This is a genomic window from Phycisphaeraceae bacterium (assembly GCA_019636555.1).
GTDB lineage: Bacteria > Planctomycetota > Phycisphaerae > Phycisphaerales > UBA1924 > JAFEBO01.
This window is the reverse complement of record JAHBXH010000001.1, coordinates 173,015-403,700: the sequence shown is the minus strand read 5'-3', so window position 1 is coordinate 403,700 and position 230,686 is coordinate 173,015. Positions and strand designations below refer to the sequence as shown.

The following is a 230,686-nucleotide window of genomic DNA, read 5'->3' as shown; positions in this document are numbered from 1 at the left end:
CGTCGCGATGCCGATCCAGGCCTTCGGCAGTTCGCGCGGCGGGTCTTCCTTCTTATCCGGGCGCGGCTTGATCAATGTCGCCTGGCTCTTCCCGCGCCGATCGAACTCGATGAGCAGAAATTCCGGAATCTTCGATGCGGCCTCGGCGGGAGTGAGGTTCTTCGCGTCGTCCGGGTTCATGACCGACTTGTACGCCGCGATCGCCTCGTGCACGCTCTTCACCGGCTTGCCGCCAATGGTCTTGATGATGTCGCCGCCCTGCAGGGAAGGCTCGGAGAGATCGCCCGGGCTGCCGCCCTTCACGCCGGTGACGAACACGCCGTCGCGGTTCGTCAGGTGCAGATCCTCCGCGAGCTTCTCGGTGATCTCGGCGATGGTGACGCCCCACAATCGCAGCGCCGCACGGTCGCCGCGCTCTCGCAGCAGCTTCTTGGTCGTAATCGTCGCATCCTTCCGCTCGCCAGCGCGCACGTAGCCGACCTCGATCTGGCTCCCGACCGGCCGATCCGCAAAGCTCTTCACCAGCGGCGGAATCTCTTCGACGAAGCGCGCCGTCACCGGCTTCCCGTCGAGCTCAACGATGCGATCGCCCGCGCGAAGACCGGCCTCGTACGCCGGTGAATCCTCGATCACCACGTTCACGAGCACGCCGTCTTCGTAGCCGGTATCGCGGATGTTCTTGAGGCTCACGCCGATCCACGAGCGCACAACCTCGCCGTCCTTGATGATCGCATCCGCAACCTGGCGCGCCAGATTGCCCGGGCTCGCAAAGCCCATGTTGCTGCCGCCCAGCGTGTTGACGCCGACAATCTTTCCTTCGAGGTTCACGAGCGGGCCGCCCGAGTTGCCGGGGTTGATCGCGGCATCGTGCTGGATCCAGCGCGTGAAGATGCCGGTGCTCCCGGCTTCTCCCTGCATCTCCTCCACTTCTTCGCGCAGGAACCCGCTGGTGAAGACGCGCTCGTTGTTGCTGACGATGCCGAGCGTCACGCTCCGCGAGAGCGCGAACGGCGAACCCATCGCCATCACCGTGTCGCCGATCGCGAGCTTGTTCGAATCGCCGAATTCCGCGACCGCGAGCTCTGTCCCTTTGGGCAACTCATCCATGTTGATCTGCAGAATCGCAAGGTCCGTGAGCGGGTCTTCGCCGACGAGTTTCGCCGGCACGATCGTCCGATCTGCCAGGGTGATCTTGAATTTCTTGCCGTCGTTCACGACGTGCTGATTCGTGAGGATGTGACCCTGCTTGCTGATGATCGTGCCGCTGCCTGTCGCGCCGCCCTTGGATTCTTCGCCCCCCTCGAAGTTGGTCGTGACGACCGAGATGTTGACGAGCGCGGGAAACACTTTGTCGCGCGCCGTCTGCACCATCGCGCGGATCTCGTCGCGCAGCTCTTCGGGGCTCGGCGCTTCCGCGTACACGCTCTGCGCGGCGCCGGCAAAGAGCACGAGTGAAAGACCCGCCGCGCCAAACATTCCCATTCGCATGAAATCGCTTCCTTTTTACTGCACAATCACCGTTCGAGTCTAGCGATTCGGAGCGTGTCCGGGTTCGCGCGAACGCCGCTCCAATCGGCCTCTTTCATCGGTTTGTTCGCGACGTTGCCGCGAATCAGGGGATCAACCGATGATCGTGCCCGGCGTGCCGCGGAGCGCTTCGAGCCCCGAATCGACTTCGGCCCTCGAACCCACGAGGGTGATGTGCCCGAGCTTGCGCCCTTCGCGCGGCTCCTTGCCGTACATGTGGAGCGTCGCGCCCTTCACCCCCGCGATCTTCGCCCGGTCCGGCGCCTCGCCCACGATGTTCACCATCGCCGCGGCCGGATGAGTGAGCGCTGCCGAACCGAGCTCCATCCCACTGATCGCGCGGCAGTGATTCTCGAATTGACTCGTGCGCGCGCCCTCGATTGTCCAGTGTCCGCTGTTGTGCACGCGCGGCGCCATCTCGTTCGCGATCAGCGCTCGCCCTCCATCAGCGCGGCGAACCACAAAGAACTCGATCGTCATCACGCCAACGTAGTCGACACCACCGAGGAGCTTCGCCATCGCCGCGCGCGCCGCGAGCTCAAGCTCGGGTTCGATCTCCGCGCCCTCACCCGCGCGGCTCACCCGGAGGATTCCGCCCTTGTGTACGTTGGTCGGCATCGGATAAAACGCGATGCCATTGCCTCCGACATTGCCTGCATCCTTGCGGACTGCGCTGCCTGACGCGCTGCGGCACGCGATGAGTGACACTTCGCGTTCGAAGTCGACCAGCGCTTCGAGTATCAGGTCGCCCGCGCCGCCGAGTTTCTGCCACGCGGCATCGACATCTTCGCACGCGCGGATGAGGAACTGCCCCTTGCCGTCGTACCCCATGCGCCGGGTCTTGAGTATACACGAAACGCCGAGCGCGCCAACGGCGTCGCGCAGATCGGCGAGCGAGGAAATCGGCAGGTGGCGCGCCGGTGCGAGACCGATCTCAGAGAACGCCATCTTTTCGCTGAGACGATCCTGCGCGATCTCAAGGAGCGCGATGCCGGGACGCGTGGGTACGGAGCGCGAGAGCACCTGCACCGCGCTGCAAGGGACATTCTCGAATTCCCAGGTGACAATGTCGAGCTTGTGCGCGAAGCGTTTGAGTGCGTCGGTGCTGGTGAAATCGCCGACGATGAGATCGCCCGCAACTCTCGCGGGAGAATCGGCGATCGGATCGAGGAAGCGGAATGAGTGGCCGAGGCGCGCGCCGGCCTGGGCGATCATCATGCCGAGTTGCCCTGCGCCGAGTACACCGATCAGCATGAATCACCGGGGAAAGAAAACACGGAGGACCACAGAGAACCACGGAGAAAGGCACGGAGGAGAAGAGAAGAAGAGAAGAAGAGAAGAAGAGAAGAAGAGAAGAAAGACGCTACACGTTGCGGAGTTTTTTCACGTCGGGTTTGAGGTCTTTGGATTGCATGACGGACTTGGTTTGTGCAGCGCGCCGAGCGGCGAGCCGGCGGCGGGTTGCCGGATCGGCGGTCGCAATGATTGCCGCGGCGAGGAGGCCGGCGTTGATCGCGCCCGCTTTGCCAATGGCGAGCGTTCCGACGGGGATACCCGCGGGCATCTGCGCGATGGAGAGAAGCGAGTCGAGGCCTTTGAGTGCGCGGCTCTCGACCGGAACGCCGAGCACAGGGAGGGTCGTCTTGCTCGCAGTCATGCCGGGGAGGTGGGCGGCGCCGCCCGCGCCGGCGATGATGACCTTGATGCCGCGGATTTCGGCGCTCTGCGCGTAGGTGAACAACCAATCAGGCGTGCGGTGCGCCGAGACGACGAGGATCTCGTACGGGACGCGCAGTTCATCGAGCACATCGGCGGCGTGGCGCATGGTCTCGAGATCGCTCTTCGAGCCCATGATGATGCCGACGAGCGGCGCGGAACTCTTTCTTGAGAGTGGACGTTTCGCCATCGCGGGCGAGTTTAGCGGGGGAAAGACGGAAGAGAACGCGGAGAAGCGGAGGCTGCGTAGTTGCGCGGAGGAGAATTAAAGAAGGAGTCTGGGCGGACGGGACTGATCGCGGCTGCTCCGGCGGATTCAACTTTGATCCGCAAACTTTCTTAGCGCTTGGTGAGCCTGTTCGACGGTCAAGCTGTTGATGCGCACGGTTTTTTCGGGCGACGTCGCACCGGCGATGATGGAGACATCACGCGACTTCACGGCGAGCGTGCTGGCGAGGAGAGCGCAGACAGCCTTGTTGGCTTTGCCGCCTTCGGGCGCGGCGGCGACTTTGACTTTGAGCCGATCGCCGAGCACGCCGGCGATGGCATCGCGCGAGCTGCCGGGGACGACTTTGAGAAAAATCTCGCAACCGCCGCTTATCGATCGCGCGAAAGACATGGGCGAATCAATAGGCGGATGCCCAGTACCGAATCGGGATTCTTCTACCCGCGATCACTGCCTTCTCCCCGCCGTCATTTCTTCGATCTCGTTGCGGCGGAGAAAATCCGAGAGGCGCTGGCGGTCGGCGTCGTTGATCTGGCCGTCGGCGTTGAGGTCTTTGGGTGTCGCGTGCTGCGCACAGAGATCTTCGAGATCGATCTTGCCGTCGGCGTTGACGTCGTAGGCGGGGTTGAAGACGTCGCGCAGGATCTCGTTGGTGTCGTCGCCGGGCGGGAGCAGGAACGCGAGCGCACCGGGCAAGCGGGCGGACCACGCGGCCTCGTTGTGCTGCTGGCCGAAACCGACGACGTGGCGGAGCGTGCCTTCGATCGGGTAGCGCACGGGGTTGCCGCCAACGAACGCGTCGCGCAGGTTGACGGAGTTCCAGTAGTCGTCGTTGGATGTGCCGCTGTCGCCGTGATCCATGTAGATGCGGATGTCGCGAAAATTGGCGGCGGGTTTGACGCGGGCGAGGAAGTTGGTCGTCGTCCACCAGGCGCCGCTCATCGCGCCGATTTTCCCGAAGGTGCCCGTGAAATCCCAGCCGAGGTAGAGCGAGACGACGCCACCCATGCTCGAACCCATCGTGAGCGTGTCGGACGCGCCCGTCAGCGTGCGGTAGTGCGAATCGATGTAGGGCTTGAGTTCGTCGCGGAGGAAGCGGGCGTACTTGTCGGCCCAGCCGGCGCCGCTGCCGCTGATCGAATCGCCGGGAGGAAGATAATCCTTCAGCCGGTTGGCGGTGTTGTCGACGCCGACGACGATCGCCTCGCGGACTTTGCCTCCGTTGGTCTGGTTTTCAACCGTTGTCGCCATGTTCCAGCTGCCGAAGGGGCCGACCTCGAAGATGTTCTGCCCGTCGTGCATGTAGAGCACGGGATAGCGCCGGGTCGTGTGCTCGGCGTAACCGCGGGGCAGATAAACGCGATACGGGCGCGACTCGCTCAGGTTGGTCGAGAACATGCTCGGCGGCGCGCTCGCGAAGTAATCCCGCTTCGAGACGCTGACCGACGGCGCGGGCAGGTACGAAAAGACCTTCGCGTCCTGCACGAATGCCGCGTCGAGCTCGGTGTTGAAGTTTCCGAATGTCGGCACGCGATTGCCACCCTGCGAATCGGTGAGATAGAACTCGATTGATTTGCCGCCGACCCCCACGTTCCACGCGAACCAGATCTGCTCCTGCACGTTTCCGGTGCGGACGCGCCCGGGGCCGTAGCGCTCGAGCGGCTTCTGCTGGAAAGCGCCGGTATCCTGCCTCCACCAGAGAATCGGATTGGCGTGATCGGTCGTCCAAAGGATCGACTTGGTGGGCGGCGCGAGCGGCGCAGCGCTTGTGCTCGCGGCAATCACGCTTCCGATTTGCGTTCCGTTGGCGCTCTGGCTTGTCTGGCCCGGACCGTCGTTACGAAGGACGTAGCGATAGGTGTACGAGCGATTGGCGGGGAGGCTGATGGTGACGCGCCAGGTCGGGTAGGCCGAAGGGTCGAGCTTGACCGCGTAGCGCATGTCGGAGTTGCCGAGTTCGGGGAGGTCGCCGAGGACGAAGACCGACTGGCCGACTGTCGTGGTCTGAGTGATGCTGAAGACGACGTTCTGGCGAGGCGGAGCGCCGAAGGCGGAGGTCGCGAAAGATGCCGCGAGGATTGCTCCGACCAACGCGCACAGAACAAAGATGGGTTGCCGCATCACTCGATTCTCCTCACCCTAGATTAACCTGCACGGCGCGCGAACCACGCGGGTGCGGCGACCGTTTTGGAGTCCGAGAACCCCACAACGAACCCACCCCCTACTTTCACCCCGAACTACTCAACGCATCTCAAGCCACACCGATTCAGCCCAGCCCCACATCCACCACCCGCGGAAGACGACTTCCGCAATTCCGAGATAGAAGTGCGGATGTCTTTTCTGATCCTTCAAACAACACCGGTCAGGAAGCCCGTTGATATCCACACGCCGTCATTCTGGATCGCGGTCATTCTGCTGGCACTACTCGCGTGCCTGCTGATCTATGGGATCTTTGAGACGCGCATCCGAACAGCTTTGGCAGGCGGAGCCGCGGCGGTCGAGTTGCTGCGGAGAAACAGCAAGCGGCTGTGGATCCTGATCGCGGGGACGGCGGTGATCATTTTCGGGATCATCATCGCGCCGCTGCCGGGGCCGGGGCCGGTGATCCTGGTTCCGATCGGGCTGGGGATTCTGGCGACAGAGTTTGCGTGGGCGCGCAAGCTGCAACTGGAATTGCGGCGGCGTGCCTCGCCGTTTGAGAACGCAACGAGAAATGTGGCGAGCCGCACGCCGCGGTGGGTGGTCATCCCGGCGCTCTTGCTCTACTGGTGCATCCCCGCGGCGCTGACATCGTTCACGTTGCTGCACGCTGGGGCGATCTGGAGCGTGGCGGCGGCGTTCTTCGCGCCGTTTTTACTGTGGGCGTGGATGGTGTTCAGGGGACAGCGGGTTGCGAATGCGGCGGTTGCGCGGGCGGAATAGCGAATTGGTCTCGCCATCTTGGCGTGCGGAGTCCGGCCTTCTTTGCACAAGTTTGCTTTAGACAGTACGGCGCATTGTGTACACTCGCACAATGTCGGCAACACTCCAAGTTATTGATGAATCGACCGCAGGGGCCGTTACGAACAGACGGACGCTGGAATTCCCGACCGAGCGGGTGACGGTGCGCGAGATCATCCGTTCGCGGATTTACGAGGAAGTGCAGGATTACAACCGCGAGCGGCAGACCGCGAGCGGGGGCTATTTTCGCGGTCTGGTGCAGCCGAGCGAAGCGGAAGTGAGTCTGAACGGTGTCAAGCCGAAGCCGGGGCGCGACGTCGATTGGAAGCAGCAGTTCGAGAAAGCGTGCGAGGCGTATGAGCGCAACGGCTTTGTCGTGCTCGCGGGAGAGAAACAGACGGAAACGCTGGATGAGGTGGTCGAGTTGAAGCGGGTGTCGGAAGTGACGTTCTTGAAGCTTGTGCCGCTGGTGGGGGGATGACGTGTGTTGCCGCGAATGATTCGTCAGCTGATTGCTCCGAAAAGCGCCGAGGCAGAATCGCTACTACGGCTCATTGAAGAAGAGGCCGAATCCAAGCGAGCTTCCTACGGCTGCCGATTCGATTCATTTGACGTTTGCAAGACTCTCAAGTCCATTTCCGACGACGAGTTGGCTGCCGTGATCGTTCTCGCGCCCGATCGCGCCAATTTACTTATTGAAAAGTGGCGAAAGAATCGCACATCGTCTGACGACCCCGACTACTTCCGCCACCATGGTGTTGAACTCTTCACGCAGTGGGCGATGCGCCGCGGCAAGAACTGCACCGCCGCGTGGATCGATCGATTGTGCGCGATTCCCAAGCCCGGATCGCGGGAGTACTGCCCCGCGAGAACGGCGGTACGAGAGGGATTGTGGCGTTGGATCGAGCCTCATGCGGGGAAGTTGACCCCAAGCATGAACCGATATCTCGCTGAGATGCTGGAGGAATGGGAGCAGAGTCCCAAGTCCGATCACGACCGCAACGCAAGAGTTCGCAAGCTGCTCGGGCTGGAGGAAACTCCACCGATCGAGCCAGGCGAGGCGTGGTCGGATGCCGCACTCGTGTATCTCGAAAAGCAGACTCCGAATCAGCGTAGTGCGTGGATCCGATTGATGGCTGCTTGCGGCTCGACAAGTGGCTCGGCTCCTACTGCCAAATGGCTGAGGACTTGGGCCTCTCTGATCGACGAAATCGGACGACGCTCGTTTTTGGATGCACTGCTTGAATGGTTTCCGTTGGTCGACCGACCGCGAACTGCCCTGAGAGCTGAGGCATATCGCGAATTCCCGGCGGGGGGATATGCGATCGCCGACGGAAACCTCGAAGTCCTAAAGGGGTTGTGTTGGATTGCGGTACAGGTGCCTGATCAAACGCTCGCGCGGCGGCTCGGCGGTTTGGCGCTTTCGTGCTACAGACCCATTCCCGGCCTGGGCCCGCGCGCCACGAAGGTCGGCAATGCCGCCATCTGGGCGCTCAGCCAGATCCCCGGCCCCGACGCGCTCGGCCAGCTCGCGATACTGCGCGTCAAGGTCAAGTTCATCCCGGCGCAGAAGGCGATCGAGAAGGCGCTCAATGCCGCGGCGGCGCGCGCGGGGCTGCCGCGTGAGGAGATCGAAGAACTGGGCGTTCCGACCTACGGGCTTTCGGAGGTCGGCGTGCGGCGCGAGGAGCTGGGCGAGACGATCGTCGAGCTCTCGGCACACGACGGCGATGTGCCCTTGCGCTATTTCAAGAAGGATGCCGGCGGCAACAAGGGCAAGGAAGTCAAGAGTGTTCCGGCGAGCGTGAAGAAGGACTTTGCGCCGGAATTCAAGGAGCTCAAGGCCGCGGCGAAGGACCTCGGCTCGATGCTCTCGGCGCAGCGCGACCGCATCGACTCGATGTTTCTCGACGATCGCTCGTGGCCGATCGCGGCCTGGCGCGAGCGGTATCTCGATCATCCGGTGGTGGGCGTCGTGGCGCGGCGGCTGATCTGGAATGTCGCCGATGGCTCCCGGCGGATCGGCGTGATGCCGGGCCCGGAAGGGCTGGTCGGCTTTGATGAAAAGGCATGTGACTTTTCGGAGCGAGCAATCGTGCGGCTCTGGCATCCGGTCGAGGCGCCGACAGAGGAAACGCTGGCGTGGCGGCGCTTTGTCGAGGACCGGCGGATCCGCCAGCCCTTCAAGCAGGCGCACCGCGAGGTGTACCTGCTCACCGATGCCGAGAGGCGAACCGAGACGTACTCCAATCGGTTCGCGGCGCACATCGTGCGGCAGCACCAGTTCAAGGCTTTGTGCGACCAGCGGAACTGGCGTCACAAGCTGCGCCTGATGGTGGACGCGGAGTATCCGCCGCCGAGCCGGACCATCCGGGCGCACGGGCTGCGCGCGGAGTTCTGGGTCGAGCCGGTCGGCGACGACTTTGGAACCGATACGAACGAGTCGGGGGCGTATCTGCATCTTGCGACGGATCAGGTGCGCTTCTACCGGATGGAGGCTGCGCCGAACTCCGTGCACGCGGCCGGCGGCGCGTACGCCATGACGGCTGAGGCGGGCAACGCGACCAATATGCCGCTGCGCTTGGATTCGATTCCGGCGCTGGTGCTGAGCGAAGTCCTGCGCGATTGCGATCTCTTTGTCGGCGTGACGAGCGTCGGGAACAACCCGCAGTGGAACGACGGCGGACCGAACCAGCAGTTCCGCGACTATTGGCAGAATTACTCCTTCGGCGAGCTCTCGGCCACCGCGGAGACCCGGCGCGATCTGCTTTCACGCCTTGTGCCCCGCCTGAAGATCGCCGATCGGTGCGCGCTCACGGACAAGTTTCTCACCGTCCGGGGCAGCCTCCGCACGTACAAGATTCACCTGGGCAGCGGCAACATCCTGATGGAACCGAACGATCAGTACCTCTGCATCGTGCCGACCTCGCGGAACGAACTTGGTTCGAGCGACGTCTTCCTGCCATTCGAGGGCGACCGCACCCTGTCGATCATCCTCAGCAAAGCGTTCATGCTCGCGGATGATGCGAGAATCTCGGATTTGACGATCACGAGGCAGATTAAATCGTGAGTATCGAGCGTTTCAACGGTCGCGAGGTGGTGTCGCCGCACATGATGACAACGGACAGGCCGCGGCTCGCAACCAAGTCGTTATCCGCCGCGGATCGGCAGGCGGGCGACACGGATCGAGTCGGCATCAACCACAACAATCGACGTTGCGATCGCATTCTCCGAAACTTCCGCAAGAACGCGCCGAAGCAGCGCAAGCATCTCGGAGTCCGAGATATTCCCGGCTCGGAAAAGGATGAGACCGGGCTGGTCCTGCCCGCTGAGAGCGATCAGGCGGGAAAAGTCCAAGTCTGCCGTCACAAGGTTCCGTTGCTCGGACCGGGCAAGGTCGAGAATCGCGGTGTCCGTGGCGGCCGACATGCCCCGATCGCGGACATGCTGCGCATCATGGCCGATGCTCCGCAGCCATTCGGCGAGAATCGGGCTGACCGGTTGATCCACGAGGAATCGCATGGTTCGGCTGGAGTACGAGCGAACCGCGCGTCAGGCGGATTTCAAAAGAATGACCCGGTCATCCGCCAGTGCCGCGGCGAACGCGATCGCGGCGCGGATGTCTTCCAATTCGAGATCGGGGTGTCCGGCAAGAATCTGCTCCTCGGTCTGACCGGAAGCGAGAAGTCCGAGCAATCGCGAAACGGGAAAGCGCAGCCCGCGGATGCAGGGCTTCCCGCCCATGACGTTTGGATCGATCGTGATCCGTGGATGGCTTCCGATTCCGCTCATGTCATTATTCTAAGCGGCGTACAGCAACTTCCGCGCGGCGAGTATTGAGGCGGCCCGGAACGGGTTGCGCAGCACGCCGACGGAAAGCAGGTCTACTTCGCGTCCGAAGATATCGCGGAGTTCGTCGGTCATTGCGGGCCAATCCCACGTGGAGGTTGTGGAGTCGGGGAGGAATCTCACCAGAATGTCGATGTCGCTCTGGGCGATCGCGGTGTCTTTGGCAACCGAACCGAATAGCCACAATTCGGCGACGCCGTAGCGGCGGCAGAATGCCGCGAGTCGATCGTCTTTGGTCGCGTTCGACATAATGGATTCTAGGGATCTGAATCTCGGCTCTTCACCAGCAATCTCTTTGACAGCTGAATCTGAGCTTCGCGCGAAGCTATTTTGCGCTTTCAGAAATCCGACGCTTGGATTCGGCGAGCGCTTCCCTTGCTGACTGCGACAACTGAAGCGTGGGAACGACCGGACCGATGACGCACCTGGCCACTTGCGTCTGGTCCGATGCGATCTGTGTCGAGAGCGTTCTCACCGAGTCGATGTTTTCAGCCCGGATCGCAACTGCAAGAGGAGAAACGAGTTTCTCCGCCTCATCAATCGCGGCGCTCAGCTGCTCTTTCGTGAGGCCGCTTGCCTTCTCTGCGAAGTCCTTCTCCGGCACAAGCCCTTGAATTTCTCGCCATACTTCCGCTGCCTTCGCATCGAACCTGCTCAGGTCGGAAACAGCGCCAGCAAACACGCCGTACGTGCGCAAATACTCTGCGTAGCGCTTCGCCCCATCCTCACCCAGAAACTCCTGGCGAAACCACCGCACGTTGTTCTGTGCCGCATCCTCCCAACCCCGCAGCAGACCACCCGGATCGCTCGCCTCGATCTCGGCCATCGCCGACTGAAGCCTTGCCTTCGCATCGCTTGACAGCGCTTTGTCCATGCCGTCATCGAGCATGGCGTTCAGGTGCTTGCTGTTGCGAACGACGAGTCCAACAGCGATCACCGGTGAATTCGAGTCTTCTCGCTGAACCCAAAGCCACTGCGCAAATCGGAAAACCGCACCGATTCGATCCGCCGCCGCGTCTGCCTCGGCGTTCTCCCATTTCCACGAGGCGTCCGCAGAAAGCAGTCGCTCGAAATTCTGAATCCAGGCGCGGGGATACTCCATGTGAGCATTCGGGCTCTCGTCCGAGTCGGACGGCGGCGACCCAAACTGCTCGGGAATCCGCGCCGCGACGCGAATCATCTCCTCGATCGTCGGTTGAATCTCCGCCAGGTACTTGGTCAGATCTTGCTTGTTTCCAAACCCCAGAGAGTCTTCTCCGAGTTTGAGTTTGGGCTCCAATGGATACACGTTGACCAGCGGTTTCATCCGCTCACGATCGAGCGATTTCCAGATCCTTGCGAGTTCCTCGATTGCGGTTTTATCGGTTGCGGGATGATTCATTGCCGCAACCTGCCGCTCGGGAGGATCGAAGGCCAGCGCGAATTGCAACGCAAGGGTGCCGGACACGCATCCAAGCAATGCGCACCACCTGGCACGCTTCATACTTACCTCGCCCCCGCGCCCACCGTCATCTTCACGGGCACAAACGTGGGCTTTACGCGCTTCTCGAACTCGTCGCGGTACTTGTTCATGATCGTGCGCACGGCCCAGTTGTTGCCGTCGGCGAGGCCGCAGATCGTCGTACCCGGCATGCTGCCCATGCTGGTCGCGATCTCGAGCGCGAGGTCGAGGTCTTTGGTGCGGCCGTTGCCTTCTTCGATGCGCATCAGGAGCTGGTAGAGCCAGCCGCTGCCCTCGCGGCAGGGCGTGCACTGGCCGCACGATTCGTGCTTGAAGAAGCGGGCGATGTTGCGGGCGACGGCGACCATGTCGGTGTCTTCGTCGAAGACGGTCGGGCAGGCCGTGCCCAGACCCAGCACGTTGTACTTGCGGCCGATGTCGAAATCCATCTCGGCGTCGATCTGGTCCGGGCCGAGGATGCCCATGCTGATGCCGCCGGCGATCGCGCCCTTGAACTTCTTGCCGCTGCGCATGCCGGCGCAGAGATTGGGGTCTTCGATGATCTGGCGGAGCGTCGTGCCGAGTTCGAGCTCGAAGACGCCGGGGCGGTTGACGTGGCCGCTCACGCCCATCAACTTCGTGCCGTGGCTCGGGGGCGTGTTGGGGAACTTGCTGACGGTCCCCTGCTTCATGAACCATTCAGCGCCGTGGTGGATGATGCTGGGCAGGTGCGCCAAAGTCTCGACGTTGTTGATGATCGTCGGCTTGCCGAAGAGGCCTTTGATCGCGGGGAACGGGGGCTTGATGCGGGGCCAGCCGCGCTTGCCTTCGAGCGCTTCGAGCAAGCCGGTCTCTTCGCCGCAGATGTAGGCGCCGGCGCCGCGATGCACGTGGCACTCGACTTTGAAGGAGCCGCCCCGCGCGGTTTGAGCACCGGCCAGAAGGCCGGTGCCACCAAAGATGCCGTTGGCGTACGCCTCCTTGATGGCATTCTCGAGGACTTTCGCCTGATGGTGATACTCGCCCCGGATGAAGATGTACGCGGTGCCGATGCGGCAGGCGTAGCAGCAGATCGCGATGCCCTCGAGCATCAGGTGCGGATCGAAATCCATGAGCAGGCGGTCTTTGAACGTGCCAGGCTCGGATTCGTCGGCGTTGACGGCGAGATAGCGCACGCCGGGGTCGTCTTCCTGCCCGGCGTCGTTGGTTTTGAGCTTCGGGAGGAACGTCCACTTGAGGCCGGTGGGGAAGCCCGCGCCACCCCGCCCGCGCAGGACACTTTTCTTCACTTCCTCTGTCACCGCGTCCGGCTTCATGGAGATCGCTTTGCGCAGCGCTTCGTAGCCGGCTCCATGCGGGCCGGGCTTGATGTATTCCTCGTAGCTGACGATGTGGCGGCCCTTGGGGTCGGCGTAGGGCCAGCTCGGGATGCGCTGGGTGAGGACGGGCGCGCTGAGATTCGGGTTGATCTGGGGGAAGGAGGCCATAGAGAACGAGTGTAGGAGTTTGGGCTCCCGGCTCGCGGAATGCGACGGACCCTTCGCTCCGCATGATTTGGTCGGTTCGCCGGCGGGCAGACGAAGACGATTCACGACAATCCGCCCGTCGCTACCTCCAGGGCACGTCGAAAATGCTCGAGTACGAGTCGGTCCAAACCCGTTGCTTGGGATCGAGATAGGCGGCAAACCACTCGGGGCGCCCCAGCAGCAACTTGAGCGTGTCGGTCGACTTGCTGAGCGCCAGCCACGTTGAATCTCTCCGCATTCTTTTGGCGTTTGGCTCCTTCATCAGGTCCTCCCGGATGACACACGGCAGATCCGCACGCCCGCCGGTGTGAAGCACCATCACGCCCAGATCGAAGTATCGATTCGAGGCGTGAACGGCGAGGATGCCGTCCGGGGCGAGACGCTTCTTGTACATTTGCATGGCTTCAACGGTGAGCAAATGAACAGGGATCGAGTCGGAACTGAAAGCATCGAGAATGATCAGGTCGAATTCCTGGTCTGATGTGGCGAGCCCCATCCGGCCATCACCGATGATGATCTTCACCGTTGCGCCCCTGGCCCTTGCCTGGGAGATGTAGGTGAACATCGACTCGTCTTCTGCGATTCTGCGGACCAGCGGGTCGATCTCAAAGAACGTGATCTCGTCTCCGGGGACGGCGTATGCCGCGATCGTGCCGGCTCCGAGGCCCACACCGGCGATACGCATCGGTCTTCCGCCGCGCCGATCGACGGCGAAGATATCTCCGAGCGGGCCGAGCGGGTGGTAGTAGGAAGTCGGGATCTCCGCGAGATCAGGACTGACAAACTGCTCTCCGTGAAGGGTCGAGCCGTGAGCAATCTGCACACGGCGCGGATCGCGAAGAACGGTGTAGACCCCGAAGAAGGATCGCCCCGCAAAGACGGTCATTTTTCGGTTGATGCCGGCGAAATCGGTGACGAGGATCGCCGCGAGCAGAATCCCAGCGACGCGATAGTTGCCGCCGCCTCTTGGGAATAGCGCGGCGAGCAGAGCGGTGCCGGTGATGAGCGCGCCGTAAACCAACTTGGAGTCCCGCGTCGCGAATTTCACGGCGAATACCCAACCCAGAGCGACAACGAAGAGCGCCGCCGCCCCCGATGCCAATGCGTGTTTCCAGCGGGATTGGCGCAGCGATGCCGCGGAGGGTGCGATCAGCACGAGGCACGCGGCGATGGAGAGCGGATATTCAAAGAAGGACCGGAACAACTCGGGTGCGATGATCGCGTTGAAGACTCCACCGAGCGCGCCGCCGATCGCGGCGAGCAGATAGAACTCGGTCAATCGCGAGACGTCGGGACGGGTCTCGTAGAGGCGGCGATGGCAGGCGTAGGCGCAGGTCGCCAGCACCGCAAAGTGCGCACCGATTATCCAGAGCAGGGGCCACTTGATATCGCCCATGGAATTGAAGAGCACGGCGAGCACAGCAATGACGGCAAGCGTTGTCGTGGCGCTCGAACTGACTTTGAATCTGTTCGAGAATGCGAGCGTGAATGTCAACAGGTAGATGGAAAGCGGCGCGATCCAGAGCAGCGGGACGGCGGCGACGTCCATGGTGATGGCCGCGGTCACGCCGAGCGAAAGGCTCGAGGGTGCCGCGGCGAGTGCGATCCACAAGAACCGCTTCGACCACGTGACCGGCGCTGCCGCGACTATTTCGGGCACGGGCCCTTGGCTCTCCCGTTTTCGTCGGATCGCCATCAACCCGGAAAGCAGCACGAGCACGACAAGTACGCAGTAGCCGACAGTCCATACCTCGCCCTGGCCGTCGAGCGCGAAGGTCGGTTCGATCAGAAAGGGAAAACAGAGCAGGCCCACAAAGCTGCCGGCGTTGCTCGCCGCGTAAAGGAAGTACGGGTCTTTCGCCCGGGGATCGTCGGTCGCGCCGAACCAGCTCTGGAGCAGCGGGCCGGTGGTTGCCGCGGCGAAATACGGAAGGCCCGCGATCACTGTGAGCGTCGCGAGCAACCACCCCGTGGGGGTCATGCCGGAAAAAAGCCGGTCCGGAAGACCGATCGGGAGCGCGGCGACGACGCAGGCGAGCACCGCGCCGTGCACGAGGAACTGCGCCGTCAGCGGCAGTTTGCGTGTCAGGATGTGCGAGTACAGATACCCCAGGATGAGCATCGTCTGGAAGAACATCATCGCCGTGTTCCAGACGTTCGGCGAACCGCCCAGAATCGGGAGCACGAGCTTGGCCGCCATCGGCTGTATCAGAAACAACAGCGCGGCGGAAATAAAGATCGCAACTCCAAACACTCGGATCATGCTCGCGAGACTATCAGGTCCGGCGCGCGCAAGGTCGGTGCCGTCGCGCAAGCGAGAGGGGCGAATCCCTATTCTCGTGCGGAGAGTTCACGATGCGTTTCGACGCGATCATTTGCGATATCGACGGTTGTCTGGGCCCCGAGAGTCATCATCCCCTTGATGCGGCATCGCTCGCGCGACTGGCGGAGCACAATCGACGCGCGATCGGATCGCGGGATGTGCCCGTGGTGGCGCTGGCGAGCGGGAGGCCGTTTCCATTTGTCGAGTGCCTCTGCCGCCTGATGACCAACACGGCGGTCCCGTGCATCGCGGAGAACGGGGTGTGGCTCTACGACCCGGCACAGGGCGACTTCGTCATCGATCCGAACGTCACCTCACAAGACCTTTTCTCCGTGGGCGCTCTTTCGCAGTGGATTCTGCGGGAGCTGGCACCCAATGGGGTGGTGATGCAGCCGGGGAAAACGGCGAGCATCTCGATCTATCACCCGGACACGGACTATTTGATGTCGCTGATGCCGCGGATCGCGGAAGTCTCGAAGTCGAGCGGCTGGCCGATCCGCGTGAGCCGGACGGTGCGTTGGATCAATCTCGATCTCGCGCACGTGAGCAAGGCGACGGGGATCGAGCGGCTGATCGCACGCTCCGGGCTTCGGAAAGAAAGGCTTGCGGGCGTCGGCGACTCTCTTTCCGATCTCGCGATCGCGGAACGGGTCGCGTTCTTCGCGTGTCCGTCGAACGCGGACGAAAAGCTCAAGCCGCACGCGCAGTATGTTTCGCCGAAAGAGGAAATCGAGGGCGTGCTCGATATCGTGCGCCATGTGAGCGGCTGAGCGCGGTCACTCCTTTACGTTCGACGGATCCTTCTCCTGTTCGATCGCGGTGATCTTGTCGATACGGCGCGTGTGGCGACCGCCGGCGAAGGGCGTGGCGATCCACTGCTCGACAATCTTCTCGATCAGGCGCTGCCCGAGCAGATCGGCGGACAAACACAGAATGTTCGAGTTGTTGTGGCTGCGTGAGAGCTGCGCCGTGATCTCGTCGTGCACGTTGGCGGCGCGGACGCCTTTGACCTTGTTGGCGGCGATGCACATACCGATGCCGGTGCCGCAGATGAGCACCCCGAGTTCCACCTGTCCCTGAGAGACGGCGTTCCCGACTTTGAAAGCGGGTTCGGGGTAATCGCAGGGTTCGCCCGACGAATCGCCCAGGATCTGCACGTCGTGCCCCTCGCTCCGAAGTCTTTCGGAGAGGAGCTTGATGGAGGCCGTGCCGCGATGGTCTGCGCCAAGACCGATCTTCATAACTTTTCTCCGGCCGTCCTGACCCTTGGCTTGTGAGACTTGCCCGTCTCCCCGGAAAGAAGCCGCAATTCCGAAAAGCGGTGAAGGATACCGAGGCGGAGCCGCTCCGCGGTCTTGCGGTATGCCTCGAGGCCCGAACCGATCGGGTCGGGGATGTCGCCGGCGGCGTCGAGCAGCATGACTTTGTCGGAGGCTTCGGGAGCGAGCGACAGGATCGCTTCCCTGTGAGCGCGGGTCATCGCGAAGATGAAATCGGATCGGCCGATCATTTCGGAGGTGACCGCGCGCGAGCGGTGCCGGTGCTTCTCTTCCGGTACGCCCAACCGCGCGAGCACCTGATCGCCTTCTTCCGAAGCGGGTTCACCTTCGGCGGCGGAAGTGCCCGCTGACTCGACGGCCACAGGGACGAGCGGCGCGCGCTCCACCAGATCGCGCGCGATCCGCTCGGCCATCGGGCTGCGGCAGGTGTTCCCCGAGCAGACAAACAGCACTCGAGTCACAATCGCGTCGTCGATTTCCCGCGCCGAGATCGCGCTCTCGGATTCAACCTTGTATCCGCCGGCCCTGGTGAATCGCAATGCGGACGAGACCCTTCCGAATCTGGTCGGGCCGTCATCGACGCAGAGCGCGATGTCCGCCGCGGCGAGCGCCGCATCGAGAGCGTCGCCATCGAGCCGCGCGCCGGTTGAGCTGATGGCGCTGGGTACGCGGTCCATCGCGACCGGAGCCTTGACACGCGAGAGCGCATCGCGTGTGAACTCGTGATCGGGGATGCGCACGGACAGCACGTCGCCCGAACGGAACGCACCGGCGATTTCCCCGGCGAGCGATTTCTTCTGATCGCTTTCGACCAGCAATCGCACCGGTCCGGGTGTCAGTTTCGCGATGATTCGTGTGTGAACCGGCGACTTGAGATCAAGGGCGCGAACGACGGACGCGGAACCTGAGGCGTGCCAGGTAAAACCGTTGGTGCCGACGGACTTGGCGGAAACCGTGCGTCGCACACCGGGAGTGAGTGCCGCGAGATTTCCGAGTGCATCGGCGATGGACGCACTCGCCGCGAGCCCGTACACCGTTTCGGTGGGCAGCAGGACGAGCGCTCCCTGGTCGATGAGTGCGGCGGCCTGAGCCGCGAGCGCGGACCGATCGGCCGCGCTGAGGGTCTGTAATGGGACGACTTGGGCCACGTCAAAAGGTAGCCAAACTCGGGCAGGTTCGGGAGATGCACGGATGCATCGATGGAACCCTTACGCATACCACCCGAATAGGATGTGCGGTCGTTCGTGAGGGCTTCGGGAATTCTGCCGCACCCAGCCCGCCGGGCATATCTGCCGGCCGGAAATCGCGGCAAGCAGGACAGACGGTCATGAAATCACAAGAACTACGCGCGGGGTCTGATCGTCGGGCCTTTACGTTGATCGAGTTGCTGGTGGTAATCGCGCTGATCGGGATCCTGATCGGGATTCTGCTTCCGGCCTTGGGCGGGGCGCGAAAGGCGGCACGCGCGCAGGCGACGCGCAGCATGCTGGACAAGGCTTCGGCGGCGTGCGCATCATTTGAAACCGACAACCGGCGCGCCCCAGGGTATTTCTCGGCGCGCGAGATGGGATTGCAGGAGAACACGGGCACCAACGGCTCAACGGGTCGCGGCATGACGGGAATGGAAAACGTGCTGCTCGATCTCTGCGGCAAGGACGCGATCATCGTCGGGAACATTCCGACCGGGAAGGAGCCTTCGAACTATCTGAAGGATGTTGGGCCTGTTTCGATTTCAGATGCCAATGCGAAAGTCAACGTCGATCCGACTTTGATCGGCTCCGGCAAGAGCGCCTATTTCAATCCGGGTACGAAGAACCTGGTGAGTTTCGCCGCGGACGGTAGCGTGAATGCGGCGCGAGCCGGCATGAAGTTCACAGGCCGCAACGATAATCTGCAGTTGCCCGATCTTGTTGATTACGAGGGGCAGCCGGTGCTGGCGTGGCAACTGGATGAATCGTGCAAACTGCCGATCGATACAGGGACCGCGGGAAAAACAACGTTTGTCAATATGGATTCGGGAACGACCGGCAACAAGCCCGCTCGCTTCTACTGGGGCTCGAACTCGGGCATCCTGCTCAGCCAAGCGCAAGGAAAACTCGGAATCGACACCACGCTCGCCGGCGGACTCTCAAAGGATCGCGGCGACTTGAGTCTCTTGGTACGCGATATTCCGACTCAACCGGGCACCGAATACCAAAATTCCGGCGCGCTCGCCACGCTCATGGCGCTCACGGGCAACCCTGGCGCACCCAACCCGACCCCCGACCCCAAGACTGCAAAGCTTAACGAAATCCTTCCCGCATCGGCACGCGGCAAGATCATCTTCCACGCGCCGGGAACCGACGGCGTCTTCCTCTCTCAGAAGCAGGGCGCCCGCTATTTTGTAGACGACGACGACAAATCGATTTATTACGGCATCGGGTTTAAGGATTCGAGCGGCAAGAACTTCCACACCGATGCAAATGGGAAGGCCACGTCTATCAATTTCCTCGATCGCTTCGACGACATCGTCGTCGCCAATTGACGATGCGCCGGGCGCGGGTTCATTCTGCGATTCATTAGAATCCCCCGCGTGCCGGGGCGTGAACGCAACAAACACTCGAACTTGATCGGTGCGCGTCTGCTCGCGGGCAGCGCGCTTTTTTCGCTGGCGCTGGGAATCCTCGCGTCGTGGCGGCTGATCGAATCGGGCGTAGGGATCGCGTCGAAGCCGGACTTCTTTTTTCTAATCGCTGGCGTGCTGGGCGCTCTGTGGTTGCTCGTGCCGCGGGCGGGAAACGTGAGCAGGACGAAGATCGCCGCGATTGCGCTGTGGTGCTCCGGGGTCTTTGCACTCGGACTTGGGTGGGGCTGTCTGCGGCTCTCGGGTCCGCCGTCTCTGCCCGTGCCCTCGCAGGGCATGGCGATCCTCCGCCTGACAATTGTTGAAAACCCCAGACTCAAGTCCGACGACACTCGCGCAAGGTGGTCGTGCCTGGCGCGCGTGCGCGGCGTGGTGGATGATGACGGAAGCAGGCCGCTCGATCAGAATGCTTGGTTGTCATTCGAGTCCAAGTTGCCGCCGCGACCCGGCGATCGGCTCATCGCGCGCGGCACTCTCCATCCGGTTCAGCCACCTCGCAATCCGGGCGAGTTCGATCTCCGTCGATGGGCCGCGGATCGCTCGATCGCGGGCACATTCACCATTCCCGCGCCGGTGCTGCTGCGTCCGGATGAATCTCCGGCCGGCGTGTTCGAATCGGCGGTCAACGTATTTCGGCGCGCGATCGGCGCCACGCGGCAGCACGCGAGCAAGACCGTGGATGAACTCGCGTCGCTCGCGTCACCTGAGGCGCGCGAACTTCTGCGCGGGCTGCTGCTCGGAGAGAATCCCAGGTCGTCGTCCGAAGGGCTGGCGTCCTTCTACCGGCTGGGGCTCGCGCACATCCTCTCGATCAGCGGGTTCCATCTCGTCGTCTTCGCCGGCGCGGCGCTGTTTGCGCTGCGCCTGTTGGGTGATCTCGGTCGGCTGGAACCGATCCTTGTTACTGCGGCGGTTCTGCTGTTCCTCGTGATCGTCCCCGCGAATTCACCGCTGATCCGTGCCGCGACGATTCTGCTGGTTCTCCTCGGAGCGGAGATGCTGGGTCGCCGGTACGACCGTCTCACGCTGCTCGCGTGGACCGCTGTCGCCCTGCTGCTGGTCCACCCGAGCGAGTTGTGGTCGCTGGGCTTTCAGCTCAGTTTCGGCTTGACCGCGGCACTTCTCGCACTGGCCCCTCGGCTCTCGCTCCGACTTTTCCCGCGTCCGCTGGGCATCAGGCCCGTGCCTTCTGCCCCGCGTCTGCTCTGGTCGCGTGCAAGTCATGCGATCATCGCGCTGGGAGTCACGGGCCTGCTCTGCTGGACGCTTTCGGCGCCCTGGATCGCCGCCAACGTCGGAATCTTCAACCCGCTCTCGATCCTCACGAACGTGCTCATCACCCCGATCATCGTGGTCGCACTCTGGCTCGGCTACGCGGCGTTGCTCGTCGGGATGGTGTTTCCGATGTTCGCCGAGCTGCTCGCGCTCCCGATGAGCATCGTCGCCGACTTCGCGATTTCGACAGCGCGGTGGTGGGATTCGCTCCCCATCGCCACCATCCGTGTTCCGCAACTCTCGACGGCGTGGGCGCTGGCTTCGACGCTGCTTCTCACGCTCTGGTTCGTTCGGGCTCGCCTGCGAAGCCGCGGCTTTGTTGCGTGCGCGTGCGTCCTTCTCGCGTGGGGCCTGGCCGAAATCACCTTCGGCAATCGGCTTCCGAAAAATGTCGCCGCTCGTGCGTACTTGCTCGATGTCTTCCCGGGCTCTTGCACGATCGTCCGCACGCACGAGCAGGCGATCATGATCAACGCCGGCGCCGATGGGCGCGAGCTGACACAGATCGCACGCGCGCTCGGCGCATGGCGGCTCGACACGCTGATTCTCGATGCACGCGAGGAGCGTTCGTTCTCCGGCGCCACGGAAGTTGTTCGCACGCTTCGGCCGCACATCATCATCTTCGCGGGAGACGCCTCGCCGCTCCCGGCGCCGGCGGCGGCACTTGCCCACCTCGCCGAGCAGTTCGGGGCGACCATCCGCACGGCACCATCGGTCCGAGACGCCGTTTCTTCACTGCCGATTCCATTTGAAGCCGGACAACTGACCAGAGAGCCCGGAGCGGGCATGCAAACGCGCGATTTCCAATCTGGGGCCGAATAACCTTCGCTCCCAGGTCTTGGCGCCTGTTCCCGCTGGCTTTGGGTGCTTTTCCTGCCGACGAAGAGTCCGCTGAATGATCGCGGCTGCCGCCGGACGGCGCCAATTGCGTAAGATCTTGAGATCCATGGCTTTCCGTTCGTTCGCTGAAAGCCCGCTTCGTGGCGATTTTGTCAGAGGGTCGGGACGTATCGATGCTGGGTCGCCCTTTCATGGTGTGTGCATGCTCGGCGGCTCTCGCTTTTTTGAGCGCCCGCGCCGATCCCGCGTACAAAGTTCTGGGGATTCCGCTCCTCACGGGGGCGACTTCGGGCGAGGCCACGGCGGTCAATAGCCGCGGGGTGGTCGTCGGGCGCTGCCTCATCGACGGCACCTATCACGGATTCCGATTCGACGCATCCTCCGGCGTCCTGACCGATCTTGGCGAGCTCGGACCGGACCAATCGCACGGTTTGTGGGGAATCAACGACGAGGGGTGGATCGTCGGAACCGTACAGATCGAATCGGCGTCGGAAGATCACGCCGTCCTCATCGCGCCGAGCGGAGCGCGGACCGACATCACCCGCACGACCACGGTCTTCTCTCAGATGGGCGGCGTTCAGGCGCGCGCGATCAATTCGCTCGGCAGCGTCGCGGGGATCAGCACGTTCGATTGCTCCCCGACCCAGGCGACGGAGTTCGGCTGCCGCTGGAGCCCTGGCGGATTCTTCGTGACACCGCTTTTGGGAAGCAACTTTGAGTGCGCGCCGAGCGCCGCATTTTCGATCAACGACTCCGGCACGCTCGTCGGCAAGGCGCTGATGAACGTGGGGACATTCGCCGACCCGGTCCTGGTTGATCGCCCCTTTCTCTGCGATGACGATGGTCAGGTGCCGCTGCCGACATTCTCGAGCCCGCTCGAAACCGGCGTCGCCCTCTCGATCAGCAATCAGGGAGATGTGTGCGGGACCGCTGAGGACCTTTCCGATTCGGGCCGCGTCCATCCGGCGCTCTGGCTGGGCGGCGAGATCGTGCGGCTTCGATCTCTTTCCGGCTTTGAGGAGGGTTCTTGTGCTTTCGGCGTCAACGGCGCCGTCGATGTCGTGGGGCGTTCCGGAGACGAAGAAACCGGCGAAGCGGTTGCCTGGTTTTCCGGGAGTGACGAACCGGTTTCGCTCGCTTCGCTTGCGGAATCCGCGCCGCACGCGCCGGGGTTTCGATTGTCCGACGCCCTCGCGATCAGCGACGGCGGTTTCATTGTCGGCCGCGGCATCGGAATCGACCCCGAAGACACGAGCGCCGGCACGGTCCCGTTCATCATGTTGCCTTGCAAGCCCGTGATTTTTCAACACCCGCTCGCGCAAACCTCGTGCCTGCTCGGGAATCCGGCGTTCACGGTGCGCGCCGTGGGCGCGGGGCCGCTCGAGTATCAGTGGCGTCGCAACGGCGTGCCGCTCGAAGAAGGTTCGCAACCTTCGGGCGCGGTCGTCGCGGGAGCTCAATCACGGATCATGCGGATCTTCGGCTTCGGGTACGGAGATGAGGGCGAGTACGACGTCGTTATCACCGGTTCCTGCGGCACGACCATCTCCACTCTCGCGAACATCCTCGTTTGCCGGCCCGATCTCTCGTGCGACGGCATCGTCTCGGATTCGGATTTCCCGATCTTCGTTTCCGCGTACGAAATCCTTGATTGCGCCGATCCGACGATGCCGGTCGGTTGTGCCGCCGACTTCAACGACGACGGTTTCGTGGATGACGCCGACTTCGTGCTGTTCGTGCAGGCGTACGAAGCACTCTTTTGCTTCTGACGTTCGCGCAAGAGACTCAGATTGGGCGCGCCGGAACCCCGGCCACTCTCGCCCCCGGCTCGATGTCGCGCAGCACCACGGCGCCCGCCCCCACGACGCTCCCGGCGCCGATCTTCACTCTGGGCAACACCCTCGCGCCGATTCCCAAAAACGCCCGCTCGCCGATAACCGCCGCCCCGGCGACGATCGAACCCGGAGCCACGTGCGCGCTGGACCCGACCACGCAATCGTGCTCGATGATCGCGCCGGTGTTGACGATCGCGTGCGAGTCGATTCTCGCGAAGCAGTTGACGACGGCTCGCGGGCCGACGAACACCCCCTCCCCCAGCCTAGCCGTCGAAACAACCACGGCGTCTGGAGAAACGATCGCTCCGAACGGCTTGCGGCCGGCCTTCTCGAGCGCTTCGACGAGGCGCGCCCGAAGCGCTGTCTCTCCGACGCACACAAAGTACTTCATCCCCTCGGGCGGCATCTCCCGTAGACCACCCCGACAGGGCAGTCCCAACTTGGAAACCGCCGGCGCGTTTTCACGATCATCCATCACCGCCCCGATCGCGATCCCGAGCCGCTTCGCCGCCTCGGCCACAACCAGCGCATGGCCGCCTCCACCAATGAGCGCGATCGATTCTGATGCGGGCGGCTGCATGTTTCCATTCTTCGACCAGCCCCGACGCGGCACTGAACCATTGCCGGTAGCCCGGCGCGGAATCCCCCGATTTCCCTGTTCCAATGACCAATCTCACGCAAGAATCTCGCCATGGATCCTGTCCGGCTCGGCATCGTCAAATTTCTGAACACCGTTCCCCTGGTCGAGGGCCTCGACAAGAACCCGGAGATTTCGCTGATCCCGGCGCCCCCCGCACGGTTGAGCAACATGCTCACCGATCGATCCTGCGACATTGCGCTCGTCAGCGTCATCGATGCGGCGCTCTCGACGGTCCCGCTTGCGCTGCTTTCCTGCGGCATGATCGGGTGCGATGGGGCGACGCTCACCGTGCGCGTCTTTTCGTCGGTACCGTTCGCGCAACTGCAAACGCTGCACGTCGACACAGAAAGCCACACTTCGATCGCTCTCGCGCGGATCATTTTCCATCGTGCGTTCGACCGACGGCTGAGCACCGTCCCGTTCGAGTCTTCAAAGCCCCACTCGACTTCGGATGACTGGCCCGAAGCGATTCTGCTCATCGGCGACAAGGTGATCACTTCGAGCCCGCCGCTCAATCGCTACCCGCATCAACTCGACCTGGGAGAAGCCTGGAAGGAGCTGACCGGCCTGCCCTTTGTTTACGCCCTTTGGATGTGCCGCGCAAGCGATCTCGAGAACCCCGATTCGCGCGCCGCAATCGGCATGGGCGAATCGATCCTCGATCGTCAACTGCGTCACAACTTCACGCGTCTTGATCGGATCATCCAGGATCGCGCGCCGGAGTTCAAATGGCCGCCGGACTTGGCCAGGCGCTACCTGGGTGAGCTGCTGCGCTACCGGGTGGGCGTGGGCGAGCGGGAAGCGGTCGCGAAGTTTTTCGACGAAGCCGTTGCGGCCGACATCATCACGCCCGAGCAAGCGGCGCGTGTCCGGTGGGCGTAAACCCTCGATTCTGCCGGCGGCTAGCTCGTTGTGTTTGTGGGGAGCAGCGCTCATGCCCGCCTGGCCCAAACTCAAGCTTCCGCTTCTCGCCGACCTCGCGGAGCAGCTCCGCTTCGCGCCAAAGGGCGCGGTCGTGAACGACATCAAACGCACGATCGAAACGATCCAGTTGCTCGAACCGGACAACGAGTATCCCACCGACTGGATCGCTTTCCGCATCACCGGATACAGGCGCGAAGCCGCCGAAATCGATTCCCTCCCGGGGTCGAGGCTCCGCCCGGAGCTCGCCCGGCTCGTCGAATTCCTGAGCGCCCAGTCGCGCCTGACTTCCGAAGACCTCAAGCCTCTCGGCCCCGGATTCGACCAGCCCGAGCTTCTCAAGCGATGGAACATCAGCCGCAAGTCGCTCGAGCGCTACCGATCCAGGGGCCTTGTGGCCGTGAGGATGCTTTCTTCGCAAGGCAGAAGCTCGCTCTTCTTCCCCCGCTCCACAACCGATTCATTCGAAGCTGCGAACGCCCGAATGCTGGAACGCGCCTCGGCATTCTCGCGCCTCGACGGACAATCGCGCGAGTCGATTCGCCGCCGCGCCGAGCGCCTGAAGCGCAAGGCTCCGGTCTCGCGCGCCCGCCTTTCCGGCCATCTCGCAAAGCGCTCCGGCCGCTCGCGCGCCGCCATCGAGCGTGCCCTCCCGGCCCGCAAACGCTCCGAACGCAGGCCCCGCCAATCGAACAAGGCACGAAAGGCGCTTCTCGACAAATGGGAATCGGGAACCGGCGCCGGCGCGCTCGCGAAGCAAGCCCGCAAGACACGCCCGGCGATCGTGCGGGCGCTCGGTATCGCCCGAAGAGACCGAATCGAACGATGGGATCCGAGCACGCGGCTCCCCCATGGTTTTCGGTCGCTTTCGCCGGACTCGCTCGGCGAGCTCGCAAAGCGCCATCCCGACTCCGCGGCCGTCGTCCATCCCCCCGCGGAAACCGAGCTCGAATCACTGCTTGAATCCATGCGCCTTCCCGAAACGCCCGAACGTCACTCGGAGCGCGACTTTGTCATCGCTCATCACTCGCTCATGCAGATTGCGGGCTCGCAGGAGACACTCTCCGCCGACGGACTCGACCTTGCGGAAACGGCGCTGCGATGGGCGGCCAAGCTGCGTGCCGCGCTCATCAGGCCGCACCGGCGCGTCATGATCGAATCCATCGATTCGCTCGTCGGCGTCGCGCTGCTGCGGTCCGACCCTTTCCTGCTCACGTCGGCGATTGTTCATGCGGTCCGGGGCGCCTCGCTCGCCATCGAGATGTTCATGCCGGAAATCGCAACGAGGCGAGAAATCGGGGGAAACCTGGCGGGTCCTATCTCGCTCGCGGTCTCACGCGCCCTCGCGGAGTGGGCGAGATCGAGCGAAAAAGAACTCAGGAGCCTGCGCATCCGCCACCCCACCCACGCGACTCGCGCCGCCCGCGCCCTGGGCGCGATTCCCGATTGGACCGAGCACGCCTCGCCCTGGCAGGAAGCACTCTCGCCTGTTCGGCTGCGTTCGCAACGCGACGACCTCCCGGCTCAGGACGCCCGGGTCCTGCGCCTGCGCTTCGGCTGGCAAAGCACGCGCCCGCACACCTCCGCCGAGATCGCGCAGGAACTCGGGCTTACTCGCATCCGCGCCGGGGCAACGATCCAGCGGGCGGTTCGCACCGCGCTCGCCTGATTCCTCGTCCCGTCGGCAATCTTTCGCGCCGATACGATCCACCACATGTCGTACTCAGCCGCGGACATCGACCGGGTCAAACTCATCGTCGGCATGGAAGTGCACGTCGAACTCGCGACGCGCACGAAGATGTTCTGCCGCGCACCGAGCCCGGCCTGCCCCGAGTTCGACCCGCACGGCAACGACTCGATCCCGCCCAACACGCTCATCGACGCGACGGTGCTCGCGCTCCCGGGGGCGCTGCCGGTCATGAACAGGGCCGCGGTCGACATGGCGATCAAGGTGGGCCTCGCGCTCAAGTGCCAGATCGCCCCGATCACCAAGTGGGATCGCAAGAGTTACTTCTACCCCGATCTTCCCAAGGCCTACCAGATCAGCCAGTATGACCTCCCCATCTGCTTCGACGGCAGCATCGACGTCCCTGCTGTGGACGACAAGGGTCAGGTCGATCTCGAGGGCGAACCCACGCGCATCGGCATCCTGCGCGCCCACCTCGAAGAAGACGCGGGCAAACTCCTGCACGAGGCGCCGGGCGGCACGCCAATCGACTGCTCCATCGCCGACTTCAACCGCGCGGGCACGGCCCTGCTCGAAATCGTCACGCAGCCCGAATTCACCAGCAGCGCCCAGGTGATCGCCTTCTGCCGCCAGCTCCGGAACATCTGCCGCTTCCTCGGCGTCACCGAGGGGATCATGCAGCGCGGCCACATGCGCTTCGAGCCGAACATCAATGTGCAGTTGACGATGAAAGACGGCAAGCTCATCAAGACGCCGATCGTCGAAATCAAGAATCTCAACAGTTTCAAATCCGTGCAGGCCGCGATCGAGTACGAATTTCAGGAGCAGCCGCGGCGCTGGCTCGCCGATCGGCGCGAGATGGGCCGCGGCACCAAGCAGACCCGCGGCTGGGAGGACCGCGCCGATGGGGTGGGGGGCGGACGCGGCGCGACCGTGCTCCAGCGCGAAAAGGAAGATGCGCACGACTATCGCTACTTTCCCGATCCCGATCTCGTGCCCGTCGCTGTGAATGAGGAATGGAAGGAGCGGATCCGCGCCACTATTCCCGAACTGCCGCTCGCACGATTCGCGCGATTCATCGACCAATTCGGCTTGGGCAAGAAAGAGGCCGCCGCGTTGATCGACGAGCGCGACGTGTGCTTTTTCTATGAGCGCATCATCGCAGCGATGGAATCGCTCGGCTTCTCGCACGCCCGCGCCGGAAAGCTCGCGGCCAATATCCTCCTTCAATCGGGCGCCAAACGCGCGAACGAACGCCACATCGAGATTCACCACCTCGGCATATCGCCCGAGCAAGTGGCTTCGATCGGCAAGTTGCGCGAAGACGGAAAACTCAACAACCAGAGTGCCGACGAACTCTTCGGGCTTCTCTGTCAAGACATGCACCACGGAGAACACAGAGAACACGGAGAAACCCAAAGCATTGATTCGGAAAAACCTCTCGCTCCCCTGCCTTCCTCTGTGCTCTCTGTGCCCTCTGTGGTAAATGTTTCTTCCGTCTTCGCCTCCGTCGAAAGCCTCGCCCAAAGCCGCAACATGCTCACCGTCCGCGACGACGACGCCATGGCCCGCTGGGTGGACGCGGCAATTGCTGAGAACGCCCAGGCCGCGGCAGACGTCAAAGCCGGGAAGACGGCCGCGGTCGGCCGCCTTGTCGGCGCCGCGATGAAGCACTCCGGAGGAAGCGGCGACGCGAAAGCGCTCCGCGAGGCCATTCTCGCGCGATTGGGCGCCGGATAATCTCTGTCGGCGTCGATCGCGATTCACCCAATGGCCCGCCCGCAACCATTTTCCCTCTGGCGTTCAATTTTCTGGGAATTGACGCGCAATCTCCTGCTGGCGACGGCCGTGCTTGTGACGGTTATCGCCTTTGCCGCGACCATCAAGCCTCTCGCCGACGGGCGACTCGCGCCCCTCGAGGCGATGAAGTTCATGCTGCTGGCGATCCCCCCGATGCTCGCGTACGCGCTTCCCTTCGCGGGCTGCTTCGCGAGCACGCTCGTCTATCACCGCCTGAGCAGCGACAACGAGTTCGTCGCCGCCGCCGCCGGCGGCATCAGCCACCGGTCGCTTCTTCTTCCCGCCGCATTCCTGGGCTTGATTCTCTTTGGGAGCATGTTGCTGCTGAACGCCCAGATCATCCCCCGTTTCCTGGTGAGCATGCAGAACATGATCACGCAGGACATTGCAAAGATTCTCGCCACGCGCATCAATCGGGGCCAAAGCGTCGAACTCCGAAGGCTCTTGGTCTTCGCCGATCGGGCGCAGCCGATCGAGCTCGAGTCGGGATCCGAAGCGCGCACGGCGCTCGTCCTTGCCCGCCCGACCGTCATCGAGTGCGACGACAACGGCAATGTCGTCAGCGAGGGAAGCGCCGGGCGCGCCACGCTCTGGGTCTTCCCCGAGGCGTCGAGCGCGGAGTCCGGCCCGACAACGCGGATCGCCATGCGATTCGAGGACTTCGCGAGCAAGGACGTCAAGACCGGCCTGGTCACAGGCAAGACGCTTCCGGTCTCGATCACCGTGCCGTCCTCGCTCTCGGACGACCCGAAGTTTCTCCGATCGGACGAGCTGCGCGCGCTGAGAACCAAACCCGAGCGCATGAGCTGGATCGACATGCGGCGCCGGCGGCTGGCGGACGAACTCGCTCTGCGCCGCGCACTCGACGGCATGTCGCGCTCGCTCGCGGCGGCCGGATCGTTCACACTGCTCGATGCCGCCGGTCGGCAGGTGGTCGTCCGAGCGGACACGATCAAACCCGCCAACGACAAGACGTGGAGCGTTCTCGCCAGGGACGGCGCCGGTGTCGAGATCGATCTGCTCCGATCCGAAGGGGGCGGCCTCGTTCGCACCGGTGGCGTTCGGTATGTCGCCCGGTCGGTCGCGCTCGCGCCGGATGCCTCCGAGGGCCGGCCCGACGGCGATCTCGCGTTGCGGCTCGAGCTTCGCGATGTTTCGTCCTCGCCTCTCAACGAAGCGGGCACGCCCGCCGCGACCAAGCGCGAGCGGGTGTCGTTGACCGGACTGCTCGCGCCGAAAGACCAGCTCTCGGCGCTTCTCAAACTCGGCGCCTTCCCGCTGCTCGAGGAGGCCGCGTCCTCCGAAAAGGACGCCAACGTCGCGAGCCGTTCGGGCGACCTTCGCAACATGATCGCGTATCTGCAGGACGAGATCACCAGCCGCCAGCACGAGCGCTACGCGATCGCCGCCAGTTGCCTTGTGATGATGCTGACCGGGGCCGTCACGGCGCTTCGGTTCAGTCGCAGCCTGCCGCTCACGGTTTACCTCTGGAGCTTCTTCCCTGCGCTCGTCTGCGTCATCACCATCAGCGGCGGACAGCAGTTCGCCCGATCCAGCGGCTGGATCGGTCTGCCCCTGCTCTGGGCGGGCGTCGCCGCGCTCGGCTTGTACACGTTCTGGACATATTTGATCGTCCGGCGGCATTGAGAGATCCAGGCAAGCGAATTCTGCGCGACGCGCGATCTCGCCGCATCGCCGGTGCGGCATCCCGACCGGCGCGCCGCACATACCCTTTTTGCAATGAGCGATCCGCTTCCGGACGCCAAATTCGCTCCGTGGCGGCACTGCGTCTCACGCCAAGCATTGATTCTGGTTGCGCTCGTCACGCTCGCGCGCCTTGTCTACATCGCCTGGTTCTGCCCGTACAACCTCGTCGAAGACGAAGCCCAGTATTGGGTCTGGAGTCTGCGGCCCGACTGGTCTTATTACTCCAAAGGCCCCGGAATCGCGTGGTCGATCTGGATTTCGACTCACCTTTTGGGAGTCAGCGAATGGGGGGTTCGAGCGTTCGCCCCCATCTATGCGGCGTTCAGCGCGCTCGCGATCGCCGGTCTCAGCACGGACGTTGCACGCGACCGGCGCGCCTCGTTCGCGGGCGCGGCGCTCTTCTTTCTGATTCCGGCGTTCACGCTCAACAGCACGTTCCTGATGACGATCGACGGACCGATGGTCGCGTGCTGGGCCATCGCGTGCTGGGCCGGTTTTCGCGCGCTCTACCGAAACTCACGCAGCGCCTGGATCGTGCTCGGAGTCGCGATCGGCGCCGGTGTCGCATGCAAGTACACGATACTGCTGCTCGTGCCGAGCCTCCTCATCGCAGCGATGGTGGAACGCAAAAGGCTGAACGTGCCTCGCCGATTCCCGGTGCTGGCCCTTCTCTCGCTCGCGTGCATCGGCGCGGGCTTGCTGCCCATCGCCATCTGGAACCAGCAGAACGGCTGGCCCGCGATGGCGCATTTTCTTGGTCACGCCAAACTTCCCGGCGGCGACCGGCCCGCGACCGCAAAGGTTGACCCGTACACGCTCAAGTGGACCCTCGAGTTTCTCGGTATTCAGTTGGCAGCCGGGGGCCCGGCGCTCGTGCTCATGTGGCTCGGCTTCAAGTCGCTCCGCTCGGGCGATGCGCCGGCGCGTTCCTCCGCCACGTATCTCGCCGCGATGGGCTGCACGACATTCGTCTTCTATTTCTTCGCGACTTTCCTGACCAGCGTCGAAGCGAACTGGGCGATCGGCGGCTTTGTTTCGCTCAGCGCTCTCGGAGCGGTCGCTGTCGTTCGGGGCATGGATGACTGGCGCGTGCGAATGGAACGCTGGCGCGCCACGCCCCCCGCCGAGCGCACACGCGAAGGCGTTTTTCTGAAGCGCCCGGAGACGGCGTCGCAGATCGCATGGCATTTCACCCTCTTCTACGGGATTGCCGCCGCGATTCTCATCCTCAGGCTCGACCTGATCGCGCGAATTCCCGGCATCGAAGGCCGCGTCGCGTTGCACCGGTTGATGGGCGCGCCTCAGTTTGCCGACGCGCTCGGAAAACTGGAAAAGGAGCACACCGATCCGGTCGAGGGCCCGCTACTGCTGATTTCGTACCATTACGGCGTGGCGGCACAGCTCACCTTCTACCTGCCCGATCACCCCATGGTTTACGTCGCGGGCAGCCACCTCGGCTATCGGCGCACGCAGTGGGATCTGTGGCCAGACATGTCGCTCTCTCAGCCCGCGCTGCTCGGTAAGAACGCACTACTCATCGGCGCGAGCGCGCCGCAATGGGAGCCCGCCTTCCGCTCGCTCACCGATCTCGGCCACCAGCCCGCCGATCTCAGGCGCGATCGCTGGGTCTATTTCGGCCGCGGGTTTCTCGGGTTTGATCGATCCAAGGGGACGGGCTCATGACCGCATCGCGGCCCATCCGCCAGGACTATTTCTTTGACTCCGAAAGAAAGAGTCGCACCCGCGCGCGGATCGCCTTCGCCACGATCGCGCTCGCCGGGCTGCTGGTGACTTATTTCCTCGACACAGCTCTCTTTCACGCGTTGTATGTGGGGAAGGACCAGGACTGGATCGTCGAGTCAAAGGCCTGGTACCAGATCCTCCGCCAAACCGGCGACGTCCGGACGTGGCTCATCGTCGCGCTCGCGGTCTTTGCGCACGCATTCTGGCGCGCTTTCGGAGGCAATTCGCCGCGCATCCGCCTCGGCGGCATTCTCACCATCGCGCTCGCTCCGGTGTTCAGCGGCATCGCCGCGGAACTCTTGCGCGCCCTGCTCGGCCGCGAACGCCCGCTCTCCGAGACCGGCCAGTTCCAGGATCATGTCTGGCGCCCGTTCCTTTCCGGCATCTATCACGACAAGGTCTGGTTCGACATTTCGAATCTGGGCCTCCCCAGCAGCCACGCCGCCGTGGCGATGGCCGGCGCGATCGCGACCGCGCGCGCCTTCCCCGGCAGCGGCATCGTGCTCGTCCCGATCGCCGTCGGGTGTGGCATCACTCGCATGCTCTCGGGACGCCACTTTTCCAGCGACGTGTTTCTCGGGCTTGTCGTCGGGTGGGCCGTGAGTTCGATCGTTGCCGCGGCGTTCCGTCGCGTGCGCTGATTCCGGGCGCTCCAACAATGACGATCAAAGAGCCGTGAAGACCATCGACCGCTACATCGCCCGGCAGTACCTGATCAACATTGTTGCGCTCGTCGTCATTCTCTTCAGTTTCATTATCGCGATCGACCTGTCGCTCAATTTCGATAAGTTCATGGCGCTCGCCGCCAAGCGCGGCATGACGCCCGACGGCGATCCCTCCACCGCTCGCAAACTGCTTCTCACCATCTTCCTCGTCTTCGACTACTGGTGGCCCAAGCTCGTCCAGCTCTTCAACTACATGATCGGGCTTATCACCATCGGGGCGATGGGCTTCACCTGCTCGCAGCTCGTCCGCCACCGCGAGTTCGTCGCCGCGGTCGCCGGGGGAATCAGCCTACACCGACTGATGCGGCCGATTCTTCTGGTCGCCCTTCTCGTCACGGCGATCCAGGCGCTGAACTTCGAGTTCATCATCCCCAACATCGCCGACCTCATCCAGCGCGACCGCGAACAGGCCAGCCAGCGCAGCCTCGAGTCCCTGCCGGTGCGCCTCGTGCCCGACGGGCAGCGTCGCCTTTTCTACGCCCGCAGCTTCGAACCCGAGAGCAAGCAGATGCTCGACGTGCTCATCATCGAGCGTTCCGCGGCAGGACCCGCCTCCCGCAGCATCTCCGCTTCCAGGGCGGTCTGGCGCGACGGCGGCTGGGATCTGGAAAACGGGATCGCCGAATCCCGATCGAGCGAGTCCGCCCCGAAGGAAAAAGTCGGGCGGATCGAAACAGACCTCGATCCCACCGCGCTCAAGATCGCACGCTTCTCAGGCTACAGCCAGAGCCTCAGTTGGTCGCAGATTTCGGAAATGCTCGGCCGGCCGGACCTCCTCGCGCTCAACAACGACGATCCCGATCGCGACAAGGCGGGCGCCATGGACGTCCGAAACCAGCGCATCGCCGAACTCGAGCGCATCCGCTACGGCCGCGTCGCCATCATGGTCTGCAACATCCTGGCGCTGCTCGCCGTCATGCCTTTCTTCCTGCGGCGCGAGCCCACCAGCATGATCATGGAGTCGATCAAGGCCGCGCCGCTGGCCGTCGGAGGCGTCATGGGGGGTGTGCTCGGCGCTTCGGCGGCAATCCCCGGCCTTCCGGCGCAGGTCGGCGTATTCGTCCCTGCGCTCGTGCTCCTGCCCATCGCGATCGCCGCCGTCAGCAGCGTGCGAACCTAGCGGAAGTGGCAAAGTGACAAACGGACACGCGGAGCGCCGTCGCGAAGGCAGCGCAAAATCGCCGACGGTTCTGGCGCTGAGGGCGCTCAACCCATCGGGCCAAACTCGCGGAATCGGACCCGGCTTGTTCCTCTCTCGCTTTGGCCGTTTGCCCCTCCGCCCCTTCCTTAGAATGCCCGCCCATGACCGCCGTTGTCATCTACTTCCAGGTCCATCAGCCTTACCGGCTGCGCCGCTACAGCGTCTTTGATTCCGATCCTTTCTACTTTGATGACAGCAAGAACGCGGAGATCTGCCGCAAGGTCGCCTCGAAGTGCTACCTGCCCGCGACACGCCTCGTCCTCGATCTGGTCCGGCGCCACCAGGGCAAGTTCCGCGTGGCGTACTCGATCAGCGGCACGGCGCTCGAGCAGTTCGAGTCGTTCGCGCCCGAAGTGCTCGATCTCTTCCGGGAGCTCGCGCGGACCGGCTGCGTCGAATTTCTCACCGAGACATATCACCACTCGCTCGCGTTCAACTACACGCCGGACGAGTTTCGTGCGCAGGTCGAACTGCACAGCGACCGGATCAAGTCTCTCTTCGGGCAGGTGCCCACCGTCTTCCGCAACACCGAACTCATCTACTCCAACGCGCTCGCCCGTGAGGTCTCGCTGATGACCGATGATTCGGGCGCTCGACGCTTCTACGGCGCGCTCGCCGAAGGAACCGATCGGAACCTCGGATACCGCAAGCCGACCTGCGTCTTCAAGCCGCCGAAATCTCAGGGGCACGACCTGATCGGCCGCGACAACCGCCCCTTCGGCCTCCTTCTCAAGAACTACCGCCTCAGCGACGACATCGCCTTCCGCTTCAGCAACCGCGGATGGTCCGAGTGGCCCCTCACCCCGGACAAATTCGCCGCCTGGATCGGCGATCTCGACGCACCCGATCCGGAGGTGAAGAGCGCGAAGCAGAGCGAGAATCTCTGCAACCTGTTCCTCGATTACGAGACATTCGGCGAACATCAGTGGGCCGACACCGGAATCTTCCAGTTTCTCGATGCGCTGCCCGAAAAGGTGATGTCGGCCGCGGGCGCGAAGAACCGGTTCATCACGCCAACCGAGGCGCTCAAAGAGTTCGCGCCGCTCGCCGAGTACGACGTGCCCGACTTCATCTCTTGGGCCGATTCCGAGCGCGATCTCTCCGCCTGGCGCGGCAACGCCATGCAGTGCAACGCCCTTGAGGAGATCTTCCGTCTCGAGAAGGAGATCAAGGACAAGTGCTCCAAGTGTCAGAGCGACCTCAAGGCGGGCGACCCGGCCTCGTCACGCCGGGCCGAGATCGCCACGAGATTGCTCGATGACTGGCGCAAGCTGACCACGAGCGATCATTTTTACTACATGTGCACGAAGTACTTCGCCGACGGCGACGTGCACAAGTACTTCAATCCGTACGACTCACCCTACGACTCGTACATCAATTTCATGAACGCGCTGGACAATGTGCGGACGCGCGCGGTGCAGTAGGTGCGACACAAAGCGCTTCGCAGCGGGGCTCGCAACGGCATGTCCTGTTCCGCCTAGCGCTGATGCGGGTGGACGCGCCGCTCCGCGATTTCGTGGGCGATCTTTTCTTCCTGTCCGCGCATCAAGCCCGCCCCCCACACCGGCACCGTCAGCGCGATATACCCGACCAGGAGGATGCTCGCAAGCCCTCCCGCCGTCGGCCCGAGCGTCACGATGAGCAGCGCAACTCCGAGAAGCGACCCCACCACCGCGATGAGGGTCGCTCGCTTCCAGTTGATGCGCGTGCTCGCCATCTCCGGCGGTCGCCCGTCCGGCGAGATCACGGTCATCACTTTCTGCTGCTCGATCTCGACTTCCAAATCCGGAACCAACTTGTTGTCGTTCGGCTGCTCAGACATCATGGCAACCTCCCGTTGTTCGCTCGGGATCAGATCTTCCTGATGTTGCCGCCGCGCGGGCCGGCGAATGCAACAAGGAGGACCACGATCACGAGCAGTAGCCCGACGCCTCCGCTCGGGTAGTAGCCCCATCCGGAGCTGTACGGCCACGCGGGCAAAAGTCCGATCAGAAGCAAGACGAGAAGGACGACCAAGAGAATTTGAATGGGTCCACTCATGTCGAGTTCCTGCTGCCGCAGCGAGGCCGCAGCGGATATGTCCTACGCATCACGAAAAGGAATGGTTATGTCGCTGAATCGATTTTCTCCGCCCAGTCGTCAACTTCCTGCCTGGCCTGATCGACGGTCTTGCCGTAGATCTGCTGCAACTTTCCTTCGAGCTGCTCGCGCTTTCCCTTGATGACCTGGAGATCCTGGTCCGTGAGTCGGCCCCACCGCTCGCGAACCTTTCCTTTGTACTCCATCCAGTTGCCTTCGATTCGATCCCAATTCATAAATGAATCTCCTTGGTGTAGAACAAGGGTGTTCAACAGGTCTGCTCGAACTCGGCGCCGGGCTTTTCCCGACGACCGTTCAATGCGATGATTTGGAAGAGCGGCGCGAGGGCCTGGCCTTGCGCCCTTTCGCGCCGCCGTCCTGCTTGTTCACGGTCGACCAGGCGATGCGCTCCGCGCGCTTTCTCGAAGAGCCGCGTTTCTTGTACGACTCTTCGATGTGGCGCGCTTTGCGCTTTTGCCTGGTCGAATACGCGGATTTGTCGCCTTGTGGCATCTGCGATGTCTCCTTTCAACCGCGGGCGCTTTCCGCAGTCAGGGGATTTGCGGGCTGCGGCCGCGGGCGAGGCCCACGATGAGCGACAAAACGAAGAGCACAAGAAACACGAAGAACAAGATCTGCGCGATGGATGCCGCGCCGGCGGCAAGGCCGCCGAAACCAAGCAACGCGGCGATCAAGGCGATGACGAGAAACGTGGCTGCCCAATAAAGCATGATCAACACTCCTTCGCGGGTACTTCGCCTTCCAGTACGGGGTCAGCACCCGGTATGGTCCATTTACGCGGTCGGGGCCTCCTCGAACAGGCTGCTCTGGCAGACTTCGGTCAAGAGCTTGTCGGCTCCCTTTTCTTCGCCGAGTGTTCTTTCAAGGAGCGACGCAACCTCGTCGTTTCCGATGCGCTGCGCGAGGGCGAGAGCCGTGCCGTATGCCGCGATCTCGTAGTGCTCGACGCGCTGCGCCGCGGCGACGAGCCCGACATCATGCACGGCCTCCTCGCCTTTTTCTTCGAGCGCTTCCTTGCCTTCCTCGATGAGTCCTTTCATCGCCTTGCAGGTTTTGCCGACGGCCTTTCCTCCGAGCAACTCGGCGGCGCGCCGGAGGCGATCCACGTGATCGTGCGTCTGATCGAGGTGATCGGAGAAGAGCTGCTTGAGGTCCGAGTTCTGCGCACCCTTGATCATCCTCGGGAGCGCCGTCACGAGCTGGGTTTCCGCGCTGTGCAGATCGCGGATCTGATCGAGGAGGAGATCGGAAAGCGAGTTGAGCTTCATGGTGTTTCTCTCCGTGGTTTCGAGAATCCAGACCGACTGATTCCGTCCCGGATTTCGCACCCGACCCGCCGGGTGCGCGCCCCCATGCCCTTCGAACAGCGACCGGCGCAATAGCGCCGACGTCACTCTTTATGCGGTTTGAACATGGCGGTTCAGTGAGCCGAAAGTGAATTCACACTCAGGGGAGCGAAAGAAACGCTCGGGACGCAAATCTTCGGAGCGGTGAATCGATTCTTAAGGCAGAATCACCGTCTGCTCGCGGCGCGTACGCACCATAGGAATCGTTCGCGGGTCTTCGGGATCTCGCGTTGAGACGGTCGCGCGAACGGAACACAAGGAGTTTCAGGGCATGAATACGAACACCCGCAGACTGACAGCGTGTGTCTTGGCGTCGGTGGTTGGCGGCTGCTTCTCCGTCGCCGCGCAGCCCGCGCAGGAGCCATCGAAACAGGACCAGAACCGGCAGCAGGATCCCAACAGGCAGATGCCGCCGCGGCACGCGAATTCCGGCGATATGCGCACGCCCTCGTACAACTACGCCTCGCGCACTTATGCGTCAGCGGACAAGCTGCGCGGCTCGAGCATCGAGAATGCGGCGAAGAAGGACGTCGGCAGCGTGAGCGATCTGATCATCGACCGCGGCTCCGGCGCGGTGACGTACGTCGTCGTGAACGCCGGCGGCTTCCTCGGGATCGGCACGAAGAAAGTCGTTGTTCCGTTCACCTCTTTCGGCTGGAACGCGGCCGACAAGCAGCTCACGCTCGAAGCGACGAGCGATCAAGTGAAGAGCTGGCCGGAATACAAGGAAGAAACCTGGCAAGGAACCGCGGAGAGCCTGTCGAATCGTCTGAGCCGCGATTACTACCGCACGCCGAAGAACTACTACCCCTCGTCATCCACTTCCGATGAGTCGGTCGTCAAGGGCAAGGTGACCAAAGTCGACCGGCGCGAGGCACCGGGGACGAACACGGAAGAGATGATCGTGACCGTGCGCAGGCCTGATGGAACCGACGAGTCTGTGATCGTCGCCCCGACATACTACATGTCGGGGAACACCAATCCTGTCTATCGCGATGCGCCGGTCGAGATGCGCGTGACCCGCGTGGAGCGCGACGGGCATCCGGTCCTGGTCGCACGCTCGTTCCAGGTGAACGCCTCGGATGTGCCTCTGTACGACAAGTCCGGCAAGGCGCATTGGTGGGAATTTGACAAGGCGGACAAGAACCGGACAATCGGCTATCCGTTCCTGCTGAACTCCGATATCGACGGCAAGCAGATCTACGCTCGCGGCGAACAGTGTGGCAAGGTGAACGACTTGATCGTTGAAACCGGCACGGGCCGCATCGCGTTCCTGTCGATCGATCCAGATCAGAACATTCTCGGAATCGGCGACACAAAGCGGCTGGTCCCCTGGGGCGTCGCGATGGTCATCACCGAGGACTCCGTCATGCTCGACGCGACCAAGTCGATGATCACAAGTTCACCCGAAACGCCGTCCGACCTGAGTTCGATCAGCGGTGACAACAGGTATCAAACCATCTACCAGACCTACGGGATTTCAGAGCCGTACTACTACGACACCAACTGGAACAATTCGTCGCGGCGCATGGACCGCGACATGAATAAGCGTGATCGCGACCTCCGCGACACGCAGCCGAAGCCCAAGTAGTTCTCGTTTCCACGTCCCCGCGAGGTCCGTCCCCGGCATCGCGGGGTTTTCAGCGGCCGCCCGGTGCACGATTCGCGGCCTATTGCCCGGCGGCCGTCTTTGATTTTCTTCGCGCAGGGTGCGAACGCCCAGTCGGGTCTTCGCACCCATTTTTTTCCTGTGATTCACCAACTCCCGCTTCCCTGAGCGCCGATCGGCCGGCTCGGGTGCAACAATCGGTCATGGATCCACAGGGTGGCAAATCGCTCTCCCGTTCGCTCGGAGAGTTCTTCGGCGCTATCTGGAAAGGGGTGCGGGAGCCGGTCGGACCATCCGGCACGACGCCGCCGACCGAGAAGCGAGTCGTGCGCCAAGAGACCAGCGAGCAGGTGCGCGAAACTGTGACGGGAAACGTGGTAGTGCGACGGACCGTCATCGAGGAGTTGGAGATTCCGGCGAAGCCGCCAAAAAAGTGATACAACGTCGAGAACGAAAGGGGACTTCATGAAACCGGATTCGATCCGATATTCGATGATCTTCGGCGCCGCGCTCGCGAGCGCGATTCTTGTGCTTTGCGGCTGCGCGACGGGTTCGGGTGACGGGGGCGCGGGCGATGGCGTGGGCCCCATGGGCGGAGGCTTCGGGGATGACTCGAGCGGCTGGGGCGAATCGGGAGCGGAAGTCGCGGTGGCGAACGAGAGCACCGGATACCTCAAGATCGAGCCGTATGTTTCCAATGAAGCCGGAGAGCTGCTCTTCCCGCTCCCCGACTTCTTCCTCGTCCGGCCGGGGCAGTCCGCCAGCCGTTTCGTGCGACTTTCGCGCCAAACGCAGGATGAAGCGATCGAGGGTGCGCGATACGTCGCGGTCACCGTCACTTCGGTCGGCGGACGCGAGGGCTACTACGGAACTTGGATCGCCACGAACCAGGGAGGTGGGTTCAACCTGCAGGCCCGCGACGGCGAGGACGGATACGTGCATCTCTATTACGGCAACGGGAACGAAGTCGGCGGCAACTGACCGGGACGCTCGGCGCGGAGCATTGCACGATGAGGACATTGGTTCTTTCTGCGCTCGTGAGCGCCGGGGCGGCGGTGGCATCGTGCGCGACGAAACCCCCGGACCCGGGTGCGGGAATGACGGGCGCGTTCTCCTTGCGGAACGACAGCGCCTCGATCCTGTATGTTCAGCCATTTGCGGCCCCAAAGGGCGGAGGCCCGCGCGAACCGATTGGGAGTGAGTTCTCGATCGCGCCCCGGAGCAATGCGTCGCGCGAACTCGGCGCGCCCGACAAATCGATCTGGCTCACGATCCGCGCGAGCAGGCAGGCTCGGAAGTATCTGAGCGGCGAGTGGGTCGTTGCCGAGCGTGCCGGCGGCTTCCATCTGTACGCGTTCACGGATGACACCGATACAGTGCGGCTCAATTGGCATGATCGCGGCGGCGAAGAGATTCTCATGCAGTAGACGGAGTCTTGCGGTGAAACTTGCGTGCATCGGACTGGGCTTGATCACTGCCGCGCTGGTCGGTTGCGCCGGAGTCGGTACGAGCTCGAATGAATTGATCGTGACAAACGATTCGCCGAGCGCGGTCGAAGCGCTGGTATGGGCGGGTGATGCGCTGCCGCCCGATCCGGAAACTCCGGTGAAGAAAGATCAGGCAATCGCCAAGCAAATCGACTCCGGCGGCACGTGGCGGCTCGATCTTCCGGCGCGATCGGGCGAGACCCTGTCGGCGAGCAGCGTAATCGCGACGGTCGCTGTTCGGGCGCAGGATGAAGACCTGGGGCAATCGCGGTGGATCAACATAGAAGGCCCACGCCCGTGGATGATCCGCGTCTTCGGCGAAGCGCCGAACCTGAGAGTTGCGCGGGTTCTCCAGCAGGACGACACCGGGCGAATGCAAAGAACGGTCGGGGTTCGTCCGCCGCCGGTCGGCTCGACGGGCGGGCTTGGTTCGGGTCCGCAGAGATAGCGGGGGTCGCCGGCGTGTGACTCGGGGAGTCCGGCACGCCTCCAAATCGAGATTGTGCGGTTCTTGTATTCGTGAGATAATCGGCACGGAGGCTTGCCATGCGCGGGAAATGCTTGATCGCGGCGTTCATGTTGATTTCTCAAGGCACTCTCGGCGCGGACACTCCCGCGACGTCGTCGTTTACGTATCAGGGAGTGCTGAAGGTGTCGGGCGCGCCGGCGAGCGGGATGTACGACCTGCAATTCTCGCTCTGGGATGCGCCGGTCGGCGGAGTGCAGATCGGCTCGACGGTGACCAAGGCGGGGGTGACCGTGCTTGCGGGCCAGTTCACCACGTCGATCGACTTTGGCTCGCAGTATCCGAGCGCCAAGCGATACCTGCAGATCGCGGCGAGCCCGGCTGGCGCGAACACGTACAGCTTGATTGTGCCGCGCCAGGAGTTGACGGCGACGCCGCTTGCTTCGGGCCTTGTGTTGCCGTGGACGGCGACGACCACCGCCGCGACCGGGATCACGCTGACTGCGCAGCTCGCGCCGCTCTGGGGAACAGCGACGAACGGATTTGGAATCGGCGTCTACGGACAGAACACCAGCAGCGCGTCGGGCGCGATCGGTGTGAAAGGGAGTTGCAACGCGGGGCTGGGGGTTTACGGCGAGGGGGGCGCGTACGGCGGGCGGTTTTCGGCGCTTGCCAGCAACGCAACGGGTGTGTGGGGCCAGGGCGGTACGGAAGGGATCGGCGTCGGCGGAACAGGGATGACGGCGGTGCGGGGCGACTCTTCGTTCGGAGGGACGGGAAGCTACGGCGTCTACGGACTGTCGCATTCGACGAACGGAACGGGTGTCTATGGCGAGGCGAGCGCGGGAAGCGTGGCGTACGGAATCTGGGGCCGATCGACCTCCGGGTATGCGGGCTATTTCGGCGGGAACGTAAGCATCGCGGGCACGCTGACCAAGTCCGGCGGGTCTTTCCGCATCGATCACCCGCTCGACCCCGAACACAAGTACCTGTCGCACTCGTTTGTCGAGTCGCCGGACATGATGAACATCTACAACGGCAACATCGTGACCGATGAGCGCGGGTACGCGACCGTGCGAATGCCCGACTGGTTTGATGCGCTCAACCGCGAATTCCGGTATCAGCTCACGGTGCTCGACAGCCTCGACAGCGACGAGTTTGTGCAGGCCAAGGTCGTGCGCGAGATGCGGGAGGGCTGCTTCTCGATCCGTACCAGCCGCGGCAGCACGGCGGTGTCGTGGCAAGTGACCGGTATTCGGAGGGATGCGTGGGCCGAAGCGCACCGCATCCAAGTGGAGCAATGGAAGGAAGGAGCGGAGGCGGGTCGGTATCTGCACCCGGAGCTGTTTGGGGCTCCGGCGAGCCGCGCGATGGACGCGAAGCGGTGAGCATCGGACCCGTGGTTGCGGGGCGTGGTAACTTTTTTGGGTGGAGGGTTCAACATGGAGAATCTGAGAGCGGTGGCGAGCGCGGGCATTGCGGCTTTGGCGACGTCGTGGTCTGTGGCGGCGGAGCAGCACATCGTGCTGCCGGCGGCGTTTGCAAGCACCGAGGGCGCGATCAGCAACACGATCCCGATCGCGTCGGGGCTCGGGACGTTCCAAGTGATGTATTCGGCCGGCGAAATGTCCGGCGTGCCGGTAAACAGCCGCATCACCGGGTTCCAGCTGAGGCAGGACAACTTGTCCGGGCTCTTGCCGTGGCCGCGAAAGGACATCACAATCGCGGACTACCGGGTGTTCATGGGGCAGAGCCTCCGAACGCCGGCGACATTCAGCAATACGTTCGCTGAAAACATTGTCGGCAAGCAGCTCGTGAAGTCCCCGTCGCTCGCGCTGGCGAAGGACTTGTATCCGGGAGGCACGTTCAACGGTCCACCCCGAGCTTGGGGCGCGGTCATTCTGCTTGATTCGCAGCACATCTACAAAGGCGGACCGCTGGTGATCGAGATCAGGACCACGGGCGCCGGCAGCGATGGCGGCACGGCGTGCGATGCGACGACGAACAGCGCCGCGGCGGCCGGGGGCGGGAACGCGACCAGCCCCGAGGCCACGGGATCCAATGGCGGGAGCGTTGCGATCATCCGGCTGACGTATCTGCCGCCCGGATGTCCGGCGGATCTGAATCAGGATGGATTCGTGGACGACGCGGACTTTCCGGTTTTCGTGAACGCGTACAACATTCTCGACTGCGCGGATCCGTCGATGCCGGCGGGATGCCCGGCGGACTTGAACGCGGACAGTCTTGTTGACGACGCGGACTTTGTTGAATTCGTCGTGGCGTATAACGAATTGGTCTGCCCGTGATGGGAAGCAAAAAGAAGAGACAAGAGACGGAGCGAGGGAGAGACCAAGACACCTAAAAGGGCCCGATCGCGTTGCGGGGAGTAGTCGGTGGACTCATTGCGCATCACGGCGCGGAGGGAACCAAGCAAAATATTTGGACAACCAATCGGGCTGTGCTAATCTGAAGCAACCGTTGTTCTGATTGCGCGAGGAGATTTCGCAATGAAGATTCTGATGCGTGTTGCGGCGTTTGCGTTATGCCCGACGTTGTTGTTTGCCGGGCCGACGGCCGTGCCGTACACGCCAAAGGGGGGGCCTTCGCCGTTCGAAGATCGCGCGGCGCCGAGCAAGTACAACCTGAACGACGGACCGGTGACCACGGCGTGGACCGCGGGCAGCGGATCCGAAATCATCGGCGTGCACGCCTTTCAGGCCGTCGGCTCAATCGACGTGCTCGCGAACATCTCGTGCAAATGGGGAAAAGCAACGAACGGTGCGACTGCGCGGATCTTCGTCTGGCAGGACGACGGATCGGGCGACATTAACAAAGCACGGTTGCTCCACGAGCAGAACGTGACGATCCAGAACGCGCAGCTGGATATCCGGAACGTGTACAAGTTGAGCAAGGGTGTGCCGGTGACCGGCCGGTTCTACATCGGCTGCTCCACGGTGTGCGGCCCGACGGACTCCCCCATCGCGGCGTTGAATATGTCGCAGCCTGCAGGGAGCGTGTTTCTCGGCGTGGCGTCCCCGCCATTCAATGCACAGAACATTTCGAGCGGAAGTCCGGGGAGTGTCTCGTCGACCTACACCCTTACGCTGCGTGCGGAGGGCGTGAACAGCGGATTCACGTATCAGGGCAAGCTCGCGCAAGCGGGCGTGAACTACAGCGGCACGGCGGACCTGCGGTTTGAAGTCTTCGACAGCGCGACGGGCGGCAGTTCGCTCGGTCCGGCGCAGGAGATCGACAACGTCGCCGTCGCGGCGGGCGTGTTCACGGTGCAGGTGCCGCAGGCGCTCTCGACATTTTCAAATGTCGCGGGCAACTTGTGGGTCGAGGTGAGCGCAACGACCCCGTCTGGCAACGCGGCCGGCTGGGCGACGATCTCCCCCCGCACGCCGATCGCGCCGGTGCCGATGGCGAACACAGCGCTGGTTGCAAGCAAAGCGCTGAACGTGGACTGGATGGAGTTGGTTGGGAATCCCTGGAAGGCGGTGACCGGCGGCGTCAGCACGGCGGGCGCCCTAGCCGTCGGCACACTCTCTCCGGGCTCGCCATTTCATGTCTTCTCCAACAACGCCACGAACACGGCGCTGATCGATTCGTCGCACACCGTCGGAACGTGGCTCCATCTGCGCAATCAATCAACATCGGGCCGCGATTGGTCGCTCGTCAGCACAGGTCCGGCGAATTCGGAGGGTCCTGGCCGGCTGCTGTTCTTCGACGGCAACGCGCCGCTGGTCCGGATGCTGATCGACCCGGCGGGCAGCGTCGGAATCGGGACGATCGGCCCCGCCGCGCGGCTGCACGTGGACGGCGGGCCGCTCTTCAGCCAGATGGTGGTCAGCGCGAACGACGCGAACGGAGTCTGGCTGAACCTGAACAATTACTCGTCCAACGGTCACTACTGGTCGTTGGTCTCGGCGGGAGCCAACAACGGCGAAGGGGCCGGCTCGCTGCTTTTTCGGGATACAACTGTTCCCGCGACGCGGATGATCCTGACTTCGGCCGGCAGGGTGGGCATCAACACAATCACGCCGGAGCAAACGCTGAGCGTGAATGGCGCGGTGCAGATTCTCAATTCCAATCTGCTCGCGTTCGGCACCGTCGGCAACACGCTGGGCACGGCGGAGAACACCGACATGATCGCGTTCCAGCGGGTCAATTTGACTTCGGGCGGGACCAACTCCACCGAACTGCGGTTGATCATCGGAGACGACAATTCCTCGGGAGCGAGCGCCGACTATTTCACAATCGGGACAATCCCGGGCGCGATTTGGAACCCGACGTTTGGGTTCCGCTCCGATGGCCTAGCGAGCAAGCCCGGCGGCGGCTCGTGGGCGGCGATCTCCGACCCGCGCGCCAAGCACGACATGGTGCCATTGAAGGGAACGCTCGACCGGCTGCTGAAACTGCGGGGCTACGAGTACTTCTACAACGACGACATCGTGAAGAGCGGGAAGGGATTGCCCGGCGTGCAGATCGGGCTGATGGCCGACGAGGTGGAGCGGGTATTCCCCGATTGGGTCACGCGCGACGCGAACGGTCTTCGGGCGGTGAGCGAGCGAGCGACGACGGCGCTGATGGTGGAAGCCCTGCGCGACCTGCGGGCGGAAAAGGACGCACAGATCGGGGCGCAGCGTGAAGAAATCGCGAGCCTAAGAGCAAAGAACGCGGAGCTGGAGGCGAGGTTGCGGGCGATTGAAGAAAAGCTCGCCAAGTAAGGCCGCATGAAATGGGCTGTATGCGGGGGCGAATGCTTGCCGGCGAGCGTGCGCCCCGCGGGGGCCGATGGCCGCTTCGGCGCTCACGTTCATACGATCGCCCCTTCTGAAAGGGGTTTTCATGCCGTCGCTGGACATCGTCTCGAAACTCAACTTTGCCGAACTCGACAACGCGATCAACAACGCCAAGAAGGCGGTGATGGCGCGGTTCGACTTTCGGGGCTCGCACACCGAGATCGAGGTCGTCAAAGAAGGCGACAAGAAGGAACAGTCGATCAAGCTGACGGCCGATGACGAGAGCAAGATGAAGGGCCTGCGCGAGATGTTCGAATCCGCGTGCATGAAGCGGGGGATCTTGCCGCGGTCGTTTGAATTCGGCGAGGTGGAGCCGGCGCTCGCGGGGAAGGTGAAGTGCACCGGCAAGATCCGGAACGGCATCCCGCAGGACAAGGCGAAGGAGATGGTGAAGCAGATCAAGGACACGAAGTTGAAGGTGCAGGCGTCGATCCAGGGCGATGAGATCCGCCTGAGCGGCAAGCAGATCGACGACCTTCAGAGCATCATGGCGATGCTGCAGAAGTCGGTGGACCTGCCGCTGCAGTTTGTGAATATGAAGAGGGACTGAGGCGGAAGCCGCCTCAACGTGACGCGTGCACGACCAAGATGGCGGCTCGCTGAAACCCCCATCCCGCCCCCACCGTCCTCGCTCGCGGACTCGCTCGGACACCTCCCCCGTTGGCAACGAGGGAGGACCACAGCAGAGGCACAAAGAACGGATATGACGAGCAGACTTGCGGCCTGCGTTTGCGCAACCGCGCAGCGAAAATCTGCTACCTTCGGCGCGTGCTGAGTTCTCGTCAGACTGAGACTTCGGGTCCCTTGCCGGCCGTGTCCACGCGCGATGCATCGCTCGCGGTGGGCGCGGGGTTTCTCGGGTGGACGCTCGACGCGTTCGATTTTTTTCTGGTGGTGATCGCGCTGCCGCGAATCGCGAAGGATTTGAACGTCGAAGAGAGCGCGATCGCGTTCTCGCTCACGCTGACGCTGATGTTCCGGCCGGTGGGCGCGCTGATCTTCGGGCTGCTGGCCGACCGGTACGGGCGGCGCATCCCGATGATGGCGAACCTGGTGTTCTTCTCGATCGTCGAGGTGGCGACGGCGTTCTCGCCGAATCTGATCACGTTCCTGGTGCTCCGCGCGCTCTTCGGGATCGGCATGGGGGGCGAATGGGGAGTCGGCGCTTCGCTCGTGATGGAGAAGGCGGGCGCGCGATGGCGCGGGCTGATCAGCGGGATTCTGCAGGAGGGGTACGCGTTCGGGTTCCTCCTCGCGGCGGTCGCGGCGTACTTCATGCTTGATTCGTTTGGATGGCGCCCGATGTTCTTGCTCGGCGGTGCGCCGGCGCTGCTCGCGATTTTCATCCGGTTCTTCGTCAAGGAATCCGAAGTCTGGCACCGGACGAAGGCGGAAGGGTGGGGCCACCTGTTCGCCTCGATCGCGGCGCACTGGAAACTGCTGCTCTTTCTCACGCTGCTGATGGCGATGATGAATTTCTCGTCGCACGGGACTCAGGACATGTTCCCGACGTTCATGAAGTCGTTCCGCGGCATGGACCCGAAGGACTATTCGACGGTCGTGATGGTCGCGATGTGCGGCGCCATTTTCGGCGGCGCGATCTTCGGCTTTGCCTCGGATCACTTCGGGCGAAGGCGGATGATGACGGTGGCGTTTGTCGGGGCGCTGTTGTGTGTGCCGCTGTGGGCGTTCTCGTCCGACTACTACTGGATCATGGGCGGCGCGTTCTGCATGCAGTTCATGGTGCAGGGCGCGTGGGGGATCATCCCGGCGCACATCAACGAGCTTTCGCCCGATCGGGGGCGCGGCTTTTTGCCGGGGTTCGCGTATCAGTGCGGGAACATGATCGCGGCGAGCATCGCGTGGGTGCAGTCGCTGCTCGCAAAGGACTGGCCGTACCCGCAGGTGATGGCAGTAAGCGTTTCGACTATTTTCGTCGGCGCGATCGTGGTGACCCTGCTCGGGCCGGAGCGGCGCGGCGTGAAGTTCGGGTGATTGGGCGAATACCCTTCGGTATGCCAGTTCTCGATTATCAAACCGCCGGGGAATCGCACGGGCCGGCACTCGTTATCACGATCACCGGCTTGCCGGCGGGGCTCGACCTCGATGTTGATTTCATCAATGCGGAGCTGCTGCGCCGCCAGGGCGGGTACGGCCGGGGCGGGCGCCAGCGCATCGAGCAGGATCGGGTGGAGTTTCTCACCGGCGTGCGCCAGGGGCGGACGATCGCGGCGCCACTGACGATGGTGATCAGGAACAACGATTCGAGACTCGATGATCTGCAGAAGACGCCGCCGGTCTATCGGCCCAGGCCGGGGCACGCGGATCTTGCGGGGAGCGTGAAGTGGTTGACGACGGATTGCCGCGAAACGCTGGAGAGAGCGAGTGCGCGGGAGACGGCGAGCCGCGTCGCGGCGGGCGCGGTGGCGCGATGCCTGCTGCGCGAGTTCGGGATCGAGGCGTTCGGGTTTGTGCGGAGCATCCTGGATGCGAAGACCGACGTTGCGATCACCGATGCCAACTGGCAGGAGATGAAGAAGGTGCGCGACGCGAGCGAGACGTATTGCCCGGATGAAGCGGTGACGGCGAAGCAGTGCGAGATCATCCGGCAGGCGAAAGTGGACAAGGACACGGTCGGCGGATTGGTCGAGGCGCACGTCTTCGGGTGCCCGATCGGGCTCGGCTCGTGCATGAACTGGACGACGAAGCTGGATGCGCGGCTCGCGTACGCGGTGATGGGGATTCAGGCGTTCAAAGCGGTCGAGATCGGGCTGGGGAAGGAGTGCGCGTTCCTGCCGGGGCACAAGGTGCACGACCCGATCCGATTTGATGCGAAACAAAAAGACAAGCCGCATCTCGGTTTCGTGCGCGACAGCAACAACGCGGGCGGCACCGAGGGCGGGATGACCAACGGCATGCCCGTCGTCGTCCGCGGCACGATGAAACCGATCGCGACCTTGCTGCGCGGGATGCCGAGTGTCGATCTGAACACCAAAGAAAGCCAGATGAGCAGCTACGAGCGCAGCGACGTGTGCGCCGTGAGCGCGGCGAGCGTGGTGCTCGAGAACGTCGCGGCGTTCGAGGTGGCGCGGGTCTTCAGCGAGAAGTTCAGCGGGGATTCGCTGACCGAAGTGCGGGCGCAGTACGACGCGTACATGCGGTTTGCGCGGATGCTGCCTTTGGAGCCGCCGATAGCGGTGGTGGCGAAACACTGACGCGCCAAAGAACCCTCCGCGCAAGCGGAGGGCCGCCCGAGCATGCATGATGAAATGCGTGTTTCGGTGATCCCACACTCGCGCGTGCCGTTCGATAGGCTGCGCTCATGTCGCTTTACGGATACTTGCTCACCTGGCACACCTACGGCACTTGGCTGCACGGGGATGATCGCGGATCGGTTAATAAGATCCAGAACGTTCCCGGAACGCCATACGTTGCGCCGAATGAGAAAGTGGTCCGCACGATGATGGCCCGCATGAAGCAGTAACCGTTCGTTCTGACCGAACCAATGCGATCGATTGTTGATCGGGCCATCCGCGATCATGCCGAGATTCGCCGGTGGCCCCTATTTGAGCAAAACGTGCGGACGAATCATTTGCACATCGTGGTCGGACCGGCCGCGGGCGCGGACGCCGATGAGATGATGAAGCAGTTTAAATCCTGGGGAACTCGCAGGCTGATTCAGGCCGGACTGGCATCGAGCACAACCCGGGTGTGGGTTGACCACGGGAGCACGAAGCATTTGAACAGCGAGACTTCCCTGCAGCGCGCGATCGAATACGTGCGGAATCAGTAAGCAATGCCGGCCCCACGCTCGCGCGTGGGGTTCGATACACTGATCGGCACTAGGAGCTCACCGTGAAATCGACATCCTTGATCCTCTTCTCTTTGATGGCATGCGGTCTTTTGGGAAGTCGTTGCTTCTCCCAGCAGGCCGCGCCCGCCGCGACGAGCGCTCCGGCGCAGACGCCCGCCGGCGACAAGCTTTCGCCCGAGCAGCTCGACCAGCTCGTCGCGCCGATCGCGCTTTATCCGGATGATCTGCTCACGCAGATGCTGATGGCCTCGACCTATCCCATCGAAATCGTCCAGGCCGATCGCTGGGTAAAAGCCCACACGGATCTAAAGGGCGACGCGCTGGCCAAGGCGCTCGAGTCCGAAACCTGGGACGCGAGCGTGAAGTCGCTGGTCCAGTTTCCGGATGTTTTGAGCATGATGAGCGAGAAGCTGGATATCACGTCGAAGATCGGCGACGCGTTCATCTCGCAGCAGAAGGACGTGATGGACGCGGTGCAGCGTCTGCGCGCCAAGGCGCAGCAGGCGGGCAACCTCCAATCGAACCAGCAGCAGACCGTGACCGTGCAGCCTGCCGCGGCGGGGTCGCAGACGCAGACGATCATCATCCAGCCGGCCGATCCGCAGGTTGTGTATGTGCCGCAGTACAACCCGACTGTTGTCTACGGAGCGTGGCCTTACCCGGCCTATCCGCCGTATCCCTATTACCCGCCGGGATATGTCGCGGGCACCGCGGCCCTCTCGTTCGGGATCGGCGTCGCCTGCGGCGCGATCTGGAGCAACAACTCCTGGGGCCACTGCAACTGGAACAACGGTTCGGTCAACATCAACCGAAACGTCAATATCAACAACACGAATATCAACAACGCGAACATCAACCGGAACAACACCAACGTGAATCGCAACAACGCCAGCGGCTCGACATGGCAGCACGATCCTTCGCACCGGCAGGGCGCGCCCTACTCAAACCGCGCCGCAGCCCAGCAGTACGGCGGCGTCGATCGCGCGCAGGCGACGCAGGCACGCCAGGAATTCCGCGGGCGTGAGAATTCGCCTCAGGGTGCCTTCGGCGATTCGGGTAGAGGCCTGAACCGCCAGAATTCCGGCAGCTTTGACCGTTCGCAGGCGCAGCAAAACATGCAGAATCGCCAGGGACAGGCCCAGAACCGGCAGGGCGGATTCGACCGTAGCCAGGCTCAGAACAATCGGTCGTCAGGCAATGCGGGCGCCTTCAGCGGCGTTGATCGCGGGAACGCCACGCGACAGGCCAGCAACCGAGGCAACGCCAGCCGCAGCGGCGCGCAGCAGATGTCACGACCGAGCGGAGGCGGCACACGATCGGCGCCGTCGCGTAGCGGGGGTGGCGGCGCACGTGGTGGCGGGCGTGGCCGCTGATCTCTCCTTATCGCATTCCCGAACTCTTTCTTCCTCTTTGAGATTCACACCATGTTTCCAAGCCTCCGGCACCGAGTGATTCACATTCTGACGCACGCCTCTCTTATCCCAATCGCGGTGGTCGCGACCTCGTGCGCTTCTTCCTCACCGCAAGACCCGATCGTCCACCAGGGCGAGGCCTTCGCGACCCCTCAGGCGGCGGTCGATGCCGGTATCGCGGCGCTTCGGGCGCACGATGAGGCGGCGCTGACGCGAATACTGGGTGTCGACGCCAACATCATCGAATCGGGCGATACCGTCGCGGACAAGGCGAACGTCCAGAAGTTCCTGCAGAAGTACGACCAGAGTCACCGCCTCGTCGAAAACGAAGGCGGCTCGATGACGCTCGAAGTCGGCGAGAACAACTGGCCGATGGCATTCCCGCTCGTGCATGATTCGGACGGATGGCGGTTTGATTCCGCCGCGGGAATCGAGGAGTTGAACGCCCGGCGCATCGGCCGAAACGAACTCGATTGCATCGAGACCTGCCGCGCGATCGCGGATGCTCAGTCGGAATACCAGATGATGGACCCGGACGGAGGCATGCCCCCGGCGTACGCCCAGAAATTCCTCAGCGACGCGGGAACGAAGAACGGCCTTTTCTGGCCGGCCTCCGATGGCGGGCAGCAGAGCCCGCTCGGCAATCTCGCGGCACAGGCGAGCGCGGAGGGTTACACGCGCAACGACACCGGCGAACCGCAGCCCTATCACGGCTACTACTACCGCATGCTCACGGCACAAGGCCGGTACGCCCCGGGCGGTGCGCAGTCGTATCTCGAGAACGGCCGCATGACGCGCGGCTTCGCGGTCATCGCCTATCCGGCCGAGTACGGCGTCTCGGGCATCATGTCGTTCATGATTTCCAAGCAGGGAATCGTGTATCAGCGCGACCTCGGCCCGGACACCGAAGCCATCGCCCGCGCGAAAACCGAATTCAATCCGGTCCCGGGTTGGACGATTGTGCGGTAATCCAATTCACGGCCGCTCGAGCAATGTCCACGGGAAGCCGATCGGAATGACGCCCGCGCGGTTGTTCAACCAGCCGACCAGGAACTCGAACGCATCGACGAGCCGCGGGCCCGGGCGGTTGAACATCTGATTTCCATCGACGATCGCGACACGCCCTTCGCGAACGGCCTTCAGGCCTTGGAACCATTCTTGCTTCAGCAGCGCATCGGCGCAAGTCCGAGTCGTGGCCAGATCCATGCCGCAAGGCGCGATGATGATCGCGTCCGGGTTCAGTGCCCCGACAATCTCGGGATCGACGCGGATTGATTTCCCCGCGAGGCGCTCGGCCATCTGAGGGCCCGCCGCGGCACCGGCTTCTTCCTTCGCGACGGTCGGATTCAGCGGGTGTCTCGCACCCGCACGCTCGATGAGTTGAGGCGTCCAGTGCCCGCCCACAAAGAGCGGATCGGTCCACTCGAGCAACACGACATTGGGACCGTCTTCGAGCGCGTTCACGAACTCCGCCGCGGCGAACATCCGCTCGCGCAGGTCCGCGGCCTTCGAGACCGCTTGCGATTCGAGACCGGCGGCGCGCCCGATGGTGTAGAGGTCATCAAGTACGCCCTCGAATGTCTGTGGATTCAGGCTCACGATTTCGGGGCGGGGTGAGAGAGTTTCCGCGATGCGCCGGACGGTCTTCAGATCGATCGAGCAGACCTCGCACAAGTCCTGCGTGAGGATGAGATCGGGCTTGAGATCGGCGAGCAGTTTCTCGTTCACCGAGTAGAGCGATTGACCTGAGGACATTTGCCGGCGCACCTCGGCGTCGATTGCTCCGGGGTTTGTCGCGCGTTCAGGCTTGATCGCCGGCGCGGTCAGGGCCGGGATTTCCGAGATTCCAAGCGGATAATCGCACTCGTGCGAGCGACCGACGAGCAGTGATTCCCCGTCGATCGCGCAGAGCGATTCTGTCGCGGAGGGAAGCAGGCTGACGATGCGGGGAGGCAAGCACGATTCTATCTGGCCCCTCTCTCAATCTTTCTATCTCTCGCTTTTTTCATGTTTGGAGTTGTTCATCTACTCACCCCTCCTCCCCGTCTCTTCTCCGCCCATTCCGTCGCTACCCTTGTTCATGCAAGTGAAACTCACCACATCTCACGGCGACATCGTGCTCGAACTCGATCCGAAGAACGCGCCGATCAGCACCGAAAACTTTGTCGCGTACGTCAAGTCCGGCCACTATGAAGGAACCGTTTTCCACCGCGTCATCGATTCGTTCATGATCCAGGGCGGCGGACACAACGCCGACTTGTCGAAGAAGGCGACGAGCAAGCCCATCAAGAACGAGTGGAAGAACGGGCTCAAGAACGTGCGCGGCGCGGTCGCCATGGCGCGCCTGGGCGGAAACCCCGATTCGGCCACAAGCCAGTTCTTCATCAACACCGTCGATAACGCGTTCCTCGATAAGCCTCAGCCCGACGGCGCCGCGTACGCCGTCTTTGGAAAAGTCACCAGCGGCATGGACGTTGTCGACAAGATCCGCAAAGTGAAAACGACGAACAAACAGGGCATGGGCGATGTGCCGGTCGAGCCGGTCACGATCGCGAAGGCGGAAATGCTGGGCTAGGGCTCGCCGCGAAGCGCGCTCGAATCGGCCGCGGAAAGCCTTATTACGGGCAAAGCAACTGGTTGTATCCGGCAAGGAATTCCACAAAGTCAGCATCGTCCACGAGCGCGTCTCGGTTCAGATCTGCAGCCATGCTCGCGGGCGGCACCACCAACTGGTCGTAACTGACCACAAACACCTGGAAGTCCAAATCTTCCACGAGCCCGTCGCCGTTCAGATCGCCGGGGCAGTACGCGCGCTCGTCGCTGTTGAGAATGCCGTTGAGATTCCGATCGATCCCGATGCGCGTCTCGCTTCCTTTGGGCACGATCATCCACGTCTGCTCGTTGCCGACCGCCGCGATCGCCTTGAGCGCGCCGGAGCCGATCGTCTCCCCCGCGTGATCGGACTGGAAGACGCCGCTCCCGATGTACGACCAGCCGCGCATCCTGCCACCCGAACGCCCGCGCACGACAAGCCCCACTTTTCCGGAATTCGCGAGCGACTCGTACGTCGTCAGCAGCGCCGTCTGCGCCGGGAGCGCGGTCGCGAGATTCACAAGCGTGCTCTGCTTCCCGACCGCGGCGTGCGAATCCTTGCTCGATGGCCCCGGCGCTTCGAAGATGTTGCTGCTCGTCGCGGGCAGCGGCATGTCGGAACCGGAAAACGCGAGCATGAGCGCCGTCAGATCTGCGATTTCCTGATCCGAGTTCACGCGGAATACCGGCTCGGCAACAAACCGCTCGATCGAGTCGACCGATCCGTCGTGCAGCAGCCCGAAGCCCGCGGTGTTCTCGAGCTGCGTGGTGTTGAAGCCGGTCTTTTTGTACTCGTTTCGCGTCTGCGGCACCTTCATCGTCACGTTGGTTGACCCGTCGGTCGAGACAAGCCCGAGGTGGTGCTGCCCCTGCGGACCCGGTGCAATCGCGACGAACTGCGTCCCGTTCCATGCCGCATCCGGGCCCATGCCGGTCGGCAGCGTGTGGCAGGAAACACAGGCGAGCGCGTTGTTGTCGAGCCGGCGTGCCGCGCTGCGATAGATCGCCAGTCCATTGCCCGCGTTCCCGTTTGGCAAGGGCAAGCCCGCGGCACTGAAACGCCCAGGACTGAAGTGTCCCGGAAGCGGCAGATTCGACGGCAGCGTGTTGTCAATATTCCGGAACGGGTTGGGTGGGAACGTGATGGTTGCGAGGAAATTCTCAAACTCCTGCATAGGGCCCGGCGGCAGAGGACCGTCGGCGCCCTGCAAGCCGAGAAACGCGTTGGCAAACGCTTCGATTCCCGAGCGGTCACCCCGCCAGTGATGCGGCTCGTGTCCGATGATGTCCTGCAGCGTCTGCGTGGTCATCGGCCCCTTCATCGGGTGAAAAGCTTCAAACCCGGTGTTCAGCCCCGGAATGCCGAAGCCGGTGTTGAGATCGACGAGCGCCTGCGCCGATCCGCTCGGATCTCCCAAGTCCCAGGCGAGGCGATCCATCTTGCCATCGACGTGGCAGGATGCGCACGCGATCTGCCCGAGCCCAGAGTTCATATGCGTGTTGTACAGGTGCTTGCGCCCGGTCTTGATGTCGGACGTCGTCGGATCAAAGAACGGAACCTTGAGAATCTGCGTCTGGCTTGAGAGAGACACAACCGAGATCGAGCCCTCGAACTTGTTCATCACGTACAGGCGATCGTGCGCCTCATCGAGCGCGAGCCCGGTCGGCCCTTCGCCGACATCGATCGTCGGCGCGAGGCCCGCTCGCGCTCCCGCGGCATTCACAACAATCACGTTGTTCGAGCCCATTCCAGACACGTATCCGATAGTTCCCTGGCTGTTCCAAATAACGCCGCGCGGATCACCCAACGACTTGTTCCGTTCGCTCTGCGGGATACTCGAAGCCGCGTACGTCAGATGCGGATTCAGGTCGACAACCGTCGAGGCGAGCGTCGCCGGATTTACGCTCGCCATCTCGACGCGGATGAATTTACCGGTCAGAACCGGCTCGAATCGCTTCTCGTTGGTCGCCTCGGTTCCGATCACCGTCACGGTGCCGTCGGCCGGATTCACCGCGACACCCATGCAGATATTCATGAGCTGCGTCGCGTAGGTAACTCCCAAGGTCGACGCATCAATCACGGCGAGATCGCGATCCGGTAGGTTCCAGCCCGGAATCCTTCCCGACTTTGCCGCTTTCGCGCCGCTGACGAGGTCGGTCCAGTCTCCGGAGTTGTCGTCCATCCACTTTCCGCTCGCGTCCTTTCGGACGATCAGCCCGACCTTCGGTGGCGTGCCCGCGGCAGGATTCTTCGCGGGAACAAAGAGCGTCCCGACATTCGGCGGCGGATTGATGCCGCTGTACGGTCCCGAGAAATCGCTGACAACGTTCGGTGGGTATCCCAGCACGACGCCCATGTTCGCTGTCGCACCGCCGCCCAGAATTGTCGATCCGTTTCCCGACTCGAAGATCGCCGCGTACACCCGCGTTCCGTCCGGGCTGACGGCCATCGCACGCGGCACTTCGCCCTTGATCGCGATCTCGGCGGTCGGCGATCCGGGGTTCGCGGCATCGAACACTTGCACGACTTTCGCCGATGAGCACGTCACAAACGCCCGCTGGGGCGTTCCCGCGAACACGACATCGCTCGGTTCGTCTTTCGTGTTGATCGTGCGCACCACATTCATCGTCGAAAGATCGACAACGCTGATCGTGTCGCTGATGTGATTGACCACCCACACTTCGTTTTCTGTCCGGGCACGCACGCTCACCGGGTCAAGACCAACCGGAACCGACGCGACCGAGTACGGAAGCCCGTGCGTGATGTCGAATACTTCCAGCCGGTTATCGGCGGTGTTCACCGCGAGCAGGCGTGCGCCGCTCGGGGTCTTGTCGAGCGGATGAACGTGCGGGCTTTCCCAATTGACAAAGGACGAGTTGACGTACCGATCGCCGAACGGGTCCGACTGGATGACGAGCGCTCCCGCCATGCCGGCGCACGCAAGCCCGAAGATTCCGGCGTAGGACGCTTCTTTCCAGTTCTTCATCTCTCACTCCCGCGCGAACCCGATCAATGTACCGCACGCCTCCCGATCCACCAACGGCAGAACGCAAGAAGCACCGGAATGATTCGGAATCGCGAATACCGGATTTCCGACCCTTTCACGCCCCCTCTTTCGGCCCCGGCGGCACCCGCCTGCTCAATTTGAACCATTCTGAGCGGCGTGCCAGATGCGTTTTCTGCCCAATGCCCCCGTCCGCGACACCGGCGTGAGAGCGATAGTGTCGGCGCCCTGAGTTTCGAAAGTTTCGCCCGCGCGCCCGCCCGGCAGAATCAGGGTGCGCCACTCCCCGCCGCGACGAACCTGCAGCACCCAGCGCGAGGGCCCCAGCGGAAACTCCCAGGGAATCCAAGCGAGCGCGGTTCGCGTGTTGTCCGCGGCGACGATCGCCTTCCAATCAATCTTTGAAAACGCGGGTTCATTGAGCCACGGGCTTTCGGGAATGAGAGCGCTCTCCGGCTGAACAGACATGATCGCCTGATTGATCCCGCCCCGGTTCTCCAGCATTACTTTCAGCGAGAAATGAATCTGTCCCGGCTCCGGGAAACCGGGGTTTCCGGAGCGCTCGCGGGTGACGTTGATCTGGCGCACAATCTCCATCGGGATCCAGTTGCGCGAAACGTCCTCGGTCTCGAGCCCGATGCGGCTTGTGTACAAGCTCGGCCAGAGATGACGCTCCTTCGTGTTCTGCTGCGCCCACCAGAGCATGAGACGCACAAAGTTCTGCTCGACCGAATCGATCGACCAGTAGAGCTGCGGCGAGAGATAATCGAGCCATCCGTTCATGAGCCAGAGCCTCGCATCGGCGTGCAGCTTCGCAACCGCGTCCATTCCCTTGATGCCTTCGGGGAACCCCGGCTTCCAGATTCCAAACGGCGCAACCCCCACCAGCACGTACGGCTTCGCTCGCTTGATCTCCGAATAGAAGCGCTCGACGAAGCTGTTGATGTTCTGCTGGCGCCAGAGATCGCGCGTCAGCGGACGGATCGCGGTTCCCGGCGGCGCATCGGCCCGCATCTTCGCGGCGTACTTCTCGTAACTCGCGTTATCCGGAAACGGCACACCTTCCTTCGGATAAGGGTAGAAATAGTCATCGATCGCCACGCCGTCGATGTCGTATCGGTTCACGATGTCCATGACGACGCGCATCGTGTGCTCGACCGCTTCGGGCTCACCGGGGTCGAGCCATTCATAGCTGTCGTATTCCTTCACGATCGCCGGATTGGTCCGCGAGATGTGCGATGCCGCATTCGGCGATTTCGCCTTGAAATGGCGGGCCCGAAACGGATTGATCCAGATGTGAACGTCGATCGCGCGCCTGTGCGCCTCTTCGATCCAGAACCGCAGCGGGTCGTAACCGGCAGCAGGGGGCGAGATCCCGCTCGCACCGGTCAGGTACTCGCTCCACGGCTCGATCGACGAGATGTAGAGCGCATCGCAGCTCGGGCGCACCTGAAGCAGCACCGCGTTGAACTTCATCTTTTCGAGCCCATCCAAGTTCCGGATGATCTCGGCTTTCTGGATCTCAACGCTCAGATTGCTTGCGCTCGGCCAGTCGATGTTCTGCACGCTGGCGACCCACACGCCGCGGAATTCGCGGGGCGGATCGGGAGGAGCAAAGGCTTGCGCTTGTTCGGGCGTGGTTTCGCGCCAGACAGGCTGCGCAGGACAACGCAAGGTGAGCGTGAAACAAATCGTGAGTAGCAAGGCGCGAGGCAGCTCGATCATTGTGCGAATCTTTGGCTCACGGCACTCTGCAGCGATCGCCCTCGCACGCCATCGCCGGCTCTTCCCCTAGAAACCTTGCCGCGATCGCGCTGATCCGAATTCGATGCCGCGCAAACCAGCGGTAGAAGCAATCCGCCAGCGGGCGGATCAGCGGCCATCCCGTCACGCTCACGATCGCGCTCATGAGGCGCGCGCCGATACCGCCGCCTTCTGCGACCGCGCGATATGCATGCCGAAAAACCCCCATGCCGGCGATCATCCGTCCATCGGACAGGATTCCGTGAATCTGCCCCATAAGAGCCTCCTCGGTCGCACCGAACCGCGACGGTTCAAAGTCCGGGGCCGTGATATCGAGGATCTTCAGCTTGCCGCGGCCCGCATCGAGATTCTGCATGAACCGTGCCTCGCGCCGGCAGAGCGTGCACTTCCCGTCTATCAGGATGGCAAAGGGCTCTTCCACTTCTCAGGCATTCTTCGCCGGCGGGCGGCCGCATGTTCTTGCCGCGGCGTTTTGATCGCATTTGATCTTTGAAGCCGTTGCGAGAATCCTTTTTGCGCCGCTGCAAAGGAACACACATGAGGGCATCGCCGCTATTTGCTCAAATCCTCGTCGCCGCGACGCTCGGAGCCTGTGCTTCCGATCGCATCGGGCATTCCCCGAATTCGGTCGCTTCCAGCGGGTTGAATGCCGCGCCCGTTGCACAGCCCGTTGAGCTCAATGCCGCGGATGAGGGCTACACGGCCAATGCCTATCGCGTCGGTCCGGTGATCGTCGCCGGGCAGCCCAAGGAAGCGACGCTCGAGAAACTGGCGAAGGACGGGTGCCCCCTCGTCGTCAACATCCGCACGCCGGAAGAAATGAACGACCGCCAGCGTGTGCCGTTCGATGAAGCCGAAACGCTGAAGCGTCTCAACGTCGAGTATGTCTTCATTCCCCTCGGCGGCCCCAAGAAGGAATACCCCTACACCACGGAAGCGACCGACAAATTCGCCGAGGCGCTCTCGCGCCACAATTCCGGCCCCGTACTCCTCCACTGCCAGGTCGGCTACCGCGCAACACACCTCTGGACCGCCTATCTCGTCCGCACCAAGGGCCTCTCTCCCGAAGAAGCAGTCGCGATCGGATCTCAAATGGTGATGGGCGAGCAACCATTCGAAGGGCTCGCGGGCGTCAAAGCGCAGTACGTCGGCGCGGAGCCGCTGAACTCCACGAACTGACCGCTCTTCACTCTTTCAACTCCGCCAACTGCTGCCAAAGGTCCCGCAGCGCATCCGAGCGCGGCCGCACCGTTCCGCCCCGATCCGACAACGAAAACCCCGAATATTCCGCCAGGATCGCCCGGATGAGCAGATCTCGCTTGGGCTGACCGGCTTCGACCCCGGCCTTGAGCGCGATCCCCGCGATCGCCGCGCTCTCCGGAAAATCCTTGATCGCCTTCTGCAATTCCGGGCTCTCCCACTTCAATTCCTTCTTCTCCACCATCGCCGCCAGCACGCCGGCGGCACAGCGCGGGTCCTTCGCGACTTCCCACCCGAGACGGTCGATCTCGTCCGCCTTTCCTGTCTGGAAGTACAGAAATCCCGCAGCCTCGAACGCGTCTTTGAGGCCCGAGTTCTTCGCCATCTCGACGAACTGCGGCCCGAGTTTGACGCGGGCGTCATCGCGCGTGGTTGCGCCCGAGCGGATCGCGTATCTCAGCATCTGCACCGCCGCCCGCGCGTTCGTCGGCATCGTCGCCTGTTCATCGATCAAATAGCGGCTGCGCCGCAGAAGGTCGTAGACCTTTTCTTTCGTGGGGCGCTCCATCATCGCGAGCGCTCCGACGCACTTGGCTTCCTGCACCTGAACATTCCCACCCGGAAGAATCCACTTCCCCACCGTCAACAAATCGTTCTCGAGAAACTGCCGATTGGGCCCCTTATTCCACCAATCGCTCGGCCAGTCGCAATCGAGGAGAAGAAGGTCCGCCGCCGCAAGCTCGTTGGCGTTCAGCACTTTCTTGACGAGCTCCGCACGCCGCCCCATCGGACGCCTGCGGTCATTGACTTCGCACACCAGCGACTCGATGTCTTCCTGCGTTCCGCGTGTCGCCTCGCCGCACGATTTCCAGAGTGCGAGCGCTTTCTCGACATTTCCGATGCGCAGCGCGCACTCCGCGGCAACGGCCAGCACCGGCGCGTTGCCCGGGCGGAGTTCGTCCGCCCGCTCGTACGCTTGAAGCGCCCCTTCGTACTCTCGCTCCCGATGCTGCTCGAGCCCCCAAGCGAGCAGAACTTCGGCGCTGTCCGGGAGCTTTTTGGCCGCCGACTTGATGAGCGAATACGAAAGCTTCGGATCGTTGCGGAAAATTGCCTGACCCATCACGAACGACTGCGCGGGCGTTCTTGTGGCTTCGGGAAAGGTTTCGAGCACCAGCTTGCTCGCCCCGTCAACGTCTCCCTTAAGGAGAAACTCGCCCGCAACAGACGCCTGGGCTTTCAGAATCGCGATCGCGTCGTCGATGTCGTCCTGGGTCGTCCGGGGCCGAACGACTTTTCCCGGCGTCTCAATGGTCTTCTCGCCGGGCTTCCCGGCTTGGCGCCCGCTTGTCTGCCCGAACGCACAACCGAGCGTCGCGATCGCCGCAATCACACACCCAAAAGCACGGCTCTTCGCCATCCGACGTTCTCCGAGCGAACCGGGCCGCACCCACCTCCCGGCTTTCGTCAGATCGTATCAGCCCCCGAAAAACGACAAAGCCCCCGGGGTCTCCGGGGGCTTGTCCTGTGTGCGGAACGAATCCGATTGCGATCGGGCTGTCCTCAGTCCATCATCAGGCCCGTCGACGCCGACCAGAGATCACAGCGCCGAGGCCGGCGAGAGCAAGAACGCCCGGCGCAGGGATATCGGCGTACGTACCCGGGTTGCCGATCTCCCCGAACGAGTTCGTCCAAGAGCCGTAGGCATCGCCCACGGACGAAATCAGCGCGAGGTCGGCGCGGTTCGCGCCGAGGTTCGCCAGCATGATGTTGCCCGAGAAGCCCTGCGTGCGCGGGCCACCGATTGTCTGATCGTCGTACGTCAGACGATCGATGAGGTTGTTGAACGCGTCGTATATGTTGATCTCGTCGGCGCGACCGAGGTTCGTCGTGTTGCTGCCGAGAACTTTGACGCTCGCCGCCAGGCCCCACGCCGTGCGGAACGCCGCCGCGGTCGGCTCGCAGACGATCGCGCTTTCGCCCGCGGCAAGAATGCCCAAGCTGCTAAGGCTGACCGTCCCCGGCGCGCGCGAGTCGTCATCGAACGACCAGCCCGTCAAATCGATGGCGAACGCGCCCGTGTTTGTGATCTCGAAGTACTCGCGAGCCGTGCCGCCCGCGCCGTTGTACATCCATTCCGTGATGCGGATGGCGCCCATCGAGCTGCTCGCCGCCGTCACCAATGCCGCCGCACCGATCGCAATCTGCTTGTTCATCTCTCGCTCCTGTAAACCCCGGCGTACGACGCACAAACTTCGCGTCGTCGGAATCGGGGAGCCAAGACTAAACCCTCGGGTCTTTCCATTGCGCTCACTCCCGACGAAGATCGTGTAAAGGTTGTGTTACGAGGAGTCGGGTTCGCTTGCGGCGTCTTTGCGCGATCTTGACGCAATCTTGCCAATTCCAAAGCGCTCGTCGATCGCGCGCCGTGTTAAGGTCCGCCTCGATTTCTCTGCAGCTCAACCGATTCGGATCACGCCGCATCCCCATGCCAGCGCAGCGTTTGAATAAATCCCTTCGTTGCCGCGGTATGAGAGCCTCCAGCGGCGCTTTCACTCTGATCGAACTGCTCGTCGTCATCGCGGTGATCGCGATCCTGATCGGTATTCTGCTCCCCAGCCTGAGCGCCGCCCGCGACTCGGCGCGCACCGTCAAGTGCCAGAGCAACCTGCGCCAGATGGGGATCGCCTTTCTCGCATACTCGGGCAGCAACAAAGGTTCGTATTGCAGCGGCCCGCAGGACGGGCGCGTCAACAACAACTGGGGAAACGCCGCCGACATCCAGGCGGGCAAAGTCGGCTGGATGGCAGACGCCGTCGAGGGCGGCTACTTCAATCCGGGCACCAACCTCTGCCCGACCAATCCGGCTCGCTCCACTCAGTCGCTCCAAAACGACAAACTCCCGGCAAGCTTCAAGGGAATTACCGCCACCACCACCAAGCGCCAGGCGATGTTCAACGCCGGGTACAACACCAATTACACGCCCACCTGGTACTTCGCGTTCACCGAACTCATCGACCTTCGCGATAACCCCGACGTCGATGTCAAGCGCCCCTATCTCGATTCCAAGCGCACCCGCCAGGCCCTGCGCGGCACGATGAACGAGAAATACCTCGGAATGGTTCCGACCAATCTTGTGCCGCTCTTTGCCGATGGGCGCGTGAACGATCTCAACGACGGTCAATCCGAAGTGCTTGTCGGCTCCGACACCTATCGCGTCGTCAAGCATTTGACCGACGGATACGCGGGTTCCCCTGTCGACGGTCTCTTCGGCAAGCAATCGTGGAGCGACCTCGGTCCGGCGCACGGAAAAGCGCCCGGTGGCAAGCTCCGCAACACCGCTTCCGGCGGCATTAACCAGAAAGATCTCGACAAGTACTACGGAAATTGGCTCTTCGCCGACGGACACGTCGATTCGCTCCGCGATTCCAACATGGACGGCGAATTCGGCTGGCTCGATGGCGCCAGCGTTCGAGCCGACGACCCCTACGACGACCAAGACGTCGAACGAAAAGTCTTCGGCGGACACTTGACGACCGGCCGATTCGGTCCCGATCCCACCAAAGAGCGGAGCAGCGTGGATCACTAGCCCCGCTGACCCGACGCTTCACAAGCACCGTTTCTTATTCGTTCACTTTCGGGAGAGCTTTATGAGAGTTTCGACCACGATCGGTTTCGCCGCCCTATCGCTGATCGCCGCAGCCGGCAACGCGCAAGTCATCCTCAACGAAGTCTGGGCCAACCCCGCCGGCAGCGGAAGCTCGGGCGATGATCGCTACGAGTTCATCGAGCTGTACGGTCGCCCCGGCATGAAGCTCGATGGCTACATGATCGCCTCGGTTTTCGGCGGCGCCGACGACGGCAACAACATCCCAGGTCCTCTTCCTTCCGGGTGGGACGAAGGCGATGAATTGCCCGAGATCGACGAGGCGTGGTCACTCGACGGCATGACCATCGGCAGCAACGGTTTCTTTGTTCTTTACAACAACAACGGCAACAACTCGCTCATTCCGCCGCTGCTTCCCGCCGCCACGAATCGCGCAACGTTCATCTCGCAGCACATCCCCACTTCCGACACGGCCGGTCGCATCAAGAACGACGGAAGCGCGACGTTTGTGCTGCTCCGCAAGCGCCCCTATCACACGCTGGTTTCCAACGGCGCGGGTGGCTTTGTCAGCCGCTACGACGGCAGCGCGACGTATTTCAGCGGCACCCGCTACGCCTGGCGCAAAGATGTGAACCCCGATGTGAACTTCGACGGTTCGATCGATCTCAACGGAATCGCGACGCAGAACGGATTCCCTTACCTGCCCGAGATTCCGGTCAACAGCGAAGACACCAGCTACGTGCCCGTCCCGACTCCGCCGCCTTCTTCGCTCGAGCCGTACCAGATGGTCGACGACATCACCTGGTCCAACAGCGGCGGCAAGGAATACTCCCGCTCCAAGCAGCAGGAAATCTCCGACACGCCCGGCTTCAACCCCGATGCCGTTTCGCGCGTCGCCTACTTCGGCACCAATCCGAATCTCGGCGACCGCCTCAATAGCAGCAACCAAGTCGTCCAAACCCACATGGCCGACGAAGAATTCATCTACGGCGATGTGCTCGTGAACAGCACCAGGCTCTACGACGCAACGCTCTCCGGCGGCCCGACGTACCCCGGCCAGACTCCGGGAGCACGCTTCCAGGACATCAGCCGCGCCGGCTTCGCCATCACCCCCGGCAATTTCAACGACGGTGTGACGACCGGCACCTACGGCGTGACGGTCACGCAGTTCCGCTGGATCATCGGTGACTTCAATTTCGACGGTGTCGTCAATTGCGACGACCGCAACCTGCTCCAGTCGCGCATCGGCGCCACGCTCGACGACACCGAGACCCACGTTCGCGATCAGGGAACCCCCGATCCGACCGACGACATCGTCATTCCCAACTGGTGGAAGTGGCAGGGCCGCAGCTTCAACGGCCTGCTCGCCATGCTCAACATGAACACCACCGACGGCGCCGGCGGCACAAACAACGCCGCTGTCACGCAAGCCGACCTGGCCTCGTTCGACGCGGCATTCCCCGGCCTTTGCGCCGCGCCGTGCCCCGGCGATCTCAACAACGACGGCTTCGTCGATGACTCCGATTTCGTCATCTTCGCCAACTCCTACAACATCCTCGATTGCACCGATCCGAGCATGCCCTCGGGCTGCCCGGGCGACCTGAACAACGACGGCTTCGTCGATGACGCGGACTTCGTGATCTTCGCCGCCGCGTACAACGACCTGATCTGCCCCTGAGCCGATCGAACAACTCGCAATTCTGAAATGGCCCGGAGAGACCCGGGCTTTTTCCTTTCAATCTCGCGGCACCACACCTCTTTGCCTCTTTGCCTCTTTGCCCCTCTGTCCCTCTGTCCCTCCGCCCCTTCTACACTCCCCCATGGCCTGGATCTCCAAAAACTCCGCCGGCGCGACCGTCGAAAAACGGTCAGAGCCCTACCTGACGAGCGACATGCGCTCGCACCTTTCGCAGCACATCCTGCCGCGCTACGAACGCAAGATGGGCGCGCTCCTCCCCTGCCTGCACGAAATCCAGCACGCCTACGGATGGATCCCCGGCCAGGCCATGCTCGAGATCGCCGACTTCCTCGCGATCAAGCCCGCCGACGTCATCGACACCGCTTCCTTCTATGAGGAATACTGGCTCAAGAAGAAAGGCCAGCACCTCGTCAGCGTCTGCCGCTCCATCGCATGCGAGTTCTGCGGCCAACCCGCAATCACACAAGCCGTGAAAGACGCGCTCGGGATCGATGTCGGCGAGACCACCGACGACGGCGTCTTCACACTTATCGAGCTCGAGTGCCTCGGGTCCTGCGGCACGGCCCCGGCCCTGCTCATCGACGAGACGCTTCACGAAAATGTCAAGCCGGAACAAATCGCCGGCCTGCTCGACGCCGCGCGAAAGAACTCGTCGCACCACTGACGGAGCCCGCACATGCGCACGCTTCGAAACTCGGCCCGTTTCTTTTCTTCCTTCCTCGCGATCGCATTTGTCGCGACATTGCTTGTCGCCTGCGCCAGCAGCAACAACAACGATTCGCAATGGAACACCGACGACGGTGGCTACGGCGGCACCGGCAGATTCAATCCGGTCGGCTCCAGCGACTCCGGCGATCAGTGGAATAACGCCGGCTCGAACTACTAATCGCAAAGCGCCGAACACAGTTCGCGGTTCAACACCAGGACCAGTGGCGTAGTTGCAGGTTCTTGGTACCAGGCGCGCTCGCTCCAACTCCCCCACGTGGGATTTTCTGAAAATCGCTCCAGCCGATTGCGCGGCAAGGGCTTAGCCCCCGCGCGCACACCCGCGCACCGACGGACTCTTTGGGCCATTCGCGCACATGCGTCCCTTTGTGGAGGCTCGCTTTTTCGAGCACCCGCGATCAGCCGCCCGCACGGCGGCAGGACGGATCCCCGACATGGCGCACCGGCTCCAGGCATTTTCCGACGTCGGCCTCAACGAGGCATCACTCGCTCTTCTTCTCAAAGAGCACGAGACGCGCACACTCCCGCGTCTCGACAAACTCTGGACGTATTACAGGAATGCACTGGAGCCGGTCGCCCGCGCGGGGTCCGTCACCGGGGCCAACGCCCGCTGGTACGCTCAACCCCAGCAAATCGGCCTCCCTTCTCGCCTCACAAACCCGGCTTCGACGAACACCGACGACCGCCTCCGTTCTCCCCGCGAACTCGTCATCGAGAACGACATCGCCTGGCGCGTCCACGCCATGGTTGATTTCCTTTTCGCAAAGCCCATCCGCTTCATCAGCACGGCGCGCTCGCAGGCAACCCGCAGCGCCGTCGAATCCGCGCTCGACGCGATCTGGGAATCCAGCGGCGGCATCTCACTCTTCACCGATTTCGCGCTCCTCGCCCACGTCTTCGGTCACGTCGATCTGCTCGTCCGCGTCACCGAAACCGCCGCAGATTTTCGCCGACGCGCAAGAGCCCTCGGCGTAACCCCGCCCGAGGCGCTCCGAATCGCGCCCCCCGTCCGCATCGAAACCATTGACCCGCGCCGCGGCATCCCCGTCTCCGATACCTCCGACTTCCGACGTCTCTCCGCCTATGTCATCCGCTTCGAGCGCGAAGAGCACGAAGCCGCACAGCCCGGCCTCTTCCGCTCGCTTCTCTCTTCCGATTCAGCGCGGCGAAAGCGCACAACGCACACCGAGATTCTCTCTTCCGATTTTCAACACACCTACGAGAACGATCGCCTCGTCTCCGCCGACGAAACACCCTGGACAAACGGCCGCATCCCGGTCGTCCACATCCAGAACGTCAGCCAGCCGTTCCACTACAGCGGCATCGGCGAAGTCGAGCCGCTCATCCCGCTCCAGGATGAACTCAATACCCGCCTCACCGATCGCGCGTACCGCCTCTCGATGCAGAGTTTCAAGATGTACCTCTGCCGCGGGCTCGGCTCGCCCGATTCGCTCGCGATCGGCCCCGGCGTCATGATCTCGACCGACGACACGCAGGCCTCCATCCAGACATTCGGCGGCGACGCCGAAGCGCCATCCGAAGATGCTCACTTCGAAGCGCTCCGCAACGCGCTCGACAAGCTCAGCGGCGTTCCCCCTCTCGCGACCGGCGTCGTCCAGGGCAAAGTCGGCAATCTCTCGAGCGCGATGGCGCTCCGCGTCACGCTTATGGGCCTGCTCAGCCGCACCGCGCGTAAACAAGTGACCTACGGAAGGGGACTCGCCGAAGCATCGCGCCTGATTCTGGCCGCGCTCGATCACCTCGACATCCTCAAGACCGACGAAGTGGATCGCTCGATCCGCATCGACTGGCCCGATCCGCTCCCCGCCGACGACCTGCAGCAAGTCCAAACCGCCGAAGCCAAACTCCGCATCGGCGTGGACAAGCAGCGCCTCCTCAACGAACTCGGATACACGCCGCGGGATGACGGGGCGGTGTGAGAAATGGCCAAAGCGCCAAGTGGCCAAATGCCAAAGACATGCCGCCGCGACTTCTTTCCCGTTTCCGGATTTGAGCTTTGAGCTTTGTTGCTTTGAGCTTTCTTCTTTGGCCCTTTGGCGCTTTGGCCATTTGGCCCTTTCAAAGGAACTTCCCATGCCCGAAACCGCTCCCCCACCCGAAGAAGACGGCGGCACACCGCCAACTTCACCCACATCAACGGCAACCCATCCGCCAACCTCCGAAGAAGCCGATTGGCGCGCCCGTGCGCTCGAGGCCGAAACCCGGCTCGCCCAGCTCGAATTCGAATCCCAATCGCTCCGCGAAGCGCTCGCACGCGAACAACAAGCACGAGCAATCGACCGCGCCCTCACGAGCGCCGGCGCGATCGACACCGAAGTCGCCTCGCTCATGCTCGCCTCGATGCTCGAAAAGCCCGACGCGAAAGCCGACGCGCCCGACATCCAATTGCTTATCGAAACGCTGCGCGCCAGCAAGCCCTTTCTCTTCGAATCCGCGCTCTCGACCCGCCCGAGCGTCCCCTCCGCGATGAGTCCAGCGATCAGCACCTCTCCGGCCGACTCGCTCTCCGATCTCGCCGAGCAGGCCCGCTCCCGCGGCGATCGCCGCTCTCTTCTCACCTACCTCCGCGCCCGCGCGGGGCTCGCTCTCTAACGCCCCTCCACTGACGGGAGGGGTTGGGGGAAGGGCCTCGCATTCCTCTTCTTCGCTCCCGCTCCTCTCTCCGCGCAACTCCACATTCTCCGCAACTCCGCGTTCTCTCTCTTACCTCTGTGTCTCTCTCTTCCTCAGGAACGTCTCGATGTCTTACTCCGGAAAAACCACCTTCGCCGCCGGGTCCAACCTCCCCGAAATCATGGAAGACGTCTCCGACATCGTCGGCATCGTCTCTCCGTACGAAACTCCGCTGCTCGACTACCTGGGCGATGCCAAGCGCCCCGCTCTCAGCACGATCCACGAGTGGATCGAAGATTCGCTCCTCCCCAACACCGACACGCTCAACCAGACGACCTTCACTCCCGACGCCCAGAACGCGACCAGCCTCACCGTCCAGAACGGCTCGCGCTTCCAGATCGGCGATCTCGTCCGCCCCGATGCCAGTGCCGAAGTGATGCAGGTGACCGCCGTCGCCGGCAACGTGCTCACCGTCGTCCGCGGCTACGGCACGACCGCAAAGGCAACTCTCACCAACGGCAAACGCTTCTTCATCCTGGGCAACGCCGCGCTCGAAGGCGCCGACGCGACCACCGCCCGCTTCACGCTTCGCGCACGAAAAGCCAACTACACCCAGATCTTCACTTCGACCGTCGAAGTCTCCGGTTCGATGCGTGCGGCACGCCAGCACGGCATCGACGATGAACTCGAATACCAGAAACAGGAGCGCCTGCGCGAATTGCTCCGCGATCTCGAGAACTGCGTGATCAACGGCGTCGCGCCCGCGAGCAACCCGCAAGGGTCGAGCACGATTCGGCGCTCGATGAACGGAATGATCCGCCTCATCTCGACGAATCAATACGCGCCGAACACCGGGCAGATGCCCGCCGGTGGCGGCAGCGGCACCGATCTCAACGAGCCCGTTCTCAACGCCGCGCTCCGCTTCATCTGGGAGCAGAGTCAAGGCAAGATCGACACCATCGTCTGCTCCGGCGCGCTCAAGCGCCGCATCAACGGCTTCGCGACCGGCAGCCGCGCGTACACGCCCGAAGACATGTCGTTCCGCGACATGATCAGCACCTACGAGAGCGACTTCGGCGTCTGCCGCGTCATTCTCAGCCGCTGGGTCCCGAGCGATTCGATCCTTCTGCTTGATTCCTCGCGCATCAGCGTCATGCCGCTCCAGGGCCGCTCGTTCGCGTTCAAACCGCTCGCGCAGACCGGCGACGCCACCGCGGGACAGGTCGTCGGCGAATACACGCTCGAATTCAAGAACGAAAACGCGCACGGCATCATCCGCGGCCTGACGTGAAGAAGAAGGGTCCGAGTGGCGGAGTGGCAAAGGGACAAAGGGATTCCAAACCACTCGCCCTCACACCTCCTCACCTCTTCACCTGTTCTCCTCTTCTCCTGTTCCCCTCTCCATTCCTTCCTCTCGACACCTTGACACCTCGACACCTCCCCCCGCGACATACCTCGACGTGCGGCAAACCAGAGCACGTGCTGACGGGTCGCGGCTCCTCCCTCGCGCCGGACGTTCCCCGCCCGGCGCGGGCTTCTCCGGCGCTCATCACCTCTTCTCTCCGTCCCTTCGCCCCTTTGCCCCTTTGCCCTCTGCCCCTCTGCCCCTTCTGGACCCTCCCCATGCTCCTCACCGACGCCGATCTCCTCCGCCTCGAACCCAACCTCTTCTCCGAAATCCGCTGGGTTTCGCAGCAGCTCATCAAGGCTTCCGGCACCGTCAGCGGCACAACCCTCACGATCTCGAGCTTTGATGTGAACTTCGACGGCGCACAGCTCGCGCCCGGCATGGTCGTCCTCATCAACGAAATCCCGCACGAAGTGGTCGCGAAACTCTCCGCAACAACCGCCCAGATCTCGCGCGTCCGCGCAGCAGCAAGCGACACCGTGCTCGTGCCCGCGCCGATCACCGGCGCAACGGTCATCCTCCACACCTTCCGCCCGCAGATCGTGATCGTCACCGACCGGGTCTTCCGATCACTCGGCCTCGATCCTGCGCAGCCCGCAACCGACTCCCAAGGGAATCCATCTCCGATCGTCACCAATCCCGAAGCCCTCGCCCGTTACGCGGCACTCGCCACGCTCGCATCGATCTTCTCCTCCGCTTCCGAAATCCAATCGCCCGACGGCCCTCTCGCCCGCCGCGCCAAGCGCTACGAACAACTCGTGTCGCTCGAACGCTCTTCACTCGTCGCGGAAATCGATGCCGACGGCGACTTCCTCCCCGACGCGACCCGCCGCGCGAGCATCGTGCCGCTCATCCGAACTTGAACGCCCATCTTTCCGCCTCCAGTCTCTTTCTGATGCCCGATGCCCGATGCCTGATGCCCAGTGCCAAGTGCCAAATGCCTAGTGCCCAGTGCCCAGTGCCCAGTGCCCAGTGCCTCTTGCTTTCCCCATGCTCTTCCTCAACCCCTCCCAACTCTCGCTTCTCTCGATCGATCTCCCCGACATCGATTCGGTTTCGATCGATCGTCTCGCGCATCGCGAAATCGTCGAATGGTCCGACTCCGGCCCGTTCGCCATCTTCGCCGACATCCCCGAAGTCAAAGTCGAGATCACGATCACGCAGCGACTCGAGCGCGAGTTCACACTCGCAGGCCCAAAGCCCGGCGAGCAAGGGACGCTCGAATTCATCATCTCCCCCAATGCTTCGCACGCGCACCGGCAGAAAGTCTCCGCGCAGGTCGTTGTCCGCAGTATCCGCAACGATCTCGCGGCGAAGCCAGAACGCATCATCTCCCTCGCCGCGCTCTCGCCCAACGGCGCAACCGATCCGATTACGTTCAGCGATGCGTGATGAGGAAATGACAAGATGAGCAGCGAAGCAGGTGATCCATCGCACACATTCACCTCCCCACCTCTTCATCTCGCCATCTCCTCACCCTCCGCACAACTCCGCAACCTCCGCAACTCCGCGTTCTCTCCGGTTCCGCATTCCGCGTTCTCACATCCGACATTCGCCATCCCACATCCGCCATTCCCATGTCTTCCTTCAAATCTCTCAATCTCTTCGGCTCCGGTCCTCACCGCTTCGCGCTCGAGTATCAGGGCCAGCTCGTCGTTCCCAAGCTCCGCCTCGGCATCCAACTCAGCGGCAGCGGCTGGCTCGGGCTCGAAGAACTCACCATCCGCATCACCGGCCGCCTGATCGCATCCAGTCAGTCCGCGCTCTGGACGCTCCGCGACGCCATCACGGCGCAGTTGATCGAGCCGCCGACACCCGGCACGCTCATCGACAACGCCGGGCGCACGTTCACGCAGATGAGCTTCATCACCTTCGAAGAAGCCGATCGCACCGACCGCGGCCGCGCGTTCTCGCTCGCCTACACCGCGCGCTTCCGAAGATTCAACGACACGCCATGAAGGCGGCATCGGGCATGTGGCATCGGGCATCAGTAAAGATAATCAATGCCCTTCCCGATGCCTTTCCCTAGTGCCCAGTGCCTAGTGCCGAGTGCCGAGTGCCTGCTCATGAACGACACCCTCACCCCCATCCTCTCTCAATTCGGTCTCGCCGGTTTCGTCGCGTGGATGTGGCTCTCCGAGCGCCGTGCCAGTGCAACCCGCGAAAAGCAGATCGCTGAAACACACGATCGCCTCATGCAGGAACGCCGCACGCTCGACGCCGTCCTCGGCGCACTCGACCGCTCCACCGCCGCGATGACCGCCGTCCAGGAAGCGCAGCGCTCGCTCGCCGGCGCCATCGATCGGCTCGCTCTTCCGAAACCCCCTCCCTGAGGGAGGGGGAAAGGGGGTGGGCGCGCAACGTTTCCAAACTATTACAGGCCGACGGACCCGCGCTTCCGACGCCCCTTCCCTGAGGGAAGGGGTTGGGGGAAGGGAGGACTCCTTCTTCTCCGTGCTCCGCGCACCTTGTAGCCCATGACAAGGGCGGATGATCGTTGCCAAATGCGCAGCATCTGGCAATCGCCTCTTCAGCTCACTCGCCCGTGAAACGGGCGCGCGTCGCGCTGGCGTGATTCATCGTTCCGATACGCTGCCCTTGCCCAATGCCATTCTCCACCACCTGCATCTCCTGCGGCTACTCGATCGCCGGCCTGCCTCCCACTTCACTCTGCCCCGAGTGCGGTTTGTCGATCGAAGATTCCATCGGCAGGCACGGTGCGCTCGCGCGCACGATCTCGCGTCGCCGCGCCGTTCCAGCCCTGTTGGCATCTATTGCACTGATGGATGCGATTGCCATTGCCGTCCTATTGGTTGGTGTGGCGATTGAATCTCGAATCTTGGAATCTGTTTTCACGATCGTATTGATAGGGCTCATTATCTCCGTCGAAGCGCTCTGGAGCTTTGTTCCCCTGGGTTTCCATGAAGCCAAATCAAAGAGCACAGCACTTCTGGTTTCCACCACGAGTTCCGTCGCGACCATTGCTGGTCTCCTGGCGCTGTTCTCTTTTCTTGCCGGGGCGTTTCTCGTCACGCTAGCTTCCGGTCTTATCGTCCTCTTAGCCTCCTGCGTCGGCGCGAGTGCCAAGACTCTGTTCTTGAGCGCTGTCGGTGACCTGTTCACCAATCCAGAACGCCGGAGCCTCAAGATCCTGAACGAGATTGCCTTCGGCGCATATTTCATCGCGATTGTTTGCGCTTTGCTCGCGCTGGTGTCACCAATGTTCATTCTCGCCAGTGCCCAGCGACTCGTATTCGCGGCGCTTGCCTTCGCCATCGCGCTTTCGTTCAGTATTGCTGCGTTGCGAAATTTGTGCTTCGCCCGCGCGATCTTCCTCGCAACCCGGTACACAGCCTGACTCTGCAATACTTTCCGGAACCGCCCCGTTTCTTTGAATCACTTCGCGCCCCTCCTCCCTTTGGTCGCATGCCGCACTTGCGTTCAACGCCTCTCTCTTCACATCCGAAATCCGACATCCCCCATCCGCCATCCCTTAAACTTCCCTCCCATGACCCGCTTCCTACTTCTCCTTCCGCTCACGCTTCTTCTCGCCGCCTGCAACTCCACGGGCTCGGCCTTTAGCTTCCACGGCAACACCGCCACGGCCGCCAACTGGCCCTTCCTCCCGACTTCGATGCGCATCTACCCGCTCACGCACATCGAGCGCGGCAGCGCACCGCCCGCGCCGCCCGCCAACCCCTCCGGCCCTTCGCCCGCCGACAACATCCCGCCCCAGGACGTCACCCCAAAGCCCGCCGAGGTCCGCATCATCGCGCACCTCGAGTTCCGCGATTCCTGGGGCGACGGCACCAAGGCGATCGGCCCGCTCGTCATCTTTCTGTATGGGCCGAGCGCGGGAAACAACGCCCGCAACTCCGACGACCCCGATGCTTTTTCGAACGCGACGCAGCAGCGCCGCTACGACATCGACCTTTCCGATCTGCGCCGCAACGCCGAGCTCTTCGACCCCGCGACGCGCACCTATCGCATCCCGCTTTCCGGCCTTCCGCAATGGATCGTCAACTCGCAGCCCGACACCGATCTGCACATCACGCTCCGCGCCGAGATCAAGGTGCCGCGGTCGGACGGCTCTGGCGTGATGCTCGTCGACGAATACGTCGTGACGAAGTGATTGGCTTTTCAAAGCCCATTCCCTGAGGGAAGGGGTTGGGGGAAGGGAGGGATTCGTTGCTTCGCCAAATCTCGACAAGTTCCGCCCGCGCCCACGCCTGTCAAATTCAGTGGTCCGAAAACACGCACTTTCCGCTCATGAATCTTCGAGCAAATAACTCCGCCGCACCGCATGAATCATGTCTTCCGCGGTATGCTGGCCTCACAAAACCATGAATCCGGGTGGGCACTTGATGACACGTTCGATCCCTTTCTTCGCGCTCGCTTCGTTACTCTGCGCCGCGGCATTCGCGCAGCCCTGCGAGCCCGCCCGCGCGTCCGATCTTCCCGGCACTTCGCCGGGCTCGACGATTTCCTTGACCGCGCTTTGGGACCCCGACTGGACCGGACCTCTCCAAGATCGACTCGTCGTCGCGGGCGATTTCGCTCTCTCGAATAACGCCTCCCCCGGCCACATCGCCGCATGGGACGGCACGCAATGGCAAACGTTTGGCAACGGACTCACCGCCGCTCCGGCGGCGATCGGTTCGATCTTCGGTCGCTTGATCGTCGCGGGACAAAGCGTCCAACCGGTCGGGGGCTCGTCGCTCGGTAGAATGGCTCAGTGGAACGGATCAACCTGGCAATCGCTCCCCGGCGGCCAAGTCAACGGCACGGTGAGCACAATGGCCACGCTCGGAAACTGGCTCTACGTCGGCGGTGGTTTCTCGGCCGCCGGTACTGCAAGCGTGGCGAACGTCGCACGCTGGAACGGAACGAGCTGGCTGGGACTCGGTAACGGACTCAATGGTTCGGTGACTTCACTCGTCGTCTGGAACTCCGAGATCATCGCGGGCGGCTACTTTCTGAAATCGGGCACGAGTCCCGTTCCGTACGTTGCGCGCTGGGACGGGCAAGCGTGGCAACCTTTCGGCGCCGGCCCCGGCGCGCCTGTCGATGCGCTCACGGTTTATCAGGGCAAGCTCGTCGCGCTCACCACAGCCGCAATTCGCGTCTGGGATGGTTCTCAGTGGACCACGCTCGAACTCCCGCAGACCGGATTCTGGGGAAGCTTCTCCTACATCAGCGCTATCGCCGACAAACTGTACATTGGCGGCCAACTTTTTGTCACAAGCAAAGACATGGCCAACAGCATTCTCTGTTGGAACGGTTCGAACTGGTCCAACATGAACGGCGGGCTCGTGGTCGGACTCTCGCCGGCAACCGTTCAATCCATGGCCAATTTCCGTGGCCAACTGATTGCTGGCGGCATCATCTCACACGCCGGATTCGCGCCGGCAAACGGGCTCGCTCGTTGGACCGGTTCGGACTGGCAATCCATCGGCTCGGGATGGTCCAAGTACGGATCCCAATTCTTGTGCGCGACAGAAAAAACGCTGTATGCCGCGGACATAGCTGGCAATTCCGCAGAGTGGACCGATCAAACATGGCGTGCTCTCCCCATGCTCGCTCCCAACGCGTATTCCAAGAAGATCTATTCACTGCAAGGGACGCTCGTTGCCTCGGTCGACGGAGACGGGATCTATCGACTCACGGAAACGGGTTGGATTCGCTTGGGCGCTGCCGGCTTCCCCGGAACTCCTCCGCTCATTGAGTACCACGGCGACATCATCGCGCCGGGCGCTATTCGCTGGGACGGCGCCGCATGGCAGCCCATGGGTTCCGCGCTTGGCGGCATCAGCGATTTCGTTGTCTTCCGAGATCAGCTCTACGCGCTCGGCACGTTCACTCACTATGGAAATGTTCCGATGCAGGGCTTCGCCCGCTGGAACGGATCCGATTGGGAGGCCGTTGATACCGGCGGCACCCCGAATCCCGCTCTGCCCGTTGTTTACCGCAACGAGCTCGTCACGCTCGGAAATGACTCGTATCGCGCATGGAGCGGCGAAACTTGGCGCACCGTCGGTGCGCCTTTCACCGGAACCATCAATGCGGCAAAGGTCTACAACGGCCGGTTGTTCGCCGGCGGCCGGAATCTCGGCGCGACCGGCGTGGCGCTCGCGGAGTGGACCGGTTCTGATTGGCGTCCGCTGCCGCAGAATCCGAACCCGACTTCAGGCTGGTGGGTCAATTCGCTCGAAGTGTTCCGCGGCCAACTCTTCGTCGGGGGCGTCTTCGATCGTGCCGGTACCGAAAGCGCCTTCGGCTTCTTCGCTCTCTCCGCCTGCTCCCTCTGCCCCGCCGATCTCAACAACGATGCGATCGTCGACGATTCCGATTTCTGCGACTTCGCGCGCGACTACGACCTCATGGACTGCACCGAAGCGGCAATGACCGCCGGATGCCCCGCCGATTTCAATCACGACGACTTCGTCGATGATGCCGACTTCACGTCCTTCGTCATCGAATACGCCGCGTTCCTCTGCCCCGAGGCGGGCTGACTCCCGATTACGGCGCCACGCACACTCCCATGTTCGCGAATCTCCCCGCCTCTCGCGGCATCCAAGCCGCGACCGGACATCGCGCTCCCCCTTGGTTGTACGATCGGTCGCCTTCTCTCTTCTCCGATCTCAGATCTCAGATTTCAGATTTCAGATTTCCCCTCTCTTCTTCCCCCATGCCCACCCCCACCACGTCCCCGCACAACCTCCATGCGCTCGACTACGTCGCCCTTGCCGCGGCACTCCCCCACGCGCGCGCCTTCAACGGCCGCATCATCGACGTCCATTCCCACATCCACGGCAAGGAAGCGACCAGGATCTACGAAACCGCCGCGCGTCTCTTCGGCGTCCGGCTCACCTACTCCCAGACGCGACTCACCGAAGTTCCAACAGTCCGCGAAGTCCTGAAAGATTCCGTCCGTTTCGTCGCCATCCCCAACTTCTCACTCCCCGATAAGGCGCACGCCTTCGGCCCCGGCTACCTCGACAGCATCCGCGCCTTCCGCGAAGAGCACGGCGCAAAAATGATCAAGCTCTGGAACGCGCCGCGCACCCGCGAATGGTTCACCGGCCCCGATCGCGACGATTACATCGAGCTCGATGGAAAGTGGCGCGTCGCCGCGGCAGAGCTCGCCGTGTCGCTGGGCATGATGATCAAAACTCACACCGCCGACCCGGACACCTGGTTCAAAGCCAAGTACACCGATCGCGCCAAATACGGCGTCAAGAAAGAACACTACCGCGGGCTCGAAGTCATGCTCAAGCGCTTCCCCGTTCCGTGGATCGCGGCACACATGGGCGGCAACCCCGAAGATCTCAACTTCCTCTCCGGCCTGCTCGAACGCCATCCGAATCTGTACCTCGACACCAGCGCGACCAAATGGGTCGTACGCGAGCTCGGCAAGCATCCGCGCGAAGAACTCCTCGCCTTCTTCGAGAAGTGGCAGGACCGCATCTTCTTCGGCTCCGACATCGTGACGATGGACGATCAACTCACAAAGAAAACGCCCGATCAGCAGCGCATGAGCCCGATGAGCGATCTCTCCGACTCGCCCGAAACCGCGTTCGAGCTTTACGCCAGCCGCTACTTCGCGCTCCGCACCATGTTCGAAACCGTCGGCGATCGCGAGAGCCCCATCGCCGACCCCGATCTCAAAATGGTCGAGCCCGACAAACACACCGATCTCTCGAGCCCCACGCTCCGCGGCATCGGCCTCTCCGAACCCGTGCTCCGCAAGATCTACTACGAGAACGTCCAGCGCGTCGTCATCGGCTGGGAAAACGGAACATGGAAGCCCGCCTGACGCGGCACGACAGCTTGACACCTCGACACCTTTCCCCAATGCCCAATGCCGAATGCCTCATGCCGAATGCCCAATGCCGAATGCCGAATGCCCAATGCCTAGCAGGCTGTTGAAATTCTGATTGTGCCTACTGCGCCGACGCATTGCAGACAACTTTCTGGCCCTCAGACCCGGGTCGCGAGGGTAGATGGCGGTTCGAAATTGCGACTGGTTGGAGTTTTTCAACAGCCTGCTAGTGCCTAGTGCCTCTTCTTTCCCCTCACGGACACACCAGCTCGTTGTACGCCGCCACGAAGATCACAAAATCGGTGTCATCCACCAGCGAGTCTCCGTTGAAATCCGCCGGGCATCGCGCCGGCATCGACGGATCCAGACAATCGAGGATGTTGTACGCCGCCAGAAAAATCACAAAGTCGTCGTCATCCACAAACCCGTCGCCGTTCAGGTCGCACGGGCACGGAGCCACGCCCAGCAACCCGACCGTGAACCCGTGCCACGTTTCCGGGTTGGGAATCGTCCAGTTGATGCTGCTCACCGTCCCGATGAACCGGATCGTGCCGTGCCCCTCGACGCCGGTGAGGCGCTTGCCCCCGATGTTGTTCAGCGTCCCCGGTCCTCCCCAATACCCCGGCCCGTACGACAGAATCGTGAACGGCACATCAAAGTCGTACGTCACCACGATGCTCGGCTGACCGAGGCTCACGATCGCCATGACCGGATTCTCGACCGGCGGCGTGAATGTCAGCGTGTGCGTGCCCGAGCCCACCCCGCCCTGCAGAGCGATGATGTCGGCGCGAGGCGGCGCGTTCGAAACCGTCGCGCTCAGGTACGGCGCATCCGGTGCGTAGTAGTAGATTCCCGCGCTGTTGACCTGCGAAAAGAAAATCTCGCCGCTGTACGTCACCGACACCGAGCCCGAGCTCGTCGCGATCGTTCCCTGCGCCGTGCCCGAAACCGATGGCCCCGTCGACGATGTCCACGCCGCCCAGTCCACCGGTGCCCCATGCACCGACTCACTCGCCGCGCCGATCACGAGCACCACCACCCCGCACGCCAGCACGTTCAGTCCACCGACAATACTCCGCACCGTTCGCGCACTCATATCCGCTCCCTTCCGCCCCACTTCCACCCCCCACCCCCACCTCTTCACCTGTTCCCCTCTTCTGCTCTTTCTCTCAACACATCGACACCTCGACAGCCTTCTTCCCTCTGCCCCTCTGCCCTTCGGCATCTTCCGCGAATGCCGAATGCCTTCCCCTCACGGACAAACAAGCTCGTTGTACGCGCTCACAAACAACACAAAGTCCGAGTCATCCACAAACCCGTCCCCGTTCAAATCACTCGGACACCCCGCCGGCATCGCCGGGTCCGCGCAATCGAGCGTGTTGTACGCCGCGGCGAACACCACAAAGTCAAAGTCTTCCACCAGCCCGTCGAGATTCAAGTCGCCCACGCACCACGCCACCGGCTGACAGAAGAATCCGCGCACCGCGAAATCATCCAGCGCCGCCTCGACCACCGAACCCGAACCGATGTCCGACGCGTTGAACCGCACCTTCACGTTCGCGCTCGGCGCGATGCCAATGCTCGAGAGCTTGAAACTCTTGAACCGCCAACCCGGATTGGTATCGGGGTCGGTCACGCTGCCCGGGCCCACGGTCTCGGCCGTCGTCCACGTGCTCCCGCCGTTGTTCGATGCCTGGATGATGAAAGTATCCGCGTACGGCGCCGCGCCCGCGCCCGTCGAGTACCACCGCCAGTATGAAACCTCGGCGTCCTGCATTCCGGAAAGATTCATCGTCGGACTCGTCAGGAGCGTCTGCCCGCCGTCGATGTCGAACGCGCCCGCCGAATTGCCGAGCGCGCCCTGCCCCGTCACGAAACACTTGCCGCCCGGACCCGTGTGATCCGCGCCCGGCTGCGCCGCCGAACCGATCGGAACCACGTTCTCCCAGATGCCGGTCGTCGCCGTGTTCGGCCCGACCACCCAGCCCGTGTCGCTCGTGAAGTCGGTCGTGTACGTGTTGAACACCTCGCCCGACCGCGGCACATACGTCCCGCTGCACGGCAGCCTCACCAGGCTCCCGCTCGTCGAACGCACCTCGACATAGAACGGCACCGTCGCGCCGCAGGGAATATCCGCGAGCGCCGCGACATACGCGCCGCCGCCGTGGTCATAGATCGGCGCTTCCACAAAATTCACGCCTCCGTCGAGGCTGTAGAAGAAGCGGCTCTGCGAAAGATCGAACGCCTCGGTCCCGTCGTTGATCTTGAGCTCCACCGGCACCAGCACGCCCGCCGGGATCGCGACATCCGAATCCCCCGTCAATCCGGCCAGCACCGTGTTCGGCGCCGTCGTGATGTCGAGGTGATAGAACTGCGCCGTGCTCACCGAGCCCGCCGGCTTGATCTGAATGTAATAGGTCCCCGCGCCCGGAAGCACCACATCGTTCAGAGTTTCCCGCGCTCCCGCGCCGGTCGCATTCGCGCTCGCGATCAGTGATGTTCCGTCCGTTCCGACGACATTGATCGCCAGGTCGATCTTCGTCAGGCTGTCCGTCGGGCTCCCCGAGCAGCACGAGCCGCTCTGCCCCGAGCACGCCTGCGCCGAATCGTCGTACAAAAGGCCCAGAGGCGTCGCCGTCACCGAGATCCGCGCCGCGCCCGTCACCGTCACCGCGTAAAAGTCGTCGTCGTTCACATCCGAAAGCGAAAGCGTCGAACCGATCGGCACTTCCGTGATCGCACCCGCCACCGGCCCCGCCGGCGCCGGCAGATCGCCGAGGCTCAGGCTCCCGCAATCAAGAACGCCCAGGTACGTCGCCTCCGCCGCGAAATCGTTCGGCTCGTTCACGTCGCCGTACGAGTACTGCGCGCTGCGGATGTCGTCGTGCCGCGGCCCGTCGAAATTCGTCGCGACAAAAGGCTCCATCAGCTTCGCCGTCTCGATCGGACACACATGCGGCTGCCCCATCCCGTGCCCGTGCTCGTGCATCATCACGTCGCGCAAGCGCACCGAATTGCCCGTCGTCGTCTGAAAGAAATTGTCGCCCGTGTCGATCACCATGTCCCCGCCGACAGCGTTGGTGACGTCGGGATAAAAGTTGTACGCCAGAACGCCCGAGTTCCCGTCGATTGTGTGCCCGCTGATCCGCACGTCGCCGCGCACGCCCACGACGCCGAAGTTCGTGCTGGGGTTCCCGCCCGGTTCCTGCAGGGGCGCGCCGTCGTCGTTCGGCTCGTACACATAGTTGAGCCCGCTCACCTGCGACCAGCGATCGAACACCGACTGGATGATCGGAAGCCACACCGCCTGGTTGCCGTAGATCCCGTTCAGGTACGCCCGCAGATTCGAAGGCGCATCCGGTTCTCCATTGAATCCCTCGACAAACGTGCCGTCCGGCACGATCGACCACGTGAGCGTCACCGGCTTGCCGAGCGGGCTGCCACCCGGCATCAGTGCCGTCGATTGCCACCGAGGCCCGTTGCGGAACCGATCATCGAACGGGTTCAGACGCGCCTCCGCCATGCGAAACGCCTCCATCACCTCGTTCGACGTTCCCGGAGCAAAGCACGCGCTCATCGCCGCCGCATTCGGCTTCGCAAGCGCTGTCTCGATCCGCTTCTCCACCATCGCGCGATGCTGTTCATCGATCTTCGCCAGCATCCCCGCCAGCCCTGGAATCATCTCTTTCGCCCCTTCCCTGAGTGGGTGGGGGGAAGAGGTTGAGGGAAGGGAGTGCTCTGTCAGTGATCCGCAAGAAGCAACGAGTCCCGGGCAATTCCCCTCGCTCTTCGCGCACGCCAAACTCTCTGGGCGCGCTCTGCCCGCCGAGCTCATCATCGCTCCCGCAGCGCTCACCACCGCCAAAACCGCGAGAGTCGAAAAACGGGCCCATCCGGTGCGGGTCGTGTGCATGAACATCCCTTTCTTCTATATGTATCCCAGAACCGCGCCCCCGGAACGGACGCGAGGCGATCACCTCACCCGCAGATTAAAGGAAGTGTGGGGCTCGACGCAAGAAATAACATCCCCGCACGGTCACAAACACCGAACACCGGCGCCCTCCACGCTCCTCGCTACGCTCTCCCCGTGATCGAAGTCGTCCTCATCGCCGTCCTGCTGTTTGTCAACGCCATTTTCGTCGCCGCCGAAATCGGAATCGTCGCCTCGAGGCGCCTCCGCCTCGAGCACGCCGCCGAACGGGGCGAAGCCGGCGCCCGCCACGCGCTCCGCATGGTGCAGCACCCGACCAGGTACATCTCCACCATCCAGATCGGAATCACCGTCCTCACCCTCAGCCTCGGCGCACTCGGCGAGGCCTCGCTCGCCGATCGTTTCGAACAATGGATCGCGCTGCAGATCCCCGCGCTGAAAGAGCACGCGCATCTCGTTTCGATCGTCACGGTCGTCATCGGCCTCACGCTCGTCTCGCTCTTGTTCAGCGAAATCCTCCCCAAGCGCCTCGCGATGGTCAACCCCGAGCGCATCGCGCGCTGGTCCGGCGCGCCCATCGCCTGGCTCGCCACGCTCGCCTCGCCGCTGGTCTGGATTCTCACGAGCGCAACCGACTCCGTCCTCAAACTCCTTGGAATCAAAACCGTTGGCGACGACGCCGTCAACGAAGAAGAAGTCCGAGGCCTCATCGAAAAAGGAACCGAGGCCGGCGTCTTCGCCGCCAGCGAAGGCGAGATCGTCGATCGCGTCTTCGATCTCGCCGATCGCAAGGTCAAGAGCCTCATGGTCCCGCGCAGCGAGATCGTCTACATCGAATCCGACGACGATGTCAACCGCGTCCGCCTCATCGTCGCCACCAGCCCCCACTCGCACTTCCCCGTCTGCAAAGGCGGCATCGATCACCTCGTCGGCATCGTCCACGTCAAAGACCTCGTCAAGTTCGGCCTCGTCAGCGGCCTCTCCGACTCCAGCGAGAAGATCGACCTCGAAGGCCTCGCCCGCGCGCCCCTCTTCGTCCCTGAAAACACGCTCGCGCTCAAGCTCCTCGACCGTTTCCGCGAAACCCGCGAACACCTCGCCGTCGTCGTGGACGAATTCGGCGGCACCGAGGGACTCGTCACGCTCAACGATCTCGTCAGCGCCATCGTCGGCGACGTCGTCCGCCCCGAAGGAGATCACCCCGAGATCGTCAAGCGCGAAGACGGAAGCTACCTCGTCGATGCGCGACTCTCCGTCTCCGATCTCTGCCGCGAACTCGAGATCGACGAGTTCGATCGCGCCGAACTCGGCGAGGCCGGCGCCGACGTCAACACCGTCGCCGGTGTCGTGCTCGCGCTCCTCGGCCACCTTCCAAAGACCGGCGAAACCGTCGAGGGCTTCGGCCTGAAATTCGAAGTGGTCGACATGGATCTCCAGCGCATCGACAAGGTGATGGTCAGCCGCGTCGAGACCGCGCCGCCCCCCGAGCCGCAATCCTGAATTCCTCGCCGATCTCTCGCGCGCTCATTCCGCTTTCGCGCCGCGGATCGCCGCGAACAACTCCTGCGTGTGAACCGGCTTCGAGACGTGCGTGTCGAACCCCGCCTGCAGCGCGCGCGCCCGATCGCCCGCGCTCGCGAACGAGGTCAGCGCGACCGAGTAGACACCGATGCCGCGCTGACGCAGATGCCACACCAGGTCGTACCCGTCTTTCCCCGGCATCCCGATGTCGCTCAGCAGCACATCGGGTTCAGCGCACTCGACCTTCTCGAGCGCCTCATCCACCGAACGCGCCAGCGTCACCGTCGCGCCGCACCCGCTCAACATCCGGTTCAACAGATCGCGCACGTCGTCGTCGTCATCGACGACAAGCACGCGCGTGCCGATCAGATTCGGTGTTTCGCCCGGCCCCGTCACCCCCTGCGCGCCGCTCAACGCCGAATCCACCGTCAAAAGCGTGATGGTGAATGTCGCGCCTTTTCCCGCGCCTTCGCTCTGCGCCGTCACCCTTCCCCCGTGCAACTCCACCAGCTGGCGCACGATCGCGAGCCCGAGACCCAGGCCCCCGTACTTCTTCGTCGTCGCCGCGTCCTGCTGACGGAACCGCTCGAACACGTGGGGCAGAAACTCCGGCTCGATCCCCACGCCCGTGTCCGCCACGGCGATCTGCACCGCGGACCCGATCCGCGTGCACTCGATCTTCACCGCCCCGCCCGAGGGCGTGAACTTGAGCGCGTTCACGAGGAGGTTGAACAGCACCTGCTGCAGGCGCGTGGAATCGCCGCGGATCGGGGGCAAACCCGTTCCGAAAAAGACCTGGATCGAAAGACCTTTCGCTTCCGCGCCCGGCTTGACGACATCCACCGCGCTGCGCACGACTTCGCGCAGATCGACGTTCTGGATGTTCAACCTCACCTTGCCGGCCGCGATCCGGCTCACGTCGAGCAGGTCGTCGATCATCTGCGCCTGCAATTTCGCGTTGCGTTCGATCACTTCCAGCCCGTGCGCCAGCTCGACATCCTTCCCCTGGTTCATTTTTTTCCGCACGATGCCCGACCACCCGAGGATCGCGGTCATCGGGTTCCGCAGTTCGTGCGAGAGCGTCGCGAGAAACTCGTCTTTGAAACGGCCCATCGTGGTCGCTTCGTCGAGCGCCGCACGCAGCTCCTCGCGGCTTTTGCGCAGCTTGCTCTCCGCGGCGCTCACCCCGTTCGCGGTCCACCAGATCAGCAGCAGAAAGAGCCCGATCTCGACCAGCGTGCGGATCGCGGTGCCGAAGGCCGTGTCGTACAGATGCGCGTCCTGCCCCTGCAGGCGCAGCCATCCGATCATGATCGCCGCGAACACCGCGGCGGGCAGAACCCGGCGCGCGAGCACGCCCCCGCCATCGCGCCGGCTCATCAGGTTCGCGAGCCCCAACTCGGGAACAAGCGTCACGACCGCGATGCCGATCGCGAAGATCGCCGTCGCCGCCTGGCGCGCGATGCCCGTCAGCTTCGGCAGCGCGAACAACTGATCGACCCCATAGAAGTATCCGATCAGCGAAAGGCTCGCGATCGCGGCGCACAAAACCCCGAGCGCGCTCGCGATCCGGCGCGACCACTTGCCGCCGAGCGCGAGGAGAACGATCGACGAACCCAGCGCCGCGAACGAAACCGACGCAGGCGGACCCATGCGCATCAGTGATCTCGCGGCCTTCTGCCCCCACTCGCGCCTGACCAGAAACGTATCGATCCCCAGGTCGATCATCGTCGCGTGCTCGAAGAGCGTTGCGAGCCCGAGCGCGCACGCCAGCGCGCCGAGAATCGCCGCGCCGACCCGCTGCTTCTGGCTCACCTCGCGCGGGCAGAGCAAGAGGAGCCCGATGCCGCACGCGATCGCGCACGTCGCCGTCACCGGGAACATCGAGATGCCGTCTTCGAGCCAGTCGGTCAGCCGAGGTTGATTCACGAACCAGCCGATGAGCGTGATCGCGCCGCACAGGACCGCGTACAGGCCCGCCGCGAACACGACAATCTGACCCCGGCTCGGCGTACCGTCGCTCGCACCTTCATCATGTTCACTCTGTTCCGTGGCCATGATCCCCGCCCGGCTGAACTCTACCGATCGACCTGCTCAATGTGAAGTTTACCAGTCGGCACGTTCCCGTCCTGCGTCACGCGCACGACATTCAAACCCGGCTTCAGGTCGTAGCGCACCGGCCAGCCCGGATTCCCCTGCGCATCCGCTTCAAGATAGATCGTCCAATCCGAGGGAACGCCGTAGCGTACAACCTGCCCGCGGCTGTTCGGCGCGATCCGCTGCATCGCCAAAGAATTGGGTTGCCCGCTCCCGCTCGCGTGCACGATCGCCACGCCGATCGGCTGGGCCGTGTCGTTGCGCACATCTGCTTGATATCCGACCGTGCACGCGCCGAGCGCGAGCACCCCGGCGCATGCCGCGGCAGCGCGAACCCCCACGCGAGCCCCCACGCGAACCCCCACACAAACCCGCACTCGATAACGCGTTGCGAAGCGAGCGCCGACACGAGCAAACACAGAAGCAGCCATGGCAATCCTCCGGTATGCCGCCCCCTGACACGGACGGACGCAAAATGATAGGAAACACTAACACGCGGCGCCGGACGCGCACGCTCGCCGCACAACCCCAACCGAATTCTTCAATTGCCGCGCGAGCGATCGGAGCGCGCCGACACCGCCTCGCGCCCGCGTTTCTCTGCGGCGCACCGCCCGAAGCCATTCCACAAATCTGTGGAAACTACCCGCCACTTTCCACAACTCTGTGGCGGTGCTTTGCAGTAGCGTGATGTGTGCGCGCCCATGACGTTCGGAGTCCGCACGATGTCTTCCCCATCCACGCCGCAGCCCAACCGATTCCCCGATCTCAACACCGCACTTCCCAGCCCCGACTTTGTCGCGCTCATCACGTTCGAGTTCGCGTGGCGGTATCGCGTCTGCGCCGTGTCGATGAGCGACACCGAAGACCTGCTTGTGACGACCGCGGATACGCCGCTCAGTATCATCGCACGCATCGCCGACCGCCTTCCAAAGTTCTGTCACCAAACCGAAGCGAGCGAAGAAGAAGTGCTCGATCTCATCGGTCGTGCGTACGAGCGCCCGCGCTCGACTTAGGCGTGCCCGCTGTGCCCTTGCCCGTTGCAAGTGCCCCGCACTCCGGACACGGCGTCTCCGCGTTCAACCCCGTGCGCGAATAGCCGCAGGTGATGCACTTGCCGCGCCGCCCGCGCGCGATGATCGTTTCGAGTCCCCACGCGCCGAGCGCGAGCGATGCGGGCGCGATCGCCGCGAGCAGGAGCGGCACGATCACGATCTCATAACCGCTCGTCCTTTGACGCTTGAACCACGTGTGCACGCGCTCCCGCGCCGGATTCACATGGAACCCGGGCTCCAACCTAGTCGGCGATCTTTCCCAGCAGACCACAACCGCGCCCGAGGACACTTCGAGCACCAATTCCTTCTTCGCGCTCCACGCCAGGCTCATGTTGAGCGAAAGCCACCACAAGAGCCCGAGCCCGATCGTGAGTGCCGCGGCAGATCTCCACAGCCACCGGCAAATCCGCATCGGCAAGTAAAACACCGGCGGCGGGACCGTGATCCAGCGCACGGTTGCGACGAACACGACGAGCGCGACCGGAAACAACCACAGCGGCGCCCACACGATTCGCCGCATCTCGAGCGGCGGCAAAGGAGCGGTCGCTGGAGCACCGGGCAAATCGAAATCATCCGAGATTGTCTTGTTACCCGGAAAGAGACTCGCCGGCGGCTCCACACGCACGCTCATCCATATCTCGCCGCGCCCGATCCCCAGTTCCGTCGTGCTCCCCATCCACTTCAAAGGCAACCAGTAACTGAGCAGCCAGAGCGCAACCAGCACGCACACGCCCGCCCACAGAACCTTTGTGCGGCGCCGCATGTGCATCTGTACGCCCACCCCATGAAGCAGATTCGCGATCATCGCCGGCTCTCCCACCTCGCCCGCCTCACCTCGGCCCTTCCCAACAACCAATCACCAGGAGCACCGCCGCCACGCCGCACACAAACACATCGACCATTCCGGCCACGGTCAGACTCATCCCTCGCCGCAGCCCGCCGGCCCCCGCGAGGAGTGCCGCGAGCAGCGCGAAAACCATCGAAACCGGCCACATCCCCGGCTGCAGCATCAGCGAGCACGCAATCGACATGAAAAGACATATCGCCGCCACTCACCTGCGCGAATGTTCGATCGTCCGATTCACGCTTGCCCTTTGCGCATTCAGGACATCTCGTATCGAAAGCATCCCCGCGCGGATACCCACATTGCGAGCACTGTCCCACGCAAACTCGGCGTCTCGCAACCAACTCAAGACGCCAGGCAATCGCTGTAAGAGATACGAAGGGGAGCGCGAGCAACCACATGGGGGTACGGCCAATATTGGACCGTAATACTGCTCAGAAATCGAAGTCCCATCAGCGACCGCAACAAAGTAAAGCGACTCGAAATCTGCCGCCTGATGAAGCAAGATTCTCGATTTTTCTGCGGGTCCCGCGGTCTGGCGTCCGCCACCAGGCATTGCCGGCGGAACGAGAAGCTCATTATGCGACTGTGCACAGCAAAAACACCTCGCCTGCTGAATATCCAGGATCAAGACCTTTCGAACATCATGCTCGTTCGGATGCTTGTTTCACCTGGCCGCATTCGGGGCAGGCAACTTCAGGCTCTAGCCCCGACCGGTCATAACCGCATCGCGCACATTTCCCGGTAAGCATCAATTGCCTCGCTCGCGCGTCAAGCCACCACGCAATGCCGGCAACTCCCGACACTGGCACGATGAACATCCAGATTGGAATCCATATATACCACTTCGTGATAGGCACACGCATCAAATTCACAGGCTCGTGAATCCAATCGATCCACCACGCAAACTGTGGCCTAACTATTTCGATATGTTTTCCTAATTTCTCGTCCCGAAATAACGTGTCCGTATTCATCGATAAAACAAGTCGCCCCGCACTGAGCCCAACCATGTAGCCGTCGTTGCTGCGCCACCAAGCATGACACCACACGCTGCCGACCCAACACACCAACAAAACGGCCGCCAGGACGAGCCCTGCCCATTTTGCGATTTTTTTTAGAACGGAGCTGGGTTTCACGGCAAAGCTCGCTCGAGCGCACACGATCGTTCAGGCGGACGCATCACTCACACAAAAGTCGATCGTATGCTTGAACAAACAGAATGAAATCGCTGTCGTCGACGACTCCATCCTGATTCAGATCGGCTGCGGGATCGCCGGGTGGAATAACGAGTTCGTTGTACGACTGTGCGAACAACGAAAAATCGGCATCGTCCACGGAATCTCCACCGTCGAGATCCCCGAGGCAACCGACAACGTTCAGTTGCTGGGGAGCACTACTCGCAAACACCTGATTTGAATTGAAATCCGCTGAAACGACGTCCGCGCCTCGAGCAACGGCTCGAGCAACTCCCGAGACCTGTACGCCACCATTAACCGGCACTACTCCGAGCGACACGGAAAGGGCTCGATCGTTGCTCGCGAAACGCAGTCGGCCGCTGCTGCGCAAAATCATTCGGGCATTTTGGATCACCGCGACACTGTTGTTGGTGCAACTAGCCTCGAAATGCACGAGGTCGTTAAAGCGAACTGTTCCTGCGGGAGATACGTGCAGTAAAACTTGTGGATCGATTAGCTGAATCGTAACGGTTTCAATGGCTCGCTTTTCAAAATCCGCTCCCATTGCGCTCAGCGTAACGCGGAATTGTGTGTCGATATCGACCCACGGCGCGAGGGTGCTCCATGGAACAGTTATCGTTATGTCGCGAGATTCACCTGCAGCAAGCACATAAGGCACTTGTGGCGGGCTGGAAATACTGCTGCGCCAGTATCCCGACAGACCGACTTGTTCTACCGTGTAGCCCAATTCGACGGTATCGGAAGTTTCGGCAGTGTTCGCCAAATGCGAAGTAAAAACGAGCGGGGCTCCTCGCGACAGAGTTCCCGCAATTGTAAAAGTGGCAACGCCATCTGCTGTAAGCGGCGCGGGTGGAGCTCCTGGTAACTTGTACAGCGCCGTTAAAGAAAGAGGTTCACCACCAACAATCGGCGCAGTCCAAATCTTCTTACCTATGCTTGCTGCTGACGGGCTATATCGAGTCTTTTGCCCATCTTTCCAGTCCTCCACCCAGAGCTGCGGCGCCACGAGTGATACAAAATAATTTGTATTGAACTGTGATGCCAATAGCTTGCTCTTGATGCTTGCGACAGCCGCAGGACCAATCTGCATTTGGGGATGCGCCGGAGGAAGTGCCGAGCTATCAAGTGCCTGCCACGCACTCGCCAGCTGCAAGTCGGTCCTCTTCATCCAAGCTTCAGTCCAAACGTGAAAATCCCAAATTTTATCAGTAGCCGCATTATCGATTGCCCAGCCGCTGGGTCCCCATCTTCTCGTCACCGTCATGTTCCCATCAAACGGTGCAACAGAGTCCTGTCCGGCAAGTGAACCGGAAACTGCTCGGGATGGAATTCCCACAGAGCGCAATGCCGACACAAATGTTCCGGCATAAATCCAGCATTGCGCATATTTCACGGATACCCCGTTCTCCCGATAGGCAGCGAAAATTGGCAAACTGGATCGCCATTCGAACGGCGACGTTCCGTTCGGATAACTGTTGTTTGTCGGCCAGCGACCAACGAGCAGGCCGCCATCATCCTCGGCATTGATCTGTGCCGAGAGCTCGCGAGAAACCGTCGTTGCGCTTTCGCGTTCCGATGACGTAAGCGTTTCCAGAAAACCAAGGGTTACATCAAGCACGGGTTCTGTAAACTGATCGAGATCCCAGCACATCTTCTTGTCGTCGAGAATTGCACCATTCGTGTCTTTGTTCATCTGATAAGTCAATTGAATCGTTTCGTTGAGCATGTACTTCCCCAAGTCCGACGTCGTCGAGTAGTACACCTCATCCTCTTCCCCCCACGGATTAAACAAAACCACCACCTTCTTCGGAAACTCCACTTCATCCAGAATCTCCGGCCGTCCGTTCGGCCTGAACTGCGCATTGAACGTGTACTCGCCGATCGCCGCATCCTTCGGGATCAACACCTCCACCAGCAGCTTCTTCGGGTCGCGCCCCTCAACATGCACCACGCGGCAGCCCCAAGCATCCGGCGGCACGACCGACCCCTCAAACAGCGGAATATCGATCTCCACCGGATCGCCGTCAAATGTGTGTGTCGCCGTGAAGTGAATCAGCGAGCACTGCTCGTCCAACTCGTTCTCCCCCGTCACCTCGACCCGAAACGCCGCGGCACGCCGCACAATCATCCGATCCGGGTTCTCCACCAGTTTGTACCGATCGGTGTGGAGAGCAAGAGAGTTCTCTTTCTCTCGCAAATTGAGAGGCTGGGAAGCCTCGAAACGAAGGCGGGGACCAATCTCCAGTGCCATAACGTCTCCCACCGGAGCCTCGGTAAGAACTGGAACCGGATAGAAGAAGTCGAAATCTTGGATGGAATAGTCGTTGATGCAAGTTTCCACCGATGTATACCACGCGCAGACCGACGAGATGAGTTGAAAACCCCTCAGCGGGGCAAAATCGTCGTCCGGACTCAGTTCCCATGCAAAATCCGGCGACTGCCACCACCCCAGCGTAATGTGCGTTGAAAGCGGAAGCCGAATCGCAAATGACTTTAGAGAACGCGGATCGATCGCGGATACTGGAAAGACAAATGCGTGGCTGCCGGCGAGCATCCAGTATCGGGTATGGCTGTTGCATCCCAACAAGCCATCTTCTGAATTGACCGTCTGCGCGAAACCAGCGCCATATCCGGGGAGTCGGTAATCGGGGTCGTCGGTACAGACAAGATCGCACGTTCCACAGTATCCTCGGCTAAAAACCCCGGTAGATGTGGCAATCACCCAAGGACCATTGACGTTCGTCTCAACGAGTCCGCAAGCAAACGGCGCACCTTCATGCGCCAGAAGGGCGGATGCCGCGACCGCCATGTTGGGGACGAGGACACCGTGTTCTATCGTAAGGCCTTGAGGCAAGTCCCCCGCCATCGCAAGCGATGCGATTGAGCCAAATACGATTGTCAAGCTGCTCTTCAACATCTTCGTGATTTCCCTTCCCGCCCCACCAACTTGCACGAGTATACGAAGCTCTTGCCATCGTGTTTCATTCTTGCATCAGCCGGAACGCATTCATCGGAATTCAGAACTCGGCCAACGGCATCCCCCCCTACATCACCACCCTCTCCCTCATCACCTTCACATCCTCATCATTCAAACTGAACCACTCCCCCTTCACCCATTTCGATTCGAACCTCTTGTGCCAGTACGCCTCGATCCCCACCGAGTCATCCGTCTTGATCCGGTGCAGAATCACCAGGTCGTGCGGCGTCATCGTCTCCACCTCCTTGTGCCGGTGCTCCACATTCACCGCCCTCCCGATCTTGTAGATCCCGCCCGATTCCATCAGATAAACCCACCCCGGCACCAGCGGCTCCTCGCCGCGCCGCGTCTGCCGCGTCCGCTTCTTCCCGCAATACCCGCGGATCAACTGCGATTCTTCCCGCCCCTTCCAATACTCAACCAGGCTCGCGTTCAGCCCCCGCCGCCCGCCGAACCGCGCACGAAGCGTGTTCCAGTTCGAAACCTTCTTCCCCTGCTTCCCCGCCAGCCGCAAATCCGGCGACGTCGGTACGCGGCACAACTCCAGCGCCAACTTCCCATACTCCTCCAACATTTCCGCGTCCGATTTCCGCCGCGCATCCGGCTTGAACCCCGCCTCGATCAGCGCATCCCCCCACGACCGCCACAACACCCCTTTCCACTTCGCAATCCCGATCTTCGTCGTCTTCGTAAATTCCTCGCGCGACGGTGCCCTCCCCCCGTTTCCCGCGGCACAGTCCCTGATCCGTCCCAAAATCTCTTCGCGTAATTCATCGAGTTTCATAGTTCTGTTCCCAACGTTGACTTCGTCTTGGCTTTGCTTGCTTCTTCTTCCCCACGACACCTTGACACCTCTTCCTTCCTCTTAGTGCCCAGTGCCTTTGCTCTTTCCTTTCCTCTGCCACTCTGCTACTTCTCTCTTTCCCGCCTCTTCTCTCTTCCTTCTTCTCCGCGCAACTCCGCCGACTCCGCAACTCCGCGTTCTCTCCAGATTCGTTCCCCCCCTCTTCTCTCTGCGCCTCTGTTCCTCTGCGGTGAATCTCCTCCGCCGTGAACGCTTCACGCATACTTCCTCACCCTCACCTCCCACCCCCCATCCAGATTCATCACGAGATACCGCAGCGCATCGATCGCGTGATCGCTCCCGTCCTTCACCGGCCTCAGGTCTTCCGGGTCGTCGCGCCGGTAGTGGTACGTGACAAACGCCTCCACCAGTCCGCGGCAGCGCTCGTGCACCATCAGCCGCACCGGCCCTTCCGCCGGCGCGAGCCGCGCCCGGATCAACTGCAACCCATCGTGAATCTCGCTCGCGCGCGTCCGCACGTTCAGCCCCGCCGCCTCGAGCACCTGCACATCGCTTTTGCCCGTCTGCGATTGGCGCTGTTTTCCGGCCGGGTCGGCGCCGATCCATTCCGGCACGCGCCAGAATTTCCCGTTGCCTTTCAAGATCGCCTCGACGTGCTGCTTGGTTGTTTCGCCCGTCACGTGGCGCTCGTCGAGAATGCGCAGCACATCGTTCTCGAGCGCCGCCCACAGGATGACCGTCGGCGCACGAAAGCCGAAGTCGATGCCGCAGAGAAACGTTTCGACTCCGGCGCGCTTCACCCGCGCCGGCTCTCCCCGCGCGAGCAGGATCGTGCGGAGCGGATCGGGCGAGGCCAGTGGATCGCCGGCGCGGAACGCTGTTTCGCGTTCCCACGCCGCGAACACATGCTTCTTCGCATCGAATTCGGGGAAGACCGAGTCGGCACGCGATGGTTCGAGGCAGAGCATCTCCGTGCGCCACACCGCGAAGCTCACCCGCCCCTTCATTCGGATCGCATCATCAACGCGGAAATGACCGGGGGGAGAGGGTGGATTTTGGAGTGCGGATAGCGGACGGGAAGATGTGGGATTGCGGACGTCGGATTGCGGATTTGAAGATGACAAAGAAGTTGTAGTAGTAGACGAACGCGCCGAAGAGCCCGCGCGAATCCGCGTGCCGCGCGCACCAGTATCCGTGCCGCGCTCGCCCGCCCGCTTGCGGGGCGCATTTCCGCTCGTGCGATTGCTGCGTGCACCGCTGCGTCTGCCGCGCACGCCCGCCCGCCTGCGGGGCGCAATTCCGCTCGTAGGTTTGCTGCGTGCGCCGCCGCGCCTCGCTCGCGATTTGGTTTCTTCTCCGCCCGTCGTTTTCTTTCTGCCTTTGCTTTCCGTTCTGTCTTTTCGAATGCCCAATGCCGAGTGCCGAATGCCTCTCTCTTTCTTGCCTTTTCCCTCTGCCACTCCGCCCCTTTGTCCCTCTGCCACTTCTGCCTTCCCCCTCGTCACCTCGGCACCTTGACACCTCGACACCTTTCTTCCCTTTGCCCCTCCGCCCCTTTGCCCCTCTGCCCCTTCCCTCTTCGCCCTCCCCCCACACTCCTCCCACAGCACGCACCCTTCGCACGCGCGCTTGCACTCTTCCAGCACATCCACCACGCCCCACTTGAACAGCGTCCGCCCACGGTCCTTCACCAGCCGGCTCATCAGCCCGAACGGCACGTGCATCGTGCTCAAGCACTCGATGCTCCCCGCGATCTCCGTTTCGCCCACGCCCGGGATCTCGATCCTCTTCGATCTTGTCGTGAGCATCGCGGCAGCGAACACATCCTCTTTAAAGAGCTCCACCTCGTCGCAGCGCAGCACCTGCACGCGGGTGCCGCGAACGGCTGTGTGCGATTGCGCCAGAAGTTCGACGGCCGAACCGTTCTTGAGCGCGAGCCGCGTCTCGCCAATGCGTCCCTCGACGAGATCGGCGAGCGCATCGCCCTCGAAAAGCGTGCGCAGGTGCGCGTGCATGTGGCGCGATTGATCGAGGCTGCCTCCGAGTATGCGGATGCTGATCCCTGGCTTGAAAATCAGATCGAGCGCCGTGGCGACTGCGCCGAGGAATGTCTTGCCGCTGCCTCGCGCGGCCCAGACAACGCAATCGACCGGTGCACTTTCCGTCGCGAAGCGCCCGAACCCGGCTCGCCCCTGGAAGAACGCGTGCGCGAGGTAATCGAGCGGCGATTGATGCCCGTTGATCAAGGGCAACCCGCCGATGCGGATGTCGAGCCGCTCGCGCAGAAATTCGGAGAGGTGAAAACGATTGAGGGGAGTTTGCATGGGAGAAGGTGTCGAGGTGTCGAGAGAAGAGAAAGTTCAAGCCACGGGTCTGCAAGTCAGTATTTGAAAACGTGTGCGGCGGCGGAAGCCCACTTCGCGCTCCTTCACGAGCCCGAAACGAAATGACGTGCTCGCCCGACTGCGTCCTCCCCCTTTGCCAAAGGGGGAGGTGTCATCGCGAAGCGATGACGGAGGGGGTTGATCTTGCCTTTCCTTTGCATCCCCCTCGGCACGTCGGCACCTTGCCACCTCGACACCTCTCTTCCCTTTGCCCCTCTGCCCCTTTGTCCCTTCCCGCTCCTGCCTCCGCCACCCACACCACGCGTTTCTTCTCGACCACGCCCCGCGCCGCCATCGGCGCGAGCATCTGGATCGCGTCCGCGCGCTCGAGCCACTTCCGCGTTGCGCCGGCGCTGTTCGCCCACGCACGGATCGCCCGAACGAATTCCCCGTTCGCAAGCAGCCTCTCCGCCGCGCGGTCATCCGCCAGCGTCTCGGGTCTGATACGCAACTCTTTGAGTGCGCGCGCCAATCTCGTGTCGCGTTCGCTGGGTGCGCACTCGACCGCGCGCATCCCGGCGCTCGCGAAGCAGCCGCAGAAATCTCCCATCGCCGCGACCGCTTCCGTCCGCTCCGTGAGCGGCCGGCGCAAATACGCACGCACCAGCGCCGTCGCGATGCCGCGCCCGCGCTGCTGGGGGACGACGACGACCCGCGCGATCCGGCGGACTGTCGCGTTCAGCTTCTTCGCGCGCTCGCGCTTGTCGGCAATGTCGTACACGCCCGGCCATGCCTTCTCGCGCCAGCGGTCATTGAGTGTTGGGTACGTGACGGCCAGCACGCCGACCAATCTTGTCTCGCCCGCGATTTCCAGCCGTGCGCCGAGCAGCGCGCACACTCGCGTCGGACTCCCCGGCGCGTAGTGATCCGCGAGCAGTTCGCCCGCTTCCTCGCGCGTGCACGTACCGATCCGAAGAACCGTTGGACGAATCTGTTGCATAAGAACCCCCAAGGAAAATGTGTCGCGGGATAAGAAGCTCGTGCCCAGGGCAACGCCGCACACTCGCCAAGTCTGGAAAGGTGACTTCCACTGTGAATCCGTGTTGCACGCCGAAGGCGTGATCGGCAATAGCCGGGGCTTGCCGCGCAGCGGCAGCCCCGGAGACAAATCACGTCTGAAATGCGCAGGCCGAAGGCCTGCTCACCACACACTCAAGGGTCGCCTCCAAAGAGTCCTCCCCCTTTCCGAAAGGGGGAGGTGTCATCGCGCAGCGATGACGGAGGGGGTTTGCTGTCTTCACACCCAGCGCTCCCGCCACATCCTCATGCGGCGTCGCGACCACGATGCGAAGCTCGGGCGCAATCTCTCGTGCCGCACGCCCAGTGTTCGCCTCCAAAGAGTCCTCCCCCTTTGCCAAAGGGGGAGGTGTCATCGCGCAGCGATGACGGAGGGGGCTTGCTGTCTTCACACCCAGCGCTCCCGCCACATCCTCATGAGGCGTCGCGACCACGATGCGAAGCTCGGGCGCAATCTCTCGTGCCGCACGCCTGAGCGATGAGGCCACCGCGACCGCCGTTTCGCGATCGAGCATCGTGAGAAACTCATCGAGCAACAGCCACTCGGCATCGGCGCATTCCGCGAGCGAGCGCGCGAGCATGAACCGCATCCGCTCCCCCACCGATAACTCGCGCACCGTTCGCCCGAGCACGAAAGGATCGGCCAGCCCCGCCGCGGCAAGCAAGCGCAGCGATTTCTCGAGAGGCAGCGGGATCAGGTCGATCACCGCCTTGTTCACCCGCTCGCACTTTCGAGCGGAAGAAAGATCGCGGAACTTCGCGTTGCGCCCGCGCAGCGCGCGGAACAGAGCCCGGAGCAAGGTCGATTTGCCGCACCCGCTCGGACCGGTGATGAGCGCGATGTCGCCCGGCGCGAGCGCGAGAAGAGTGTCGAGATCGCCATAGTCTCGCGCCGGCGCGCTCGCGCGCGTGACGCCGATCCCGAAGCGGCAGCACGCGCGCAGCAGCTTGCCCGTCGGCGCGCGCCCGTTCAATGAAATCCGTTTCGAAAGAGTTCGCATGAAGTGCCCCCGAAGAAAGTGACGTAGAAAGTTGGTTGATCACGTTGCCAGCGCTTCGGCACGCAGCGCGAAGACATCGCGGATGCGCGTGATGCGCTTCCGCGGCACGCCGAGCACGCGCGCCACCTCGCGCACCGCCAGCCCGTTGATAAAGATCGCCCGCGCGATCGCAAGCTGCAGCGCTCCTTCGTCGAGGTCGTTGCGCGCCGGCTGCTGGGGTGATCCCGAGGGAAACCCCGAGGGAGGCCAAGTGGGAGGCCAAGCGGGAGGCGAATCGTGCACATCGAGCAGGAGCGCGACATACCGGAATTCGCGCGAGGTCGCGCGCGCGACGATCCGGCGCAGCCGCCGACTGAGCACCCACGCCGGCGCTTCGCCCATCGCCGCGAGTTCCGAGAGAGGCCGCCCGCTGCGACAAGCCCAGTTCACAAGCGCCAGGTCCGCCTTGGGCAGCCAGCGCGCGTGCTCGATGATGCTCGCCACGCGTTCGCGGCCGAGCGCATCGCGCCGGCGCAGGTCCAGATTCGGCGCGACCCGCCGGCTCTTTCGGCGCACCCCGGCTTCGGGCCGGAGCGGCTGGGCCCGCATGGGCTGCACCCGGATGGATTCTGCCGAACGATTCGTGGGAACCTGCGTTGACATAGTGGTAAACATTTGATACAGTTTACCACAACAGGAACCAACCAGAAAGGGGTTTGGCCGAAATTGTACGAACTTTGTTTGGCATTGTAGCAGATTCCGGCGGTCCATGCGCGCAGTTGCGCGGGTGGGCCCGCTTCCGTCTTTTTTCGCACCATCCGCTCACCCCCCACCCACTCCCACCAACCTCCCGCATCAGCCCCACCAACCGGACGCAGACCGTTCGACAACCGAGCACGCACATGGCCAAGAAGAAGAAAAAACCGGCGACCGGCACGACGCAGAGAAAATCACCCGCGACGCACGGCGCGAACTCGGGCGCCACCGAATCCGGCGGCATGCGCTGGGGCTCGCGCTTGCGGAAACTCCGGCTCGCGCGCAACCTCACGCTCGAAGAACTCGCGGGTGCCGCGGGCTGCACGAAGGGTTACCTGTCCGTGATCGAGAACGCGCTGCGCGAAGTGCCCAGCGATTCGATGATCGCGTCGCTGGAAAAAGCGCTCGGGGTGAACGCGGGCGACCTCGCGCGCGCCGCCGAGTGGGAGCGCACGCCCGCGCACTTCCGCCGCGAGGTGATGCAGCTCGCCGCGCGCGAAGCGGCGCAGCGCGAGCGCGAGAAAAAACTCGCGTCGCTCCTCGCCGCCAGCGGCATCGACGAAGAAGGCAAACTCCGCGGCGCGCTCGACGAGGCGTACAAGTCCGGCGAGCTCCACCGACTCATCGGCGCACCGCTCGATCCGCCATCGCCCGACGCGCGCACATCCGACGCACAAACTTCAGGCGCCCCGGTATCCAACGCGCAATCCTCCGGGGCGCACTCGGCCGGCTCGCACGCATCCGGCTCGCGCGCATCCGGCTCGCGCGGCGCCTTCGCCGCCGCCCCGCTGTCTCGCTTCCTCGCCCGCGAAGTCCCGCTCATCAACCGAGTTCAGGCGGGGTATCCGGCTGAATTTACGGATCTTTCTTACCCTGCGCGGATGGCGGACGAGTATGTGCGTTGTCCGGACATCGACGATGCGGATGCGTTTGCGGCGCGGGTGGTTGGAGAGAGCATGATGCCGGAGTATCGGGAGGGAGATGTTGTCGTGTTCAGTCCGGCGCGGGAGGTGCGCGCGGGGATGGATTGTTTCGTGCGGTTTGAGCGTGACGGGGAGACGACGTTCAAGCGGGTGTTCTTTGAGAGCGGGGCGGCGGGAGAGATGATCCGATTGCAGCCGCTGAACCCGGCGTTTTCGGCGCAAGTCGTGGAGCGCGAAAAAGTTGGGGGCTTGTACGCGGCGGTGAGCGTGATTAAGAAGATTTGAGATGCACACCGAAAATGAACCGGACGCTCGCGGGATGATGTCGCAAAGAAATTGAATTCGGCGCTTGGCGCGGCCCCGTCGTTCTAAATAGGCTGATACGCGATCCCGGTATTCACTCTGTTCCGGAGGATTGCATCATGGATACGTCGACTCGCCGGCACGTGATGGGCTTTTTTGTTTGCGCCGGTCTGTGTGGAGCGGCATCATTCGCCGATCACGCGGTGGTTCCGTCGAGCGGGAACGGAATTGAACTCTCGGGGAACAACCAGGGGACGATCGGCGGGGATTCGGCGCGGCGATTCATGATGGTGATCGATGCGCAGGCGCTGACGGGCATACCGATCGGGAGCACGATCACGGGGTATCGCGTGCGGCTGAACAACGGCAACACGACGGCGTGGCCGCCTTCGCCGGTGACGATTTCGGATTATGAAGTGCGGATCAGCGCGGCGGCGACGACGGCTTCGACGATGAGCGCGACGTTCGCGGACAACATTTCGGGCGTGCAGACGCTGGTGATGGACGGTTCGTTCGGGATCGCAACGAATTCGTATTCGGCGGCGGCGGCGGGCACGACGCCGGAAGCGTTCGGGCCGGTGATCGGATTCGATCGCGGGTTCTTGTATTTGGGCGGATCCTTGTGCATCGACATCAACTACACGGGAACGGGATTGACGAGCGCCGTGTTCCTGGATGGATCGGGCGGCGGCGAGGGCGTGGCGTCGTGCTTCGCGACGTCGCGCACGGCGGCGACGGGGGGCGTGGGCAACGGGAACGTGCTGCGGTTTGAGTACACGGCGCCGATGAACTCGATCGTGCCGGCGAGTCTCGCGTCGGCGGAAGGACCGAGCGGGCAGGAAGGTCCGCTGGGCGGACCCGGCGTTCGGCGATTCCAGTACAACGTGGATGAAGCGGCGCTCGGGATTCCGGCGGGCGCGACGATTCTGGGGATGACGTTCCGGCTGGATTCGGCGAACGGATCGATTGCGTGGCCGCCCTCGGATGTCGCTTTTTCGGATTACGAGATCCGGCTGAGCCAGGGCGTCTCGACCGGCGCGATGAGCACGACGTACGCCGCCAACATCGTGGGGAGCCAGACGCTGGTGGTGAACGGCGCGCGGACGCTGAACAACGGCGCGTTCGCGGCGGAGAACGCATCGCCGACACCGGAGCAGTACGGCACGGCGATCATGTTTCAGGTGCCGTACTTGTACCTCGGCGGCGACCTGTGCGTGGACATCAACCATCCCGGGACGGGAGCTGGGGTGACGGGTTTCCTCGACGCGGCAGTGAACAACGACTATCCGACCACCGGGGTTCGCGGCGTTTATTCGAGTGTCTCGAGGACTGCGGCGACGGGGAGCCTGACCAACGCGCCGGTGACGCGGTTCATCTACGCGGCGGACCTGCGCCGGGGCGTGACGAAGGTGTTCGCGCCGGAAGACACGGCGAGCGCAGAGGGAGATTCGAACGTCAACTCGCTCGTTCGTGACGTTGCGCGGAGCGTGATGATCGTGGACGCGGCGGATCAGTTCGACACGATCGCACCGGGATCGCGGCTGGTTGGGCATGCGGCGCGACTCGACCAGAGCGCTGCGGCGTGGCCGGGGGCGGCGGCGGTGTGGTCGAGCTACCGGATCGATGTCTCGCGCTCGGTCAATCTGCCGGGCGCGCTCTCGACAACCTTTGCGAACAATGTCGGAGCGGACGTGGTGACGGCGTATTCGGGCGCGCTGGTGATTCCGGCGAATGCGCTCAAGGGAGGCGGGAGCAACAATCCGTTCTCGTATGTTTTCCGGTATCGGAATCCGTACACGTACACGGGCGGGCCGCTGAATACATACGTACGGCACACGGGCAACGGGGCGACCTTTGCCCAATTGGATGGGCTCAACGCGACCAGCAAGATCGATGCGTTGCTCGCGACCGACAGTTCGAGCGCGGTGGGGACGGCAACTGTTCCCACGATTCTGCGTCACGAGGTGGACGCGGCGACGACCGCGCCCTTGAGCCTGGGGAATCCGGGCAACTCGTATGCCGCGGGTCTGTTGCGGTTCGGCGAGTACTCGTACCAGGTGGTGATCAGCGCCGAACAGCTGCGTTACATACCGGCGGGGAGCCTGATCGACTCGATGTGGCTGCGCAACCAGGTGGGGGGCCCGGCGAGCCCGGCAGCGGATTCGATCTGCCCGGACTTTGAGCTGACGCTGAGCACGGCGGCGAGAACCCCTACGACGATGTCGACGACCTATGCGGTCAATCAGGGAGCTGACGCCGTCGTGGTGTATGACGGGGCGCTCGGGGTGTCGGCCGGGACTCTTCCGCCGGGATCGACGGGCGCGTTCGGCAGAGTCGTCAAGTTCCAGAAGGCGTTTGTGTACAAGGGAGGCAATCTGTGTGTGATGGTGCGCCATCAGAAATTCACGTTGGATGTCGGGCAGTGCGAGACTGTGTCGTCGACGCTGCCGGGCGCCCGGTCGGTCTTTGGGGGGACTTTCGGAGCGGGGAGCGGGTCGTATCTGGGTGGAGCGACCGGGGGGACGATCGCCGCGGCGCGATTCGGGTACGTGCCGTCGGTGATGACGCCGAACTCGTTTGCGACGGTTGAAGCGGACAACGGGTTCGAGTTTCTTTCGCAAGCGGGTGCGGTGCAGATCATCGTGCCGGCGTCGCAGCTGCTTCCGATCGATGTGGGGTCGGCGATCACGGGGATGAGTTTCCGGAACAGCGCGACGGGGGTCGCACCGACTTTCCCTGCGGCGGCGCTCGCCGTGGGCAGGTTGGATGTCACGCTGGCGCCGGCGGCTCGGACTCCGCTGACGATGAGCGACACGTTTGCGGTGAACAACGGCCCGGGCGTGGTGACTGTGCGACAGGGCGCGATAGTGATCCCGGCGGGCGCGTTCCCCGCGAGCGGGAACTTTGTGATTCCCGGCGAGAACGAGTGGTTCATCGAGTTCGAGCGCGCGTTCATCTATACGGGGGGCCCGCTGTGCGTCACGATGCGGACGACGGCGAACCTGCCTGCATTTTCCTATTTTGATACCGAATTCACTCCGAGCGCTTTGGGCGCTGCGCGCTGGAACAACACCAACCCCGACGCGGCAACGTCGAATGTGACGACGGGCGCCGTCGCGGTGCGGTTTGCGTTCACGGCGCGGGCGTTCTGCCCGTGGGACCTGAACAACGACGGCTTTGTGGACGACGCGGACTTCCCGATCTTCCTGAACGCGTACAACATTCTCGATTGCGCGGACGGCAGCATGCCGTTCGGCTGCCCGGCGGACTTCAACCACGACGGCGTGGTGGATGACACGGACTTCCAGTTGTTCGTTGTCGCGTACAACGAGCTGTTGTGTCCGTGAGGGGGAGGGGGAGGCACTGGGCACTGGGCACTAGGCACTTGGCACTTGGCACTTGGCACTCGGAAGAGGTGTCAAGGTGTCGAGGTGTCGAGGTGTCGAGGTATCAAGGGGCAGAGCGCTGGGCACGATGGATCGGGCGCTCAGGGGGTTGCCGCGGATGAGGGCGCTGGGGATTTCACCACCAAGGCGCGAAGGACACAAAGGGCACAAAGAAGAGGTTGAATAGATGATGCGAATTGCCGGCCCCTTTGGGGGCCGGTTTTTTGTTGGGGCCGCGAGAACGGCCTTTGCCGGCGAAGCGCCCCGCCTCTCCCGTTCTTGTATTCTTCCAACCTCTTCTTAATCCCTCGCGTTACTTGTCTCCAATGAATCCAGCCCAATTTGTCTCCAAGTGGTCCCGTGTTGACTTGCCCGAGCGCGCTGCAAGCCAGGAACATTTCATTGATCTGTGCCGCCTGCTCGGGCAGCCAACTCCGGCCGAGCACGATGCGACGGGCGCGGAGTATGCGTTTGAGAAGGGCGTGGAGGTTGCGGGGAGCGCGAGCAAGGGGAGCAAGGGCGATCGGGGCTTCGCCGACGTGTGGTGGAAAAGCAAGTTTGGGTGGGAGTACAAGCGGAAGGACAAATACAAGTCGCTGGATGAGGCGTATCGGCAGTTGCTTCAGTACCGCGAAGCGCTGGAAAGCCCGCCCCTGCTGATCGTTTCGGACATTGCGCGCACCGAGATCCACACCAACTTCACGGGGACGAAGAAAGAAGTACACACGATTGCGCTGGCCGACATGGACCAGCCCAGGTCGCTCGACTTGCTGCGGCGGGCGTTCACCGACCCGGAGTCGTTCCGGCCCACCATCACGGCTGAGAAGATCACGCAGGACGTTGCGGCGCAGCTCGGCAAGATCGCTGAAGGTTTACGTAAGCGGGGGAACGATCCGCACGAGGCGGCGCACTTTCTGATGAAGTGCATGTTCTGCCTTTTCGCGGAGGATGTGAAGCTCCTCCCGGATCATGTGTTCAAGAAGCTGCTCGAGAAGTTCCACCACGAGCCGGCGAAACTGACGCCCCGGCTGACAGCGCTCTTTGGCGCGATGCGCACGGGCGGCCCGTACGGCAACGACGACATCGCGTACTTCAACGGCGGGCTGTTTGATGACAAGCCGGCGCTCGAACTGACCGAGGGGGAAGTGGGTCTCTTGAATCTTGCGGCGGCGCAGGATTGGGGGAGCGTGGAACCCGCCATCTTCGGCACGCTCTTCGAGCGATCGCTGGACCCGGCGAAGCGATCGCAGATCGGCGCGCACTACACCAGCCGCGAGGACATTCTGCTGGTGGTTGAGCCGGTGATCCTGGAGCCTTTGCGACGGGAGTGGGCGGAGACGCGCGCGAAGGTTTCGGCGCTGCTTGAAAAGCGCGCCCCGCTGGTGAAGAAGGCGCTGAGCGACAAGACCTCGCCCCTGAAGAAGCAGATTGCCAAGATGCGGAGCGACATCGAGGCACTGATCACGGGGTTTCTCGATCGCGTGTCGTCGCTCATCGTGCTGGACCCGGCCTGCGGCAGCGGCAACTTTCTGTACGTGGCCATCCAGAAACTGCTCGAACTCGAGAAAGAAGTCATCACGTTTGCCGCGAAACCGGAGATCGGGCTGGGGCTGATCCCGCGGGTGAGGCCGACGCAACTGCGCGGGATCGAGATCAACCCGTACGCATCAGAACTGGCGCAGGTGGTGATCTGGATCGGGTATTTGCAGTGGATGCGGGACAACGGGTTCAACCCGCCGAGCAATCCGATCCTTTCGAACCTCAGCACGATCGAGAACCGTGATGCGATCCTCAAAGTTGGCAAGAACGGCGAGCCGCTGGCGCAAGCGGCAGAGTGGCCGGAGGCGGACTTCATCATCGGGAATCCGCCGTTTCTTGGGTCGAAGGTGTTCCGGCAGAACGGCCTTGAAGAGACGTACATCCAGGCGATGTTCGGTGCGTATGACCTGCCGAAGACGAGCGACCTTTGCTGCTACTGGTTTGAACTCGCGCGGCGCGCGATTGAAAAACACAAGGAGGTGCGCGCGGGGCTGCTGGCGACGCAGGGAATCCGCGGCGGGGACAACCGAACTGTGCTGGAACGGATCAAGGAGAGCGGCAACATCTTCATGGCGTGGTCTGATCGCGAATGGGTGCTGGATGGTGCGGCAGTGCAAGTTTCAATGATCGGATTCGATAGCGGCACGCAGTCCGATCGGCGACTCGATGGCAGGAACGTCGCGGACATCACGCCGGACCTAGCAACCGGCGCCAATCTCACCACGGCGAGTCGTATCTCCGACAACGCTGATATCGGATTCATGGGCGATACGAAGGGCGGTCCCTTCGACATTAGCCTTGAAATTGCTCGCTCTCTTCTGGGCACACCAAATCCATCGGACGCGAAGAACTACCAGGTTGTTATGCCGTGGGTGAACGGTTCAGACTTCACCCGACGATGGCGGTCCATGTGGATCATTGATTTCGGCGTGGACATGTCGAAGGCTGAGGCGGCGAAGCATGACGCGCCCTTTGCATTCGTGGAAGAGAACGTCAAGCCGATGCGTTCGCTGAATCGGCGAGTGTCTTACGCGCAACGCTGGTGGATTCACGTGGAACCGCGTCCCGCCATGCGATCCGCTACAAGCAAGCTGGAGCGCGTGCTTGTAACTCCGAATCTGACCAAGTATCGCATCTTCGCGTGGCTTCCGGCGCACGTCTTGGCCGACCATCAGCTCATCGTTTTTGCTCGGCAAGATGACTGTTTCTTTGGATTCTTGCATTCGTCGATTCACGAGCTGTGGGCACGGCGCATGGGTACACAACTGCGTGAAGCCGAATCGGGCTTCCGCTACACCCCCACGACCTGTTTCGAGACTTTTCCGCTTCCGTGGGCACCCGGCAAAGAGCCGACGACGCACGATGCGTACAAGGCGATTGCTGCTGCCGCGAAAGACCTCGACACGCAGCGCGAGCGCTGGCTGAATCCGCCGGAGTGGATCGAGCCGATCGCGAAGCGGATTGATGCGGCGGACACGTTTGAGGATGTGCCGCGGGAGGCGCGGGCGCTGATCCGTCAGTCGGCGATCATGGCCGCGGCGGCGCAGGACCCCAAGCTGAAGAAGCGCACGCTGACCAATCTGTACAACGAGCGGCCGACGTGGCTTCGCCTGGCGCACGAGCGGCTGGATCGGGCTGTGCTTGCGGCTTACGCGGCGGTCGATCCGAAGGGCGGGTGGAAAGAGGACTGGGCGGAGGTGTGGGTCGAGACGGGTGCGGGGCAGCCGCTGCCATCGGGGCACGCGCTTGAGAAGAGGCGGGGAGAGGTCGAGGAGCGGGTTCTGGGGAATTTGCTGAGGATGAATGGGGAGAGGGTGTAGGGGGCGCTTCTTCGTGTGTGTCTCAAACCTGCGTTTAAGGGGGCGGGCACGGTGGACACGTTGCGTGTCGTGCTGGATCCTGATCGAATTCCTTGAGCACTTTGAGCATGCGCCGAAACGATCGAGACACATTCTCTGCCTTCTCGATATTCATACTTTGTGACAAGCGCGGCTGGTCGGCTGTGGGTTGGTATCGGCCGTACTTCTTCTTGAGCCAGCCTTTGGTTCCTCGACTCTCGTCCGAAAGTTCCGGGCTATCCAGATCACCGGCGACGAGCCATGATTCAAATTCTCGCACGGCGAGCACACATTTTGAACGGCGATGGCCAAGCGTTTTTGCGATCATCTTCTCGAATTCGGGCCCGCGTTGCGCGGCGCAGTCGTCGTCTGCATCAAGGAGGAGCAGCACACCTCCAATGCCGCCCCCCTGCTTTATGTTGCTCTCCGCGATATTGGCGTAGTGAGCCAGCTCCTCTTGAGCGACGATCCGCTGCCGTTTCACACGGATCGGTCGCGGCACAATGAAAGCGGGATAGAGACGGCGAATGAGAATTGGAACAGCGTCGGCTTCCCCGTGCCCTTCAACGATCGTTGCGAGTACATAATCAGCGGTCATTCCGGGGCCTCGTAGAACGTGCCCCTGGCTTCTTCCTGTCGTTTCAGGTCGGCCGGATCGGGTTCGAGCTGGTCGATGCGAAGTAATTCGCCCGCAGTGGAAAGGTGCTTTCCGAGCAACTCGGCTTTGTGCGGACTGAGGCGTCCGACGACGGTGCGACCGTTGTCCAGCAAAACCGGACGGATCATGTCGTGCGAAACGCTTTCGTGATCCAAAAGGTCCGGGCTGTGACAGGTGACGATAATCTGGGTGGATTCAGAACCCTCTGAGAGCGCCTCCATCAATGCGCCCGCGGCCGCAGGATGGAGCGCGGTTTCGGGTTCTTCAATCCCGATCAGGGTGGGGCCGGCGGACTTCGACGCTCCGGCAGAGACAAGTGAGACGAGTATGCCCAAAGCGCGGATCGTACCGTCGGAAAGAGAAATGGCATCGAAGTTTGAATTCCGAAGACCTTCTGGAACGGTCATTTCCTGCGAGACTTCGATGGTTTCGAGCGTTCCGGCTTGTTTGTGATCAATCTTTGTTATGGGCACACCGATGGCCCGCATGAACTGCAGAACACGGTCCAGGCGCCCGCCGTTGCTCGCCTTGAGTTGCTTGATGACGCTGGCAAGGTTTCTTCCATCGTGCGCCAGAAGTTCCCCGGGTTCGGGGCGAGTTGGCAACTTCATCGCTTCGGGATTCAGGTTATGAAAGGTCATTCTGCGCAGAACATCCCAAACGGGGCGAAACTCGGGTTGTCCTGAGGCTGCAACAAGAAATAGGCGGTCGGGCGAAACGGCCGGGGCGGCGGATCGCAGAGTCCACTTGCGCACTTCCCCGTTGTCAATTTCAAACTCGTGCCGGATCGCGCCGTCGGGCTCGATCATTCGGCACGATTCTTTGTCGACGCGGAACGCCAGGCCTTTTACTGCCGCGATGCGGAAGGAATACTCCGCCTCACCAAGAGAGGTTCGCAGTCGGAGCGCCACGCCGGGATGAGTGGGCCGACCGCCGAGTGATTTGCGGCGAACCTGGTCGATTCCCCCGCGCTCGCGGATGGCGAATTCAAGCGTGGTGTTCACTGCGTCGGTCGTAAACCGGAGCGAGTCGAGAATGTTGCTCTTGCCTACGCCATTTCTTCCGACGAGAATCGTGAGCGGAGCAAACTCGATTTCGCAGGACTCGACGCTTTTGTAATTGCGTAGCGCCAAGCGAGTTATGCTGCGAGTGTCCATGAAAACCTCACCGTAGGGTACGAACTTGCGAGCCATCTGACAACTCCGATTCGCTTGCAAGATCGTTCGCGAATCTTTGATAACGACCGAATCGTTGGACGGCGGCAAATGGCCACCGAAACTGGTCGCAACAGGCGCGCTCCAAACCGGGCCGGGAGTTCACAAAAACGAGATGAAATCGCCAAGAACAATGGCGTGAATGTGCGCATCGAACGGTGTCGTCGCGCCGGACAATAGAAAAACTGGTTTGTGTCTGCTCCCCCACCTCGCAGACAGGGATTCAGGAAGGGGATTTTGGGGGAAAGGAGATTGGTGGTGGCGCGGACCGGCAGTTGAAACTGCCGGCAATGGGCGTGCGCCCTTTCGGGCGGGGGGTGGGCGAGAACTTGGTGTGATTGTCACGGTGGAGCGTTGCAGATATGTTCACCAGCACCGCAACGCGGTGCGGGATTCTGGGGCTGCTTTGCGCGGGTGCCGCGGGACGCGGCGACCCCGGCTACTCAGCGTCACCGCTTCGCGGTGAAGGGATTGCTTTGAACGATCATGCCGCGCGATCCACTCGAGGGAGTGGAATATGCTGGATGAGTTGCCGAGGGGGCGCCGTGGAATTCACCGCAGAGGCACAGCGGATCACACGGCGGCAATACAACATACAAGGGCACAGAGAAGAGGTGAAGAACGGGAAAGACAGAAGGGCGTAGAGGAAGGCTCGCGAGAAGGCCGCGGGGGTGGAGACGGGGCACCGGGCGCTGAGAAAAGATGGAGGAGCGGCGAGAGCTTTTGTGCCGCGACGGTGACGCGAGCGCGCGGCGAGATTGCCGTTGATGCGGAGCGAAGATGGGCTCGGAAGGCGCCCGAATCCCGGCGGGGTGTGCCCTTTGATCGGGATTTCGAAGCCCCCGCACGGTCCAGCGGGTGGTTTGCGAAAGCTCCAAGCGCACCCGGGGTTTTTGCGGAAAACCGTTCTTGCCAGGGGGCGGTCGTCTGTTAGGCTGGAATGAACTTTCGCGGGGAGAACATTTATGAAGACGATGCGTAGCGGGTTGGCGCGGTGTGCGGTTGTGTGCGGCGCGGTGCTTTGGAGCGCGACGGCGCTGGGGCAGGTTCTTCAGACGTTGCCCCCGGCGAGCAACGACACGGCTGGTACAGGCGCGAACTCGATCCCGCTGGCAAACTACACCGCGGGGACGTACCAGGTGATGTACGGCGCGGATCTGCTGACGGGGATTCCTTCGGGGAGCGTGATCACCGGGATGCAGATGCGGCTGGAAAAGAGCGCTTCGTCCACTTTTCCCACGTCGGGCTTTACGGTGACGCGGTACGACGTGACGATGGCGACTTCGTCGCTGACGCCTCTGACGATGTCGACCAACTTTGCGACGAACATGGTGAACCCCGTGGCGGTGCGGAGCGGGTCGCTGGGCGTCGCGGCGGGCGCGTACCAGTGGCTGAACAACGGAGCGGGCGTGCCGGAGCCATGGGGTCCGGTGATTTCGTTCACAACAGGGTATGTGTACAACGGCGGGCCGCTGGTGATTCTTTTGCGGGTAGTAAGCCCGTCGAGCACGTTTGCGGCGTATGCGGATTCCACTTCGAGCGGGAGTTCGCAGCATGAGGTTCACAACACCGGCGACGCGAATGCGACGACCGCGAATTTTCAGACCGCCGGGGGCCTGATCGTGCGGCTGACGTTCACGCCGCCGGCGGTGGATCTGGCGAAGGGCGTGACGAAGGTGATCGTGGCGGACCGGTTTGCGGGCGCGCCGGGGCCGTCTGGTGACGGCGTGCTGATGTGGACTTCGGAGTTCACGCAGCAGGCGGTTGCCGCGGCGAACCAGTTCGACACGATCGGACCGGGATCGGATTTTGTGGGTTTGGCGTGGAGATTGTCGGCTTCGAACGGAGCACCCTGGCCGGGAGCGGTGGCGAGCTACAGCCAGTTCGTTGTGCAGTTGTCGCGATCGAACAATGCGCCGGGCGCGCTGTCGCAGACGGTCGCGAACAACGTGGGTGCCGACGCGGTGACGGTGCGTTCCGGAGCTCTTGGTTTCCCGATGGGAAGTTTTCAGCCCAAGGGGAGCGCGGCGACGGCGCCGTTCGGTCCTGAGTTGGCGTTTTCGAATGCGTATCACTACCGGGGCGGGCCGCTGCTTTCGGTCGTTCGGCATACCGGACAGAACTCGGGAAGCGCCGGGTTTATGGACGCACTCGGAATTGGGCAGAGCGGATACAACGTGGACGTTCAGGGGTGGCAAACGAATTCGAGCATCGCAGCCGTCACGTCCGGCTCATCGTCGTATCTGACGACGATGTACAGCGTGGACGCGGGGACGAGTTCGCCCTTGAATCAGTTGTCGCCGGGAGCGGACGCTTTCGGGATCACTCTTTCTCCGGTCTTGCAGACCATCCTCTCGGCGTCGGAACTGAAGTACATCCCGCCGGGGAGCGTGATCGATTCACTCTGGCTCAGGCAGATCGCCTCGGAGGGCGCTGGACCAAGCTCGGATGTGACTGCGGCGAGCTTTGAGTTGACCGTCAGCACGGCGAAGGCGCCTCCGAGCGGGATGAGCACGTCCTTTGCGACCAACGAGGGAGCGGACAAGGTAGTCGTGTATTCCGGCGGGCTGTTCGTTCCGGCGAATGTCATGCCCGCAGGCTCGAACGGGAACTTCGGGAAGATCGTGCAGTTCCAGAAGAGCTTTGTCTATAAAGGCGGGCCGCTGTGCATCACGATCCGCCACACGGGGCTGAGCGGCGCGCTCGGGAGTCCGGAAGCGCTCTTCGGAACGCTCGCGACCAATCGCACTGTTTTTTCGCCCAGCGTTGGCGCGGTGAATGGGTCCTTCTATTTCGCTAATTACACGGGTACGGCGATGAAGCTGGGGTATATCCCGTCGGTGATGACGCCCAACAGCCTGGCGACGGCGGAGGGGAACAGTGCGTGGAACCTGCCGTTTGTCTCGAATTACTCGGTGCAGACGATCATCCCGGCGAGCCAGCTCAAGACGGTGACGGTGGGGTCGGCGATTACAGGGTTCAGTTTGCGCGCCGATGGAAACAATGCCACGGGCATTCCGACGGCGGATACGAACCTGACGCAGTTTGATGTGTCGATTGCGCCGGCGACGCACGGGCCGCTTTCGATCAGCACGACGTACGCGAACAACATCGGCGCGGGCGAGGTGATCGTGCGGTCGGGGCCGATGACGGTCCCGGCGAACGCGTATCCGGCGCTCGGGACGCCGCGGGAGAACGCGTGGTACGTGCCGTTCACGCGGGCGTATGTCTACACGGGTGGCGATTTGTGCGTGACGTTCCGCGGGCAGGGTTCGTTGACGGCGGGCAGCAATCTTTTTCTGGATGGGCAGAGCAACGTGCCGCTGGCGACCGGCTCTTCGATCTACAACTACGGCACGTCGGCCGCGACGACGGGCAGCACATGGGGTCCGATCGCGATGCGGCTGGCGTTCACGCAGCGTGCGTACTGCCCGTGCGACCTGAACAACGACGGCGTGGTCGAAGACGGGGACTTTTCGATCTTTGTCAACGCGTACAACATTCTGGATTGCGCGGAAGGGAGCATGCCGTTCGGATGTCCGGCGGATTTCAACTACGACGGCCTGGTAGATGATGCGGACTTCCAGATCTTTGTGGTCGCGTACAACAACTTGTTGTGTCCGTGAGAAGAAGGCACTTGGCACCCGGAATAGAAAAACGAAGAAGCGACAAAGAGACAGAGAGAACAAAGAATTCGAGTCCGATTTGTGTTATCTGAAGGTCGTTGGCTCGGTGATGTGCGATTGGTGTTGGTGCGGCTGCGCTTGAGGGGGTAATCTCTTGGTGTGGGTTGAGGAGCGCACCTGATGCGGCACATTCTGGCATGTTTGGTGACTCTTGGGGTTGCAGCGGGGAGCGTCCGAGCGGCGTGGGGATTGAAGTACGAGGTGTCGCCGAACGGCACGACGTGGAGTTCGACGATTGCCGCGCAATCGGGCGACAGCGTGTACTTTCGGATGAGCGCGTATTTCGAACCTGGCACGCAAGTGCAAACGACCAACGGGATCGGGAACGCGATCGCCTTCGGGCGTTTTCAGGGGCAGCAGATCATTACGAACCGGGTCGCGGGCGATTCGGTGACGGATGTGGTGCGTGTCATCTCGAGCGGGGGGCCGACTTTCCCGGCGGTGTCGTCACAACCGACGTCTTTTCTAATCGGCACGACGGCCGCGACATCGTGGGCGTCGCAACTGCTATTGACCCTCGACCCCTACATCGAGGCGCCGGAATATTCCGTCGTGCTATTGCGGGGCAAGATCACGCTGAGTTGGGATCTGACGCCGCGGACGCTGACCATCAGGAACAACGTGTTCGGCACGGGTGGTTTTCCCGGCCTGCGCTACTACAGCGATGCACAATTGTCGCCCATCGAATTCGGGCCGCCGACGGATTCGCCCAACCACACCGACTTTGAAGCCACGATCGACGTGTCGCCGGCGCCGGGCTGTATCACCCCGGTGTTTCAGACTCTGACTGGTCCCGGAAACATGGTTCCTTCGCAGACGGCGGTGTTCACGGCGGCGGCATCGAATACAGACTCGTACGTGTGGCTGAAGAACGGAGTGGCGATCGTGAACGACGGGCGCGTGACCGGCGCCAACACAGCCACGCTTCAGATTCACGAACCGCGGGCGAGCGATGTGGGCAGTTATCGCGTGTGGGCGTACGGGAAGTGCGAGCTTTCGACTCTGAGCAGCGCGATCGCGGCGGCGTTTACATGCGGAGGCGATCTGAATCGCGACGGGTTGGTGGACGATGCCGACTTTGTCGTGTTTGTCAAGAGCTATTCGCAGTTGCTCTGCCCCGCGCCGCCGGCGCTCTGTCCCTCGGATTTAAATCTGGACGGTTTCGTCGATGACGGCGACTTTGTGATCTTCGTTGCGCAGTACGACCAGTTGCTGTGTCCGTGAGGGGAGGCGAGGGGATGGGGTTTGTTTGCACGAAATGGGCATTGACGCGGCCCGGTTCGTTGTTCGGCTGGTGTGAACGCTTGCGGGGAGAAGCCTCATGCCGGCGATGCGGAGCGGGCCTCGCGGCTGGGGTGATCGCCCTACCTGTCGCTTCGTTCAATCTCCCTTTTTTGCAAGATGTTCGAAAACTCCGGTGCGGTCGGAAGGGACGGGGCGGTAGGCTATTCCTCGACAGGTGACGCCCGCTGAAAGGCGCGCATCCGGAGGGGATTACACATGGTGCGGGATTTGCTTTCTGTTGTGTGTTTCGCTGCGCTCGCGACGAGCGCGGGAGCTCAGCTCGTGCTCACCGCCGATGCGCGGGCGCTGTACGCCGAAGCGGCGAATTCGAATCAGGTCGCGTTTCCGGCGCCGCCGTATTCGGCGTTTGATCAGACGATCGATCGCGACGTGAATTCGGGGGGCGGGAACGGGAAAGCGCGGGCGGCGCAGAACTCGAGTGTTTCACCGAGCGCGATGAGCGCGACGGGATCGAGTTCGGCGCAATCGATTGCCGGACCATCGAACTGCGTGCTTTCGCAGGCGACGAGCGATTTTCGAATCAATTTTCACGTCACGACGCCCGTGCAGTACACGTTCGACGGGATGGTGGACGGCGCGCAGTTCCGATTGGCGGAACCGATCGGGGGCGCGGTGCATCTCGTGCAGGCGGCGCCGGGCGTGCCGACGCCGTATTCGTTTTCGGGGGTGCTGCGGCCGGATCGTAACTACATCGTGCTGGCGCAATCGAGCCACCTTGCGAACGCGTGTAACGGGGATTCGTTTTCGCTCGAGGGGTCGTACTCGCTGAGCGCCACGTTTGTCGCGCTCCCGCCGTGCCCGGGCGATCTGAACTTCGATCGCGTGGTGAACGATCAGGACTTTGAGATATTCCTCGCGGCGTACAACGAGCTGTTGTGCCCGCCGGAACCTCTGCCGTGCGATGCGGACCTCAACGATGACGGGTTTGTGAACGACCAGGACTTTGAGATCTTCCTGGCTTCGTACAACGAGTTGTTGTGCCCCGAGTAGGAGCGCCCGGGCTCGACTTGGAAGAGGGAGAGGGGCATGAGCCCGGGCGCGGGCGACTTGCGAACATGAACCGACCGGGCGAAGTTCCGATTTCACCCTGTCTTGATGTCCTGCGGACGCACGAGCGGAAGCCGGATTGGTAGACTGCCCTCGGAGAGCGGGAAGAAGACTCGAAGAGGGAGATTCGTATGCGCAGCGGCTGGTTCGGCGTGGCGGCATGTGCCGCGGTGGCTCCGATTGCGGGCGCACAATTGATGCTGACGGGCGATCAGCGGGCCTTGGTCGTGGAAGCGGCGGGCTCGATCCAGACCGCCTTCCCGGCGCCCGCGTACTCGGCGTTCAACAGAGACATCAGCCGCGACGTGCCTTCGGGAGGCGGGAACGGGAAAGCGCGAGCGACACAGGTTTCGACCGTGTCGACTTCGGCTGTGAGCGCGACGGGGATGAGTTCGGCGGAGTCGCTGGCCGGTCCTTCCAACTGCGTTGTCGCGCAGGCGACGAGCGATTTCAGGGTGACGTTCAAGGTGACGACGCCGGTGCAGTACGCGCTCGATGGTTCGGTGGAGGGCGCGCAGTTTCGGCTGGCGGAGATGATCGGCGGCGCGGTGCACCTGGTGCAGGCGGCGGCGGGCGTGCCCACGCCGTACTCCTTTTCCGGCGTGCTGAAGCCCGGACGGAACTACACGCTGCTGGCGCAGTCGAGCCAGGTGGCCAACGCGTGCAACAGCGCGTCGTTTTCACAGGCCGGGTCGTACGAGTTGAACGGAACGTTCACTTCGCTGGCGCCGTGTCCGGGCGATCTGAACTTTGACCGGGTTGTGGACGATGCGGACTTTGCATTGTTTGCTCCCGCGTACAACGAGCTTCTGTGCCCGCCGATGCCGCTGCCGTGCGACGCGGACCTGAACGCCGACGGATTCGTGGATGATGCGGACTTTGCGATCTTCGCGCCGGCGTACAACGAGCTGGTGTGTCCGTGAGGGAAGGCATTCGGCATTCGGCATTCGGCATTCGGCATTCGGCATTCGGAAAGAGTGTCGGGAGGCAGAGGGGCAGAGCAAGATTTCTTGATTGCGATGCGAGCCCGTGGTGACTTTGGCGGTGCCGGCGCCGAATCACGCGGCGTGCCAAGAGCGATTGATGTTATTGGGACGCGTGATATTTGCTGCGCGCTGGCGGGCTCGCTGTAACATCTAGTTCTGAAGAACGTGCGGGAGTCGAGGAGCGGCCATGCGTGCAATGGTGGTAGGAGTCGCGGCGTTGTCCGCCGGCGGAGCCTTTGCGGCGAGCGTCACGAATCTCCCGTTCAATCCGCCGGGATCGACACGGATCACGCTCGCGAACAAGTTTGCGGGCGCGATCGGCGGCGGAACGAACGATTCGCCCTTGAACGATTCCGCGCGGACGCTCGAGTGGGTTTTCCGCGGCTCGCAGGTGTCGATGATGGCGCCGGGGACGCGGCTTGTCGGCGCTTCGTTCCGCAACACCTCGGTGAACGCGGGGCCGAGCGCGCAGGCGGACTTCGCGGATTGGTCGCTCACGTTGTCGCGGTCGCTGCGCGCGCCGGGAGCGCTCTCATCAGTCGTCGCGGACAATGCGGGAGCGGATGCGCTCGCTGTTCGCAGCGGCGCTCTGACCGTGAGCCAGGGCGAAGCGGCGGCGAAATCTGGAGCTTTGCCCGCGCCTTTTACCTTCGGCGCGGTTTTCCAGAGCGCCTTTGAGTACTCGGGCGGCAACCTGCATCTGCTGTTGAGCCACTCCGGCTCGGGCGTGGGCGGGGTGAGCTTCGATGCGGCATCGCCCGGAGACCCGGACACGAACGCGCTGTTTCAGGCCCGCAAAGCAAACAGCGCCGGCGCCGCAATGACGACGCAAGCGGCCGACACGCCGGTGACACGATTGAGCACTGATGCCGGCGTTTCTCTGCCGCTGCTCACGGCGAACGCGAGCAACGGGAGCGCGGGCTTTGTGGGCGCGCTCGGCGCGAGCGGGTTTGCGGGGCAGTTTGTGATAGGCGCGGAGCAACTCAAGTTTGTGCCGCGGGGGAGTTTGATCACGTGGTTGGCCTTCCGAATGGCGCCGGGAGACGCGGCGTGGCCGAGCGCGGACGTGACCACCTCGGACTTTGAGATTGAGGTCGCGACGAGCGTGAACCCGCCGCAGCAAATGGCGACGTTCTTCGGGGGAAACCCGGCGGCAGATGCGATCCTGGTGCGCCAGGGCGCGCTGACGATCGAGGCGGGGGCATTCGCGGCGGGCGCGGGAGAAATCGCGCGCTTCGGTGCGCCGATCCACTTTCAGCGCGGGTTTGTGTACACGGGCGGTGACTTGTGCGTGACAGTGCGGCATGCGCCGTTTTCGGGCGCGGGGCCGAGATTGGACACGGCGAATCCGGCGAGCGCGCTACGCACTTCGGTTGCGAGCGCGTCGGACGCGCAGTTCGGAGCGTTCCTGGCGCAGGATGCATCGATCGCGCTGCAGATCGGATTTACACCGTCGCTGTGTGTCCCAACATCGGTGGAGAAGGAATCGGGTGGATCGGGCGCGTGGCTCTTCGAGACGCCACGCGTGCATCAGCTGGTGATCGACCCTTCGCAGTTGACGTATCTGCCGGTCGGGAGCACGGTGGACGGGATCGCGTTCCGGATATCACCGGTTGCGCCGCTCCAGTTCGTTTCGTGGCCGCAGGGCGACGCGACGGTGAATCAGTTTGACGTGTACCTCAGCACGGCGCAGCGGACGGCCTCCACCATGAGCGAAGTGTTCGCGCAGAACGAGGGTGCGGATAGGGTGCTGAATCGCTCCGGAAGTTTGTTTGTTCCGTCGGAGGCGATGAAGGTGATTGGGGGGACTGTGGCGGAGCACTCGTTCATCGTTCCGTTCACGAGGCCATTTGTGTACACGGGCGGCGGGGTCTGTATCACCATGCGCGTCGGGCAGCGGATTGGCGGCGGGGCCGCCGTGAACTTTGACGGCAAGTTCAACACGTTCGGCGTGAACGGCAGGAGAAACACGGTGTCGAGCACCGCGACGAGCGCGAACACGGGGGGCGCGCTGGCGTTTGCGACCCGGCTGGTGTTCACGCGCCCGGCGCCCACTTGCGCGGCAGACTTGAACGCGGATGGGCTGGTCGATGATCTGGACTTTGTGCTGTTTGTCGGGGCGTATGAGTTTTTGACGACACCCGCGGCGGACTTCAACTACGACGGTATGACGGATGATGGGGATTTTCCGGCGTTCGCCCTGGCGTATGACGCGCTGGTGTGTCCGTGAGGGGCCGGGCCTGGGGCTAATCGCAGATAAGCTCGTTGTAGGCCGGAACAAAGAGTTGGAAGTCGGCATCGTCAACGACACCATCTTTGTTCAGATCCGCCGAACAGCCGGGACGCATGCCGGGATCTGCGCAATCCAGGATGTTGTACTGCGCAAGGAAAATGACAAAGTCGGCGTCTTCCACCAGGCCGTCCGCGTTCAGATCGCCGGCGCAGAAGATCAGGTAGGCCGCGTCGCTGGCGACGGTGCCGCAGATGTTTGTGATCGAGCAGCGATAGCTTCCTGCGTCGGCAGGAGTGACGCCCGAGATGGCGAGATTTAGGGAGGAGGAGCCTGAGATGACCGAGCCGCTTTCGGTCACTCCGTCATTGAGCGGAACAGAGTTTTTCATCCAGCGGTACTCGCCTCCGTCCGGGCTCGCGTCGACCTCAAAGTGCGCAACCGGAGTGGCGGAGGTGTCCGACGGTTGCTGCGTCACGACCGGGCTCAAGCCGGCGTCCGGAGTGACGATGAGGTCCAGGGACATCGGTGTTGCATTCGAGATGAGGCTCGCCAGGGCGCCGAGGCGCGAGGGGTTGTCGGCAAAGCAGACCGAATCCAGCGAGCCGCTGATTGTCGGGGCGACAACAAGGCCCGCGATGACATCCCCTGCGGTGGGAACGTAAGGAGATTCGAAGGACCCCGTGAGCCGGCCGCCCAGCACGATCGGGCCCGATGCCACAAGGCTCCCTTTTTCGGTCGGTCCGATTCCCCGGAGCCGCGCGGAAATCGTCGAGCCCGGAAGCAGCGATGCCGAGCCGGTTACTGAAAGCAGAGCGTTTGGGCCGAGTTCGAGGGTGCCCGTGTTCGAGAATGTGCCGGTCGACGGGGTCGTTGCAACGCTCAGGCTTTCGATCGAGAACGTGCCGCTGTTGGATCGCAGCCCGGAGAGATTGGGGATCGCGGGAGCGGGACCGGTGAGGCGCAGTTCTGTCGCGGGCGCGATCGACACGACCGTGCGCGACCCCAGGGTCAACGAGCCGCCGTTGGCGATCCACTTGCCGCCGGTCAGGACCGAGGTCGAAGTTGGAAGGTTGGAGATGGTGGTCGGCGCGATCGAGAGCGTGCCCGCGGTGCTGCGCACCGAACCGGAATTGGTGAACGTGCCGCTCCCGCTCACATTCAAGGTGCGATTGACCTGGTCGGCGCTGAGTATCCCCTGCAGCGTCAGGGTTCTCGCGGAGCTGATGCTGATGGTCGTGGACTTGGTGGAGGGTTGAGTCGGATCAAAGCCCACAAAGACATCGGGCCCGAACGTCGCGCTGGCGGTTGAAACACTGATCACGGTTGCCAGCGTGTTGATACCGAACAGGATCTGGCCGGCGCCGCTGATCGTCGAGTTTGTGGTGGAGAACGTGAGCGGTGTAAGGTTGCAGCCGCCGTTCGCGAGCCGGATCGTCGGATTGTTCAGCAAGTTGAGCGGACCGGTTACGACGAGTGCCGCGCACGGTCCGACGAGGAGGTCGGCCCCGAGATCGCAATTGTTCAGGGTGACGGTGGCGTTCTGCGCGAAGACGAATTTCGCGCCCGCGGTCGCCGTGAGCGCGGCATTCTTGAAAGTCACGGTTGCGAGTGTGATGTCGCCGGTTGAGGCGTTCGCAATGAGCGAGGTGCCGGGGAACGTTCCCCCATAGGTGAGCGCGTTGTTGGCGCCGCTCCAGTTTCCGAGCGACGTGTAGGTCCCGCCGATCGTCCATGCCGAGTTGGAAACCGCGAACGAACCCGAGTTGGTCCAGGTGCCGCCGAGAATCAGCGTCGCACCGGAACTGGAAATCGCGGCGGAGTTCGTCCATGTCCCGCTGAGCGAGAGCGTTCCGCCCGATGAGACGGCGAGCGGGTGATCGACCGTGTAGGAACCTCCGAGCGACAGTGAGGAGCCCGGTTCCAGTTGGATATTCCCGATCGATCCGGATAGTGCCGCGATATCGAGCTTCCCGGCCGTGATGCTCAGCAGCCCAAGGTTCACCAAGTTCCCGCCTGTCCAGGCGAATGTCCCCCCGGCTCGATCCATGGAAATCTTCCCGCGGTTCGTCACAGTCAACCCCGAAGTGATTGCGACCGAGGTCGCGGCCGAGGTTGCTTCGGCGGGCATCTCGATCGTGATGCCCGAAGGGATGTCCTGGTTGGTGCCCTCGAAAGAGATGCCCTTGCCTGTGGTGCTGCTGTTGAGAATGCGAACACGCCCGTTCCCCAGCAGACCCGCTTGTGTCGGCGAGCTCGCCGTCAGCTTCAGACCTGTCGCGTTGCAACTGAGATCGATACTGATTGTGGATCCGTTCTGGAGCGTCAGGCCGCCCACCACTGAAAGGCCCGTGCAGCCCGTGATCAGCATGTCCCCATCGAGCGTGCAGCCGGTCCAGGTTCCGGAAGCGCTATTGATGAATTTCGCGCCGTCGAGCGCGCGGAACGTGGTCCCGGTTGCCGACAACGCGCTGAGCGTGATGTCGCCTGTCGTCGCATCGGCGACGAGCAAGCCGAAGGGCAGCGACCCCGCGTAGGTGACCGTGTTGTTCGAGCCCGTGTGTGCGCCGAGCGACGGGTACTGATTGCCGATGCGCCAGGTCGAGTTCGAAACGTCGAAGAGGCCAGCGTTGGACCACGTGCCGTAGAAATAGAGCTCCGCGCCGTTGCTGGAGATCGTGGAGTTGTTGACCCAGTTCCCGGAGAGTGAGAGCAAGCCGCCGCTCGAAACGCTGAACGGCGAATCGACCGTATACGTCCCATCGAGAAAGAGCCGGGCAGTCGGAGCGAATGAGAAGCTGCCGGTGCTTCCCCACAGACACTTGATGTTCATTGTTCCGGAGAGCAGATCGATGCCGCCCAGATTGACGAATCGCGAACCGGTGCCGCCGTTGATGTCGAGGGATGCGTTCGAGTTCATGACAATGGGCGAATAGCAGTTGAGCGTGCCGTTCACTCCGATCGACCCGCTGCTGGTCCGCCCCGGTGCGCCGATGGAGAACGAGATTCCGGGCGCAAACGTGACGACGTCGACCGTTGAGATCTTGCCGCCGCCGAGCTGGACGGTTCCGGTTCCACCGAAGGTCTGCGGCCCGCCCCAGAAGTACAGGTGAAGATTCGACTGGGAGCAGTTTGAGGCGGACACGAAGGAGATCGCGGCGTTGTCGAGCATCAGGCCGTTGTTGATGTTCACGGTTGAGCACGATTCGCTGACGAACGTCCCGCCGAGCGTGCACGCGTCGAGCGTCAAGTTTCCACGCGCGATCACGCGCGCGGTTCCGAGTCCCCGCAGGGTCGAGTTGATCAGGGTCGGGGTGCCGAGCACGATGTCGCCGCCGGCATCATCGGTCGAGAGTTGCAGGTTCGAGGGCGTGCCGTTCAGAATCAGCGTGCCGCCGGAGCGCGTGACCGCTCCGATCGTCGAGTACGAACCCCCGAGCGTCAATATGCCGCTATTTTGCAGCAGCAAAAAGCCCGAATTGGTCCACAGGGGAGGCGAGACTTCGAGCGAAGCGCCGTCGGCGCCGAGCATGCCTTCGTTGACCAAGCTGGAGCCGAAATAGCCGGTCAGCACGAGGCTGCGCCCCGGAACATCGGAAATGACCTGTCCGCGCATCGTGCACACGGAACTATCAAAGAGAACGATGGTGCCGATTTTCGAGCCGGTCGATCCTGCCTTGTTCCGGACCACGATGCCGCTCTCGATCGTGGCGATCGCGTTCGAAGACAGGTTGAAATTAGCGGAGCCGGCTGTTGAGGCGAACTGGATGGTGCCTGTACCGGCGATGGTTTGCGGCCCGCCGGAGAGCACGAGCGACGCCGAATAGCTCGCAACATCCGAATCGATCGTGATCGTGGCGCCACCGATGAATGTCAGCCCGTTGCGAACAACACACTGACCGCTCTGCCCGATGACCATCTCGCCGGCGATGCTGCAGGCGTCCAGAACGCCCGACCCGTATTTCTGCCGCAGTTTCGCGCCGCCGGAACTGCTCAGCGCCACGCCCGTGAGAGTCAGATTCGCCAGCTGGAGATCGCCGGTGGCCGGAGTCGCCGCGAGCGCCGAGCCGGTAAAGGTACCCTTCAGCTCAATCGTTCCGCCGGTTCGCTGGATCGTTCCGAGCGATGAATAGGTGCCTTGCAAACTGAACAATGACCCGCCGGAAACCGAGAAGATGCCGCTATTCGTCCACGAGGCGACGCTGAGCGTCATCGATCCGCCGGAAGCAACGACCAGGCTGTTGTTGGTAAATGCTCCCGCACCGCCGATCGAGACTTGCATCCCGGTGGCGTCGCTGGCGATGGTGCCGTTGTTCGTGAGCTGCGATCCGCTCTCGATTGTGATCGTTTGCACCCGAAGAACGACATCCGGGCCGATGGTCACTGTTGCATTGTTCTTGATCAGGATGTCGGAGTCGTTGCCTCCGTGGCCCTGAATGGTTCCCTGCCCTGAGACAAGCTGTGTTCCGCCGTCGAAGGAAATCGGTGGTTTCGAGCAGGAGCTGCTGGAAGGGATCGTCAGCGTCGCCCCGCCGGAAAGGGTCAAACCCGATTGCACGGTCAACGCGCCGCAGTACTTGTAAGTTGTATTCGCCGCGAGCGTACACGCGGAGAGCGCGACCGCTCCTTCGATCGACATCGTGTTGTTCCCATCGGCGGAGAACAACACGCCGGCCGCCGACAAATCTGCCAGGGAAATATTTCCTGTTCCGTTGTTTGCGCGCAACTCCGCGCCAACAAACGTGCCTCCGACGGTGAGCGTGCCGCCCGTTCGTGTCACCGAACCGAGTGCGGAGAAGCGGCCGGCGAAAGTCAGGAACGCACCGTTGCCGGTGATGGTTCCGGAGTTGACCCAGTTCTCGCTCTGCAACCTGACCGAATTGGTGTCTCCCGCCGTGATCGAGCCTGCGTTGGTGTAGACGCCGGTTCCAGTAACCGAGAAAGTCGAGTACGGCCCGAGCAGTGTGATGGCGCCGAGCGTCGTCAGTGTTCCGGTTGAGTCCACGAAGAATCCACCGTCGCCCCGAACCGGGTTCGCGCCACCTGCGCCGAAGGTCATCGACACACTTGGCGAAACCGTGACCGAAGTGCTCGGATCAACCGAGAACGACGGATTGGAAATCGTTCCGGTTCCCCAGACATTCTGCGAGCCGCCGGAAAAGCGAAGCGTGGGAGAGCCCGAGAGTGCCAGCGACGAACTCCCGCGCACCTCGAGCCCGTCACGGATCGTCCACGCTCCGAAGGTCAGTTTCACCTCGCCGAGAATCGCGCAATTGCGCAGCGAAGAATTGCCGCTGCCCCGCACCACGGCGCCGTTTCCCCGCAGGGTGACGCCCGTGAAATCGGCAGCTGTGAGAATGATCTCGCCGGTCGCGGCGGTCGCGGCCAGTTCCGGGCCGGTGAATTGCCCCCCCACGATCAGCGTTCCGCCGGAGCGTGAAATCTGCCCGAGGCTCGAGAACTGACCGGCAAGACTCAGCGTTCCGGAGCCGGTGAGCGAAAGCGTCCCGCTGTTCGTCCAGACTCCCGTGGTGAGCTTCAGCGTGCCGGCGCTCACGCTCAGCGTTCCCTGGTTGCTGAAGGATCCGCCGTTCCAGATCGAGAGGGTGGCATTGCTCTTTGAGAGCGCGATTTCGCCCTGATTGGTAAGCGTGCAGCCCGACGGAACCTCGATCGAGGCCGACGTGCCAGTCGCGGCGGCGCTGTACGAGACCCGCACGCCCGACGCGATCGTCACCGACGCGTTGTTCACGAGCAGTATCCCCGAACCATTGATCCCCATGGTGACGACAGAGATTTCACCGGTTCCCCAGATCGACTGCGTCCCGCCCGAAAAAATCAGCCCGCTGCAGGAACCTGAATTCGCAAGTTGAAAGACCGCGCCCGATTGCAGTTGCAATCCGCCTGTAAGGGTGAACGTGCAGCAGCTGCCGAGCGACATCGCGCGCCCTGTCGTCAGCGATTTCACCGCAAAGTTGTTGTTGATCTGAATCGTCGGTGCGCCGGCGGGAACGACACAGTCGTTTCCGGCGCCGGGAATCGCGTTGGGAGACCAGTTTGTGGCCATGCCAAACGTGACGCCGTCGCCGGCACCGGTCCACGTCAATGTCTGTGCGCCGCATTCAACCGAAAAAACGCCGCACCCGAGCGCCAGAGCGAGCATGATCGCGCGGCAAGAAAGACCGGCCATGCTTGTGACGAAACCGGAAAGCAATCGGCCCCACGCAATCGCATTATTTCGATACATACCGCTCGGCTCCAGCAACCAATGTTCCCTGGCATGGATTGCGGGTCGCCCCGCGCGCCCCAAGTTGTCGCTCGCAGAATCGTACTCGAATCGTCCCAGGCGGCACTGTGTAATTCATGAATGAGCCCATGCGAACCGAGGCCGCCTGTGGCCGGGTGACCGGAAGTCGAAAGTGGCTCGGCTTCTTGCCATCGGAGAGGCTCCATGAGTTCTGCGAGGGACAAAAGGGAATCAGAGAAGGATCAATTCGAAAGGTGTCCGATAACGACTACGCCTGAGTCTTGCTCGGCAAAGCTATGACCGCTTCGCGGGCCAGCACAACCTGTCATCCAACTCATGGACAAAGGAGACGGTCGTAAGCTGCCGCGAACTCAACGAAATCGGCATCGTCGGTGAGCGTGTCGCCGTTGAGATCGCCGGCTTCCGTTTGGAACGCGTCGTAGGCAACAGCGAAGAGAACGAAGTCCGCATCATCAACGAAGCTGTTGTGATCGAAATCGCCGGCGCAGTACGCCGCGGCGGGCGCGCAGAAAGCGGGCAGGCGGCAGGTGAGCAGAAGGCTGAAGCGGCGAACGGCGGGCGCGATGATCGGCGTTGCCTCGGTGAATTGGCCGGGCTGAACATCGGCGACGCGGAGAGTCCAGGTGCCGAGCGGGCTTGCATCGATGAGATTGCGCAAATCGTCTTTGGGCCAGAAGACGCCGTCGTAGGGTGCGCGGCGGGGAATCTCCTGCTGGATGTACGACTTGATCTGGTCCATGTCGAAGAGCGTTGCGGCGAAGTTGTGACCGAAATTGCCGACGCCTCCGGGCCGATTCGCGAGCTCGATCGAAGTGCCGCTGGGGTTTGAAAGCGTGATGACGAGATCGCCGTCGAACGGGTGATTGAGGCCGACGACGGTGGAATTCATGTCGGTGCTTGATGAGCCATCGAATCGGAATTTCACGTCGATGAGATCGCCGGGCAAAGAAGGAACTTCGAGTGGTACGGAGACGCCCTGCGCATCGCCATCAGGGATCGGCGCAGCGGGACCGGTATAGGAGAAGACTTGCGGCGAGCTGATCTCGGTGCTGTCGCCGATGGCGAGCTCGATCGGCTCCTGAAGCGTCTGCGAATCGCCAAAGTGAACGGTGAGCAGAAACTGGGCGGACGTGCCGCAGGGGTGAGACGGAGAGATTGCGAAGACAAAAGGAGTTGTGTTTTCGGCAACGGAACCCGAAGCGATGGTGTTCCAGTTGGCGCGGTCGACAACGGTGGTGATGGTCGGCGCCGCGCTCTCGAGCGATGCCCAGACATCGGAAGCGCTGCCGAAACCCGAATTCAGCAACGGCAGGTAGAGTCGAACGTGACTCTCCCCCACTTCGGCGATCCCGTTGTTGTTTCCATCGGCGAAGTCGTCGGCGATGCGCGGCGATGAAGCGACATGAATGTCCGGGCCGGGCGATTGGCGCGGATAGACGGGAAACGCGGTGCGCGAGACATCAAAGAACACGCCGTTCACCGGCTGCACGATGATGCGGGCGCCAGGCGAAGCAAAGTCGTCGGGGACCGCGACGACTTCGGAGCCGTCGTTGGGCGTGGTCGCGGCGAGAACGAGCGGGCTGCGATCGTCATCATCACGCATCAGGCTGATGCGCACGTTTGCGAGATTGAACGGCGCGCTCTGTGTGCCTGCGGTGCGCCAGGTGACAAGCATCGGGCCCGCGGAACGGACGGCGGAGTCGTTCGGCGAAAGGATTGCGAATGGCTCGGGTGTGACGACGACGTTGATGGGCGCGACGAGCCAGGATGTGCCGCCGGCGCCGGGGTGATTGTCGCGCCCGATGAGCTCCATCTCGAGCGTGCGCGCTTTCGTCGGCAAGATTTCGCCCGGAGAATTGGTGTTGCTGAGCAGGTAGGGCCACGCGGGGATGACGCGGACGAGATCTGTCGTGGGAAGCCAAGTGCGGATGATCGAATTGATGCCGGTATCGCCGGCGTCGAGGCTGTATTGCTGGCCCGGGCTGGACTGGGCCCACGCGAGCGTGACCGGATCGCCTTCGGCATCGGAGACGATTGCGGGGAGCCGGAGCGGCGTGTTCGAGGGCGCGAAGAGAACCAGACCGGGCGGGAGATCTAAGACTGGAGCGGTGTTGCCGGTGCCGGTGACCGTGCCGCAGCGGGAAGTGTCGGGGTACATCTCGTGGATGCTGAAGGCGTGGAACATGAGTTCGGATTCGTTGACGATCGAGTCGGGGTAGCACTGGCGTCCGTAGGACATGATGGTGGAACCGCCTCCGGGCTCGATTCCGACACCGAAGTTTGGTCCGCAGCGCTCTCCCGCGCCGCTGAAGGTGTGATTGGCGCCGAACTGATGGCCGAGTTCGTGGCAGGCGACCATGGTTGTGTAGGGATAGTCGACGGCGAGACCGGAATTGGCGACGCTGGCGGTCGGAGTGCAAACGGAGCGCAGGCTGGCGACGCCGCCGCCGAAAGTGCCGATGATCTGGCGCACGTTTGTTTGCAGGTTGGGCACTAAGCGCTGGAAGTTGCTGCTTTGACTGAAGAGCGCTTCGGTGCTGGAGTTGGTGAGCTGATCGGTCGCGGGGTCGAGCTGGATGAGTTGGTCCTGCTTGGCCGGGAGGAGGAAGCGGACGCAGAAATCGCGCTCGAAGATCGCGCTGATGCGGCTGATGTGCTCGACGAGCGCGGAGAGCGCGAGTTCGACGGTGCCGCCGTGGAGAATCGACCACTCCGCGGTCGGAAGGAACCCCAGGATGAGCGTGTTGAGCGTGGCCCCTCGGGCAACGGTGGACTGCGCAAAGATTGATGGCATTTCGCGCGCGACGTTCGCATCGATCACGCGGCAATCGAGCGCGGTCCCCTGGTCCGCCGAATCTTCTTTGCGGAACGAAACATAGAACTCGGTGCGATCGGTCGGCAATTCGGCGGCGGGGTTGACGAAGACATCGCCCTCCGGCGAGAGGATCATGGCGTGGAAGCCGCGTGAAGTGAGGCTGAGGCGAACGGTCGCGCCGGGCGTTTCGAGCGATTCGCCGGCGTAGGTTTTCAAATTTGGGTATTGTGCCGCGAGTGCGGGGTCCATGCAGGGGACTTCGAAGATTCGGAAGCGCTGGGTGGAGCCGTCGGGCATGGGGACTTCGAAGGCTGCGGCGGGATTTGCACCCGATCTCGCAGCGACATCCACTTGTTCGCGAAGAGTCTTGAAATCGGCGCGGAAGATGCGGGAGCGAAAGGCTTGTTTTTGGGCGACTGATCGGGCCTCGTCGGGGAGCTGGGGCAGCAAGGATTGGAGTTGCCATGGCCCGGCGAACCCGACGCTGCAGAAGGCGGCAAAGGCAACGAGCGCAAGAAATCGGCGCATAGGAACACTCCGGCCCGCCACGGTTCGCGACACTCTTTGATGCGTGGCTCGGAAGATTGTTCCCGTGCTCAAGTCGCCGCGACGCTCGCCACGGGTTGCGGCTCGGTATTCGGAGGCCTTGGCGCGGGCGTGCCGGGCGGGAAGGCCTCGAGCAGGACCTTTGCATATTTCTCGCCCGCGGCTTCGAGCGTGAACTCGCGCTCGAAGAGCGCGCGGGCGTTGCGGCCCTTGCGCCGGGTCATGCCCGGGTCGGCCATGAGCGAGCGGATTCCCGCGGCGAGTCCGGCGCCGTCGCCGACCTTGAACCAGAGCCCGACATCGTGCTCGTCGACGAGAGCGCGCAATTCCGAACGCTCCTCGCTGATCGCGATGATCGGCCGTCCCACCGCGAGCGATGAATACAGCTTGCTGGGGAAGCTGATCCCCTCGACTCCTTTCGCGATCGTGACGAAACTGGCGTCGCAGGCCGTGAGGGAATCAGGGAGTTTTTCGAAAGGCTGGTAGGGAAGCAGCAGCGTGTTCTTCAGGCCGCGCCTGGCGATCTGTTCGCCGATCCACGCCCTGCGTCCGCCGGCGCCGATAAGCACGAGGCGGAAGTTCTCGTCTTTGAGAATCTCCGCGGCGTCGAGCAGCGTTTCAAAGTCGTAGTAGAGCCCCAGGTTGCCGGAATAGAGAACCGTGAACGGCTCGAGCAGTCCGTTCTTCTTGGCGAAGTCGCTTTCTTCCTTGGGCTTGGGTGTGAGTTCGCGCGCATCCGCCCAGTTGTAGATGACGTGCACACGTGCCGGATCGAGCCCATAGTTCTCGACGACGAGTCGCTTGGCGCTCTCGCAGAGAACGATCGTGTGCTCCGCTCGCTTGTAGATGAGCTTGTTGCCCATGTGCCACAGTTTTTCGATCAGCCCGCCCGCCTTGATCGTGCCGACCCAAACCGCCATCTCGGGATAGGCGTCGTGCAAGAGCTTCACGTAGCGGTGGCGACGCACCATGCTGACGACGGCGCCGATGATTCCAAGAAAGGGCGGATTGGTGGTGTAAAGGTGGACGGTGTCGCCCCGGCTGAGGAACAGCATGCGCAGGGTGAGCGGGACCATGAACGTCAGAAAATTGAGGATGCGCCCGGGGAGGCGATCCTTGCTGAAACGCGTGGTGACGAGTCGCCGAACGTAGACGCCGTCGCGCCACTCGCGGAGTTCGACCGGCTGCCAGGTCTCGCGCGGCCCGTAGCAGGGGCGGCAGGTATCAACCTGCACGAAGAAGCCCCGCCTCACGAGATCGGTCGCCAATTCATGCAACAAGTGGCCAGTCGAGGCGACGTCGGGCACGTAGAACTGGTTCAGGATCAGAACCCGAGGCTTGGAGGTTGGGGTGGGAGTTTCGCGGATGGACATGGGTCGGAATCGAGCGGGAAGCCCCGATTGTTGGCGTGCGGAAGGTCGGCGCACGGACAGCCGCGGCTTCCGCATTTATCGTAAGGATTGAGATCGGGATTGACCCGATATTTGGATCCGGACGCATGAAGCCCCTGATTCCGCCAACTCTTCACCCCCGCCATACCAAGGCGGCGCACTGCCTGGCGGATACGGCGGGCTCCGGGGCGGTCCATTGAGCAGAAAACTGGACGAGATCGGGAAGGGATATCAGGGGCCGCGGCCGCGGATCTCGGTGGTGATTCTGACGCTGAACGAAGAAAGCAATATTCAAGGCGCAATCGAGAGCTGTTCATGGTCGGATGATGTGCATGTGCTCGATTCCGGGTCGTCGGATCGGACGGTCGAGATCGCGCGCGCGGCGGGAGCGAAGGTGTTCGTGAACCCGTTCAAGTCGTTCGGTGCGCAGCGCAATTGGGCGATCGACAACATCCCGCTCGAGCACGACTGGGTCTTTCATCTCGATGCGGACGAGCGCTTTACGCCGGAGCTGGTGCGCGAGATGGCGGAGGTGATCGGGCGTTCGCCGACGGAGGCGGGCTTCTTTGTCGCCAACCAGATGATCCTCGACGGCGCATGGATCCGGCGTGCGAGCGGGTATCCGGCGTATCAGATGCGGTTGTTTCACAAGACGCGCATGCGTTTCAACGATCACGGCCACGGCCAGCGCGAAGAGACGAGCGGCAGGGTTGGAACTCTCGTCCAGCCGTATGTGCACTACAACTTCTCGAAGGGGCTTGATGAGTGGCGGACGCGCCACGACCGGTACAGCACGCTCGAAGCAAATGAAATCCTCGCGGCACGCGCGGGCAGCGAGGGCGTGTCGTGGGGCGGGCTTTTTTCGAGTGATCCGATCGCGCGCCGACGGGCGCTGAAGGGGCTGGCGGCGCGGATGCCTCTGCGCCCGCAACTGCGCTGGCTGCACACGGTGATTCTGAAGGGCGCCATTCTCGACGGGCCCGCGGGCCTCAAGTACGCCGGGCTGCTTTATTGGTACGAGCGCGAGATCGCCCGGAAGGTCGCCCAAATGGCCGGTCGGGTACGCGGCTAGGGGCCGCACGCAACAATTCGCGGCATGAAATCCCAATTCCTGTAACGCGGGGGCGCGGGCGGCGCGTAGACACCTTCAACAGGAGCCAATATGCGAAATCAACTCTTTTTCCTTGCAGGCCTGGTTCTTCCGCTCTCGGCGCTCGCTTCTCCGCTTAATCGGGCGCTGATCCCCGCGGATGCCGCGGTCACGGCGCACATCGATGTCGAGGCATTCGCCGGCTCGCAGCTCGGGCAGGAGATCATCAAGAACCGCGACCATTTCAAGCTCGGCGGGCTGGACGCGCTCAAGGCGTTTGGCATCGAGCCGTTCCGAGATTTTCTGGGCGTCACGGTCTTCATGCCCTCGGTGGATGCCGAGGAGCCGGTGGTCGTCGTGCGCGCCACCGAGGCCATCGACGCGCTCTGGAAGCACCTCAAGACCGAGCCGCACGCCAAGCCGATGAGCAGCGAGGGCTACGAACTCTTGAGCTGGGAAGACAAGGGAGAGCGCAAGTACGGATTCGTCCGCGCCGAAGGCAACTCGCGCCTGGCGTTCATCAGCGATAACTGGGAGCCGCTCATCACGGCGCTCAAGACGGTCGACGGCAAATCTCCGGCGCAAAAAGGCGGCGCGACGCCCGCCGCCGGATCGTTCTTCTTCGCGGATGTGCGCGAGCTTCCCGCGAAGCTGCTCGATCGGGATGACGACGGGCCGACCGCCGTGATCCGCGAGGTACGCTCGGCGGTGATCGATGCCGGGGAATCGGGCGAGAACATGTTCGCCAGCGCCGACGTCGAGCTCTCGTCCGCGAAGACCGCGAGCGATGTTCAGCAGATGGCGCAGGGTCTTGTCGCCTTCGGCCGCATGGCGCTCAACGAGCACAAGGAACTTTCCGGGTTGCGCCAGGCGCTCGACGCGTTCGGCGCGAAAACCGACGGCACACACCTGCTGCTCTCGACCAAGTGGAGCGCATCCGACGCCGTCGCCGCGGCAAACAAGCTCGCAAAGGAGATGTCGGAAGACGAGGACGACGACCGGGACGATGACCGCAGGAGCAAGAAGCGCGAAAAGGCGGGCGACTAATCGGAGAACCGAGTGGCGACCGAGCAGCCCGATGAGCATGTATTGATCGATCGCGCCGTTGAAGGCGACCGGCAGGCCTTCGGTGCGCTGGCGCAAATGTACGCCGCGCCGCTCTACACGTTTCTTGTCCGCCGCTCCGGCTCGCGCGATCACGCGGAGGATCTCGCACAATCGGCGCTGCTCCGGGCGTGGCTGAAGTTGCCAACATATCGACCGAGCCGCAGCGGATTCCTTCCGTGGTTGCTCGCCGTCGCCAACAGCGTGGTCATGAACGAGCACCGTCGCCGGCGCATCCCCCTCGGAGCGCTCTCGCGGGAGCCCTCGCGCATCGACCCCGATCCGTTGGCGCACGCCGAGGCTTGCGTCGAGCTTTGGTCGCTGGTGGACCGCGTGCTTTCGCCCCAAGCGGCGACCGCGGTCTGGCTCCGCTACGGAGAAAACCTCGAAATTCGCGACATCGCGCGGGTGTTCGCGTGGACCGGAGCCCGTGTGCGGATCACGCTTTTCCGGGCCAGGGGAGCACTTGCGAGAGCCATGCACGCCGAAGAATCAGTTGTCGGCATCGCGCCGACGCACGGAGATCGCGCCCATGCACTCTGATCATGCCGAGGTCGAGAGCCGGCTCCGCCACTCGCGCTCCGCGGGGATGATGACACCACCCGCTTGTATCCGATTCGACGCGGCGGCGCTGCCGGAGCGGGAATCGCCGCGCCGGCGTTTGAGCGCCGCGGCTCTGACAACCCTCTGCCTTGCGGGCCTCGCGGCAGCCTGGGTGTCGGTCTTGCTCTTCGCGCCCCGCGCGCCCGAAGTTTCGGCATCGGAGGCTGTCGCCCGTTCCTTCGAAACGATTCCGCAGACAGGGGCCGACGTGACGCGACGGATCCTCGCGCCGGTGCGACGCGAGATGGAGTCGCTCGCGGTCCAGAGCCGGCGTGCGTCCGAATCGCTCCGCGGCGGACTTCAGCAACTGCGTTGAGTTCTTATTTCTGCACTTCGAACAAATAGACGAAGTAGCAGTTGTCTTCTTCGCGTGCGGAACGGATCGGCAGATGCATCGAGTGCCCGCCGATGAGTTTCTGGGGAACTGGAACCCATTTTCCGGTTTGCTCGTGCTCGAGCACTTTGAGCCCCGCGCGCTTGGCGTGCCCGCGAAACGCGGCTTCCGTGAAGAGGTGGACGAAGTGCTTGTTGGCGCCCTTGCGCTTCACTTTTACGCAATGGCCGTTGGCAACCGTCACCATCACCTTCGCGCCGGGCTTGCAGACGCGAGCGATCTCGCGCAAACCCTTTTCCACGTCCGGAACGTGCTGGAGCATCTCGACGCACGCGACCATGTCCACGCAGCTGTCGGCGAGGGGAATCGACTCGATCGAGCCGAGCACAAGATTGACGCGCGGGTCGCGCGCCAGCACACGGCGAACCTGGAATTCGCTGAGCCCGAACTCGATAGCGTTGTACGCGATCGCGGGCGGCAGAAACCGGCGCAGCGACATGTCGCCCGGGCCGCACTCAAGAAACGCGGTGCGCTCGTTCGCGTACCTGCGGATCCAGCGCGCGAGCGTGTACTGAAGAAACTGGTGCCCGAGGACGTTTTCGCTCGCGCGCAGAATCGGCCAAATCAATGATTTCATCGCGGACTTCGGCTTGGAGTTCGGCCGGATCCCGGCGACGTACGAATCCCATCCGGCGTCGCCCGAGCGCGAAACCGCGAGCGCCTCGCTGACCGGTATGGTGATGCCGCAGACTTCGATCGACCGCGTCGTCTGCCAAGCGAGGCGTTGTTTAAAGGTTGTACCGGAGCTCATAGGGGGCCAGGTGCGAAGAAAGCGTAGCGATCAGGCCCGGCCGTACGACTCCTCGCGATACTCGAGCGCGGGATCGTACGCGCCGCTTCCCCACGCGCTCTCGGCTTCGAGCTGCGCGGCGTACTCGCGCGTTCTCGCCGCCTTGAGCTCGTCGAAGTAGATCTTGGCCAGAATGATCCAGAAATAGAACGGCGTCGGCTGCCCGATCACGCTGCCCTGCTTGAATGAAACCAGCAGAGCGAAGAGGCAGATGCCGATCCACGCGGCGACCGTGCCGCGATCGACCGGATCTTCGCCCCAGATCTTGACCATGGCCCTCGAGTACTTGAAGGTGCACCAGAGCGCTCCGAGGAACAGACCGAAGCCGACCAGCCCGTAATCGAGCAGCATCTCGGCCACGATGTTGTGCGGATAGTCGAAAAGGTGCCCGACAAAGTACGCGAACGAATTGGTTCCGTTTCCCATCAACCAGCCGGCGGGGTTGGCAATGTAGAACCGGATCGCGTCCATGACGCGCTCGCTGCGATCCGACGTGCCTTCTTCGACCAGGTTGAACGTCCAGCGGCGGGCCGCTTCCCCTTCGAGGAAGAAGGAGAACGTCAGCGCGATGACCAGGAGCATGAAGCCCGCGCTGAGGGCGACGAAGAAGAACTGCTTGGTATCGCGGATCCGGCGCGCGACCGGATACATCAGAATGGACACGAACACCGCGAAGATAATCTGGCCGCGCGAACCGGACACGATCGCGAGCCCGAGGCCGAGCACCAGCCCCGCGACCGTGAACAGGATCCCCAGGCGCCCCTTGTCTTTGAAATTCATGAGCATCGCCGCGATCATCATGAATCCGCCGGTATCCGCCAGCGCGAGCGGGTTGCTCGTGAACTCGGAAACGCCGTATTCCTGGCCGAGGTTGACGATGAGCCGGCCGCCGGCCCACTGTGCGCTCGGGTTCAAGAAGAACGCCAGGATTGTGACGCAGCCGAGCATCACCGTCACAAAGATGCCCTGGCGCAGTTCGTTGAGGTCGCTCAGCAGAAACGGGTAGATGAACAAAAAGACGACGATGTACGGGATCGCGTCCTTGTACATGTTCAACGCCGATTCGCGCGCGGGCGTGATGATCAGCCCGAACGTGATCATGAAGTAAATGACGAGCGTGCACCATGTCACCGGATTGAAGTAGGTCGAGACCGTGAGTCGCTTCTGCGTGCTCTTGTAGAAGACCGCGAGCGCCGCGATCACCGCGATGGCCGCGGAGAGATGCGGGCCGTACACCACCAGGCCCGGAAAGAATCCCTGAAGAACCTGCTTGATGGGGAACATGAGGTTCACGAGCGCGAACGCCCACGCCGGGCGCGCGATCGACCAGACCGACAGAATCAGCAGACCAAAGATGATGAAGACGCCGATGCCCTGACTCATAGCTGATTGCTCGATCCGGCCACCCGTGAATCGGATGGCATCTCCCCGGAACGATATCGGTCGTTCGGGCACGCCGGTTCGTGCTTCGAAACGGCTAGGGCGCGGATTCTGCGTGGATTCGCCGTTTTTGAACCGCTCCGGAAACCCCGGGAAGTCCCAACGAGCCCGCCGGGTGGTCTTCGACGCTCACCAGCGAATCAGGAACCCGCCAACCGCGAGGAGCAAGAGTCCTGCGGCGGTTATCCAGAGCCAGTTGGGGATCTTCGGTCGCTGGTCAGAACCGAGCACGTGCCCGCAGTTCCAGCAGATCTCGACGTCGTCGTAGAGCACCGTGCCGCAGGAAGGGCACTTCTGCGTGACATCTGAAAACCGCTCGATATCGGCGTCGCTGGGCCCGTCGTCGGGATCGCGGAGGCGCTTGACCATGGGGAATCCTTCGCGCGCTCTTTGTGCCAAGGCTCCTCCCTTTGAGAGGAGGCTGCGAATGGGTGGAATCACGCGGCACGCGCGCTCTCACCCACTACCCTTCCCGCCTTGGCGCCCAAGCAGTCCAGTCTTCCACTTTGGATCCAGTCCACCATCGTGGGCAGTTTGCGATCGGCGATCACGCTGCCGCTGACGGTTGGTCTTGGTCCGGCGACGCACTTTGCCAAGAGCGCGGGCGCGCTCTTCGCCAATCTCCCGTTCAACAAGCGACACGTCCGAAGGGCGGAACAGAATCTTGAGATCGCGTTTCCGCAGTGGCCAACAGAGCGCCGGCGCGAAGTGGCCGTCGCGTCGTATCAGCATCTGGCGCAACTCGGCGTTGAACTTGGATATACACCTCGTCTGATCAACCACGACGGATGGAGCCGGCACGTCACGCTCGGTCCGGTCACAACGGGATTCCGCAAGATGCTCTCAGGCGGCCCGTGCGTGCTCGTCACCGGACACTGCGGCAACTGGGAACTCGTTGGATACACCGTTTCCATGCTCGGCTTTCCCATGCAAGCCGTTTACCGGCCGTTCGACCTCAAGCCGCTGGATCTGTGGGTGCGCCAGAGCCGCGAGAAGCGCGGGCTGACGCTCGTTTCCAAATTCGGCATGATCCGCGCGCTCCCCGAGGGCATGAAGAACGGCGTGCCCGCCGGAATCGTCGCGGACCAGAACGGCGGCGACTACGGCGTCTTCGTGCCTTATTTCGGACGTCTCACCAGCACGTACAAATCGATCGGAATCCTCGCGCTGCAGTTCAACGCAACTGTTCTCTGCGGCATCGCGCGGAGGCTCGAGCCCGGCGAAGAGCCGCCCCAGGGCAATGTGATGTCGGTGCAGAACGGGGGCATGCGCTACTCGATCGAGATGACCGATGTGTTCGGCCCGGACGATTGGGAAAGTCAGCCCGATCGGCTCTACTACATCACGGCGAGATACCGACGCGCGATCGAGTCGATGGTGCGACGATCGCCCAAGCAGTACTTGTGGATGCACCGCATCTGGAGGAGCAGGCCGCCGCACGAACGACGGGACAAGGAATTCCCGGCGGCACTCCGCGCGAAGATGGAATCGCTGCCGTGGATGACACAGGCGGAGATCGACGCCGTGATGCACCGGAGCGAACTCGACCGCGCGCTCATTCGCGAAAAGGCGGATCACGGGTTCCGCGTATGAAGCGATGGCGCTGGGTCTGATGAGGCCAACAGGACTCATGGGACCTATTTGTCTTATTCCTCTCCCGGCCTGCGCACGCGCACGTTCTCGCGGCCTTCGTCGTCTGATTCCGGGATCGGCGCGTGCATCGGTTCCGCGTCGCCTTGCGGCGTGCGGGCAGGTGCGCCGAGGCTGCCCAAGGCCGAGCGCACGACCAGATAAATCACGCCCACGATCGCAAGCGGGACGAACAGCACAAAGAGCAGCGCGAGCAGAAGCACGATCGCGATTGCCGCGGCAATGCGATAGAGAAAGCGCCGCGCGCTCTCGACAAAGTCCCCACCGAAATGGGCCGGGCCGGCTTCCATGGCGAAGGCGTTCATACTCCTACTTATTCCGATCCGGTGGGGTTCGGTTTCACGCCCCTGCCACAGGCCGCTCCGCACCGCACGCAAAGATTCTCCCTCAAACACATCGCACGACGGGCGGGACTTCGGGCTCGTGCGCCAAAGCCTTCCACCCTCCATTCTTGGCGGCGAACCAGGCGCGGCACTCCGCTCACGTCAAATGCCGGAACTCCGACCGATCGGAACAACTCGAGTTGTGTACGCTGGCTCGCGTGACCGATCGTCCGCCGCCACTGAAAGGAGCCGCCCGCGCCTTTGCCACGACTTTTCTCGTGCTCCAGAGTTGCGGAATCATCGCATTTTGGATTGTGCTGTGGCGATACCCCGGCATGCGGGTGTTCTTTTTTCCGATTGATTCTGCCGCGTTTCTTGCGGCACTGGCGGCGGTGGACGTCACCGTTCTTCCGGTGTCCGGGTTCGTCGCCGCGGGGCTTCTGTTTCGTCCGTCCCCGTGGACGATTCCATCGCTTTGGATTCACGCCGGCGCCGCGATCTACGCGGGGGTTCTGGCCATTGGATTGTGGCTGGCGGATCGAACTTTGTGGCTCGGCTGCGGGCTCATGTTGCCGACACTGACAACGCCAGTTCTGATTGCTTGGGCCGCGACCGTTCCGCGTGCCGCGGGCGTTCCGTCTGTCGGCGCTGCACTGCTCAAGACAGGCGCGCAGGTTGTTGTGTTCTGGCTGTTCTTTCTGTCGATTCTCCCGCAGGCGCTCCTCCTCGCGCAGCCGTGGCTGGGCCTTGGCGCGCCGAGCGCCGCGACGCCGGCGCGTCAGTTGCTCGCCGCGGCACTCTTCGCCGCGGGAAGCATGATCGGCCTCGCGAGCGCCTGGGCTATGGCCACGCACGGACTCGGAACGCCGTTGCCGATCGACCCCGCCCGCAAACTCGTTGTTCATGGCCCTTATCGATTCGTGCGAAATCCGATGGCCGTCGGCGGTCTCTGCCAGGGCCTGGCAATCGCCGTGTGGTTTGCGTCCCCACTGATCGCGATCTACATCGCGGCGGGCGCGATCGTCTGGCAACTCCTGATTCGCCCGGCCGAGGAGCGTGAGCTCGCGGCACGCTTTGGCAAGCCGTATGCGCACTATCGAGAACAGGTGCGATGCTGGTGGCCGAGACTGCGCCCGTATGAAGATCCCGACCGGGCGTCCGCTTGATCGCGGCGGACGTGCTTCGAGCCGCGGCCCCGCCGCGCTTCGGCGCTCTGCGAATCTGCAGCCTTGCCGCGCTAAACCTTCGGCCCGCTCGTCCCGAGTTTCGCGATCGCGTCCTTGTATTGCTCGCGCAGCGGCTCGACTACTTCCTTGATGAAGCGTTCGGCCTGCTCGACGCTTCGGCCGACGTATTTCATGGGGTCCATCAGACCGTCCCAGTTGAGTTCCGCGCTGAGCGGACCACCTCGTTTCGTGCTCCAGAAGTTTTTGTCGTTCTTGAGGCGGTCCAAGAGGTCGTTGTCGAGCCCCTCCTGCTTCACCCGCAAGCCCGCGGCCTGAGCATGCTGGCGGATCAACTCGTGGTAGTGCTGCCGATCGCCGCCGAGCTTCACACACTCCATCATGATGTTTTCGGTCGCCATGAACGGAAGTTCGGCCATGAGGTTCTTTTTGACCATCGCCTCGTGAACGATGAGGCCGGAGGCGACGTTGTGCATCAGGTCGAGCGCGCCGTCGAGCGCAAGGAAGGCTTCGGGGAGCGAGAGACGGCGGTTGGAGGAGTCGTCGAGCGTGCGTTCGAGCCACTGGGTCGCCGCGGTGTCGTAGGCGTTGCCGACGAGATTCATGACGAAGCGAGCGAGGCCGCAGATGCGCTCGCAGCGCATCGGGTTGCGCTTGTAGGGCATCGCGCTGCTGCCGATCTGCTTGTCTTCAAAGGGCTCATCGAGTTCTTTGCGGTTGCAGAGGAGGCGGATGTCGGTGGCGATTTTGTGGAGGACGGCCCCCACCGAGGCAAGATCGGCGAGGATGAATGTGTCAATCACGCGCGGGTAGGTTTGTGTTGCAAGGTCGTGAACGTGGTCAGAGGCTACTTCCAGATCGGTAAACCTCGTTTGTGCAAGGGAATAGCCGAGGTGTGAGCCGACGCCTTGGTCTAATCGAGCAAGAGCACCTTCGTTTCCATTCACTAGAGCAACCGTGGCCGCCTGAGTTCCAGTGGCCCCCTTGATGCCCTTCATCCAAACATGGTCCAGCATGTGGTTGAGTCGCCAATTCACTTGGTAAAGATCGTACATCCATGTTGCCGCACGGCGCCCCACTGTGACAGGTTGAGCCGGCTGGTAATGCGTGTAGCCAAGAGTTGGGCACGATCGCCATTTCAACGCGAAGTCGCTCAGGTCCGACAAGACGCGCCAGAGCTTGCCAAGCACGAGATCGGCGGCATTCCAAATTACCGCAACGTCCGCATTACAAACCACATCCTGACTCGTCATCCCCAAATGAATGATCCCCTTCGCCTTCGGGCACGAATCCCCGAGCGCGTGCACGTGCGCCATCACATCGTGCCGCAATTCGCGCTCGTACTTCTCCGCGTTCCGGATCTCCTCATCCGTGATCCCGCCCGGCCGATTCACGACCGCGCGCAACTCCTCCACCTGCTCCTTCGAGACCGGCAGCCCCATCTCGTGCTGCGCTTCCGCAACCGCCAGCCAGATCCGCCGCCACGTGTTGAACTTGTGGCGCGCCGACCAGAGCCTCAGCATCTCCTCGCTCGCGTTCCGCGTGGCAAGGGGGCTGGTGTAGGTGTCGTAGGGGTTGACGGTCATCCAGCGGTTCCATCTTCGGGCGGGTTGCGCTCAATGATCGGAGTAAGCAACTCTACAAGTTCCGGAAGGTGGCTCGTCGCGATGCGCCATATCTTGTCGTTCTGAATGTCTCCGTATTCATGCGCGATGATGTGCCTCGTCGCAACGATCGCATTCCACTGAATCTCCGGATGCGACTTTCGAGACCCGGCGGAAACCCGACGCGCCGCCTCGCCGATTATTTCGATGGCTCGTTCGACGGAGTATCGGAGCTCTCTCGAATCTTCGTACTCTTGGAGCGTGCGGGCGGCGGTGAGACGAACGACGAACTTCGCGGCGTCGAGCATGTCCCAAAGGTATTTGAGGTCTTCTGGTTCAGGCTGCATACAGCACGCGTTTGGTGCGCCGAATGGACGCGAGCATGTAAGGATTTCGCACTGCCGGTTCCTCGATAATGTCAACGGCGCGGCCGAACATGTCCACAAGTTCGTCGCGCATGCCCACGATGTCGAACATGCTCCAGGCCGCATCGGGTTCAAAGGTGAGAACGACGTCTACATCGCTCTCCTGCCCGAAGTCTGGCCGAAGGACGGACCCGATCAAGGCGAACTGACGAACTTTCCAGCGGCGACAGAATTCCGGAACGAGGTCGGTCTTGATCGGAATCGCATTCATCACTCAATGATAAGCGCTCGGAGCGTTCGTTCGATCATCAATGGGGGCGAGGGCGCTTTTCATTCCCACCCCTCTCCGCCGCCGCATATTCTGCTGAACAGCCCCGGAGATGGCATCTCCGGGAACCACGTTCCGCACGACAGCGCGCGTGTCTTTTTGAGGGGCCAACATGGGATTTGCGGTGCCCGTGCGGGTTCTCAGCACATCGTGAGGTCGGACGCGTCGGGCGTGTCCCATACAAAAGCGCTCGGTTCACGCTGCGGCATAGAGAGGTACCTTCGCTTTTTCCATCGACGCCCTCACGAATGGATTCACAACGCAGTGCCGCTCCACCAGGTCAATCTTTCGTCCAAAAAGATCCCCGAGGTCCTTGAGCATCAGGAAGTACACGTCGGAAAATCCCTTGCGCTCCTGCGGCTGGAACTCGATGAGAAAATCGAGATCGCTTCGCGCCGGATCGAATGTGTCGTCCGTCGCCGAGCCAATCAGAAACAGCCGGGCCACCCGGTGCTTTCGGCACAGCGCATTCAGCGCCTCCATCTTGTCCGACACAAGCGGAATCATCGCCCGATTATGAGCGTCGGTCGTCCCGTTCCCGCTCCCCCGCGATCCTCACCGCCCTCAACTTCAGCGATTCATAAATCGGTTCGTTCCCCATGACCGTCGGCATGAGCATCGAGCCGATGCACACCCCGATCATCGGAAGCAGGAGCGTCGTCCCCACCGTCATTTCGGAGACGAGCACAATCCCGGTCAGAGGCGCCCGCACAACCGCAGTGAACAGCCCCACCATCGCGACAATCCCCATCGCCGCGGGATCGACTTCTGCGCCCGGTGCTACGTGCCCACACATCGCGTTCCAGCCGGGCGCGCACAGCACACCCGCCAGCGCACCGACCGCGAGCAGCGGCGCAAACAGCCCGCCCGGAGTTTGTGCCGCGTAGGAGAGCGGGCTCAGCACCATTCGAATAAGAAACAGCGCCCCCAGCGCCGCGACCGTTGTGCCGCTTCCGCTCCAGTGAAGCGCATCGCGCGTGAGTACGTCGCCTCCCCCGACCGCGACCGGCCAGAAAAACGCGAGGAGTCCGATCGCCGCGCCGATCGCCGCGGCCTTTGCCCAGCGCGGCACGCGCTTCACACTATCCGCGGCGTCGAGCATCCCCAGAATCGCCTTGTTGTAGATCACGCCGATCGCGCCCATCACCAGCCCAAGCAGCAAGAACGCCGGCATCACCAGCAAGCTCGGCTCAACCACCCCCGGGACCGCAAACTCCGGCGCCGAGCCGAGCATCAAACGAGCCACCACGATCGCGCCAGTGGAAGCTCCGAACGTCACGATCGTGATGCGCGTGTCGAACCTGCGCACCAACTCTTCAAGCACAAAGACGGAGCCGCCGATCGGCGCGTTGAACGCTGTCGCCAGCCCCGCCCCCGCCCCTGCGGCAAGCAGCGAGCGGCAATCCATCCGCCCCCAGCCCAACCGGCGCCCGATCTCATGCCCAAGCGTCGCACCGATCTGCACGCTCGGCCCTTCGCGACCGAGCGCAAAGCCCGAACCGATCGCCAGCACGCCACCCACAAACTTCACCGGGATCAGATGCCAGGGCGCAATCGGCACGTCGTGCTGCAGCACCGATTCCACATGCGGGATTCCGCTTCCGGCGCTGTCGGGCGAGAACCATTGCACCAGCCACGCCGCGATGGCGGCGGCAAGCGCGATCGCTCCGACGACCACCACTACTCCCCAGATCGGCGTGCCTTGCGCCCACTCGAGCAGCAGCACACGCCGATCGGCGGCCCAGTCGAGCGCCAGGCGGAAGGAAGCACCAACACCACCAACCACCGCGCCGACCGCGATCGAGAGCAGCACCAGCGCGAACAGGTGTGCGCCGCCCCGCCATTCCTTTTTGGCCGTGACCGCTTGCAAGGCGAATGCTCCAGACCCGCCGGCGAGAATACCAGCGATCGTTTCGGAGCGAAATAAACAACCCGCTTCGGAATAAGCGGGCCGACGCATGCTTCACACGGCTCTTCCCGGCTTCACATCGCCCGCGAGCGAAATCTACGCCGCCTTGCCGGCGCGTTCACGATCAATCTTCTCGCGCTGCGCCCACCGCTGCGGGCGCGTGTTCGATGGTGCGTCCGCCGCCTCCATCCAGTCCTCGGCGTTGCGCAGATTGATTTCGCTCTTACAGGTTTTGCGATACCCGAGGAGCCTGACCACCTCGAGCACGTCCGTCCACGTCGGGAACGTCTTGCCGTTCCCCTTTTTGAACGCATCGATGGCCGCGAGGAACATGAACTGCTCCTTGGTCATCTCGCCTTCTTCGGCGCTCTTGGTGAAATCGCTCAGACGCCGGCCGGGGCCGCGCCGGCGCTCGAGCCCGGTCGAAGGCGCTTCCTCTCCCTGCGCCTTCGCAAGCTCGCGCTTGTCGAGCCCCAGCCGGCGATCGATGACGCTCCCCTCGCGGCTCTCGCCCGCACGGAAGTCCACTCTCATCGGCCCCTGGCTGCGTTGTTCTCCGGACGTTCCCATCGGCGTGCTCCAGCGTCGATTCAGACCCCGCTCTCCTCGACCAGCCACATCGGCCCGCGCAGGTCGTGGATTCATCCGATCCGGCTTCCCTCGCGAGTCTTCCTTGCCGACCCAAAAGAAAAAGGCGGCGCCCGCAAGCGCCGCCCGCACATTCAGTCCCCGTTGCCACACACCCGGAACGGCCTTCAGTCCCCGATGGTCCGTTTTCGAGGCCGCCGAAGCCGTTTCACAGATCGTCGTCGTCGTCTTCTTCTTCCTCGTCGTCAAAGTCGTCGCCCTCGGCGTCTTCCGACTCGTCGTCAAGGAAATCCTCGTCGTCCTCGCCTTCGCCCTCGCCAAAGACTCCGTCCCCGTCGGCGTCGTCGTCTTCGAAGGGAGATTCATCGTCGTCTTCGTCGTCGTCGTCCTCATCGAACATGACGACATCGGGCAGCAGCAGCGGACGCTCTTCCAGTTCGAGCGTCCCGGTGCCGGAAAAAACCGTTTCAGTATCCGCGGCCATCAACACAGTTCCGCTCCTGTTCCTCATCATCGCGACCATGTCTCGTCCTTCCTCTAGTCGATGCTCCTACCCAGCCGCCCCGTTTCCGAGCCCCCGGCCGCAAGAGGCGGTACAGTACTGCCCGCCGTCCCGTTGTCAAACCGACTCCTGATTCCTCCAACTCGCCGGACCGACTGTGGATATCCGGTGGAAACCAGTCCCCTGTGCCCGTTCCCAGTGTCGGCCGATCTTTCCCTCCTTCCCGCCCCGCGTCCAGTCCGGCTATTTACCCAGATGAGCAACTCTTCCTCCGCCACCGGATTCAACCCGTTCGCCGGAATCGCGGCGCTCGTACTGCCCGGACTCGGCCACGTCTTGCTCGGTCAAGTCCGGCGCGGCACACTCATCGGTCTTGGTGTGCTCGGACTTTTCTTTTCCGGGCTCTTTGTCGGCGGGATCGACGCCGTTGACAGTAAGGAAGACGCCCTCTGGTTCATCGCGCAGGCCCCGACCGGGATCGTCGCTTTCGGCACGAACTACCTGCACCAGACCCGATACAAAGGAACCGATCCGGCCGGGCACGGCGCGCCCCGGCGCCCGCCCCACCCCGGTGAGTCGATCAACAGTCAGGGCGTCATCGTGCCCGGAGGCAGCCCGCCGGCGCAGCGGTCGCTCGCCCGCGTGCACGAGATGGGCATCCTCTTCACCGCCGTCGCGGGTCTGCTCAACGTGCTCGCGGCGATCGACGCGATGTTTCCAACTCTCGGGCGCAAGTCATGAACCTCTTCGCCTATACACCGTTCATCGATCCGATCTCGACGCTCTGGCACGGTGCCTATTCGTCGCCGCTGTTTGTGAACGTCTACAGCCTGATCGTGGTCTCGCTGTTCACGTCGATCGCCTACAAGGCGCTTCGCTTCCAGGATTTTTCGGGCAACCTCGGCCCGGTGCTCGCGCAGTTCTTCCGCCATGTGCTGGTGATGACCGCGCAGATCGTCTTCGGAATCTGGGGCCTCGGCCTGGTTGTCTTCCTGATCGTGCGCTACATCGTGCCGTTCATCGCACCGATGGGGTAAGTCTGCTCGCGTGCGTTGGTCGCCTCGCGTTTGAGGATTTTGAATGGCCGAGATTGCTTGCAGAAACTGCGGCTATCCACTCGCCAGTTTGTCGCGTCACGCGCCATGTCCGGAATGCGGCGCGCCACTACCGCATGTCCGGATCGGGCCGCCGCCGGGACAGCGCAGAACTGCGGTGGCGTGCGTTGCGATGGGAGCTGTTGCCGCGCCGATCTCGATTGTGCTCGCGGCGTATTTTGCAAAGTCTGGCGTGTTTGCAATGCTGCTGTTGCCCGCGATTGTTCTTTCGCTCGTGTTGATTGCGTCTCATCGGGCGTGTTTACGCGTCTTCTCTTGGAGCACGACCCAGATGATCCTGTTGGCAGTGACCGGCGCTTTTTTCGTCAGTCTCTTCCTGACTCTGGGCGCGGCTATTTGGCGCTTCTTGAATAGGCACTAGCTCGTCACCTTCCCCGACCAGGCGGCAACCATTGCTGTTCCGACTTCTCCCGGCTTTCCCGCTCCCAGCACGCGCGACTCGACCGCAACCACCGGCAACACCCCCCAGCTTGAATTCGTGAGCAGCACCTCGTCGGCGCTCAGCACATCATCGATCGAAACCATCCGCTTCTCGATCTCGAGCCCCTCATCTTCTGCCCACTCAAGCGCCCAGCGCCGTGTCACGCCCGGAAGCACGGGGCTCGGCATGACCGCTCTGCCCTTCCCGATCCCTTCATCCGCGTCGCTCGGCGATCCGGATTCCGCGCTCTGCATTTCTTCTCCGCGCGCGATCGGAGTCAGTATCCGGCCACCCTTCACAATGATCGCGTTGCTCACGCACCCGCCGCAAAGATAATTCGTCACCTGAAAAACCAGCGCCTCCGCGCCGTTCTTTGCCGCGGCATTCTGGAGTTCGCGCAAGCGCGCCCAGTAGTTGATCGTCTTGTGCCCCTGCATCGGGTCGAGGGGATTGGCCTTCCAGTCCGCGATCGTCGCGAGCACGCCCCGCTGAAACATCTCAATCGGGTACTCGGTCGCTTTGGTCGCCGAGATGATCAGGGTCGGTTGCTGCTCTTCAAGCCCCCTCCCTGAGGGAGGTGGTTGGGGGAAGGGTTCCGCACTTTGAGCGACCGACTTTCCCCGTTCCAGCAGATTCAAATCCCCCCCCGTGATCGTCAGCCGCACTCGCAGGCGCGCCGCGTCTTCTTCGTCCTCGCCCGCCTTCGCGACCGTCCGCATCACCGCCTCGCGAAGTGCATCAACGCGCAATCTCTCCGTCAATCTCAGCTCTCGCGCCGAGCCCGCCAGCCGATCCAGGTGCGCATCGACATCGAGCACCTCCCATCCGTCCGCCCGTTCCACCGCCTGCATCGTTTCGAAGAGCCCCACCCCGTGCTGCACGCCCGCATCGAATGCGGAAATTTGCGCCTCGTCGCGCCCTAAAAAAGCGCCGTTCAGGAACACTGTGGCCATTTCCAAGCGTAGCGGCGCGGCAAATGACCTCAAACTCATACTGCCTTTAGCATCGCCACACACGCCAAACGCATGATGGCATGTGACACCGGGTCGCGCGGCCCTTTTTCGACAATCCCTCCAAGAGGAGTACCACACATGGCTCGTGCTTTGAAACGCCACTCGCACAACGGTCTGTCCGACAGCCTCGACAAACTCAGCGAAGATGTCAGCCGGATCAAGGAAGATCTCGCCGAGACCGCTCAAGACGTCGCAGGTGCCGCGGCGTCGGGCGTCGCCGTGGCCAAGCGCGGCGTGACCGATTCGATCCAGTCCGCCAAAAAGCAGGGGCGCGACGCGGCGATGTCGCTCGCGGAGCAGATCGAAGAGAGGCCGTGGACCAGCGTCGCGATCGCCGCGGGCGCCGGCGTGCTTCTCGGTATGCTGCTCACCCGAAAGGGATAACGCCTGAAGAAAGTCGCCGAACTCATCGTGCGCGTCGCCGATTTGATGGAGGCCGAGGGGCGCTCCTTCTCGAGGGCGATCCGCGAAGAAGGACGCACGCTGCGTTCCGCGGCGTCCCGATTCGGAATCGCCAGCGCCGCCGTCATCGTGAGTTCTCTCTTCATCGCCCTTGGAATCATCACTTGCCTGATCGCCGTTTTTCTCGCGCTCACGCCCCCGCTCGGCATGCCCGCCGCCGCGGCGATCACGGGGGCGCTGGCGATCGCGATCGGCGCCGTCCTGCTCATCGTCGCGCACTTTCTCTCGAAGTAGCTGTTTGCAACGCCCGCCATGGATAAGCCCGACATGAACGAAGTCGAACAAGCCAAGATCCGCCTGCTTGATTGGGCGGAGGGCGTGGACGAAGGCCCTTCTCTGATCTCGGTTCCCGCCATCGGTCCGGCGCTCGGCATGGCCGCGGCGGGGCTCGTGATCGGTCACGCCCTGACCGGTCGACGCGGCGAGCGCGGGCTCATCTCGTCGGTGGTACGGAACGTCTTCTCGCTTGCGACGATCTTGCCGATCGCCAAGACTATTCTGCCGGTGCTGCTCAAGAAGCTGTGAGGCATGCGATCTCAATCGCGGCGGTGACTATTTCTTCCCCAGTTTCGCCACTTCCACCTGCCCCTGTCTCGCGTAGTCGATCGACTCTCCCACGATCCGCAAGAACTCCGACGGCGCATGGAATCCCATCGAGTTCTCCGCGTTCATGAGATCGGCCCTCCACTGCGCCTTGCGCTGCAGCGCCCGCGCGCCCTTCAATTCTTCGTCCGTGGCCCCCGCCGCGTGCGCCGCCTGGATCGCCTTGATCAGGTCGACCACCGCGATCTCGGCGCGATCGAGCTGCGCCTTGTTCCGGCTCTGGATCGAATCGACGCGCGAGAGAATCTCGCTCTCGGTGTAGTTGTGACAGGTCTGACACGAGCGGTTCACGTGCGCCAGGGGTGTCTGCACCTGATGGTCGGTGAACTTCATCGCGCCCTCGCGCACATAGGGCATGTGGCAATCGGCGCACGAAACCCCGCTCCGCGCGTGGATTCCCTGGCTCCAAAGTTCAAACTCCGGGTGCTGCGCCTTGATCACCTTCGCGCCCGAGTCCTTGTGCGTCCAGTCCGACCAGCCCCCGCTGTCGTAGTACTCTTCCATCTGCTCGGCCTTCAGGCCGTTGTGCCACGGGAACGTGAGGCGGCTGTCCGGCGGCTTGAAGTAATACTCGACGTGGCACTGCGCGCACGACATCGTCCGCATCTCCTGCCGGCTCGCCAGCTCGTTGGGGTTGTAATCCTTCGACCGATCGCCCTTGCGCCACTGCTCCACGCTCGGCAGGTGAGGAACCGGGTCCTTCGACTTCGCCAGGTTCGCGATGCCCTCGAGAAACGCCGGGCGCGTGGCCCGCAATCTCATCGACTGCGGATCGTGGCAATCAAGGCACGTCACCGGATGCTTCACGAGCTGCGTCGCTTCGTTGTACGTCAGCTTGTTTACTTCGCCGAACCCCGCAAACAGCTGCTTCTGCCCCGCCTCCGAAAGCAGCGGGTCTTCCAGTGTTCCCGGCGCACCGTTCTTGATCCCCACCTGGCGATACGCCACGACGTTGGAAGCATGACAGTTCAGGCACGCACCGGGCTGGGGCTTCTGCTTCACGCGCTCGGTCTCGCGCTGATCAAAGAGCATGTACGCGTGCCCGCGCCGCTCGCGATAGTCGATCGCGAACGCGTATCCATTGAAAATCGTCCGCAGCCGCGAATCGCCTTCCAGCTTTGATGGCGCTTTCTTCGCCGCGTCCCCCGCCACCCCCGGCTGCACATCCGCGTGGATCGCATCGTCCGGCGGCCGCCCCTCGCTCCACTTGAACCTGGCCGAAGCGTTATCCGCCGTGCGCATGTACCCGTCGTACTGCCGCGGAAAATTCTTCCCCCACTCCGCCGGATCGATCGTCGTCTCCTTCAAGTCCGCAATCCGCAGCACCGCGCTCTTCGCTTCCATCTTCCGCGTCGCGATGTTGTTGTAGAGCATCATCGCCAGCACCGTCCCCACGCAGCAGACGATCCCGACCAGCCAGTACAGCGCCGCCCGCCCGCTTCTGAAACCCCCTCCCCGAGGGAGGGGGTAGGGGGTGGGCTCTCTTGCACTCTGCGCTTGGTAGCGTCTGTTCATTTCGCGCCTGCGCCTTTCCTTGTTCGCCATCCCCTCACTTCGCCGCCCCGTGCGCCACACCGATGTGACAATGAATGCAGTCCACGCCCATCGCGTTCCAGCCCGGTGATTCATTTCCTAAAGCCACGCCCCCCGCGCCGCCCCCATACCGGATCTCGTGCGTGATATCCGCGTGGCACCGCACGCAGTTCGCGATCACATCCTCTCGGCTGCTCCTCGTGATCTGGATCGGTTCATGAAAATCCTGCAGCGTGAATCCCTTCGAGTGCCGCCAGCCATGGATCGCTTTCGTCTTGTATTTCGCCAGCGTCGAATCGTGCGGCACATGGCAGTCGTTGCAGTTCGCCCGCGCATGATGCGGCCCGCTCGACCAACTGTCGTACTGCCCCTGCATCACGTGACAGTTCACGCACGCCTTGGGATCATCGGAAAGGTAACTGAGCCCCTCCGCATACGTGAACGTGTACGTGGACACACCGATGAAGATCCCCGCCAAAGCGGAGACGATCAATCCCGCCACGCTCACCGCTGCAGCCTTCTTCATCGTCGCGCCGCCGGATCGGAGCACTTGCCGATCCAAAGCGCAGCATACCCAAAGTCAACCGCGCGTCAACGCCGCCGGTCAAAGTTTCACGCCGTCACGGACAAATCAGCTCGTTGTATTGCGTGACGAAAACCACAAAGTCAAGATCGTCCACAAAGCCGTCCACGTTCAGGTCCGCCGGGCACGGCCCCGCTGGACACTGAAGCTGGTCGTACGCGCCGACAAAGATGACAAAGTCCGCGTCCTCAACGAATCCGTCCCGATTCAGGTCTCCGCCGCAGACGATCGTGAGCGAAACCGGGCTGCTGAGTTGGGTTGCTCCACAGTTGCCGTAGATGCGTGCCCGATAGCTGCCCGCGTCGGTCGGATATGGATCATGAACGGTCAGCGTCGACGAACCCACTCCGCTAATCCGCGAGCTTTCCGTAAGCAGCACTCCGTTCTTGAGCCACTCATAAAAAGCGCCGTCCGTAGCATCAACCGAAAACACTGCCGATTGCGAAGGCGCGACATTCCCGCCGCCATTGACAGCATTGATGGTCGGCGTCACACAGCCCGAGTTCTTCAGTTCGATCGTCGCATTGAAATCCGTGTGGTTCGGATTGTCGAGCGGCGTTGCCAGTTCGGGCGGCGAGAGCACCGCGTCGCTGTAGAAGCGCAGGCCGGGACTCGTGCCGTTGCCAAACAGGCTGTTTTTGAAAACCAGCGTCCGCGGCGTCGAATCGGAACCAAGCGTGTATTTTCCCTGCAGAATCGGAACGCTCGTCTGCGGGCTTCCCAAGTACGGCGCGAGATCCGTGATGACGTTCCCGCCGAAGGAAGTCGCGACGTTCGTTCCGATCAAATACTCCGAGGCCCCTGTCCCCAAGGCCAGGAATTGCACGCCTGTCACCTGCGTGAGCGAAACCAGATTGGTGACCGCATCACCCGGAACTCTGCCCGTGATCTTCTGCTGCCCGGTACACCTCCCAAAGACCATGGCATTGCCCACGCCTCCGGCCGACGATACTTGCGTTCCTGGATCGAAATACGCGCTCATGCGAAAGTACACGCTCGCGCCCGGAACCGCGCCGATCGACGGACCCCACGAGACACCGTTCGGCGAAACCTCGTACTTCAGCCCCCACGCCGCACCGGCATGTCCCGAAGCCGCGGCCAGAACCACACAACTCGCCAGAAATACACGCATTGGATGCGCTCCTCCCTCCACACATGAATCCTACCAGTCGACGCGCGTGCCCTCCGTCACGGACACAGAAGCTCGTTGTATTGCGTGACGAAAATCACAAAGTCAAGATCATCCACAAACCCGTCCACGTTCAGGTCCGCCGGACACGACGAAGGCGGACACTGCAGTTCGTCATATGCGCGGACGAAGATGACGAAGTCCGAATCTTCAACAAACCCGTCTCGATTCAAGTCGCCGCCACAGACGACCGCAAGCGGAACCGCGCTGCTGAGCGTCGGCGATCCGCAGTTGCTGTAGACGCGAGCGCGATAGCTCCCGGAATCGGCCGGGTACGGATCGTGCACGGTCAGTGTGGGTGTGCCCACCCCGGTGATGCGCGAAGTCTCCGTCAGCACCACGCCGTTCTTCAGCCACTCGTAAAACGCCCCGTCGGTGGCATCAACCGAAAAAACGGCCACTTGCGAGGGCGCCACATTCCCGCCGCCGCCGACGGAATTGATCGTCGGCGAGACACACGTGGAATTCTTCAACTCGATCGTTGCGTTGAGATCGGTGTGGTTCGGATTGTCAAGCGGCGGACCGCTCTCGGCCACGGGCGGATTCACGTCGCTGTAGAAATTCAGCCCGTTGATACCACCCGAACCGAACGCGCTGTTCCTCACCACGAGCGTTCGGGGTGTGGGATCAAGACTCAGCGTGAGTTTCCCCGACAGGATCGGCATAATCGTCTGCGGATTCCCGACATAGGGCGTGATGTCCGAAGTCACGAAAGACGCGAACGACGTCGCGGTCGCCCCCCCGATCAGGATGTTCGATGAATTGAACGACACCGTCAAAAGCGCCGCGTTCCCGGTCGGCGCGAGGCGGACCACGTTGGTCACCGAATCCGCCGCGAGCGCCCCGGTGATTTTCTGCTGCCCGGTGAACCGCGCGAGCACGAGCGCGTTTCCGATGCCGCTGCCGCTTGTCACTTTCGTTCCTGGGTCGAAGTAAGCGCTCACGCGAAAATACACGTTGCCGCCCGGGATCGCGCCGATCGAAGGTCCCCACGAAACCGCGTTGGGTGAAACCTCATACTTCAGCCCCCACGCCGCGTTCGCTTGAATCGCCGCGAATCCCACCGCCGCCGCGCCTGCTACGACCTGAAAACAACTCATGCCGTGCTCCCTGACCCCACCCAATCAGCCTATCCGGCTGCGACTCGCGGCACAATCCTTTTTGTCAAAACCGCTCGACAGCGATGCCTCCCGCGCCGATCGCCCGAACAACCGCCGCATCAAGACGGCGTCTGCGCCTTCCACCCATACCCCACATACCGATTCTCGAACGTCCCGTCATCAAACAAGTCCACGATCGCGTACCCCTCGCCACACTCCTTGTGCTTTCCCTTCCACCAATTGCCGCTCACCGCGCCGTTGCAGAAGTACGAAACGCCGCAGTAATCAACGCGATCGATCAGGTGCATGTGCCCCGAGAGCGCAAGCTTCACCTGCGGGTTCTCAAGAAAGAGCTTTTTGAGCCGCCCGTAATCGATGCACATCAGCGCCGGGTGCACCACGCGCTCGCGCTTCTCGTTCAATCCGCGATCGAGCACCGTCGCCGTAAAAAGTGAAATGTGCGACATCACCAGCGTCGGGTGCATCTTGTTCAAAAGCAAATCGCCCCTCAGCCACTCGAACTGCGCATCGTCGATTCCACCGAAATACCCGCCCGGCTCCACCTGCACCGAATCGAGCACCACAATGTGCCACCCGTTCTGATCGAACGAGTAGTACGCGCCGAACCGCTTCGGGTCCGGGCTCACCTCCGCCGGAATCTTGAGCGCCTCGACCGCCCACACCTTCCCCCACTTCTGCTCTTCGCCCGTCGTCCCGCTCACCTTGGTGTTCAATCCCCAGCAATCGTGATTCCCCGCGGCGTGAAAAATCGGTCCCGACCAGTTGTCCGCCAGAACCTTGTGATACAAGTCCCACTGCTGTTGTACCCGCGCCTCGCCCGCATCGATCGCATCGAAGATCGCGTCTCCCCCGTGCAGAATCAGATCGACCCTGTCGCCCTCGGCGCTCATGCCCGCCGCGGCAAGCGCCTCCGCATACGTCCGTTCCCGGATATGCGTAAGGCACGCCGCGACACCTTCTCCCGCGCGCAGCTCCGGCTCAATATGTGTGTCCGTGATGTGCGCGATCCGCACCGAGCGCTTCCGCGTCTTCGCCGGCGCATCCTGCGCCGCGCCCGCACGATCCGGGAGCAACACCCCGGCAGCCCCGATTCCTACCCCCGCCCCGACCCCGCTTCCGATGAATGCCCGTCGCGAAAGAACGCCGCTCATCGCTGTTGCCTCCTGCGGCTTGCAGCATACTCGACCCGAACTTGCATGTTGACCCCGCCGCGTCGCGAGTTTCTCGGCAATTTTGCGGCCTTTCGGGTATCCGCGGGTTCCCGATTCGTCGCACAAAGAGATTGAGTCCACATTCCGCGCAATCCGTCCAAGGCATCTCTGCGCGCCCGCGCAATCGGAGTCTCTATGTCTCTCCCACGCTTGATCGTTCTGTTCACCCTGCTTCTCGCCCATGCCGCGCTCGCCGGGCCGCGCAAACCCAAGGTCATGTTCGTCCACTCCGACACTGCCGCTGCCGCGCAGGATGTCGTGAACAATCTCTCCGGCACCGGACTCTTTGCGCAGGTCGATTCCTTCGACGCCGGCGCCTCGACTCCCACCTTCGCGCAGCTCTCCGACTACGACGCCGTCCTGCTGTGCAACAACGTCCCCTGGGCCGACCGCGTCGCGCTCGGCAACGTGCTCGCCCAGTTCGTGGACTACGGCCATGGTCTCGTGCAGACCATGTTCACGACCGGCGGTGCCGCCAACAGCAACCTCGCCGGCGCTTGGACTTCCTCGTACAACTGCATCGCGTTCGGCACCTCACAGCTCGGCTCCCCGGCCTCCCTCGGCACGATCGCGCAGCCCGATCACCTCATCATGAACGGCGTCGCGAGCTTTTCCGGTGGCGCCTCCAGCCCCCGCCCCAGCGGCACAACACTCATCGCCGGCGCCACGCTTATCGCTTCCTGGTCCGATGGAAAACCGCTTGTCGTGGCGGGCCCCAAGATCAACCGCGTTGATCTTGGCTTTTACCCCGCGCGAGCAGGTGCCTCATCCTCCGGCTGGGACTCGACCACCGACGGCACCAAGCTCCTCGCCAACGCCCTCATGTCCGTCATCCGCCCCAAAGTCTTGCTTTGCGTCGCAACCAACGCTTCTTTCTCCGATCCGGAATTCACCGACACGACCGCGCGAATGTGGGTAACCGGAATGTTCCAGAGCATCGCGCAGTTCAACGCCGCGAACGGAACGCCTTCGCTCAATCTTTTGAAGGACTACGACGCCGTTCTCACTTGGTGCACGAGCCAATACCAGAACTCAACCGCGATGGGAAATGTTCTCGCCGACTATGTCGATGCGGGTTACGGCGTTGTCGTCGCCGGCGTGACCAACGCGCTCACGGGCGCCAAAACACTCGCCGGCCGCTGGAACGATGGCGAATACCGGCTCCTGACCGGCGGCCCATCAAGCACGACCGGCGCCGCCTCGCTCGGGACCATCTTCTACAACACACACCCGATCATGAACGGCGTTTCTTCCTTCAGCGGCGGTTCCTGGAGCTTCCGCACGACCAGCACCACGCTCCCGGCTCACGGTTTCACCGTCGCGACCTGGAATGACGGCAAGATTCTCGTCGCCGCCTCCACGCTCTATCCCAACCGCGCGGACCTTGGCTTCTACCCGCCCTCGAGCGCGGCCGGCGCCGGCTTTTGGGACCCCGCAACAAAGGGCGACCTGCTCTTGGCCAACGCCCTGATGTACACCATCCGCCCCTTCGTCTGCCTCCTGCATTCCGAATCCAATCCCGCCGACGCATCGACGCTCGCCCAGCGCCTCCTGCAACTCCATCGCTTCAGCGGCGTTCGGGTTCTCACGGGTCTTGACTCCGTTACCCCGCTCGCGACTTCCCTCCGTCCGTTTTCTTCGATTCTTCTCTGGGGCCACACGGTTTTCACCGACGCAGCAACCGTGGGCAACCGCCTCGCCGATTACGTCGATGCCGGGGGCAGTGTCGTCGAGGGCCTCTTCAGCAACAGCGCAAGCCTGGGGCTTGACAACGCCCGGCCGCGCGGCCGCTGGATCTCACAGGGCTACGACATCACGCCCGAAGGATCGACCGGTCCAACGCTGATTGGCTCCGCCTCGCTCGGCTCGGCCGTCGGACCGCAGCATCCCATCACAACCTTCGTTCGCCAGTTTGCCGGCGGCATCAACAGCTTCCGACAGAACAACAACCCAATCCTCCGAGGCCGGCGCCTCCTCAATTGGTCCGACGGCAAAATGCTCGCCAGCCTGCACGGCTTCCGCCGGCGCGTCGACCTTGGTTTCTGGCCCGTCTCGGGCTCGGAAGCCTCCGGAAGCTGGAACGTCCGCACCGACGGCAACACGCTGATCGCAAACTCTCTCGACTTCGCTTCGAGCATGAAGCCTTGCCCCGGTGATTTCAACGGCGATGGCCAGGTGGATGACAGCGACTTCCTGCTCTTCGTCATCTATTACAACAACCTGCTCGACCCCCGAGGCGACCTCACCGGCGACGGTTTCGCCGAGGATGCGGACTTCTCCGTCTTCGTGAATTCGTACGACGCGCTCGTTTGCCCATAGCCCTTTGGCCCATTCATCGGTACGCTCCGCGGCATGCCGCACAGATTCAAATCGCGGGCGCATATCGTCGGAGCCGTTCTTCTCGGCCTGATCGTCGTCGCAGGAGGCGTGAGCGGCATTCTCACCGGCAACATGAGTCACCGCGGCTACCGCGTCGCGGGCCTCATCGCCGGCCGCGCGTTCGGAGCCGCCCTTGTTTTCGGCGGGCTCGCCTGGCTCCGCGCCGTGTGGATGGCGACGCGTCACCCCACTTTCGATCTCGAAGACGGGGCCTTGCGCTTCCTGGTCCTGCTTGCCGGCCTCTGCGTGGCCGCGGCACTACCGCTGCTTTTTCTCGATGTCGCGTTCTGAATCGCCAGCGACGATTCGTCTAAACCACGATTTCACAATGTAGCGACCGCTCAGCTATTGCACCTTCTCAAACTCCACGTCCCCGATCCTTTCGTCGTGAATCCGAATCGAATGTGCCGCTCCGCCCTTGGTCACGAAAGTCCCCGTCCCGCCACCAAGTAGCGATTCCTTCCCGATCGCAAATCCACCGTCGCTCGCCGAAACATCCAGCGGCACCGCGCCCAGGAGAATCTCAACGCTTTCGCCAGTCGGCACCACGCGCAGCGTCCCAAAGTCGGCGTTCTTGTATTCGCCCGCCCAGCGCGCCACGCCTCCCGGAAAATCGCTCGCCGCGAGTTTGCCCCATACACCCTGCTCCGGGAGTCCGCGCTCGCGCAGCCTCTTCACGAGCTTCGTCATCGAGTCGAGGATGTCGACACCCGACTTTTCACCCGTCAGCCGCTCGAGCAGATCGATCGCGATCGTGTCACCCAGGCCCTTCGGCAACCCGATCGAATTGATCAGCACCGCAAACCCAGCGTTGTCCTTCGGGAGAATCAGCACCGAATGCCCAGTGCCTAGTGCCTAGTGCCTAGTGCCTAGTGCCTAGTGCCTCTCTTGAACGTGAACGCCGTCCCCTCGTAATCCACCTTCACGCTGTCTCCATCGCCAAAATCTCCCGCCAGAATCCTTGTCGCCAGCGGGTTCTCGATCCGCTGCTGGATCGCCCGCTTCAAGGGCCGCGCGCCGAACGCCGGGTCCCAACCCTCCGCCGCGATCTGCTTCTTCGCGCCGTCCGTCAGTGTGATCGACATCTCGCGCTGCGCGAGCCGCTCGCGCAGCCGTGCCAGCTGAATCTCCACGATGCTCCCGATCGCATCTTTCCCGAGCGGGCGGAACACCACCGTCTCGTCGATCCGGTTCAACAGTTCTGGCCGCATCAGCCCGCCCGCCGCGCCTCCGAGCATCGCCATCTTGCGCATCGCGTCCGCAACTTTCGGCGACAAGCCCGCCGCCTGCACAAACTCATCCGCCGCAAGGCCCGCCGGCCCGCGCTTCAGCATCTCCCGCACCGCCGCTTCGATTTCCCAATCCTCCGCGCCCTGATTCGTGAGCTCCTGAATCTGAGCGCTCCCGAAGTTGCTCGTCATCACGACAATCGTGTTGCGGAAATCAACGGTGCGCCCCTGGCCATCGGTGAGCCGCCCGTCATCAAGCACCTGCAACAGAATGTTGAACACATCCGGGTGCGCCTTCTCGATCTCATCGAGCAGCACCACGCAGTACGGCCGCCGGCGCACCGCTTCCGTCAACTGCCCGCCCTCGTCGTACCCGACATAGCCGGGCGGCGCGCCGACCAATCGCGCCACGGCGTGCTTCTCGCCGTATTCGCTCATGTCGATGCGCACCATCGCTTCGTCCGTATCAAACAGAAACTCCGCGAGCGCCTTGCACGTCTCGGTCTTGCCCACGCCAGTCGGCCCCAGAAACAAAAAGCTCCCGATTGGCCGCTTCGGGTCGCCGAGCCCCGCGCGGCTGCGCCGCACCGCATCGCTCACGGCCTTCAGGGCATGCTCCTGCCCCACCACGCGCTTCTTGAGCTGCTCTTCCATCCGCACCAGCTTCTCGCGCTCCCCCTCCACCAGCCGCGACACCGGGATCCCCGTCCACCGCCCCACGATCTGCGCGACCTGCTCCGCATCCACTTCTTCTTTGATCAGCGTCCCGCCCTTGGCCACGCGTTTCGCCCAGCGCGACTCCGCATCCGCAAGCTGCTTCTCGAGCTCGCGCGACACGCCATACCGAATCCGCGCCGCCGCCTCGAGATCGCCGCGACGCTGGCTCTGCTCGAGTTCGACATGCTTGCGCTCGATCTCTTCGCGCACGCGCTTGATCGTCTCGAGTTCCTGCTTTTCTTCTTCCCACTTCGCCGTCAGCGCGCGGTTCTTCTCCTGAAGCTCCGCAAGCTCGCGCTCGATCCGCTCTGTTTCCTTCTGGTTCCCCGCCTCGATGCCCCCGCTCATGCCATGATGCCTTGTTGCCTTGATGCCTTCTTTGCTTTCTAACTTCAGCGTTTCCCGCTCCAGTTCCAGCTGCATGATCCTCCGGCGCAGCTCATCCAGCTCCGTCGGCATCGAGTCGTTCTCGATGCGCAGCCGGCTCGCCGCCTCATCAATCAGGTCGATCGCCTTGTCCGGCAAGAACCGGTCCGCGATATACCGATTGCTCAGGTTCGCCGCCGCAAGGATCGCGCCGTCCAAGATCCGCACGCCGTGGTGCGCCTCGTACTTCGGCTTCAGCCCGCGCAAAATCGCAACCGTCTCTTCCACGCTCGGCTGATCCACGTACACCGGCTGGAAGCGCCGCTCGAACGCCGCATCCTTCTCCACATGCTTGCGATACTCATCCAGCGTCGTCGCGCCGATGCACTTGAGCTCCCCCCGCGCCAGCGCCGGCTTGAGCAAGTTGCCCGCGCTCACCGCGCCCTCCGCCGCGCCCGCGCCGATGATCGTGTGCAATTCATCAATGAACAGAATCACGCGCCCGTTGCTCCCCGCAACTTCGCGCAGCACCGCTTTCAATCGCTCTTCAAACTCGCCCCGGAACTTCGCCCCCGCCAAGAGCTGCCCCACATCGAGCGCGATGATCCGCTGATTTCTCATCGCCTCCGGGCAGTCGCCGTTCACGATCCGCAGCGCCAGTCCCTCCGCGATCGCGGTCTTACCCACGCCCGGCTCTCCGATCAACACCGGGTTGTTCTTCGTGCGCCGACTCAACACCTGCATGCAGCGCCGGATCTCTTCATCCCGACCGATCACCGGATCCAGCTTGCCGTCTCTCGCCCGCTGCGTGAGATCGATCCCATACTTCTTCAGCGCCTCAAACCCGCTCTCCGCGCCCGCATCCGTCACGTTCGTCACGCCGCTCGCCTCGCGGATCTCCTTCACCGCGCCCTCGAGCTTCGATCGATCAAGCCCCACCGCGCGCAGCACATCCCGCGCCGGCCCCACAACCTCCGCGAGCGCAAGCAACAGGTGCTCGCTGCTCACCAGCGAATCCCCCATCTTCTTGCTGATCTCTTCCGCCTTCGTCAAAATCTCCATCAGCGCGCGCCCCGCGCTCCCCGCGCCGCTGCTGCTCTTGGGCTGGCGGCTCAATTCCGCGCGCACGAGCGCCAGCACTTTCTTCGGCTCGCTCCCCGCGCGCGCGACGACCGACGCCGCAACTCCGGCTTCCGTCCCTTCGTTCCCTCCGAGCAAACCCGCCAGCACGTGCAACCCGTTGATCTCCGGGTTCGACAGATTCACCGCCTCGCTCTGCGCGTTCGCGAGCGCTTCCTGTGCCGCATTCGTCAATCGATCCGGACGCATGGATACCTCCGCATCAGCCTACGGCCGACGCCAAGAGACACCCGTTGCAACCCGCGCGCCACTCAGAAACCCCCTCCCAGAGGGAGGGGGCAGGGGGTGGGCGATCCCCGCCGACACAAGGGAGTCGTTCGCAGAGCATGACGCAGCCCCCGAACCTCTCGCGTTCACCATCCTCTCGCCAAAAACAAACAAACCTGCCATCCCGGCAGGTCCTCAGCCACAAACTCAATTCACCACTCCCCCCGCATTCCGCCCCTACGCGTACACGTCCAGCGCCCCCACCATCCCCTCGATCCCTCTTTCAAGTCCCTTCTGCCCGGCCTCCATCACCTTTGCCGCGGCAGAGACAAGCCCCACCATTGCCGCTCCCTCGCCGCGCTCCACATCCATCGCCTTCGCGGCAAGCTTCACCCCGACCTCAAACTGCAGCTTCCCCTGCTGCATCGCCATCAGGCTCGCCCCAAGTCCTTCCATGCCGCTCGTTTCCATCCTTCCAATATCCCCCAGCCGGCCCCCCGCCGCCATCACACCGCCCGGAACAGCCCCGAAACACCACTCTAAGATCCGTTTATTCCGGCACTTGCGCCTTTTTCGCGCCCGGCCCCCGACCATCGCGTCCCTTCGCCCCTTTTCCCTTTGCCCCTTTGCCCCTTTGCCCCTTTCCCTCTTGACACCCTCCCCCAATCTCCGCTACAACCGCTCCCCCGCTTTGCTCGTACAGCCGATACACTCTTGCCGATTCTCTATGGGGCCCCGGAGTTTTCCATGAAGCGCTTCGCCAAGTTCGTTCTCCCGCTCGTTGCTCTGGCCGCCCTTGCCGGCTGCCGCACCACCGCCAAGACCGGCGAGACGCTGTCCGACATCCAGTGGAATCCCACGCCGGGCATCTCGGATCCGGCGCTGCGCTTCGATGATTCGAACAGCCGCATGGCCGCCTCGATCAACGACAACATGCGCAAGGCCACCGACGACTGGGGCCGCTTCTGGCTCGTGGACCGCGGCAGCCGCCTGACCCCATATCCGTGGACGCGCTGATCGCGCCCTCTCAAGTCAGGATGTTCGCGTCAACTCGCTGATGTCGCTGCGCGCGTTTCGCCGCCCGCAACGCGGGCGCGCGGCCGTCGCCAGATGCGGCAGTCCGAAGCCCCCTCCCTGATGCGAGCGAGGGTTGGGGGAAGGGAGCGTTTTCTTTTCTCACAAAATCCGCAATCCCACATCCGACCTTGCTCTACCCCTGTCTGCGAGGTGGGGGAAGCAGACACAAACCAAGCTCTTCCCCCAATGCCAAATGCCGATTGCCGATTGCCCAACGCCCAGTGCCTAGTGCCTTCTGACCACAAACACACTCTGCTTCGGCAACTTCTCCACCACCGCCGCGCTCACACCCAAATTCGTCTGTAAAACATCCCGCGGCGTCCCCGCCATCCACTCGCTCATGTCGATCGCCTCATACCGACCGTTGTTGAACCCCACCAGCACGCGGCACACACCCTTCCCCACATTCCTGATGTAATGCCCCGAACCCATCGGCGCATACCCGATATCCCCCGCTTCAAACCTGTCGATCACCGCGTTCCCTTCCGCGAGAAACACGCCGACCTCCGCGCTCCCCTCGATGAAATACTGCCACTCATCCGCGTTCGGATGCCAGTGCAATTCGCGCATCGCCCCCTCTTCAAGCTCGATCACCGATCCCGCCATCGTCTGCGAAATCGGAAACTCCTCGACCGACACGATCCGCTGCGTCCCGCCCCCCGGCACACGCCGCGGCTCCTGCGCCATCAACGGATACCGATGCTTCGCCACCAACTTCGGATGCGCGCGCGGCGCCGACAAACTCGATGCATCATCCGGCACCGGCCCCTGCGCGAAATACACCTCTTTCTTCGGTAGCGTCGCAACCTCTTCCGCGCTCAGCCCCAGATTCAGCGCCACCGCTTCCGGCGGCATGCGTGACAAAAAGTCGCTGATACTGAACGTGTGATCTTCCGAAAAATCCCCGTTATCAAAGATCAAAATGAAGTGACACTCGCCCGGCCCCAGCCCCTGGATCGAATGCCCGTACCCGCGCGGGAAATACCACACATCCCCCGCGTTGAACGTGTCCACATACGCCGACCCGTCCGGATGCACGATCGTCGTGCGGCAACTCCCGCTCATCACATATGCCCACTCCGCCGCGTTCGCGTGCCAGTGCAGTTCGCGCATCGCGCCCGGCGCGAGTCGCATCGACACGCCCGCGATCCCGACCGACGCCGGAAACTCCTTCACCGATGCCCCGCGCGTCACACCGCCCGGCCCCAGCCGCGGCGTCTTCTTCTCAAGCTGATACCGAAATTGTCCCATCGCTCTCCTCTCGACTGCAAATCCACTTCACCGCCGGCTCTGCGCCGGCGCATTCTCCAGCACACTACTGCATCAGCAATTCCCGTCGCACCGCAGCGTACGCGATTCCGGTTTCATAAACCCCCTCCCTGAGGGAGGGGGCAGGGGGTGGGTGCACTGCGCGATCAAACGCTCATCCTCGCGCCGATTCCACAATTCCGGAGCCCCTCCCCAGAGGGGAGGGGTTGGGAGTCTTCTCTTGTCTTACGCCTTTCGCTCTCACCGCCTGCAACACGGGCGCGCGGCCGTTGCCAGATGCGGCAATTCCAAAGCCCCCTCCCCGATGGGAGCGAGGGCTTGGGGGTGGGCGAGATCCCGCCTCTCTCGCGGCAATCCCCAAGTCCGAATGCCAGCGCATGGACGCCCTCGCGATGAAACGCGCACGCGCCATCGACGCACCCATCGCCGACAACCACCTCGACGATGCCGAATTCACCGCATCAAAGAACTCGCCAAGCGCCCCCATCGTGGCACCGCTTTTCCAGGCAGTGTCTTTCGGTCTTCACTGCCATCCTTTGGCACTTTGAGAATTTGGCCCTTTGGCCCTTTTCCTTCGCCTCCACCGCCAGCAGCCGAATCGCGGCATCCGTCAACCAGTTTCTCGATGATGGCCTCTTCAGCGACGAGGAGTGGGAGAGGACCGAAGCCCTCGCCAAGAGCCTGCGCATCGGCCTCGCCTTCCACGCCGACTCAAAGGCCGACGTGGAATACGCCCGCGACCGTTGGCGAGCCCTCAACGGCAAGCTCGATGTCATCGCCGCACCAGGCATCGCTCTGAAGGATGACGAAGGCGCCTATTTCGATGGCGAGTGCGATTGGTACGAACTCAAGACCGTCGCCCGCCAGGTCTCTTTCGGCGGCCTCACCGGCTCGGTCCGCATCGCCAAAGGCTTGCGCTTCCGCTACGGCTCGCTCCGGGTGACCAGCCCGCCGATCGAAGCGATGAAGAAGGTCGATTCCGGTCGCCTGATCCTGACGAGCAATCGCCTGATCTTTATGGGAGCGAAGGCAAACAAGACAATCCGCTGGCAGTCCGCGCTTGCAGTCAACATCGTTTCGCCGAACGAGTTTGAGGTGGAGAAGTCGAGCGGGAAAAGCCCGACGCTGGCGGTGACTCGTGGAAGCAGGCCGTATCTCGTCTCGTCGATCGCGGCCGGGTTGATTGGGCGGAAGTACAACTAGCGGCACCCACGATCCGCCTGCCTGTTTCTGTATGCTCTTTCGATGCCCTCCGCGCCGAGCGATCTCGAAGCCCTGGAACTCTTTGTTTCCAACAACGACGACCTGCTCGCGCTCGAAGAGCATCTCGGCCGTTTTAACATCTTCGATGCGCTCCGAATAGAGCATGCCGAAATTCGCCACAGCAATTTTCTGGCTTGGCTGCTGAATCCGTCCGAATCGCACGGGCAAGGTACCTTGTTTCTCAAGGCGGTCCTCATGGACCTGCTTCGACAATCGCCAGCCGACCGGCGGCCGATTTCTGCTGTCGAACTGGATAGCGTTGAACTTCGCGATATCGAGATACGGCGCGAATGGAAGTCAATTGACCTCCTTGTGATCTCCCACGACCCCAAGTTTATTGTCGCGATCGAAAACAAGATTTACGCGGGGGAGCATTCAAGTCAGTTGTCACGGTACGAGCAGGCGGTGCGCACGGAGTTCAATGACTTTCGCTCCATGTTCGTCCTCCTCGCCGCACGAGGCCAGGGGCCATCCGAAGAAAGTTGGACGGGATACTCCTATCAGAGTTTGCACGGCGTTCTGTCGAGGGTGAAGAGGACTGCCGCCGGTTCACTAGGCGCCGACGTCGCAACCTTTCTCGACCACTACCTGAACATGATCGGAACCCGATTCATGGATGATCAGACCATCGAAAGTCTTTGTAAGCGGATCTACACGAACCACCGCCGCGCCATCGATCTCATCATTGAGCACGCCGGTTCTGCAACGTCAGGGCTCCTGGAAGTGGCCGAGGCACAGCTCCGCGCCCCAGAATCCAGGTGGGTCGTGCGGGCCCGTTCAAATTGGCTCTTTCTGGTCCCCAAGGAATGGGTGGGCCGCCGAGTAGACGCCGAAGGCAACACCCATGAACACTGCACTCCCTCGCTTTTCGCTGAAGTGCAAATGAGGCCTGATAGCGTCCACCTGCGCGTCGTGGTGGGCCCGCACGGCGATCAGGCGGCACGACGCCGAATCATCGAACGGCTTATCGCGAACAAGGAAGAGTTCGGCTTTCGCTGCAATCGCCGGAATCTGACAGATGTTTGGACACGGGTGTACGCCGAAAGGCTCCTATCATGGTCCCCCGATGATCTCCCCTCCGGAGAGCGAGTGGCAAAGGTCATTGCCGACGGACTCGCAAAATTGCTGACCCCAGTACTGACGGCAGAAAGGGCAATATCTCCATAGCACCGTGCGTCGAGGCGGCCGAGGTAGAAGCGATTGTTTGATCAGATTTCGACCGTGTGCGAAAGCGAGTCGATCGCAACCAGAAATCCGGCGGTATCGGCGGCCTAATTCGTGCGACTATCGTGAAAGGAGAAATGGAAGGTGCGCAACGGTCGATGACGGACGAGCGGCGGGAAGGGCAAGGGAGTGGTTCATGGGTGTTGCGGAGAGAAGATTCGCATTTTGACATCTGCAACACGGGCTGTGACGTGCACGTGAGAGCGTGGAGGAGGGAAGGCCGATGCCATCCGCCCACCCGCCACCGGGTAAGAATTGTCCGGCCATCACCTATTATCCCACCCACCAACGTTTCGGTAGAATGTCAGCAATTGACCGGATTCTTTCGTGAAAACCATGAGCACTTGGCCTCGCCTTACCAAAGCCCCAATCGTCGAAGGCCTGATGGACATCCGGGTCGAGCGGTCAGCAGCCGTCACTTTTGATATTCTCAAGGCCGCGTGCGACGAGCTCGCCGCCGACTTCCCGTCCAGACAGGACCGGCGAATGTTCGTCACCGAGCTGAATTTTTCGCTCGAAGCAGGAGCCACGTCTCAAACGACTGACGATGGCCCCGATGGCGTCATTCTGCGCTCAGCAGACGAGAAGTGGGTGGTTCAATTTCGCCTCGATGGATTTACAGTGTCGCGATTGCATCCGTACGGAACATGGGACGAACTTAAGGGAAAGGCGTTGGCGCTCTGGCCCAAATACATGGCGGTGGCGAAACCGATAAAGGTGGTTCGAATCGCATCAAGGTTTATCAACCGATTGCAGCTGCCGATTGGTGAGTCCTTCGAGAAGACTTTCCTGACAAACTTTGTGATCGGCCCATCTCTTCCGCAGTCAGTCGCAGGTTACTTGCTTCGTGTTGTGATTCCCTTTGAAGAGCAAAATGCGATGGCCATCGTCACCCAGGCACTCGAAGGCAACAGCACCGACTGCGTATTCGACCTCGATGCCTTTTCAGAACAGCCGCAAGGGATCGCCGAGAATGAAATGTGGAGAAAGTTTGATACTCTTCGTGAAGTGAAGAACGGCCTATTCTTCGGAAGTATTACAGAGGCCGCGCTGGAGCGATTCAAATGACTGCACAAACTCCAGCACGCCGAGCACCGACCCTCCGGTCTACGCAATCACTCGTTCTTTCGGCGAATGTGCTGTTTGCTGTATCGGCCTTCGGCGCAAGTACGCAGTCGATACAGCTTCAACGTCAACTCAATGATCTTTGTGGCTATTACGCACTTCCTGCTTCGAGCAGGCGAGACCCTCGGCGAGAGCGATTCCGGTCCCTCGCGCAGCAGTGGCGAAAAGAAACTCAGTGGCTCTCTTCCACGACGCAGATCGCGATGAACCCCGCCTATCAGGCAATCATCGGCATGGGCGCTCAAGCGATCCCAATGATCCTAGAAGAACTTCGCCAAAATTCCGGCCATTGGTATTGGGCTCTGAAAGCTATCTCGAACGAAGATCCGGTTGTGCCACGGGACCGCGGCTCGGCAAAAAAAATGAGAGCCGCATGGCTTCAGTGGGGTAGGGCAAAAGGCTTCGATGCATGACCATTGAGGACTTGGTGCGCGCGATGCAATCGCCTTTTCCCAACCTCACGGGAACAAACATCCGTCTTACCAGCCCGTATGACGAAGGATATAACTGCATCGCGTGGGCAGCGGAGGACACGGACTATTGGTGGTGGCCCGATGCTATGGGACTACACTATTGGCCGCCCGGGGTGCCACGCGAAGAGACGGTCGAAGCGTTCATGGCAGTCTACGGCCTTCAAGGCTATTTGCATCGTTCGGACCCCGCGTTGGAAGCTGGCAAACAGAAGGTCGCCATCTTTGCTGATAGCAAAGGGAAACCCACGCATGCCGCTCGGCAGCTTCGCGACGGCTGGTGGGCGAGCAAGCTTGGGCAACAAGTCGATATTGAGCATGAGTTTTCAGCCCTTGATGGGCCAACCTACGGAACTGTCGCCGTGATCCTCGCGAGACCAGCCAATTAGTTCCGGTCGGTTGACGGGAGGCCCAAACTTTGTGTTGGGGCGAGTGACCCGCAGCGAAGGCTGGAGGCATTGGCCAGATTTGGACCGCGAGTGTTTCCGCACGATTGCGGCTCGGCGCAAAGAGGGCTTGCATGCCAAAAACGAAAGACGAAATCCATGCGGATGGGCTGGCAGGCCGGTGGCCCTGACTTCGCACTTCGCCCCAACCTCGCATCCACCCCACGCCCATGCCGCCGCTCGCGTTCCCACGCGATCAGTGTTTCTTTCTCCCTCTATCCAAAGACAGCACACCAATCTACCGGGGCTTGAACAGCGAGTTCTTCTCAGGTCCATCTGCCGAGAACATATTGCTCCGAACGCTGTAATCTTCGTCGGGGACGTACGTCGCGCGATGTTCCTCGTACCACTTTCTTGCCCACGCAACCAGTTCGGCGTCATCCGCAGGCAGCGGCCCTGCAAATGCAAATCCGAAGCGAAGCCCGCCGGCAATCGCGGCTTTCGCCTCCGGCGACTTCGATATCTCGAACGCGTCAAACAGCATCGTCACCGAATCCGGAATGGCGGGACTCGACAAAACCACAAAGTCCTCAACACGGCGCAAGCCAACGTTCTGACGCGCGGCCATCGCAAGCACCCGCACAAGCGACGCCCGATCGCCGACGTGCGAATAAAACATGACCAGCCCATCGATCGCAGCTCCCGGAAACCCGTCCCTTCGAAAGCCAACCTCGTTCCCTCCCGGAGCCGCCGCGGCAACTTCAAGCAGTTCTTCCCGCTCCGACTGAGAGCATTCCCCGAGCACCTTGAAGAGAGCTTCAGCACGTCGCCATAGCGTCGTTTCGGATCCGCGCTGGTCAGCCCCGCCGTTCTCTCATTCCATCGCGCCTCAATCTTCGAAGCCGTCACCCGTGCATGCGCGGCAGGTCCCGATGACAGCAAACCACGCAAGTGAACAACGTGCAAGCGATCGTCACAAAGGCCCGGGAGCGAGTCGCGAGTGCGGTTGTCGTTCTTCGCCGCCCCATCGCCGAATCAGAATACCGCGCCGCCATTTCCTCTCTCCGCGGCCCCTCTCCGTGGAGCACCCTGCCGCTCCTACACCGCCGCGCCCGCACCTCAAACACTTGCCTCCCACATCCCACTTTCGGTTCTTCAAATCCGCCATCCGATATCCGCGATCCGCAATCCCACAACATCTCTCCCGCGCAGCCCGCCGACCACCTCTGCCGCTCCTGCATCGCCGCGCTTTCACATCCGAACACGCTTCCTCCTTCTCCGCCCGCAACGCGGGCGCGCGTTCGTTGCCAGATGCGCAGCACCTTGTAGTCACCCCCACTCCTCCTTCCACAACTCCTCTTGGTCTTTCCTTCCTTGATCGCTGTCTGCGAAGCAGACATAAATCAAGCGCCTCTTCCTCGCCTCCGCGCGCTTCTCGCAATCTCTCTCCGCCCTCCGCCTCTTTGCCCCTTTGCCCCTTTGCCCCTGAATTCTCCCCTCGACACCTCGACGCCTCTCCTCCCCTACTCCCCCTCATACACACACCCGCACTTGCTCGTCTCGTACAGCTCGATCCGAATCAGCCCGCGCAGCCGCGGCTTGAGCCGATCCCAGATCCACTTCGTGATCGCTTCCGCCGTCGGATTCTCGAGCCCCGGCACCTCGTTCAGGCAGCGATGATCAAGCTCCTCCACCACCGGATCGACGATCTTCCGCATCTCCGCAAAGTCCATCACCCACCCGCGCTCCGGGTCGATCGCCCCCGAAATGTGCAGCACAAACCGGTACGAGTGCCCGTGCATCCGCGCACACTTGTGCTCCGCCTCAACCCGCGGCAGCCAGTGCGCCGCCTCAAACCGAAACTCCCGGAATATCACCATGCCTCAATCGTACGAGTGCGGACCGTGCCACCAATCGCGGTTCCTCCGCGATTGGTGCTCCTTCTCCGCCCGCAGGTCACAAGATCGTTGCAGGCGCCCGCGGCCGACAGCTTCAACTCCACATGCAAACCGCCCAGAGCGTGGATGATCCGTTCCGCTATCTCTGTCTGCGCAGCAGACACTATCCAACGCGCTCTTCCTTTCTTTCCCCCTTGTGCCAAGTGCCTGGTACCTCTCTTCTTCCTTTCTCCGCCCGCAACGCGGGCGCGCGGTCGTTGCCAGATGTGCAACATCTGGAACACATCCCCTACTCCGGTTCCGACGCCCTGTTTGCTTTCCCTTCCTCAATCCCCGTCTGCGAAGCGGGCACAAACCCAGCGCCTCTCTCTCGTCCGCTCGCTTCTTTTCCGCCCGCAGGGCGCTCGATCATTGCCGGCGGCTTCAGCCGACGGTCTCCCTGCAGCAATTCCGAAACCCCCTCCCGGAGGGAGGGGGATGGGGGTGGGCAGATTTACAACCAAAGGACCGCATCCTCAAATCCTCCCGCGCTCCTTCTCCGCCCGCAACGCGGGCGCGTGTCCGTTGCCAGACGTGCAATACCTGATAGCGCCCCCTCATCACCTGCTCACCTCTTCTCCTCTTCTCCTCCCCACCTCGGCACCTCCCCACCTTGACACCTCGACACCTTGACACCTTTGCCCCTTTGCCCCTTTGCCCCTGAATCTCCCCTCGACACCTCTCTTCACCCCTCACGCCAACCCCGGAAGCAAGATCCCAAGCCCGACCGCCTGCAGCATCACCACGATCGCGCCGACCAAAAGCGTCGGCACCATCACCGCCCACCACAGCGCCGCCGGCTTTTCAAATCGCATCCCGAACTTGAGCGCGCACCAGTTCCAGCGGCACAGCCACGCCAATAGCACCAGCGGCACAATCCACTCCGATTCCATCGGCCAGGCGATGCAGTCCAAGAGTTGCCACCAGAGCGTCTCTTCCGGATCTGAAAACCCAGATGTCGCCGAGAACGTCGGACGCGCCGCGCTGGATTGCAGCCAATAGCCCAGGTAGATCGCCTCAAACCACACGAAGGCCACGGGCCAGAGCGATTGGCTGTAAACGAGCCATCTCGCAACATGCCGCAACTCAACTTTCGCACGCGCTCGCGTCCATGGAAGCACCACAAGCATCAGCGGTGCAACACACAACGTCATCAGTGTTGGCAAGAGCCACCATGGGTATTGCCCGATCTCCAATCGCAACAGCGCGGCTGCGAGACGCGGCCGATTCCAATATGGCTCATCGATTCGCGTCGGAACCCACCAGAGCCAAGTCTCCCACCGCATCGTCTGGGTGACTGCGTTGTCGAGCGCCTCGGCAAAGGATCGCCAGCCACTGCGCCACTGGCTGATGGCCACGCTTGCAAGCATGATCGCCGCGATAGCAACATCCAAAATCCCCATCGCGCACACAAACCACACCACCGCCTTCCACACCCGCGGCGGATACTCCATCCGCAGCCAATTCCAAAAGCGCATCGGTCGCCACGTGCGCGCAAATGTCCGAACCCCCCACCACGACCATCGCCAAAATGTCGTCGCGTGCTCAACCAGCCCTTCGCACCGCGGCGGAGCGACCGCATCACACCACAAAAAGTCCAGCCCGCACTCCGAACACCGTCCCTGCACCGGGCACGCCTCGCGCCACGCGCTCATCACCCCCGTCTGGTCATACCCGCATCGCGGACATCGCACTTCCATCACGCCCGCCCCTTCTTCACCGCCACCCAGTCAAGTTTCGCCATACTCCGCGCCGCGGTTCGCCGCGATCCCTCTCACCTCTTCTCCTCCTCACCTCTTCTCCTCTTCACCTCTTCACCTCTTCACCTCCTCACTTCCTCACCTCCCCCTCCGTGTCTTTCTCCGTGGTTCCCCGTGGTGCTCCGTGTTCAACATCTTCTGAATTCTGCTCTCGCCAATTCCATTCTCCGTCTCTCCGCCCCTTTGCCCCTTTGCCCCTTTGCCCCCGGAATTCTCCCCCCGCCACCCTTCTAACAAAAAAGGGCGCCTCTCCTCGGCGCCCTTGCTCCAAACAAGTTGGTCGGTCCAGCTCACACCGCCGTATACCGGCCGCGGCTCACCTTCTTGAACTTGTTGCGATGCTTGATAAACGTCTGATTCACAATCGTGCGGAAGTTCGGGCTCGTCGTCATGTATCCCGTCGCGAGCACCGCGTCCGCCGCCTGGCTCACACCCAGCGTCTTGCCGGTCAGAACCTTCTTGAGCGAATCGACGAGGCTGAGTTCATTGGTTGCGCGCCCGCCGCCCCCCACCACCGCGCCCCCCGATGCCGCGATCTCTTTCCGCAGCGCTTCCATCTTTGCAGACAATTTCTCATACCGGCGCTGCAGCGCCTTGTTCCGACCGGAGCGACGGCGAATCTCCGCCTGTAGTTCCGCAGTAGACATCGTGGACAATTTGCCGCTTGCTTTTTTCGCCATGTTCGTCAATTACCTTTCGTCAGAAAACACGTGTGCCGCGGCAACCCACGCTGCCGCGCCCCCGCCCGCGCTTTCTACGTTCCCCCCCAATCCCCGAGAACATAACTAATTCTTGGACCAAAATCCACAACATTGTGGATTTCGTGCGGCCACGAGCGGGTAAAACTCACAAAAATGACGCAATTCCAGCGCCCGAAACAAGAGACCAAATTCCGAACATCTCCTTCGAATTCCTGTTCACATGATGTGACAGGGTGTCTTCCCCACCCGGCGATGATCGCCTTTGACACGACGCGCAAATGGCGTATCTCCACAAATGACAGCGGTTTACCGAGCACCGTGCGCGACTCCGCCGGGGGCGATTGGCGTCGAGCTTTCCAAGATTCCGGAATCGGGCTCATACCCAACGCCGCGCGCACGCTCCGTTGCGACGACAACGCATCTGCGTCGGCGACCGAGACAACAAGTCCACAATCGGCGCCAACGAAGATAGTCTGGTCTAGCGAAGTCCCATCTTCGCGAGCAGCGCGTCGAAGTGATCCAGCCCGTAGAACTCGAGGACGATCTTCCCCTTTCCTTCTTTTCCGGATTGAATGAAGACCTTCGTTCCCAATTGCTGGCCGAGTCTGCGTTCCAGGTCGATCGCAACCGCGCGCTTCGTATCGATCGGCCCACCAAAATTTCCGCCTTCCGCTTCGGCCGCCCCACTACTTGCCGCGCTCGTGTCACCCTCCGCAAGTGCGCGCTTCACTTCCGCCTCAACTTTCCGAACCGGCCACTCGCCCCGCGCCGCTTCACGCGCGATGCGCACGCGCTCCGCGCCGGAAGGCATGGAAAGCAGGGCTTTTCCGTGCGCCGCGCTCAATGCGTTCGCGCTCAAAAGCTCCGCAATTTCAGGCTCGAGTTCAGTCAGGCGCACCAGGTTCGCAACCGTCGCGCGTTCGAGTCCGACTTTCTCCGCCACGCGCGCATGCGAAAGTCCGAACCGCTCGCTCATCATCCGCAGCGCGTGCGCGCGATCCATCGCGTTGAGATCTTCACGCTGCACGTTTTCAATCAGCCCCCACTCCGCGGCATCCTCATCGCCAAGCTCCCGCACAATCGCCGGCACCCGCGCAAGCCCCGCAATCTTCGCCGCGCGCCAGCGCCGCTCACCCGCAACAAGTTCAAACTCGTTGCTGGTCTTCCCCGGCCGTACGATCACCGGCTGCATCACGCCCGCGCCGCGGATCGAATCCGCGAGCTGCCGCAACGGCGCTTCATCAAAAATCCGCCGCGCCTGGAACGGACTCGGCCGAATCGACTCAACCGAAATGTGCTCAACTCCACCACCCCCACCACTTCCGACCGCGCTTCCTTCATTTCGCGCACTCGGCAAAGCCGCCTCGCGCGCAACCTCGCCGCGCACCGCGCCTTCCCCCACAACGGCTGCCGCGGCAGTCGCAACACCCCGCGCAGGTGTCCCCTGCGACCCAACTTCAATCGCCACAGGAGTTTGCAGCAATGCAGACAAACCCCTACCCAATTTGCGAACCTTCGAAACTTCCGTGTGATTGCTCATGATCGACTCCGTTCGAACCGCCCCGATTCTACCAACATCGTATCAACCCACCGCGCCCGATGAATGGACCACTGAATTGATCCGTGAACCGAAAAGGTGAAACCGCATGCCCAAATGGAACCGATCCGCCGCGAAAAAAATCGAACTGCTCGCCCGCGGCATCGCCGTTCGCGATGGCCAGGTCCTGCTCTGCAAAAACAAGAAGTCTGACTATTGGTACTTTCCGGGCGGCCACATCGAACCCGGCGAGCCCGCGGCGGAAGCCATCGAGCGCGAATTCCTCGAGGAAACAGGCAAAAAAGTGAAGGTCGAGCGACTGCTCTTCATTCACGAACACTTTTTCAAACAGGACAATAAATCGCGGCACGAGTACTCGCTCGTTTTTTCAGTCCACGCGCCAGACAAAATCAAGGCCAAGGAAAAGCATCTTGAATTTCAATGGGTGAAATGGAGTGACGCCGAAAAATCGGATGTCCGACCGAAGGCCCTGGCTCAGTTGGTGGGGGTGTTCCTTGAGGAACACGCATTGAATCGGCAGATCCGGTTTCGATCGACTCGGGCGTGATTGCGATTTTGGAAATCAGGTTCCCGAGTTTGAATCGGAAAGCGGAAGGACGATCGCATCGGAAATCGAGACCGGAACTTGCGAATCGCCGGCGTGTAGGGGCTGCGCCAAATTGGAAAGCTTCAGGAATTTGAGATTGGCGGCGCCGACCTGAATGTGGCCTTGTTCAACTTCGCCGAGGTAGGTTGCACTGGTGAGCTTGCCTTGGAATTGTGGCGGTAGTTTCAGTTCTGATTCTGAAATGTGTATGGATTCTGGTCGGATAGAGAGGAGTGCGCGGGAGTTTGGCTTTGGTGGTGTGAGGCCGGGCGGAATCGAGCCTTCAAGTTTGCCGGCGGGGGTTTCGAGTGTTGCGGTGAAAACCTGCCCACCCCCTGCCCTCGCTCCCATCGGGGAGGGGGTTTCTGAAATAGAGATCACGGTGCCTTCGAGGATGTTGGTTTCGCCCAGGAATTCGGCGACGAAGCGCGAGTGGGGGCGCTTGTAGAGATCGGCGGGTGTGCCGAGTTGTTCGACGCGGCCGGATCGCAGGATGGCGACGCGGTCGGCCATGCTGAGCGCTTCTTTCTGGTCGTGGGTGACGTAGACGGTGGTGATGCCGCTCTCTTTGCAGATGCGCCGGATTTCGGAGCGGAGCTCGAGGCGGAGTTTCGCGTCGAGGTTGCTGAGCGGTTCATCTAATAAAAGGACATCGGGGCGGATGACGAGCGCGCGGGCGAGGGCGATGCGCTGCTGCTGTCCGCCGGAGAGCTGGTTCGGTTTTCGCTTGGAATACTGCGACATGCGCACCGCGGCGAGGGCCTCGTCGATGCGTGTTTTGGCCTCATTTGCAGGGGTTTTTCGCACATCGAGCCCGAAGGCGACGTTGGCCTCGATGGTCATGTGCGGCCAGAGCGCGTAGGACTGGAAGACCATTCCGGTGTTGCGCTGGTTGGGCGGCAGGTGGGTGACGTCGCGCGAGCCGAAGAGGATCGTGCCGGAAGTCGGGTCGATGAACCCGGCGATCATGCGGAGGAGGGTGGTTTTGCCGCAGCCGGAAGGGCCGAGCAGAAAGAAGAGTTCACCGGTTTCGATCTCGAGGGAGATGTTGTCAACGGCGCGGGTTGTGCCGCCCGCTGTCCCGGCTCCGATTGCGGGGAATTCTTTGGTTATGCCGCGGATGGAGATGGGGGTGGGCATGGGAGAAGGGGCAAGGGGGCAGGGGACAAAGGGACAGAGGGAGGATTCAGAGGCGGATTGTCACCAAGCACCACGGGGAAACACGGAGAAAGACGCGGGGAAGAGCAAAGGCACTGGGCACTAGGCACTGGGAAAGACAGGGGGAGAAAAAGAGAAGACAGGCGGTAAGGCAGAGAAGGGGAATTGTGCGCGCCGGGGACGGGGTGTCGGATGTGAAGAGGTGAAGAGGTGGGGAGGTGGGGAGGTGGGGGGTGGGGGGTGGGGGGTGGGGGGTGGGGAAATGATTTTGAGTGGTGGGGGAGCAGAATAGCAGAGGGGCCAGGACTGGTCGAAAGGTGGGCGAGAATGGGGCCTTGCGTGTTAGACTGGCTGGACACGTTTGGAGAGCGCGGCGGCCAAACATGGAGCGGGGTTGCTGTTTTGTGCCGAGTTGCTGATGTGTGGGCGAGTTTGGAACTTGGGCAACACAACACCGGAACAACTTGCGCGCGACAAGATTGACCGGATGCTCGGCGAGTGCGGGTGGATTGTTCAGGACCATTCCGAAATGAACATCGGGGCGGGGCCTGGGGTCGCGGTGCGGGAGTTTCCGCTGAAGACGGGGTTTGCGGATTACCTTCTTTATGCGGATGGGCGGGTAATTGGTGTGGTGGAGGCCAAGCCCGAGGGGCACACGCTCAAGGGGGTTGAGCTTCAATCTTCCAAGTATCTTTCGGGGTTGCCGGTTGGTCTGCCGCGGTGGACGCCGGACGGAACAGCGCTTCCGTTTGCGTATGAATCAACGGGAACCGTGACGCAGTTCACGAGCAACCTGGATCCGGAGCCGCGGAGTCGCGAGGTGTTTGCGTTTCATCGGCCGGAGGAACTGATTCGGCTCGCGGGGCTTGAGAGGCAGTTGCGTGCGAACCTGCGGCAGATGCCGGCGCTTGATACGTCGAAATTGTGGGAGAAGCAGGTCGCGGCGATTCAGAATCTGGAAAAGTCACTGGCGAACGATCATGCCCGCTCGCTCATCCAGATGGTGATGGGCGCGGGGAAGACATTTACGGCGTGCAATATTGCGTACCGCCTGATCAAGTTCGGCGGAGCGAAGCGGGTGCTGTTTCTTGTGGACCGGAACAACCTGGGCAAGCAGACGCTGAATGAGTTCCAGCAGTTTGCCTCGCCGTACAACCAGTACAAGTTCACCGAAGAGTTCGGCGTTCAGCACTTGCGGAAGAACGCCATCGATCCGGCGGCGAAAGTGGTGAACGAGAGCCAGATTCGGCTGGTGCTGCGCACGTTCAAGGAACGGCTGCCGGAGATCTTCCCGGGACGCACGGAGTGTCCGAAGACGCTGGTCTTCGCCAAGACCGATTTACACGCGGACGATGTGACGCGGATCATCCGCGAGGAGTTTGGCAAGGGGAATGACTTCTGTCAGAAGATCACGAGCAAGTCGACGGGGAAGAAGCCGGAGGAACTGCTCAACGAGTTTCGCAATTCGTACATGCCGCGGGTTGCGGTGACAGTGGACATGATCGCGACGGGCACGGATGTGAACCCACCCCCAACCCCCTCCCTCAGGGAGGGGGCTCCTGGAAGAGCCACCGGGGGCGGCGGGCGGCAACTGGTGGACCTGATTGCGTTGGTGAACCTACGGATTTTCTGCAGGGGCTGTCACTGCTGCACACCTACGAACTGCGCAAAGCCGACATCGCGGCAGGAAAGACGGGAAACCAGGCGACGGGCGTGAGTGCGAAGCGAGAGTCGGTGCTCGATCTTCCGCTGGCTGCGTATAAGAAGTGGAAGAGTCCGCTCGAGCAAGGATTCAAACTGGCGGCCAAGTTTCTACGGAAGGAGTCTTTTTTTTCCACGCGTGACTTGCCGTATCGAACACAGCTTGTGCCGCTCGCAACGATTCTCGCGCTCTTGGATGAGCGCTGGCTCGAGCCCAAGGTGCTGGACAAGCTTCGTCGGTGGTTCTGGTGCGGCGTGCTTGGGGAGCTTTATGGCGGTGCGGTGGAGTCGCGATTTGCGCTCGACTTGCAGGAGATGACGGACTGGATCGCGGGTGGAGCGGATTTGCCCGCGACGGTGCAGGACGCGAGTTTTCAGCCGCAGCGACTGGACACACTACGGTCTCGCAACAGCGCGGCGTACAAAGGGATCAGCGTGCTTGTGCAGCGGAATGGAGCGCAGGACTTTTTCTGGAAGACGACGATTCGAGATCTTGATGAATCCGATTGGGATGAATGCAAGCTGGACATTCACCACATCTTCCCGAAGAAGTGGTGTGAAGAGAACGCGATTCCCCCCCCGTCGTTACAACTCGATTCTGAACAAAACCGCCATTTCGTACAAGGCGAACAGAATGGTGGGGAAGAAAGCGCCTTCGGATTATCTGGAGCAGCTACAGACGCATAAATCGGTCGGATTGGACGACGCGGCGATGGACAAGATTCTCGACACGCACTTCATTGAACCAAAGGACCTTCGGCTCGATGACTTTGATGGTTTTATCGAGAGCAGGCGGGCCCTGTTGATCGGGCAGGTTTCGCTTGCGATGGGGAAGCCGGTGGCCTCGTCGGGTGAGGCGGTGGCGGATGACGGGGACATGGATGAAGAAGAGGGTGAGGAATAACCAGCGCAGGCGATAAAATCGGTCCGAGAATCCAAAAACCACTGGAGGCCGGATCTCGTATCATTCCCTGCAGGAGTTCCGCCGATGACGACGACGATGACCAAACCCAAGGCACACCACAATGCAATGGTTGAGGAGCACTTGCGTGCATCCAAGAAGGTCATGAAGAAGGTTCTCAAGTCTAAGAAACGCTCGATCAGATTTCTGGTCGCAGCGGGGATTCTGACGAAGAGCGGAAAGTCGCTCGCCAAGCCGTACCGGTAAACCGTGTACGACGTTCTTCCATCTTTCGTACTGGGCTTTCACGGCTGCGACAAAGCGGTCGCGGATGCCGTGTTTGCCGGCAAGTCGGTGCTCAAGCCGAGCAGTAACGCGTACGACTGGCTCGGACACGGCGTGTATTTCTGGCGGACAGAAAAGCGTGTCGCGTGGCTTTTTTCGCTGCCGCGGAAGCGGGGGCGAAAAAGAGAAACGCAATACGCCCACCCCCTGCCCCCTCCCTCCGGGAGGGGGTTTCGGAATAGGCGAATCTGGCAACGGACGCGCGCCCGCGTTGTGGGCTGGGGAAGAGGAGAAGTGAGAGCGGCGCGCGATTGGATGTGTCGAGCGTGAAGCACCAATCGCGGAGGAACCGCGATTGGTGGCACGGATTGTGTCCGCTGTCGCCACACTCTCCCGCTTCGCAGACTGGGGTGGAGGATGTGGGATGGCGGATGGGAGAAACTTGTCGCGTGGCCTTTTTCGCTGCCGCGGAAGCGGGGGCGAAAAAGAGAAACGCAATACGCCCACCCCCTGCCCCCTCCCTCCGGGAGGGGGTTTCGGAATTGGCGAATCTGGCAACGGACGCGCGCCGGCGTTGCGGGCGAGAGAAGTGAGACGGGGAGGTGGCGCGCGGAGGAGAGCGACGGAGCGCTTCGTTTGTTTCTGCGATGCAGATAGGGGTCGAGGAATGTTGGATGTGGGATGGCGGATTGGCGCGGAAAAAAGCCCCTTTTCGTCCAGAGGAAGGGATGTGAATCTCAAAAAATTAACTTGCGGTCTTGTTTCTATTTTGGTAAACTGGTGGGGTTGGTCGCTTAGGCGAGTCCGTGCCCGGTTTTTGGCGGCATTGAGCCCTGGGCCGGATGTTTTCGCGGGATGCGCGTTGTGAAACAAGGAATTTGGCGTCGAGCGCGGCGGATGCCGCGGGACGCCGCGTGGAGTGGGATGAATGGAAAAGCAGGAATTGGGCTGTGTTGAAGGCGGCGAAGCGGGCGGTGTGATGAGCGGCGTGATGAATAGGTGTGCGGGATCGCGGGAGTTATCGCGGATTGAAAGGGAGAGTCCGGCCGAGAATTCGGAAAGGAGCGCGGAGTCTTCGGGTGGAGTTGTGCGAGAGAAGAAGATTTGGCGCGAGCCGGTGATTGGGTCGTGGGAGGAGGTGCTTGAGCGCGTGCCGCGGGCTCAGGTGGATGGGCGGTACGGGATGGCGGGTTCGCGGGAGATTCTGGCGCAGTACTGGCTGATGTTTTCGATGACGAGTCGGAGGCCGACGCGGAAGGAGTTTGAGGCGGAAATGCCGCGGTGGAAGGCGTTTTTTGGGAGTTTTCGGGATCTGGAGCGTGCGGCGGGGGTGGTGTGGGAGAGGACGGCGAAAGGGTGGAGAAGGCGGCAGAGAAAAACGGAGGCGGCGCGCGGGATGCCGCTGCTGGGGCGGGCGATGGGGACGGAACCGGTGAACGAGCAGGGCGTGGTTGCGCTGTTTGGGGAGATGGCGAAGGAGCTTGGGTTTGTGATCGATCGGATCGGGACGCGGTTTCCGGATTGCGTGGCGCATCGGAAAGTGGGAGGGGAGTGGCGGATGGTGCGGATCGAGTTTGAGTTTTTGAGCAGCCGGTTCGATCACGATCCGGAGGGGTGTGACCTTGTTGTGTGCTGGAAAAACGACTGGCCGGGGTGTCCGGTGAAGGTTTTGGCGCTGGAGGAGAAGGTGAGGGGGAGAATCACAGAGAGGAGCGTGGGGAGGGTGAGGGTGTGAGCGCGGGACCGGGGGATGGCGGACAGAAAGAGTAAAAAGCGATGGAGAGAGAAGACCACGCCCTGCCTCTTCGGTTTGCCAGCCGCGGGAGGTGGCTTTGGGAATTGTGCGAGCCGGAGCGCGGGGAATGTCGTATAGAGAGAGCTGGCTCGGGAAGGCGATGAAGGGGGCGAGGTTTGGTGCGCGACCCGGGGCGGGTGCGAAAGGGGAAGGGCGGGTAGACTTGCGGCCCTGCATGGCGGCCTTGAGCCGGCGGCAGGACGAACTTGTTCAATTGAACGGCGCCGGGAAGGCGTTGACTGGAGTATCGATTCATGGCGAGCCGGACGAGCACGAGTGTTGGAGTCGGCGTGGCGTTGACGCTTCTGGGGCTGGCGTCGCTTGGGTTGTTCATCACGTCGGCGGTTCTGTACGGGAAGTACAACCAGTCGCAGCGCGAATTGAACGAGGCGAAGGTCGGCATCCGCGACTTCATCCGCGACGGCGAGCGTCAGCAGGACGACATCCGCCAGATCGTGGAGGCGGCGAAGAAGGCGCAGAACCAGTCGCTGGTCGCGTATCTCGTGAAGAGCAACAAGGATCTTGCCGCGGCGATCACGGGCAACGCGAACGACTCGGTCGAGCGTTTGCTCGAGCAGACGCGTGCGGAGTCATCGAAAGCGAACAACGCGCCGCTGCTCCGGCTGGCGCAGGATCGCGCGGGGCAGATCAACGACCTGAATCAGAAGGTGGAGCAGGTCGAGGCGGCGCGGCTGGCGGCGCAGACGGATCTGAAGAACGAGCAGGAGCGCGTGGCGGGGATCGTGGAGCGCCACAACGAAACGCTCGCGGCGCTGAACAAGGAAGTCGGGACGTATAAGGATGAACTGAGCCAGTATCGCAGCGGGATTGAGAACGTGCGGATGCAGGCGGAGAAGCAATTTGAGAGCCAGATGGCCGCGGCCAAGGCGCGCGAGACTGACCTGAACGGACGCATCAGCGATCTGCAGCAGCGGAGCCTGATTCTCGAGGACCAGCTGGCGCGACTGCGCGGCGAGCGGAGCAAGACGACGGCGCGCGGGACGTCGGAAGATGCGCTGGTGGACGGCGCGATCATCGGCGTCGATGCGGGTCAGAGGCAGGTGTTTCTGAACGTCGGGCGCACGCAGAAGGTCGTGATCGGGATGACGTTTGCCGTCTACAACGACGCGAACTCGATCAAGATGGATGAGAACGGCGACTACAAGCCGGGCAAGGCGCAGATCGAGGTGATCAACGTCGGGCAGGATTCGAGCACGGCGCGGATCGTGAAAGAGACCAAGGGCAACCCGATCGTGACCGGCGACGTGATCGCGAACGCGGTGTTCGACCCGATGAAGGTCTACAAGTTTGTGATCTTCGGAAACTTCGACACCAAGGGCACGGGAAACCCGACGGCGTCGGGGCGCACCGATATCGCGGCGATGGTGACGAGCTGGGGCGGCGAAGTGCAGGATGATCTCGAAGGGGACGTGGACTTCCTGGTGCTGGGGGAGAAGCCGGTGCTGCCGCCGCGGCCGGGTGTCGATCAGCCGATCGAAGTCGTGCAGGAGTATGTGCGGCTGGAGCGTGCGGTGAACAAGTACAACGAGCTGCTCAAGCAGGCGACGGCGATGGGCTTGCCCGTGCTGAACGAGAACAGGTTCTACACGCTGACGGGTCAGACGCCGGTGAGCCGGAAGCTGATCATCTCGGGGCGGTAAGGAAGAGTGCTGAATGAACGAAGTGCCGCTCGGAAGGGCGGCACTTTTCATTTGGAGAGCGCGCAAGTACTTTGATTTGAGGACTTTTAAGAAGCTCTCATGAAGCGACCGGGGCGGAAGCGACAGGACCTGTGGAAAGAGTGTGGAGAACGCGCCGGGTTGTGGCGCGATTGAGCAGAGTTGGGGGTGTGACTCTGCACAAGCGACAGCGAGCGACCGATTGAAACGCGCGCCGGACAGCGCGAGCGACACGGAAACGACACGTTGTGCAGGTGTGTCGTTGGCGCGCAAAGCTATGGAATCGCGAGACTTGCGTGATGCTTGTGGAAATCATCCACGGAGCGCCAGCGCTTGTCTCTACGACTATTAGTTTCTTCTCTTTCAAAGAGAGAGAGGGATTCACTCCGGCAGATGAGGCGGATCACGAGAACGTTTTCACGGGATGGTCGCTCGAGATCAGGTTTGCATGTGGAAACGTTGTTGGGGACCGGCTTGACGGTGGGGAGACGGGCGGGCGTGAATTCACCGCGGATTCATGTCAGGGGCTGGCAGAGCGGGCAAAACACGGTGGCACGCTGGGCGAGTCGGCTGGAGGCGAGGGAGCCGTTGCAATTGGTGCAGGATTTCCCGACTCTTCCGTAGACCGCGTGAAGGAGTTGAGCGGTGCCGGCGCGGCCGTTCGAGTCGGCGTAATTGCGGAGCGTGCTGCCGCCGGCGGTGATGGCGCGGGCGAGGATGAAGCGGATGGCGCGAGCGAGGGCGGCGAGTTGCGAGTTTGTGAGCGTGCTCGCGAGCGTAGAGGGGTGGATGCGGGCGCGGAAGAGAGATTCATCGGCGTAGATGTTGCCGACGCCGGCGAGCGCGGATTGATCGAGGAGGAGTGACTTGATGGGGCGGTGTGAATCGGCGCAGGCGTGGGCCAGATCGCGCGCGGAGAGTGTGAGTGCATCGGGCCCGAGCGTGGACCAGCGGTGTTGGAGGAGCGCGCGTTCGGATGGATAGGTGGAGAGACCACCGAAGCGGCGCGGATCGATGAAGAGAAGTTGGGAGTTGTCGTCGAGTGTCCAGAGCGCGTGGGTGTGTGGGGGAATGTCGGATTTCGGATGTGGGATGTCGGATTGAAGAAGGAGAAGACGGCCGGACATGCCGAGCTGGATGCAGAGCGTGCGGCCGTCGGAGGCGATGACGGCGAGCTGCTTGCCGCGGCGGGAGAGAGAGGAAATGCGGGCGTGTTGGAGGAGGCTGCGCGGGGATGCCTTTGTTGGCGTGCCGCGGGGGGAAAATGAATCGCAGATGTCGGCGCGGAGAAGAGATGCGCGCGAAATGGTGCGGCCGATGAGCGGCGCGAGAGAGAGGCGGGTGCGCTCGACTTCGGGGAGTTCGGGCATGGGAAGAGCGGCAAAGATGCAGAATGGCAGAAGAGAGCAATTGTCAGAAACCGGATCGTTGGGCGCGAAGGCCGCGGAAGAACGAAGTGAGCAACTCGGAAGATTCGGCGGCGAGCACGCCCCGCACGACTTCGCAGCGGTGATTGAGGCGCGGGTCTTCGAGCAGGTTCATGAGCGTGCCGGCGGCGCCGGCCTTCGGGTCGGCGCCGCCGAAGACGACGCGCGGGATGCGGGCGTTGACGATAAGGCCGGCGCACATCGGGCAAGGCTCGAGCGTGACGTAGAGCGTGCAGCGTTCGAGGCGCCAGTCGTCGATGGCGCGGCAGGCCTGCTGGATCGCGAGAAACTCGGCGTGCGCGAAGGGGGATTTGTCGGTCTCGCGCCGGTTGTGAGCTTCGGCGAGGATCTGGCTGTCGCGGACAACCACGGCGCCGACGGGGACTTCGCCGAGCGCTGCCGCGGCGCGGGCGAGGTCGAGAGCGCGGAGCATGTGGTCGGTATCGGTTTGCACGCGGGACGTTCAGTTCAGGAGGACTCGTGGAAAGGGCAGAGAGAACGCGGAGTTGCGGAGAGCGCGGAGTCTCGCGGAGAGGAAATGGGAGAAGAGAGTCTGGGAGACGAATCCTGAATGCTGGTCGAAAGATATTGCGGGCTGCACAACTCCGCCGTTCATATTCTGCCGCTTTCTTGATCCCCGGCTTTCTCCGCGTAATTCCGCGTTCTCCGCAGCGTCGCGTTCGCTCGAATAGATTCTCGAATCAACCCTCAACCGGTTCGCCGTCGAGTTCGCGGTCTCGATCGCGTGCGAGGCGAGACGCGGGAAAAAGCCGGAGCATCACGATGCCGAATTCGTAGAGCAGGTAGAGCGGGAGCATGAGGATGATCATGCTGATCGGATCGGGCGGCGTGAGCAGCGCGGCAATGATGGCGATGACGAAGAGCGCGTGTTTGCGATAGCGCGCCAGAAACGCCGGCGTCACGATGCCGATCCAGCCGAGCAGGAGAACGACGACAGGAAGCTGAAACCCGGCGGCGAACGCGAGCGCGAGCCCGAGGAACGTATCGACCCACTCTCTGATGCGCGGCTGGAGCACGATGCCGGTCGAGGTCGAGAGCGCGGTGGAATAGATGCTGACGGTGCCGTTTGCGGCGCCGAGCGCCACGCGGAGTTCCTTGAGTTCCGAGTTGAACCACGCGTCGCCGGGTTTGGGCGCGGGCGGGTCCGCGGCGAGAACCGGGAGACTAAGGAGCGAGACGTTCTGCGGGAGCGGCGCGACTGCGACCTTTTCGGGGCTGACGGTTGCGCCGAAGTGCACAAAGAAGTGCAGCATCACGGGAAGCACGACAAAGTAAAGAAAGAGGCAGGAGAGCATGGCCAGCAGAATGCTCATCGGGAGGAGCATGGTGACGAAGCGCTGCTCGTAGCGATAAAGACCCGGCGACACGAATTTCCAGACTTGCCAAAGGATCCACGGGAAGCCAAGAAGGATCGCGCCGACGGTCGAGATCTTGAGATAGGTGAAGAATGTCTCGAACATCCCGGTCGCGAGCATGCTCGGCGACAAACCTTCGGCGCGGAGTGCGCGCTGCACAGGCCAGATGAGCCAGTTCAGGATCGTCGGCCCGAAGTAGAGGCTTGCGAGGAAAAGGATGCCCACGCCGATGAGGGCGTAGATGATGCGTGTGCGGAGTTCTTCGAGATGGTCCCCGAGCGACATCACGGCCTGGGCGTTCTTTGGCTTGCGACGGGCCAGGCGTGTTTCGATGATGGAAGGCGGGTCTTTGTCGGGGGGCGGGGGTGGGGGAGGGAGAGCAGACGGTGGGTCGCGATCGATGACCGCGCGCCGGTCGCTCGGGCGTCGAATGACCGGTTCGGGTGTTTCGGGCGAATCATCCATCGCGGAAGGGTATTGAGGCCTGGAGGGCTCTTCTCGGATTCTGTGCGGGATGAGCGTACGGGTTTGCGACGGATGAACCCGGGCGGCGCATCTTCGGAACAAGAGGTGTGAGGATCGATGGCGTTGAGCGGCCGGGGCATTTCCGGGCTCAGCGCTTTGGCGGATTGGTTGCCGGGATGAACGAGGACCGAAACTCCAGCTCGGAGCACGAGCTCGAACCGCCCCCTGTTGCGGCCGAGCGGCGGCACGCGCTGCGCCTCTCATCCGAAGATCACGACGAACTCAAGCGGCTCTGGGAAGAGAACCGACGCTGGGTCGCGGCGTTGCTCCTGACGCACAAGCCGCGCTGGGCGGATCTGGAAGATCTGCTCCAGGAGGTTGCGGCGACGCTCGTCGGCAAGGGGCACGAGATCCGCGATGCGGCGATGCTCAAGCCGTGGTTGCGCACGGTCGCGACCAATGTGGCGCGCCTGGCGGCGCGGCGCGGCAAGCTGCGTTTGCACGGCTCGCTCGATGCGCAGGAAAACGAAGGCGGGCACGAGAACACGGTCGAACCGATGCCGAGTGCGACGCCGACGCGGCGCGAAGAAGCGGCGCGGCTGCTCGAGCTCGCCAAGAAATTGCCGGACGGATATCGCGAGCCGCTGCTCTTGAAGAGCGTGCAAGGCCTGAGCTATCGCCAGATCGGGAACATTCTGGGAATTCCGGAGACGACGGTCGAGACGCGGATTGCGCGCGGGCGCAAGCAACTGCGCGAGATGGCGGAGGAATCGGCGAAGAGTTGAGACCACAGCGGGAGAGAACGCGGAGTAACGGAGGATGCGGAGTTTCGCGAAGAAAAAGGGATTGTTTCGATCGCACTTTGGACGCACATGCCGCTGATCGAGCGTGACAGGTCCCAATCCCCCGGTCCGAAGTACGCAGAATTGCTGTTCAGAAACACCCGCTTGAGAGCCGTTCACTGCCAGGCCGGGCTTTCTCCTCGAGATTCCGCAAGACCCTGCGGTGCCCAAGGGCTGAAAACGCGGGCATTTTCCGGACGCTCTTTGTGTGAGCGATCGATTGCCGCGGCGACGGAACGGGGCGGCCGGCGCATCTTGGTGTGATGGAAGGGCGGAGTTTTCATGAGCATGGCAGAAAAAGACATCCTGATCAGCCGCGTGGTGGATGGGGCTGCGAGCGCGGGCGACTGGGTCGAGCTCGACATGATCGGCGCGGGCGATCCTTCGCTCTGGCGTGAGCTTGCGCAGGCGCAGCGCGACAAGCAACTGCTGGATCGGGCGGTGGGGGAAGCGATCTCGGTCGCGGACGTTGTCGAGCTGCCGGCGGTCGAGTGGCAGCCAAAGCGGCTCAGCGTTCCTCAGTGGACGGGCTGGGCCGCGGCGGCGGTGCTGGCGCTCGCGATGTTCGTCGTGCCCAAGTGGGGGACTTCGACCGGCGGCAATACGGCGCAGTTCTTCCCGCCGGCGCAGGGGGAAGAGCAGACGCCCGATGCGGCGCTGAGTTCGTATCTCGCGAAGGGCAAGGACACGGGGCGCGTGATTCGGCAGCTGCCGGACTTTGTTGTGCTCGAGTCGGCGCCCGCGGCGGACGGTCGCGGTTACGACGTCGTGTATTTGAGGCAGATCGTGGAACGCGCTCGGGTGGAGAGCGTGAACAGCTACCAGGTAGACGAGGCGGGGCGCAGGATCCCGCTGCCGGTCAAAGTGATCGAACCCAAGAAACCGTTGTGAATGAACGCGCCGGGGAGCGCGAGAAACAGCATGTGCACGTCCGGATTTTCTGAAGAAGTCGAGAGGTGAACGGAAATCGGACGAGCGGAATTCCCAAGGAGCTTTGTTATGGAACTGTGGCTGAAGCGGATCGGGGCGTTGAGCGCGAGCGTCGGGCTTTGCATGGTGCTGGCGGCGGGGAATGCCGCGAGCGCGCACGGTCCCGAGGAAGAAGAAGAAATCAAGGGCGATTTCAGCAAGCCGCTCGGGCAGAACGAGGACCACGGTGGGAATTTCTCCCGCTCGGTGATGACGACCGTGGACGGGGGCGACACGTTCACGATCGAGAACAACAACGGCAAGATCACCGTTCAGAAGAACGGCGAGAAGCTCTCCAAGAGTCAGTACCGCGTCAAGGGCGGTAGTGTCGAGATCCTCGACGGCGACGGGAACGTCGTGAAGACGCTTCCCGGGAGCATGAATCCGGGCGCGGCGCACAAGATGCGATTCATGGCGCCGCGGGCGCCCGAGGCGCCGCCAACTTCCGATACGGCGCGCGTCATCGTGCGCGGTGCGCCGAAGGTAATGCTGGGCGTGACGATGAGCGACGCGGACCCCGAGGTCCTCGAACAGATCGGTGTCAATAACGGTGGTGTGGTGCTCAACAGCGTGTCGGAAGGCCTCCCCGCGGACAAGGCCGGACTCAAGGCCAACGACGTGGTTGTCGAGGCCGATGGAAAGCCGCTCGGCGGCTACGAGGCGCTGCGCGAAGCCCTTAAGACCAAGAGCCCCGGCGACGAACTCGTGCTCAAGATCTACCGCAAAGGCGAGAGTCAGACGGTCCGTGTGAAACTCGCGAAGTACGACCCGGAAAAGATGAATTCGCTGATCAGGATCACGCGCTCGGCCGACGAATCGGTCGATTCCGAGGAGATCGTTGAGATTCTCAAGGGCGTCGAGGAGCAGGTCAAGGTGCAGGTGGAAGCGCTGCGCTCGCAGCTCGACTCGGCCGACTGGAACAAGGTGCGCGATCAGGTCAGCGCGGCGCTCGCCGACGCGATGAAGCAGCTGGAAGAAGCCCGCAAGCAGGCGGCAGAAGCCGGTGAGATGGGCGCCAAGTGGTGGCAGGAGCACGGCCAGAACATCCGGATTCCGCAAGGTTGGATGCAGTTCACCACGCCGACCCCTCCCCCGGCGCCGGGGCAGGCGATGCCGCGCCAGGACGTGGGCGACAAGCTCGACAAGTTGAGCGAGCAGCTCGAGAAGATGAACAAGCGGCTCGACGCGATGGAAAAGCAGATCGAGAAGAAATGAACGCCGCGCGATCGGGCATGACCCATCCGCAGTGAGTTGGAAAGACGGAAGAACACCGGGCGGCAAGCCCGGCGCCACGGAAGTTCATCCCGAGTTTGCCCGTGCGGTTCTCCCCAGCAATCGCGCGGGGAACACCTCCTCAGTCCACGGACCGGCCGGAAGACCGGCCCGTGGCTTTTTTGGCGCGCTCAAAGTGCAGCGTTGCTTGACACAGGAGCGATACTGGTGTGAGGAGGTGGATGCGGAGCAGGACCATGCGGCGCCGTGCGTTCACGCTGATCGAGTTGCTTGTGGTGATCGCGATTCTGGCGATCCTGCTTTCGCTGCTCGCTCCGGGGCTGAAGATGGCGCGCAAGGGCGCGATGAACACCAGGTGCGCCGCGAATCTCAAGCAGCTCAACACGGCGTGGCAGATGTACCTGGGCGATTTTCGTGTCTTTCCTGTGCCGCGAAGCAAAGACATCGCCAAGTGGATCGAGCCAGGAAAGTGGCCGTCCGCCGGTGCGCCGCTCGGTCTGATGTCGAGCGTGACGTGGTCGTACGGAGGGGTGCACTGGTTTGGCACGACCTCGAGCGGCACGCCGGTCGCGCCGTTTCCGGCGGCGGACCCGCAGCGGCCGATCAATCAATACGTTGAGAACGGGCAATTGATTCGGAGCAAGCTCGAGGTGTTCCGGTGTCCGCTCGACAACGGATCGTGGGACAGCTTCACCGATCGCCAGAACATCTGGGTCAAAGTCGGTCCGGCGGCCGCGGGCGGCGTCGGCGGCGCGGTCGGAACGACTGTGTACGAACAACTCGGAACCAGTTATGACGCCAACGACTGGATGTACTGCGTTCCGGGCTCGCGCACGGGGCTTGCGGTGCCGGGATGCGACGAATTGAGCAACTTCGCCTGGTGGCTCGGGCCGCAGCACCTTGTCACGACACCGTCTCGATTCGTCGTGCTCGGAGACAGCGGCGTCATGATCGCGGGCAGGTACTCGCTCGACTACATCCAGCAGACACCGAAGCGCTCGGGCTGGTGGCACGGAGTGCAGTTGGGCAATCTCGCGTTCTTCGACGGCTCTGTGCGCATGACGCCGATGGGCGATGTGACGACGGAGCGCTACTCGTTTTACATGGACGAGGGAAAACACGCGGGTCTCGACTCGAAGGGAAACGCGAGCTACCGGGTAGTCGCGGGGCGACAATAAGCGGCGCGCGCAAGATACAAGAATGAATATATTTTAATAACAGCCCGCGATCGGTCGGGGTGTGCGCACCCCCTCGCAAATAACTAGAACACGACTCGACGAATTGCATTCCCTGTTACAGCGACGTGGCGTCTTAGTCGATGTCGGCTTGGGGGAGCAGCGCGGAGCGCGAGAGTGTGAAAACGGCCGCGGAGCGTCGAAGTTCTCGGACCGCAAAGGCGCGGTTGGACATGAAAAGGCCTGAATTCAAGAGTGGATGACCTGTGGAAAGCCTTTGTTTTTCGACACGTGCAACAAATGGGATTGACAGGGGTTAGGCCCGGATGTATGGTGAACGCCGGACAGTTCTCGTCGGGGGAGTTCGAAGGGAGATTCCTTTTTGGAAGATCTTGAGTCGTTGGTGTGAAGCCTTCGCCGGACGAGAGGCGGTCTCGTCGGCGGTGTTTGTTTCATGCAGCGCAGAACTCCCACGCCGGGTTCGGTTCAAATTGTGTCACTGAAGGACGAGTCTCGTTTGTGCTTTGTGTGTGGTTTGCGCAAACCCTTTTTGGAGGTGTCTCAATGGATCGGAAGAAGTTTGCCCTGTTGCTTTTGGGCGCTGCCGGTGCGGCATGCACGGTGGCCATCGCGGACGAAGTGGATCGCGTTGTCGATCGCCACTCGCCCAAGAAGGTTCTGATGGACGACAAGGACTCCGGCATTCGCCAGCCGGGCGGTACCTTCGGCGATCGTGCGATCAACATCGTCGTTTTCAACGGCTCAACGACCTCGTTTACTCACAACGGGTTCTCGCTGGGCAACTGCTCGCACATCCTCGAGGACATCAACCTCACCCCCGGTCCGTACGGCAGCTCCTTTGGCGGCACCCGCACGATCACGGGCATGGAATACTCCTACGGCCTGACCGGCTCGGCCGCGACGTGGGACATGCGCTTCTCGTTCTATCGCCCGAGCGACGCCACCATGGCTGGCTTCAGCGGCGACGGCACGAGCATGATCAACCCGGCCGCGACGCCCTACTACACCCTGACGGTGACGGGCTTCGACACGAACATCTGCCCGGGCTTCACCACGCGTACCGGCTACTTCCTCCTGCCCAGCGAAGTCGAGATGCCCGCGGGCGACTCGTTCCTTTGGCTGGATGCGGCGTTCGTTGAGCCCGGCACTCCCGGCACGGCTCCCTTGACGAGCACCAACCTCTTCCAGACCAACATCGCGACGACGCGCACGTACTTCTTCTACGGCAACAACACCGGCGCTCTGCTCGGCGCCACGTTCGCTGCCGGCACGTCGTACACGACGGCGCAGTTGAACACCGCCGGCAGCTCGGCGAGCCCCGGCTACGGCAGCCCGCAGTACGGCCGCGACATCAACTTCAGCGCGACGTTCACCGGTCAGTCTTGGGCCAGCACGGCCGGCCTGACCAACGAACTCCGCTACATCAACGCTCTCCAGGCGGGCACGACGCAGACGGTTTCGTACGTCTTCGGCCTGCTGGGTTCGGTTGATTCGCCCCCGGCACCGTCGGCGACGAGCCTGAACAGCGGCAGCTTCCTGCCGGACGGCATCGTCAACGTGAACAACTCGCTGAGCACGGCGACCAAGTTCCGTTGGTACAAGTTCAATACCCAGAACGACATCTCGTACGCGCAGACGACGTTCATGGATATCGACACCGAAGGTTCGGCTGTGCCCACCTCGTTCGCGGTGTACACCCCGGACTCTCAGGTGTTCGACATCTCCGAAGGCCGCGGCGATGGTCCGGACCCGGATCGTCCGTCCCAGCTGGACAACCAGGTGATCTCGTACGGCGTCGCACGTCGTCCGGGCGTCGGCAATGGCCAGCAGTACTCGGGTCAGGAAGGCGAATTGCCGGCGGGCGAGTACTACCTCGCGGTGGCGATTGCCGGGTCGGGCTTCGGTGACGGCTGGGTCGTCAACGCGGCGGACCCCGTCGTTTCGACCGCGTACTCGCTCAACTTCAACAACAACAACCGCAAGACGATCCCGGCTGGTCCGGCGGTCTCACCGGCGCTCGCGGCGGGTGCCGATCTGGCCATCCTCCTCGGTGGCACGCAGACCACGACCGACCAGGACGTTCCGGCTCGTGCGGTGGGCTTCGTCCGCTTCTCGCTGACCAACCCGCTCCCGACGACCGGTCAGTTCAACCAGAGCGACTCGTCCCCGCTGTCGGATGTCACCTACATGGACATCACGCAGCCGGGCTCGTCGGTCGTGGGTGAATGGAACTTCTGCCTCTACAACAACAACGGCCTGCTCGCCAACGGCACCAGCATCAGCTACGCGGGCGCCGGCTTCAACAACAACAACGGCGGCGGCGACGGTCCGTACGGCTGCGGCGGTACTTTCGCCCAGCTCTCGTACGGCACGGCGGCAAGCCGCGGCCAGACCCCGCTCGATCCTGATCAGACCACTCTCGGTCTGCCTCTGAACAACCAGAACGGCAGCACACTGAACAGCGATCAGTACTACCTCGCGGTGACGATGGGTACGGCTCTCTTCGCCAACGAGCGTTGGGGCGCCCGCAGCACCCGCGGCAGCTCGCTGACTGCTGTGATCTCGGTCGACAGCGACAACCGTGGCCCGAACGGCGGCTGCCCCGCCGACTTCAACGGCGACGGCGGCGTCGACGACACGGACTTCGTGTTCTTCGCGAAGTACTACAACGACCTGGTCAATCCGGCCGGCGACATCGACGGCTCGTTCGACGGCTTCACCGACGACAGCGACTTTGCTGTCTTCGCCGCGGCCTACGACGCGCTCGTCTGCTTCTAATGCCCAGGGCATCGGAAGTCTCATGAGTTGAACGACGGGGGCCCTCGAAAGAGGGCCCTCGTTCTTTTGGTGTGAGTATCGAAAATGAAGACCGGGTCAATAACAGCGGTGAATATGCGGAAACTGTGAAAAAACGACGGAATCCAGCGCCTGAAACGACCGGACGCGCCCTCTTGTGGAACAATTGTTAAGAGCCGCAGCTTGCGGCAGCTCGGAAACAAGTCAGTTCATCGAGGCAACGAGAGACATGAAGAACCAGTCGTGCAGCGTTCGTATCGAGCGAGCCGTCGGACTCGCGGTGATGGTGTTGGTTGCTGGCGCGGCCTCGGCGGATCCATACGACCCGCCGGCGAATTACTACAGCGGCGTGAGCGGCACCGGCGCCACGCTCAAGTCGACGCTGCGGACGGCGATGAGCACGGGGTTCATTTCGCGCGACTACGGCGATGCGCGATTCGGACTTCCGGTCGTCGACCAGGACCCCAATGACGCGAGCCGTGTCATCCTCGTGTACACCGGCGTCTCGGTGCCGTCGGTCTGGGACAGCGGGATCACGTGGAATCGCGAGCACACCTGGCCGGAGAGTTATGGCAACACGAGCACGAGTGCGCCGCAGTACAGCGATCTGCACATGCTGCGCCCCTGCAACATGAGCGTAAACAGCAGCCGCGGCAACAAGCCGTACGGGCTCGACGCCGGGCTCTGGGATCCGACGCTTGGCGCATCGCCGATTCAGTATCGGGGCGAGTGTTCCCGCGCGATTTTTTATGCCGCGACTCGTTACGGCGATCCGACCGGGTCCACGACGACGGGCAACTTTCAGGTGACGGATTCGGGATGGGGAACCGGCATCTCGAAGATGGGCAAGCTTTCGTATTTGCTCCAGTGGCACTTTCAGTATCCGGCGGACGAGCGCGAGCGCCGCCGCAACCAGACTGTGTACTCGCAGGCGCTGAATCCGGCGCACTATCAGAACAACCGCAACGGCTTTGTGGACCACCCGGAGTACGTGTGGGCGATCTGGGGAACGCAGGCGAACGACTCCACGCTCTACGTCGGCGGTTCACCGAACGCGGACGGCTCGTCCGTCGTGAACGTGCAGTATGGTCCGGTGATCACTGGCGCGCCGGCGTTTGGCACGCAGAACGTGACGCTGAGTAAGAGCGGCGCGACGCCGACGACGTTTGACATTTCGGTCTCGGGAAGCGCGACGTGCGCGCAGGCCGGTCCGAGACAGGCGTTTGCCTACAGCGCCGCCACGCGATCGTTGACCGTGGGAGTGAGCACGTCCGGCATCGGCGTCTACAGCGGCGCGATCACGATCGACAACACAGACCTGACAAGTTTCGGACCGGGTCAGGGCGTTCAGGACGGGAACGACACGGTGAATGTCAGCGCGGTGATTCTCGATCACGCCGCGCCCTCGTTCGTGAGCGGATCAAGCGTGTTGTCGCAGACGATCGATTTCGGCACGGTCAACCGCAATTCGGGCGTTCACACCGCACCCGTGTCGATCGTCAACCGCAGTTCGACGGCGGGATTGACCGCCGCGCTCGATGTGGATTCGGTCGGCGCCGTTGGAACACCGAGCGAATCGGTGGCGGTAATCGGAACGACACTCGGTTCAACGAACAACATCGGAGAAGGAAGCTCGCTCGCCGGCGAGGTTTCGCTCGACAGCGCTCAGCCCGTCGGGAGCTACCAGGTCGTCTACACCATCGCGACCAGCGACGAGAATCTGCCGGGCGCGATTGCGGGCCCGAGCCTGACGCTGACGGTGATCGGAACGATCGTCGCGGCATGTCCGGGGGACATCAACAGCGACGGATTCGTCGACGACACCGACTTCGTGCAGTTTGCCGCTGCGTACGACCTGTTCGATTGTGCAGAGCCGTCCATGCCCGCCGGCTGTCCGGCGGACTTGACGGGAGACGGATACGTGGAGGACAGCGACTTCGTGCAGTTCGCGGCGGCGTACGACTCGTTCATTTGCCCGTAATCCAAACCCGGGTCTGTTCGGCGGGGCCAAGGGGCTCAGCCCGGCCAGTCCGATCCAATCCCACGCACCCGCTCGCGTTCGGCGCGAGCGGGTTTGTTTTTATCGAGATGGGGAGCACTGCGTTCCCGAGAAACCCGCAGCGAAGGTGCCCGCATCCGTACCGAGAACCGGACACCCACACCCAACCGCTCCCAAACCACCACTAAAAACGAAACTATTTTCGCAAATTCTGTCTGTTTGTGCCTCGGATTCCGGGATTCCGTGGTATTTATTCGTATTCGCGTCCGATTTCTCAGTCGTTCAGCTCGGAACGTGGGGCAAGAACTCCAGGGAGGTTTGGCCTATGGATCGCAAGAAAGTTGGTATGTTTTTGGCAGCCGCGGCGGGCGCCGCGTGCACGGTGGCGATCGCGGATGAAACCGATCGTCTGCTCGACCGGAATTCGCCCAAGAAGACGATGGCGGATCTTGAAGAACTGCGCTTTCAGAGTGCCGGAGGCACGTTCGGCGACCGCGCGATCACGGTGGTCGTGTACGACACGGCGACTTCGTCGTTCACCCACAACGGGTTTTCGCTGGGCAACTGCTCGCACATCCTCGAGGACATCAATCTCAATCCCGGTCCGTACGGCAGCTCATTCGCGGGCACGCGCTCGCTCACGGGCGTGCGATATTCGTACGGCCTGACGGGCTCGGCCGCGGCGTGGGATATGCGGTTCTCGTTCTACAGCCCGAACGACGCCACCATGGCGGGATTCAGCGGCGACGGCACGAGCATGATCAATCCGGCCGCAAGCCCGTACTTTGTTCTGACGGTCACGGGATTCGACACCAACATCTGCCCGGGCTTCTCCGCGATTTCGGGGCTTCTGAATTTCACAGCCCCGGTGGACATGCCGACGGGTGAGTCATCTCTTTGGCTGGACGCGGCGTTCGTTGAGCCCGGCACTCCCGGCACGGCTCCCTTGACGAGCACCAACCTCTTCCAGACCAACATCGCGGTGACCCGGACATACTTTGTCTTCGGTAACAACACGGGTTCGCTGCTCGGGGCATCGTTCGCCGCGGGAACTCCTTACACCACGGCGCAGTTGAGCAACGCCGGCAGTGCCGCGAGCCCCGGTTACGGCAGCCCGCAGTACGGTCGCGATATCAACTTCAGCGCGACCTTCAGCGGCCAATCTCAGGCAAGCACCGGCGGTCTGACCAATGAGCTTCGGTACATCAACACGGTGCAGGCCGGCACCACGCAGACGGTCTCGTACGTCTTCACTCTCTTTGGTTCTACCGATTCACCTCCGGCACCGTCCGCGACGAGCCTGAACAACGGCAGCTTCCTGCCGGACGGGATTGTCGCGACGGGCGGAAACCTCACCACCGCGAACAAGTTCAAGTGGTACAAGTTCAACACCCAGAACGAAATCTCGTACGCGCAGACGACGTTCATGGATATCGATACCGAGGGCTCGGCGGTGCCGATGTCGTTCGCGGTCTACACGAACGATTCACAAGTCTTCAACGTTTCGTCCGGACGCGGCGATGGTCCGGACGCGGCACGTCCGTCGGATCTGAATAATCAGCAGCTCTCGTACGGCGTTGCGCGTCGTCCGGGCGTCGGCAACGGCGAGCAGTATTCGGGTCAGGAAGGGATTCTGCCGGCGGGCGAGTACTACCTCGCGGTGGCGATTGCCGGGTCGGGCTTCGGTGACGGCTGGGTCGTCAACGCGGCGGACCCCGTCGTCTCGACCGCGTACTCGCTCAACTTCAACAACAACAACCGCAAGACGATCCCAGCCGGCGCGGCGGTTTCTCCCGCGCTCGCGGCGGGCGCCGATCTCGGCATCCTGCTCGGTGGCACGCAGACCGCGGCCGCCCAAACGGTTCGTCCGCGCGGGTTCAGTTTCATCCGGTTCTCTTTGACCAACCCGCTCCCGACGACCGGTCAGTTCAACCAGAGCGACTCGTCCCCGCTGTCGGATGTCACCTACATGGACATCACGCAGCCGGGCTCGTCGGTCGTGGGTGAATGGAACTTCTGCCTCTACAACAACAACGGCCTGCTCGCCAACGGCACCAGCATCAGCTACGCGGGCGCCGGCTTCAACAACAACAACGGCGGCGGCGACGGTCCGTACGGCTGCGGCGGTACTTTCGCCCAGCTCTCGTACGGCACGGCGGCAAGCCGCGGCCAGACCCCGCTCGATCCTGATCAGACCACTCTCGGTCTGCCTCTGAACAACCAGAACGGCAGCACACTGAACAGCGATCAGTACTACCTCGCGGTGACGATGGGTACGGCTCTCTTCGCCAACGAGCGTTGGGGCGCCCGCAGCACCCGCGGCAGCTCGCTGACTGCTGTGATCTCGGTCGACAGCGACAACCGTGGCCCGAACGGCGGCTGCCCCGCCGACTTCAACGGCGACGGCGGCGTCGACGACACGGACTTCGTGTTCTTCGCGAAGTACTACAACGACCTGGTCAATCCGGCCGGCGACATCGACGGCTCGTTCGACGGCTTCACCGACGACAGCGACTTTGCTGTCTTCGCCGCGGCCTACGACGCGCTCGTCTGCTTCTGACGTCGTTCGAGGTTTTTCGTTCTCGATTCGCAAGGGCCCTTTCGTGGCCCTTGCTTTTTTTGGCTCGGAGAAAAACCTCCGGAAGGCTCCCTCCCGCCCATAACCAAAACAAGACCTCGACAAGCCAAACTAAGTGAAAAAAAACTCAGAAACTGCCGGTTCCGGGGAGCGAAAAGCGGCGATCCTGTGGTATTCCTTAAGACACTGTGTGAGAGGTACTTCATTCATTGGTGGCAACCCGGGTTACGGAGGTTTGATTCATGAAGAGGACGAGTCTCGGTTTGATTTTGACGATGGCGGCCGGTGCTGCGTGCACGACGGCGATGGCGGACGAAATCGATCAGGCGCTCGGCGTCAATGCGCCGAGCAAGGTGGAAGTCGACGATGTCGATTCGTTTATTCGCCAGCCGAGCGGAGCGTTCGGCGATCGCGCGATCAACATCATCGTTTACGACGGCGCATCGACGTCGTTCACGCGTAACCGGTTCTCACTGGGCAACTGCTCGCACATTCTCGAGGACATCTCGCTGGCGAACGGTCCCTATCAGCCGGGCTACTCGGGCACCCGGACCCTCACCGGCTTTCAGTACTCCTACGGCCTGACGGGTTCGGCCGCGGCGTGGGACATGCGCTTCTCGTTCTACCGCCCGAGCGATGCTTCGTTCGCGGGCTTCGGTGGCACCGGCACGAGCATGGTGAACACGAGCGCGACTCCGTACTACACGCTCACGATCACCGGCTTTGACACCAACATCTGCCCGGGCTTCACCCGGCGTTCGGGATTCATCTCCCTGCCGAGCAACGTGGACATGCCGACGGGCGATTCGTCGCTCTGGCTGGATGCCGCGTTCCTTGAGCCCGGCACACCCGGCACGGCTCCCTTGACGAGCACCAACCTCTTCCAGACCAACATCGCGACGACTCGTACGTACTTCCTCGTCGGCAACAACACCGGCGCGCTCCTCGGCGCGTCGTTCGTGGCCGGCACTCCGTACACGGTCGCGCAGCTGGACAGCGGCGGAAACCCCGCGTCGCCCGGCAAGAACAATCCGGCGTACGGACGCGACATCAACTTCGACGGCATCTGCGCCGGTCAGTCGCAGGCCAGCACGGCGGGCACGACCAACGAACTGCGCTACATCAACTCGGTGCAGTCGGGCACGACGCAAACCGTGGCCTACGTCTTCGGACTCGTCGGCTCGGCGGACTCGCCCCCGGCCCCGACGGCGGAAAGCCTCAACACCGGCAGCTATCTGCCGGACGGCATCGTGTCCAAGTCGGGCAACTTGACCACCGCGAACAAGTTCAAGTGGTACAAGTTCAACACGCAGAACGACATCTCGTATGCGCAGACGACGTTCATGGATATCGACACCGAAGGCTCGGCGGTTCCGATCTCCTTCGCGATCTACAACGATCAGTCGCTGGTCTTCAACGTGTCGGAAGGTCGCGGTGACGGCCCGGATCCGCGTCCGTCCAGCAATGACGGACAAGTGCTTTCGTACGGTGTGGCGCGTCGCCCCGGCGTCGGCTCGGGCGAACAGTACTCCGGCCAGGAAGGCACGTTGCCCGCAGGCCAGTACTACTTGGCTCTCGGCGTCGTCGGAACAGGTTACGGCGACGGCTGGGCCATCAACGCGGCTGACCCCGTCGTCTCGACCGCGTACTCGCTCAACTTCAACAACAACAACCGCAAGACGATCCCGGCTGGTCCGGCGGTTTCGCCCGCTCTCGTCGCAGGCGCCGATGTCGGCGTGCTGCTCGGCGGAACGCAGGCCTCGGGCAGCCTGAACATCCGTGCCCGGTACGCGGGATTTGTCCGCTTCTCGCTGACCAACCCGCTCCCGACGACCGGTCAGTTCAACCAGAGCGACTCGTCCCCGCTGTCGGATGTCACCTACATGGACATCACGCAGCCGGGCTCGTCGGTCGTGGGTGAATGGAACTTCTGCCTCTACAACAACAACGGCCTCCTCGCCAACGGCACCAGCATCAGCTACGGTGGCGCCGGCTTCAACAACAACAACGGCGGCGGCGACGGTCCGTACGGCTGCGGCGGCACCTTCGCGCAGCTCTCGTACGGCACGGCGGCAAGCCGCGGCCAGACCCCGCTTTCTCCTGATCAGACCACTCTGGGCAAGCCTCTGAACAACCAGAACGGCAGCACCCTGAACAGCGATCAGTACTACCTCGCGATCACGATGGGTACGGCTCTCTTCGCCAACGAGCGTTGGGGCGCCCGCAGCACCCGCGGCAGCAACCTCACTGCCGTCATCTCGATCGACACCAACAACCGTGGCCCGAACGGCGGCTGCCCCGCCGACTTCAACGGCGACGGCGGCGTCGACGACACAGACTTCGTATTCTTCGCGAAGTACTACAACGACCTGGTTAATCCGGCCGGCGACATCGACGGCTCGTTCGACGGCTTCACCGACGACAGCGACTTTGCTGTCTTCGCCGCGGCCTACGACGCGCTCGTCTGCTTCTAACTTCTGATCCTCACAGCCCCCTTGGGTTTTTGCGCGAAAGGGGACTCCGAACGGGGTCCCCTTTCTTTTTGCGCGCTGGTTGTGCGCGATATTCTGAACATTGATGAATCGCGTTCAACCAGCAACAGCCGCGGCACCGGGGATCGGGCGGTTTCGCCGAGCCGCGGTGCACGCCGGGTCCGGTGTTGAGCGGATAGCGCGTGCGACTGGCAGGGTGGCAAGGGGCCGGCACGGGTCCCTCGCCATGCTCGGCGTTTGGCTCATCGGTGCGATCTTTGTGACCTGCGCGTTCTTCTACGGCCTGACGCTCCGAACGCCATCCTGGTTTCAGAGCGAAGCGCGAAAAGCTTCCGAAATGCGTCGGATGGCGCAGCGTGTGGAGAATCGGTTGATTACCGAGGCCTATCGGTTTCGGGGCGGTCCGACACTCGAGCCCGACGGGTCGCGTCGGACCGGAGACAACTGGCGTATCCGCGTGACGGAGGAAGAGGCGACGGCATGGATCGCGGCGAAGCTCGGGGAATGGCTCGCAAACCGGGATCCGCCGGCAAGGATTCCGCCGGAGATCAGCGAGCTGCAGGCCCACTTTGGATCCGGTCGAGCGTGGGTTGCCGGGCTTCTTGATGACAGGGTGTACGCGGTTTCAACGGGATTTCGGGCGAACGAAAAGGGCCTGTGGTTTTCCGGCGCTCGCGCCGGGATCGGCAGCCTGGCATTCCCGGTTTCGTGGGGCGCGATGGGATTTGTCGGGATGGACGATTCCGGCGTCGGCGGCTGGGTTTGGCGGTTGCTGTCGGGGCGCGAGCCGTTGCTCCCCGGCGCCACAATCCGCCTGGAAGACGGGCGTCGTGTTCGCGTGATCGCGGTGCGCGTGCTGCCGGGAGCGATCGAAGCGGAATGCCGCACCGAAGCGCCCTAACCGGATCAAGGGCTGGTGACGCCTCGGCCGACAAGAGAGGAATGAATCGGCCCGGGTTGCTCATCATTCTTCCTTGCGGGATGACGGTGGGGGGCGTGACCAGTTGGGCGGTTCGGATCGCGAATGGGCTGAGCCGCGAACGAGCGTGCGGGCTGGTGCTGCACCGGCCGGCATCTCACGCCGCCCCGTGGTATCCAAAGCTTGAACCGGCGGTGCGCGTCTTCGATCTGAGCCGGATCGCTCCGGTCGAGAGCGCAAACGGCGAAATCGAGTGGTTGGTGCGCGAATACCGGGACGCGGCACGCGCGATGGGCGGGCGGGTTGTTCTGTTCCCGACCCTGCTCGGCGATTGCTTTGGCGCGTGCGCCGCGCTCACGCAAAGCTCTCTTGTAGACGTTCGATTGGTGGGCTTTGCGCACAGCGACAACGGGTATGACGCGCGGGTGATCGAGCACTACAAACCGGCTTTGAACAAAGCGGCGGCGGTCAGTGCGAGACTCGCCGACACTCTGCGCGCGCGATGGCGCGGACGAGAACGCGACGTGCGGTTCATTGCCACAGGCATCGAGGCCGGCGGCACGCGGACGCCCGCGTCGGGAATTCGGACGATCGTGTACACGGGCCGAATGGACGAAAACGTCAAGAGGGTCAGTGCGCTGATTCATATGTCCGACGCGCTCCGTGCGCGCGGAGTCGATCACGCCCTTCGGATTGTCGGGGATGGTCCCGCGGCGGAGGCCGTCGACCGGATGATCAAGGAGAGGAGCGGCGAGCCGGCACGGCGCATCGAGCGGGTTTCCGCCGCGACGCCCGAGAGGGTCCGGGAGTTTCTGCGTGCGAGCGAGTTCTTTGTTCTGCCCTCGCGATCGGAAGGGCTGAGCGTGTCGATGCTCGAAGCGATGAGCGAGGGCTGCTGTTGTGTCGTCCCGTCGCAACATTCGGGCGCTTCGGAGGCGATCGAAAACGGCGTGAGCGGTGTGCTGCTTGCCACCGATTCGGCGGCGTCGGCGCGGAGTGCGGGCGAGGATCTTGCCGCGGCAATCGCGAACGTTTCCGGGGAGCGAGCAGAAGCGATTGGTGCGCAGGCGAGAATCGTCGTGCGGGAGCGATTCGGCATCGCCGACCACCTGCGGGCGGTTTCGATGTTGATCGACGAGGCGGCGGAAGAAAACGCGAGGCGATGGCCGCGCGACAAGACCGCGGCGTTCACGGCGCGACCCGGCGAAGTCGGCAGCGGAACCGTGCCGCATGACGCGGACGCGCGGCTGCGTGAAGTGATGGACTCGCTTCGCGGGCGCAGCGTCGCGGTTCATGGGACCGGCCGGCACAGCATCGAACTGGCGCACGTGCTCAGCGACTACTCGAGCGAGATTCGCGCGTACGTGGACGACGATCCTTCCCGTCAGGGAATCGAGTTCCTCGGCAAGCCGGTGGTTTCGCCGCAGGAAGCAGGGCACCTTGGCGCAACGGATCTCGTGATCTCGTCAAGCCTGCATCAGGAAGCGATCTGGGCGCGGCGCGCCGAATTCGAACAAGTCGGCGTTCGCGTGCACCGTCTGTACGCTTGAGAGATTCCGGCGCTCAGGGACAAACGAGCGCGTTGTACGCCGGAACGAAGAGCACAAAGTCGGCGTCGTCGACGAGATTGTCCCCGTTGAGATCGCAGATCGGATTGGCCGGCGGGATGACAAGCTCGTTGTACGACACGATGAAGATCTGGAAGTCGAGATCGTCGACAAAGCCGTCGTTGTTGAAGTCTGCCGGGCAGGCGCCGATCGTCCACCAGAATCCGGCGGCGTGCGAATAGGACCCGCCCGTGGCGAACGGTGGCGCGAATGCTCCGGTCTCGCCGATCGTTCCGCTCAGGGTGTAGTTACCGCCCGAGGCATTCTGTCCGCCACCACCGGCGATCACGTGCGACTTTATGGCGTACTGCGCGGATGCCGCGGAGGCGAGAAGGCAAAGACCGGCGGCAAGAACGGCAAAACGAGCGGTGCGCATGGGAACCTCCTGACAATCAGAGCGAGAATTCGGGGAAACCCCACAGGCAGTGCGACTCCCGATGATTGAAAGGCTAACGAAAGGTCCCGGAATTGCCAAGCAGAAATGCCAAGAGCGAGCACGGTGGGGCGGAACGGAGAAGGCGCCCAAAAACAGCAACGCCCGATAACAATTAGCCAACGCTGGAGGAAAAGCGGTCGGAATGAATGAAGTGATTGGGGGCACCCGTGGTCGAGTCAGGAGGGGCCTAAGACACCCGCCCGCCCCTCCTGACTGGACCGCCACCCTGCCTTGATATGCGCGAAAAGGGGTGGCACGCCTTGGCCGGGAGAAACAAATATGTGAAAGAATTTTTCGATGAGATTCAGGGTGCGACCAAACCCATACTGTGACGAGCATGTTGGGCGAAGCTGAGAATGGGGGTTCAGCCAAGAACTCGGCCGTGCCGCCGGAGGCGGCGATTCTGTATCGGGATTTGCGGCGGTTGGCGGCGGGGTTGCTGAGTCGGGAAAACGAGGGGCACACGCTCCAGCCGACCGCGCTGGTTCACGAAGCATTTTTGAAGCTCGTCAACGAATCGGGTTCCGAGGGGGCCATGAACTCCTTGAGCGCGCTCGGGATTGCCATGCGGGCGATGCGCCAAGTGCTCGTCGATCACGCTCGCAAAAAGGGCACTATCAAGCGGGGCGGCCCGAAGAAGCCTCGGTCGCTGGACGGGTGCGACGCGGCGGACGAGCACGGGCTGCCGGCAATTGATGTGATCGCGCTGAACGATGCTCTCGAGCGATTCGAGAAGATCGACCCGCGCGCCGCCCAGTTGGTTCAGCTGAGGTTCTTCGCAGGGATGACCGTGCCGGAAGTCGCGGCGGTGCTGGGCATCTGCGTCTCGACCGCGGAGGACGAGTGGCGGGTGTCGAGAGCGTGGTTTGTGAAGCAACTGCAGGCGGCGGACTAGCGGCGCCAAGGACTCAAGTGAGATGACGCCGGAGCGGTGGGCGATTGTCAAAGGGATCTTTGCCGCGGCGCGCAAGGCGCCCCGGCGCGATCGCGCGGCGATTGTTGAGAGCCTTTGCGACGGAGACGTCGAGATCAAGACCCAGGCCCAAGCGCTGCTCGACGCCGACGACGCGATGCCGGAGATGGATACGCCGTCTCGGCTGCTGGGCCTGCCGCAGACCGATTCGGAAAAGCTCATCGATGGCGCGAGCACGGTCACGCCGGAGCGTGTCGGCAGCTACTCGGTGCTCAGGCTTGTGGGATCCGGACGTTCCGGCGCTGTCTATGAGGCGATGCAGCCCAAGACCAGGCGCGCCGTGGCGCTGAAAGTCGTGCGGCTGGGGCGCACCGGCGCACAGGCGCTCCAGCGATTCGAATTCGAGGCGACGGCGCTGGCGCGTCTCTCACACACCGGCATCGCCCAGATCTATGAGGCGGGTGTTGATACGAACAGCGGGGAGGCCCGACCGTTCCTTGCGATGGAGATGGTGAGCGGCGCCCGGATCACGGAGTACGTGAACCGGGAGAATCTGGATCTGCGGTCGCGAATTCGGCTGGTGGTGCAGGTGTGCGAGGCCGTTCAGCACGCGCACGAACGGGGAATTGTGCACCTGGATCTGAAGCCGGCGAACATCCTGGTTTCTTCGGAGGGACAGCCGAAGATCGTGGATTTCGGCGTGGCGATGATAAGCGATCTGCCGGAGGGCGCGCAGCCGACCGAGCGCGGCGGGACGATTCCCTACATGAGCCCGGAGCAGCTCTCGGGTCGCTCGAACGAGATCGACTTGCGGTCGGATGTCTACGCGCTGGGCGTGCTTCTCTACGAATTGATCGAGGGCAAGTTGCCCCGTGAGATCGCGGGCCGGAGCTACGTGGAAGCGATCCTTCGCGCCAAGGCGGGAGGCGGGTTTGCGTGGGCGGGCAAATCCAAACCGGGCGTCGATGAAGACCTGAAGCAGATCGTGCTACGGGCGACGAAAGCCTCGCCCGACGAGCGCTACCAGTCGGCGCTCGAGCTCGGGCTGGATTTGCGCCGCTATCTCGAAGGCTTCCCGGTCTCGGCGAGAAAGGCGACGGCCATTTACGTCGCGGGTCGATTCGTGAAGCGGAGACGGGGCGCCTCCGCGGCGATCGCGCTCGGCGCGCTCGGGCTGCTGGCGATGGCGGGGTGGAGCGTTTGGTCGGGTCGCCGGGCACGAGACGATGCCGCCGTCGCGCGCGAGCTGGTGACCCTCGTCTTGAACGAGGAAGTCGCACGGATCGCCGACACGCAGGGCACGCAGGAGGCGAGGAGAGCCTGGATCGCGCACGTCCGGCCCGGGGTGATGCAGCTGCTATCGAGGCACCCGAGGGACGCGGGCACCGCCCTGGTGGCGGCGCGCCTGCTGATGCTCGAAAGCGATGTCGAGCACGAGTCCGCCCGGATCGATGACGCGCTGCGTCTTCGCCTTGCGGCGCTGAAGATCCGCCAGAGCGCAGCACTCGCGGATCAGACGGACGAACGCACGCTCATGGATTTTTCGATCAACCTCGCGAAAGCGGGGGATGTCTTCCTCGATCGCGGATACGTCCAGGAAGGCAGGAGTTTCTACGAGCGGGCGCTTTCGATCGACAAGGAATTGGCGGCAAGGCCCGGCGCGAGCGATGAAGCGATCGACAATCTGTCCTGGAGTTACGAGCGGAGGCGTAGGTTCGCGGCGACGACCGAAGAAAACCGCGAGTTGGCCGAAAAGAAGCTCGCGCTGGCGAAAGAGCTGGTCCAGCGGGATCCACGCCGGGCGATTTCGCGATACAACCTGGCCTGCGCCGAGATTTCGCTCGCCGACTTTGCGGCCTCGCCGGCCGAAAAGGAGCCGCATCTCCGCAGCGCGCTGCAGGAAGCACAGGTCGCCATGGGGATCAACTCAGAGAGCCGCTCGAGCTATCGCGCGTTCATTGTCGCGATGAGGAGAATGGCCGAACTGAAGGCGGGCGATGCGCCCGACGATGAGACCCGGCAACTCATCGACGAGATGGTCGCGCTTGCCGAATCGTTCCGGTCCTCGGAGCGGCGGGACCTCGGTCTCTGCAGCGCGGTGCTGCATGCCGAGATGGCGGCGGCCGAGATTCTCATCCGGTGGGGATACCGCGACGAGGCAATCGATCTCTCGCACAGGGTCGAGGCGTTACTCCCGGACTACGACATCGCGCTGGCGGGCAGACCGGACGAAGAAGGCATTCGCGCGCGCTATCACAGCCTTGCGGAATCGCTGGCAAAGTAACGTGGACGCCCCGAACTGGTCGCCCCGGTCAGGGGCAAACCAGAGCGTCGTATGCACCGGCGAAAAGCACGAAGTCCGCGTCGTCCACATAGCCGTCGCCGTTGAGATCGGCGGGGCAGCCGCCCAGCATTCCCGGGTCGTCGCAGACGAGCAGGTTGTACGCGCCGGCGAACGAAACAAAGTCGACGTCTTCCACATAGCCGTCACCATTGAGGTCGGCGGCGCAGAGCGAAGAGGTGATCACGACGTTGTCGAGGTAGGACGAAACGCTCGGAGTGGAACCGCCGAATTGCACGAAGGTGAAGCGGTCGTAGTTCCAGCAGGCCGAGGGAGTGGTCGCTCGGAAGGGGAGGTCGTCGCCGACTTTCGTCTGCGGGCCGCCGTTGACGCCGTAGTACATGTCGTAGTTGCGAGCGGCGGTGTCGATGACAAGCCGGATGTTCATCCAGGCGTTGCTCGGGTAGCCGGAAACGGCGGTGATGTTGGTGCCGGTGGAATTCGCGTAGGCGAGGTTCCCGCCGGCAAGCCACGAGAGCTGTGCGGTGCGGTCGGTCGCGTTCGAGAACCCGCCCGCGGTGTTGTCGCCGCCGACGTAGACGGAACCGCCGGCGAAACCGGAAACAACCCACATGTCGAACGCAACAGTTACTTTTAGCCCCGAAGCGGCGAGGATCGGCTTCTTGAAGAGATTGGGGAGGTGGAAGTTGTCGGCGCTCGTGCCTGAAGGATTGTTCAGGCGGAGCGATTTGCCCGAAGCTCCGGTCTGGAACGAGTTGGTATTCACGATCGAAAAGACCGGTTCGCGGCCCACGGGCTCCGCGACGGAGTTGAGCTTGTAGGTTTCTGGGAACGCCCAGGCGCCCGCGGCGACGGCGTAGTCGGGCGCGTTGCCGACGGACAAGTTGTCCATGTTTCCGTCGAGCATGATCGGACCGACGACCGGCGCCGGCGCGCCGTATTTGGCGACGAGGCCCGCGCGATCGAGCACGCTGATGTGCGACGACTGGCCCATGGCGCTCTGGAATTGTGCGTAGGCCGGAAGAGTCTGGATCGGGGCGCAATCTGTCTCGCAGCCGCAGGTCGACCCGGTCGGGCAGCAGACCGAGAAGCCGCACGCGTCGTAGTGCATGACGCTGTCGAAGTCGTAGGGGCCGAAGGTCTGGGCGTTCACGATGTTGAAATTATGTTCATAGCCCGCCTGGATGTTGGCGTAGTTGACGTTCACGAAATTGGCGCGGTCGGGCCTGGACTGCTCGTGCCACTGGCCGAGCGCGTGCATCAGCTCGTGGCACATGACGTAGGAGTAGTTCCAGTTGACGATGTTGACGGTCTGCGAGCCGCCGATGCGGCCGACCGAAGAGCTGTTGCCCGTGCTGTTCTGGATATGGATATAGCTCGTCTGGTTGGTGCGCGGCACAAACGTGATGTTGGCGACCTGCTGGATCATGTCCATGGAGTGACGCATCGCGGCCGCGTTGACCGCCGTGACGTTGGCGTTGAAGATGTACGGCACCACGCCGCCGGGCCAGGTATTGGAATTCCAGAGGGCGCGGTCGTCGAAGCCCTCGGGCGGGATGATGTTGCAAGCGACGCGCGGCTGGGTGAAATCGATACCGGTCGATTCCGGCTGAGCCTTCGCGACGGTTCCGGCAACCAAAGTGAGGAGAACAACCAGCGACAATGAACCCGTTCGAGTCATGGCAAAAACCCTTCGCAGAAGAACACGGGGGCGGGCAAAATTTCGGGGTTTTCAGACTAACCGAAGGAAAGCGCTGCCGCAACATGTCTTTGCGTGGTTTATTGCATTTCGCGGCCGATCGCCGATCCGCGAGGAGCTCCATTTCCGCAAAAAGGCCTATTTGGTCCGGTGTTTGCGTTGGCGGCCCCTGCTCAGGGGCAACGCAGTCCGCAAGGCGGTTATGGGCAGATCAGTTCGTTGTAGGCAGAAACAAACAGCACAAAGTCCGCATCGTCAACGAAGCCGTCGCCATTGAAGTCGGCCGGACAGCCAAGAGGGATGGAGGCGTCGGAGCAGGCGAGCAGGTTGTAGCTGAAAACAAAGAGGACAAAGTCGGAGTCTTCGACGATTCCATCCTCGTTCAGATCACCGGTGCAAAGCGGCGTGTATTCAAGAACGAGCGCGGGGCGGTTCGAAGGCGTGAGGTCTTCGCGGGTCGAGAATTTCTTGGTGGTTTGAGGCGAGTCTTCGTTGCCGCGGAGTATCCATCCGAAGTCCGATGCGGGATTGTCCAGCATGAACTGGACGTCGGCGACCAGCTGGGTTGAGCTCCAGGAGAATCGATCGAAGCCGCCGACGTCGGTTGCCGCGGAAAGCACGGGCGCGAAGTCGCCTCCGGGCGTGGCCCAATTGGTTCCGGGCCAGAAGCGATGTTTCCACGTCGCGTCGTTTGTTGTTGAGGGCGCGCCGCCTCCTTGTCCGCCGAACGCGACGGAAGCCCCCTCACCCCAGGACGCGGCCAGGCGATAGAGCGAGCACGCCTGCGGGTCTCCGTTCGACCCGTTCTGAGTGAGCGAGAGGGTCGCGCTTGTGATGCGCTGGTTTGCAGGAATCGTTTCGGCGACCGCAAAGCGAAAGACGCATCGCCTGATCGTCGTTGGGTCGAATGCGTTTCGGCCAGCGAACATCGCCGAACCCTGCCCGTTCGAGAAACTCCCGGACTCCGATTGGTAGAGCGTGTTGTCCGCAACGGGAGTGAGCGAAACCAGTGCGGCGTGTGCCGCTGCGGAGGAAACGATCAAAAGCGTCACGCAAATCGAATGGCGAGGATTCGGCATGAGATGATTCCGGAATTCGAGCGAGTGCGTGCGGAATGTTGGCAAAGCTCAAGAACGGGTGCGGCGGCGGGCCACGAGCCCGGCGGCGCACAGCAGGCAGATGGACGCGGGCGCCGGCACCGTGAGCCCGACGGAGTCGACCCCGAAATTGAAAAAGTTCACGTTGTCCGCTTCGGCAAAGCGAAGGCGAAGAGTTTCTCCGGCGTGCGAAGCGAGAAGCGCCGTGACGTCGATCGAGAAGTCGTTGTAGCCGGTGACCAGCGACGACCCGACCGTTGTCTGGAACACATTCTGGAGTATGTCGAGCGCGTCGGTGCTGAATGGATCTGCCGCGGAACTCATGATGTCGACGCGGGCCTGCTGGTTGAGCACCGGAGTCGCCCAGTCAAGTGTCGAGGGCGTCGAGAAGGCGCTCGCGCTGTTGTTGATGTAGAGCGAGAATCGGAGCGTGGCGACGGGCACGGCGACAGGAACCACGAAGTCCTGATACAGCACATGCGTGCCCGGGCCGACCGAATCGGTCATTGCAGCGTTCAGTCCCTGCGGCGGCGTCGGAACCGCAAATCCGTTGACAGGGCTTGTCGCGCCGCTCTGCAGGTGGAACGTTCCATCGCCGCCAACCTGATTCACTCGGGTCCATCCGTTGAAACCGGATTCGAAGCTGCCGTTGGTGATGAGTTCCTGTGCGTGCGCCCGTCCGCACGCGCAGGCAAGCACGACGATGCCGAGCGCCGAAGTCGAAAGCTTATTGGTTTTCATCGAGATCGCCTTGTTTGATGGTTTCTTCCCCTTGGTATCTGAGAACCGGTGCCGCGGCCGGCCTGCGGCGGATCCGGTAGACGGTGTTGTCGGTGTTGGACACGACGTAGAGGTTTCCGTCGGGTCCCTGCTCGATGTCGGGCGTGATGCCGAACCCGCTACCAATGAGGAGCGTTTCGCTTTCCGTTCCGTCGAATTTCTGCGGACGGAAGAGGTTGTCGGCGACTCGATCGGCAAGGCGCGGATCGGCGCTGACGTCAACATGCATCCGGTCCGGCGTCAGGCGCAGGCGATACAGGCTGCCTCCGTTGGCTCCGACCTGTTGATTGCCGCGGGCCGATCCGATCCAGAGCGTGCCGTCATATTCCGCTCCGAGCGCGGTGCCCTCAACGAAAGTTGTTCCGGCGGGTCCTATCTCGTAGCGCCAACTCAGATCGGGATCGACATACACCGCGCCCGGGAGCATGAACATGCGGGAGAGTGCCGCGTCGGCGGTGTAGGCGAGGCGGGTCGGCGGGAAGCGGTTCTGCTGGAGCGCACTGTTGAACTGAGTTGTTTCGATCATCTTGAAATCGGCGTAGCGATAGAGAGGACCGGCGATCTGAATCCAGCCTCCGTTCATGCCGGGGACAACGCGGTTGAGTTCGCTGTAGGCGTCGTCGGCGTTCTCGGTTTCCCAGAGCGAACCCGAGTATGGGTCGAAGGCCATGCCGAACGCGTTGCGGTGTCCGTAGGAATAGATCTTCTGAATGTTGGCGCCGACCTCGCCACCCATCGAAGCGCCGACAGCGAAAAACGGATTGTCGGCGGGGGCGCTTCCGTCCGTGTTCAGGCGGAGAATGACCCCCGACAGATGTGCGTTGTCGGGTCCGGGGCCACCGAAGGTGTCGTCGACAAACGGATCGGTGAGGAACGGGCCGCTTGGCAGATTCTGCATCCAGCCGCGTCGGCCCAGGTCGCCCAGGAAGACATAAAGCTTCCCGTCGGGTCCGAAGTGGATCACGCCGCCGTTGTGATTCCCGGCCGGGTTTCCCCCGTTGTTGGTTCCGGGGTGGCCGGGCACCACAACGTTGTCGGTCTGGAGCGAACGCACCGCGAGTATGTTGCGATCGAAGACGAATGACGAACCGTTCCAGGTGAATCGATCGATGCGGTTGCCGCTGAGCGGCGTCTCGAGCGTGACCGAAGTGTCCGCGCCGGTGCTGCTCTCGGTCCAGCGCACGTAGGCGTAGGGCGCGGTCGGAAATGCTGGATCGAGCGCCATGCTCAGCAACCCACGCTCCGATGCGGAGTTGACGGCGAGATCGAGGACCGGTACCGGCTGAACGACTCCGTTGATGACGCGCTTTACCTGGCCCGACGCTTTTTCGAGCACCAGGAAATCGTTGGCGGCAAAGAACACAATCCCGATCGGTTGAGAAATGCCGGCGTTCACCACAATCTCGACCTGGAGATTGGGATCGAAGATCGCGAGCGGAACCGAATCGGCACGGAGCGGTGCCGCGCACAGCGCGCTCATCGCGAGCGCGATCAATCGGAATTGCCGTCCTCGCGAAATCCGACGACTTGAATGACTCGTTCGCATAGTGCCACAACTCCCTCGCGTGAAGGTTCGAGGAGGTCACCGAATCCGATGTCTGCGGCGCGGCGCCCCGCGATCGCGAGCTTTCGCGAACGCGCCGGCAATTGACTCATGTTTTCGTGCGGAAAGCGGATTGCGGAATTTTTGGATGAGTCTCAGGTTTTCGGGGCCGGAGCGAAGTCGCCAGCAATCGGCGCGCACTTCCACCTAAGCGAATTGTGCCACGGATTCGAGTTGCGACAAGGCGATTTTCGGAAATGGACCGGACACGAAGCGGATGAGCAATCGGACCACTCTCGCGCCGCGAATGTCATCTCGAAGACGACGACTACGGGCAGATCAGGTTGTTATACGCAAACACGAACTGCACGAAATCGGCGTCATCGACAAATCCATCGCCGGTCAGGTCCGATGGGCATCCGGCCGGCATCGACGGATCGGCGCAGTCGAGGAGGTTGTACGCGACGACAAAGAGCACGAAGTCGGAGTCGTCCACGAAGCCGTCGCCGTTGAGATCGCCCGGGCAGTTTCCGATCGGAAGGCCCCAGTTGATTCCTGTCCCCGACGAGACGGCTGATCCGGAAACCGGGCTGCCATCAACATAGACACCGACAATGCCGCCCCAATTCAGCTTCGTCAGAATCGCGTCGGCTGTCGAGTTTCCCGCCACACCGCTTGCCGATCTCATGCCGGCGCGGGCAAGACCGTAGATTCCCAGATTGAATGTCGTGCCGAAGGTGAATGGGCACGAGAACGTCACGACGCCATTCACGGATTTGTTCTTGGTTTCGTTGACGTTTCCGGTGGAGAGCGCCCAGTTTCCGTATTGCCAGGTCGTTCCGAGCACATCCGAGTTGCCTTTGTCAAAGAAGGCGTTTGTCGCGAGCCGCGCGTTGTCCTTGTAACCCGCGACGCGGAGGTTCGCGGAGCCGGCGAACTTTGCGGCGGCAAGGCTGCCGGTGACATGGAGCTTGAAAACGAGGTAGCCGGTTTGTCCGGTGTACGCGGCGTTGGCGATGAGGAACGTGTCCTTCCATCCGCCGTTGAAGTCGGCCTGCGCGAAGAGCGAGTTGTTCGGCGCGTCGTTGTGCGCGTCGCCGACAACGACCCCCATCGCGGCGGTGCCGCTGCTCGAACTCGAGTAGTTGGCGGCCGAATACGACGCGCTGCGGCTGTCGGACGAGTTGCCCGCGAACAAACCCTCATCCACGTCCGAACCCGCGGCGGTGTGGTACGACGCGAAATCGTCGCCCGGCCACGGGTTGTTGCCGGGAGTTTGCGGACCGGCGCAGGCCTGTGCGAGGCCGCCCGGAGCAGTAACCGAAGACTGAGAAAGCCCGGCGAGTGCAGACGTGCAGAGGCAAAGGCCTGTTGTTGCGAAGGCTTGCGTGGCCGCGTTCATGAGTTGTTCCTCCGGTGCTGCGTTGTTTAAGGGAAGGATCCCGCTGCCTTTCCCCGGGGAGGCTCGGAGTCGACTGCTCAATCGAACGCGCCGAATCCCTCGCGTCGATCAGTTTTGAACTTGCTTTCGCCTGCAGCCGCAGAGATTCGGAAATTCACTGGCCGGAGGCGCCGGATTCGATCTGCTTTTGGATCTTTTCGAGGTTGAAGGAGCCGGGCGTCTGGCTCGGCGGGTAGTCCTTCATGGTCATGAGGAACTTGCCGGCGAGCTGCTGCATGGGCACGAGCACGTAGACGTGGTCGAGGAACCAGTCGTTGTAGGTGTTGGAATTGTGCTGGGCGCGCTCGAAGGGGTCGCGGCGGAGGTTGAAGAGGAGGGGGACGCGGAGTTCGGTAAAGGGCTCGCGCCAGACGCCGAAGGCGACGCCGCGGTTCTCGAGGAAGACGGCCTTCCAGTCGGCGTAGCGGATGGCGACGACTGGCCGTCGTCGTTCACGTAGAAGAACTCGCGGCGGGGCGATTCCTTCGCCTTGCCTTCGAGGTAGTCGAGCTGGTTGTAGCCGTCGATGTAGTTGTGGTACTTGCGACCATTGAGTTCGACGCTGTCGCGGAGCTTTTCCTTGATGTCGGGCGCGCCGGCGACGGCGGCGAAGGTGGGCAGCCAGTCTTCGTGCGAGACGATGCCGTTGAGCGTCGTGCCGGCGGGGAAGTGGTTGGGCCAGCGGACGAAAGCCGGGACGCGGTAGGCACCTTCCCAGTTGCTGTTTTTCTCGCTGCGGAAGGGCGTGGTCGCGGCGTCGGGCCAGGTGTTGTAGTGCGGGCCGTTGTCGGTCGAGTACATGACGAGCGTGTTGTCGGCGATTCCGAGATCATCGAGCAGCTTGAGCAATTCGCCCACGTTCATGTCGTGTTCGACCATGCCGTCGGAGTATTCATCGGAGTGCGGGCCGGCGAGGTTCTTGTGCTCGGCGCGAACGTGCGTGCGGAAGTGCATGCGCGTGCCGTTCCACCAGCAGAAGAAGGGCTTGCCTTCCTTTACCTGGCGGGTGATGAAGTCCTTGGCGGCGGCGACGGTTTCGTCGTCGATGGTTTCCATGCGCTTCTTGGTAAGAGGGCCGGTGTCTTCGATGCGCTGGCCGCCCTTGCCATCGGACCAGGCGTGCAGAACGCCGCGGGGTCCGTACTGCTCGTGGAAGGTCTTGCCGCTGGGCATCTTCATGTTGGTGGGGTAATCGCGGTTCTCCGGCTCTTCCTCGGCGTTGAGGTGGTAGAGGTTGCCGAGAAACTCATCGAAGCCGTGCATCGTGGGCAGGTGCTCGTCGAGATCGCCCTGGTGGTTCTTGCCGAACTGGCCGGTGGCGTAGCCCTGGCTCTTGAGCACGGTGGCCATGGTGACATCGGTCTTCTGCCAACCTTCTTTGGCGCCGGGGAGCCCGACCTTGGTCATGCCGGTGCGGACGGGGACATTGCCCCCGATGAATGCGGCGCGGCCGGCCGTGCAGGACTGCTGTCCGTAATAGTCGGTGAAGGAGACACCTTCGTTCGCGATGCGGTCGATGTTGGGAGTCTTGTATCCCATCATGCCGCGGCTGTTGTGGCTGATGTTCCAGATCCCGATGTCGTCGCCCCAGATGACGAGGATGTTGGGCTTGGAGGGTGCGGGCGATTGCGCGACCGCAAGGCTCATGAAGAGAAACAGCGACAGCAGCCTGGAGAACAGCACTCGCATCGAACACTCCTTGATTGAGGGGTGAGTGACACGAGGCTAACAGGATGATCGCGCGGATGTCAAAGGGAAAAATCCGCGGCACAGTGCGCCGCGACAGAGCGCAGAGATTCAGGCGGGAGAAGGCGCTGGTTCTTCGCGCAAGCGTTGAAGCGGGGCCAAACAACGATTGAGCAAGCTGCAAACAGCCAGCGGGCAGAGCGCAAAGATCATGCGTCGCGAGCGATGCGCGGATGAGGGAGAGTTTATTGCCGTGGCGCCCGCCGACGCGACCGCAATTCTCTGGTTGGGGCTACGGGCAGAGCAAATGGTCGTACGCAACGACAAAAAGAACGAAATCGGCGTCATCCACGAACCCATCGCCGGTGAGATCGGCGGGGCAATCCGCGGGCATCGCGGGATCGGCGCAGTCAAGCAGGTTGTACGCAGAGGCAAAGACGACGAAATCGGCGTCGTCCACCACGGAGTCGCCGGTGAAATCGGCGGCGGGCGGGATGGAGAATGTTGCGAACTGGTTGCCGGACATTGTCGTGAAGTCCGGATCGAGACCAAGTTCCCCCGATCCGGCGGCAAGCGAAGGCAGCACCTGGTTGCCGAGCGTTCCGTTCGTCCGCACGATGAACGCGGCGAGCCGGATCTCCGCGCAGGAAGCCGGCGGCGAAGACAGTCCGAGCTGAGCGAATGGAATGTAGAACTCAAAGCCCTTGGTCGCGGTCGCTGCGTTCGCGGCCGATGATCCGGTCACACCCGCCGTGTTGGTGCGGTCGAGCGCAACATGCACCCCATTCGGGTTGCCGCCTCCGGCCAGCAGGCCGTTGCCGCTGCCCGGCGCGCCCGCGCCGAGATACGCTTTGCTCGCGGGCGCTCCGCTCGGGAGCGCGACGTAGTCCACATACAGCGCGCCCGCGGCATTCACAAAGAACATCGAAGACGGCGCGAAGCCCGCGTCGAAGCGCGTGCCGCTGAGATCGGAAAGGCCGCCGGGCGGGGAGCCGAGTGAAGCCGTATTGAGCACATTCTGGCCTGGCGATCCGGTATCGATGAAGAGCGCGAGCGCGGTGCCGTCGGTCGGCAGGTTTCCGGTGATGCCGACGAAGAGACCATCGCGCGTGGAGCGGGCGAACATCTGATCGAGCTCGGCGACATTGTCGCCGAACGAAGTTGCGCACTCCTGCGTCGCAAGCAGCGCGCCGGGCGCACTCTCCGGTGCGCCGAGCTCGGTTGGCACGCTGAGACCGTCGACGACGACCGGAGGCGGCCCGGGAGGCGTGATCGAGACCGCGAGCACGCGGTAGGAATATGCGGGGACGCTGATGGGGTAGTTGGTGAGGTTTGCCGAAGAGACGGCCGTCAGACTTTGCGACGAGACGATGTCGGTCACGGTCGAACCGCCAACAGGAAGCGTGTAGCCGGAAAAGTTGAGATTCGTGTTTGCGGTGGTGTTTCCGAGGTTGATTGCCACAACGAGTGTCTGGCGCGGGCCGCCAGCCGGATTGTGATCCCGGGTGAAGGCCCAAACTCTGGAGCTGGAGGCGGGAACGGCGTTGTAGATGCCGCGGCGGAGCGCAGCGTTGGCTTTGCGGAGCGCGCCGAGCGTGCGGTAGGTTTCGAGGAGCGACCCGGGCACACCCGATTGCTCTTCAACACTCTTGCCGTCGTTGTCGCGTGCGAAGCGGTTGTTGTAGGCGCTCGAGTTGCGGATCCAGTAGTTCGACATCGGCGCGCCCTCCACGCGCGTCCACTTCATGGGCTCGCGCATCGGAATGTCGTTGGCGTCGCTGCCGTAGTTTCCTTTGGTTCCGGTCATCCCGATCTCGTCGCCGTAATAGAGAACCGGGGGGAGAGGCTGGAGCATGAGAACCGCGGCGGCGGCTTTCGCGCGGCCGGCAGCGCTTCCAGAAGCGCCGATGTTGGAAGCAAGGCGATCGACGTCGTGATCGTTGATGGTGGCCAGAAATGTGCCGCCGGGCTTGGGTTTTCCGCCGGGGAGCGCCGCGAGCGTCGCGGCCATCGACGAATAGAGACTCCCGGCGTTTTCACTCGAGAGCGCGCTACGAGCCGCGAACTCAAAGGGCTTGGTGAATGCGCCGTCGAACGCGGGGAGCAGGTCGGTCCCGTAGTTGCCCCAGTCGCCCTGCTCGGCGAAAGTGAACACGTTCGGCTTGACCGCCTGCAGGCCCTGCTTCCACGTTGACCAGAAATTGATGGTGGCGCCCCATCCTTCGGGCGCGTTCGAATAGGCGTGATCGAGGCGATAGCCGTCGACGCCATCGGAGGTGTCACCGTCGTTGTTGGGGTCGAGCCACTTCTGACCCCAGGCGATCTGCAGGTTCACCGGATTGATATTGTTCAGATTCCAGTGAATAAAGCCGACGCTCGCGCCGCTCCAGGTGTTGTAGACCGAGCCCGTGTACTGCGTGTTCGAGCCGTTGGTGAACGCCAGCCACTGGTCGTATGGGCTCGAAGGGTTGTTGCGCGCGGATTGATACCAGACCGAGTTGTGGCTGATGCCGTAGGCAACAAAGTCGAGATAGACTTTGATTCCTTTCGCGTGCGCCGCGCTCACGAACGCGAGGAACTGCGCTTCGGTTCCGAACTTGGAATCGAGCGTGCTCGCGTCACCGTGCTGATAGCCGTGATACGCCGCGGAGGGAAAGATCGGGTTCATCCAGACCGCCGTCACGCCCAGGGATTGCAAGTAGTCGAGGCTTGCCGTCATCCCGTTGAAATCGCCGTAGCGATACTGGTCGTTGTCGCTGTCGCGCCAACTGATCGGCATGAACTGATAGAAGATGTCGTCCGCAACGTCGAGGGGTTCGGACGACGCGGAGAACGCGAAGAAGACACACGCGCCGAGCGCGCCGAACTTGCGGGCGATTGTCATGCGGGCGGAACTCCAAGGTGGAATGCCGATTTTACGTGATGAACCGCAAGTTCCCAAGCTCAAACCGGTCAAACCCGAAGTTGGCGCTTCGGTCCGATTGCCGAGCCGAGGGTACAGCGGTTCTGTTGCATGAACGATTCTTCAGGCGAAGGGGCCGAAGAACGGCGCTGCAAGTGGTCGGCGACGCGGCGCGTGCGGACGAGATGGTTTCATTTGCGAGAGCGCTCCAAAAAGAAAGCCGCCCGGGGACTTCCCGGGCGGCGAAAAGAATCAAAGAAAGCCGTTCGACTCAGGGGCACTCGAACGCGTCGTACGCCGCGGCGAACATCACGAAGTCGGTGTCGTCAACAAATCCGTCACCGTTGATGTCGGCGGCGCAGTTGTTGATCATCGAGGGCTCGCTGCAATCAAAGATGTCGTAGGAGTTGGCGAAGACCACGAAGTCGGTGTCTTCAACCACGCCGTCGCAATTGAAGTCGGCCGGGCAGATACGGACGGTCACGGTGACCGCGGCGCAGCTGCTGACGCCGCAGGAGGTTTCCCAGCGTGCGTAGTAGGTGGTGGTCATCGTCGGCGCCGAGATCGAGAGACCGTTGCCGGTTCCGATCTGCGTGCCGGCGCAGGAGCCCGCGAACCAGCGGAGCGTCGAACCCGAGCCGCCGGTCGCCGAGAGAACAATGCTGCCTCCATCGAACTGGCAGAGGTTGTTGCGATCGGACGAAGCGCCGCTCGGAGCAACCGGGGAGGGCAGGATCGAGACAGAAGCCGAGGCGCAGCCCGCCGAGACCGCGCTGTCCGACGTGCGGCGTGCGCGGGCGAAGTAGGTGGTCGCGGCGACCGGGTTCACATTGATCGACGTGCCGGTGGCGACGAACGTGCCGCCGCAGGAACCGGAGTACCAGTCGATGACGACGCCGCCCGGGGGAGCATCAACCGAAAGGGTGACATTGTCGCCCGTGCAGACCGAAGACGGGCTGGCCTGCGGATTCGTCGGGTTGGACGGATTCGCCGCGGCGGTGATGGTGAAGTTGGTGTTGCTGATATCGAAGAAGATCTTGCCGCTTCCCTGAACCTTCATGCGCGCGGTCGTGGTCGCAATATTGGGCAGCACAACGTCCGCCGACCCGTTGTTCGGCACAGCCGAGGCGAGCGTGTGCGGGTAGGTGTTGCCTCCGTCGGTCGACAGCAGGATGTCGACGTTCGCCGCGCCGACCGGAGCGGCCGTGGTGTTGGCAACATTCCATGTCACGCTCTGGGTGCTGCCGCCCGCCCATGAGACGGCGGTGTTGGGGCTGGTCACGACGAACGGACCGGACGTGTTGGTCACGGTGATCGTGATCTGCGTGTTGTTGACTCCGCCCTTGTTGTCACGCACGCTCACCCGGTAAGGAATGTTGCGCGAGAAAAGTGGCAGCGTCTCACCGAAGGCAAAGGTGTTCGCCAACAGGTTGGAGTTGCGCGGGAACTGACGGAATTCGGGGATCGCCGGATTCCATGAGCGCTGGAAAGCGCCGTTCGAACCGGTGTCGGGGAAGTTCGAGGGGAAGCCGGTTGCGCTCTGCGAATTGCCGAGCAGGTACATTTCCCAGCAGTACGTGATCGCATCGCCATCCGGATCGCTGCCCGACGCCGTGAGCGTGTAGGGCGTGTTGATCGGGATGTTGGCTCCGGAAGCGGACACGGTCGGCGGGTTGTTGCCCGTCGCGGAATTCACCTGACACGTGCGCGAGTTGGTGTAGGTGAGGATCTCGTCGAAGCTTTTGACATGGAAGTAGGGGTCGGAATTGTTCTGCAGGTTGTTGCTGCCGCAGATTCCGGCGTAGGCCATGATGGTCGAGCCCGAACCCGGCTCGTAGGCCGCGGACGCCGCGCGGTTCGATCCGCAGTTGCTATCGGCGCCGTTGAACGTGTGATTGCCGCCGAACTGGTGCCCCATTTCGTGGGCGACGTAGTCAATCCAGAACGCGTCGCCGGTCGGCGCGCCCGAGCCCGTGACGCCGCGGGCCTTGTTGCCGGCGGTGCAGACGACTCCGAGCCCCGCGACGCCGCCGCCGCCGGTCGAGAAGACGTGACCGATGTCGTAGTTGGCGGTGCCGATGATGCTGTCGAGGCTGGTCTGATTCTGGCCCAGCATCGTGGAGCCGCTGTTGTTGGTGTACGGGTCGGCGCTGGTCGCCCAGACGATCGACGAGTTGTTCGGAACAAGATCCATGTGGATGTTCAGATCGTTCTCGTAGACCTGGTTCACACGGTTCACGGCGGTCACGACCGCGGCCTGGCCGAGCGCGACCGTCCCGCCGAAGAATGAGACGTACTCAAAGTCCGCGGCGCAGGCGAGGCGATAAGTCTTCAGCGTGGGGCCGACGCTCGTGCGGTCCTCGAAGGGATTCTGGGCCTGCGGAACGCCGGGTTGATCCACGACTTCGCACGTCCACTCCTCGGACTTGACCAGGTCGCTCTTGCGGTAGGTGGAGTACAGATTGGTGTCGCCCATCGACACCGGGTCGATCCAGTATGAACCCTCGGCGCTCAGCACCTGCGCGCGAAAACCGAGTGGGGTGACATCGCAGCGCACGTTCGACTGCGGGCTGTCGAGCGACTCGCCACGGTACGTTTTGATGTCGGGGAATTCGGCCGAAAAACCGGGTGCGAACACGGGGGATTCATAGATTTCAAATCGCTCGAATGTGCCGTCGGGCTTGGGAAGCGCGATGACGACGGGGGCCGCGCGGAGCCCCGCGCCGTCTCCGACACGACGCTCGAGCGGAGCGCCGGCGAGCTGCGTCTTGATCTTGTCGAGATCGAGCAGAACCTGGCGGCCGCCGACGGGACGGACAAACGCTTTGTCGCCGAGCACTTCATCCGACAGGCGGTGCTGCAGCACTTCCCACGGCTCGAACACTCCAACGCTCTTCACAGGGCCGTTGTTCTTCGGACCTGCATTGGCCGAGGTGCAAAGGCCGACTGACAACATCAACACGGCACAGGAATACGAAAGAACCCTGTGGGTGCCACGACGACTGCTTCCGCGCATGCGATCCCTCTCTTATTTGGACTTTCCGCCCGTCCGGGGCGGGGAGCGAATCCAACAGAATACGGGAATGCGCAAGCCGCCTCAAGAAAAAAAAACGGAAAAGCACGCGATCGCGTACGTTTGGGCGCTACGTCCTGTAACGGGGGGGCAAGCGTCAGCTGGGGCAAATTACGGACACACCAGTTTTTCGTATGCCGCGGCAAACTGAACGAAGTCCGCATCGTCCGTGAAACTGTCGCCGGTCAGATCGCCGCGCGGGTCGACGAAGGTGTTGTAGAAGCCGGCGAAGTTCACGAAATCGGAATCATCGATGAACCCGTCGCCGTTGAAGTCGCCGGGACAGAGTTTCATGCCGGACACATAGTCGAGGGCATTCGAGAGCAAAACGGTGCCATCGGTCCGGACTACCCAGCCCGGGACGTATTCGGGAGTGGCGGGAGGGAAAAAGCCCATATCCACCCGGCGCCGGAAATTGTGGATGCTCGCCAGCATTTTTCCGTCGGACCATTGCAGGAGCCGGCGGCCCCTCAAATTGGGATTCGTGCTCTGGCGGATGCTGCCGGTCCCGCCGTCGAACTTTCGGACAAAGGTGGTCACGGGGTGATTGAAAGCGAGATTCGCGCCGAGCGTCGCGTTGGTTCCGGAAATGGAAGGAGGCAGCGAGGACTCGGGCGTGATGTCATAGCCCTGTGAGGTCCACCGACCCTTCGGGCGGTTGTTTGCGGAAGGGTTTGCGACGTTGGAATACAGCCCTTCGACAACGCCGCCGCCGGCATCGACGTAATCCGCGAGAACGTTGCCGAGTCCGGTCGCGTCGGCGAAGTTGTTATTGCCCCAGAGCAGCAGCGCCGAATACGGTCGCAGGGACGAGGCTGTCGGGTTCGCGGTCTGGAGAGAAGTGAAAACATCCACGGCGCTGAAGCGACGCTGGAGCTGCAATCGGCTGCGCATCGGGGCGGTCAGAATGCTCGTCTCCGAATGGAGAATCCCGATGTACGGTCGCGCCGTATAGAGGAGCGCGTTCGCCATGATCCGCGCGCCGTTGGTCGACTCGACCCAGAATTCGGGATTGACAAACGCAGAAGGCGGATACATCCCGAGGTCGCACCGGTTGTGGCGTGTCGTCGAAGCGACGATCAGCGGCTTTCCATCGGACCATTGCGCGATCAGGACCGCGCTCGACGGCAATGTGGTCGAAGTCGGACGGAAGCTCCGCACACCGCCATCGAACGTGGTCACCAGGTTCATGGTCGGGTGGCCGGGATATGCGACATTTCCGAGCGTCGCCTGCGTTCCGCTGGTGGTGCCGCCCATCGCGTCGATGAGCCGATAGCTGCCGGTCGCCCATCGACCCTGCAGCGGCATGACCGAGGAGCCGCCGGAAGAGGCGAAGACCGCGACGCACACGCCGCCTCCCCAATCAACGTAGTCGGCGAGCACGTTCCCCATCGCGACCGGATCGGCATAATTGACGTTGTTCCAAGTGAGCACGATGTCGTACTTCTGAAGATCCGCGAGCGTCGGCGTGCTAAGCCCGGCGTCGTAGAGATCGATGGCAGAGAAATAGCCCGTTCCGACAAGCTTGTTGCGCGGATCGGTGAAGCGAGGGTCGGAAGTGCTGCCGGTTCCAAAGATCGCCGCGGCAGCGCAGATGAGCACCTTGGGCCGAATCGTGTACAGCAGCGCGTTCACCATGATCTGCGTGCCGTCGGTCGATGTGCTCCAGTAACCCGGATTCACATCGCTCGAGGGCGGATAGAAGCCGATGTCGGCGCGGTTCTGAAGCGGGCCGATGGTGGACAGCGGCTTCCCGTCGGACCATGCGAACGAAACCGTGCACCCGGCCTGCAGCGTCGAGCCCGAAGGACGATACGAAAACGAGCCGCCGTTGAACGTCTGAACTCCGGTGCTCGGCTGATGGTCCGGCAGCGTGAACGCGCCGAGCGTCGCGGCGCCCGTGATGTTCGGGCTGAAGAGGATGCCGTTGTACGAGCCGGTCCATCGCCCGCCCAGATTCATGTTCGTCGAACCGGTGTTGGTGAACGGCGCGAGCACCACGCCGTACCCGGCATCGACGTAGTCGGCGAGCACATTGCCGAGAGCATTCCGATCCAGCCAGCCGTCGCGGTTCGCGACGAGCGCCGCGTCGTACGACTTCAACTGCTCGATCAGCGGAGTGACGAGATTCGCGTTGTACAGATCAACAGCGCTGAAGCGACCGGAGCCGGCGAGTTTTCCAACAACGTCGATCGCGTTCGAAGGCGTCGTGGTTTCGGCGTGGATGTAAACGATCCGGGGCTTTCGAGGGCCGGCGAAGGACGCGGCACAAAGACAGAGTGAAATCGCAAACGCGACAGAAACTCGAATCAGCATTGGGACCCTCCGCCGTCCCGGAGCGGCACGCGCAGTCTGAAGGAAGTGTAAAGCAAGATACGGAGAAACAGTTCTCCGAGATTTCGGAATTAGTACCGATAATCTCAATTGGTTCTCGGACGATTCCGCATCAAACCCGAGTCCGAAGCCCGTCGAAAGCCTGCACGTGCGTGAGGCTCATGGGCAGGCCAGTTCGTTGTACGCGATCACGAAGTACACGAAATCGGTGTCGTCCACGAGTCCGTCGCCGTTGAAATCGGCTTGGCAGCCGATCGGCATTTCGGGAGATCCGCAGACGAGCGTGTTGTAAGCGGCGACGAACAGCTCGAAGTCGGCGTCGTCGACCACAAGATCGTTGTTCAAATCCGCCGGGCAGCAGGTGGCCGCGAGCACCGCGGGCGCGGTTGTCGTGTTGCCGCAGAGCGTGCTGACGCTGACAACGCACGTATACGAACCGGCGTCGCTCGAACCGAGATTGGTGATCACGAGAGACTTGGTCGAAACTCCGGAAAGAATCGATCCGCTTCCGGTCGGCCCATTTGCCAGCAGCACGCTGTCCTTATACCAGTGATAAGACGAGGGGCCGTAGTTCGCGGTCGTCACAGTGAGCGTGGTGGTCTCTCCGCAGGCGCCGGTGCGCGAAAGCGGGTTCTGAAGGATGACCGGGATGTTGTCGGCCGAAAACCGGGCGAGCCCGGTGGCGGAATTCGAGACGCCGCTGAAAGAGTACGAGAGTGTCCCATCGGTTCCGATCGCGAGTTCGCCGTTGTGCTCAATGAGGGCTTGCACCGTGCCGAAGTTCCCGACGCTTGTGAGGGCAGCCCAACTTGTTCCGTCGAATTTGCGAAGACCGAATGCGCCGCCCGAATAGAGCGAGCCTCGATACGAGGCGATCGCATTCACCGCGCTCGGAAGGGCCGGGCCGACAGCGTCCCATCCGGACCCGTTCCACCGCACCACGGTTAGTCCGTCGCCGGCGACGGCGTGGAGGTTGCCTGCGTGAAGGCAAAAATCGCTGCGTGCGTTGAGCGCCGTGCTCGGAGCCGACCACGCAGCCGAATCAAAATAGACAGTGGTCCCTGTGCCGTCGGGAGTCTTGACGGAAGTACCGACGAGGAACAGCTTGTTGTCAAAGACAAAGGCGTTGCGGAATCGCGAGCCGGCCGGGAAAGCCATAGACGGCGCGAGCGGAACCCATTCTCCATCCTGATATCGCGCGATACTGGCGTGGTCTTCCACGGTGGTCAGAGAGAACTCGCCGACGGCGATCAGTTCGCCCTGATACCGGATGACTTTGAAAACTCTTGGAGACTGAAGCGTGTTGGAGGTGTCCCTGAATTTGAAGAGCCTGGTGCCAAAGCTCCCCCAATCGCTGCCGGGAAGATACTGCACAACCGCGGCGAGCGGGGTGCCGCCGTATTCGCCGTAGAAGTAACCGCCCGCAAGCATCCCGAATTCGGGATCCGCGGTCAATTCATAGAAAACGCTCGCCGGCGGGTTGTTGATGTTGGGCGGTCCGGGGAGCGCTGTCCCCGCGGGAGAGCACCACGCCCCGTTCCACGACCGCGCGAAAGGATGTGACGGGAACGTGTACACATTTGAGTTCTCTTTGGAAACGCCCCGAAGTCCGCGCAGCGTCAGCAGTGTTCCGTCGGGAGCGATCGCCATGGAGCGAACGGGCCCGCCGGTTCCTTCGCCGAACGGTCGCCAGCGCGACTCCACGAGTTCGATCGCGTTGACGCGCGACGCCGCACTCGTTCCGGCAACGGTCGCCGCCCCGAGCGCCACGACCTTGCCTTGATATTCCAACACAACGGAGATCGGATCGAGATACGCCTGAGATGCCACGTCGAGCGTGGTCCAGGACTGGCCGTCGTAGACCTTGATCGGCTCGGGATCGAATACGGAAAACGACGTGTGATCGTTCGCATAAATCCGGGTTTCGGAAGCGCCGAAAATCTTTCCATTCTCTGAAGATCGCAGCCACGCCCCGGCGCCGAAAATGCCGATGACCCCTCCGTTGTTGGAAGCGAGCACTTTGTCGCCGATCGCGCGGACGCGCGTGGGCGCAAATCCGGAAGGCAGGTTGGACGAGGTGCCGAGGGGCTGCCAGTCGGTTCCGTCAAAGATTGCCGCGCGAGTGGTGGTGATGCCGGGGAGCGTGAAAGAGCCGACGGCGACGAGCTGTCCATTCCAGTTCGCGATCGAATTCACATCGCCATTGAACGCGGCGCCCAGCTGGACCCATGCGCCGGCGCGCAGCGCGAAGACGCCCTTGGCGGACGTGCCCTGCTGCGTGCCGCAGATCACGATCTCGCCTCCGAACGAAATCGCTTCATTGATGACGCCGAAGGTCGGCGTGACGTTCGTCCACGAACTCGAGTTGAACTGCACCATCTGGCTGGTGCTCGAAACCCCGAAGAGCTGCCCGGAGTGGATGAACAGTTGCGTGAACAACACGTCGGCGGGCGCGCCGGTGAACATCTTCACGTACCGCTGCCCGTCCCAGCCGATGAGGTTCTGCGCGCCGGTGGGAGATTCCGGGAATGCTTGCGCCGAGATGACCAGGAGCGGTGCCTCCGGACCAGCGCCATCCCGATCCCAGACGATCGCCGTCTGGGGGGTCTGGATTTCGGGCGAAAGCGAGCCCGGCAGGATGCGCGGACAGGTCGCGGGTTGTGCCATGGCGCAAGAAGCGAGGACAAAAGAACCCGCCGCAACGAGTTTGACCAACGCGCTATTCGTGGGCATGAACCCCTCCCTTGCCTTGCAATCTAGCCGTTTCGTGAAGGCGGGGCAAGAGGTTTCCAACATTGTTGTGTCAAGAATGAGGGCACACGAAGACGCACGCCCCCGTATTGACGCGCCGCGGGGGCGACAGAAGGCGACTCTTCCGACGTCGGGCTCACGGACAAATCAACTCGTTGTACGCCGCGACGAAGATCACAAAGTCCGCGTCATCCACGAAATCGTCCCCGTTCAGGTCCGCCGGACAACCGGTCGGCATCGACGGATCGAAGCAATCAAGGATGTTGTACGCATTGACGAAGATGACGAAATCAGCATCATCGACAAAACCGTCTCCGTTGAGATCGCCCGGACACGACGACTCGGTGCACACCAGACGCGTTTCCAGAATATCCGGGTACGTCTGGCCGTCGAACGGAACCGGGTCTTCGAGCGCGATCTTCGTGAGCACGAACGGCGTCACGCGCACCTCGACCGGGATCGGCGCGAACAGCAGGTAGCTCACGGCGCAGTTGTCGTTGCCGCTCTCATCGGTGCGGATGAACATCTGGTCGGGCGAACCGATCGGATTGACCGAGAACGGATAGTTCGAACCGACCAGTACGTAGTTCGACGCGTCGCGCGCCTGCGGCTGCTCGATCGCGTCGTACCCGAAGCTGCGGCCATCGGGGTATTCGGCGCGCCACTGAGCCTGCATGTTGACAGGATCGACGACCCACATCTGCGCCGCGCCGTCGCCGTCGCCGAAGATGCGTGTGCCCGAAGAGAGCAAGTTGCCGCTCGCGACGACTTCGAGCGATGCCGACGCGACCTCAACGTCATCGAGCACGTTCACCGCGAGCACGGCGCCAGTCGCCTGATCGAGACGCAGATGCATCGCCGAGGACTGGCCGACATAATCGGGAGGCGTGCTCGTACGCCCGACAACAGCGATGTTTCCGCTGCTCAGAATCGCGATGCCGCGGCCCTCGTCGGTCGAGTCAAAGTCGGGCAGAATCTGATCGTACAGGTTGCACCATACGACGTTTCCGTTTCGGTCGATCCGCGCGACCAGCGTGTCGGCCTTGTATTCGTCCGTCGCCGGCAAGTAGTAGCTCACGCCGCCGGTGACGAAGTAGTCTCCGCCCGGAACGAAAGCGATGTCGGTGAAGTACGTGTCGAATGTGTTCTCGATCGGACCGAAATAGGCATTGTCGAGCGACGGAGATCCGTCCGCCGCGGCCACTCGAAGCAGCTGCGCGCCGCCAGTCCCGCCGCCGAAGTACCGACCGACCAGCACAATGGATTCGGGAGTACCCGGCTCGATCTTCATCCCGCCGCTCGGATACGAATACGCCCCCGGGTAGCGCCTGATCCAGAGAGGCGTGCCGGCGCCGTCGGTGCGCGTGAGGCAGACGGCGAAGTCATTGAAGCCGGAATAGAACCCAAAGACGATGTCGCCGTTTGCGAGCGGACGGACGGCGGCACCGCTCTCGAACTCGCCGTCCACGTCGAAGTTGCGCGACCAGATCGGCAGCCCATCGGGCGCCACGCGCGTCAGCGTCGCGGCAGACTGAAAGCCCCCCGTGTACGTGTCGCGCTCCCCGGCGAGCACGACATCGAAGTTGGACATAACCGCCGCGTCTTCAACATAGTGCCGCTGATCGAATCTTCCATTGACGCGGTTGACAAGCTGCCCGCTGGCAGCACCCGCGATCACGACGCTGGCGATAGCTCCGATTCGCACCATTGGATCCCTCTCTTTCGGTGGCCGCGCTGGCCACGCTTCCCCACGCTACCGCGAACTTCACACGGGCTCAATGCTTTTTTGAGGCTTCACAAAGAGTTGTTCGGGCTTCGCCGCAGCTCCAACTCGACGAACGCCGTTTCCTATAGTCGCCTCCTCGCGTCGGGAGCCCAAGTCGGGCCTCTCCGGCGCGTATAGAAAGGATGCACCAGTGGCCGAGCGGCACTTTGACGTTGTGGTAATCGGGGGCGGGCCGGGCGGATATGTGGGGGCGATTCGGGCGGCACAGCTCGGCTACAAGACCGCGATTATCGAACGCGACAAGCTCGGAGGCGTCTGCCTCAACTGGGGGTGCATCCCGAGCAAGGCCCTCCTCGCGAACGCCGAGATCTTCGAAAAGCTGATGGAGCGCGAGACGTGGGGACTCAAGATCAACGGCGATGTCGGCGTCGATTGGGGCAAGACGATCACCCGCAGCCGCGAGGTCGCCGGGAAGCTCAACAAGGGCGTTGAGTTCCTGATGAAGAAAAACAAGATCGAGTTCTTCAACGCCAACGCAAAGATCGTGAGCACCGGCAAGCCCGGGACACAGCCGGGACCGAACAACCCCGTCAAGATCCAGATTCAAGAGTGCAAAGTCCAGGCCGAGCTGACCAGCGCGCCCGCAACGCCCGGCGCTGTGAAAGAGACCATCACCGCAACCTACGTGATCGTCGCGACCGGTTCGGTTGCACGCGAGCTTCCGTTCGCCAAGTTTGACGGCGACAAGATCTGGGGCGCGCGCGAAGCGATGTTCAACAAGGCCCAGCCCAAGAGCCTGATCGTGGTCGGCGCCGGCGCGATCGGCATGGAATTCGGCTATCTCTACCACACCTTCGGAACCAAGGTGACGGTGGTGGAGATGCTGCCGCGGATCCTGCCCGTGGAGGACGACGATGTCTGCACGGCAATGGAGCGGCTCTACAAAAAGCACGGGATGGAGATTCGCACCAACACCGGCGTGACGAACATCGAAAAGACCGGGAGCGGCGTGAAAGTGACCGTCGCGCCGATGCTGCCCAATCCTCAGGGTGGGGGAAAGCCAGACGAGAGCAAGAAGGAAACGCTCGAAGCCGAGAAGGTGCTGCTCGCGATCGGCGTGAAGGGTCGCTACGACGGCCTCTTTGATCCCGCGCTCGGGCTCGAGACGTTCAAAGAGCACATCAAGACCGACTACGACGCGAGCAAGCCCGAGCCGCGCGCGATCGACTACAAGACCAATCTTCCCGGCGTCTACGCGATCGGCGACGTGATCGGCCCGCCCTGGCTCGCGCACGTCGCGGGCGAAGAGGCCATGCTGTGCGTCGAACGCATCGCGTGGAAAGACAAGAAGCAGGAGCACGGAAAGCCGCTGCACGAGCCGATCCCGATCGACTACACCATCGTCCCCGGCTGCACGTATTGCCACCCGCAGGTCGCGAGCGTCGGCTTCACCGAGCGCGCGCTCAAGGAGCGCGGCCTCGTGAAGGGCAAGGACTACGACGTCGGCTCGTTCCCGTTCACGGCGCTCGGCAAAGCCATCGCGACCCGCAACACCGACGGCTTCTGCAAGATCATCCGGGGCCTGCCGCGAGGCGAGATCCTCGGCGCGCACATCATGGGCGATCAGGCGACCGAGTTGATTGCCGAGATGTCGCTCGCCCGCCGCCTCGAAGCGACCAGCGAAGAAATCATCTGCACGATGCACGCCCACCCGACGATGCACGAGGCAGTCCGCGAGTCCGCGCTCGCGAGCGAGGGACGAGTCGTGAACGCATAACAAGCGTCCCGGCATTCCTGCTCGCGGTTGAACACCAAAGGCTCGGAACCCCGCCCCCCGACGCGGCGTATACATCTCACTGGCTTCATCAAGGCCCGCGCTATCGGTCTCTCTGGACATAAAGAAAGTTTCATTATGCACGCCATGCGCCGTCCATCGCAGCTTCTATTCCTCGCCGCCATTCTGTGCGGGCCGGATTTCGCTCTTGCGCAGATCGACAACAACGTTCAGTGGCAGGGCGTGAGCCACACCGGCTGGAATGATCGCCGTCCGCGCGTGCCGCGCAGCGGCGAATCGTTCACCATCCGCTTCCAAACTTTCCACAGCGATGTCTCCAGCGCGCGAGCCCGCATCGACGACGGCTCGATTCACTACACCGACGCATCGGTCGTCGGCAGCCGCGGGCCGTACGACCTGTGGGAAGCGACCATTCCCTCGACCGCATCCTCCACACTGAACTACGTTCTCGAAATCACCGACGGCTCCGACACCGACTTCTACTCCGCCAAGGGGATGACCGAAGACCTCGATCTCTCGCAGCCCTTCGCGCTGAACTTCTCAACACTCGAGCACGCGCCGATCGGCGCGACGCCCGTCAGCGGCGGCACGGTCTTCAACGTCTGGTCGCCCGCGAGCAACTCGTGCACCGTCCGCGGCACGTTCAACAATTGGGGTCAATCCGCCCCCCTCGCAAAGATCGGTGAACACTTCGTCGGCTTTGTCGCCGGCGCCGCACCCGGCGGTCAATACAAGTACTTCTTCAACAACTCGGTCTGGAACTCCGACCCGCGTGCCGCGGCACTCGTTCCGAACAACAGCTACAACTCGATGATCGTGGATCCCGATGCGTACACCTGGCAGGTCAACGACTTCTCGTCCGCCCCGATGGAACAACTGGTGGTCTATCAGTTGCACGTCGGTTCGTTCGCCGGCCGCAACGATCCCATGGGAAGCACACCCAACCCGTCGCGGTACATCGACGTCGCGGCGCGGGCCGATCACCTCGCCCAGCTCGGCGTCAACGCCGTGATGCTCAACCCGGTCAACGAATTCCCGGGCGATTTCTCCGGCGGGTACAACACGGTCTCTCCCTTCGCGATCGAGTCCAAGCTCGGCACGCCCGATCAGTTCCGCCAGATGGTCGATGCGCTGCACGCGAGGGGCATCGCCGTACTTCTCGACATCGTGTACAACCACGCGTCCGCCGCCGACAACATCCTCTGGAATTTCGGCGGCTCGCAGCAGTATTTCGACGCGAACGCGGTCGATACGCCGTGGGGCGCGCAGTGCGATTACGACAAGGCCGCCGTGCGCCAGTACTACATCGACGCCGCGGAAACCATGCTGACCGACTACCGCCTCGACGGCTTCCGCATGGACGCCGTGATGTACATGACCGACTCGGGGCTCACGCCGCAATGGTCGAACGGCCAGAAGATCATCCGCGCGATGCACGACAACGTGAGCAATCGCCACGCCGACAAGCACACCATCGCCGAGCTCTACATCGACAACCGCTGGGCGACCGACCCGACCTCGACGGGCCTCGGCTTCACCGCGCAGTACCAGAACGAATTCAAAGAGGCGGTCCGCGCCGCGATCTTCGATGCGTCGTTCGGTTCGCCCAACGTCACGCGCGTCGCCAACGTGCTCGACGGTCAGGGCTTCGGTGTCTCCGGCAGCAGCGTGCTGAATTACTTTGAACTCCACGACGATTGCTGGCCGCTCAACGGAACGCAACGAGCCGTCGCCCGCATCGATACGACCGCTCCGGCCGATGATCAATTCGCGCGCAGCCGCACCAAGATCGGGCAGGCGTTCAACCTGCTCTCCCGCGGCGTGCCCGCCATCGTGCAGGGCACCGAGTGGCTCGAAGACGAAGGCTGGGAATCGAGCCGCCTCGATTGGTCGCACAAGACCCGATACCCCGGCATCTTCAAGTACTACAGCGACCTCATCGCGCTGCGCACTTCCGAACCGGCGCTGTTCGCCAACTCTCCGCTGAACGTCTTCCACATCAACGAGTTTTTGGACGTGCTCGCGTGGGAGCGTTCGAGCGACGGCGCCGGCTCATTCGTCGCGCTCGTGAATCTCTCCAACACCGATCGCAACGACTACCGCATCGGTCTTCCGCGCAGCGGCCGCTGGGTCGTCGCCATGAATTCGAACGACACGCAGTACGACGGTCCCGGAGGCGGTCCTTCCGGCATCGTTCCGATCGAGGGCATCGCCTCCAGCGGTTTCCCGCAGTCGGCGGTCTTCAATTTTCCGCCCCGCACGATGCTGCTGCTCAAGCACATCGCCTGCCCCGCCGACTTCAACGCGGACAATCTCGTGGACGATTCCGACTTCGTTGTCTTCCTCAACGCCTACAACATCCTTGATTGCGCCGATCCGTCGATGCCGGCCAACTGCCCGGCCGATCTCACCGCCGACGGCGTCGTAGACGATGCCGACTTCGTCGATTTCCTCGCGGCATACAACGAACTGCTTTGTCCGTAAGCCGGTCCGCCGGTTCGTTCACGCACGCATCAATTTCTTCTTGATTCCTTCGGACATCCGGTAGACTCGGGCTGGTTCTGGATGCGATGCGCCCTCTCCACCGCGTCATCGGAATCGCGCAGAGGAGCCGAGCATGCTCAAGAAGTTCACGCCATTCGTCGCCTGCGCGCTGACCGCGTGCGCATTTTCGGGCGCCGCCCTCGCCGGCGGGCTCACCATCGTCACCCACGGCTTCAACGCGAACATGACCTGGGTCAACGCGATGGCCGACGCCATCGCCAAACGCGCCGGCACTCCGGGCGTCGATGTGACCCGCGTGAATCTCGTCGTGACTCAGTCCGGTTCGAATCTCGTCGTCACCATGTCTCCGATCGCCGTCGCGCCCGAAGCCACCTTCACTTCCGGAGAATTCGTCGTCGGCCTCGATTGGACCGCGATCGACTCGTTCGCCGCGGCATCGCGCCAGCCGACGCCAGAGGAAATCCAGGATTCGGTCCCGACTCAAACCGTTGCCGCCGCGGTTTTCCAATACCTGCAAACCTGGTCTTACGGCGGCAAGCCGATTCTCGCGCACCCGATTCACCTCGCCGGCCACAGCCGCGGCGCGGTGCTCATGGCCTCGCTCGCTACGAATCTCGGGCAGCGCGGCATCTACACCGATCACCTCACCACGCTCGATCCCTACAACGTGACACTCTTCGGCGATGCCGCGCCCACCGTCGCGAGCACCGTCGTCTTCGCCGACAACATCTGGCAGGACAGCGCGTTCCCCAGCGGCAAATCTCTCCCCGGCGCTTTCAATCAACACCTCGGCCTGCTCGGTACGACTTCCAACAACCACAGCTACATCCACACCTATTACTTCGGAACGATCGACACCTCCGCGACCGGCGATGGCGAATGCAGCGGCTGCATCAACCCGGTCTGGTACACGCAGGACGTCGATCTCCACTCCCGCGCCCAAAGTGGCTTCTGGTATTCGCGCATCGCCGGGGGCGATCGCACCGGTTCTCAAGCTGCCGCGGGTCTCTTGTCCTCGCTCGGCGGCACAGCCGTCATCGGCTCCGGCGGACGCCAGGCCGTCACCGTCACCCAGCCCGCTTGGCCCAACGCGTTCCGCGTTCAGACCAATTCGCTCTCGATCACTCCGAATCAATCGAACTTCACAGAGTTCGACTATCAGGCTTCGGGCTCATCGGCACAGGTCAGGGTGTACGCCGCCGATGATCGCAATCCCAGTCACGGCGGCATTCTGCTCGGCACAGCCACACTCCCGCCCGCATCCTCGCCCACACACGCCATGGTCGTGTGGAACACCGTGCCCCCGGCGCGCTCGGAGCCGTACCGCATCCATCTCGCTATCACCGATCTCGGCGCCGGCGGCCAGACGCGCTACGCCTACGACGCAAACTCGGTCACCGTGCTCGCGCCTCCCTGCCCGGGCGATCTCAACGGCGACAGCGTTGTTGATGATTCCGATTTCGTGCTCTTCGCTGTCGCGTACGACATCCTCGATTGCGCCGCGCCGAACATGCCCGCGAATTGCCCGGCCGATCTGAACGGCGACGGCTTCGTCGAGGATGCCGACTTCGTCATCTTCGCCGGTGCGTACGACGCGCTCTTCTGCCCGTGAACGAATCGCCAGATGTACATTCTTTAAGATCGCCGACTTTCTGGCCATCGCCGCGGCACGCACAAACGCTCCCGCCCGCGAAGTGTTTCATGAACGTCAATTCCGTTTCATTTGCGACGAAATCGCTTGGTGCGGCCGCCGCGTGCTGGTACGCTTTTGCAGCCTTGAATCACCAAAAACTTCAGGAGTTTGGAAAGATGCCATTCGTGCCAGCGCATGTTTGTCGCCCTGTCGAGTCCGCCTTCTGCGCGAGCAAAGCCGCTCGCCGCAGTTCGAAACGAATCACCTTGGTCGCGGGCGTCGCAGCCGGATTGGCGCTCTGCTCGCCTCTCTTCGCCGCCACGCTGCCCGCCAATTTCGCCGAAACCAAAATCGGCACCGCCAACAACGGCACCGCGATGGACTTTTCTCCCGATGGCAAGCTCTACGTGCTCGAACAAACCGGCACGATGAAAGTCTTTTCGGGCAGCGGCACGGTTTGGACGCAGATCGCGCCCAGCGGCAACTTCTTCACCGGCGCGCCGCTCACCGTGAGTTCCTCCGGAGAACGCGGCCTTCTCGGCATCGCTTTCGACCCTGATTACATGAACAACCGCTATCTCTACTGCTACTACACGGCCACAACTCCGGCTGTTCACAACCGCATCAGCCGCTTCACCGCCAGCGCCGACGGCTCGCAGGTTGTCGCCGGCAGCGAGATGAAGCTCATGGATCTTGACAATCTGAGCTCCGCCACCAATCACAACGGCGGCGCGATCCACTTCGGCCCTGATGGCAAGCTGTACGTGGCCGTTGGCGAAAACGCCAACAGCTCCAACGCGCAGTCGCTCGCCAACCGCTTGGGCAAAATGCTGCGATTGAACCCGGATCCGGCCAACCCGGTGCCGTCCGACAACCCCTCCAGCTTTCCGAATATCGCGGGCACAACCTCCGGCGACAACCGCGTCATCTGGGCGGTGGGTCTGCGCAACCCGTTCACCTTTGCCTTCCAGCCCGGAACGGGGCGCATGTTCATCAACGACGTGGGCGAGGGAACGTGGGAAGAAATCAGCCTCGGCGCCGCGGGCGCGAACTACGGCTGGCGAACGGTGGAGGGGCCGAGCCCGTCAGGAGTCGCGGGGATGACCTATCCGTTCCTCGGATACCACCACTCAAATGCCTCGGCCACCTTCCCCACGCCCGGCTACACCGGAAACGTCATCGCGGGAGGCGCGTTCTACAACGCCGACAACTACACATTCCCCGCGGACTACGTCAACGACTACTTCTATGCCGACGCCGGCGCGAGTTTTATCCGCCGATATGACTACACCACCAACTCGTCCTCCGGCTTCGCCACCAACGCGGGTTCTCCCGTTGACCTGAAGATCGGCCCCGACGGCTCGCTCTACTACCTCTCGCGCTCCAACGCCGGTGTGTATCGCGTCCGCTACACGCAGGCTCTCGCGCCCTACATCGTCACCCAGCCCGCGCCCAGCCCGACGCTCACGAACTGCGCTCCCGTCACGCTCTCCGTCGTCGCCGGAGGCAGCGGCACGCTCGGCTATCAGTGGCAGAAAAACAGCATCGATATCCCCGGCGCAAACGCCCCGACATACACGATCTCGTCTTTCCCGCCCGCCGACGACGGCGCGACCTACCGCGTGATCGTCTCCAACGGCACGCTCCCGAACGCGACAAGCAGCAGTTCCACGCTCGCGTTCTGCCGCGCTGACCTCACGTGCGATTCACAAGTTGATGACTCCGACTTCGTGATCTTCGCATCGGCGTACGACATTCTTGAGTGCTCCGATCCCTCCATGCCGGCCGGCTGCCCGTCCGATCTCAACGGAGACGGCCTGGTGGACGACGCCGACTTTGTGATCTTTGTGACCGCGTACAACGCGCTGCTTTGTTCATGATTCCGACTACGATCTCGGCCCGCGCCGGCGACTGCGTTTGTGCGCCGCGCGGGAATCGAGAAGAGGGAGCCGCATGAATCCGATTCGTTTCTCAATCTGCGCGATCGCCGCCGGTCTTTCCGCGTTGGCGCACGCCCAGGTTTCGTTCTTTCTCGCCGGCAACATCCCGGGGGGCGAGGGCAATTTCGTCAACGCGCTCTCGGCGCAGCCCGAAGTTTTCAACTTTGACTCCTACGGCAATCTCCAGGAGATCGATCGCGTCTCGCCCAAGATCGACATCTCGCTCGTCGGCCCCGCCGGCGAGTTCCGCTCCTCGACCGCCCGCATCTTCTTCTCCGGTGCGTTCAACACGCCCGGCCGCGTCTATCAGGGCGCGATCCTTCCTTCGACCAGCTCTGCTTCCGGACAACTACGGCTCGATTTCGAAGTCCCCGTCGAAGGCATCGGCGCCTGGCTCTTCGACGACGGCAGCGGCATCCGCAATCACGCCCGCCTCACCGTCATCGACACCGCCGGCAACTCGCACACATCCGACATCCTCGACGGCAATCCTACAGGTGCGCACGGCATCGAAGGCTTCGTCGGCGCGGTTGCCTGCGAAGGAATCATCGCCGCGATCTTCGAGAGCTACGACACCGACACATCCGCCTGGAATTCATCGCACGAGATCGACAACGTACACGTCGGCCGCGAACTGCCCGCTGTGCTTCCGATTCTCAGCCGCCCCTGCCCCGGTTCTTCGCTGACGCTCACCGCGCAGGCGTCCGGCGCAACAGCTTTTCAGTGGCGCCGCAACGGCGTCGAACTCGCGGGTGAAAACGGACCGACGCTCCACATCGCGTCCGTCAGCGGCGCGACCGAGGGCGAATACGACTGCATCATCGACTCCGGTCTCGGGGTCTGTGGCGGCGACGCTACCGCCCTCGCGCGCGTGATCGTCTGCCGCGCCGACTTCAACTGCGACGCCGCCGTCGACGATTCCGATTTCGTCTTCTTCGTCGCCGCGTACAACATTCTGGACTGCGCCGACCCTTCCATGCCCGCCGGCTGCTCCGCCGATCTCAACGGCGACGGCTTCGTCGACGACTCTGATTTCGTCCTCTTCGTCGCCGCATACAACGCGCTGCTCTGTCCCTGAATCCGGGGTTTTCGGCAGCTTGATGCGCCCGCTGCCGCATTCGGCGTCCAATCCACATTGCAACCCTCGAATCGTGGTTTATTCTTGAAGGATGAACAA

General features: G+C 62.6%; 188 protein-coding genes (2 of these 188 cut by a window edge). 104 read left to right on the top strand and 84 right to left on the bottom strand.

The annotated features are described in order from the left end of the window. The 5 genes from KF691_01640 to KF691_01620 form a co-directional block, all read right to left on the bottom strand. Positions 1 to 1,488: the 5' portion of a trypsin-like peptidase domain-containing protein gene (locus KF691_01640; protein ID MBX3388138.1), read on the bottom strand. The gene continues 702 nt to the left of window position 1, outside the view; 1,488 of the gene's 2,190 nt are visible here — the first part of the coding sequence; the start codon lies at positions 1,486 to 1,488; its stop codon lies beyond the left edge, outside the window. 132 nt (positions 1,489 to 1,620) lie between these two features. Further along, positions 1,621 to 2,781, bottom strand: a complete 1,161-nt coding sequence (locus KF691_01635) for a 5-(carboxyamino)imidazole ribonucleotide synthase (protein ID MBX3388137.1) — start codon at positions 2,779 to 2,781, stop codon at positions 1,621 to 1,623. A gap of 109 nt (positions 2,782 to 2,890) precedes the next feature. Then, complete coding sequence (purE, locus tag KF691_01630) at positions 2,891 to 3,433, bottom strand: 5-(carboxyamino)imidazole ribonucleotide mutase (GenBank protein ID MBX3388136.1); 543 nt, start codon at positions 3,431 to 3,433, stop codon at positions 2,891 to 2,893. 126 nt (positions 3,434 to 3,559) lie between these two features. Further along, positions 3,560 to 3,862, bottom strand: coding sequence for a DUF167 domain-containing protein (locus tag KF691_01625; protein ID MBX3388135.1), 303 nt, complete (start codon positions 3,860 to 3,862; stop codon positions 3,560 to 3,562). 54 nt (positions 3,863 to 3,916) lie between these two features. Further along, on the bottom strand, positions 3,917 to 5,590 hold the full coding sequence (locus KF691_01620) for a hypothetical protein (protein ID MBX3388134.1): 1,674 nt from the start codon (positions 5,588 to 5,590) through the stop codon (positions 3,917 to 3,919). Positions 5,591 to 5,800: 210 nt separating this feature from the next. Here KF691_01620 and KF691_01615 point away from each other — a divergent pair, with 210 nt between their 5' ends. The 3 genes from KF691_01615 (at position 5,801) to KF691_01605 (ending at position 9,479) form a co-directional block, all read left to right on the top strand. Then, positions 5,801 to 6,391, top strand: coding sequence for a PGPGW domain-containing protein (locus KF691_01615; GenBank protein ID MBX3388133.1), 591 nt, complete (start codon positions 5,801 to 5,803; stop codon positions 6,389 to 6,391). Positions 6,392 to 6,482: 91 nt separating this feature from the next. Beyond that, positions 6,483 to 6,890, top strand: coding sequence for a hypothetical protein (locus KF691_01610; protein MBX3388132.1), 408 nt, complete (start codon positions 6,483 to 6,485; stop codon positions 6,888 to 6,890). 15 nt (positions 6,891 to 6,905) lie between these two features. Beyond that, positions 6,906 to 9,479 (top strand): DUF4132 domain-containing protein, encoded by a 2,574-nt coding sequence (locus KF691_01605; protein MBX3388131.1) that lies wholly within the window; start codon positions 6,906 to 6,908, stop codon positions 9,477 to 9,479. Positions 9,480 to 9,559: 80 nt separating this feature from the next. On the opposite strand, the gene KF691_01600 is transcribed toward KF691_01605, so the two are convergent. The 6 genes from KF691_01600 to KF691_01575 all read right to left on the bottom strand — a co-directional run bounded on the left by KF691_01600 (position 9,560) and on the right by KF691_01575 (position 15,488). Beyond that, positions 9,560 to 9,931 (bottom strand): DUF5615 family PIN-like protein, encoded by a 372-nt coding sequence (locus KF691_01600; protein ID MBX3388130.1) that lies wholly within the window; start codon positions 9,929 to 9,931, stop codon positions 9,560 to 9,562. Between the two features lie 30 nt (positions 9,932 to 9,961). Next, positions 9,962 to 10,201 (bottom strand): DUF433 domain-containing protein, encoded by a 240-nt coding sequence (locus tag KF691_01595; GenBank protein ID MBX3388129.1) that lies wholly within the window; start codon positions 10,199 to 10,201, stop codon positions 9,962 to 9,964. Positions 10,202 to 10,210: 9 nt separating this feature from the next. Then, positions 10,211 to 10,507 (bottom strand): nucleotidyltransferase domain-containing protein, encoded by a 297-nt coding sequence (locus KF691_01590; protein ID MBX3388128.1) that lies wholly within the window; start codon positions 10,505 to 10,507, stop codon positions 10,211 to 10,213. A 76-nt stretch (positions 10,508 to 10,583) separates the two neighbouring features. Next, entirely contained in the window at positions 10,584 to 11,705 is a 1,122-nt protein-coding gene (locus KF691_01585) for a hypothetical protein (protein MBX3388127.1), read from the bottom strand. A gap of 38 nt (positions 11,706 to 11,743) precedes the next feature. Further along, positions 11,744 to 13,186 (bottom strand): NADH-quinone oxidoreductase subunit NuoF, encoded by a 1,443-nt coding sequence (nuoF, locus tag KF691_01580; GenBank protein ID MBX3388126.1) that lies wholly within the window; start codon positions 13,184 to 13,186, stop codon positions 11,744 to 11,746. A 121-nt stretch (positions 13,187 to 13,307) separates the two neighbouring features. Continuing rightward, positions 13,308 to 15,488: a fused MFS/spermidine synthase gene (locus KF691_01575; GenBank protein ID MBX3388125.1), complete on the bottom strand. Its 2,181-nt coding sequence runs from the start codon at positions 15,486 to 15,488 to the stop codon at positions 13,308 to 13,310. Between the two features lie 92 nt (positions 15,489 to 15,580). Here KF691_01575 and KF691_01570 point away from each other — a divergent pair, with 92 nt between their 5' ends. After that, positions 15,581 to 16,318, top strand: coding sequence for an HAD hydrolase family protein (locus KF691_01570; protein MBX3388124.1), 738 nt, complete (start codon positions 15,581 to 15,583; stop codon positions 16,316 to 16,318). A gap of 6 nt (positions 16,319 to 16,324) precedes the next feature. Here KF691_01570 and rpiB read toward each other — a convergent pair whose 3' ends face one another. Both rpiB and KF691_01560 read right to left on the bottom strand, forming a co-directional pair. Further along, complete coding sequence (gene rpiB / locus KF691_01565) at positions 16,325 to 16,789, bottom strand: ribose 5-phosphate isomerase B (protein ID MBX3388123.1); 465 nt, start codon at positions 16,787 to 16,789, stop codon at positions 16,325 to 16,327. Beyond that, entirely contained in the window at positions 16,786 to 17,976 is a 1,191-nt protein-coding gene (locus KF691_01560; GenBank protein ID MBX3388122.1) for a Sua5/YciO/YrdC/YwlC family protein, read from the bottom strand. Before KF691_01560 ends, rpiB begins: the two co-directional genes overlap by 4 nt. 179 nt (positions 17,977 to 18,155) lie before the next feature. Between KF691_01560 and KF691_01555 the strand changes: the two genes are divergently transcribed. From KF691_01555 to KF691_01545, 3 genes are all read left to right on the top strand, one after another. Next, positions 18,156 to 19,352 carry a prepilin-type N-terminal cleavage/methylation domain-containing protein gene (locus KF691_01555; GenBank protein MBX3388121.1) on the top strand — a complete coding sequence of 399 codons (1,197 nt, stop codon included), beginning with the start codon at positions 18,156 to 18,158 and terminating at the stop codon, positions 19,350 to 19,352. 81 nt (positions 19,353 to 19,433) lie between these two features. Continuing rightward, entirely contained in the window at positions 19,434 to 21,548 is a 2,115-nt protein-coding gene (locus tag KF691_01550; GenBank protein MBX3388120.1) for a ComEC family competence protein, read from the top strand. Between the two features lie 191 nt (positions 21,549 to 21,739). Next, on the top strand, positions 21,740 to 23,335 hold the full coding sequence (locus KF691_01545) for a hypothetical protein (protein MBX3388119.1): 1,596 nt from the start codon (positions 21,740 to 21,742) through the stop codon (positions 23,333 to 23,335). 16 nt (positions 23,336 to 23,351) lie between these two features. On the opposite strand, the gene KF691_01540 is transcribed toward KF691_01545, so the two are convergent. Then, positions 23,352 to 23,981 (bottom strand): acetyltransferase, encoded by a 630-nt coding sequence (locus KF691_01540; GenBank protein ID MBX3388118.1) that lies wholly within the window; start codon positions 23,979 to 23,981, stop codon positions 23,352 to 23,354. A 111-nt stretch (positions 23,982 to 24,092) separates the two neighbouring features. On the opposite strand from KF691_01540, the gene KF691_01535 reads away from it, so the two are divergent. The 8 genes from KF691_01535 to KF691_01500 all read left to right on the top strand — a co-directional run bounded on the left by KF691_01535 (position 24,093) and on the right by KF691_01500 (position 35,249). Then, positions 24,093 to 24,923: a menaquinone biosynthesis protein gene (locus KF691_01535; GenBank protein ID MBX3388117.1), complete on the top strand. Its 831-nt coding sequence runs from the start codon at positions 24,093 to 24,095 to the stop codon at positions 24,921 to 24,923. A gap of 52 nt (positions 24,924 to 24,975) precedes the next feature. Then, positions 24,976 to 26,631, top strand: a complete 1,656-nt coding sequence (locus KF691_01530; protein ID MBX3388116.1) for a hypothetical protein — start codon at positions 24,976 to 24,978, stop codon at positions 26,629 to 26,631. A 45-nt stretch (positions 26,632 to 26,676) separates the two neighbouring features. Then, positions 26,677 to 28,389: an Asp-tRNA(Asn)/Glu-tRNA(Gln) amidotransferase subunit GatB gene (gene gatB, locus KF691_01525; protein ID MBX3388115.1), complete on the top strand. Its 1,713-nt coding sequence runs from the start codon at positions 26,677 to 26,679 to the stop codon at positions 28,387 to 28,389. 78 nt (positions 28,390 to 28,467) lie between these two features. Continuing rightward, entirely contained in the window at positions 28,468 to 30,096 is a 1,629-nt protein-coding gene (locus KF691_01520) for an LptF/LptG family permease (protein MBX3388114.1), read from the top strand. 93 nt (positions 30,097 to 30,189) lie between these two features. Then, on the top strand, positions 30,190 to 31,839 hold the full coding sequence (locus KF691_01515) for a glycosyltransferase family 39 protein (protein MBX3388113.1): 1,650 nt from the start codon (positions 30,190 to 30,192) through the stop codon (positions 31,837 to 31,839). Then, on the top strand, positions 31,836 to 32,540 hold the full coding sequence (locus KF691_01510) for a phosphatase PAP2 family protein (protein ID MBX3388112.1): 705 nt from the start codon (positions 31,836 to 31,838) through the stop codon (positions 32,538 to 32,540). The genes KF691_01515 and KF691_01510 overlap by 4 nt, the downstream gene beginning before the upstream one ends. Before the next feature lie 34 nt (positions 32,541 to 32,574). Beyond that, positions 32,575 to 33,744: an LptF/LptG family permease gene (locus tag KF691_01505; GenBank protein MBX3388111.1), complete on the top strand. Its 1,170-nt coding sequence runs from the start codon at positions 32,575 to 32,577 to the stop codon at positions 33,742 to 33,744. Between the two features lie 182 nt (positions 33,745 to 33,926). Next, positions 33,927 to 35,249 (top strand): glycoside hydrolase family 57 protein, encoded by a 1,323-nt coding sequence (locus tag KF691_01500; protein MBX3388110.1) that lies wholly within the window; start codon positions 33,927 to 33,929, stop codon positions 35,247 to 35,249. Positions 35,250 to 35,302: 53 nt separating this feature from the next. Here KF691_01500 and KF691_01495 read toward each other — a convergent pair whose 3' ends face one another. The 6 genes from KF691_01495 to KF691_01470 all read right to left on the bottom strand — a co-directional run bounded on the left by KF691_01495 (position 35,303) and on the right by KF691_01470 (position 37,193). Further along, entirely contained in the window at positions 35,303 to 35,650 is a 348-nt protein-coding gene (locus KF691_01495) for a hypothetical protein (protein MBX3388109.1), read from the bottom strand. A 26-nt stretch (positions 35,651 to 35,676) separates the two neighbouring features. Continuing rightward, positions 35,677 to 35,865, bottom strand: coding sequence for a DUF3309 domain-containing protein (locus tag KF691_01490; protein ID MBX3388108.1), 189 nt, complete (start codon positions 35,863 to 35,865; stop codon positions 35,677 to 35,679). 65 nt (positions 35,866 to 35,930) lie between these two features. After that, the gene (locus KF691_01485; GenBank protein MBX3388107.1) at positions 35,931 to 36,140 is read right to left on the bottom strand and encodes a CsbD family protein; all 210 of its coding nucleotides are present in this window, start codon (positions 36,138 to 36,140) and stop codon (positions 35,931 to 35,933) included. Positions 36,141 to 36,219: 79 nt separating this feature from the next. Then, positions 36,220 to 36,417, bottom strand: coding sequence for a hypothetical protein (locus tag KF691_01480; GenBank protein MBX3388106.1), 198 nt, complete (start codon positions 36,415 to 36,417; stop codon positions 36,220 to 36,222). A 38-nt stretch (positions 36,418 to 36,455) separates the two neighbouring features. Next, positions 36,456 to 36,635 (bottom strand): DUF1328 domain-containing protein, encoded by a 180-nt coding sequence (locus KF691_01475; GenBank protein MBX3388105.1) that lies wholly within the window; start codon positions 36,633 to 36,635, stop codon positions 36,456 to 36,458. 63 nt (positions 36,636 to 36,698) lie between these two features. Continuing rightward, on the bottom strand, positions 36,699 to 37,193 hold the full coding sequence (locus tag KF691_01470; GenBank protein ID MBX3388104.1) for a ferritin-like domain-containing protein: 495 nt from the start codon (positions 37,191 to 37,193) through the stop codon (positions 36,699 to 36,701). Positions 37,194 to 37,542: 349 nt separating this feature from the next. Between KF691_01470 and KF691_01465 the strand changes: the two genes are divergently transcribed. From KF691_01465 to KF691_01395, 15 genes are all read left to right on the top strand, one after another. After that, positions 37,543 to 38,862 carry a PRC-barrel domain-containing protein gene (locus tag KF691_01465; GenBank protein MBX3388103.1) on the top strand — a complete coding sequence of 440 codons (1,320 nt, stop codon included), beginning with the start codon at positions 37,543 to 37,545 and terminating at the stop codon, positions 38,860 to 38,862. A gap of 221 nt (positions 38,863 to 39,083) precedes the next feature. Further along, positions 39,084 to 39,317: a hypothetical protein gene (locus KF691_01460; GenBank protein MBX3388102.1), complete on the top strand. Its 234-nt coding sequence runs from the start codon at positions 39,084 to 39,086 to the stop codon at positions 39,315 to 39,317. Positions 39,318 to 39,345: 28 nt separating this feature from the next. Continuing rightward, positions 39,346 to 39,861: a hypothetical protein gene (locus tag KF691_01455; GenBank protein ID MBX3388101.1), complete on the top strand. Its 516-nt coding sequence runs from the start codon at positions 39,346 to 39,348 to the stop codon at positions 39,859 to 39,861. A gap of 29 nt (positions 39,862 to 39,890) precedes the next feature. Then, positions 39,891 to 40,307 (top strand): hypothetical protein, encoded by a 417-nt coding sequence (locus KF691_01450; protein MBX3388100.1) that lies wholly within the window; start codon positions 39,891 to 39,893, stop codon positions 40,305 to 40,307. Positions 40,308 to 40,320: 13 nt separating this feature from the next. After that, positions 40,321 to 40,815: a hypothetical protein gene (locus tag KF691_01445; GenBank protein ID MBX3388099.1), complete on the top strand. Its 495-nt coding sequence runs from the start codon at positions 40,321 to 40,323 to the stop codon at positions 40,813 to 40,815. Between the two features lie 98 nt (positions 40,816 to 40,913). Then, positions 40,914 to 42,221 (top strand): hypothetical protein, encoded by a 1,308-nt coding sequence (locus tag KF691_01440; protein ID MBX3388098.1) that lies wholly within the window; start codon positions 40,914 to 40,916, stop codon positions 42,219 to 42,221. 54 nt (positions 42,222 to 42,275) lie between these two features. Then, a complete protein-coding gene (locus KF691_01435; GenBank protein MBX3388097.1) occupies positions 42,276 to 43,139 on the top strand; it encodes a hypothetical protein in 864 nt (287 codons plus the stop codon). Positions 43,140 to 43,340: 201 nt separating this feature from the next. After that, positions 43,341 to 45,563, top strand: a complete 2,223-nt coding sequence (locus KF691_01430) for a tail fiber domain-containing protein (GenBank protein ID MBX3388096.1) — start codon at positions 43,341 to 43,343, stop codon at positions 45,561 to 45,563. A 121-nt stretch (positions 45,564 to 45,684) separates the two neighbouring features. Continuing rightward, positions 45,685 to 46,188, top strand: coding sequence for a YajQ family cyclic di-GMP-binding protein (locus KF691_01425; GenBank protein ID MBX3388095.1), 504 nt, complete (start codon positions 45,685 to 45,687; stop codon positions 46,186 to 46,188). Between the two features lie 263 nt (positions 46,189 to 46,451). After that, positions 46,452 to 47,633 (top strand): MFS transporter, encoded by a 1,182-nt coding sequence (locus KF691_01420; protein ID MBX3388094.1) that lies wholly within the window; start codon positions 46,452 to 46,454, stop codon positions 47,631 to 47,633. A 20-nt stretch (positions 47,634 to 47,653) separates the two neighbouring features. Next, positions 47,654 to 48,853, top strand: a complete 1,200-nt coding sequence (aroC, locus tag KF691_01415; protein ID MBX3388093.1) for a chorismate synthase — start codon at positions 47,654 to 47,656, stop codon at positions 48,851 to 48,853. A gap of 107 nt (positions 48,854 to 48,960) precedes the next feature. Next, positions 48,961 to 49,122: a hypothetical protein gene (locus KF691_01410; protein MBX3388092.1), complete on the top strand. Its 162-nt coding sequence runs from the start codon at positions 48,961 to 48,963 to the stop codon at positions 49,120 to 49,122. A gap of 21 nt (positions 49,123 to 49,143) precedes the next feature. Next, on the top strand, positions 49,144 to 49,431 hold the full coding sequence (locus KF691_01405; protein ID MBX3388091.1) for a transposase: 288 nt from the start codon (positions 49,144 to 49,146) through the stop codon (positions 49,429 to 49,431). Positions 49,432 to 49,493: 62 nt separating this feature from the next. Further along, positions 49,494 to 50,825 (top strand): DUF3300 domain-containing protein, encoded by a 1,332-nt coding sequence (locus KF691_01400; protein MBX3388090.1) that lies wholly within the window; start codon positions 49,494 to 49,496, stop codon positions 50,823 to 50,825. A gap of 51 nt (positions 50,826 to 50,876) precedes the next feature. After that, positions 50,877 to 51,833, top strand: a complete 957-nt coding sequence (locus KF691_01395; protein MBX3388089.1) for a DUF2950 domain-containing protein — start codon at positions 50,877 to 50,879, stop codon at positions 51,831 to 51,833. 6 nt (positions 51,834 to 51,839) lie between these two features. Here KF691_01395 and KF691_01390 read toward each other — a convergent pair whose 3' ends face one another. Continuing rightward, positions 51,840 to 52,820, bottom strand: a complete 981-nt coding sequence (locus tag KF691_01390; GenBank protein MBX3388088.1) for an ABC transporter substrate-binding protein — start codon at positions 52,818 to 52,820, stop codon at positions 51,840 to 51,842. A gap of 124 nt (positions 52,821 to 52,944) precedes the next feature. Here KF691_01390 and KF691_01385 point away from each other — a divergent pair, with 124 nt between their 5' ends. Further along, positions 52,945 to 53,439 carry a peptidyl-prolyl cis-trans isomerase gene (locus KF691_01385; GenBank protein ID MBX3388087.1) on the top strand — a complete coding sequence of 165 codons (495 nt, stop codon included), beginning with the start codon at positions 52,945 to 52,947 and terminating at the stop codon, positions 53,437 to 53,439. A gap of 43 nt (positions 53,440 to 53,482) precedes the next feature. Here the strand turns inward: KF691_01385 and KF691_01380 are convergent, their stop codons facing one another. The 3 genes from KF691_01380 to KF691_01370 all read right to left on the bottom strand — a co-directional run bounded on the left by KF691_01380 (position 53,483) and on the right by KF691_01370 (position 58,646). Continuing rightward, entirely contained in the window at positions 53,483 to 56,443 is a 2,961-nt protein-coding gene (locus KF691_01380) for a hypothetical protein (protein ID MBX3388086.1), read from the bottom strand. 153 nt (positions 56,444 to 56,596) lie between these two features. Then, entirely contained in the window at positions 56,597 to 58,186 is a 1,590-nt protein-coding gene (locus KF691_01375) for a family 10 glycosylhydrolase (protein ID MBX3388085.1), read from the bottom strand. A gap of 16 nt (positions 58,187 to 58,202) precedes the next feature. Next, positions 58,203 to 58,646, bottom strand: a complete 444-nt coding sequence (locus tag KF691_01370; protein MBX3388084.1) for a DUF393 domain-containing protein — start codon at positions 58,644 to 58,646, stop codon at positions 58,203 to 58,205. Between the two features lie 116 nt (positions 58,647 to 58,762). Between KF691_01370 and KF691_01365 the strand changes: the two genes are divergently transcribed. Further along, on the top strand, positions 58,763 to 59,404 hold the full coding sequence (locus tag KF691_01365; protein MBX3388083.1) for a hypothetical protein: 642 nt from the start codon (positions 58,763 to 58,765) through the stop codon (positions 59,402 to 59,404). Between the two features lie 7 nt (positions 59,405 to 59,411). Here KF691_01365 and KF691_01360 read toward each other — a convergent pair whose 3' ends face one another. Continuing rightward, entirely contained in the window at positions 59,412 to 60,845 is a 1,434-nt protein-coding gene (locus KF691_01360) for a tetratricopeptide repeat protein (GenBank protein MBX3388082.1), read from the bottom strand. Positions 60,846 to 60,999: 154 nt separating this feature from the next. Then, positions 61,000 to 61,641 carry a lamin tail domain-containing protein gene (locus KF691_01355; protein MBX3388081.1) on the bottom strand — a complete coding sequence of 214 codons (642 nt, stop codon included), beginning with the start codon at positions 61,639 to 61,641 and terminating at the stop codon, positions 61,000 to 61,002. 314 nt (positions 61,642 to 61,955) lie between these two features. Between KF691_01355 and KF691_01350 the strand changes: the two genes are divergently transcribed. The 15 genes from KF691_01350 to KF691_01280 all read left to right on the top strand — a co-directional run bounded on the left by KF691_01350 (position 61,956) and on the right by KF691_01280 (position 77,315). After that, the gene (locus tag KF691_01350; GenBank protein ID MBX3388080.1) at positions 61,956 to 63,014 is read left to right on the top strand and encodes a DUF1559 domain-containing protein; all 1,059 of its coding nucleotides are present in this window, start codon (positions 61,956 to 61,958) and stop codon (positions 63,012 to 63,014) included. Between the two features lie 61 nt (positions 63,015 to 63,075). After that, complete coding sequence (locus tag KF691_01345; GenBank protein MBX3388079.1) at positions 63,076 to 64,710, top strand: hypothetical protein; 1,635 nt, start codon at positions 63,076 to 63,078, stop codon at positions 64,708 to 64,710. A 142-nt stretch (positions 64,711 to 64,852) separates the two neighbouring features. Further along, the gene (gene nuoE, locus KF691_01340) at positions 64,853 to 65,395 is read left to right on the top strand and encodes an NADH-quinone oxidoreductase subunit NuoE (protein MBX3388078.1); all 543 of its coding nucleotides are present in this window, start codon (positions 64,853 to 64,855) and stop codon (positions 65,393 to 65,395) included. Between the two features lie 12 nt (positions 65,396 to 65,407). Next, positions 65,408 to 65,617 carry a hypothetical protein gene (locus tag KF691_01335; GenBank protein ID MBX3388077.1) on the top strand — a complete coding sequence of 70 codons (210 nt, stop codon included), beginning with the start codon at positions 65,408 to 65,410 and terminating at the stop codon, positions 65,615 to 65,617. Positions 65,618 to 65,891: 274 nt separating this feature from the next. Continuing rightward, entirely contained in the window at positions 65,892 to 67,397 is a 1,506-nt protein-coding gene (locus KF691_01330) for a phage portal protein (protein ID MBX3388076.1), read from the top strand. 154 nt (positions 67,398 to 67,551) lie between these two features. Beyond that, positions 67,552 to 68,070 carry a hypothetical protein gene (locus KF691_01325; GenBank protein ID MBX3388075.1) on the top strand — a complete coding sequence of 173 codons (519 nt, stop codon included), beginning with the start codon at positions 67,552 to 67,554 and terminating at the stop codon, positions 68,068 to 68,070. Positions 68,071 to 68,218: 148 nt separating this feature from the next. Beyond that, positions 68,219 to 69,382 carry a DUF5309 family protein gene (locus KF691_01320; GenBank protein MBX3388074.1) on the top strand — a complete coding sequence of 388 codons (1,164 nt, stop codon included), beginning with the start codon at positions 68,219 to 68,221 and terminating at the stop codon, positions 69,380 to 69,382. Positions 69,383 to 69,714: 332 nt separating this feature from the next. Further along, entirely contained in the window at positions 69,715 to 70,362 is a 648-nt protein-coding gene (locus KF691_01315; protein MBX3388073.1) for a hypothetical protein, read from the top strand. 127 nt (positions 70,363 to 70,489) lie between these two features. Continuing rightward, positions 70,490 to 70,891, top strand: a complete 402-nt coding sequence (locus KF691_01310) for a hypothetical protein (protein MBX3388072.1) — start codon at positions 70,490 to 70,492, stop codon at positions 70,889 to 70,891. Positions 70,892 to 71,076: 185 nt separating this feature from the next. Then, positions 71,077 to 71,457: a hypothetical protein gene (locus tag KF691_01305; protein MBX3388071.1), complete on the top strand. Its 381-nt coding sequence runs from the start codon at positions 71,077 to 71,079 to the stop codon at positions 71,455 to 71,457. Between the two features lie 108 nt (positions 71,458 to 71,565). Beyond that, a complete protein-coding gene (locus KF691_01300; protein ID MBX3388070.1) occupies positions 71,566 to 71,832 on the top strand; it encodes a hypothetical protein in 267 nt (88 codons plus the stop codon). A 272-nt stretch (positions 71,833 to 72,104) separates the two neighbouring features. Then, positions 72,105 to 72,857, top strand: a complete 753-nt coding sequence (locus KF691_01295; protein MBX3388069.1) for a hypothetical protein — start codon at positions 72,105 to 72,107, stop codon at positions 72,855 to 72,857. Between the two features lie 150 nt (positions 72,858 to 73,007). After that, complete coding sequence (locus tag KF691_01290; protein ID MBX3388068.1) at positions 73,008 to 73,631, top strand: hypothetical protein; 624 nt, start codon at positions 73,008 to 73,010, stop codon at positions 73,629 to 73,631. A 232-nt stretch (positions 73,632 to 73,863) separates the two neighbouring features. After that, on the top strand, positions 73,864 to 76,011 hold the full coding sequence (locus tag KF691_01285; GenBank protein ID MBX3388067.1) for a hypothetical protein: 2,148 nt from the start codon (positions 73,864 to 73,866) through the stop codon (positions 76,009 to 76,011). 176 nt (positions 76,012 to 76,187) lie between these two features. Next, positions 76,188 to 77,315 (top strand): amidohydrolase family protein, encoded by a 1,128-nt coding sequence (locus tag KF691_01280; protein MBX3388066.1) that lies wholly within the window; start codon positions 76,188 to 76,190, stop codon positions 77,313 to 77,315. Between the two features lie 259 nt (positions 77,316 to 77,574). Here KF691_01280 and KF691_01275 read toward each other — a convergent pair whose 3' ends face one another. Both KF691_01275 and KF691_01270 read right to left on the bottom strand, forming a co-directional pair. Beyond that, on the bottom strand, positions 77,575 to 78,417 hold the full coding sequence (locus KF691_01275) for a hypothetical protein (protein ID MBX3388065.1): 843 nt from the start codon (positions 78,415 to 78,417) through the stop codon (positions 77,575 to 77,577). Positions 78,418 to 78,573: 156 nt separating this feature from the next. Beyond that, a complete protein-coding gene (locus KF691_01270; protein ID MBX3388064.1) occupies positions 78,574 to 81,003 on the bottom strand; it encodes a matrixin family metalloprotease in 2,430 nt (809 codons plus the stop codon). A 405-nt stretch (positions 81,004 to 81,408) separates the two neighbouring features. On the opposite strand from KF691_01270, the gene KF691_01265 reads away from it, so the two are divergent. Further along, positions 81,409 to 82,752: an HlyC/CorC family transporter gene (locus KF691_01265; GenBank protein MBX3388063.1), complete on the top strand. Its 1,344-nt coding sequence runs from the start codon at positions 81,409 to 81,411 to the stop codon at positions 82,750 to 82,752. A gap of 24 nt (positions 82,753 to 82,776) precedes the next feature. On the opposite strand, the gene KF691_01260 is transcribed toward KF691_01265, so the two are convergent. Together KF691_01260 and KF691_01255 are read right to left on the bottom strand one after the other, a co-directional pair. Then, entirely contained in the window at positions 82,777 to 84,831 is a 2,055-nt protein-coding gene (locus KF691_01260; GenBank protein ID MBX3388062.1) for a hybrid sensor histidine kinase/response regulator, read from the bottom strand. 20 nt (positions 84,832 to 84,851) lie between these two features. Continuing rightward, positions 84,852 to 85,301, bottom strand: coding sequence for a hypothetical protein (locus KF691_01255; GenBank protein MBX3388061.1), 450 nt, complete (start codon positions 85,299 to 85,301; stop codon positions 84,852 to 84,854). 291 nt (positions 85,302 to 85,592) lie between these two features. Between KF691_01255 and KF691_01250 the strand changes: the two genes are divergently transcribed. Further along, positions 85,593 to 85,883, top strand: coding sequence for a hypothetical protein (locus tag KF691_01250; GenBank protein MBX3388060.1), 291 nt, complete (start codon positions 85,593 to 85,595; stop codon positions 85,881 to 85,883). Here the strand turns inward: KF691_01250 and KF691_01245 are convergent. The 8 genes from KF691_01245 to KF691_01210 form a co-directional block, all read right to left on the bottom strand. Then, a complete protein-coding gene (locus KF691_01245) occupies positions 85,846 to 86,727 on the bottom strand; it encodes a hypothetical protein (protein ID MBX3388059.1) in 882 nt (293 codons plus the stop codon). The two genes, KF691_01250 and KF691_01245, sit on opposite strands and share 38 nt — an antisense overlap. A gap of 25 nt (positions 86,728 to 86,752) precedes the next feature. Then, positions 86,753 to 86,953 (bottom strand): hypothetical protein, encoded by a 201-nt coding sequence (locus KF691_01240; GenBank protein ID MBX3388058.1) that lies wholly within the window; start codon positions 86,951 to 86,953, stop codon positions 86,753 to 86,755. Positions 86,954 to 87,945: 992 nt separating this feature from the next. Next, positions 87,946 to 90,879 carry a hypothetical protein gene (locus KF691_01235; protein MBX3388057.1) on the bottom strand — a complete coding sequence of 978 codons (2,934 nt, stop codon included), beginning with the start codon at positions 90,877 to 90,879 and terminating at the stop codon, positions 87,946 to 87,948. Between the two features lie 127 nt (positions 90,880 to 91,006). Next, the gene (locus tag KF691_01230) at positions 91,007 to 91,723 is read right to left on the bottom strand and encodes a GIY-YIG nuclease family protein (protein ID MBX3388056.1); all 717 of its coding nucleotides are present in this window, start codon (positions 91,721 to 91,723) and stop codon (positions 91,007 to 91,009) included. Between the two features lie 275 nt (positions 91,724 to 91,998). Beyond that, positions 91,999 to 94,068 carry a hypothetical protein gene (locus tag KF691_01225; protein MBX3388055.1) on the bottom strand — a complete coding sequence of 690 codons (2,070 nt, stop codon included), beginning with the start codon at positions 94,066 to 94,068 and terminating at the stop codon, positions 91,999 to 92,001. 172 nt (positions 94,069 to 94,240) lie between these two features. Then, positions 94,241 to 95,068, bottom strand: coding sequence for a GNAT family N-acetyltransferase (locus KF691_01220; protein ID MBX3388054.1), 828 nt, complete (start codon positions 95,066 to 95,068; stop codon positions 94,241 to 94,243). A gap of 169 nt (positions 95,069 to 95,237) precedes the next feature. Next, positions 95,238 to 96,146 (bottom strand): ATP-binding cassette domain-containing protein, encoded by a 909-nt coding sequence (locus tag KF691_01215; GenBank protein MBX3388053.1) that lies wholly within the window; start codon positions 96,144 to 96,146, stop codon positions 95,238 to 95,240. A 39-nt stretch (positions 96,147 to 96,185) separates the two neighbouring features. Then, positions 96,186 to 96,800 carry a hypothetical protein gene (locus KF691_01210; protein MBX3388052.1) on the bottom strand — a complete coding sequence of 205 codons (615 nt, stop codon included), beginning with the start codon at positions 96,798 to 96,800 and terminating at the stop codon, positions 96,186 to 96,188. Positions 96,801 to 97,027: 227 nt separating this feature from the next. Here KF691_01210 and KF691_01205 point away from each other — a divergent pair, with 227 nt between their 5' ends. The 4 genes from KF691_01205 (at position 97,028) to KF691_01190 (ending at position 105,483) form a co-directional block, all read left to right on the top strand. Then, entirely contained in the window at positions 97,028 to 98,089 is a 1,062-nt protein-coding gene (locus KF691_01205) for a LexA family transcriptional regulator (protein MBX3388051.1), read from the top strand. 137 nt (positions 98,090 to 98,226) lie between these two features. Then, complete coding sequence (locus KF691_01200) at positions 98,227 to 101,454, top strand: hypothetical protein (protein ID MBX3388050.1); 3,228 nt, start codon at positions 98,227 to 98,229, stop codon at positions 101,452 to 101,454. A gap of 365 nt (positions 101,455 to 101,819) precedes the next feature. Beyond that, positions 101,820 to 104,852, top strand: a complete 3,033-nt coding sequence (locus KF691_01195) for a class I SAM-dependent DNA methyltransferase (protein ID MBX3388049.1) — start codon at positions 101,820 to 101,822, stop codon at positions 104,850 to 104,852. Positions 104,853 to 105,174: 322 nt separating this feature from the next. Next, a complete protein-coding gene (locus KF691_01190) occupies positions 105,175 to 105,483 on the top strand; it encodes a hypothetical protein (protein ID MBX3388048.1) in 309 nt (102 codons plus the stop codon). Here the strand turns inward: KF691_01190 and KF691_01185 are convergent. Continuing rightward, positions 105,465 to 106,685 (bottom strand): AAA family ATPase, encoded by a 1,221-nt coding sequence (locus KF691_01185; protein MBX3388047.1) that lies wholly within the window; start codon positions 106,683 to 106,685, stop codon positions 105,465 to 105,467. The genes KF691_01190 and KF691_01185 overlap by 19 nt on opposite strands. A 1,022-nt stretch (positions 106,686 to 107,707) precedes the next feature. Between KF691_01185 and KF691_01180 the strand changes: the two genes are divergently transcribed. The 5 genes from KF691_01180 to KF691_01160 all read left to right on the top strand — a co-directional run bounded on the left by KF691_01180 (position 107,708) and on the right by KF691_01160 (position 115,996). Continuing rightward, a complete protein-coding gene (locus KF691_01180; protein MBX3388046.1) occupies positions 107,708 to 110,368 on the top strand; it encodes a hypothetical protein in 2,661 nt (886 codons plus the stop codon). A 180-nt stretch (positions 110,369 to 110,548) separates the two neighbouring features. Then, positions 110,549 to 111,652 carry a hypothetical protein gene (locus KF691_01175; protein ID MBX3388045.1) on the top strand — a complete coding sequence of 368 codons (1,104 nt, stop codon included), beginning with the start codon at positions 110,549 to 110,551 and terminating at the stop codon, positions 111,650 to 111,652. Between the two features lie 276 nt (positions 111,653 to 111,928). Then, on the top strand, positions 111,929 to 112,723 hold the full coding sequence (locus tag KF691_01170) for a hypothetical protein (GenBank protein MBX3388044.1): 795 nt from the start codon (positions 111,929 to 111,931) through the stop codon (positions 112,721 to 112,723). Positions 112,724 to 112,911: 188 nt separating this feature from the next. Then, a complete protein-coding gene (locus tag KF691_01165) occupies positions 112,912 to 113,703 on the top strand; it encodes a hypothetical protein (GenBank protein ID MBX3388043.1) in 792 nt (263 codons plus the stop codon). A 250-nt stretch (positions 113,704 to 113,953) separates the two neighbouring features. Further along, positions 113,954 to 115,996, top strand: a complete 2,043-nt coding sequence (locus KF691_01160; GenBank protein MBX3388042.1) for a hypothetical protein — start codon at positions 113,954 to 113,956, stop codon at positions 115,994 to 115,996. Between the two features lie 16 nt (positions 115,997 to 116,012). Here KF691_01160 and KF691_01155 read toward each other — a convergent pair whose 3' ends face one another. The 3 genes from KF691_01155 to KF691_01145 form a co-directional block, all read right to left on the bottom strand. Beyond that, positions 116,013 to 122,243 carry an immunoglobulin domain-containing protein gene (locus tag KF691_01155; GenBank protein MBX3388041.1) on the bottom strand — a complete coding sequence of 2,077 codons (6,231 nt, stop codon included), beginning with the start codon at positions 122,241 to 122,243 and terminating at the stop codon, positions 116,013 to 116,015. A 334-nt stretch (positions 122,244 to 122,577) separates the two neighbouring features. Then, the gene (locus tag KF691_01150; protein ID MBX3388040.1) at positions 122,578 to 125,607 is read right to left on the bottom strand and encodes a proprotein convertase P-domain-containing protein; all 3,030 of its coding nucleotides are present in this window, start codon (positions 125,605 to 125,607) and stop codon (positions 122,578 to 122,580) included. Between the two features lie 68 nt (positions 125,608 to 125,675). Then, a complete protein-coding gene (locus tag KF691_01145; GenBank protein ID MBX3388039.1) occupies positions 125,676 to 126,998 on the bottom strand; it encodes a glycosyltransferase family 4 protein in 1,323 nt (440 codons plus the stop codon). A 214-nt stretch (positions 126,999 to 127,212) separates the two neighbouring features. Between KF691_01145 and KF691_01140 the strand changes: the two genes are divergently transcribed. The 4 genes from KF691_01140 (at position 127,213) to KF691_01125 (ending at position 130,129) form a co-directional block, all read left to right on the top strand. Beyond that, positions 127,213 to 128,088, top strand: a complete 876-nt coding sequence (locus tag KF691_01140; GenBank protein ID MBX3388038.1) for a glycosyltransferase family 2 protein — start codon at positions 127,213 to 127,215, stop codon at positions 128,086 to 128,088. 90 nt (positions 128,089 to 128,178) lie between these two features. Then, positions 128,179 to 129,153 carry a hypothetical protein gene (locus KF691_01135; GenBank protein MBX3388037.1) on the top strand — a complete coding sequence of 325 codons (975 nt, stop codon included), beginning with the start codon at positions 128,179 to 128,181 and terminating at the stop codon, positions 129,151 to 129,153. A 12-nt stretch (positions 129,154 to 129,165) separates the two neighbouring features. Beyond that, positions 129,166 to 129,753 carry a sigma-70 family RNA polymerase sigma factor gene (locus KF691_01130; protein ID MBX3388036.1) on the top strand — a complete coding sequence of 196 codons (588 nt, stop codon included), beginning with the start codon at positions 129,166 to 129,168 and terminating at the stop codon, positions 129,751 to 129,753. After that, a complete protein-coding gene (locus KF691_01125; GenBank protein ID MBX3388035.1) occupies positions 129,743 to 130,129 on the top strand; it encodes a hypothetical protein in 387 nt (128 codons plus the stop codon). Before KF691_01130 ends, KF691_01125 begins: the two co-directional genes overlap by 11 nt. A 4-nt stretch (positions 130,130 to 130,133) precedes the next feature. Here KF691_01125 and KF691_01120 read toward each other — a convergent pair whose 3' ends face one another. The 3 genes from KF691_01120 to KF691_01110 form a co-directional block, all read right to left on the bottom strand. Continuing rightward, positions 130,134 to 130,958: a class I SAM-dependent methyltransferase gene (locus KF691_01120; protein MBX3388034.1), complete on the bottom strand. Its 825-nt coding sequence runs from the start codon at positions 130,956 to 130,958 to the stop codon at positions 130,134 to 130,136. Positions 130,959 to 130,988: 30 nt separating this feature from the next. Next, on the bottom strand, positions 130,989 to 132,380 hold the full coding sequence (locus KF691_01115; GenBank protein MBX3388033.1) for an O-antigen ligase family protein: 1,392 nt from the start codon (positions 132,378 to 132,380) through the stop codon (positions 130,989 to 130,991). 186 nt (positions 132,381 to 132,566) lie between these two features. Continuing rightward, positions 132,567 to 132,806, bottom strand: coding sequence for a hypothetical protein (locus tag KF691_01110; GenBank protein ID MBX3388032.1), 240 nt, complete (start codon positions 132,804 to 132,806; stop codon positions 132,567 to 132,569). 108 nt (positions 132,807 to 132,914) lie between these two features. Between KF691_01110 and KF691_01105 the strand changes: the two genes are divergently transcribed. Further along, complete coding sequence (locus KF691_01105) at positions 132,915 to 134,030, top strand: hypothetical protein (GenBank protein MBX3388031.1); 1,116 nt, start codon at positions 132,915 to 132,917, stop codon at positions 134,028 to 134,030. Positions 134,031 to 134,083: 53 nt separating this feature from the next. Here KF691_01105 and KF691_01100 read toward each other — a convergent pair whose 3' ends face one another. After that, the gene (locus KF691_01100) at positions 134,084 to 134,392 is read right to left on the bottom strand and encodes a hypothetical protein (protein MBX3388030.1); all 309 of its coding nucleotides are present in this window, start codon (positions 134,390 to 134,392) and stop codon (positions 134,084 to 134,086) included. A 236-nt stretch (positions 134,393 to 134,628) separates the two neighbouring features. On the opposite strand from KF691_01100, the gene KF691_01095 reads away from it, so the two are divergent. Continuing rightward, positions 134,629 to 135,576 (top strand): isoprenylcysteine carboxylmethyltransferase family protein, encoded by a 948-nt coding sequence (locus KF691_01095; GenBank protein ID MBX3388029.1) that lies wholly within the window; start codon positions 134,629 to 134,631, stop codon positions 135,574 to 135,576. Between the two features lie 71 nt (positions 135,577 to 135,647). Here KF691_01095 and KF691_01090 read toward each other — a convergent pair whose 3' ends face one another. The 7 genes from KF691_01090 to KF691_01060 form a co-directional block, all read right to left on the bottom strand. Beyond that, entirely contained in the window at positions 135,648 to 137,180 is a 1,533-nt protein-coding gene (locus KF691_01090) for an adenylosuccinate lyase (GenBank protein ID MBX3388028.1), read from the bottom strand. Continuing rightward, entirely contained in the window at positions 137,177 to 137,545 is a 369-nt protein-coding gene (locus KF691_01085) for a DUF86 domain-containing protein (protein ID MBX3388027.1), read from the bottom strand. Before KF691_01085 ends, KF691_01090 begins: the two co-directional genes overlap by 4 nt. Next, entirely contained in the window at positions 137,535 to 137,834 is a 300-nt protein-coding gene (locus KF691_01080; GenBank protein ID MBX3388026.1) for a nucleotidyltransferase domain-containing protein, read from the bottom strand. Before KF691_01080 ends, KF691_01085 begins: the two co-directional genes overlap by 11 nt. A 252-nt stretch (positions 137,835 to 138,086) precedes the next feature. After that, complete coding sequence (locus KF691_01075) at positions 138,087 to 138,398, bottom strand: nucleotidyltransferase domain-containing protein (protein ID MBX3388025.1); 312 nt, start codon at positions 138,396 to 138,398, stop codon at positions 138,087 to 138,089. A 7-nt stretch (positions 138,399 to 138,405) separates the two neighbouring features. Beyond that, the gene (clcA, locus tag KF691_01070; protein MBX3388024.1) at positions 138,406 to 139,851 is read right to left on the bottom strand and encodes a H(+)/Cl(-) exchange transporter ClcA; all 1,446 of its coding nucleotides are present in this window, start codon (positions 139,849 to 139,851) and stop codon (positions 138,406 to 138,408) included. A 45-nt stretch (positions 139,852 to 139,896) separates the two neighbouring features. Next, a complete protein-coding gene (locus KF691_01065) occupies positions 139,897 to 140,370 on the bottom strand; it encodes a hypothetical protein (protein ID MBX3388023.1) in 474 nt (157 codons plus the stop codon). Between the two features lie 226 nt (positions 140,371 to 140,596). Then, positions 140,597 to 140,872, bottom strand: coding sequence for a hypothetical protein (locus tag KF691_01060; GenBank protein ID MBX3388022.1), 276 nt, complete (start codon positions 140,870 to 140,872; stop codon positions 140,597 to 140,599). A 273-nt stretch (positions 140,873 to 141,145) separates the two neighbouring features. Here KF691_01060 and KF691_01055 point away from each other — a divergent pair, with 273 nt between their 5' ends. The 3 genes from KF691_01055 to KF691_01045 are packed head-to-tail and all read left to right on the top strand — an operon-like array spanning position 141,146 to position 142,366. Next, positions 141,146 to 141,631 carry a hypothetical protein gene (locus KF691_01055; GenBank protein MBX3388021.1) on the top strand — a complete coding sequence of 162 codons (486 nt, stop codon included), beginning with the start codon at positions 141,146 to 141,148 and terminating at the stop codon, positions 141,629 to 141,631. Continuing rightward, complete coding sequence (locus KF691_01050; protein ID MBX3388020.1) at positions 141,628 to 141,927, top strand: hypothetical protein; 300 nt, start codon at positions 141,628 to 141,630, stop codon at positions 141,925 to 141,927. The genes KF691_01055 and KF691_01050 overlap by 4 nt, the downstream gene beginning before the upstream one ends. Positions 141,928 to 141,970: 43 nt before the next feature. Further along, a complete protein-coding gene (locus KF691_01045) occupies positions 141,971 to 142,366 on the top strand; it encodes a hypothetical protein (GenBank protein ID MBX3388019.1) in 396 nt (131 codons plus the stop codon). Here the strand turns inward: KF691_01045 and KF691_01040 are convergent. Further along, the gene (locus KF691_01040; protein MBX3388018.1) at positions 142,363 to 143,379 is read right to left on the bottom strand and encodes an aminotransferase class IV family protein; all 1,017 of its coding nucleotides are present in this window, start codon (positions 143,377 to 143,379) and stop codon (positions 142,363 to 142,365) included. The genes KF691_01045 and KF691_01040 overlap by 4 nt on opposite strands. Positions 143,380 to 143,517: 138 nt before the next feature. Between KF691_01040 and KF691_01035 the strand changes: the two genes are divergently transcribed. The 3 genes from KF691_01035 to KF691_01025 are packed head-to-tail and all read left to right on the top strand — an operon-like array spanning position 143,518 to position 144,426. Next, a complete protein-coding gene (locus KF691_01035) occupies positions 143,518 to 143,823 on the top strand; it encodes a DUF883 family protein (GenBank protein MBX3388017.1) in 306 nt (101 codons plus the stop codon). A 27-nt stretch (positions 143,824 to 143,850) separates the two neighbouring features. Then, a complete protein-coding gene (locus tag KF691_01030) occupies positions 143,851 to 144,135 on the top strand; it encodes a hypothetical protein (protein MBX3388016.1) in 285 nt (94 codons plus the stop codon). A gap of 33 nt (positions 144,136 to 144,168) precedes the next feature. After that, positions 144,169 to 144,426, top strand: a complete 258-nt coding sequence (locus KF691_01025) for a hypothetical protein (protein MBX3388015.1) — start codon at positions 144,169 to 144,171, stop codon at positions 144,424 to 144,426. A gap of 27 nt (positions 144,427 to 144,453) precedes the next feature. On the opposite strand, the gene KF691_01020 is transcribed toward KF691_01025, so the two are convergent. The 5 genes from KF691_01020 to KF691_01000 form a co-directional block, all read right to left on the bottom strand. Further along, entirely contained in the window at positions 144,454 to 146,019 is a 1,566-nt protein-coding gene (locus KF691_01020) for an ammonia-forming cytochrome c nitrite reductase subunit c552 (protein MBX3388014.1), read from the bottom strand. A gap of 34 nt (positions 146,020 to 146,053) precedes the next feature. Continuing rightward, a complete protein-coding gene (nrfH, locus tag KF691_01015) occupies positions 146,054 to 146,599 on the bottom strand; it encodes a cytochrome c nitrite reductase small subunit (GenBank protein MBX3388013.1) in 546 nt (181 codons plus the stop codon). A gap of 58 nt (positions 146,600 to 146,657) precedes the next feature. Continuing rightward, positions 146,658 to 147,752: a hypothetical protein gene (locus KF691_01010; GenBank protein ID MBX3388012.1), complete on the bottom strand. Its 1,095-nt coding sequence runs from the start codon at positions 147,750 to 147,752 to the stop codon at positions 146,658 to 146,660. Between the two features lie 56 nt (positions 147,753 to 147,808). Then, a complete protein-coding gene (locus tag KF691_01005) occupies positions 147,809 to 148,909 on the bottom strand; it encodes a hypothetical protein (protein ID MBX3388011.1) in 1,101 nt (366 codons plus the stop codon). Positions 148,910 to 149,028: 119 nt separating this feature from the next. Then, a complete protein-coding gene (locus KF691_01000) occupies positions 149,029 to 150,081 on the bottom strand; it encodes a metallophosphoesterase (GenBank protein MBX3388010.1) in 1,053 nt (350 codons plus the stop codon). A gap of 195 nt (positions 150,082 to 150,276) precedes the next feature. Here KF691_01000 and KF691_00995 point away from each other — a divergent pair, with 195 nt between their 5' ends. Further along, positions 150,277 to 152,460, top strand: a complete 2,184-nt coding sequence (locus KF691_00995; protein ID MBX3388009.1) for a hypothetical protein — start codon at positions 150,277 to 150,279, stop codon at positions 152,458 to 152,460. A 33-nt stretch (positions 152,461 to 152,493) separates the two neighbouring features. Further along, positions 152,494 to 152,811 (top strand): hypothetical protein, encoded by a 318-nt coding sequence (locus KF691_00990; protein MBX3388008.1) that lies wholly within the window; start codon positions 152,494 to 152,496, stop codon positions 152,809 to 152,811. Between the two features lie 54 nt (positions 152,812 to 152,865). On the opposite strand, the gene KF691_00985 is transcribed toward KF691_00990, so the two are convergent. The 3 genes from KF691_00985 to KF691_00975 all read right to left on the bottom strand — a co-directional run bounded on the left by KF691_00985 (position 152,866) and on the right by KF691_00975 (position 156,635). Continuing rightward, positions 152,866 to 153,354 (bottom strand): hypothetical protein, encoded by a 489-nt coding sequence (locus tag KF691_00985; protein MBX3388007.1) that lies wholly within the window; start codon positions 153,352 to 153,354, stop codon positions 152,866 to 152,868. 35 nt (positions 153,355 to 153,389) lie between these two features. Beyond that, a complete protein-coding gene (locus tag KF691_00980; protein MBX3388006.1) occupies positions 153,390 to 156,161 on the bottom strand; it encodes an AAA family ATPase in 2,772 nt (923 codons plus the stop codon). A 255-nt stretch (positions 156,162 to 156,416) separates the two neighbouring features. Next, positions 156,417 to 156,635 carry a hypothetical protein gene (locus KF691_00975; protein ID MBX3388005.1) on the bottom strand — a complete coding sequence of 73 codons (219 nt, stop codon included), beginning with the start codon at positions 156,633 to 156,635 and terminating at the stop codon, positions 156,417 to 156,419. Between the two features lie 291 nt (positions 156,636 to 156,926). On the opposite strand from KF691_00975, the gene KF691_00970 reads away from it, so the two are divergent. Further along, positions 156,927 to 157,196 carry a hypothetical protein gene (locus tag KF691_00970; GenBank protein MBX3388004.1) on the top strand — a complete coding sequence of 90 codons (270 nt, stop codon included), beginning with the start codon at positions 156,927 to 156,929 and terminating at the stop codon, positions 157,194 to 157,196. A 285-nt stretch (positions 157,197 to 157,481) separates the two neighbouring features. On the opposite strand, the gene KF691_00965 is transcribed toward KF691_00970, so the two are convergent. Further along, complete coding sequence (locus KF691_00965; protein ID MBX3388003.1) at positions 157,482 to 158,507, bottom strand: cupin domain-containing protein; 1,026 nt, start codon at positions 158,505 to 158,507, stop codon at positions 157,482 to 157,484. 395 nt (positions 158,508 to 158,902) lie between these two features. Between KF691_00965 and KF691_00960 the strand changes: the two genes are divergently transcribed. From KF691_00960 to KF691_00935, 6 genes are all read left to right on the top strand, one after another. Continuing rightward, entirely contained in the window at positions 158,903 to 159,073 is a 171-nt protein-coding gene (locus tag KF691_00960; protein ID MBX3388002.1) for a hypothetical protein, read from the top strand. Between the two features lie 4 nt (positions 159,074 to 159,077). Beyond that, positions 159,078 to 159,728: a hypothetical protein gene (locus KF691_00955; GenBank protein ID MBX3388001.1), complete on the top strand. Its 651-nt coding sequence runs from the start codon at positions 159,078 to 159,080 to the stop codon at positions 159,726 to 159,728. A 42-nt stretch (positions 159,729 to 159,770) separates the two neighbouring features. Then, entirely contained in the window at positions 159,771 to 160,955 is a 1,185-nt protein-coding gene (locus tag KF691_00950) for a PD-(D/E)XK nuclease family protein (protein MBX3388000.1), read from the top strand. 384 nt (positions 160,956 to 161,339) lie between these two features. After that, positions 161,340 to 162,080, top strand: coding sequence for a TIGR04255 family protein (locus KF691_00945; protein MBX3387999.1), 741 nt, complete (start codon positions 161,340 to 161,342; stop codon positions 162,078 to 162,080). Next, positions 162,077 to 162,550 carry a hypothetical protein gene (locus KF691_00940; GenBank protein MBX3387998.1) on the top strand — a complete coding sequence of 158 codons (474 nt, stop codon included), beginning with the start codon at positions 162,077 to 162,079 and terminating at the stop codon, positions 162,548 to 162,550. The genes KF691_00945 and KF691_00940 overlap by 4 nt, the downstream gene beginning before the upstream one ends. Continuing rightward, positions 162,547 to 162,996, top strand: a complete 450-nt coding sequence (locus KF691_00935; GenBank protein ID MBX3387997.1) for a hypothetical protein — start codon at positions 162,547 to 162,549, stop codon at positions 162,994 to 162,996. Before KF691_00940 ends, KF691_00935 begins: the two co-directional genes overlap by 4 nt. A 295-nt stretch (positions 162,997 to 163,291) precedes the next feature. Here the strand turns inward: KF691_00935 and KF691_00930 are convergent, their stop codons facing one another. From KF691_00930 to KF691_00910, 5 genes are all read right to left on the bottom strand, one after another. Beyond that, complete coding sequence (locus tag KF691_00930) at positions 163,292 to 163,672, bottom strand: hypothetical protein (GenBank protein ID MBX3387996.1); 381 nt, start codon at positions 163,670 to 163,672, stop codon at positions 163,292 to 163,294. A gap of 844 nt (positions 163,673 to 164,516) precedes the next feature. Continuing rightward, complete coding sequence (gene queD, locus KF691_00925; GenBank protein MBX3387995.1) at positions 164,517 to 164,873, bottom strand: 6-carboxytetrahydropterin synthase QueD; 357 nt, start codon at positions 164,871 to 164,873, stop codon at positions 164,517 to 164,519. A gap of 749 nt (positions 164,874 to 165,622) precedes the next feature. Further along, the gene (locus tag KF691_00920) at positions 165,623 to 166,630 is read right to left on the bottom strand and encodes a hypothetical protein (GenBank protein ID MBX3387994.1); all 1,008 of its coding nucleotides are present in this window, start codon (positions 166,628 to 166,630) and stop codon (positions 165,623 to 165,625) included. A gap of 350 nt (positions 166,631 to 166,980) precedes the next feature. Continuing rightward, on the bottom strand, positions 166,981 to 167,337 hold the full coding sequence (locus tag KF691_00915) for a hypothetical protein (protein ID MBX3387993.1): 357 nt from the start codon (positions 167,335 to 167,337) through the stop codon (positions 166,981 to 166,983). A gap of 532 nt (positions 167,338 to 167,869) precedes the next feature. Then, positions 167,870 to 168,931 carry a ParB/RepB/Spo0J family partition protein gene (locus KF691_00910; protein ID MBX3387992.1) on the bottom strand — a complete coding sequence of 354 codons (1,062 nt, stop codon included), beginning with the start codon at positions 168,929 to 168,931 and terminating at the stop codon, positions 167,870 to 167,872. A 106-nt stretch (positions 168,932 to 169,037) separates the two neighbouring features. Here KF691_00910 and KF691_00905 point away from each other — a divergent pair, with 106 nt between their 5' ends. Further along, on the top strand, positions 169,038 to 169,496 hold the full coding sequence (locus tag KF691_00905) for an NUDIX domain-containing protein (GenBank protein ID MBX3387991.1): 459 nt from the start codon (positions 169,038 to 169,040) through the stop codon (positions 169,494 to 169,496). Between the two features lie 15 nt (positions 169,497 to 169,511). On the opposite strand, the gene KF691_00900 is transcribed toward KF691_00905, so the two are convergent. Beyond that, on the bottom strand, positions 169,512 to 170,675 hold the full coding sequence (locus KF691_00900) for an ABC transporter ATP-binding protein (GenBank protein MBX3387990.1): 1,164 nt from the start codon (positions 170,673 to 170,675) through the stop codon (positions 169,512 to 169,514). Positions 170,676 to 171,222: 547 nt separating this feature from the next. On the opposite strand from KF691_00900, the gene KF691_00895 reads away from it, so the two are divergent. From KF691_00895 to KF691_00870, 6 genes are all read left to right on the top strand, one after another. Beyond that, on the top strand, positions 171,223 to 172,410 hold the full coding sequence (locus KF691_00895) for a DEAD/DEAH box helicase family protein (protein ID MBX3387989.1): 1,188 nt from the start codon (positions 171,223 to 171,225) through the stop codon (positions 172,408 to 172,410). After that, entirely contained in the window at positions 172,407 to 173,081 is a 675-nt protein-coding gene (locus KF691_00890) for a hypothetical protein (protein ID MBX3387988.1), read from the top strand. The genes KF691_00895 and KF691_00890 overlap by 4 nt, the downstream gene beginning before the upstream one ends. After that, on the top strand, positions 173,029 to 173,298 hold the full coding sequence (locus KF691_00885) for a hypothetical protein (protein ID MBX3387987.1): 270 nt from the start codon (positions 173,029 to 173,031) through the stop codon (positions 173,296 to 173,298). The genes KF691_00890 and KF691_00885 overlap by 53 nt, the downstream gene beginning before the upstream one ends. 84 nt (positions 173,299 to 173,382) lie before the next feature. Beyond that, positions 173,383 to 173,562: a hypothetical protein gene (locus KF691_00880; GenBank protein MBX3387986.1), complete on the top strand. Its 180-nt coding sequence runs from the start codon at positions 173,383 to 173,385 to the stop codon at positions 173,560 to 173,562. A gap of 1,105 nt (positions 173,563 to 174,667) precedes the next feature. Continuing rightward, positions 174,668 to 175,315 (top strand): hypothetical protein, encoded by a 648-nt coding sequence (locus KF691_00875; GenBank protein MBX3387985.1) that lies wholly within the window; start codon positions 174,668 to 174,670, stop codon positions 175,313 to 175,315. Positions 175,316 to 175,629: 314 nt separating this feature from the next. Next, positions 175,630 to 177,036 (top strand): hypothetical protein, encoded by a 1,407-nt coding sequence (locus KF691_00870; protein MBX3387984.1) that lies wholly within the window; start codon positions 175,630 to 175,632, stop codon positions 177,034 to 177,036. Positions 177,037 to 177,569: 533 nt separating this feature from the next. Here the strand turns inward: KF691_00870 and mutM are convergent. From mutM to KF691_00855, 3 genes are all read right to left on the bottom strand, one after another. Continuing rightward, complete coding sequence (mutM, locus tag KF691_00865) at positions 177,570 to 178,424, bottom strand: bifunctional DNA-formamidopyrimidine glycosylase/DNA-(apurinic or apyrimidinic site) lyase (GenBank protein ID MBX3387983.1); 855 nt, start codon at positions 178,422 to 178,424, stop codon at positions 177,570 to 177,572. Between the two features lie 43 nt (positions 178,425 to 178,467). Continuing rightward, positions 178,468 to 178,935 carry a tRNA adenosine(34) deaminase TadA gene (tadA, locus tag KF691_00860; protein ID MBX3387982.1) on the bottom strand — a complete coding sequence of 156 codons (468 nt, stop codon included), beginning with the start codon at positions 178,933 to 178,935 and terminating at the stop codon, positions 178,468 to 178,470. A 247-nt stretch (positions 178,936 to 179,182) separates the two neighbouring features. Continuing rightward, on the bottom strand, positions 179,183 to 180,322 hold the full coding sequence (locus tag KF691_00855; protein ID MBX3387981.1) for a twin-arginine translocase subunit TatC: 1,140 nt from the start codon (positions 180,320 to 180,322) through the stop codon (positions 179,183 to 179,185). A gap of 176 nt (positions 180,323 to 180,498) precedes the next feature. Here KF691_00855 and KF691_00850 point away from each other — a divergent pair, with 176 nt between their 5' ends. From KF691_00850 to KF691_00805, 10 genes are all read left to right on the top strand, one after another. Continuing rightward, entirely contained in the window at positions 180,499 to 181,107 is a 609-nt protein-coding gene (locus KF691_00850) for an RNA polymerase sigma factor (protein ID MBX3387980.1), read from the top strand. Positions 181,108 to 181,446: 339 nt separating this feature from the next. After that, a complete protein-coding gene (locus KF691_00845; protein MBX3387979.1) occupies positions 181,447 to 182,055 on the top strand; it encodes a hypothetical protein in 609 nt (202 codons plus the stop codon). A 108-nt stretch (positions 182,056 to 182,163) separates the two neighbouring features. Next, the gene (locus KF691_00840; GenBank protein ID MBX3387978.1) at positions 182,164 to 183,348 is read left to right on the top strand and encodes a PDZ domain-containing protein; all 1,185 of its coding nucleotides are present in this window, start codon (positions 182,164 to 182,166) and stop codon (positions 183,346 to 183,348) included. Positions 183,349 to 183,602: 254 nt separating this feature from the next. After that, positions 183,603 to 184,544 (top strand): prepilin-type N-terminal cleavage/methylation domain-containing protein, encoded by a 942-nt coding sequence (locus KF691_00835; protein ID MBX3387977.1) that lies wholly within the window; start codon positions 183,603 to 183,605, stop codon positions 184,542 to 184,544. A gap of 561 nt (positions 184,545 to 185,105) precedes the next feature. Next, on the top strand, positions 185,106 to 187,340 hold the full coding sequence (locus tag KF691_00830; protein ID MBX3387976.1) for a hypothetical protein: 2,235 nt from the start codon (positions 185,106 to 185,108) through the stop codon (positions 187,338 to 187,340). A gap of 247 nt (positions 187,341 to 187,587) precedes the next feature. After that, positions 187,588 to 189,339, top strand: a complete 1,752-nt coding sequence (locus KF691_00825; protein MBX3387975.1) for an endonuclease — start codon at positions 187,588 to 187,590, stop codon at positions 189,337 to 189,339. A gap of 343 nt (positions 189,340 to 189,682) precedes the next feature. Further along, positions 189,683 to 191,917 (top strand): hypothetical protein, encoded by a 2,235-nt coding sequence (locus KF691_00820; protein ID MBX3387974.1) that lies wholly within the window; start codon positions 189,683 to 189,685, stop codon positions 191,915 to 191,917. A 260-nt stretch (positions 191,918 to 192,177) separates the two neighbouring features. Further along, on the top strand, positions 192,178 to 194,409 hold the full coding sequence (locus KF691_00815) for a hypothetical protein (protein ID MBX3387973.1): 2,232 nt from the start codon (positions 192,178 to 192,180) through the stop codon (positions 194,407 to 194,409). Positions 194,410 to 194,653: 244 nt separating this feature from the next. Beyond that, complete coding sequence (locus KF691_00810; protein ID MBX3387972.1) at positions 194,654 to 195,328, top strand: hypothetical protein; 675 nt, start codon at positions 194,654 to 194,656, stop codon at positions 195,326 to 195,328. Positions 195,329 to 195,369: 41 nt separating this feature from the next. Then, positions 195,370 to 196,896 (top strand): glycosyltransferase family 4 protein, encoded by a 1,527-nt coding sequence (locus tag KF691_00805; protein MBX3387971.1) that lies wholly within the window; start codon positions 195,370 to 195,372, stop codon positions 196,894 to 196,896. A 13-nt stretch (positions 196,897 to 196,909) separates the two neighbouring features. Here the strand turns inward: KF691_00805 and KF691_00800 are convergent, their stop codons facing one another. Next, positions 196,910 to 197,329, bottom strand: a complete 420-nt coding sequence (locus tag KF691_00800; protein MBX3387970.1) for a hypothetical protein — start codon at positions 197,327 to 197,329, stop codon at positions 196,910 to 196,912. 397 nt (positions 197,330 to 197,726) lie between these two features. On the opposite strand from KF691_00800, the gene KF691_00795 reads away from it, so the two are divergent. Then, positions 197,727 to 198,284 (top strand): hypothetical protein, encoded by a 558-nt coding sequence (locus KF691_00795; protein MBX3387969.1) that lies wholly within the window; start codon positions 197,727 to 197,729, stop codon positions 198,282 to 198,284. Positions 198,285 to 198,306: 22 nt separating this feature from the next. After that, a complete protein-coding gene (locus tag KF691_00790; protein ID MBX3387968.1) occupies positions 198,307 to 200,586 on the top strand; it encodes a serine/threonine protein kinase in 2,280 nt (759 codons plus the stop codon). Positions 200,587 to 200,614: 28 nt separating this feature from the next. Here KF691_00790 and KF691_00785 read toward each other — a convergent pair whose 3' ends face one another. The 11 genes from KF691_00785 to KF691_00735 all read right to left on the bottom strand — a co-directional run bounded on the left by KF691_00785 (position 200,615) and on the right by KF691_00735 (position 221,618). Further along, the gene (locus KF691_00785; protein MBX3387967.1) at positions 200,615 to 202,285 is read right to left on the bottom strand and encodes a hypothetical protein; all 1,671 of its coding nucleotides are present in this window, start codon (positions 202,283 to 202,285) and stop codon (positions 200,615 to 200,617) included. A gap of 218 nt (positions 202,286 to 202,503) precedes the next feature. Continuing rightward, complete coding sequence (locus KF691_00780) at positions 202,504 to 203,382, bottom strand: DNRLRE domain-containing protein (GenBank protein ID MBX3387966.1); 879 nt, start codon at positions 203,380 to 203,382, stop codon at positions 202,504 to 202,506. Positions 203,383 to 203,430: 48 nt separating this feature from the next. After that, positions 203,431 to 204,141 (bottom strand): hypothetical protein, encoded by a 711-nt coding sequence (locus KF691_00775; protein ID MBX3387965.1) that lies wholly within the window; start codon positions 204,139 to 204,141, stop codon positions 203,431 to 203,433. Next, positions 204,128 to 205,726 (bottom strand): PQQ-dependent sugar dehydrogenase, encoded by a 1,599-nt coding sequence (locus tag KF691_00770; protein ID MBX3387964.1) that lies wholly within the window; start codon positions 205,724 to 205,726, stop codon positions 204,128 to 204,130. The genes KF691_00775 and KF691_00770 overlap by 14 nt, the downstream gene beginning before the upstream one ends. A gap of 325 nt (positions 205,727 to 206,051) precedes the next feature. Continuing rightward, positions 206,052 to 207,125, bottom strand: coding sequence for a hypothetical protein (locus KF691_00765; GenBank protein ID MBX3387963.1), 1,074 nt, complete (start codon positions 207,123 to 207,125; stop codon positions 206,052 to 206,054). Between the two features lie 246 nt (positions 207,126 to 207,371). Then, a complete protein-coding gene (locus tag KF691_00760) occupies positions 207,372 to 208,853 on the bottom strand; it encodes an arylsulfatase (protein MBX3387962.1) in 1,482 nt (493 codons plus the stop codon). A 289-nt stretch (positions 208,854 to 209,142) separates the two neighbouring features. Beyond that, on the bottom strand, positions 209,143 to 211,734 hold the full coding sequence (locus KF691_00755; GenBank protein ID MBX3387961.1) for a hypothetical protein: 2,592 nt from the start codon (positions 211,732 to 211,734) through the stop codon (positions 209,143 to 209,145). Positions 211,735 to 212,023: 289 nt separating this feature from the next. Next, positions 212,024 to 214,651: a hypothetical protein gene (locus tag KF691_00750; protein ID MBX3387960.1), complete on the bottom strand. Its 2,628-nt coding sequence runs from the start codon at positions 214,649 to 214,651 to the stop codon at positions 212,024 to 212,026. Between the two features lie 285 nt (positions 214,652 to 214,936). Then, on the bottom strand, positions 214,937 to 217,141 hold the full coding sequence (locus KF691_00745) for a hypothetical protein (protein MBX3387959.1): 2,205 nt from the start codon (positions 217,139 to 217,141) through the stop codon (positions 214,937 to 214,939). A gap of 177 nt (positions 217,142 to 217,318) precedes the next feature. Next, the gene (locus KF691_00740; GenBank protein ID MBX3387958.1) at positions 217,319 to 219,892 is read right to left on the bottom strand and encodes an immunoglobulin domain-containing protein; all 2,574 of its coding nucleotides are present in this window, start codon (positions 219,890 to 219,892) and stop codon (positions 217,319 to 217,321) included. 154 nt (positions 219,893 to 220,046) lie between these two features. Beyond that, the gene (locus KF691_00735) at positions 220,047 to 221,618 is read right to left on the bottom strand and encodes a hypothetical protein (protein ID MBX3387957.1); all 1,572 of its coding nucleotides are present in this window, start codon (positions 221,616 to 221,618) and stop codon (positions 220,047 to 220,049) included. Between the two features lie 208 nt (positions 221,619 to 221,826). On the opposite strand from KF691_00735, the gene lpdA reads away from it, so the two are divergent. The 6 genes from lpdA to KF691_00705 form a co-directional block, all read left to right on the top strand. Beyond that, positions 221,827 to 223,413: a dihydrolipoyl dehydrogenase gene (lpdA, locus tag KF691_00730; protein ID MBX3387956.1), complete on the top strand. Its 1,587-nt coding sequence runs from the start codon at positions 221,827 to 221,829 to the stop codon at positions 223,411 to 223,413. A 144-nt stretch (positions 223,414 to 223,557) separates the two neighbouring features. Then, positions 223,558 to 225,915, top strand: coding sequence for an alpha amylase C-terminal domain-containing protein (locus KF691_00725; protein ID MBX3387955.1), 2,358 nt, complete (start codon positions 223,558 to 223,560; stop codon positions 225,913 to 225,915). Positions 225,916 to 226,048: 133 nt separating this feature from the next. Continuing rightward, the gene (locus KF691_00720; protein MBX3387954.1) at positions 226,049 to 227,548 is read left to right on the top strand and encodes a hypothetical protein; all 1,500 of its coding nucleotides are present in this window, start codon (positions 226,049 to 226,051) and stop codon (positions 227,546 to 227,548) included. Between the two features lie 197 nt (positions 227,549 to 227,745). Further along, entirely contained in the window at positions 227,746 to 229,449 is a 1,704-nt protein-coding gene (locus tag KF691_00715; GenBank protein ID MBX3387953.1) for a PQQ-dependent sugar dehydrogenase, read from the top strand. Between the two features lie 73 nt (positions 229,450 to 229,522). Continuing rightward, positions 229,523 to 230,587 (top strand): hypothetical protein, encoded by a 1,065-nt coding sequence (locus KF691_00710; GenBank protein ID MBX3387952.1) that lies wholly within the window; start codon positions 229,523 to 229,525, stop codon positions 230,585 to 230,587. A gap of 91 nt (positions 230,588 to 230,678) precedes the next feature. After that, positions 230,679 to 230,686: the start of a hypothetical protein gene (locus tag KF691_00705; GenBank protein MBX3387951.1), read on the top strand. It continues 766 nt past the right edge of the window; 8 of the gene's 774 nt are visible here — the first part of the coding sequence; the start codon lies at positions 230,679 to 230,681; the stop codon falls past the right edge of the window.

What these genes read in the sequence shown, in the direction of transcription:
- KF691_01635 (MBX3388137.1), bottom strand. Translation starts at nt 2,781, where the DNA reads ATGCTGATCGGTGTACTCGGCGCAGGGCAACTCGGCATGATGATCGCC.
- purE (MBX3388136.1), bottom strand. Translation starts at nt 3,433, where the DNA reads ATGGCGAAACGTCCACTCTCAAGAAAGAGTTCCGCGCCGCTCGTCGGC.
- KF691_01625 (MBX3388135.1), bottom strand. Translation starts at nt 3,862, where the DNA reads ATGTCTTTCGCGCGATCGATAAGCGGCGGTTGCGAGATTTTTCTCAAA.
- KF691_01620 (MBX3388134.1), bottom strand. Translation starts at nt 5,590, where the DNA reads ATGCGGCAACCCATCTTTGTTCTGTGCGCGTTGGTCGGAGCAATCCTC.
- KF691_01615 (MBX3388133.1), top strand. Translation starts at nt 5,801, where the DNA reads ATGTCTTTTCTGATCCTTCAAACAACACCGGTCAGGAAGCCCGTTGAT.
- KF691_01610 (MBX3388132.1), top strand. Translation starts at nt 6,483, where the DNA reads ATGTCGGCAACACTCCAAGTTATTGATGAATCGACCGCAGGGGCCGTT.
- KF691_01605 (MBX3388131.1), top strand. Translation starts at nt 6,906, where the DNA reads ATGATTCGTCAGCTGATTGCTCCGAAAAGCGCCGAGGCAGAATCGCTA.
- KF691_01600 (MBX3388130.1), bottom strand. Translation starts at nt 9,931, where the DNA reads ATGCGATTCCTCGTGGATCAACCGGTCAGCCCGATTCTCGCCGAATGG.
- KF691_01595 (MBX3388129.1), bottom strand. Translation starts at nt 10,201, where the DNA reads ATGAGCGGAATCGGAAGCCATCCACGGATCACGATCGATCCAAACGTC.
- KF691_01590 (MBX3388128.1), bottom strand. Translation starts at nt 10,507, where the DNA reads ATGTCGAACGCGACCAAAGACGATCGACTCGCGGCATTCTGCCGCCGC.
- nuoF (MBX3388126.1), bottom strand. Translation starts at nt 13,186, where the DNA reads ATGGCCTCCTTCCCCCAGATCAACCCGAATCTCAGCGCGCCCGTCCTC.
- KF691_01575 (MBX3388125.1), bottom strand. Translation starts at nt 15,488, where the DNA reads ATGATCCGAGTGTTTGGAGTTGCGATCTTTATTTCCGCCGCGCTGTTG.
- KF691_01570 (MBX3388124.1), top strand. Translation starts at nt 15,581, where the DNA reads ATGCGTTTCGACGCGATCATTTGCGATATCGACGGTTGTCTGGGCCCC.
- rpiB (MBX3388123.1), bottom strand. Translation starts at nt 16,789, where the DNA reads ATGAAGATCGGTCTTGGCGCAGACCATCGCGGCACGGCCTCCATCAAG.
- KF691_01555 (MBX3388121.1), top strand. Translation starts at nt 18,156, where the DNA reads ATGAAATCACAAGAACTACGCGCGGGGTCTGATCGTCGGGCCTTTACG.
- KF691_01545 (MBX3388119.1), top strand. Translation starts at nt 21,740, where the DNA reads ATGCTGGGTCGCCCTTTCATGGTGTGTGCATGCTCGGCGGCTCTCGCT.
- KF691_01540 (MBX3388118.1), bottom strand. Translation starts at nt 23,981, where the DNA reads ATGCAGCCGCCCGCATCAGAATCGATCGCGCTCATTGGTGGAGGCGGC.
- KF691_01535 (MBX3388117.1), top strand. Translation starts at nt 24,093, where the DNA reads ATGGATCCTGTCCGGCTCGGCATCGTCAAATTTCTGAACACCGTTCCC.
- KF691_01530 (MBX3388116.1), top strand. Translation starts at nt 24,976, where the DNA reads ATGCCCGCCTGGCCCAAACTCAAGCTTCCGCTTCTCGCCGACCTCGCG.
- gatB (MBX3388115.1), top strand. Translation starts at nt 26,677, where the DNA reads ATGTCGTACTCAGCCGCGGACATCGACCGGGTCAAACTCATCGTCGGC.
- KF691_01515 (MBX3388113.1), top strand. Translation starts at nt 30,190, where the DNA reads ATGAGCGATCCGCTTCCGGACGCCAAATTCGCTCCGTGGCGGCACTGC.
- KF691_01510 (MBX3388112.1), top strand. Translation starts at nt 31,836, where the DNA reads ATGACCGCATCGCGGCCCATCCGCCAGGACTATTTCTTTGACTCCGAA.
- KF691_01500 (MBX3388110.1), top strand. Translation starts at nt 33,927, where the DNA reads ATGACCGCCGTTGTCATCTACTTCCAGGTCCATCAGCCTTACCGGCTG.
- KF691_01495 (MBX3388109.1), bottom strand. Translation starts at nt 35,650, where the DNA reads ATGATGTCTGAGCAGCCGAACGACAACAAGTTGGTTCCGGATTTGGAA.
- KF691_01490 (MBX3388108.1), bottom strand. Translation starts at nt 35,865, where the DNA reads ATGAGTGGACCCATTCAAATTCTCTTGGTCGTCCTTCTCGTCTTGCTT.
- KF691_01485 (MBX3388107.1), bottom strand. Translation starts at nt 36,140, where the DNA reads ATGAATTGGGATCGAATCGAAGGCAACTGGATGGAGTACAAAGGAAAG.
- KF691_01480 (MBX3388106.1), bottom strand. Translation starts at nt 36,417, where the DNA reads ATGCCACAAGGCGACAAATCCGCGTATTCGACCAGGCAAAAGCGCAAA.
- KF691_01475 (MBX3388105.1), bottom strand. Translation starts at nt 36,635, where the DNA reads ATGCTTTATTGGGCAGCCACGTTTCTCGTCATCGCCTTGATCGCCGCG.
- KF691_01470 (MBX3388104.1), bottom strand. Translation starts at nt 37,193, where the DNA reads ATGAAGCTCAACTCGCTTTCCGATCTCCTCCTCGATCAGATCCGCGAT.
- KF691_01465 (MBX3388103.1), top strand. Translation starts at nt 37,543, where the DNA reads ATGAATACGAACACCCGCAGACTGACAGCGTGTGTCTTGGCGTCGGTG.
- KF691_01460 (MBX3388102.1), top strand. Translation starts at nt 39,084, where the DNA reads ATGGATCCACAGGGTGGCAAATCGCTCTCCCGTTCGCTCGGAGAGTTC.
- KF691_01455 (MBX3388101.1), top strand. Translation starts at nt 39,346, where the DNA reads ATGAAACCGGATTCGATCCGATATTCGATGATCTTCGGCGCCGCGCTC.
- KF691_01450 (MBX3388100.1), top strand. Translation starts at nt 39,891, where the DNA reads ATGAGGACATTGGTTCTTTCTGCGCTCGTGAGCGCCGGGGCGGCGGTG.
- KF691_01440 (MBX3388098.1), top strand. Translation starts at nt 40,914, where the DNA reads ATGCGCGGGAAATGCTTGATCGCGGCGTTCATGTTGATTTCTCAAGGC.
- KF691_01435 (MBX3388097.1), top strand. Translation starts at nt 42,276, where the DNA reads ATGGAGAATCTGAGAGCGGTGGCGAGCGCGGGCATTGCGGCTTTGGCG.
- KF691_01430 (MBX3388096.1), top strand. Translation starts at nt 43,341, where the DNA reads ATGAAGATTCTGATGCGTGTTGCGGCGTTTGCGTTATGCCCGACGTTG.
- KF691_01425 (MBX3388095.1), top strand. Translation starts at nt 45,685, where the DNA reads ATGCCGTCGCTGGACATCGTCTCGAAACTCAACTTTGCCGAACTCGAC.
- aroC (MBX3388093.1), top strand. Translation starts at nt 47,654, where the DNA reads ATGCCAGTTCTCGATTATCAAACCGCCGGGGAATCGCACGGGCCGGCA.
- KF691_01410 (MBX3388092.1), top strand. Translation starts at nt 48,961, where the DNA reads ATGTCGCTTTACGGATACTTGCTCACCTGGCACACCTACGGCACTTGG.
- KF691_01405 (MBX3388091.1), top strand. Translation starts at nt 49,144, where the DNA reads ATGCGATCGATTGTTGATCGGGCCATCCGCGATCATGCCGAGATTCGC.
- KF691_01395 (MBX3388089.1), top strand. Translation starts at nt 50,877, where the DNA reads ATGTTTCCAAGCCTCCGGCACCGAGTGATTCACATTCTGACGCACGCC.
- KF691_01385 (MBX3388087.1), top strand. Translation starts at nt 52,945, where the DNA reads ATGCAAGTGAAACTCACCACATCTCACGGCGACATCGTGCTCGAACTC.
- KF691_01380 (MBX3388086.1), bottom strand. Translation starts at nt 56,443, where the DNA reads ATGAAGAACTGGAAAGAAGCGTCCTACGCCGGAATCTTCGGGCTTGCG.
- KF691_01375 (MBX3388085.1), bottom strand. Translation starts at nt 58,186, where the DNA reads ATGATCGAGCTGCCTCGCGCCTTGCTACTCACGATTTGTTTCACGCTC.
- KF691_01365 (MBX3388083.1), top strand. Translation starts at nt 58,763, where the DNA reads ATGAGGGCATCGCCGCTATTTGCTCAAATCCTCGTCGCCGCGACGCTC.
- KF691_01360 (MBX3388082.1), bottom strand. Translation starts at nt 60,845, where the DNA reads ATGGCGAAGAGCCGTGCTTTTGGGTGTGTGATTGCGGCGATCGCGACG.
- KF691_01355 (MBX3388081.1), bottom strand. Translation starts at nt 61,641, where the DNA reads ATGAACAAGCAGATTGCGATCGGTGCGGCGGCATTGGTGACGGCGGCG.
- KF691_01350 (MBX3388080.1), top strand. Translation starts at nt 61,956, where the DNA reads ATGAGAGCCTCCAGCGGCGCTTTCACTCTGATCGAACTGCTCGTCGTC.
- KF691_01345 (MBX3388079.1), top strand. Translation starts at nt 63,076, where the DNA reads ATGAGAGTTTCGACCACGATCGGTTTCGCCGCCCTATCGCTGATCGCC.
- nuoE (MBX3388078.1), top strand. Translation starts at nt 64,853, where the DNA reads ATGGCCTGGATCTCCAAAAACTCCGCCGGCGCGACCGTCGAAAAACGG.
- KF691_01335 (MBX3388077.1), top strand. Translation starts at nt 65,408, where the DNA reads ATGCGCACGCTTCGAAACTCGGCCCGTTTCTTTTCTTCCTTCCTCGCG.
- KF691_01330 (MBX3388076.1), top strand. Translation starts at nt 65,892, where the DNA reads ATGGCGCACCGGCTCCAGGCATTTTCCGACGTCGGCCTCAACGAGGCA.
- KF691_01325 (MBX3388075.1), top strand. Translation starts at nt 67,552, where the DNA reads ATGCCCGAAACCGCTCCCCCACCCGAAGAAGACGGCGGCACACCGCCA.
- KF691_01320 (MBX3388074.1), top strand. Translation starts at nt 68,219, where the DNA reads ATGTCTTACTCCGGAAAAACCACCTTCGCCGCCGGGTCCAACCTCCCC.
- KF691_01315 (MBX3388073.1), top strand. Translation starts at nt 69,715, where the DNA reads ATGCTCCTCACCGACGCCGATCTCCTCCGCCTCGAACCCAACCTCTTC.
- KF691_01310 (MBX3388072.1), top strand. Translation starts at nt 70,490, where the DNA reads ATGCTCTTCCTCAACCCCTCCCAACTCTCGCTTCTCTCGATCGATCTC.
- KF691_01305 (MBX3388071.1), top strand. Translation starts at nt 71,077, where the DNA reads ATGTCTTCCTTCAAATCTCTCAATCTCTTCGGCTCCGGTCCTCACCGC.
- KF691_01300 (MBX3388070.1), top strand. Translation starts at nt 71,566, where the DNA reads ATGAACGACACCCTCACCCCCATCCTCTCTCAATTCGGTCTCGCCGGT.
- KF691_01295 (MBX3388069.1), top strand. Translation starts at nt 72,105, where the DNA reads ATGCCATTCTCCACCACCTGCATCTCCTGCGGCTACTCGATCGCCGGC.
- KF691_01290 (MBX3388068.1), top strand. Translation starts at nt 73,008, where the DNA reads ATGACCCGCTTCCTACTTCTCCTTCCGCTCACGCTTCTTCTCGCCGCC.
- KF691_01285 (MBX3388067.1), top strand. Translation starts at nt 73,864, where the DNA reads ATGACACGTTCGATCCCTTTCTTCGCGCTCGCTTCGTTACTCTGCGCC.
- KF691_01280 (MBX3388066.1), top strand. Translation starts at nt 76,188, where the DNA reads ATGCCCACCCCCACCACGTCCCCGCACAACCTCCATGCGCTCGACTAC.
- KF691_01275 (MBX3388065.1), bottom strand. Translation starts at nt 78,417, where the DNA reads ATGAGTGCGCGAACGGTGCGGAGTATTGTCGGTGGACTGAACGTGCTG.
- KF691_01270 (MBX3388064.1), bottom strand. Translation starts at nt 81,003, where the DNA reads ATGATTCCAGGGCTGGCGGGGATGCTGGCGAAGATCGATGAACAGCAT.
- KF691_01260 (MBX3388062.1), bottom strand. Translation starts at nt 84,831, where the DNA reads ATGGCCACGGAACAGAGTGAACATGATGAAGGTGCGAGCGACGGTACG.
- KF691_01255 (MBX3388061.1), bottom strand. Translation starts at nt 85,301, where the DNA reads ATGGCTGCTTCTGTGTTTGCTCGTGTCGGCGCTCGCTTCGCAACGCGT.
- KF691_01250 (MBX3388060.1), top strand. Translation starts at nt 85,593, where the DNA reads ATGTCTTCCCCATCCACGCCGCAGCCCAACCGATTCCCCGATCTCAAC.
- KF691_01245 (MBX3388059.1), bottom strand. Translation starts at nt 86,727, where the DNA reads ATGATCGCGAATCTGCTTCATGGGGTGGGCGTACAGATGCACATGCGG.
- KF691_01240 (MBX3388058.1), bottom strand. Translation starts at nt 86,953, where the DNA reads ATGTCGATTGCGTGCTCGCTGATGCTGCAGCCGGGGATGTGGCCGGTT.
- KF691_01235 (MBX3388057.1), bottom strand. Translation starts at nt 90,879, where the DNA reads ATGTTGAAGAGCAGCTTGACAATCGTATTTGGCTCAATCGCATCGCTT.
- KF691_01230 (MBX3388056.1), bottom strand. Translation starts at nt 91,723, where the DNA reads ATGAAACTCGATGAATTACGCGAAGAGATTTTGGGACGGATCAGGGAC.
- KF691_01225 (MBX3388055.1), bottom strand. Translation starts at nt 94,068, where the DNA reads ATGCAAACTCCCCTCAATCGTTTTCACCTCTCCGAATTTCTGCGCGAG.
- KF691_01220 (MBX3388054.1), bottom strand. Translation starts at nt 95,068, where the DNA reads ATGCAACAGATTCGTCCAACGGTTCTTCGGATCGGTACGTGCACGCGC.
- KF691_01215 (MBX3388053.1), bottom strand. Translation starts at nt 96,146, where the DNA reads ATGCGAACTCTTTCGAAACGGATTTCATTGAACGGGCGCGCGCCGACG.
- KF691_01210 (MBX3388052.1), bottom strand. Translation starts at nt 96,800, where the DNA reads ATGTTTACCACTATGTCAACGCAGGTTCCCACGAATCGTTCGGCAGAA.
- KF691_01205 (MBX3388051.1), top strand. Translation starts at nt 97,028, where the DNA reads ATGGCCAAGAAGAAGAAAAAACCGGCGACCGGCACGACGCAGAGAAAA.
- KF691_01200 (MBX3388050.1), top strand. Translation starts at nt 98,227, where the DNA reads ATGGATACGTCGACTCGCCGGCACGTGATGGGCTTTTTTGTTTGCGCC.
- KF691_01195 (MBX3388049.1), top strand. Translation starts at nt 101,820, where the DNA reads ATGAATCCAGCCCAATTTGTCTCCAAGTGGTCCCGTGTTGACTTGCCC.
- KF691_01190 (MBX3388048.1), top strand. Translation starts at nt 105,175, where the DNA reads ATGGCCAAGCGTTTTTGCGATCATCTTCTCGAATTCGGGCCCGCGTTG.
- KF691_01185 (MBX3388047.1), bottom strand. Translation starts at nt 106,685, where the DNA reads ATGGACACTCGCAGCATAACTCGCTTGGCGCTACGCAATTACAAAAGC.
- KF691_01180 (MBX3388046.1), top strand. Translation starts at nt 107,708, where the DNA reads ATGAAGACGATGCGTAGCGGGTTGGCGCGGTGTGCGGTTGTGTGCGGC.
- KF691_01175 (MBX3388045.1), top strand. Translation starts at nt 110,549, where the DNA reads ATGCGGCACATTCTGGCATGTTTGGTGACTCTTGGGGTTGCAGCGGGG.
- KF691_01170 (MBX3388044.1), top strand. Translation starts at nt 111,929, where the DNA reads ATGGTGCGGGATTTGCTTTCTGTTGTGTGTTTCGCTGCGCTCGCGACG.
- KF691_01165 (MBX3388043.1), top strand. Translation starts at nt 112,912, where the DNA reads ATGCGCAGCGGCTGGTTCGGCGTGGCGGCATGTGCCGCGGTGGCTCCG.
- KF691_01160 (MBX3388042.1), top strand. Translation starts at nt 113,954, where the DNA reads ATGCGTGCAATGGTGGTAGGAGTCGCGGCGTTGTCCGCCGGCGGAGCC.
- KF691_01155 (MBX3388041.1), bottom strand. Translation starts at nt 122,243, where the DNA reads ATGTATCGAAATAATGCGATTGCGTGGGGCCGATTGCTTTCCGGTTTC.
- KF691_01150 (MBX3388040.1), bottom strand. Translation starts at nt 125,607, where the DNA reads ATGCGCCGATTTCTTGCGCTCGTTGCCTTTGCCGCCTTCTGCAGCGTC.
- KF691_01145 (MBX3388039.1), bottom strand. Translation starts at nt 126,998, where the DNA reads ATGTCCATCCGCGAAACTCCCACCCCAACCTCCAAGCCTCGGGTTCTG.
- KF691_01135 (MBX3388037.1), top strand. Translation starts at nt 128,179, where the DNA reads ATGCGAAATCAACTCTTTTTCCTTGCAGGCCTGGTTCTTCCGCTCTCG.
- KF691_01125 (MBX3388035.1), top strand. Translation starts at nt 129,743, where the DNA reads ATGCACTCTGATCATGCCGAGGTCGAGAGCCGGCTCCGCCACTCGCGC.
- KF691_01120 (MBX3388034.1), bottom strand. Translation starts at nt 130,958, where the DNA reads ATGAGCTCCGGTACAACCTTTAAACAACGCCTCGCTTGGCAGACGACG.
- KF691_01115 (MBX3388033.1), bottom strand. Translation starts at nt 132,380, where the DNA reads ATGAGTCAGGGCATCGGCGTCTTCATCATCTTTGGTCTGCTGATTCTG.
- KF691_01110 (MBX3388032.1), bottom strand. Translation starts at nt 132,806, where the DNA reads ATGGTCAAGCGCCTCCGCGATCCCGACGACGGGCCCAGCGACGCCGAT.
- KF691_01100 (MBX3388030.1), bottom strand. Translation starts at nt 134,392, where the DNA reads ATGAACGCCTTCGCCATGGAAGCCGGCCCGGCCCATTTCGGTGGGGAC.
- KF691_01090 (MBX3388028.1), bottom strand. Translation starts at nt 137,180, where the DNA reads ATGACCGTCAACCCCTACGACACCTACACCAGCCCCCTTGCCACGCGG.
- KF691_01085 (MBX3388027.1), bottom strand. Translation starts at nt 137,545, where the DNA reads ATGCAGCCTGAACCAGAAGACCTCAAATACCTTTGGGACATGCTCGAC.
- KF691_01080 (MBX3388026.1), bottom strand. Translation starts at nt 137,834, where the DNA reads ATGAATGCGATTCCGATCAAGACCGACCTCGTTCCGGAATTCTGTCGC.
- KF691_01075 (MBX3388025.1), bottom strand. Translation starts at nt 138,398, where the DNA reads ATGATTCCGCTTGTGTCGGACAAGATGGAGGCGCTGAATGCGCTGTGC.
- clcA (MBX3388024.1), bottom strand. Translation starts at nt 139,851, where the DNA reads ATGCGTCGGCCCGCTTATTCCGAAGCGGGTTGTTTATTTCGCTCCGAA.
- KF691_01065 (MBX3388023.1), bottom strand. Translation starts at nt 140,370, where the DNA reads ATGGGAACGTCCGGAGAACAACGCAGCCAGGGGCCGATGAGAGTGGAC.
- KF691_01060 (MBX3388022.1), bottom strand. Translation starts at nt 140,872, where the DNA reads ATGGCCGCGGATACTGAAACGGTTTTTTCCGGCACCGGGACGCTCGAA.
- KF691_01055 (MBX3388021.1), top strand. Translation starts at nt 141,146, where the DNA reads ATGAGCAACTCTTCCTCCGCCACCGGATTCAACCCGTTCGCCGGAATC.
- KF691_01050 (MBX3388020.1), top strand. Translation starts at nt 141,628, where the DNA reads ATGAACCTCTTCGCCTATACACCGTTCATCGATCCGATCTCGACGCTC.
- KF691_01045 (MBX3388019.1), top strand. Translation starts at nt 141,971, where the DNA reads ATGGCCGAGATTGCTTGCAGAAACTGCGGCTATCCACTCGCCAGTTTG.
- KF691_01040 (MBX3388018.1), bottom strand. Translation starts at nt 143,379, where the DNA reads ATGGCCACAGTGTTCCTGAACGGCGCTTTTTTAGGGCGCGACGAGGCG.
- KF691_01035 (MBX3388017.1), top strand. Translation starts at nt 143,518, where the DNA reads ATGGCTCGTGCTTTGAAACGCCACTCGCACAACGGTCTGTCCGACAGC.
- KF691_01025 (MBX3388015.1), top strand. Translation starts at nt 144,169, where the DNA reads ATGAACGAAGTCGAACAAGCCAAGATCCGCCTGCTTGATTGGGCGGAG.
- KF691_01020 (MBX3388014.1), bottom strand. Translation starts at nt 146,019, where the DNA reads ATGAACAGACGCTACCAAGCGCAGAGTGCAAGAGAGCCCACCCCCTAC.
- KF691_01010 (MBX3388012.1), bottom strand. Translation starts at nt 147,752, where the DNA reads ATGCGTGTATTTCTGGCGAGTTGTGTGGTTCTGGCCGCGGCTTCGGGA.
- KF691_01005 (MBX3388011.1), bottom strand. Translation starts at nt 148,909, where the DNA reads ATGAGTTGTTTTCAGGTCGTAGCAGGCGCGGCGGCGGTGGGATTCGCG.
- KF691_01000 (MBX3388010.1), bottom strand. Translation starts at nt 150,081, where the DNA reads ATGAGCGGCGTTCTTTCGCGACGGGCATTCATCGGAAGCGGGGTCGGG.
- KF691_00995 (MBX3388009.1), top strand. Translation starts at nt 150,277, where the DNA reads ATGTCTCTCCCACGCTTGATCGTTCTGTTCACCCTGCTTCTCGCCCAT.
- KF691_00990 (MBX3388008.1), top strand. Translation starts at nt 152,494, where the DNA reads ATGCCGCACAGATTCAAATCGCGGGCGCATATCGTCGGAGCCGTTCTT.
- KF691_00980 (MBX3388006.1), bottom strand. Translation starts at nt 156,161, where the DNA reads ATGCGTCCGGATCGATTGACGAATGCGGCACAGGAAGCGCTCGCGAAC.
- KF691_00975 (MBX3388005.1), bottom strand. Translation starts at nt 156,635, where the DNA reads ATGGAAGGACTTGGGGCGAGCCTGATGGCGATGCAGCAGGGGAAGCTG.
- KF691_00970 (MBX3388004.1), top strand. Translation starts at nt 156,927, where the DNA reads ATGAAGCGCTTCGCCAAGTTCGTTCTCCCGCTCGTTGCTCTGGCCGCC.
- KF691_00965 (MBX3388003.1), bottom strand. Translation starts at nt 158,507, where the DNA reads ATGGGACAATTTCGGTATCAGCTTGAGAAGAAGACGCCGCGGCTGGGG.
- KF691_00960 (MBX3388002.1), top strand. Translation starts at nt 158,903, where the DNA reads ATGGACGCCCTCGCGATGAAACGCGCACGCGCCATCGACGCACCCATC.
- KF691_00950 (MBX3388000.1), top strand. Translation starts at nt 159,771, where the DNA reads ATGCCCTCCGCGCCGAGCGATCTCGAAGCCCTGGAACTCTTTGTTTCC.
- KF691_00940 (MBX3387998.1), top strand. Translation starts at nt 162,077, where the DNA reads ATGACTGCACAAACTCCAGCACGCCGAGCACCGACCCTCCGGTCTACG.
- KF691_00935 (MBX3387997.1), top strand. Translation starts at nt 162,547, where the DNA reads ATGACCATTGAGGACTTGGTGCGCGCGATGCAATCGCCTTTTCCCAAC.
- KF691_00930 (MBX3387996.1), bottom strand. Translation starts at nt 163,672, where the DNA reads ATGTTTTATTCGCACGTCGGCGATCGGGCGTCGCTTGTGCGGGTGCTT.
- queD (MBX3387995.1), bottom strand. Translation starts at nt 164,873, where the DNA reads ATGGTGATATTCCGGGAGTTTCGGTTTGAGGCGGCGCACTGGCTGCCG.
- KF691_00920 (MBX3387994.1), bottom strand. Translation starts at nt 166,630, where the DNA reads ATGGAAGTGCGATGTCCGCGATGCGGGTATGACCAGACGGGGGTGATG.
- KF691_00915 (MBX3387993.1), bottom strand. Translation starts at nt 167,337, where the DNA reads ATGTCTACTGCGGAACTACAGGCGGAGATTCGCCGTCGCTCCGGTCGG.
- KF691_00910 (MBX3387992.1), bottom strand. Translation starts at nt 168,931, where the DNA reads ATGAGCAATCACACGGAAGTTTCGAAGGTTCGCAAATTGGGTAGGGGT.
- KF691_00905 (MBX3387991.1), top strand. Translation starts at nt 169,038, where the DNA reads ATGCCCAAATGGAACCGATCCGCCGCGAAAAAAATCGAACTGCTCGCC.
- KF691_00900 (MBX3387990.1), bottom strand. Translation starts at nt 170,675, where the DNA reads ATGCCCACCCCCATCTCCATCCGCGGCATAACCAAAGAATTCCCCGCA.
- KF691_00895 (MBX3387989.1), top strand. Translation starts at nt 171,223, where the DNA reads ATGAACATCGGGGCGGGGCCTGGGGTCGCGGTGCGGGAGTTTCCGCTG.
- KF691_00885 (MBX3387987.1), top strand. Translation starts at nt 173,029, where the DNA reads ATGGTGGGGAAGAAAGCGCCTTCGGATTATCTGGAGCAGCTACAGACG.
- KF691_00880 (MBX3387986.1), top strand. Translation starts at nt 173,383, where the DNA reads ATGACGACGACGATGACCAAACCCAAGGCACACCACAATGCAATGGTT.
- KF691_00870 (MBX3387984.1), top strand. Translation starts at nt 175,630, where the DNA reads ATGGCGAGCCGGACGAGCACGAGTGTTGGAGTCGGCGTGGCGTTGACG.
- mutM (MBX3387983.1), bottom strand. Translation starts at nt 178,424, where the DNA reads ATGCCCGAACTCCCCGAAGTCGAGCGCACCCGCCTCTCTCTCGCGCCG.
- KF691_00855 (MBX3387981.1), bottom strand. Translation starts at nt 180,322, where the DNA reads ATGGATGATTCGCCCGAAACACCCGAACCGGTCATTCGACGCCCGAGC.
- KF691_00850 (MBX3387980.1), top strand. Translation starts at nt 180,499, where the DNA reads ATGAACGAGGACCGAAACTCCAGCTCGGAGCACGAGCTCGAACCGCCC.
- KF691_00845 (MBX3387979.1), top strand. Translation starts at nt 181,447, where the DNA reads ATGAGCATGGCAGAAAAAGACATCCTGATCAGCCGCGTGGTGGATGGG.
- KF691_00840 (MBX3387978.1), top strand. Translation starts at nt 182,164, where the DNA reads ATGGAACTGTGGCTGAAGCGGATCGGGGCGTTGAGCGCGAGCGTCGGG.
- KF691_00835 (MBX3387977.1), top strand. Translation starts at nt 183,603, where the DNA reads ATGCGGCGCCGTGCGTTCACGCTGATCGAGTTGCTTGTGGTGATCGCG.
- KF691_00830 (MBX3387976.1), top strand. Translation starts at nt 185,106, where the DNA reads ATGGATCGGAAGAAGTTTGCCCTGTTGCTTTTGGGCGCTGCCGGTGCG.
- KF691_00825 (MBX3387975.1), top strand. Translation starts at nt 187,588, where the DNA reads ATGAAGAACCAGTCGTGCAGCGTTCGTATCGAGCGAGCCGTCGGACTC.
- KF691_00820 (MBX3387974.1), top strand. Translation starts at nt 189,683, where the DNA reads ATGGATCGCAAGAAAGTTGGTATGTTTTTGGCAGCCGCGGCGGGCGCC.
- KF691_00815 (MBX3387973.1), top strand. Translation starts at nt 192,178, where the DNA reads ATGAAGAGGACGAGTCTCGGTTTGATTTTGACGATGGCGGCCGGTGCT.
- KF691_00810 (MBX3387972.1), top strand. Translation starts at nt 194,654, where the DNA reads ATGCTCGGCGTTTGGCTCATCGGTGCGATCTTTGTGACCTGCGCGTTC.
- KF691_00805 (MBX3387971.1), top strand. Translation starts at nt 195,370, where the DNA reads ATGAATCGGCCCGGGTTGCTCATCATTCTTCCTTGCGGGATGACGGTG.
- KF691_00800 (MBX3387970.1), bottom strand. Translation starts at nt 197,329, where the DNA reads ATGCGCACCGCTCGTTTTGCCGTTCTTGCCGCCGGTCTTTGCCTTCTC.
- KF691_00795 (MBX3387969.1), top strand. Translation starts at nt 197,727, where the DNA reads ATGTTGGGCGAAGCTGAGAATGGGGGTTCAGCCAAGAACTCGGCCGTG.
- KF691_00790 (MBX3387968.1), top strand. Translation starts at nt 198,307, where the DNA reads ATGACGCCGGAGCGGTGGGCGATTGTCAAAGGGATCTTTGCCGCGGCG.
- KF691_00785 (MBX3387967.1), bottom strand. Translation starts at nt 202,285, where the DNA reads ATGACTCGAACGGGTTCATTGTCGCTGGTTGTTCTCCTCACTTTGGTT.
- KF691_00780 (MBX3387966.1), bottom strand. Translation starts at nt 203,382, where the DNA reads ATGCCGAATCCTCGCCATTCGATTTGCGTGACGCTTTTGATCGTTTCC.
- KF691_00775 (MBX3387965.1), bottom strand. Translation starts at nt 204,141, where the DNA reads ATGAAAACCAATAAGCTTTCGACTTCGGCGCTCGGCATCGTCGTGCTT.
- KF691_00770 (MBX3387964.1), bottom strand. Translation starts at nt 205,726, where the DNA reads ATGCGAACGAGTCATTCAAGTCGTCGGATTTCGCGAGGACGGCAATTC.
- KF691_00765 (MBX3387963.1), bottom strand. Translation starts at nt 207,125, where the DNA reads ATGAACGCGGCCACGCAAGCCTTCGCAACAACAGGCCTTTGCCTCTGC.
- KF691_00760 (MBX3387962.1), bottom strand. Translation starts at nt 208,853, where the DNA reads ATGCGAGTGCTGTTCTCCAGGCTGCTGTCGCTGTTTCTCTTCATGAGC.
- KF691_00755 (MBX3387961.1), bottom strand. Translation starts at nt 211,734, where the DNA reads ATGACAATCGCCCGCAAGTTCGGCGCGCTCGGCGCGTGTGTCTTCTTC.
- KF691_00745 (MBX3387959.1), bottom strand. Translation starts at nt 217,141, where the DNA reads ATGCTGATTCGAGTTTCTGTCGCGTTTGCGATTTCACTCTGTCTTTGT.
- KF691_00740 (MBX3387958.1), bottom strand. Translation starts at nt 219,892, where the DNA reads ATGCCCACGAATAGCGCGTTGGTCAAACTCGTTGCGGCGGGTTCTTTT.
- KF691_00735 (MBX3387957.1), bottom strand. Translation starts at nt 221,618, where the DNA reads ATGGTGCGAATCGGAGCTATCGCCAGCGTCGTGATCGCGGGTGCTGCC.
- KF691_00725 (MBX3387955.1), top strand. Translation starts at nt 223,558, where the DNA reads ATGCGCCGTCCATCGCAGCTTCTATTCCTCGCCGCCATTCTGTGCGGG.
- KF691_00720 (MBX3387954.1), top strand. Translation starts at nt 226,049, where the DNA reads ATGCTCAAGAAGTTCACGCCATTCGTCGCCTGCGCGCTGACCGCGTGC.
- KF691_00715 (MBX3387953.1), top strand. Translation starts at nt 227,746, where the DNA reads ATGCCATTCGTGCCAGCGCATGTTTGTCGCCCTGTCGAGTCCGCCTTC.
- KF691_00710 (MBX3387952.1), top strand. Translation starts at nt 229,523, where the DNA reads ATGAATCCGATTCGTTTCTCAATCTGCGCGATCGCCGCCGGTCTTTCC.